Below are 230,686 nucleotides of genomic sequence, written 5' to 3' on the forward strand. Positions count from 1 at the left end.
CTTGGCGCTGGCAAATGCAGAATCAGCTAATAATTCGCCATGTCCCGTCCAATCTCCCGCTACATAGAGTCCTTTTATTCCCTGAACCGAGGGGCCGGGGAAATTGCCGCTTTTGTCCACCGTGATAAAATCATGTGCGACGGTCAAGTTAGGTAAAAACTGTCTGGCTATTTCCTCTTTCCGCCAGCCGGGTTGAACGAGATCCATTGCTTTTTCCAACTGCAACAGATCCGTCTCGGGGCGACTTTCATTCATTCCTAGGTGTTTGACCAGATGAATGACGACAGAGGCATCTTCACTGAGCTTTGTTACAGTGGACGGTGAGTTATAGAAGATCGGTTGATCCAGCCAAAATCCTGCAATGAAATTGGAGCCGCAATCAGGAAGTCGGCGCAGGATGAGATCAAGACACGCTGCGTGAATCGGTTTTATGTTATCGTTCCATTTTTCAAGAGATGTGCTATCCAAATTCTTGACCAGATCGTATGCTTCTTTCGGACCCGCAGCGATCACGACATTTGGAGCGTCAATAAGCTCACCATCTTTAAGGCGGATACGGCGAACCGTTCCGTCATGTACGATTTCGACCGCTTTTTTCTGATTCATTATCGTGACGCCTGCGCGAATAGCCTGATCTCTTAAATCGTCGATTAGCCTGCCCCATCCCCCCTCGATGTAGAAGGCTTTTCCGCTAAATGTCCTTTGAAGCTGCCGTACTGCCGGAGCTCTGGGTGAGGAACGAAAGAATTCGCTCGGCTCACCGAATATATCACGTGCCTAAGCATCGGATGGCGAATTTCCCGCTCTGCCCACTCCTTTAAACTGATTCGTTCGATTCGATTGGGGTCGATCTTGCCCAGCTTGAGCATGAACCGGGTAAGCTGCATCTTTTCCGAAAATGAAAACAGTTTGGATGCGATCAGTTGAAATGGTTTTGTCGGCAGCGTATAAATCCGGTCATTCCACATCACACCTGCCGAGGCAGGCGGGTTAGCGCCTTTCGGCCTCACGCCCAATTCGCGCAAAATTCCCTCCGCTGCCCCGTCTTGATAAAACGCATGTACACCCAGATTGAGTGATACTCCCTTTTTGTTAACAGACTGCGCACGACCGCCAAGTTGATTTGCCTTATCCAATACAATGACCGATAGGCCTGCTCTTGCCAAACAAATCGACGCGGTTAATCCGGTAAGTCCGCCGCCGATGATGGCGACATCGTAATGTCCCATGTTAGCCACCTCACCTCATGTTATTTACGAACAAGACGTTTTCGGAGCGTAAAACGTGACACTTTAACATCTATAGAGAGAAATCAAAAAGGCACCCCCATCAGGTGCCATTCTTCTTTGATGCATCTTTACTCGCTTAAGATTATATGTTTGAATGATGAAACCTAAACTCAGGCATCTCGTTTACGGTAAAATACAATAGCTACTGTAATAAAAATCAGTGTCCATATCATTATAATCCCTGTCCCTTGCATTGGTGTAAGGACAGTTATTTCATCAGAGGAAGGCGGCGTATACATATAATATCCTGCCGTATCGGGAAAATAATTTTTAATACCAGGTAGAAAATCTCTCGACAATGGACTGACAATGAAATAATAACCAAGCAGTACCACTAAAGCAGGAGTGGTTCGTCTAAATAAAGCACCAATAGCTGCACTCAGAAGTGTGGTTAACGTTAGATAGCCTGTTGCACCTGCTAATGCTTCTATCGTTGTGTCTATATCAATCACTGCTGCTGTGTCTCTCATCATCATAAAAGTATATAGTACACCTGATGCAGCAATAATAAAGGCCGCGGGAACGGTTATGATTGCCAATGCCAAATGCTTCATGGATAATTGAATCCCACGCCAAGGTATCGTAGCTAACGTCGTTCGAATCTGTCCACCGGTATACTCCGAACAAGTAGCTATGATCCCAAGAATAATAAATCCTGTTTGAAGATATCCCATAGAAGCAAGCCCTATATTCAGTATACTTTGCGTCCCTGCTGCCCCTTGTAGACCAATAGAAGTAAAAGCTGCGGCTAATAGTAAATTAAGAATGAATGTACCCATAAGGGTGAGCCATATCAATGGTAATGTTACTAATTTATCCAGTTCAGCACGAAGGATTTGTGTAATCTGTCTACTAGAAGGGACACTCATCCTGCAAGATCCCTCCTATGGAATACAATAGCTGCAGCAATGAAAAGAACGACTACCCAGGCAGACATGACTAAGCCGCCTGTGAACGGGGTGAGAAATCTGTCGCTCAGAAACATAAACATTTCAAGGCCAGCCCGATCCGGTAAGTATAACGCTAACTTTGTAACCTTAGAAAGCAAGAAACTAAATGATACAACGGATGTATTTATGATGAGCACGGCAAGCGGAATAGTGCCATTCTTAGTTAGAACAGTAATCCCAAATGCTAAAAGAGCAGTGAATGTCCAGTAACAAACTGCACCGAGCAGTTTAGACCATTCAAATGCAGGGGTATACTGACCAAGAACAAGATACGTGGCTGACACAGTTGTCATTATAGCAACAATACAAAGCAGTATACTGATTACTGTCACAGCGCCTGCTTTTGCCAGCAAAAAATGCAGCCTTGATGAAATAACCGTTAAACTTGTTGTAATCTGTTGTCCTCCACCAGATTCACTGCTCTCTGTCAAATACTCGCTACTGACAGCAAGCACACCAAGAATGATGACACCTTGTACACCAAGAGCTAATCCAATATAGCCAACTTCCAATAGCCGTGTGCTAATTCCAGCTATAATATCCTCTTTTTGTGCTATGCTGTCTAAGGCAGCTATGACCGCAGGGGCAAATGCTCCAATAAGAAAGGCAAGCCAAATGCCCGGCAGGGAGAACAATTTAGATAGTTCCGCGTTGAATGCTCTCATACAACATCACCTGCATGTTCAGATGTCCGGGCAAAAAAAGCTTTCTCCAGCGTGGAATGGTTACCTATTACTTCATCCAATGTTCCATCTGCAACGATTGTTCCATGCTTAATAATGACCACATCATCAACCGTCTCTGCAAGCTCTCCTATTAGATGACTGGATAGTAACACCGTGTTACCTGACTCAGCACGTTCACGTAAAAATGTCCGGATCCAACGAATTCCTTCGGGGTCGAGCCCATTTACGGGTTCATCTAGAACCAATATTGGGGGATTACCCAGTAGTGCAGCCGCCATTCCAAGTCTTCTCCCCATACCAAGCGAATAATTCCCAACTCTTTTGTCAGCTGCATTACTAAGACCTACGATTTCCAGAACTTCCTCAACACGTGAACGAGGCAATCCTGCGGCACGAGCAATCCAACGTAAATGGGCCCTTCCTGTTCGCCTGCGATGAGCTCCAGATCCATCCAGTGCGGCACCTACTGTTGCTAGAGGATTATGTAATTCTGCGAATGGCTTGCCATTAATGAGTGCACTCCCTGAGGTGGCACGATCTAATCCAAGCAGGATGCGTAGTGTAGAACTTTTCCCAGCCCCATTCGGACCTAAAAAACCAGTCACTCTACCAGGTCTTGCTTTAAAACTGATACCTGTTAAGATTTGTTGAGTTCCGCGATATTTGACTAAGTTATTAATGGTAAGCAACCATAACACTTCCTTTCTGTTATGGTTCCAATTATATAGAAGCAAAGTTACATCACAGATATCATGTGGTTTAATTCTGGATTACCTTTAGGTTAAGCCCTAGCAATAGCTACTCTTGTGCCATTTTCATTTGATGTAAAGTTCGCTTTCAGATTCATTTTTTTCAACATATAATGACAAGTCGATAAACCAATCCCCGCCCCACGCTCATAGGAAGAGTGATCCAAACCGGGACCTCTGTCTGCAACAATGATCTGTTCTTTTTCTACATCAACTACAATGTTTGCATATTTCCCCTCTGCTGCATGGCGAAGAATATTCTGAAATAAATTATCCAAAACCCGTGTTATCCAATTAGGATCTGCTTGCCAATAAAAAGTCTCCTCTGCCGGTAAATCAACATCGAGCTGAATTTCTTTTTCTTCAAACACAGGATACCACGCAGCAACAGATGCTCTTACTAAACGTACAATATCTGTTGAAACGGGCCCAAAAGGATGTTTCCCTGATGTAAGCAATGTATAGGACAGTAAATCATCCATTAGATCTCCGACTCTTGTAATCGTATGGTTGATCTCTGTTAACGAGTGTTGTCCTTCTAAACTCATGGACTCTTTATTTAAACGGGTGACATGTCCTCTCAAAATGGTAAGTGGCGTTCGTAAGTCGTGAGATAAATTCGCAATGAGTCCATGTCGTAATAACTCTTCTTCAAATGCTCGCTTGCGACTGTCTTCAAGCTGCTGAATCATCCAATTAAAAGACATTCCTAACTGGTCTATCTCATCCATACGATCCGATTGAACAGATATGGGTTTAGGAAATGAATTATTTTTAGCTGAAAATGACATGGCTTCCTGTAAGCGGGCGAGACGTTTTTGAAGTTTCAAGAAGAACAGCCAAGATAAAATAACAAATGCGACAATAATAAACCCAAACAATAGCACGGTAACGTAAAACAGATTTAACGTATTCAGATTTTTTCCATTGTTATCTGAAATCCCAAAAAACGCGCTGACGAAAACAAGCACAATGGGAGGTAAAAAGATAAATAGAAAATGTACTTTTAGAAAACGACGAAATAATGACCTAGTCTGCTTCATAGTTTCACCCGATAGCCTATTCCCTTCAACGTTTCAATAATCTCTGGGGAATCCGGATGACGTTCCAGCTTTTGACGCAGTCGATGGATATGCACCATTAATGTTTTATCACCTGTTATATAAGCTTCTTCCCAAATAGCTTCATAAATTTGTTCTTTTGGTAAAACTTGATTAGGGTGGCGTAAGAAGTACATTAAGATTTGATGCTGTTTCCCTGTTAATATAATTTCTTCTCCTGTGCGTTTGTCAAATATCATTTGACCTTCTGGATCTACTTCAATCTGATTTCCTAATGAAATGCGTTCGGATTTTGTTCCACCATTACGACGGAATAATACTTCTAATCTTGCAACTAATTCATCCGTATGGAATGGTTTCGTTAAGTAGTCATCAGCAAATTGTAAACCATCTACTTTATCATCTATCGATGTTCGAGCAGTTAACAGCAAAATAGGAATAGCAGGAGCTGCCTTCTTTAATCGTCTTCCCACAGTAAATCCGTCTAAACCGGGTAACATGATATCCAAAATAACGATTTCATGCTGATTCACTTCTCTTTCGGCTCCTTCACCAGTTAGCAGCCACTGAACTGAAAACCCTCGCTGTTCCAATTCTTCTTTTACCCAACTGCCAATTTTCTCATTGTCTTCAATGTAGAGTACGTTTCTTTTCAAGTAACATCCCTCTCTCTAAATGGAGTCCACTATTAGACAGATTAACACAATATAAAAAATAGTTTCCAATTAATACAATTTTATCGTTCGTAAATAGAGTTTTATATAAAAGAGGCCGGTCTAACTGATTGGCTCTTTCTGTTCCTAAATAAATTAATCATGAATACCTCCTAACACTGAGAAACCAATATAATATACACCGAAAGCAAATAAACTCCCTCCTACTTCGCTTCAGGATATTCCCCTTCTCAAGAAATAAACCGTCTTCCAGCTCATTCGAAAAAAGGTAACTAAGCAACAAACAAATAATATCAGGTTTCGCTGCATCCTGCCCGTTAGCTTAATGAAATTGTATGAAAATCTAATTAGATACTTATCTAATTGGTAATCGACTCAAGTTCTTGTCCTTTACGGCAATCGGTACAAGTTCTTGTCCTCTTCTTGGGACAAGAACTTGTACCGATAAAACAAAAAAGCCGCTAAATTAGCGACATTCTATGGGACATGATCTTGTCCCTCGACAGATGTCCCCCATTTGGTAAAAAAGAGACAGCTTTTATGCTGTCTCCGATATTCAACTAACGTACCTGGTGTTAGCCGGAGGAAGTTCTGGAAGCAGCCATTGCATTTAAGGTGTTCTCAAAATAGCTATATACTTCATCTGCAATTCCCAGAAACTCCTCAACAAGTACATTATTACCATCCAAGTAACAAGCATACAGATAATCAACTAAAGCGGAGTCAATCTCACAATAGTTTAATATGGCATTCTTCATCTTAATAATGTCATCTTGCCATACACCTGTATCTTCTAAAACCAAAGAGTATAATGCACGAATTAATCTCTTAGAGTAACCTTTAATATATCTAGTTTTCATTGTGTTATCACTAGCATTAGAAAGTAAACGATATATACGATCTACTTCCTCCTTGGTCTCTGTATTTAAGTCTAAAATGAACTCTGGAGAAATAATTATCGGTGGTACTTTTTCACCAACGTCATCACCATATATGCAAACACAAATGATCTTAACCCAAAAACCCCACTCATTTGGTTTACTTAATACATCGTCAATCGAGCAAATTGTCGTATCAATCTTAGTTAATACTGGATATTCTTTTAAAAGCCTGTCTTTAATATTTGACAATCTTTCATAATCAATATCTTTGGGATTTACACATACAATAGTAAAGTCTGCATCTGACTTAAAAGGTTTAGCCGTTCCTTTTGGAATCGAGCCACACATATAAATGCTATGAATCTTACCTTTAAATTCGGTAAGTATATTATCTATATACTTATCAACAAAATCCTTATACTCACTTTGTATTACAATTCTATTTATAACTTTTTCTAATATCATTTAGACTCCTCCTAAACTAAGAACTTCTTTCGACTGACGTCTTATCTACGAACCTCGTAAATAACTTCATTTGTAGAGTATTCGCGAAATCAATAAACTCCCCTGCCTGTTAGCTTAATAAATTTAATTAATAGTTCAATGCTTATCTAATCGGTAATCGGTACAAGTTCTTGTCCTCGACTCGGTACAAGAACTTGTACCGATAAAACAAAAAAGCCGCTAAATTAGCGACTTTCTATGGGGCCGAGTTCTTGTCCCTCGACACAAATTGCTCCATCTATTGCCTCTTACATTCTCATATACTTTTCGTATGTATACTAGATATTTATAGTATTTTAATGGTATTTCATTTGCTCGCCTACATGAAAAGAAATAGACCGCCCGCACTAAGGTAACGGTCTTATTTCTCGTACTAACTTCTGTGGCCAACTGCTCTTTATGCAGTTATTCTGCTTAGGAGTCGTGTTCCAGCACGACGCTTTACTTATCCGTTTTTCTTCATTCGGTATTGCCCGGGCGTCATGCCTTTCTGCTTGCGGAATAGCCGGATAAAATACGAGGGATGATAACCGACCGACTCGGCGATCTCGTTCACTTTGAGATCGGTCGTGCACAGCAGCTCACAGCCCCGTTCAAGACGAAGTTCCATGACATAATCGACGAAGTTTTTCCCGTGGGCTTGCTTGAATGAGCGGCTGAGCGTATAAGAACTGACGCCAAAACGTTCCGCACAGCTCTCCAGAGAGAAATCTGCCGTATAATCACGTTCGATCTCCTCCTTGACTCTTTCGGCGAGACGATCAGTATACAGCCGATCGCTACCATCGATCTCGCGGCCATAAGGTTCCAATACCTGTGTACGCATAAAGGCGGCCATTGCTTTGGGCTGGCGTATAGTGGCAAGACGTTCATACAGACCCATAAAGTCGACGTGCTCGGATGGAGCACCGTTCTCCATCATCGTGTGGAGCAGACTGCCGAGCAGATGCAAAGTCAGATTACGCATTTCTGGCTTCGAGGCCGCTCGGCGTGCCAGCTCATCGATAAATTCATCCGTCAGCCGGGCCGCTTCCTCGATTTGGCCAAGCTTGACACTGCGGAGTAGCTCACGTTCGAGCTCGAATGGATAAGTGCTCTGCTCATCAAGATCCGGCATCCATTCATCCAAATGCAGAACCCGACAATCTTCGTCATGCTGAATATGACGCAGCGCAGCTCGCAGAGAATGAAGCAGCTCCGGCACTTCCAGAATTCCGGAAGCACTGCCTGTGCACATTAGGGTCTGCAGCCGCAGCACAGAGCGTATCGTACCTGCCAACTCTCCCGCCAGCGCTTTCCCCAGTACGTTCAACCGCTGTACAGCGCCCTCTTCATTTGCAGTATCACCTTGGATCTTATCGGCTGAACTTTGCAAATCGTACGTATGTTCTCGATCCGTCTCGGCTGTCACCCCGTTTTCACCCATGGTATAAGGAATCAGCACGGCAGCGGTCGAATCCTGAAAATTTACAACGATTGCCCGTTTTGTACGCTGCTCCACAAATTCACGGGCTACGTTGGCGGCAGCGAACGTCATCAGAAGTTCATCTTCTTCGCGGAACTTCGATTCCGGCGGCGATAGCACGCCGACCTGCAGCAAGAAAACTAACATCCGCTCGTCGGGATGGATCGACCATCCGAATCTTTCCATTCGCGACAGCAGTTCTCGCTCGCTCAATGTCTGATAATGTCCCTGCATCAGCTGCATCAAAAAGGCCGATCTCAATTCGGGATACGTGTGTTCGAGCCGGGCTTCGGCTTCTCTTTTGGCATCGGATAGACCGCGCCAACTCGTCTCGATATAGTCTAGCTCGTCGTAGGGATGCATATTGTTCTCTATTCCGGTACCGTCAGGTCCGTTTTTGGAACGCTGGCTTATGCTGATTTTCCGCAGCAGTCCGCTCAGGCCTTTTTCTTGTTCAGGTGTTTCTGCCGTCCCGACGGCCCTGTCCCCTGAAGGCTGACCGAGCGCCGGTGAAAACTGGCTGTTAAGGATTTGTACCAATCGACCTATCGGCTGGTGCAATCGATGCGAAGCCAACCAGGCGATCAGCAGCGCCAGCAGCATACCGGCCAAACTCACGGCGAGCAGCGAACGTGAGAGCAGCACGACAGGACGAGTTAGCGTTTCTAAAGGCGACACCGTCACATAAGTCCATTCGACCCCCGGACGATGTAATTGGCTATGGGAAACGGAGTAGGTTTTGCCCTGCCATTTGAACAGATAAGAGTCCGGTGTGTCCGAGACCTGAGTTCGAAGCTCCTCACGCAGCGCGGATTCGAAAATCGGGGTTCGCATCGGATCATCCGACGGCACATCCGACATGCGGATTATGGGTGGTCCGGAACTTGCATATAGAAACGAAGCGCCTTTATCATCGAACGATACCTGGCGCATCCGTTCTTCAATTTTATCTCTGTCCATGTTCAATAGAAGAGCTCCATAAGGATCTCCGTAAGCAGGCAGCTTCCGGACTAATACGACCTCTCCGTTCTCGGAAGCCGTCCACCGAAAATTATCCAGCCAATACAAAGCGGACGGGGCATCAACAATACTCTGAAACCGCTTACTATCTTCTGCGATCGAGATCTTCCTTAACCCTTCCGTATCCGACAGCAAAAGCGGCTCGTTACGAGCAAGCAGCAGCTTTGCGTCTTTCAGCTCCGGATAAGACGCTTTCATCAGTCCCAGAAAGCGATACAGCTCCTGGGTTCTCTGGTATTCCATACGAAGATTTGCTCTTCTCAGATCACCGTCAAGTCTCGGATCTAGCGCCCAACGGGCCGCAGACTGTTCCACCTGCACGAACAGTTCGTCCATGCTTTCTGCCGAGCGTTTAACGAGTGCCCGGTGGCTGCTCATCACCTCGCGTTCGATGTGCTGCGTACCGAGCACATAAGACGAGAAGCCGATAACCGCTGTTGGAATACTCGACATGCAAAGTGCCAGGATCAGGCTGTAACGATAAAAGCGTCCTCTTCCTTCCCGGCTTCGACTCGTCAACCGAAAATTTAGCCAGCTTCGAATATCAGTCACTCCTGCTCCCCCTTTTCTCTATACACTATTAACAGTCTACATACTACATCATTTTATAAGAAAGGGAACATATACAATAGAGCCCCCGCTTCCGGAGACTCCCCTGTTTACATGCACCTTTTTCGGAACAATTCAGCCAGCCGCTTATTGCTCCGCTTGACGGTCGGCATAAGCCTGATTCAGCTCGTCCGTAATTTTTTGCAGATCTGAATCATTTTTCAATTTCTCAACAAATTTGTCCCAGTCCGACAGCGACAGCTTGCCGAGTATAATCTTGGTTTTCATATCCTGAATATTCTTCGCCAGCTCAGGTCCCACCGAAATATTCGTTTCCGAATACAATCCAATCGCTCTGTCAGGAACACTTATTTCTGCACGCTCGTCGATGATCTTTTTGTTCCGCTCAAAAATCTCCAGCGGCATACCGCCTCGATACGCGCGCATATATTTGTCATAATTCATGAAGATTTGACCAAGCGCCTGCGAGCCGACGATATCGGTCTTGGCCTTATCCGTCGCCATCTTGATTCCGTTCTCTTCAGTATAATGAACACCTTCCAGACCGTAGCTGGCCAGCGTTCCGCCTTCTTCCGACGCGCCATAGTCCATCAGTTCAAGCAGTTTTTTCATTTTTTCTTCCGATACCGTTTTGGGAATCACAAACATCCCGAAGAATCCGCCGTCTTTGTTGGTCCAGCCGTTCATGGAGACAAGCGGCAGAAAATCCGCGTCCGGGTTGCTCTTCAGATTCGCTTCCATTGGCTCCCACGCCGCTTCGACCGTGTTAACGGCGGCGCCTGCACGGCCCGCATTCAGCTGATCCTTGGTCTGGCTCTCTTTCAGAACAGCGAGATCTTCCGAGATCAACCCTTCAGCATAAGCTTTGCTTAACCATTCCAGAGCATCGCGCATTTCCGGCAACAGGTTAACGTTGACCAGCTTGCCGTCGACATCTTTCCAATCTCCGGTATTTTGCGTGAATGCGCTGACGATTGCCCCATAGCTGCCCATATTACTTTGATTGACCAATCCTGTGAATCCGATCGTATCGTCTTTACCATTGCCGTCCGGGTCGTTTTTCGTAAATGCTTTGAGCACTTCGTAAAATTCGTCTGTCGTTTCCGGAATTTCCATGCCCAGATTGTCTAGCCAGTCTTTACGCAGGAACAGAAATGGGCCTCCTTCGACCGGACGTACCCGAGGAATCCCATAACTTTTGCCGTCGGCCTGCTTGGTGTTGATCCAGGACTCTTTCGGAAACCCAGACAGGTTAGGGTAGTCTTGAATATAAGGCGTCAGATCCCAGAACGCACCCTGCTTCACCATAGTACGTACCTGGGCCGAGAAAGGATCATCGACCAGCATCAGATCGGGAATCTCACCCGACGCCAGCGTAACGTTTACCTTGTCGCCATAGCTGTTTGGTGATACCCACGTGATATTGAGATCGGTATTCGTTCTCTTTTCGATCTCTTGAATGATCACATTGTCTTCTCCGGGCGGTTCAGGTGTAAAATACATCGACATGATACTGACCGGCATCGGCTTTCCATCTTCCGGCACACCGTTTTCCGCGTTTTGACTGCTGCAGGCCGCTGTAACCAGAGACAGAGCCATAATGGATGCAAACCCCAATTTCGCTCCTATTTTTTTTCTCACTTGAATCTCCCCTTTTATTCGGATATATAAATCAGCTTGCCTGTACCTGCGCTTACTCTTTCACCGAACCGACCATCGCGCCTTTTGCGAAATGTTTTTGCAAAAATGGATATACCATGAGGATCGGAACAGTTGCGATTACAACGGCGGCCATTTTCAATGTTTCCGACGGAATCTGCTGCTCCGCGGTTATCTCGACCGCTGCCGTTCCTCCTGAAGCCGTCGACGAGTCGATCAGCATGTTTTGCAGTAGGACTTGAAGAGGCTGCTTGTTGAAATCGTTGATATAGAGCAGCGCGGTGAAGAAGGTGTTCCAGTACGCTACAGCGTAAAACAGGCCAAATGCCGCCAGCGACGGCAGTGACAGCGGCAAAATGATACGCCACCAGACTCCGATATCGTTGCAGCCGTCAATACGGGCCGCTTCTTCCAGACTGGACGGGATACTGTCAAAGAAACCTTTCATCAATAATACATACCATCCGCTCGTTAGCACCGGCAGAATCAACGACCAGGTACTGTTGATCAAATGGAGATCGCGGATTAACAGGTACGGTGGAATAATACCGGGATTGAAGAGCGTTGTCAGCAGAATCAGCAGCAGCATCACCCGCCGTCCCTGCAGTCGTCTCCGAGACAGGGCATAAGAAAGACAGGATGTTACAAATAAGCTGAGCATCGTGCCGACGGTAGCCAGAAACGCACTGTTGCCCATTGCACGCATAAAAGAATTGGTGGACAACAAATACCGGTAAGAATCGAGACTCCACTTTTTCGGGAAAAGCGTCGCTTTGTTGCGAATGAATTCTGCCGGGTCGCTGAACGACACGACCAGCACGTAATACAAAGGAAACAACGTGACCAGACCGATTACAGTTAGAAAAAACAGATTAGTTGCATTGAATAGACGATCCATTTTGGACTGGAGCATAGGAAACCCGCCCTCCTTTCTTTTCTTTACTCCGGTTGGAACCTATGAACCTTCCTTTTAATAAACACCGTCTTCGCCGAATTTCTTGGCTAGCTTGTTCGCTCCGATAACGAGGATCAGGCCTACCAACGATTTGAACACGCCGACGGCAGTACTGAAACTGAGTTGTCCCTGCTTGATACCTAGCCTATACACATAAGTATCGAATACATCTGCGACTTCGGATACGGCACCGTTCATCATCAGGAAGACTTGCTCAAAGCCGACGTCCATAATATGTCCAATCCGCAGAATAAGAAGGATGATGACGACCGAACGGATGCCCGGCAGAGTAATATGCCAGATCTGCCGCAAGCGTCCCGCTCCGTCCATCTTCGCAGCTTCGTTCAACTGCGGATCGATCCCGGCCATCGCGGCAAGGAACAATACCGTACCCCAGCCTGCATCTTTCCATATCGACTGGACGGTCAACAGAACCCAGAAGTAATTGGGATTGGTCAAAAAGTCGATCTTGTTCAGACCGGCTGCCACTAGAAGCTGATTGACGATGCCTTCGCCGGTAGACAGAAGAAGAAACGTAATACCGACGATAATGACCCAAGACAGAAAATGCGGCAGATAAACAATCGACTGAATCGTTTTGCGGAACTTGTTGCCGCGCAGCTCATTCATCATGACCGATAACAAAATGGGCAGCGGGAAGAAAAAGATGAGTGACAGCAAATTGATCGCCATCGTGTTTCGGAACAAGATCAGAAAGTCGGGATTCGAAAAGAAACGGATGTAATGTTCGAAACCGATCCACGGACTTGCCCACATCCCCTGATAAGGCGAATAATCTTGAAACGAGATCAAGATTCCCCACATTGGCACATACTTAAATAGGATAAAGAACACGATGCCCGGTAGCGCAAGCAGATACAAAAAGCGATCGCGCTTTACGCCTTTCCAGATACTTCGTCTTCGTTCCGTAGCCTGGCTCATCTTGTAATCGCTTTCTATTTTTCTATGGCCGGCTGTGTCCATTCGGGAAGCCATCCCCCACACCTCCATCTGCTGGTTTACCGTTCACCCGGATCATCCGTGTTCCGGTCTGCTCGGGAGCGGTTAATGTCAGCATAGGGGCTGGGGCAATTTCCGGCAATCAACGCTTTTTGCAGCAATCTATTTAACGAAGTAAAGGCGTATCATATGTTGTGTGCGCTAAAGAAAACCAAGAAGGAAAAGTTCAAAAAATAAGCTGACCCTGATAAGAATTTCCGGGAATTGACTTTTCTTGCAAGCGCAATCAATTCGCTCAACGACGCGGATTACGGCATCTTTTCACCTCTAAGGTGCCCATATAAAGTTTTTGGCTTTCTTCATTTAAGTGACAGCACGAAGCCAGTACTCATTGACGCGGTAAACGTTACGACAGGCATCGGGAATAAAATTCTAGCATTATCTCTCATCATGTAAGCCAGTCTGAAATTCACAGCAGATTCTTCCGCGGCCATACGAATGGCCGGCTGCGTTTGACTAACGGCATGAACAGTAGCGTCATTACGAGATGCTCAGGAATAACAACAGGAGCGAAAGCGCCGGTAGTTAGCGGTGCGGCCTTAACGGGCCAGTAGAACGGGAACTTCTCGATGATCGAAAATGAGCAATAAAAAAACTCATGTTGGCTTTGCTTCTCAGCAGAAACCAACACAAGCCTATTTATTTGCTTTACCAGAAGCGATCTCGGTTACCCATCAATAAGGAGATTCCTTCCGTAAAGTAATAATCCCCGTAAATCAATGGGACATCGACGTTTTGTTTTTCGGGGTAGTGACTCGTTCCGTGTAAAATAAGACCTTCCTCCGTTTTCGATTCCCAGGCTCCATAATTTGTATACAATGAATGCAGTATTTTTTTCGCGCTTTCGCTATAGACCCTTGACTCATCCCCGTCAACCTGTTCTGCTAAAAGCAGAAGCCCACAAGCTGCGCAGGCTCCAGCCGATGAGTCACGGACCGTACGGCTCTCTTCAGACGAACGGAAATCCCAAACCGGAACATAATCTTGTGGTAAATTAGCTAAGAAAAATTGAGCTGTTTTTTTGGCGCCATTCAAGTATTGTTGGTTTCCAGTGTAATGGTAACTCAGGCTCATTCCATAGATCGCCCATGCCGCTCCACGTGACCATGCTGATTCAGGTGAGTAGCCTTGCCCTCCCTTCACTTCAAGCTTTTCTCCGGTTTCAGGGTCAAAAGATACAATATGGGCAACCGAGCCATCCGTCCGATAAAAATGCTTTAACACGGTATCTGCATGATTGGTTGCGACGTGCTTGTATCGCGGATCTCCTGTTGTGTTTGACGCCCAATACAGCAGTGGCAGATTCATCAGACAGTCGATAATGGCCCAACCTGCAACATCTTTACCATTCCACGCACGGATGAATTTCCCTTGGACGTTAAAACGCGCAGCGAGAAGGTTGGCGGCAAGTAAAGCCCTTCGTTTCGAATCATCTGATCCTAAAATTTTATATCTTGCTACGCTTGTTAAAGTCCACATGAAACCAATATCGTGATCTATTTTATTCGAATCGGTCAATAATACATCCAGCTGGCGTTCGCATGATTCTGCGGATGCTTTCAAATCCTCATCTTGCGTATCCTGATAAATAAGCCACAGCAATCCAGGCCAGAAGCCAGCAGTCCACCAGGAGGCTGGTTCCAATCGGTATTCTCCATTTTGACTTGCATGTGGGAATCCATCTCCGATACGCTGATGAACATGCTTCACTTTTGCCTTCGTTTGATTCCATGCTTCTTGCACCCAATTTGATTCGACCGTCATCCTTAATCTCTCCCCTCCTATTGTAAACGCCTACATTTCTCCCGAGATTGCTTTATCTATTTGAATTGTTCCACCAGACCATGCTTTCAGCGCAGTCCACTCTGCCTCTCCTTGCCAGAATTCAGCTTCCGGTGATAGCCCCAACGCTAGAAATACCGTCGTACACAGATATAAGCTGCCTGTCGAAATATACCCTTCTCCAATTTCAGGTTGACTGCCGGCAAAGCCAATGCGAAGCCAGCCGGAATCATCGAATGTACCCGGCATCTGAATCTGCTTCCTGATGACGGCCGTAAGTGCGCAACGGACTTGAGCTGGTAACAGCCCTTCCGGAAGTTCTTCCCTAAGTGACATTAAAGACAGATGCTGGAATGCCCCGAAACGATAAGCAAGTGATCTGCCCAGTGGCGGGAAGGTCCCTTCAGGTGATATTAACCGTTCCAAAATGGCAGCATAACGTACTGCTCTTTTCAACACCTTGACTTGTAGTGTAGCCCAATCTTCAAATTGATCTCCTATTGCATCCAATATATCGACCAACATGGGTTGAATGACAAAGCTGTTGTAATAATCCCAGTGGAACGCTGGCCCATCTCCGTACACACCGTCCCCTTTGTACCATTGCTGATGTTGTCTTAAAGCATAATCTACACGCATACGATCCCAATCTTCTACGCCCATTCGGAACAGAGCGGCTTCAATCATGGCGCTAAATAAGAGCCAATTGCTAAAAACCGGACGGATCACACGCGTAGATCTCAAAGCTGAAATCAGATTTGCTTTCACTTTATCACCAAGCATTGCATACAGCTCGTTTGGAGCACGGAGAACGGCGTTGGCAAGGAAGGCTGCGTCAACTAAAGGCTGTCCACCTTTTGTGAAATTCATATAATCCGGGGAAGTTGGATCCGTAGCCGCCTCGATGGCTTGCCTCGCCATAACGGCCATGTTAGATCGAATTTCTCCTTCCTCTCCAGAACGTGGTCCATGTTCGAGCCATGGTGCCATTCCGGCTAAGGTACGTCCTAATGCTTCCAAGTATGTGTAATTGGACCGATCACCTTCTCTCGCTTCGATAGGCATATCCAACACCATCCGACGTTCCGATAATGAATGTAGAACAGGCTGCGTAATTCGAACTAATGTATCCACCCAATACTTCCTATCGTCCCCCATGTGTTCCCCTTTCATCAAGATGTAGTTTATATTAGTATAGGTCGTTGTATAATCCTCCACAATAAACTATAATCATCAAAAACTGACCTATTGTGCTGGGAGCGTGAACGGATGCTGAAGTTAATTTCATGCGGTTTTCATACCATCCACCATGAAGGAATTATTAGAAATCGTCCGAAAGGTTCTGGTCATTACACTTTTGTATTCTTCAATAGCAATGCAGAGTTGAAGTTGAATGGGCAAACGTTGATCGTCGATAAGAATACTTTTGTCTTTTTTCAACCCGAGACTCCCCATGCTTACTGCGAAATAAAGAGCCCTTTCATTAATGACTGGTTTCATTGTTATGGCGAAAATATGAATGAATTTCTTACAGAACTAAACTTCCCTCTGGACACTCCAATTGAAGCATCTGATCCGCTACTGATTTCCAGGTCCATCAAGGAACTACAGAATGTGAACCGGCTTAACGGAACGTTGCGTGAGCGTATCATAGACTGCGATCTTCGGTCCTTTTTCATGAAATTAAGTGATTTGCGGGAACGAACGGCTCCTCATCAACTGAATCATTATTACATCCGATTTAACGAATTACGTAATGAACTCTATCGCTCTCCTCACCAGAACGTTTCTGTAACTGAACTGGCTGCACGTTTAAGTTTGAGTAAATCTTATTTCCAACATATCTACAAGCAGTTATTTGGTTGCTCTGTAATGACCGATATGATTAACGGGAGGCTAGAGCACGCCAAATATCTTTTAGATCACAGCGAGATGACAATAAATCAAATTGCTAGTACCTGTGGTTACGAAAATGACACTCACTTCATGCGCCAATTCAAAAAGTTTGTTGGCATTACACCAAGGCAATATCGATTTAGAGATGTCCTTGTCAAGTAGATTCTCAAACTCTGTAACTGGGCCTGGCGTACCGGCCCTGACACATCGTTTGCAACATACGATTTGCTTGGTGCCAAGTATGTGCAGGGCTCGATGTGTTTGACCGAGCCATTGTCACGTATCATATCGGCTTGTCTTGTGAGGCCAAGGATCTTGTCCAAATCACGCAGGAGGCGCTAATGTAATGCCAGTTGTTTGAGGCCGAGAAGCCCGTCATCCGTACCGACAACGGACCGCAGTTTATTAGCCACAAATTCGCAGATGCCTGAGAGCAATTTAGAGCAAATGAAAAGCAGCACCAACAACTAAAACGGTACCTTCTTGTAGTTGATTGGCATTTCGATATTCGGAAGATTACATCAAGCATTGTCGCCTCCTCCTGTTAAGTAGCTTATTTTGCTGAGAACCCTGCTTTTATAGGTGTCACCTGTTAGCGTTACTTGAATTCACTTTAAAAAAAGCCGCATATAATGCGGCTTTCCAGGCTGTCGAGAAAGTCTCGACAGCTCGACGAAAAGGTCCGTCCGCTTTACTGTGCTGATAATGGGCGACCAGCCATCGATCCTGTCGTGTTATTTAAGATGATTTTCCTCGGTTATTTTTACGGCATCCGTTCAGAGCGTCAACTGGAACGCGAGATTCAGACGAATCTGGCATACCGTTGGTTTCTTGGTTTGGGATTGACAGACAAAGTTCCGGACCATACCACCATTAGCTGGAACCGACGGACTCGTTTCAAAGACACTAATATCTTTCAAGATATCTTCGATGAGATTGTGCTGCAGGCAATCCAGCATCGCATGGTCGGCGGACGAGTCCTGGTTTCGGATTCCACGCATGTGAAGGCCAATGCGAACAAGCACCAGTACACCAAGCAGCAGGTTTTACATAACACACGAGATTACATGGACGAACTCAACGGTGCGGTAGAAGCCGACCGGAATAAGCTATTGCCGGTTGCGCGGGTTGCAAAACGTCAGGGAACAAGCTCTGATGACAGCAACCGTGCAGAATATGAAGAAGATGGCGATCCACTTGGATCGCCTGGAAAACAGGGGGTAATCCCCCCATTTCCCCTCTTGAAGTGACCACTTAAAAAGGGAGAAACCCTGTACTTTAAAGGGCTATACATAGAACCAGCTTAGGAACTCCAGTTGAAAATAAAAGCTTCGCTAAATAGCGTAAGCCAGTTTTATTTAAAGGTTTATCACAGTCTTGATTATTTGTATAATAATGTGGATTACTCATAATTACTCCTTATTATATTTTTTTGAATTTTATATTTGATACCATTAAATAGGATAGAGTTAGCAATGTAATTACGGATATAAGTGATAAACTATTCGTGCTTGGAGCGATCACCGAGCATGTGGAGAGAATCAAACCTGCCACGGTTATTGGAATTCCACTGAAGGTACCTTCAAATTTTTTTATATTAAAAAGCGCTAACCTATACGAACCACTAATGATATAGAACAATAGAGCAACTATACTCACAAGCTTCATCAAGCCAAGATCAGCAAAATTGAATTTAAAATAAACAAGCAGTGCTGGAGCAATACCAAAGGAAACCAAATCGGCTAAGGAATCCAGTTCTTTTCCGAATTCACTGCAAACATCTAATCGTCTAGCGATTCTTCCATCGTATCTATCTATAAATGCTGCAATAATGATATACATTGCACTTGCTAAGTAATTTTGATTAAATACCTCGACAATTGAAAGTACTCCGAAAGACAAATTTACAAAGGTAAGCAAATTGGGAATATTCTTTATTAACATATTTTCTCCTCACTAATATTGAATTTCAGTATTATTCATATTGTTAAATTGTTGTTTTTTGCTCTGTACTCTACCCTCTCCTGTTTGCTTATGATTTATAAGATTAAGTGAGATTTCTTAAGATGGGGGGTACATATATCTTAAGAATTCTTAAGTCGCATAGTATACTGCAATTTATGGGTAACTAATTTAGTAATGGTAAAACAAAAAAAGCCGCTAATAGCGACTTTTTTTGCGTTCATCTTGGTTTCTTTGACTAGTTGGAGGCCAAAATATCATTCAAAAGCCTGTACTGTTTTATTTAAAATGACAGGTAACGTAATCTGAAGTGAAAAAGTATCTTTACGTACCGATACGGCCAATGTCCCGTTGTGCTGCTGTATTATTTTCTGGCAACTAACGAGTCCAATTTTGTTGCTATCTTCCTTTTCAGCCTCACGTAAAATCTTATTCTCGACCCCAAGTTCGACCCATTGTTGTTTCAAAGAAATCTGAATACGAACAGGATGCGTTGGATCTGCATACTTTCGAATATTTGAAAATATGTTATCGAATACACGGCGTATAGCGACCAAATTGATTTCCAGCAAAAATTTCTCATGGTTTGGATCCGCCTGAACTTGAACATCTACATTTTCCAAAACCACCAGTTGCTCATCAATGAGTTGATCGATAAGCGCTCTGCCCTCATAAATTTCAAATTCCACTTCCTCTTCTTCAGCGGCAGAGGATACCGTGAAATATTCGAATAGTTTGTCCGATAGCGCTTTAATTTGATAGGCCTTCTCCCGGCTATTATGGATATACTGCAGCAAATCCTCATGGGTCTTATACTTGTTCAGCTCTATGATATCCATATAGCCTAAAAGAATGGTGAGTGGAGTACGCAAATCATGTGATATTGCCGTGATTAATTCACGATTAGCCATCCTCACCCTTTCCTCACTGCCGAGTCGCTCAACAAATGATTTCCTCATCTCATCAATACTCTGTGCCAACGATGATAGTTCATCTTTTCCAGATATCGTAATGGAATAATCCAAATTTCCACCTTCAAGTATCTTGATCTCTTGTTCAAGCACGCCAATATAAGATGTCTTCTTATTAATTATCAGTAAAAAGGAAACAATGAAGGTAGCGGCTGCTATGAAAATACTGATAACCAAAATGAGATTGTAGTATTGATACTCATAGAAGCCTACCAAGTAGATCTGGGCATCCTGATCTGCAAAATGGATGGTGGTGATGGGTATTTCCGAAGGCACAAATTGAGTTAATAGCTCTTCGTTAATAGCAGGATCAACCTCTGTATTTGAGGAGAAAATCAATTTTTCTTTTGCAAAAATATACAGATTCAAGTATCGTTCATGACTTATCCATGCAGATAATTGCTCATAATCACGAGTAGACACGTTTTGACTATTCACGAACTCTTCGAATTGTTTAAGCGCGTCTTGCTGCCTATTTTCCACATAAGCGGATTTGCTTAAATAATTATTTAACACAGTCTCGCCTAAGACTTGTAAAATGACGAAAACACTTATAGAAATAACTAAAGAAATTAATACGGCAAGAATCAGCTTAACCTTCAGCTTTTTCCCCATTAGTAATCTATTCAATTTTGTACCCCTTCCCCCAAACTGTCTTTACATATTTAGGGTTTTGTGGGTCATCCTCCAGTTTGCTTCTCAAATTACGAATATGGACCATGACCGTGTTATTGCAGGTATAAAAGTAGGGTTGCTCCCAAACGCTTTCATATATATTTTCTGCCGAAAACACCTTACGCCGTTTCTTAGCCAATAGCAGCAAAATCTGATATTCAATTTCAGTCAAAGCGATTTCCTTCTCCCCAACAAACACAGTCTTTGCATCCTGGTGTATCGTAAGATCTTTAATGATAATATGCTCCGTTTCCTCAGTCTTCTCTTTGCCACGATAGACATAATACCTCCGCAGTAAAGCCTTCACTCTCGAAACGAGTTCTGTATAAGAAAAAGGTTTGGACAAAAAGTCATCACTGCCTGAAGAGAAGGCCAATTGTTTGTCAGAATCCTGCGATTTCGCAGTAAGGAACAGAATCGGTGCACTTGTTTTTTCACGAATCTCCAAACACGACTTCAATCCTGATTTATTAGGCATCATCATATCTAAAATAATGAGATCCGTCTCTTCATTTACTTTATCAATCGCATCTTGACCATCTATCGCTTCAATCACTTCATAACTCTCGCTCTCTAATAAAATTCTTACAATTTCACGAATTTCACTGTTATCGTCAGCAATTAAGATTCGCTTGTTCATCTGATCACCCCATCTAACACCAGTATAATAAGTGTTTTGTGCAACTACCAGTAAATACAGTCGACTTAAGAATTCTTCAGAAGTTATGTAGGTAACTCTTAATTTGTCCAATCTATACTACAAACATGTAGAGATCATTGTATAAAGGAGTTTTAGCTATGCCACAACTTTCGAAAAAAACAGTCGTAAACATACTATTAGGTCTAACCCTCCTATTGTCTATTGGTTTACTGATCTATTATTCCCCTGCCCTTATTGAGATTATGTCGTCCATGGACCATTTTAGCGCATATATTCGCTCAACAGATCATTGGGGTCCAGTTATGTTTATACTATTCCAGATTCTTCAGATAGTAGTTGCGCCTATTCCAGGAGAAGTCGTACAAATTGCAGGCGGTTATATTTACGGGGTTACACTTGGGTCCTTGTATACTACAATAGGGTTAATATTAGGCTCAGCGATTGCTTTTTATTTCACTCGGTTTATCGGCCGCGATTATATCTCAAAGATACTCCAAAAGAAAAAGTATAAGTGGATGACGTTCATTCATGATGAGAAAAAGTTTTCAGTTTTTCTATTTATCTTTTTCGTGATTCCAGGTTTACCGAAAGATTTGCTTGTATTTGTTGCTGCTCTTACATCCATGGGTTCGTTCAGATTTTTCTTGATCCTCATCGTTGGTCGTCTGCCGTGGATCATCGCATCTGCCGCTGTGGGGTCAACCATTCAAATGCAGCAATACAGCATAGCGATTATTATATCTGTTATTGCTGTTATCGGTTTTGTGCTCGGATATATCTATAAAGATAAATTGATAAAATGGTTCTCCGCTGTGGAGAAAACAAAAGGGAGAGCTCATTCCGCCAAACCCAAACCCAAGGTAAACCACAACCTTAATACTAAAGATTAGCGTTTATTAACACAAAAAGGTAGATATATTTATATATGAAACGATGGTTCTTTAAAGTTCAACATTGGAGGTATTACTCATGCAAACACTTGAAACAAACCGCTTGATATTAAGAAATTTTGTCGCAACGGATGCACCCGATTTATTCGAATACACTGCCAATCCAAGAGTGAACTGCTTTCTGGACCACAATGTCTCGACATTGGAGGACGCTGTAATAGAGATTGAGAAACGCAGCATTGCAGACGAGTATATCGCAGTCTGTCTGAAAGAGAGCAACAAACTTATAGGAGAGCTGTTTAATATGAAGGAAGAACCGGATACTTATAGTATCGGGTGGAATTTTAATGCCAGATATGAAGGGAAAGGCTATGCAGGTGAGAGCACGAAGGCCTTCATGGAGTATCTCTATATGCAACAAGAGGCCAGAAGACTATATGCCTATGTGGAGGATGATAACTTCCGTTCGCAGAAGCTGTGTGAGAAATTAGGCATGCGCCAGGAAGGCCTATTCAAAGAGTTTATTTCCTTTACCAAACATGAGAACGGAACACCTAAATATGAAAATACATTTCAATATGCATTATTGAAAAAAGAATGGCTCGCGCAACGTGCAAACCAGAAATGATCTTATCATCACATCTGTTCTAACAAAAAACAGTCGATCGCTAGTGACAACTGCCGTCTCCTGGTCGCTGAATGGCTTCCTATACTCTTACACGGGCAGTGGTGGAGAAATTAGAGCACTCAAATGTGCACATGAATCAGACAATAAAGAGCCATGCAAATATGCACGGCTCTTTATTGTCTCACTTGTTTTGTTACTTACTCCTCTTTATCGTTGCATTGATGTGTTGATGAATTTGATGCATTGATGCATGAGTTGATACTTGAATCTGTCCGTTAATCCCACTCAAAGGCACCTGTGTACAATTGATAATAAATCCCTTTAGCTGCCAGAAGTTGCTCGTGATCACCGCGTTCCTTGATGTGGCCTTTTTCAAGAACCATAATGGCATCGGAATTTCGTACGGTAGATAAACGGTGGGCGATCACAAACACGGTTCGGCCCTCCATCAGGTTATCCATCCCCTTCTGGACCAGCGCTTCTGTTCGTGTATCGATGGATGAGGTTGCTTCATCCAGAATCATGACGGGCGGATTGGCAATCGCTGCTCTGGCAATCGCCAGCAGTTGACTCTGTCCCTGTGACAGTCCATTGCCGTTGCCGTCAAGCCGGGTTTCATACCCGTCAGGCAAACGTTCAATAAAACTCGCCGCATACGACAGCTTCGCAGCCTGAATTACCTCATTGTCACTGGCTTCCAGCCTTCCATATCGAATGTTCTCAGCTACCGTACCCGAGAACAGATGGGTATCCTGCAGGACAATCCCCAACGAACGCCGCAAATCAGCTTTTCGAATACGTTGAATGTTAATGCCATCATAGATGATCTCGCCTTCTGTAATATCGTAGAAACGATTGAGCAGGTTGGATACGGTAGTTTTGCCCGCACCCGTTGCACCTACGAACGCGAGTTTCTGTCCGGGCATGGCATACAACGTAATATTCTGGAGCACTTGTTTCTTTCCATCATACGTAAAGCTGACGTCCTTAAACTCCACTTTTCCTTTCAGAACAACGCTTGTTCCGTCTTCCAGTTTCCAGACCCATCCGGCCTGATCCTGATTTTTCTCCAAGGTCACACGACCTTCATCTGCTTCAGGCTGTTCATCCATCATGTTAAATATCCGCTGAGCCCCTGCAAGAGCTACGACAAACATGTTGACCTGCGAGGAAATCTCGGCAATGGGCATTGTGAAATTACGGGACAAGCTCAGAAAAGCTGCGATAATTCCCAGACTCAGACCGGCGTTCCAGCCCGATATGGACATAGCTCCACCTGCAATGGCCACAAGCACGTAGATTAATGTGGCCAGATTCGCATTGATCGGCATCAGAATATTGGAATATTTATTGGCTGTCGCCGAGTTATCAAACAATTTATCATTCAGATGTGCAAATTGTTCCATCGCTTTTTGCTCGCGACCAAACACCTGCACCACCTTTTGTCCATGAATGATCTCTTCGATATATCCATCCACAACCCCGATGGACTCTTGCTGCTGAAAAAAGTGCTCGGTTGCCTTGGTGCCCACGATTTTGGTAATCCAAAGCATGACGAGTGCACCTAGCACAACCACGATCGTTAACGGCACATCCAGATATAACATCGTACCGAGAACGACCACCACTGTCACCGCGGTGGACAACAGCTGCGGCAATCCATCCGTCAGCATCATGTTCAGCGTATCCACATCGTTCGTGTAATGACTCATAATATCCCCGTGGGCTTTACGGTCAAAATATTTAATCGGCAGCTTCTGCATGTGATCGAATAAGCGGTCACGAATCCTTTTCATAATCTGCTGTGAGACGGTAATCATCAGCCGTTTCGAGACAAATGTACTGATGACTCCAGCAGCGTAGATGACAGCAAGAATGATTAATGCCTGTAACAAGGCGTCAAACACTGGATTCTGATTTCCAAGTAGCGGTGTAATAAAGTCGTCGATCAGCAATCGCAGAAAGGCCGCTGAAGCGACAGAGACGGCGGAACTAACCAGAACCAGGGTTAGCGCCAATGCTGTTCTGAATTTGTAATATTTAAAATAGGCTAGCAGACGTTTTATCGTCTGACCATAATTAATGTGTTCCATCCAGTGCTTCACCGCCTTTCGTCTGTGTATTATAAGCCTCTTGATAAATGGTATTTCTGCCCAGCAGTTCCTGATGAGTTCCGATATCTACCATTTTGCCTTCATCCAGCACGACAATCTGATCCGCATCTTCAACAGATGCAATACGCTGGGCAATAATAATTTTGGTTGTATCCGGTATGCTTTCTTTGAAAACGTTGCGGATTAACGCGTCGGTCCGTGTATCTACAGCGCTGGTGGAATCGTCCAGAATCAGAATCTTCGGTTTTTTGAGCAAAGCTCTGGCAATACATAGTCTCTGCTTCTGACCTCCCGAAACGTTCGTACCGCCTTGTGCCAAATGAGTGTCATATCCATCCGGAAACGTTGAAATAAACTCATGTGCCTGCGCTGCTTTGCACGCTTCAAGCAACTCTTCATCGGTCGCATGTTCATTGCCCCAACGCAGGTTCTCCTTAATCGTGCCTTCAAACAGGACATTTTTTTGCAATACCATCGCAACCTGGCTGCGAAGCAAACTTAGATCGTACTCCTTCACATTGACCCCACTGACAAGCACTTCACCCTCACTGGCATCATACAGACGTGGAATCAGCTGTACCAAGGTGGATTTTGCACTGCCCGCAGCTCCAATAATACCGATTGTCTGTCCCGAAGCTATCCGCAGATTAATGTCAGACAGGGCATAATTCTCGGCTTTATTAGAGTAACGGAAGGATACATTACGGAATTCAATCTCTCCATTGTGCAGCTCTGTAACTGGCGATTCGGGGCTGGTAATGTCCGGCTGTTCACTTAACAGCTCATGAATCCGTCCCGCCGAAGCACGAGCAATGGCAACCATAATGACAACAATGCCCAGGGTCATCAAACTCATTAGAATTTGCATCGAATACGCGAATACACTCGTAAGCTCGCCGGTTGTCATGCTTCCACCCACAACCAGTTTGGCGCCAATCCATGAGATGATCAGCATCACGGCATACAGCACAATTTGCATCAGAGGAAGTTCGTACGACAGAATGCGTTCTGCCTTAACCATCTGTGCAAATATCCGCTGGGATACGGCCTGAAACTTGGATACCTCACGCTCTTCTCGCACATAGGATTTCACGACCCGAATGCCGCGTACATTTTCCTGAACAACTTTATTCAGATCATCGTAACTACCAAAGGCTCGCTCAAAAATCGGAAAAGAATACTTCATGATGATGATCATGCCAATGGCCAGCACAGGGATAACAATCATGAACCAAGAAGCAATGGACGGGCTGATGCGATACGTCATAATCGTCGCAAAAATCATCATCACCGGACTGCGAAAGGCAATCCGGATAATCATCAGAAATGCATTTTGCACATGCGTAATATCCGTCGTCAGCCTGGTGACGATACCTGAGGTTGAGAATTTATCCATATTGGAATACGACAGCTGCTGCACATGACGGAACAGGTCGTAACGCAAATTTTTACCAAACCCCGACATGGCAATCGCAGAATGCTTACCCGCCAGCGCCCCAAAGACCAGAGACACAAGGGCAAACAACACCAGAATCAAGCCGTACTTCATCACCTGATTCATCTGCCCCCCCGTGATCCCCTGATCAATTAATTCGGCCATAAACAGCGGGATAATGACTTCCATGGCAACTTCACCAAGTAAAAACAAAGGCGTCAGCCACGTATCTTTTTTATATTCCCGTACACTTTTCAGTAATTTTCTTACCATAAGCATTCTCCTCATCTAAAATAAACACACTGATCGGCGATCCAAAAGTAGACTCACAATCAGAACAGATGCTATTATAAACTGTATAGTAACTATACAGTCAATTCACTTTTTTTGACCTGGGGGTACTTATGCATCCAAATGAAATGTTGTCCATTAGTGCTTTTTCCAAGCTGTCCGAGGTTTCGCGTAAAACCCTCATTTATTACGACCGCATCGGTCTATTGAAACCTGCCTATGTGGCGGATAACGGTTATCGCTATTACAGCCACAGCCAGTTTGAAACGATCGGCGTTATTCATATTTTCAAAGAGCTGGGCATGTCCCTGGAGGAAATTCAGCAGCATCTCGGTGAACGTTCACCGGAAACTACCCTTCAACTGCTGCGTAAACAGGAGGAAAATCTGCAGCTGCAGATTGCCAAACTGACTCAGGCGAAACAAATGATTATACAGCGTGCAGAAAATATTGAGCAATCCATGCACCTGGACACCAGCCAAATGCATGTCATCTGGCAACCCAGAACCCCGTTGCTGCTGAGCCGCCGCATTTACTCATCCAAAAAGGAGTTTCCTGAGGAACTTTGGGAGGATTTTCGAGTGCGTTTGAACAAGGAACATGCACCACTCGGTTATCCCGGCGGCGTCATCATTCCCAAAGCTGATCTGCTGCGAAAGGATGGAGATATGATTTCTCATATGTACAGCTACATGACTACAGAGCATCATGAACAGGCATATATGCCGGAGGGATTTTATCTCGTGTCTTATGCCCGGGCAGATTATGGGGATACCGATAAGATCTATACACAAATCTTTGAATATATCAAGAAGAAACAGTACGTCATTAAGGGGGATGCTTACGAGGATTACATGCAGGATGAGATCGTATTGCAACATGCAGAGGATTATCTGGTTCGGGTTATGGTGCATATTGAGGAACCGGCAGATGAAAACTAAACTCATTGTATAGTTGCTTTAAGGTAACTTCCTACTTCATCCTATCAAGGGAATCCATTATGGGTACTAACCTGCCCTCTAGTTGGAACTAGGCAGCCAATCCTGTGGATTTGCTGCCTCTTTGATTATATAGAGCTATCGTTTCCCGTTAGTTGAATCTCAAATTCGCATAATAGCTGTTCAGGAATGCAGCGATTCGCTGCAGCCCCTCCTTCAAAATCGCTCTCGGGCATGCCAGATTAAGACGGATATACCCCTGGCCGTTATCCACGAACATGCTTCCATCCTCCAGAAGCACACCTGCTTGGGAAGCGAAAAGGCCCTTTACGTCTTCCTCTCCCGAAATGTATTTACTAATATTGATCCACGCCAGATAAGTGGCCTCAGGGATTGTAAATTCAGCTTCAGGCAAGTGTTTACGTAGAAACTCAGCCGTAAACTTGAAGTTTCCGTCCAGATATTTTAACAATTCCTGATGCCATTGCTGACCATGCTCATAGGCTGCTTGAGTGGCCGCAATGCTCAACGGATTTTTGAAGGAATAGTGACGACGAAGCCATAATTCCCGAAGCTCCTGGTTAGGAATAATAACATTAGAGAACATCAGACCCGCCATGTTAAACGTTTTGCTAGGAGCCATGCAGGTAACAATGCGATCCGATTGCGGAAACAATTTGGCAAATGGCGTATGAGAAAGGCCGCTCCGGAGCAAATCGCAATGGATTTCGTCCGAAATGATCCAGGCCTTGTTTCTTAGACAGATTTCGCCGACTTTCCGCAGTTCCTCTTCTTTCCAGAGCCGACCCGTTGGGTTATGCGGATTACAGAAGATGCATAACGTGACCTTCGGATCCTTCGCTTTGGCTTCAAGATCGTCATAGTCTATCGTATAATGCCCGTTTTCAATTTTAAGTTTTGAACAAACCAATTCCAGGTTATTAAATCCCGCAGCGGATTGGAAAAAGGCGTAAGAAGGCGTTAAAATTAATACTTTTTCATCCGGTTTGCAAATGTACTCACACAACTCATACAGGGCAGGGATAATGCCTGGAGAGGTTACCAGTTGTTCCTTGGGGAACGTCCAATCGTACATACGCTCTGTCCAATTCGATAGGGCCGCATAATAATTAGGATCAAATACTTGGCTATAGCCGAAGATGCGCCGATCAAGCCTTTTCTGTATCGCCTCAATAATTTCGGGAGGAGTCGCAAAATCCATATCCGCGATCCACATCCGTATCAATTCGTCATCCTTGTAAGGAAAACTCAAGTTCTCCCTCCCTTTGAACATGTACTCACGAAAGCCGTCCGTATTCATCGAGTTCGTATTTTTGCGATCAATGATTTCATCAAAATTATACTTCATGACGTCGATCCTCTCTTCTTTCCACGATGTTCAAGCGTTCCTTTTTTGTATTATTTCACATGGAAAGTAATCCGCTCAAAACGGCAATATTCTCGTCAAACGAAACATGATGTTTAATTTGTTTCGTAATAATAAATTTTTAATTCGAATTATGCTATAATTATGACAAACACAATCAAATTGACTTGTTATCACCGCTTTGTCTATTCGTAAGAAACATCCGAAGGAGAGATCACGTGGCATCTTCAATCAGCCGGGAAGTGGGCAAAAAAATCCGAAGCATACGTAAATATAAGGGGATATCCGTGGAAGAGCTGGGGAAGATCATTTACAAAAGCAAAGCCACCATTTCAAAATATGAAACCGGAGATATCGCACTCGATATCGATACCCTTTATGCCATCGCGCTTGCATTAAACGTACAGGTAGAGCAATTATTATACTCCGAGCCTATCAAACCGTCGCCATTATTGGAGAACATGCCCAATACCTTTTTCAAGAACTCCAACCGCTTCTACTCCTATTTTTACGATGGCAGAATCAACAAGCTGATCCGATGCGTCGTTGATATTTTCCCTCAAACCCAGGACGCCGGCTACAAAACGATGCTATATATGAACGTTCGGGATTTCGACCAATACTGGCAATGCGAAAATTCGTATTCGGGCCATACCGAGCATTATGACACACTGACCACCCTTATTTTAACGAATCAAGCTACGCCGCTTGAAAAATTGACGATCAATATTCTGGCCTCTTTCCTTGAATCGGAACAAAAGTGGGGATTGATGTCCGGAGTTTCTTTTCGCCCGTTTATGCCGATCGCTCTCAAAATGTTGTTCTCCAGATGTCCGTTAACCGAAAATCAGGAGCTCATCAATGAACTCAAAATATCCAGGGACGACATACGGAGAATGAAAATGTACAATATGTTTGCGATTACTTAAGTTAGGTTCAGCACGAAAAAAGGCCGGGGTCGAATGACTTCGATCCCGGCCGTCTTACAAAAACCATTTTATAAGTCCACAAGTTCATGGAACAAACCTTTGTCGCTTTGGAGTTTCCCTTCATTCCCTACTACGCAAATGTATCGGTCTTCCAACATGGCTTCCACCATGGAAGCCAGGCTCACGATTTCTTCCGCGCTGGCAGATAAAATTTCACTCCGTTCTCGTTGCACATCCTCATTCGAGAACCTGCACAGATAACGCGCCATCGCTTCATAGCCGGCATCTGCCGGACTTCTCGGAACATCCAGTTCACGAATGGATCCAATGATATAACGTGTCATATTCTGCTCGTCGGCGTGGAACTGACGGATAAAATTCGGTATATTCATAAACACATCGTAACTTGCTTTCAGGTTCGGATCGCGATACGTCGATAAGGTCATGTCGCCGTTTCTTTGAAAATTGCTGTTCGTCCCGTATGCTCCGCCCTTCACGCGGATTTCATGCCACAGATACTCATACGTCAGTATCGTCTTAAGCACTTTTAGCGCTCCATGGTAAGCATATCCTTTGGACAGGAAATTACTTGACTGCGCAACGTATTGAACCTGTGTTGCAGCCACCAATCCTTCATTTTTTTGCGCTGGTGTAAATCCAATTACTCGATCCTCTGCTGAAGCATCGACATGCAAACCCGATTTTATGCGCTGCACACGGGATTCCAGTAAGGTAAAGCCTTCCGCATCTGAAGTATAGCTGATCATCATGTTCTCAGGTCGGAAAATAGCCTTGCAAAGCTCCTGCAATTTGCTGATTAGTAAGTCTTTGCTCTCCTCAAAATCGGTTTCCAGTTGACTTACCAGTTGGTAATGGGCAACTCCACTAATTAAATCTCGGAAATAACCTGACTTGGAATGATAAGAAAGCGCCCGATTCTGAGCGGTGATATGGCCTGAAGACACGAAATACATCTGCATATCGGAATTCATTTCCCGTATAATCTCGTATAAACGCTCAGAATCGTTCAGTTTGGAGCGCAGCATCATTTCTTCAATCATATCGAAAGCAAAATCCAGCTTATCGTATAAGATTTTCGCCGAAAACTCAAAGGCAGGCTTGAATGCATCCACCTGTTTCGTGCTTGCATATACGGCTAAGCCGGTGTAAATCCCTCCGGAATGAATGCCAACCTGGTTGGACAACGTGCTATACTCATAATTTTCGGTATCCACATGACCAAGCGCATGTTTCAAAATGCCGGCATATTTCAACAGTTCCTCCGGGATATTCCCCAGGTCGAACAATATTCGCAGGTATCCGATCCCGTTCGTATACAGTTCCTGATGCAGAACCAATGTGTTATCCACGAAATGTTCGTGCTGGTTGATGTAACTTGTATGGGTTGCGATCTCATCCCTGGTCAACATAGGGATTTTGTCCAACTGCTCTTTCGTTGACGGAGTATTTTTATACTCTTTTAATGCCTCCGTCCGCTCGATAAGACGTTGAATTTCATGATCACTCAAGCTTTGTTGGTAGTCACGCGTTTTGGCTTTCAATGCTTCCTCTTGAATTTGGCCAAGTCCTCTTCGCGGTTTGAGCACGACAACCGATGAATGCGGGTTATTCAGGAGATACTGTTCAATAAGTTCTTCGAAATAACGTGTAGACAATCTGGCACGTAAGCGTTCAAATATTTGATTGGTTTCCACACTAATAAACGGGTTGTCTCCTTCATGAATCAGGCTATTCATGATTTGGATACCGTAGTGAAGTCCTTTCGGGAAATGACCAAAGTCAGCTTCACGATAATTAAATTCGTAAGTATTTAGGCCTGCAAGTAAAAAATCGCGATCCATCCCCTCCGTCGTGATTTGACGAAGGGTGTCATGAATTGTATCCATGAACACAGACAATTGCTCCGTGTTGCTCTGCATAGCCGTTATGCTGAATACGGGTTGAAATATACTGTTCATGTAGGTTCCAACCATGTTCTTCGCGATTCCTGTCTTTAGCAGTGCTTGTCGTAACGGAGCCCCTGGAGCCCCGATGAGCGCATAATGGAGAATTTGGAACGAGATGCTGAGTTCCCTGTCCAGATGGGTGCCGATAACGGCATTGTAACTAAGAAAGGCGTTGTCTTCCTCCGATTCGTGCGTATTGATCGAATATTCATTCTCCACGTATGTCTGTTTTCGGAAAGCGGGTTGTCGATCGATTCGCGAATCGATGTCCAATCGCTCAAACGCACTCAAGTATTCCCGGTCCAGCCACTCCAATTTTTCCGCCATATCCATGTTCCCGTACAAGAAGATATAGCTGTTCGAAGGATGGTAATATTGGGTATGATAGGCCAGCAAGTCCTCGTATTTCAACTGGAGAATCTCTTCCGGAAGACCGCCGTACTCTTTTGAATAAATGGAATCTGGAAACAGCGAGTTTAATTGTTGTCTGTACAGCACGCGTTCCGGCGAGGAAAACTCGCCTTTCATTTCATTATATACCACTCCGTTATATTGAAGCTCTGCATCGACCGACTCCAAGTAATAGCTCCACCCCTCTTGGCGGAAAATTTCCTCTTTCTGATAAATATTCGGATAGAGCACCGCATCCATATAAATATCCATCAGGTTTTGGAAATCTTGGTCGTTCTGGCTGGCAACCGGATAGATCGTTTTTTCGGCAAAGGTCATGGCATTCAGAAATGTATTCAGCGAACCTTTAAGCAGCTGCGAAAACGTATCCTTAGCCGGGAATTTCCGGGAACCGCACAATACGCAATGCTCCAGAATGTGGGCAACACCGGTGTTATCCGAGGGAGGCGTTCTAAACCCGATGCTGAACACTTTATTTTCGTCCTCATTGGATAACAGAACCAGACGTGCGCCGGTCTTCAGATGTTCCAACACGATCCCTTCCGATTTCAGTTCTTCTATGTTTCTAGTTTCAAGAACCCGATAGGACTTCAAATCCGTTAGTGTTTGCATAATACCTCCGCTAATCCAGAAAAATTTAGTACATGTATGATCCGATTTTTTCTTTCAATTGATCGGTTGGAATGACACCGACATGGCGTTCAAGCAGCTCCCCATCTTTATAGAAGAAAGTAGTTGGAGTGGCCATGATTTGATTTCTATCGCCCAGTTCAGGATATTGCGTCGCATTTACTTTCACGATGTTTACGAATGGGAGCTCAAATTCAATGGAATCCAAGATTTTGGAGAATGTCTTGCAAGGGGCGCAGGTCTCCGTATAAAAATCAACAATGACAAATCCTGCTTTAACCAATTCGTCATAGTTATCTGATGTAGCGGTGTGAATGGCCATCATTTAAACCTCCTGTAATTGGGTTGTATAATAAGTTCTAATTTTCTCATTAAAGTATTCTAAGTACTCCTGGCTTGCATAGTTGTCGAAATCAAGGCGCTGTCTGACTTCCTCAATATCGAGTCCCGGGAATGATTCAACCATATTTGCAATATACTCTTTATAACCTTCAGCTGTCGGTGTGAAATGATCTTCTTCGGCATGTTTCATGGCAATTAAGAGAACCGGTAATTTCGTTTGATTCAATGAAATAATCATATTCAAAAACTCTTCATATGACTTCACCGGTATACGCCCCTGAAACTGCTCTTCGGTCATTTCTTCAAGCACCAGACCGTCACTTTGAGCCATAAGTCGAACTCGCTCCAGCTCCATATCGATGAGTAGATCCAGATCCTCTTGAATAAGGTTGTATTTTCCCTTCTCGGCCATTTGCCGGTTTACACTTTTGATGAGGTAGAACATATTCGCCGCGACTATGTTGTCTCGCATTTGTTCCTTAAGATGGGCTTTCAATTCTTCCAACGTAGAAACACCGTCAATCCGTTCTTCAGCAGCCATAACATCTGTCCACGGTGGAATAACGCTCCGGACAATGCTGACAATTTGAACATGGACCTTGTGACTTTGGACATGCAAATCAACGGCTTCTTGACTTCTACTTCCAATCAATTGCTCCTCTAATTCTTTACTGAATAATCCTAAACCAATGCTAATCGTCAAATTTTCACGATTATATTTCTTCTCTTCGCTGGTCAGATTTAACGTAACGCTATCTCCATTCCGGACATCCTCCACTTCAACCAATTGTCTGTGTTTCTTTTGGATTCTTTGCAGTTCTTCTTCTATGGCATGTTGATCAATCGAGTATTGAAGCCAATTCGGATTCACGTCCATTTGTCGAAAATCCGGCTCATTAATAATCGATGATTTGAGTTTTTGTTGTAACATGTAATTCTCCCTTTCTAGCCTTTTTGTATTTCAATAAATGTCTTGAATGATTCGCATTGTTCAAGCAGCTCTTTATAAGTTCCTTGGCTCTCAACGGATCCTTTGTTCATTACGATGATGTGGTCCGCCTGATGGACCAGCTCCAAATCATGCATAATCATAATAATGGTGCGGCCTTTCATTGCTTGTAACAATGCTTGCATCACCTCCCTTTGGTTAGCGTTATCCAGATTGCTGGTTGCCTCATCCAGAAGCAGGATATCCGGATTCTTGATGATGGCGCGGGCAATGGCTATCCGTTGTTTTTGACCGCCGGATATATTGGTTTGAGAAAGGGAAAGCGGTGTGTCCCACCCATCCTTTAACTCCGTTATGAATTCCAATACGTTGGCTATTCGGGCAGCACGCTCGAGCTCTTCTTCCGATGGTGTAGATACCGCACCGTAGACCACATTTTCGCGCAAGGTACCCGGGATCATCGGGCTATTCTGGGATACATAACCGATTGAATTCCTCCACTCATCCATGTACAGATCCGATAGTCTCTGCTGGCCGTACTTGATCTCTCCTGCACCGGGTTCATAAAAGCGCGAGATCAATTTAAGAATGGAGCTTTTTCCGCTTCCGTTCTCCCCGACGATAGCCGTTACTTTGCCATGCGGAATCGTCATGGAAATATCGCTTAGAACCTGATGCTCTCCATCATAGGTGAACGAAACATGATCGAACTGAATAACGGATGGGTCTTTGTCTGCGGCGAATTTGCCTTTAAGCAATTCATTCTCCATGTTCATCAAAGCAGCGATTTTGTAGGTTCCGCCGTGGGAGCTTTTTATATTTTGCCATTGCGAAACAATCTCGAAAAAGGAAGGCAGCAGGATCATGGAGTAGGAATAGAACTCCACCAGACCCTTGATTTGCATCTCCCCGCTCCGCACATAGGAAGCACCGCCGGCAAAAACAATAATCATGATGGTATATTGAACCGAAAGCCCGATGGGCGTCTGCAGTGTCCCGAGAATGGCATTAAGCACATCTGCCTTGTACTTGATCTGACTCGCCTGAATGCCGCTCTGGTACTCCTCATTTTCAACGTTTGCCGTTTTGATATACTGCATATTGGCCAGACGCTCTGCAAAAAAACTGGTCATCCGGGAGTAAGCTTTATTGATGGCGAAGTTCATCCGGTACTGTAATTTCCCAATGATAAAAATAATGACAAAGGCAAAGGGAATCACGAACAGGATCAGAAAAGCCAGCTTGTCGTATATTTTGCTCATTTCCAGATAGGCCATGACGAGCCCGTAACAGGAAGCAAAAAAGCTCGCTACACTCGTTGGAGCGGAAACAGCGCTTTCCGTATCTGAGGTTATACGCGAAATGAGAGACTGCGGCTGTTCTTTGTCATAAGTGGAGATGGGAAGCCTTAAAATTTTACTCCACAGGTTCCTCTGCGTGTTTCGGATTGCAATGATTCGCACGAAACCGGATACGAGCTGGAACGCAAACGTAACTCCCGCATAGGCTACACTCCACAGGATAAAGCCTTGCAAAAAATTGGCCTCTGTAATACCTCCCTCATAGATTTTAGCCGTATACGGCACAAGCAAGAGGTTGACCTGAGTCATTGAGAAGCTCAAAATCACTGTGGCAATCAACAAGTGCCACGGAAACTTGATTTTTGCATAAAATGTAAGAAACGTCTTCCAGGAGGTCTGCTCCGTTTTTCCCACAGTTACCTTTTGATCCAAACCCATCATCCCCCTTACCGGTTCATCATACTTTGGTAGAATGAATTACTTACCATCATTTCCGAATGCGATCCCGATGACACACTGCGATCTTTGTTAAGCACGATAACATGATCGGTAGGTCGGATTACGGTAGAGTCGTGCGTAACAATAATGACAGTCCGATTTTTTTTCAGGTTTTCCAGCCCATTCAATACCTCTGATTTGGCAATGGCATCTAGGGCTGTTGTTGGCTCATCAAGCACTAATATTTTGGGATTTTGCAAAATAGCCCGTGCGATCGCGATGCGCTGACGCTGCCCTCCCGACAGTTTTGAACCAAATTGTCCAACCTGTGTCTCATATCCGTCAGGCAATTCAGTAATAAATGCGTGTGCATTCGCCAAAGTAGCTGCCACAACAATCTCTTCATTCGAGACTTTGTGCTTCAGCCCGAATAGGATGTTTTCCTTGATCGTTCCGGACAATAAGGGGACCTCTTGGGGTACATAAGCAATGTCCTTGCGCCACCTTCGGATATTGAAATCATGGATGCTGCTCCCGTTCAGAACGATGCTGCCGCTAGTTGGTTCGTACAGACGTTCCAATATTTTAAGGATGGTCGTTTTACCTGCCCCGCTTGGCCCGATAATCACACTCGTTCGCTGGAAAGGAATCGTAAAGGTTGCATCGCTTAGCACCTCCGAACCGTCGTCGTAGCGGAAAGAAACCTTGTTGAAATGAATATCGCTGCTCTCCATTGCCTCTTTGGCATAGGGAACCATGCCTTCTTCCGGACTTTTGAGGACATGCGCTACCCGAAACAAGGAACCCTGCGTCGTTTTAATGGCATCCCATTGTCCACCTTTATTTCCCACCATATTCAACAAATTGGTTGCAAACATATAGAAGGCGTACCATGTGGCCACATCCAATCGACCATCCCGCAAGAGAGGAATGCCTATGAGCAATAGAATTACCGTTTGAGTCAAAGTGACGAGACTGTTGATGGGGAATTGAAATAGTCCGATATAAAGCAATTTTTTTTGCGCATCATACAATTGATGAATAGCTTGATTACCACGCTTACTTTCAAGCTCTTCCTTGTTGAACGCCTTGATCACGGGGAAGCTGGAGATCAGTTCGCTTATAAATTGGGTCAGGCCGGCTAACTTATCCTGAACCTGAATCGATGCTTTCATAAACAAGCGGCCAAAAATAAAAGATACGATCATAACTACGGGGATGAGGGCTAAAAGAAGATAGGTCAATGATGGATCATAATTCGAAATTTGTGTTAGGGTAGCGTAAAACACATAGATGCCGAGCAGCTCTGCAACGAGAACTCGTATGATGAAGTTCCTTAGATTCTCGGTGTCCCGCGTTATTCTGCTAATCAAGCTGCTTGCAGGGAATTTGTCAAAATAATCGGGTTTTAGCTTAAGCACTTTATCCCATATGACATTTCTGAAATTTCGGTCAATCCGGGCTTTGGCAAGACTTTCAAATAAGCCGTTAATCTGGCCGATCAGGCTCATGGCAATCTGGGAAACAATAATGACCGTGATGAGCTGTACCGATACATTGCCTGCAAACAGCTCGCCGGTTTTGCTCGGGATCAGAAGATACAATTTCGTGTTAAATATGCTGATTAAACAATAAACGATAATCCAGACATAGGGCAGTTTAGCTTTCAAGCACAATTTCAAAAAAAGCTTCCATATCCCTTGGTTCGGATTTTCAGGTTGTTTCAACCTGGGGCTTAGATTAACCTCTACTTTTCCTTCCATTACATTTCGTTCCCCCTTTTCGCCATCCAAAGCATGATAACTTGATTCTCATGAGGTGCAGTGAACATGAGGTGGTTTTCAAAATTGGGCAATGATCAATTATATAATTATAAAATCTTTTTTGTATTATAATAAATTTTCATCATACAGTCTACACTCTTTTTTCATAACTTCGGAATGAAATTGACATGGGTTGTTAGATAAATGTCAGGAGATGAGGCATTCTACTATATTCCTTTATGCATGCCCTAGTCGATTGTGCTGCCAAGCTTAACAAAAGCCGACTTTATTTTGAATTAACATCGGCTTTTGTTAAGCTTCAACATATATTGAGGAACAAGTTGTTAACGCTGGTTTTAAACAAAATCTATTTTTTTAAATTAAGGTAGTGAATGAAATCGCAATAAACTATATACTTATATTGGTCTTAGACCATCATATGAAGGGTAGGAGGACTAATGTTGTCTAACAACCAAACGATTCTGAATAAGTATATTTCCATGGTAGATTTCTTGGCCCATATTTTAGGAGAAAACAATGAAATTATGCTTTTTGACGCAACTAACCCTGAGCATTCCATCATGGCAATAAAAAACAATTATATTAGTGGCCGAGAAATTGGTGGGCCAGTGACAGATTTTGTTTTACAAATCTTAAAAGATCATGGGGATAATGCTGACTTTGTGACCAATTACGAGGCCGTATCGAAATCAAAAATTAGATACCATTCTTCAGCATACTTTATTCGCAATGAAAGTAACGAAGTTATTGGGGTACTCTGCATTAATACTGACCTGCAGCCTTATCAAAACATTATGGACGCCGCTCATTATGTTGCTCGACATCTACTTGGAGATCCGAAAAAACATAGTGCTTTGGGTTCGTTTAATGTGGATCCTTTAAACTTGCCTATAGAAGATTTAACGCTGAGCTCCGTTTCACGAGTGATTTCAGCCAAAGGGATCCCGCCGGAACGTATGAATCAAGAGGAAAAAATCGAGGTCGTAAACGAACTAAACAATCTAGGTGTTTTTCTATTAAAAGGAGCTGTTAGCGAAGTAGCCGAACAATTAAAAACATCAGAAGCAACTATATACCGTTACCTTAAAATTGTTCAAAAGTAAGGTATCGTTATAGAGCACAAACGTACGTTCAGGTATCCTATAATGCTCCCATAGATTGAGACACGTGAGGGGAAAAAATAAGATATAATAAAGCCATGGAAAAATGGAACCGATATACCGCAGAGTTTAAGACAAAAGTCGTGCTGGAAGTGCTCCGCGAGGAGCAGACAGTGAATGTGATTGCCGCTAAATATGAGCCTAGCCCCGTGATGATTAGTCGCTGGAAATCGGAGTTTTTAGAGCGTGCCAACACGGTTTTTGAGGAGAAGACCAGTGAAGTCGACAAAGTAAAAAAGGAGTATGAAAGTAAGCAAGAGCATCTAGAAAAGCTAGTTGGCCAACTCACAGTGGAGGTCGACTGGCTCAAAAAAATTTGGCCTTAAATGAGCCTCTAGAAGCTCGTAAAGGTATGGTCGAGCGAGGCAACGCCGAAATTAATATCAAACGTCAGGCAGATCTTCTAAGCATCAACAGAACAAGCATATACCGTCCTGAAAAGGAGCATTGTGAGAGCGAAGTCAATGTGCAAATCATGCATCAGATCGATGAGATCTACACCAAACACCCTTACTTTGGCTACCGACGAATGACCTGGTTCCTTCGAGAGCTAGGCTATGAAGTCAATCGCAAACGGCATGTTTAGATTATGAGAAATATGACCGTGCAGGCGTAAACTCAGGAAACTCTCGAAACGGCAGCTATACACGCACGCTGCACACCGAATATGGAGATCTGAAACTCAACATTCCCCGAGATCGCAACGGAGAGTTTAAACAACAAACGGTCGCTCCGTACAAGCGCTCCAATGACACTCTGGAGGCCTTCGTTATTCACAGACTTCCACGCGCTGCTCCTTCACACTGCCGTGTTCGACGAAGTAATCAGGTATGCCTATGATTTTCACGTTAATACCATGAATTTCTCTTTGAGAGTAAAACTCAAGTACCTGACAAATTGACCGCCGCCTCCTTAATCTGCCTCATAAAAAGCATAATTTTACTTGGGAACAACCTCCAGTAGGCCAGCAATCTTGGCTGACCCTGGTTCGAGCTTAAGCTTTACCAAAACTAACTTTAACTCCATACAAATTACAGCTGCAGGGGCCACAGCAGACACGGCCGCGACAGGCGAGATCTGTATCACCCCACGCTATCAGGTATAAAAAAAAGAGCGATCCCTCCAAATGGGACTTCGCTCTGTTTTTATATTGGATCCGCCAACATTTTCTAAACAATAGCGGTCATTCACTTGGAAAGCAGTTTTGAAATGCCTACACGTCCATAGCGTATATTTACGTTAAATTGGTGGCCCCACCAGTCTTTTATCGTTAAGCAAAATCGCAATCAGTTTGATGGTTGATTTTCGTTTTGAACGGTGTGTTTTCCATAAGCGCAAAGAAAGACGCGTACGCCTTCAATGATGATACGTTTGGTTTGTTCCTCCTCTAATGTCCCGGTTTTTCTCGGTTGATCAAATACCAATAAAAACGTTAAGGCAGCGAAGTGCTTTGTAGCCATTACAGGATCTGGCACATCGAGCAGTCCGGTTTGTCCAAACTCGGTAAACCTCCTGATAATCCCCTCTTCCGTTGCGTTATCCAGCTTTTCTAAAAACGAGGCTGGCAGGTTGGCGGCTTCCATTGTAACGAGACGCATCAGAGCGCTGTAATCGGACGAACCTTTCGCAGAAGTTACGAATTGTTCGCAGAATAAGATGAGCGCCTGCTCCAGATCCTCGAATTCCCAGAGGTAGTCTGATATCCCTTGCTTGATCATGTCCAGAACCGCCCGACTGGTTTCTTCCACAACAGCAAGCAGCAAGTTCTGTTTGTCGCCATAATAATCATAAACGGTCCTTTTGGAAACCCCCGCTTTAGCTGCGACCGCATCGACGCTGGAGCGATCAAACCCATCTGAAAGAAACAGATCCCGTGCCGCTGCAATAATTTTAGCTCGTTTGTCTGAAGAGCCTTTGCGGATTTTTTTGTTTTCCGTATTATCCATGCTTACGTTCCCCCCTACAGGTATACTATCAAAAATGAGTTCCACTTTACAAACTACACTGCACGGTGTAGTATAATCAATGCAACATATCAAAATCCATGATCAAGGAGGATTTTATCCATGAAAACCGTGCAGTCTTTTGTTGATGTTCTCATTGTCGGGGCCGGACCAACAGGGCTTACACTTGCCTGCGACCTTGCCCGTCGAAACGTCGACCATCGTATTATTGAACGAAGCGCCTTATATAACGTTGCATCTCGCGCCAAAGCAATCCAGCCCCGCTCGCTTGAGGTCGCCGATGATTTAGAGGCCATTCGTTACATGATGGACACAGGTGTTGTGGATTTGCCTGTTCGTTACTATACCGCAGATGGCAGGAGTGTGGACAAGCCGGCTATTACCGCTGCAGCCAGCGCCGAACTTGAGACACCCTATCGTGATCCGGTCTGGATTGCTCAATTTGATGTTGAAAAAGCATTGCGCGACCGCTATGCAGTGCTTGGCGGTCAAATTGAGTTGGGCATGGAAGCAGTTGGGCTTATTCAGGATTTGGATGGGGTAACGGTAACCGTGAATACACCACATGGAGAAGAGCAGATTCGCGCTCGTTATGTCGTCGGCGCTGACGGGGGCAAAAGCAATATCCGCAAGTTTATTCGCTTGCCGCTGATTGGGGAAACACACGATCATGAGCGATGGTATCTTGGCGATGTACGATTGGAAGGGTTAGATCGTGACCATATCCATATCTGGACATCTTCGGAGGGGATGGTCGGGGTGACACCGCTGCCGAAATCCGATATTTGGCAACTGCAGGCTACAATTCCAGCAGACATCGAAGAACCAGAGCAGCCGTCGCTAGAGGCGTATCAAGCCATGTTTGACCGTCGCGCCGGGGCCGGACGTGTTCGGCTCACGGATGCCTCCTGGCTGTCTATCTACCGGGTCAACGTCCGTATGGTTGAATGTTACCGCAACGGCCGGGTTTTCCTTGCCGGCGATGCCGCTCATGTTCATTCGCCAGCCGGCGGCCAAGGCATGAATACGGGGATGCAGGACGCATACAACCTCGGATGGAAGCTGGAAGCCGTCGTACGCGGAGCTGACACCAGCTTGCTCGACACGTACGATGAGGAGCGCCGCCCCGTAGCTCAAGCCGTGCTCGAGGACAGCACGAAAAAAATGGGAGGGGTCGTAGAGACGGCCACTGAACGCGGAGCGTTATCCCAATCCTTGAGCACCATATCCGACGATCTGACGAGCGGGCTTCTCATTTCCTATCGGTCAAGTTCTCTTACCCACCCGTCTGCTCGAACGAATGTTACCCGTTCATTGCCCGGGGATCGTGCTCCTAATGCCGTGTGTCTGCAAGGTACAGGGTTTGCAGGAAGTGTATTTGACCTGTTGCGCGGCCCACACTGGACGCTTTTGGCTTTTGTAAACCGCACAGATCATCTTTCTTTGAAGAACTTCACCTACGACGAACTCCATGTGCATTGCATCCTGCCATCGCATGTGGAGGGAGCGGAAGGCATAATCGACACAGCAGGGAATGCCTATCGAATTTACGATGTGGCAAGCGAAGAAATCGTATTGATTCGTCCCGACGGTTACATCGCACTGCGTACCTCCATTGATGACACCGCATCGATCTTGAAGTACTTGAATTTCATTTATCGCGAAAACTGATTTGGAAAAGCCGTCGGCGATCGTTTACAACATCTCAGGTGACCGCCGGCACTTTTTATGAACTGAGTTTAAATTGATGATACGGGAAGGACTGTTTTTATGGAAGAAATTATTCGAACCGTTAACCTGACAAAGCAATACGGAAATAAAGTCATTGTAGATCGCGTTTCGATTTCCGTTAAAAAAGGAGAAATCTATGGGTTCCTGGGTTTGAATGGCGCAGGGAAAACGACAACCATTCGAGCTCTTCTCGGAATGAGTAAGCCTTCTTCCGGAGAAGTGTATTTGTTTGGTCAGCGCTGGGCGAATGGGAATCCCAATTTGTCGAGACGAGTAGGTTATATGGTGGAAGTTCCTTATGCCTACCCTAACTTTACGGTTAGGGAAAACTTGAGTTTGATGGCCAGGTTGCGAGGATTACCGGTTCCGAGGGCAGTTAACGAAATTATGGAGCAATTGAATCTGACCCAATATGCGGATAGTAAGGCAAGAGATTTGTCACTTGGTAACGCGCAGAAGCTTGGATTGGCCAAAGCGTTAATTCATAAGCCGGACGTTCTGATTCTTGATGAGCCAACCAATGCGCTTGATCCAGCCGGAATTGTCGAGATAAGGGAAATGCTGAAAGCTCTAGCTTCTCAACAAGGGGTTACCGTGTTTATATCGAGCCACATCCTTGAGGAAATGTCCAAAATGGCTTCTCGAATCGGCATTATTCACAAAGGCGTATTGCTTGAAGAACTGACAACAAAAGACTTTGAAACCATCCGTCGAAAGCAGTTGATGATCGGAGCGAAGGATGCTCGGAAGGCTCAAGCTATTCTTTCAGACTCCGGGTATGCGGTACATTCGACTTCGAATAACTGCCTTGCACTACCGGATGATCATGCCGTGAAGCATCCCGAACATATTGCGAAATTGCTTGCTCATCACGAAGTGCCGCTCACCATGCTTAACATTGAAGAAGAGAATTTGGAACATTATTTTCTCAAAGTAATCGAAGCCCAGGAGGGAAAACGAAAATGAGACCATTGTTGACAGCCTGTAGCGTTGAAGTTTATAAATTGCGTCGATCCTTTGTTTTATGGGGCACGCTTCTGTTTATAATGTTTGTCATCACGTTGTTTTTGGGGCAGCCCGATTGGCCTTCTTTTTTTGAACGGACTGCGTTTTTGTATGCATCCGTGTTTGGGCTGCTGGGGTTTGGATTGGTGACAAGCTGGACATTTGGCCGTGAGTATTCTGAGCGGACGCTCAAAGATTTGCTCGTTTTGCCCATATCGCGCGGTAAAATAGCGATTGCCAAATATGTCGCAATTATATTTTGGTGTTTTGTAATGATGTTGATCAGCTTTGCTTATGCCTTAGTACTTGGTTTTGCTATTGGACTTCCTGGCTTTTCGTTTGCGATTGTACAACATTATTTGTTCCTAATACTTATCATTGGCTCTCTTCACCTATTATTAAGTGCCCCTCTTGCCCTACTGGCCTGTATATCGCGCGGTTATCTTGTGCCGATCGGCTTTGCTTTTACAACTTTGATGTTGGCACTGGTATTCGGGCCTACTACCATTGGCACTTATCTGCCCTGGTCTGTACCTGCTTTGCATTTGCAGGAAAACGGCGTCGCATCATTTCCCTTGGCAGGTATCAGTTATTTTCTGGTATTGTTAATTGGCCTGGCAGGTTTCATTGGGACGGTTAAATGGTTGCAAAACAGGGAGCAACGATGATTAACTAGAAAATACCTGCCCCTCTCCCGGGCAGGTACTTAAAGGTGAATCGTATGAATGGCTTACCAACATCGATCACTAAATATTAGTCCAGAAGGCTGTAGATCTGAATGCTCTCCACCTTGGCATCCTTGATATGAAACGACATCACATCCACATAATTGGATGGCTCGTAACGGAAGTCATCCTCCTCATTAGGGGCTCCATCACCAAGCAGTTTCCCCTCAGGGTAGGCGTTTTTGAGTGTATCCAGGCTATCTCCTGCTTTAATGTTTCGCACTGTCGCGTACTTAGGATCTGTAATTTCGATATGAAAGATGGAGTCTTGTTTCCCCTCCGGTATACTGATTGTTTTAATCTCCAGACCAGGATACGTATAAACCTTTTCTGTAAAACCGATTAACGTATCCATGTTTGTTCCATCGCCGGCACTGTACGTATGAGATTTCAGGTTATCCGGTTTGCCCAGCATCTGTTCCATCTGATCTTCATTCGCTGTATCCGAAATCGCAATGGTGAGCTCATTATAGACAAAAGCAAGTTCCTTCAGCACCACATTGCCTTCCTTCTCCATCGAACCTTCCTTAATAGCTTCAGCACTCTGTCCTTCCGAATTTTCTGAAGCAGGCGCAGTAGGATTTGATGCTCCTTCGCCTTTGGCCTGTTCGTCGGGCGTGTTTTTTTCAGCCGAGTTCTGCGCCGCTTCTGGCGTCTTGGCACCATTGGACTGACAGCCCGTCAGTGCCATCGTGAGTAAAATACTCAGCAGGATAACAGCTGTCGCTTTGTTAATCAATTTCATCGTGATCCCTCCATAAATGTGTGATTTCTTCTTATGAAGTGATTATAAAAAAAGCATTTGTTAGTCTCATAACAGAATTGTATTAATCTTGTAACGTAACTATTTACGCGCGTGTTTACGCACGGGGTAACACAATCGTAACGGTCGTTCCTTCCCCGATTTGACTTTCTATGTCGATATATCCATTAAACCGCTCTACAATCTCTTTGCAAATAGAAAGTCCAAGACCTGAACCGTTCGCTGTGCTTGCATTTTTCGCCCGGTAGAAGCGTTCCTGCACTCTCTCCAGCTCATCGCCCGCGATACCGATACCTTGATCACGTATCCGTATAACTACCTCGCTTGGCGTATGTGTAAGCTTCAATTCGATTAGCGATGGACTGCCTGAATATTTGATGGCATTGTCCACAAGGTTGGCGATCGCATGGGACATCAGCATTGGATTCACGTTGGCGTGGACTCTCGTCAGAAGCTTATCCTCCGGTTCCGCTTCCGCCTCCCTGAACATAATCTCGATTCCTTTATCTTTGGCCTTGCCACCCATACTCGTTGCGACTTGCTGAATCAGTTCGTTCATTTCCGTCTTCCGGACTTCCAGTTCGTTAGAATCAGCCTTGTCGAATCGGGATAGCAACAACAGTTCATTAATCAAGCGCGTCAGCCGGTCCGATTCCTGCAGCAGATGAGCATAGATTTTTTGCAGCTCCTTGTTCTCGTTCTCCCCTTCATACAAGTATTGAGAGAAACCACGAATTGCTGCCAGTGGTGTTTTTAACTCATGAGATACGTTGGAGACAAATTGTTTCTGGTACTGAATGTAATCATGAAGCTGCCGCCCCATGGAATCCAGCCCATCTGCCAGCATGCCCAGCTCATCCTTCCGGTTTAGATGAACTCTCCGAAACTCCTGTCTAGAGAAACTTTGCGCAGCCCCAAGCAACAGCTTAATCGGCTTGGTTGTGTTGCGGGCAATCCACAGACTGGATAACGTAATCAGTACAATAAATCCGCCTGCACCCGCAAACAGGATATAACGAATTTGATCCATAATCGCATAAAAGTAGGAAATGTCCTCCACGAACTCATACACATAAGCGTTTTGGTAGTATTGATCCTGAATGGGAGTGGCAAAATAAAGCAGATGATCTTCCGTTACGGTGTAGGCATAACTGCCGCTCAGGGCTTTCTCAATATTCTTTTCAAAAATAAGAGGTTTGCCATCATTAATGATGATGCCATCCGCAGCCAAGCCCAGCAACTGCTTGGAGCTATCATAGATACGTACTTCCTTGCCTGAAGCTTTCAGCTTCTCCAGAGCAAGTCTGACGATTTCTTTTGTCTGCGGCTCTCCTGTCGATGATCTATGCTGTGCCAACACCTCACGGAAGGACAACTCGGACAGATCCGCCTTCTCCCTCATCTGTTTTTCAATGGTAATGAAGCTGTAGTAATCGATGGCTTTATTCACCGCAAAAATAATGATGCCAAAGGACAGCACGGAGAAAAATAAATAATTCAGCAGTAACCGGGTTGCATACTTCAGGCCTCGCCACCTCCAAGTTGATAGCCAAATCCATAGATCGTCCTGACATACTTCGGTTCGTCCGCGTTATCCTCCAGCTTCTTCCGTAATCGCATGATGGTCATATCCACACTGCGACTGTCTCCCATAAAGTCATATCCCCATCCGATCTGCAGCAGCTCATCCCGGGTGAAGATTTTGTCTGGCCTTTTGAGTAACGTTTCCAGAATTTTAAACTCTTTGGCCGTTAAAGACACGGGTACATCGTTTTTCAGCACCCTTCGGCTTTCCAGATCAAATGTCAGCTCTTCATGAATGATGCGTGTAGATTTCACTTCTGTTCCTTCACTTGATTCCTCCTTGCTCTCGTTTCTTCTCAGAATCACCTTGATCCGAGCGAGCAATTCACGATTGTCAAAGGGTTTGGTCATGTAATCTTCCGCCCCTAGCTCTAGTCCCAACACCTTGTCGATTACCTCATTTTTGGCAGAGAGCATGATCACAGGAACGGCACGTTTCCCGGTGATTTCCTTGCACAGGTCATATCCGGAGCAGTCAGGCAGCATCAAGTCAAGCACCACCAGGTCCGGCCCAAAAGCATCCAGCAGCTGCAGGGCTATTTTACCGTTTTCAGCCGTTTGAACGACGTAGTTTTCTCTTCTCAGTACGAGCTCAATTAAATCCCTGATTGCGACTTCATCGTCAATGACAAGTATTTTCTTCAATGTGCACCCCTTCTAGCCTTGTTCCCCAGCTTGAATCATCATTTACCCTCATCTTAGCACAGACACTTGAGATTCCTCCACCAACTGGAAGATGAGGTTTTTTCCACTGAGCCCAACGTTTCTTGTACCGATAAAACAAAAAAGCCGCTAAATTAGCGACTTTCAATGTGGCCATCAAACGGGTTATAAAAATTTATTTTTTTGAACTTATAAACCGATGAAGCTCTTTTCTATGTAGGAGAAAATAGTTTAATAACCATTTTTAATTATTTCAACGGCTTTCTCAACATACTCGTCCCTACCTTCCATAATTCCTTCAATGGTTGGATCAAGACGAATATCAGGCTGCACTCCTATTCTTTGCGTTGGTTTTTTATCTGGATAAAATATACCGATTCCACTTATGCCAGTTTTTATATTTCCTGGGAGAGTAATTCTAAATAAATTGCCATCCGCTCCAGCAGTTGGCCTCCCAAGAACTATTGAATTTTCTGTTTTTCTCAGCAACATCGTTGTAAACTCACCGTTACTCATAGTATGTTCATTGATTAAAATCACAACTTTCCCTTTATAAACCTCGTCATCTGTCCGTGGAGGCTCCCCTGAGGTAAGTGGTTCAAAATAATATTCACCTGGTACTGCACGATTAGGAAGTGACGCTTTGGCAAACTCTTCCTCAGAAGGGATCAGATATTGGGCCAATTTATAGTCAACTGAGCTAGAAGGGTAGTTTCTAAGATCAACAATCAGACCTTTAGTGTCCCACCATCTTTTCATGATGCTATCAATCTCGCCATCTACCAACAGACCGGCATTAATATAGTAGATCTCTCCGTTCTCCATTGCTTGTGATTTCGTATAAACAAAGTAATTAATCTCTTGTAGGCTGCTCGTCGCACTTATGTTCATCGTTTTTCCCTGTCGAATTACAGTAACGTCCATATTCTTTTGATGAGTTCGGAATAATGCATTAAAGAAATGACCTGACGTGTCTTCTCGTGATTGTGAGATGTATTTTCTTCTATCTTCTAATAATTCATCAATATTATTGTCACCTACTTTTAATACTATGTCTCCGACCTCAAGTCCACATTTGTTATAGACTGTACTTATAACAATCTGATTGTTAATTTCGACAAAGTTTACGGGAAGCCGATACATTCCAAAATACTCAGTAATGGATTCTCTATTTTTGCCACCCAAATAAACATGAGAATCATGTACTCTAGTTGTTAGTTCTGCTAAGGTCATGAAATAGGAATCATAATCAGACCCATCTATCATTTTAGGAATAAACTCTAGAAGCACTTGATCCCATTCCTCTCCTATGACATCTTTATAAGGAAAATAGTATTCGATAATATTCCAATAGCGGAATAAACCCAGCAACCTGTAGCCGGTGTCATCAAATTTCATATTAGTATAAGCGTTGTCCGGTCCTTTTCGTTCATAATACACCAAATAATGGAAAGTGTACAATTCTGCCCGTTACTTCAACAAAAGCAGCTGATCACATTGATCAGCTGCTTTCTTATTTTGATCGTGCTATCGTTTCCGCTAGTTTAATTGAAAATTCAATTTGCCTTCACTGCTTTGTTTTAATTAAGCATTTCTTAATAGGGCATTATACTACAATAATTGATACCCCGACTTCTTTCGAAATCACTCATAATATTTATACGAAAACCCATTTTCTGAAATATTTAATAGCACAATTTAGGTTTCAGTAATTTGAAGTGTCAAACGAAAAATGAAATGTTTTAGTTTGTTCTCCTCCGATTTTTTTATAGAATTTTATAGCATGTTGATCAACGCTATCCGCTTGAACAAACAATTCCTTAATGGATTTTGATTTGCAATATTCAATCATTTCATATACTAACCTACTACCAATTCCTTTTCTTTGACATTTATTAATGACCGCTAGATCATAAATGTACATCGAAGATCCCTCACGGTCATACATCTCTAATTCGAATCCAGTTAATCCTCCTACAACTTTGCCATCGATGGTTGCCACAAAGCAGACAAAGTTTGGATTTTTCAATAGTTTTTCAATATTATCTAAATTTACATAATTCGGATTCGACGATTCAAACTCTACATTAAACAACAATACTAGCTCATAAAACTTTGAATTGTCTCTAATTTTCAATTTTGTGTACTCTACAATACTCTTATTCATTGAAATTCTCCCCTATCTTTGTCTTGCTTAAAGCACTCTACTATAAATACTTTATTAATTTGTATTTCACATTGCTCTTGAACTCTCGGGGATTTCTGTTAGCGTCTTATTTGCGTACTTCGCAAATCATTCTATATGTAGGGTATTCTCTAAGCTTTTGAACTATCCTGCCCCGTTAGCTTAAAGAGACAACTGATCGCTCTGACCAGCTGCCTTCTCTTCTTTATTCAACTATCGTTTCCAGTTTGTTTAATGCACTAATGCGATTTGGTTTTCACTATGCGTATTACCATCTACATTGCTTTAGGGTTTCCCTTTCTGATACATTGCTTTTTTTTCTAACTTTAATGATTTTTATTTCATTCTCAGGTGTATCGATTAATGTGAAAATGACCCTATCATATGAAGGAGCGTGATGTCCTGAATAGTTTAATGCACTTGCAATAACTAAATGTCTTCGCTTATCTCCTTTAATTCGCTCAACGCTATCTATCCTTGGACACATTATAAAATCAGGAAAATCCTTCTCGATTACAGAAAAGTATCTTGTAAACAATGTTTCCTCCAGAAGTTCTTCTTTAGTTGGTCCAACAGGTTCATACTTCCAGCCTACATTGATCCAATCATAAAGCTCTTGCGAGGTAAATCGGATTTTATTTTTGTTCTTTGTAAGTACAATTTCACCATCAACGGGAGTGCATGTCTTGATAAGACGACCCTTACAGTTATACGCTGGTTCTAAAGTTATTAGATTACCGTTGATCATGTTTATTTTTAAAAGCAATGGAACTTTATCAGCCTCTAACTCGGTTGCCTGTTCGCTTGGACTTGAAAAACTTGTACGATAAAACAAAAAAGCCGCTAATAAAGCGACTTTCAATGGGTCTATGTTCTTGTCTACCGACAGAAGTTACTAGTAAGATCCGTCCATTTACGAAGTTTTATTCTGTATCGTCGAAAAAGCACATCCCGGGCGCGTTGCCGCGCTAATCGGAATGTGCTTAAATCAATTGTTCCGCGTCTACTACTGCTGCTGCCCCTCGATTAATTGTAGAACGCGATACAAGAACGTCGCCGCTTCTGCCCTGCTGGTCGTACTCTTCGGCTTCATGTAGCCGTTAGAGCCCGTAACCAGCCCGTACTCGAACATCGTTGCCACGCTGTCCGCAGCATATGGCGCAATCTGGCTCGCATCACGGAAGCCCTCAAGCGTTGAACCGGATGCGGACGGCTTTATTGCTCTTGTCGTTTGCAGCGCTCGGGTCAGCATAACCATAGCATCCTGGCGGCTGATTGAATCACGAGGAGCGAAGTTAACTTCGTTCACTCCCGAAGCGATTCCCAATTGCTTGGCGATGGACACCGCATCGTAGTAATAATCATTCGGCTTCACATCGGCGAACGTCGAGGCGATTTCGGCACGCAGGTCAAGCATGTTCACCAGCATCAAGATAAAATCAGCTCGCGTTACCTGATTTGCTGGGCTGAAAGTGCCCTTTTCGATCGAGGTGCCTTTGACGATGCCTCTTTCGGCCAGCATCTCGATCGCCTCGCGCGCCCATTCATGCTTGCTAAGGTCGGTAAATGCAGCCGGTTTCTTGCCGCCGATCGCATAGACGCCGACATGGTCGATGGAGAATCGCAGCATATCCTTGTCTTTGTCATACGACGCGCCATTAATTGCCGCCGCGCTGTCTCCCCTCAGTTCGAGAGCTTGCAGATCAACAGCTTGCTCTCCCGCTTGAAGCGAATACGGAATCGCAATCGAAATCGGTGCCTTCGCATTTTTCCAAGACAGAGCTTCACCGTCCAGTTGCAATGCAACTTCCACGATTGGCCTGTTGCCGATCCGCCCGGCTGCTTCGTTACTGCGATACTCGCCCGCATAATCGCTTACGATTACGAGCAGCTTTCCGGCATTCTCCTTGACTCCTGCCAGCATGTCGCCAGTCAAAACAAGCTGAGCGTACGGCGTGGAGATATGCAGAATCAGATTAGAATGGTTCGTCAGTTTAGCCGCCGGAAGCTCCAAAGCATAGCTCCCAGCCGCATTCCACGACTTCAATTCAAGATGAACATGTTTATTACCTTTGCTGTCGGCCACTGCCCTCTGAATGGCGGCATTCAGATCCGACGTCCCCACCGCAGCGGCAGCCTGCTGACCGTTCATCGTCGGGACAAGCACGGCTTTGACTGAACCGTCCGCCTGCAACGAATACGGATTATGCGCCGGACCGCCTCCACCGTTGCCTCCGCCGTTGCTACCACCGCTGCCACCAGCGTTGCCTCCGCCGCTGCCACCACTGTTGCCACCACCGCCGCCTCCATTGCCTCCACCACTCGTAGGCGGCTTGCGGTATTCTAAGGTGACCAGCTCGGGAGTCGTCATGTGATCCGTTTCAAGCTCGACCGTATACTTCCCTTGCTCTTCTCCGGACAACGTAAAGTCGATGTGGAAGCTTCCATCTTCCTCAGTGCCCGTCTGACCGGTATATTGAATGTTGCCTTTTGGGTCTAGCACTTTCACATACAAATGTTCTTTCTTGCCGTTCATGACCAGGCCGTCAATCGTGACTTTCTTCGTGGAAGCGTCCACAGCGGCTTGTATGCCGTCCAACGTCTTTAGCTCTTGCTGCAGGGCAAGATCGTACACGCCGAATTCATAGAAGGAATAACCGTAAAACGTTGCCCGATTCAATCCCTCAAACTTGATGTATCTTGCCGTCGTTGCCGGGAATACCAGGGTGTTCTTGCCGTCAGCAGCTTTAACCACGCCGTTGTTGCCGACTTTCAAGGGCTCCCACGTTTGCTCATCATCCGAGACGCTCAGACGGTATTGGTCCGCGCGCGCATATTCCCAATCGATGCGGATCGTATCGAAGGTTTGCTGGCTGTCCAGATCAACCTGGAACCAAGCCGTATCGCGCACTTCGCTCGCCCAACGCGTGGCCGGTGCGCCGTCGAGCGCCTTCGCAGGCTCCAGACCTGCGGCCTCCGTCGAGGATGCCTCTGCTTCTTTGTCTTGTGAGATGCTGCCAGCCTCGTAATACACGCCTTCCTTCAGCGCCGTATAAGCGCCTTCTGTTACAAACTCAAGGCCTTTAGCTTCTTCCAGCTTCGCACTGAACGCCAGCAAATAGTCCCTGGCTTGCTCAGGGTCGCTCTCTTGCGTACGCTCCATCATGATCAAGGCGTTGCGCAACGCGCGTACCGTATCGGCATTGCTTAGCTGCTTGTTGTCCGCGTACTTATCAACAAGAGCCAATAGCCCTTCAGCGCCCAAACGAGCTTCTATTACGAATTTAACCGTCTTGGATTTGGCAGCGGCCACCGTCAGCTCCAGCACATGCTTACCCGGCTTACCCGTCAGATCTACAACAGTTCCTTCCGTATAAGGCTTGCCGTCATACTTGGCCGTAACTTTAACAATCCCGCTCCCGTCATCTCCCGGAATGGTCCAGGTGAATGCGGCCTGTGTCGTATCAGGCACGATCGTATGCTCCGAGATCGGCTGCCCGTTCATGAGCGCTACAACATCAGGCGGAGCAGCGTCTTGCTTCTGATAAGTGCCTTTAGAGAATTGATACAGCCAATCGTAAAGCACGCGGGTAGCAGGGTCTGCGCTTTTCGCCGCGTTGTATACAGCGTTGTTGCCTTGATAGTAAGCTTTATATCCTTGCTGCATCAGACCGGTATCCACGCCGCTGTTCAAGTACTCGATGAACCGCTCGCGGAAGACGGCGTCGTTGATCATCCGGTCGTCGAATTCCAGCTCCAGCGACATGCCGTACCGCTTCGCCATATCCGCTGTATCCTCCAGACGCGAAGGGTCCAGTTTCTCGAAGAAATAGTTCGGCTGCAAAGATACGGCATCCATGCCGACATCCTTCCACATGAATGCCTTATAGGCCATAAAATGAGGAATCCAGAACAGCTTTAGGCCTGCGTTATGAACGATGTCGCTCGCTCTCTTGACCATCTCCGGCCCGGTCGCATGCGTGCTGATTTGTTCCTCCAACCAATACATGCCGACGAGTTCCAGGTTCGAGTAGCCCGCAGCCGTCCATCTGTCTTGCACTTCATCGACCCACCACTGAATCGCTTTGGCCCGGTTATCCAGCGAGGCGGCATCGCCGACCGCACCTACATCGAAGTTCAGATCCTCGCCGTCAATGCTGCCGAAGTCGGACTGATACTCGCCCGGTTCTGGAATCATCAGAACAACCTTCGTCTTATGGTCAGGCTCGCCAAGCTTCACGCCTGCCCAGGCCGTCGCCTCGTTCAACGCGCTCATATCGCCGCCAGCGTTAAACGTTTTATCCAAATACCATTCCCATTCCTGTTTTCTGGCTTTGCCGGCCGCTTCTGTCGCTCCGAAGCCTCTGCCGTTATCCGATGTCAAGCCCAGATACAGCACGCCGTCGAACAGCCAATCGACAGGCTCTCCCTGCTCGTTCACATAACTGATATTAGGGATAACCCGTTCCTTCGTCCAATTTCCTGTGCCGTCCGCGTAGTGTCCGTTATACAGCAAGCCCAGGTTTTGAATCCCGCCAGTAGCATCTCCAGGCTGCAGGAGGGCATAAGGCTCAGGCTGTACCGGCTGCGCTCCGGCGATCAAGCCATCCGCACCGGTAATCGTCACGTCGTCAATCATGCTCCATGCCCTCGGATGCATGGAGAACACCACTTTCACATACCGAGCGTATACGAGTCCTTCGGTATAATCGCCACGCTTGACAGCTCCAGTTTCTGGGCTGCCGTCCCATGCAAATGTCTCGATATTGGTCTGGTCGCCCCATAACAACTGAGTTGCATTATGAGACAATACGCCCCAGCTCACCCCATCGTCCGACGCATAGAACGAAACGGTGAGCGGCACAAGCGTTTCGTTGTTCGGCCAATCGTGCAGGAAACGCGCGCTCACCTCCTGAACCGTCTTTTGCTCGCCTAGATCAAACACAACCGAACGGGATTTCTTGCTGCGGTGGCCCACCCAGTTGCCGCTGTCACGTGACGGGTCGGCGGCATTGCCGTCCGTCAGCTTCGTCCCGTCGTCCGGGAAAGCGCCCTCCGGCTGCTCAGACCATGTGTACGTTTTCCCTTGGGCCAGATTATAAAAGCCGGCGCTTTCACTGCCCGCCTCCTCCGCATTCACAGACGATATTAACGATAACAGCATGACCGGGACAAGCAGCAAAGCAGTCAAACTTCGTCTAGTTTTCACCTAATCTCACGCTCTCTTTCTTTGCATAATTAGTTCTGCTCCTGTTCCTTCAACTCCGCAAGCGCATCAAGCATATTCAGAATAACGGTCACTGCTTCAGCTCTCGTCGCCGAGGCGGCAGCCGCGAACCGGTTGTCCCCGCGACCGTTCATCACTCCCGCCTCCTGGGCTGCTGCCACGTACGGCTTCGCCCAAGCTGGGATTTGATCCGCGTCCGCGTAAGAGAGCTCATGCCCTTCCGCAGTCTTCAGACCCAAGCCGCGAACAATCATTGCTGCCAGTTCTGCTCGACTGATCGAAACCTTTGGTCGGAATGTCCCATCCGCATAGCCGCTGATCAGGCCGGATTCCAAGGCTTGCGCAATATAAGGCTTCGCCCAGGTTTGAATCGAACCTGCGTCCGCGAAGTCTAGCGAACTGTTCGCACCTTGCAGCTTCAACGCTTTGACCAGCATGACGACGAATTCGTCTCTGCTGACCGTCTTATTCGGCTTGAACGTCTTATCGGTGTAGCCCGCTACGAATCCAAGCTCAACCGCCCGTTTGATAGACGCTTCTGCCCAATGGCTCGCAATATCGTTAAGCCGAACGGTTGTCGATCTGCCGGACTCCCCGCCATTGCCGCTGCCGTTCTCATTGCCGCTCCCGTTCTCATTGCCATTGCCTGGATCTCCGCCACCCGGATTTGAACCGCCGTTTTGGCCTTTTTCCGGACCTGGAGTTACTGGAGTCGGAACCCATCCTCCGCCACCGGAGCTAGGCAGCGCTTTGATTTTGATCTTGAACGTTTTCTCCGCGGATGCAGCTCCCTTGCTGATCGTCGCGGTCAGCACGACCTCCATTTCGCCTGACCCGCTTGACGGACGTTTCAACAACTGTCCATTCGCATTCAGGTAGTCGGGTTTTGAACTGCTCCAGACGATGCGCGTACCGAGCTGCCCTTTCTGCGGGAGGTAAAGGTTGGATGTGATACTTCCGTTTACATTAAGCTCGATCAGACCCATTACGTCTTCGATCGTTAGACGATCACGCGCAACGCTCAGCGTTGCATACGCCTGTTCGGCCTCAGGACGAGACAGCTGGGCGGTTTGAATAGCCGCAGTCGCTTGCCCAATCGCTTGCTGAAGCTGTGCCCAGCCCTCGGGAGAGTAATTGTCCTCCACAAGCTTGTCGGCCTCGATAGCCGTCAACAGGTCGATAATCGGCCGTAGATTGCCGAGTTTATATTCCTCGCCGTACACTTCAAATTCCTCAAAGGAATAGCCGAACATAGTAGCTCTGGACACGCCTTCGAACTTCACGTATCTGGCTGGAGTGCTCTGGAAGGTAGTCACGACTCGTCCCGGCTTTCCGTTAATCTCCCCGTTGTTGTCTTTCACAACGTTCGTCCAGTTCTCCTTGTCCTCTGACACGAGAATGCGGTACTTCGAACCATAAGCCGTTTGCCACAAAATAGATACCGCATCAATGTACTTCACTTCACCTAGATCCACCATGAACCAGGTATCGTCCACCCAATCGCTCGACCATCTGGTATCCCCTCTGCCGTCCACCGCTTTATCCGCCGTGTAGGACGAGGATTCCGGCTCTGAGGATTCAGCTTGCTTATGCAAAGCCAGATTTCCATGCAGGTCCAAGTAGGTGTTCCTTACGATGAGTTCGTCAATCAAGCCTTTAAAAGCATTCGTTTCGCTGCCGATTTTGGCTACCGGCAGAACGAATGTTTCCAGCTTGGAGCCGTCTTTGAGAGTCGCCGTATATTCACTGCCGTTAATGAAGATGGAGGTCCCCGTGTCGTCGCCGATCATAATGACATGGGTCCAGCGATCGGTCGGCAGCTTATAATTGAATTCGCTGACGTAATTTTCTTTTGTGATGGCGATTTTACCGCTGCCCCCAATGTTGTATTTCAGCTGTCCGTCCGGAGATTCCAGCAGCACAACTCCTTGCGGGTTGTCAGCGTCCGGTTTGAACCACATGGACATCGTCCAGCCGAAACCAAGCGTGCGAAGCGGGGTTTCCACGTAGCTGGCCCCGCCGTTTAGCCTCACGGCTTGACCAAAGATTCCCTTCTCTGTGCCTGCATTCACCGCGTTGCCGTCAAAGCCGTTCCCCGAACGGTCCGCGAAGCCTTCGTCGAAGGTATAATCCAGCACGAGATGCCGCTCATTGTCGATTTGAAGCTTGTGTGACTGATGAACACCCGGCGGGTCCACGTACTTTGCGGCATCCGCCTGGAAGCTTGCGAAGTTCCGATCGATGCGATTGCCTCTCCACAGCTTCTCCGCCAGCACTTGCATGGAAGGCAAGATCCGCTGATGCGAGTCCGCCATGGATACGCCTTTCTCTACGGATACATCGTTCCAGAGCGCGAACATGCCGCCTTTGACCTGCGGATGCGCATAAGGGGAAGCTTCGTCTCCAGCCAATCGTTAGGCTCCCACTCGTTGTAAATAAAATCGAAATTCAAATAGCTGCGGTACAGCTGCGGAACGATGTATAGCAAATTCGTATTGGTATTGATAATATCGTAGCCGAGCTCCACGGCCTGCTGAGCGCTTCCGTACGGCTCATACCAGATGTCCATCGTCGCATGGTTGCTGACCGGCGTCGTGCCGTCGTATGCGGACAGACTGCCCCATAGACGGGCGCGTTTGCCTTTGCTGTTAATGTGGTTAAGGAGCATATCCACGTACCTGCGGAACGCCTCCTTGTCGTCGCCGAAATATTCATCCGTGCCGACATGCACATCCGGGCCGACGAAGGTCGGATTGCTGCCGTCGAGATACTCGTCAAAGAGTGTTTTAATGAAGTCGAGCGTCTCTGGACGATTGATATCCAGCTGATTGTTGCTGCCCAGTCGAGAATCGTAAGCGATGAACGCGCCGGAGTGGCCCGGCGTATCAATTTCCGGCACGACGTTTACGCCGTATTCCATCCCAAGCAGCTGCAGGTCTCTGAATTGCTGCTTCGTATAATAGCCGTCCTTGCTCGTCACTCCCGGAAATTTCTCGCTCTCCAGACGGAAGTAACCGACATCGCCGACATCATCGTTCAGGTGAATCTGGAACCGGTTCATCTTATAGTAGGACATCAGCTTGACATAGTCCTGCAAAAACTCGATCGTATAAAACTTGCGGCCCACATCGAGCATAAAGCCCCGATCTGGGTATTTAGGATAATCGCGCGATTGCCCCTTAGGCATCGCCTTATGATCGGCAGCGTGGCCGAGCAGCTGCAAAATCGTTCTCGTGCCGAACATGACTCCCGTCTGCTCGGACGCAGCAACAGAAGCATACTCGCCGATATTCAGCTCATATCCCTCTTTCCCTAATCCCGCTTGCGCGGCATCCAGCATCAAATAGATATCTCCCTCTTGAGGAAAACCAACCTCAACTGTCAGTGACAACTTCGTTAAATCCAATAAGTCCTGCTGCAAAATGTCAGCTGTCCCCCGCAGAGCCGCTTCATCACCTGCGCGAATGACGATTTTGGATTTGTCCGACAAGCGGAACTCGCCGGCTGCGCCCAGCCACTCACGCAAAGAAGGAATGACGCGCGGCTCCGGGTTCCGATCGCTCGTCTGCTCGTAGAGACCGGGTACGGTGACGAGCGCATTATCCGTTAAGAGATATGTCGGATCGCTGTCGCTCTGGATTTGCAGCAGCAGCTGAACCTGAGTATCGACAAGCGGCGCATGAATATTGCCCTGCACGTCGATCACCGGCAAGCTGTCCGTGTTCACCAGCGTCAGCGTATAACCTTCCGGTACAGCGGGCAGATTCAGCAGGGTATCCCCTTCGGAGACGACGATGCTGTTTTTCACCGCGTCCATGATTGGCTGCAGTTGCGGTCTGCCTTTGTATACCTCGAATTCCCAGAAGGAGTATCCGTAATAAATGCCCTCAATAGGACGTCGCGTCTCCCCTTGAAACTTGACGTATTGCGCCACTGTCGGCTCGAAATCGATCGTATCTTCACCCGGCCCGGACGCGGCGAGCACGCGGTTGTCCGCGAATACGTTCCGCCAGGATACCGCATCGTCGGATACGAGAATTTGATATTGCTCCGCCGGAGTCTGCCAGTTGATGATGACTCTTCCGATTTCAACAGGATCGCCCAGATCAACGTAAAACCACTGATCGTCCGTTCTTTCCGAAGACCAGCGGCTTGCATTTTCGGTGCCCCCATCGACCGCTTTCTCAGGCCCGAAATAATCCACTTCGTTCGACGACGAATAAGCCGTTTTCCCTAGAGCCAAATTCCCTGTTGCGGCATTGGACATCTCCCAAAGGGTGGTCACCATTATGAAAGCGGTAACAAAAATGACTAAAAAAATAACCCTCTGCCGTAAACCCACGAATATCCCTCCTGTTTAATTTGCACGAATTACCACATGCAACCCGCATGACCTTCCATGCTATTTGCTGCGGCAACTTCATTATAAGTAGAGGGCAATGAAGCATCGATATACATGTGTTTACATTCCATATACAAATGTGGACATTTGGCCTTCTACGGTGAATCAAGGCTAAGCATGCCAGCATTTCGATCATATCTGGTGCCGTCAGCATTTGAGCAGCTAAAGGATATAGAAACAGCGGCATTGTAGGACACAAATATCCTAAAATGCCGCTGCACGTATCCCGTTATTATAACAATGCATCATCTCTGCAGTTCCGAAGGAGTTAATGTACAATGAGGACTGGGCAACTTGATAGCTGTGAAACCTTGTGGCTGACACTACCAAGCATCATTTCTTTTATGCCCGTTAGCCCACGACTTCCGATAATAATAAGTTGCTGTTCGGCATCCCTTGCATACTTTAATATTTCATGTGCAGGATCTCCCTTAAGATGAACTGTTTCTGAGTTAATCCCTGCAGATTGTAATTTTGATTTGGCTTGTTGCAATTGTTCCAAACTAGCTTTCTCCATTTCGTTCAATATATCTTCCAAGAAATTCTCTGGTACATATGTCATGCCATTCGGCACATATTCCTGGATGACATTAACCAAGGTAACTTGAGTTTGTTTGTTTCGGACTATTTCAACGGTTGCATCGAGGAGTTTGGTTGTTATTTCAGCTTTATCAATGGCCACCATAATTTTGTCAAACATATTTATCATCCTTTCCGTGGCAGCTCGTAACTAGTTCGGCTACCTACAAAACGGTTTCTTGCTGCTCCTATACCAACTAAAAAGAGTAAGACCGAAGCGCCAAGCAGAATGAAAAGTGGCAGATTCCAACTATTTGTCGCATCATGCAGATATCCTATAAGGACAGGACCGATTGCGGCAAGAAGATATCCGATCGATTGGGCCATGCCAGATAGTTCCGCTGCTTGATGCGCATTTTCAGTACGTAACCCGAAAAACATCATCGACAAACTAAAGGCGAAACCTCCACCAATTCCAAGTAGGATGATCCACAACAGAATGATATTGGAGCTTCCGTAAAGAAGTCCGAGCGTTCCCGTCAATAGCAAAATGGTTGTGATGACCACTAACAAACGTTGACTAGACATGCGCCCGGCAATAACGGGAACAATAAAGGTAAATGGAAGCATCGCTAACTGCATGATCGAGAGGTACCATCCTGATTGGTTGGAGTCAATTCCTTGCTGCTTTAAAATTTCAGGCAACCAAGCGATCAACACATAGAAAACCATGGACTGTATACCCATAAACAAGGTTACTTGCCAGGCAAGCGGGGATCGCCAAACATTTACATCGTAGCTGACCATCCTTTGACTTGTCGTGGCTGTTTCCTTCGCTTGATTTCTTAATTGGGGTAGCCAACAGAGGATCGATACAAAGCTTAAAATCCCCCATATTCCCAATGCTCCCTGCCATTTTAGACCTGCGTTCACGGCTAGAGGAACACTGATTCCCGATGCGATTGCTCCACATAAATTCATTGAAATGGAGTAAACACCTGTCATGGAGCCAATTTTATCTGGGAAGTCCCTTTTGATTATACTTGGCAATAATACATTACATACGGCAATTGCGAATCCAAGAACTGCTGTCCCAATAAACAGATTAACTGCGCCAGATAATGAACGTATTACAATACCTGCAGTCAGAAAGATTAGGGCAATCAAAATGATACGCTCTACCCCATATCTTCGTCCTAATTTTGGTACAAGAGACGATAATAAAGCAAAGGCGAGCAAGGGTACCGTTGTGATCAGGCCTGCTAATGTATTTGAAATATGAACGTCATCCCTTATAAGACTCACTAAAGGACCGACTGAGGTTAAGGGAGTACGTAAATTAGCTGCAATAACAATAATGCCGAGAATGATCAGCCCTATAGAGGATTGCACGAATTTTTTATTATGTTTTTTCGGCATTCTTCTTTTCTCCTTCCAGAATTCATACTAATGATTTGTTTCTATATGAGAATAACATCCGCGCGAACAATAAAAGTATATTATAATATATTAAATTTAACAATAAATATTTTAAAATATACAAAGTATCGTCTAAACAATAAAAATACAACTCTGAATTCCCGCCATGGATTCGGAGTTGTATTTATTAAGTGGATTTTCGACTGTTAGAAACCATATTTTAAGGATATATGGAGCACCGTTTCGCTATTCGTACGATTGGTATAAGAGTGAGGACAATCTGCACGAAAACTGATCGTATCATATTGATTCAATGTATAAATCTCTTCATTGACTTGAATTTCAATGGAGCCAGTCATTACTGTCGCGATTTCAGTTGTATTCACATGATGACCTTCGGGGTGATACGAACTATTTGGCTGTAGGTATGCCCGACACATTTCAATATCGTTGCTTTTAAAGACTGGTTCAATGACCCAATTTTTTTCATCATTAGAAAACCGTAATCCTTCGCTTGCTCGATACAAACTAACAGGGTTATCTGATCTGAACAAAGCCAATAGCGGTAAAGATATGCCTTTTGAAATTTTCCATATAATTGCCAAAGTCGGATTTGTCTCGCCACGTTCGATATTTCCCAGCGTAAGTTTGCTTACACCAGTTAATTCCGCTAAGTCGTCTAAGGTCATGTTTTTTTCTTTTCTGTACTTTTTCAAGGCACCGCCGATTTGTAATACCATTTGTTTTGATTCATCGACTTCATCCATTTAAAATTCACCTCAACTAATACTTTATAGCTAGTATATTGTTTATTTAGACTCTTTTCCATATGATTAGTATTTGATGGTAGTCTACACTCCTATGCAAAATTCTGACGTCTATGTAATCTGCCCGTTAGTTTAATAAAAGGGCGGTTTCAACAATGATATAGATAAAGCCATCATCGATAGTGAAATAATATATTTTTGTGAACTTTTGAACATTAGAGTAAGTAATACGCCAATCCAAACATATTGATCATCCCGAATCAAGCAAAGCACTATGATGCTTGCGGTTGCATACCCTTCCTCCCCTACTTATCTAATCGGTAATCGGATATGTTCTTGTCCCTCGGCATCTGTCACAATTGCGTGTTTGCCACAATCGATTCCTATCATAATCATACTCTTAAATGAATAAACCTCCGTCATAAAAACATGACGGGGGTTTTAGACTTTTAATTTTGAAACATAACTCTCCGACGTATTGGCTGAAGTTTCTTGTTCGAGATTAATCGCCTAGATCATCGCGGTCAGTAATATGTATAACAAAAGCATACGAGGTATATCCTGTCTCCCAGTCCGAATTAACCAAGATGGTATATACCCCCAGTTCCGTTGGCAGCTGTACTCGATGATTAACCATCATCATTTCAACATACTGCTCTGTGCCGTTGCCCGAATCTAAGACGTTGAATATTTTCAATCCGTCAGGCTCCAATCCAGCCGGATAAGTTATGACAATATTTGAGCCAGGCTTCACGCTAACGGGCGGATACCGGGCTTCAGACACCCATTGATCTACCGGATCGTTTACTTCCAGGCATCCATTCCAGCAAGAGCTTCCCTGCAGCAGCGGTATCTCCTGCATCCATACGGTACCATCCTTGTACTCGTTCTCATAAGCAATGGACGGAACGGGTGCCTCTATTTGTTCATCGAATGCTAAGCTTTGCTGCTTGATCGAGATTAATTCCTTGTTCTCATCATAATAAACTTCGGAATGCATTTCTTCCCCTACCAGGCGAAGCGGGACGTAGATGTTTCCGTTGTAGTTAATTACAGGAAGCCGGACGGTTTTACCGTTAATCTCAAATTTCCCGGATGACAGGAAGTCAATCGAGGAGCTTGCGCCGTAAGCGGCCAAACCGATCACAGCTAACAAACCGAACCATATCCATACCCATACATATTTTCGCAAATCGCCCTCTATGCCCCCTTCCATAGTCGGTCATACCATTTTTTATTCAGGTATTTGCATGCCTCGCGGCAGTCGTACTTCAAAAACTGTACGAATCAAGCTGCTGTCGGCCGTGATCGTTCCATGATGCTGCATCACGATATTTTTCGAGATAAATAAGCCAAGGCCTGTGCTGCCCTCCCGATGAATCCGGGATTTATCGCCGGTATAAAACATGTCGAATAGATGCGGCAGTTCGTTCGGCTGGATGCGGTCGCCAAAGTTGATCACCTGAACTACCGCTACTTCAGCTTCAAGGAAAGCATGAATATCTACAAATTGACCGTCGTTGCCGTAACGAATCGCATTGGTCAGCAAATTCTCAAACACGCGTGCCAGCAAGTCGCCATCGCCCGAAATGATCAGATGCGGAGTAACGTGCAATCGGGCCTTCAGTTTGTTTTTCTCAAAAACCGGAAGTAATTCTTCGCTTAACTGCGTCAGCAGCTCGCTTAAATCGATGGGTCGTTTTTCGACTGGCAGCATACCGTAATTCATTCTCGTGATTTCGAACAATTCGTCGATCAGCTTCTCCAGGCGCTTCGACTTCGCGAAAGCAATGCCCGTATAATGCCGAACCTGTTCTTTGGTCAATAACTCGTCCCTAAGAATGAAATCCAGATAACCGATAACGGAAGTGAGCGGCGTACGCAAATCATGGGCCAAATTCAGTATCAGTTGATCTTTGCTGCTCTCGGCAAAATCTCCCCTCGCCACCGCTTGCTTGAGCATCTCCCCGGTCAGATTGATATCCGCTGCGATATCCCCGAATTCGTCCCGGGTCGCAATCGAAACCCGCTTGTCAAAATCGCCGTTGGCGAGATGCCGAATCCCCGCAGAAATTTCATTAAAATAAGCCACATAAGGCTTCGTAAGCAGAAAGAAAAAAAAGACCGCCAACGGGATAAAAAATATCAGGAAAAAATTAATGTCCCCGACCGTTCTTATGAACAAACGGACATAAGCCAGCGGATCCTCGAATTTAACCTGAGTTCGGTAATAATATTGCAGAATTTTGTATAGTGCGAACATGATGATGCCGGATAAGAGCATGCTTAAGCCAAAGAGCGCAATCATTTTGGAGCGGAAGCTTTGTATCAAATTAGCCATTAAACGTATAGCCTACCCCCCAAACCGTTTTGATCAGCTTGTTTTTGTTCGTATCTTCATGCAGCTTTTTCCGCAAGGTCCGAATATGCACCATAACCGTATTGCTTGTTTCAAAGTAGGCCTCGCCCCATACGTGCTGGAATATATTTTCCGTACTAAACACCTTTTTTGGGTAACTGGCCAGTAAGAGCAATATGTCAAATTCTTTGGGCGTCAGCTCGATCGTTTCGCCGTACAGGGTCACCATCCGCTGATCGGGGTAAATGACCACCCCTCCCGCTTCCAGCGCGGGTTTGCCGGAAATCATCGGTTGGCTCATTTGCATATAACGGCGAAGGTGGGCATTCACGCGCGCGATCAGCTCCATCGGGTTGAAGGGCTTGGTCATATAATCGTCTGCGCCTCTCACCAGCCCGGCAATTTTATCAAGATCGGACGTTTTGGCGCTCAAAAATATAATCGGCATGTGATTCTGTTCCCGAATTTGCCTGATGACTTCATAACCATCCAGCTTGGGCATCATAATATCCAGTATCGCCAGATCGATGGAATGCGTTTGAGCTGCTTGTACCGCCTCCTGCCCGTCCTCCGCTTTAAGGACATCATAGCCTTCTTTTTTTAAGTGAAGCTCAATCAGGTCCGCAATTTCCGGCTCATCGTCCGCAATAAGAATTGTAATCCGCTTCATGGTATCCATCCTCTTCGTTCACTTTGCAACATTATTGAAACTTGAGACTACAAGCAAGAGGGTTCAGTAATTCAATCCAACAGCTTGTAAAGCACCTCCCGACTATACCAGTCTAAGCGGAATATCTTAAGAATCCTTTTAGAATTCTTAAAGAGTTATTAAAGTTACAGTTGCAAACTGAAAGAAAGGGTTCAAAAACACCCCCGAATATAGCCTTCCTTCTTCAGGGGTGCTACCCTCTATCTACCTGTGTCTAGATCGTATTTAATCGCTATCCGACTTGTTCGCCTGATTCTCTTCATAAATAATCGGATACGACTGGCTTCCGATCAGCATTCTCCGCCCTTGGAACTCATCATACAGATTGATGCGAACTCCCCCTCCGCTTACATTTTTACGGAAATTGTTATTCACTGTAATGGAGTATGATTTATTGCTGCCGATGGACAAATCGGTGCCGAGTGTTAATGTCTTCTCCGTAGATTGTCCGGTCGGGTCAATCATCTCCATAATGAGTTTATGTTCATATTCACCTGTCTCGTAATCGCCATTCCTTATGAGATTATAATGAATAACGGTTTTGAGCATGTCTTTTCCTTCACTAAGTCTAGCTTCTCCTCTCGTAATGGAGAGTTTATAAGGAAACAATTCCACATTCCCTAGATTCGTTGCTGGTTGGATAGCTCTAGGGCTAAGCGCTAATCCCACTGTATTGATCGATCCAATAACTTCCGTTGATACTTCCTCCAGATCGGTCAGCTTTCCGCCTGATACACCTTCGCCGACATACAATACAAGCTGTGAAGTATTCACATTCAGCGGAAGCTTGCTCCAAACGGTCACCAGATTTTTTCCTTTCGGGCTTGTCTTGACGGACGATTGATTGACCTCTGCCTCATAATACTCGTTGTCCGATGTTTTGTAATAAGCCACCAGCTGCGCCTGCATGGATTGACGTGTTTCCTGACTGGCCATCTCCAGTTCCGTGTATAACAAATTGGAGCTGCTGTCCTGATACACGGTACTCATTCGTTCACGGACCTCCGCTTTCTTGCCCGGCGTATGGATCAGATAAGAATCACCTGCAGCAACCTGGTTCACCACATTGTTGACCGCTCGGGTATTTAGCGACAGAAATCTCGTGACGTCCTCTCCTGAACTTTCTTGAAGCTCAATGCGTAATTGATTGAAATTATAGGAATAGGGCACATTGGCAAGTACATACAGCTCTACGGTTTCATTAGGCGCCAGCGTCGTCTGATCATTCGGTATCACGATTTGAGCTGTACTGCTGAGGTCTCGCATATCAGCCTTAACTTGGGCTTTGAGTTCCGGCAGCTGTACGGTTAACGCTTTGGTGTTACGAATGCTGATTCGAGCTGCAATCTGATCCCCATCTCCCCAAGGCAGCCGCTGGTATGAACTCAGCTTTACACCGAATGTGCCATGATCGTTCTCGATGATATTCTCTGAGCCCAGATGGCTTCTGCCTTCCTGAGCATAGGGGATATTATAGCGGGCTGTCGGGAAGCTGATCTTCCCCTCCACCGCAGGCTCCGTTAATTGCAGCTGCAACATATTCTGTTTCATGTGCAATGGTACATCTGCACGGAGATCAATCAGCTTTTCTTCTAACGGCTTCAGCGTAACATTGGCAAGTGCCTTCGCATTCACCGGGATGCTGTAGCCTTCATTCGTCTGGATGGAAAGCTCATAAGCCGGCAGCTTCAATGATTTTTCGCCAAGATTTTTAACTCGGAATTGTAGGCTCCATTTCCCGGTATCGTTCTCAGCATATACGGAAGCACTTTTCAACTGCGTTTCAATCATAAGGTGATTAACGGATATTTTTTTGACGGCATAATCCGCCGCAGGCACATCAGCCGTAACGAAAGGCAGCTTGAAGGTTTTTACTGGCAGCGTCATTTTTAAAGCTTCATCTTCCTGCATGAATTGCATCGTCATATTGTCGGTTTTGAGTTTGGACGGAACCTCTGCCAGATAATAAATGGTTCGCTTCTGCCCTGGCTGAATCTTGAAGCTGACTCCTGTTTCGTCCTCAGGCACAAGGTCGAATACCGAGCCGCCGGCAGACTTCAGTTGCACTTTATATCCAGGATCACTTAGCACCTTCTTACCTCCGTTTGCATAATTGACCCCCACTCTTAAATACACTTTCCCATTATGTTTCATTTGCTGCATTTTTTCTGCCTTGACCGTAACAAGCTGCTGTTTCATCATCCATCTTGCGCTTTTGCCCTTAGCCACGGCGATATCCGAAGCTGCCGCAGGAAGTTTGAACGTTTGCACCGGAAGATGCATTTTCAAGGTTTCGTCTTCCTGAGCCAGCTGCAGCGTCATGCCACGGGTCTTCATCGTGGAAGGAATTTCCGTCCAGTAGTAGATGGTTCTGCTTTCCTGAGGCTGGAGCTTGTAGCCAGTGCTAGACGATTCAGGCAAGAGTTCAAATATCGAGCCGCCAGCCGATTTTAGATATGCTTTATATCCTGGATCGCTAAGCACCTTGGTTCCTCCATTCGAGAGCTTCATGCCCAACTTTATATATACTTTTCCGTTGATTTTATACCTCTGTACCGTATCTGCCTTGGCCGTAACTGAAATATTATTCATCTTCATCTTCTTGCTCTTGCCTACAGGGACTACAGATGAGTACTGAGCCGGAATCGTGAAACCTCCCAGCTTCTTCTCATAAGTGACGCTGCTAAAATCCCATCCGAACATGGAAACCTTCATTCCGTTTACCTGTGCCGATCGTCCAATGTTCACATAGTACGTCACGGATTGACTGCTATTCGCAGGCAACGTTCTTTTACCAGCATCACTCGTAACAACTTTTCCTTTTATGATGGCGCCACTCGGGGTTGAAAGCTTGGAAAAATAATCGAATAGATCTACTCTACTGCCACTATTATTACTGTAACGAAGTGTATACGTGAGAATATTCCCGTCAGGATGAACAGAAATATTCATATCCGTCAGCTTCACACTAACGCTCTGCTTCAATGTGACCGAGCCGAGTTTATCCAGTGTGAACATAGATGCGCCTGAAGCTGATTTGGAAACAGACGAATCAGCTGCGGATGTCCCGTATGCGTCAAAGACAAACGATTGACTTAACATCGCAGCGCATAGCATCATTGCTATGCATGTCTTTTTTTGCCTGTGCATAAATGTACCTCCCTGTATTTGGCTTTCTCTCTTTCTGTGAAATAGGAAGCAGCGCACAAAAGTGAGCTGCTTCCGGTATGATCTACCTATTCGTTTAAATAGGTGGTGACTCGGTTCTGGATCAGCTTTGCCACTTCTTCTGCAGTTTTCTGCCCGCTGAAGTACGCCATGGACTCTTCACCCGCAATCGATATCACTTTACTGTCCAGATCCACGTATTGATCCGCGGACTGAACCATTTGTTTAAACACGTTGAATTGTTCGTCGGGTACTTTGGCCGGCTGCCCATTCGGAAGCTTATAGTCGCCGCTCCCCACCTTTTCCTGAAGGTCACTGATCAGCTTTTCATTCACGGATTTAAGCATCGAGAACCCTTCTCTTTCCTGCAGTAATTGTGCTTCTTCAGACAATAGGAAGGAAATAAACTTCCAAGCTTCTTCTTGTGCTGGCGATTTGGCATGAATCGCGAACTGGGTTGAAGTAAAGACTCGCGCTCCTTTTTGCGCGGTTTCTCCCGCTCGGGGTAACAGCATGATCTTTGGATGATCAAACAGCATATAAGGGACGTCGATGAAATCAAGCGGTGACCTAATCGGGGTTGAACTGAACAATTGATGACCCGGCTGTGCCTCGTTAGCGGTTATGATCTTCTCATCATTCATTTTCATCGCTTGCTGAAGCAAATCCACAAATTCCGGAGAGTCGAACAATGCCTTTTTGGCGGAAGGTTCAACAAATGCAGCGTAGTTTTCATAGAGCATCTCTTGGAAGAGGTATTCCGGCGGATAGGACGCCATTGCATAAACCTCAGGGGTACCGTTCTCCTTTGCCTTACGGATCACTTCTTTCGAAACCTTCTGGAACTCCTTCCAATCCCAGGTTTTATCATCGAACGTCACATTAGCTTTGCCCAGCATGTCCCCATTACCAACCAATACTCTCAAGGAGTATCCCAAAGGGATGGTATACACCCCGTCATTCAGTTTCAGACCGTCCAAAATATTCATTTGCAAATCATCTTTATGGAGTGTCTGATCTTGCTCCAGCAAATCATTCATATTGAGTAGGAAGCCTTTGCTCACATATTCTTTAACAGGCAAGCCGCCAACTTCAATGATATCCATCCCGTTTCCTGATAACATGGCTGTATTCGTTGCAGTACGATACTTCTCGAATTCCCCAGGTCCCCATTGTTCACCCATGCTTTTATATGCATGGATCTGCAGGTCGATATCCGGGTATTTCTCTTCGAACTTTTTTTCCAGCGTTTGATAGAACGGAGTCGACTCTGTCAGTGACAGGGTAAGCACCGTTTTTCCCTCTTTCGTTGCGGGCTTATCCGCGTTCCCGCCTTCTCCTGACCCGCAAGCGGTTAAACTCGCGATTAAAGCTCCCATAGAAATAAGTAAATGCCATTTTTTCATCGTATAATTCCCTCCTGATATGTTCTGTACACAACGCCTATTCCAAGCGAATTCGGTTGCCATCCTGCAGAGGCTCGCTGCTCTTCAGAATGATCTTATCTTGTTCATAAATGCTATCCGTTTGGATCATCGTTTCTTTGTCATTCCGCTCGCTGAATTTGATGTTGACTTTTCGGGCAACAAAAACGTTACCGAGTGCACCCGGCTGCTCTTCGACTACAAAAACGTACATGCCTTCCCGGTCCTGATGAACAGCTTCATTAGAAACAAGCAGCCCATGATCGAGAGAGCTTTTCTCGATGTTAATACGAGCCTGCTCACCTCCCTTCAGCTTGGCATCGATGAGTTTAATACGAATTCTCTTTTGAGGGACGGTTAGCGATCCCGTTCCTTCGGTAGCCCCCTCAATTATCGGTTCCGCATTGATGATTTCTTCAATTACACCTTCTATGACACTGGTTTGCTGCTCTTTATCTGTGTGGACCTCTACCTCGATCCGCTCTCCAATGGATATCCCAATACTAGACAATCGCTCTGCATCCGCATCAACGTCAAACCTATAACCCTGACTGCTATTCGCGACAATGACATCCGGCTCCCCTGCAGATGCAAGTCCTTCAATTGCATTCAGCTTCGTTACAATACCGTTAAAGGGAGCGGTAAGCATCTGTTCTTTTGCCAGTCGTTCTTTCATCTCGTTGATCTTGCGTTCTTGCGCAGCGATATCGAGTTTCCCTTTTTCAATTTCACGTTTCGCGCTGCGCAGTTTAAGCTCATCTTCCTCAATGGAAGATTGAATAAACTGATCCTGAAGATTTTGCTGCTCAATCCTCTGCTTTTCCAAATTCGTTACTTCAAGTTCGATTTCTTGTCTTGCCGCTACGTTGTCATAAGCGATAAGTTTCTGTCCCTTCTTAACACGTTCACCTTCTTTTACGTAAATCTGCTGAGCCTTCCAGTCGTTTGAACTGGATAGTTTGGCTTCGGCGATCGGCTGAAGTATTCCGCTTCCCGCGATCGATAGCTCAATGCCTCCCTGTTTCGGCTGTTCCGTGGTCACCTTGGGCAAGGTCAACGACTGCAGCGTGTTACTGAACAATGTAAACAGCAGCAGCACCCCCATAAAACCCATGAACACGATTTGAAGGATTCGCTTTCGTCTTTGGTCAGCTAACCCTTTTCCAAGCTCCATATCCTTTCTTCTCCTCCTAAAAAAACGTCCTAATAAGCTAACCCTTAACACCTGACAATTGAATGCCCTCTATGAAATACGACTCCGCATACAGAAATAACATTACCATCGGGGCCATATAGAGCATGGATGCTGCAAAGGCAATCCCCCGGTCGCTATCATTAATCCTGGATAAAAAGACGGACAGCGGCTGCTTGAACGGGTCGTCCAAAAAAATAAGCGGCTGCTCCACCATGTTCCAATAATCAACGAACAGCAAGATCACAAGTGCGGCCAATCCCGGCATGATCATCGGAACAATCATCGTTATAAAAATCCGCAAATGTCCGGCACCGTCTATTTTGGCAGCTTCAATGTAGGCATAGGGAATGTCCAGCATGAACTGTCTGAGCATAAATACGCCAAAAGCTGCGAAAATGCCAGGAACAATGATGGCGCCCGTACTATTCAGCATGCCAAGCTTATCGACCATAATATAATTGGGTACCAGCGTGACTTGGAATGGCATGAGCATCGTCATGACATAGACCAAAAACATCGTATCCCTGCCGCGGAATTTCAGCTTGGAGAATGCATAAGCAGCCAGTGCTGCGACGAGTGTCTGACCCACAATAATCGGCATCACCAAGAACACGGAGTTCCAGAACATCGTCAGATACTTCGGGTTGTCAATGAAAACCTTCCCATACTGTGCAAAAGACACCTTGTCCGGAATCAGTTTCAGATTTGCAAAAGAACCATCTCTACCAGGAATCATTTCTTTCATTTGACCGATGAGACCGTAATTGATCTGGATCTCCAGTTCTGTCATCAATGAATTTGTGAATGTAATCACAATAGGAGATATTAAGATCATGGCGATAACACCCATGACAAACGTTAAAGCACTTTTTTTCAATATGTAGGCTACTCGCACAGACTTCGCTCCACCTCCTATTCCATGTACTGCCGATGCCGGCGCTCAATCGCAAACAGCACTAGTACAATCAGTAAAATACAGAGAAACATCAGGGTTGCCGCCGCAGTCAGCTTCTGAATGTCGAGTGACACGAACATATTGTTCATATAATGCTGCATCATATAAATACTGTCATGGGGGTAATCACCTGCGATCAGATACGTCTCACGAAACACTTTGAATGAATTGATAATGGACATGATCACAACAAAAAACATTGTGGAAGTCAGATAGACCAGAGTAATACTTCGGAATTGCCGTAAACGACCAGCCCCCTCAATCCGGGCCGTTTCGTAGTAATCCTTCGGAATTTGCTGTAGTCCCGCCAGGAATAAAATGACGTTGTAACCGATGTTCTTCCATAGGTACACAATGATTACGACCCAACGTGCCGATTCCGTCTTCATCCAGTCCACCCGTTCATATCCGAAGCTGTTCAGCCAGGCATTCAGGGAGCCGTTCCAATCAAACAGCAGCTGCCAGATCATGATGATGGAAGCGACGGGCACAACAAGCGGCATAACATAAGCTGTACGTAGCCATTTTTGAATATATGTATTTTTATTCAGCAGCATCGCTAACCCGAGTGACAGCATGACCATAAGCGGAACACTGACCGCACTGAAGTAAGACGTGTTGGATACCGCCTTGCGGAAGGAACTACTTTCAAGCAGTTCCAGGTAATTATCGAATCCCACAAATTCGCCGCCCACCGATTGGCTCATAAAGGAATAATACATACCCATGGCAAACGGGATAAGATAAAAGAGTGTAAATCCGATACCGCTTGGCACGAGAAAAAACATGGCCGCCGAAGCATCCTGACGGAGCCATTTTTTCATGATTGACTGATCCTTCCTTTCTCAGTAAAGTTTAAACCTCCATCCTGGCCTGTTACGCTTCCCAATGCATTTAGAATAGATGAGATTGCTTAAGAAAAAAGTGGGGAAATATTAAAAATACCTAAAATATTGAAGTGACTAGGCGATATCGTTACAAACAAAAAGTGGTACAACAAAAAGCACCTGAAAGTATCAGGTGCTTTTTTCGTGTACTTCAAAGTACTGTTGATTATCAAGCCCGTTAGTTGAAAAAAACAGCCGATCACGTTGGTCAGCTGCTTTGTTAATTTTCTTGAGCTATCATTTCCCGTTAGAATTCCTGTAATACGAATATTTTGGAGATTGAACAAAAACGAGCGCCTCGGTACGATGGGGTTACACACGAGGTCATTGCCTCAAAAAGCCCATCCAGGAGGTCGCTCTACTATGAAGTTTAAAGCACAAGATAAGCAAAATCAACTCATTGAAAACATTACCGCTCATCATCTGGTCGTCGGAGTAGACATTGCTCAAGATACTCATGTTGCCCGGGCCGTCAGCTTTCGCGGGATTGCTTTAGGTGCACCGCTGGAATTCGGTAACCATCTTGAGGGTTTCAAGCTATTTGGACGCTGGATCCAGGATCTACTCCAAACCTACAAGCTTAACAAAGTCATTATAGGCATGGAACCTACAGGTCATTACTGGCTGAATCTTGCGCGCTGGCTCTCTTCTCAGCGCATTGAAGCCGTTCTCGTTAATCCCCATCTCGTTAAAAAGAATAAGGAGAACCGTGACAACTCGCCATCTAAAAGTGACCGCAAAGATGCTCTTGTCATTGCAGACATGGTCAAAAACGGGTACTACTCCCCTGTTCGTTTTCATCCAGAAGCCTACGAAGAACTGCGAATTCTCATGGCTAACCGAGACACGGTTACAAAACGGCTCAACAGTGCTGTTAACCAAATTCATCGATGGGTTGATATCGTGTTCCCTGAGCTGCGCCAGGTCTTTAAAACCCTTACCTGTACCAGCTCTATTGCTACGCTCAGACTCTTTCCCTTACCGGAGGAAATTAGTAGATTAACCACAGAAGAGGTTCTTACCGGTTGGAAACAATATGTAAAGCGTCATGCTGGAGTTAAACGAGCGGAACAGCTCATTGAACTAGCAAAATGCAGCATTGGCGCCACGCAGGCACTCCAAGCCTACAAGCTTCATCTGAGTCAACTACTAGAGGAATATGACTTGGCTCAGCGCCAACTTGAACAAATTGAGCATGAACTTCATCTCATCTTGAGGCGTATCCCCTATGCACAGAAACTGCTCGATATTCAGGGTTTGAATGCAACGAGCTTGGCTGGCATTCTAGGAGAAGCTGGAGATCTGAGCGGCTATGTACATGGAAATGCTTTATTACGACATGCCGGCCTCAATTTAACTGAAGCCAGTTCCGGAAAGTGGCGTGGTAAAATGGCGCTTAGCAAACGCGGCCGCCCTCGTCTCCGACGTTTTCTCTATCTCATGACGATGTGCATGGTCATGACCAATCCGGATATTAGAGCCCTGCACCACCATAATGTCGATGTGAAAAAACTCAAGAAAATGAAATCTATAATGAAATTGTGCGGTAAAGTCGCCCGTATGCTTGTTGGTCTGGCCAAAAGCAGTGAAGCTTACGACTCGACTAAAGTGTTTCCGCAAGCAGCTTAAGCAGTTTTTCTCACCAGCTCATGCATTCGCAGGATGACAAGAAGCACGAGGTATCGGGAGATATTAAACAAAAGGGCTCGGACCCGTTCCGTTAGAAAGACCGACCTCCACCCCTTAGTTAGATGTGACGAAGGAATGAAAGGGCTAAGACCCGTTGAGACATGGGAGTGAGAATCACTAGGGCAAAGTGGAGACGTGCATGATATGGAACAAAGTGGGTATTGGACACAACACCCTTGTTCCCGCATGCCCTTTCTACTGTCCCCAGCCACCGACTCCCCTGGATTCTCTTCTTTCATGTTTAGCTCAGGGTGAAATCCTGCGAATTCATGAGTTTGAGTGAGGAAATTGAATCACTTCGAGGGAGCTTAATAAATTGCATGGAAACTTAGTTAGATATCTATCTAATCGGTAATCGGCTCATGTTCTTGTCCGTCGACTCGGGACAAGGACTTGTACAGATAAAACGAAAAAGCCGCTTAAACAGCGACTTTCATTGGGAAGATGTTCTTGTCCTTTTCGGCAATAGTACAATGTTCTTCTTACTCTCTACCGGAAAGACAGGCCGTAAGTACGGCCCTGTAAGTGCTTTAACACTTCCCGACATCACTCTTCACGATATATCACACGGCTTGCAGCAGTGACTATGATTGAATAAGCCAATCTGTCTCTAACGCATTCCAGTTTGGCGTAGGCACATCCGACCTTGCCCTCCATTCGGCAAAGTCCTCATTCAAGGCTGCGAGCTCAACTGCTGTCCCATCAATCAACCCGCTAACCGGAAGCATGAAGAAAATCTTCAACGCCCAGCGGATTAAGTTTGGATAGCCGGTAATCCAAGACGCCTGCTTCGCAGGGGTTAACGGGTACCCCATTGATTCAAGTACACGGAAGCCCTCTCCCATCGCCGCCACTAACTGACGCATTCGCCTATCATCACGGACAACCTGTTTCATCTGGAAGCTGTGGAACAGAATGACCATGTTCATAGGCACGACCAGCACCATGTGGTTTTTTAGCCAGGCATCGATCTGATCATGGTAACTGAGCTTGTACTTGGTTGGCATGAATGCCTGCTCCAGCAGGGAGCGAAACGGTACGGGCCCGTCCAGACCCCCGATGACCATCTCCCCATGGCCGCCACGAATGCATATGACTCGTCCGTCGGTACGTGTACCTGCGGTAGCTTGGAATCCAAAAGCGACCTGTTTAGGCGACTGTCCATGTTTACTCAAATAGTCCTGCATGGCGTAGGTATTCATATTGTTGCCGACCAATACGATATGACGGCTAACGTTGTCTGCGAGGATCGGTAGCACAGCCCCGAAATCCGAATATTTCATCATGACGAAGATCAAGTCATACGCGTCACCTGACTCTAGTCTACGAATTACACGAACCCGATCAACAGTTGTCTTGCGCTGAAGGTAATGCCGAATGACCAGTCCCTCCTTTTCCAGTTCCTCCGCTCGCTTTCCTCTTGCCAACACAGTCACGTCATGACCGCCCGCTACTAGGACATGTGCCAGATAGCTTCCCTGCACACCTGCACCGTACACAAGTATATTCAATATTATCCCTCCTTATATAATTAACAGTTGTTGAATATATAACATCTGTGGATTACAATCAAGATATCATTGGAACGGATGCAGGTGCAATGGCTAATTGCTTTCGTTTCTGTTGAGAAATGAACAACGAATGCTGGATGTGTTCAGGAAAGAGGGGAAAACCATGGATCGGCGCATCGTGAGATCAAGACAAATGATTATGCAAGCGTTCATTGGGCTGTTGGGAGAACAGGAATTTGAGAGGATCACCATTCAAGGTATTGCGGATCGGGCCAATGTCAATCGCGGAACGATCTATTTGCATTTTACAGACAAATATGACCTGCTGGAACAGAGCGTGGAAACGTATCTGATGATGCTTGCTGACAGTTGTGTGCCGGAGGATGGGCCAACCAATGAACTGTCCCGGGACCTGCTGATTCGTGCGTTCACGTATCTGAAAGAGCATGCAGAAATCTATGGCGTTTTGATTACCAATAAAGGTATTCCGACGTTCAGACACCGTATGACACAGATGATTGAAGCGAATATCACCTTGGTGGTAAACCAAATGAAGCTAGAAACCGGTATCCACAAAGATGTATTGGCGCAATTCTTATCCGTTTCCATTACGGGGTTGATTGAGTGGTGGGTCGTCCAATCTATGCCATATACGCCAGAAGAGATGGTTGAACAGATGGCTAGAATTTTGGAAGCAAGGCTGCAGCTATGGTAAACGAATTAAATTTGAAGTGTGATACCTGCATAAAAGTTTCTTGTCCTTTTCGGCAATCAAGTTCTTGTCCTTGACTCGGGACAAGAACTTGTACCGATAAAACAAAATAGTCGCTAAAACACAAAAGAAGCCGCCAAATTAGCGACTTCCAATGGAACGATATGCCATTGTAAGCTCCCTTTCTGTTTCCCTCCGCCCGCATTAGCCTCCACAATGATCATTTTTTTTCGCCGTAATTGCTTCCTGTCGTGATTTTCACATCCGTAAAATTTTCAACGCTCTTGCCCTTCTGATAAAAATAGGGAACGTTCTGTTGAGCACCCTCTTGCGTATAGAAGGGATCGTCCTTGCGCAGTGGGAGTTGGACATTCTCACCCATGCTTGCCGATTTGTATATGCCCATGATCATCTCTAATGTGCTGCGGCCGCTTTCTCCGTCGATGAGTAATGGCTTTCCATGCTCGATCGCGCTCAGCACATTGTCGATCTGACCGGCATGGCCTTCATACGGCAAATCCGGCAATTCGTCATAGTATTTCTGGATTTTTTCTTCCAGTTCCAAATCGCGTTCAGGGAAGCCGTTCGGCAAGGAAGTGGAAGCCGTTACCCGCCATGGTGCAGAAATTCGTGCAAACTGTCCTTGGAACACGTATTGCTGCTCTTCGCCGTGATGGATGACCGAGCTGGTAAGTTGCCCCAAGGCTCCATTCGGATATTTCATCATCGCGATGGATAAATCCTCAACCTCGGCATTGTCATGCGCGACGTTACCCATGTAAGCTTGTACGTGGCTAGGACGACCAAGCATCCACAGCAAACCATCAATATGATGAACGGCATGATTAAGCGTGGGGCCTCCCCCCTCTTTCTCCCAAGTACCGCGCCACCATAAGTCGTAATAACAATGGCCCCGCCACCAGAAAGAATCCACTTGGGCATGCAGAATGTTGCCCGCCATGCCGCTATCCAACACTTGCTTCAGCTTCATAATCGGGTTTCTGAATCGATTCTGGGCGATCACGGACAACAACTTACCGCTATTCTGTGCCGCTTCGATCATATCGTCACATTCTTTAAGTGACGCTGCCATAGGCTTTTCTACAACGACATGGCTTCCTGCGTTCAGGAAATCGATCGTAACCTGCGCATGAACATACGGAGGTATACAGACGGAAACGAGATCGATACTGTCTTGAAGCAGCTCCTTATAATCGTGTACGATTTTAGCGTCCAGTCCGTACTGCTTCCGCCTCGCTTCCGCCTTCTCGGGGTAGAGCTCGCATAAAGCAACAATTTTACAGCGGTCCTTGAACTGCAAGTATGCTTCGATATGACTGGACGAAATTGCCCCCGAACCTATAATCGCTACCTTTAACATACGTAATTTTCGCCTCCTAACTTTACTTCTCATAATAAAATTGTATCCGGTGCAGCCTTGTAAATGTGTTTTGCTATGGGGGAAAAATAACGCTAAATTGCGGTTTGTATGGTATATTCAATGCAAGTACGAAGACGAGGAAGAAGGAGGCAAGCAAATTGTCGTTTGTTGCAAGCAACTACAGTATCTCTCCCTTGTACTTTGCCTATAGACGTAAAAGCGAAAATTACGAGCATAAAGAGACCTTTCATTCCCATCTTGGCCTTGAAGTGTTGTTCATTCATCAAGGAAGAGGAACTATGATCGTAAATAACAGCAGCTATGAGATTAAGCCGGGGATGATTTGTATATTTCAGCCCTGTCAACTCCACCACCTAAAGCTTGAATACGACGATCATCAGTGTTTCGAACGATCCATTGCGATTTTTGAACCGACCGTGTACGAGGCATATTTTAAACAATGGCCCGCACTCCACGAATTTTACAATTTTATATATTTGGGCAATCTCCCTTTCCCCTGCCTTTATGAAGTCGAGGACCCTTACCTGGACGTTGCGTACAAGAGCATGAACGATCGATTCCCGACGCTGTCCGACTCGGAAAAATATGAAGAAATTTCGCTGTTTCTTGTCGCACTTTTTCGCTCCTTGAAACCAATCTGGGATAAGCGGAAAGCAAGGAGTTCAACTTACCAAACCCGTAAAAATCATCGGGTGGAGCACATCTTAACCTGGATTGAAGCGAATTATACGATTCCTTTCCGATTGGACGATATGGCGAAGTCGCTGCATCTATCTCCCTACCATTTGTCACATCTCTTTAAAGAAGCGACAGGGATCAGCATCACGGAATACATAGCAGCCCGAAGGATTCATCAATCCATACAACTCTTAGCGACCACAAAAAAACCGATCTCACTTATTGCGGAGGAGATCGGATTAACGAATAGCTCTTATTTTTGCAAATTTTTTAAGTCACAAATGGGAATCACACCGCATCAATATCGAAAGAAATGGACGACTACTTAAATCATGAGGTTCCATTAAACGAAGAACTCCTGGGCATTCCAAGACCTAAATCCAACCTGCCCAGCACCCGAGCTGAGAAAGACAATTGACTACATATGTCCTTATTATGTTTATCTCCTCTTTCCTGCCCGTTAGCTTAATGAAATAGCTGCAGAATTTTAATTAGATATGTATTCATCGGTAAACGGATTAAGTTCGTGTCCCTTTCCGCAATCGGTACAAGTTCTTGTGCGCTTCATTGCTGTAACTCTCCTCTCCATAGTAAATAAGTGATTGTAACATAAAATCCCATATAAAAAATTCTATTATTCTATTGTGTAACCCTTCCTGCTAGTTGCACAAAAAGCAGCTGATTATGGGAAAACACCGCTTATCATCTCAAATAGAAAACAATGCCTGAAAAATGAGAGAGCCGATAACCGCGTAATAGGGTTATCGGCTCTGTATCTGTACCGCTAGCTCTTTGACATGCGTTTATCAGCAACCTCTCGGTTATGTCACTTGTTGCTGGTCTTCTTGACCAAGTCCACGCCATCGTATGCCAGACTTTCTACACTTGCAGCCTTCTGCAGTATGTATTGATCAAAAAAGTTCTTCGTATAGTCTGTAACAAGATTTCGCATCTCCATAGCATCACGTTCGCCTCTGAGTTCCTCATTAACACTGGTAAACACGATGTCGCAGTAATCTAAATGCGCAACACGATCAACAGAGAAATAATAGGTTTGCATGCTATTGTTAGCGCCAATTATCGCATTCATGTTATAGTTAGGTTCACAATAAAGCAGCAAGAAGGGTTTATTAAGGTCGCTGCCCTGAAGGCCGAACGCAGCGCTATCCAGGCCAATCCCGCAGGCAAACCGGTCGTCGTCCCGACAAACAATCGCCGTCGTAGGCCCTCCATAAGAATGTCCGACTATGCCCATGCCGATGTCAAGCAACAATCTGCCCTTGAAGATGGAATTCAGCTCTCCAGAGTCCATTTTGTAAAGATAATCGGCTACATACCTTACATCCTCTGCCTGTAATTCACTATACTCTGTTATCTTGGCAAGTACCGGCAGTGTAAGCACCTTGTGGCACATCTCGATGGCAGTTTCATCGTCAGGCCGCATCTCCATCTTACCAGCCAACGCCACCATCTCCGGATCTTCAGAAAACGCCATAATGACATCCGAAAAACCCTTTGATACATTAAACAGGCGCCCATCCTTACGCTTATACATCGTGCTATTCTGATGGCCGATGCTTACCACGACATATCCCAAACTTGCCAAGTCTGTACTGATCACGGTACCCCATTCTGGAGAACCGCCCCCGCCGCAAACATAGAATAACACCGGATAGCGCTTTTCCTTCCCGGAGAGAGCAAGGTCGTCGTAACACTGGGTCTTGATATCTATGGAGTAAGCATCCTTCAACGCAGTGAGAAGTGGCTGCTCATCAAGCATTTCGTAAACTTCAGGAAACATGTACGTTGATGTAGTCTTACCTTCGCTACTGTCGGACGGATAGTACACAAACGCCGTCAGTTCTCTTTTTGAGTGATCTGATGCCGTATACTCAAAATCCATCTGGGTTCGACCGACAGTATAGCTGCCGATTGGTTCTGGAAATGCTTCAAAAGTTTTCATTTTCTTCTTCCCCCTTAATTAATAAAAGTGGCGAGTGTGAAATACAGTAAATCATATCTACTCCTTGGCTTTCTTGAGATCGCTACAATTTCAGAATGTTTATGATCTTCAAGCAGCCCATGACCCATAAAGTAGCAAAGTACTTGCTAATCTTATGTTGCAGCTTAGAGTCTTTAATATCGAATTCCCTAAAAAAAACAGGACTAAATTAAACTGCATTGACTCAAACATAAAAAAAATCAGGTCGTCGTCAATATCAGGTCGGAGATATCCTTCAACCCTCATTCGGCGTAAAATGTCCTTGATTAAGGGGAATGACTCGCCCTTTAGCACATTCAGATATATTTTAAGCAAAATGTTCTCAGGAATGTATAAAAGTGTTTCAGTGAGTTTGATTTCCAACTCATTCAGTGGCTCGGTCATAATGCCATTAACGTTACCAGATAAGCCAGTAAGGAAAAACTGGAATATGTGCTTTATTTGCTTGGCGCAATACCTTTTATCAGCAATTCCGTCCATTGTGCGGTATATGGGAGAATCTTTGGGTAGATATGCGGGCTGGAGATCCCTTCAACCAGGGCCTGGAAATAAATCAGAAGAAATTCATCCGAATATTTCAGATCAACCTTGCCTTCTTTACGCCCGCGGTGAAACAAATCCAACATAAGACTGTAGCTTTCCTTGACGTATTGCTGCATCATCAGAGATAACCCATCATCATCTTTCTTTGTAAAATAATCCATTAAATCCAAATAAAATTGTTTGTTGATTTTTTCTAGATAATTGATTTTGTTCTGACTCATAGCAATGATCGTTTCTTCGAAAGGTTTATTTTCGGCCATGATTTCTCGGGCGGTTTCCCCCATTTGAGTTAAAAAATACTTAAAAACCTCATGGACCAGGTTTTCTTTGCTCCCAAAATACTTAAAAATCGTCGTTTTACCGACATTGGCATGTCTAGCAATCTCATCGACTGTTACATTTTCGATGCCGATTTCGGTATTAATCAATTTAAAAGTTGCTTCTAGAACTTGATTCTTCTTCTCTTGCGTCCTCTTTTCAAAGCCGTTCATTCCTTATTCCTGCTTTCTAACTTATTATGATAAAAAAAATATTTTAAGAAGGATTTAGTTCGTATTTCCCCTTCCTATTTATTATATAGCGATAATTATGAATTATCAAACATATATTAGTTCTAAACTTATATATTTTTGCGTTGACTATGCGGATAATCGGGTGTATAACTGAAATTGTAAATGAACTTTGGTTTAAAACAAAGTAAATAGTTAGAACTTACGAACTTAATATCGATTATTAGTTCGCTATTTATCAGCTTTGCTTTAAACTGGAAAGCACGTTACTAAAACTGGTCTAGAAGGAGTTTTAGTGCTATGACAAACATTGTAGAAGTGCAAGGCTTACAAAAAAGATTCGGGAAATTCAAAGCGCTGCATGACGTGTCATTTGCGGTAAATGCCGGGGAAGTAGTCGGCTTTATCGGACCGAATGGCGCGGGGAAATCCACAACGATTCGCATTTTGCTCGGAATCATCCATCGGGATGCCGGAGATGCAAAAATCTTCGGCAAGGATGTATGGAAAGATAGCCTTGAGATTCATAAACGAATTTCTTATGTACCGGGGGACGTGGCTCTTTGGGGCAGCTTAACAGGCGGTGAAATCATTGATTTATTTATGAAATTGCATGGCGGCGGAGATCCCAATAAGCGCGACTATTTGATTAAACGGTTTGAATTGGATCCTAAGAAGAAAGCCAAGGGCTATTCCAAAGGAAATCGGCAAAAAGTCGGCTTGATCGCGGCTTTATCCGTTGACTCCGATTTGTATATTTTCGACGAACCGACTTCCGGCCTTGATCCGTTAATGGAAGCCGTCTTCCAGGATGAGGTCGAAAAAATCAAGCTTGCGGGAAAAGCCATCTTGCTGTCCTCTCATATTTTAAGCGAAGTGGAACGACTGGCCGATAAAGTAGTTATCATTCGCCAAGGCAAAGTGGTTGAAACCGGAACATTGGATGAGCTGCGTCATTTAACGCGTTCTACAGTAACTATAGTAACGCAAGGCAATGTGGCTATAATGGCATCGGTTAACGGTGTTCATGATTTCAAGCAATCCGGCAATCAAGCGACATTTTTTGCGGATAACGAATTTATCAATGAGATTTTGTCCGAAGCGGCAAAATTGGGGGTCAAGAAGTTTGAGTCCGTGCCGCCTACGCTAGAAGACTTATTCATGCGTCATTATGAAGTCTAAGAGCGGAAACGGAGGAGATTATAATGCAAGAAAAATTTGCGCGTTCGCGAGTACTATTCGTCCAATACCTGAAACGTGATTGGAAAAAAATCATCATCTGGGTTTTAGGTTTAGGCTTGTTTTCAGCCGGATTTGTTCCGGCTTTTGAAGAAATGGGCAAGGGCCAAGGGTTGCAGGGAATGTATGAAACCTTGCAAAATCCTGCTATGATTTCCATGGTTGGTCCTACACCGATTGAGAACGCAGCGGATTATACTTTGGGTGCAATGTATGCGCACGAAATGTTGTTATTCTGCGGTTTGTTTGCGATGATTATCGCTGCTTTGCATGTGGTAAGCCATACTCGCAAAGAAGAAGATCTTGGGCTTACTGAACTCGTACGCTCCTTTCAAGTAGGCCGTCAAGCCAATTCGTTTGCGGTGATTGCCGAAGTCGTCATGATCAATATTCTATTAGCGCTCGTTATTGGCGGAATGATGACTAGCTTTGGCGTAGATACGATTTCGGCCGAAGGATCCTTTTTGTTTGGCGCATCCATTGGAATGGCCGGGATCTTGGGAGCCGTAATTGCCTTAGTTATGGCGCAAATTATGCCGACTTCATCCGGTGCAACCGGTTCATCGCTCGGAATTGTAGGCTTGCTCTATATTATCCGAGCCGGAACGGATGTGTCGAATGTTGATTTTTCCATGATCAATCCGATGGGTTGGACTTATCTGACTTATCCATTTACAGAAAACAATGGGGTCCCCCTGATTTTGGCTATAGTCTTCAGCGTTATTGTCGTGATCATCGCTTTTGTCCTTGAAGGCGGTCGAGATATGGGTGCCGGTTATTTACCAGAAAGAGATGGCCGGGAGTCGGCAAAAAAATCATTGCTGTCCGTACCCGGCCTGTTTACAAAGCTGAACAAAGGCGTAATGATCAGTTGGTTGATTGCTTTCGTCGTCATGGGAGCAGCCTATGGTTCGATTTATGGAGATATGCAGACGTTCCTTGAAAGCAATGAAATCATGAGTCAAATGTTTACGATATCCGGCGTTTCCATCGAAGAAGCCTTCACTGGGACCATTATGATGGTCATGATTGGATTGGTTTCCATTTTGCCGATTGCGATCGTGAACAAACTTTTCTCGGAAGAAGCGCGACAGCATTTAAGCCAGCTTTATGCAACAAAAGTGACTCGAGCTCAGCTCTATTGGACGAGTGTCATTTTGGCGATTGTTGCTGGAATCGTTGGCATTTTGCTAGCTTCAAGCGGACTTGGCGGGACGGCCATTTCTGCCCTGGGTGACGGCTCGTCCATGAATATGAGGGATTTTTTGGCCGCTGGCTATAACTTCCTGCCTTCCGTGTTGTTCTTTATTGCACTTGCCGCTTTGGCTTTAGGTTGGGCACCAAGACTAGGCAAAGCCGTATATGCGTATCTTGGCTATTCTTTTGCATTAAACTATTTCGGCGGCATTCTCGATTTGCCGGAATGGTTCTCGAAAACAGCCGTTCAAAGTTGGATTCCGCGGATGCCGGTAGATTCGTTTGATGCAGCAACCTTTATGACGATCTCAGTGATCAGTGTTGCTTTGATGATTATGGGCTATTTGGGATATCGCAGACGGGATATGGTGGAAGGAGCTTAGCAGGAAAATAGATTCGTGATTTACATTATACTTTGAAATGATGAGCAAAAAACGGGCTGAAAGGTATAATTCCGGCCCGTTTTTCTGCATTTTATAGATGGCCACAACACCGGTCGGAGTCTAATCAAAACGAACTAATGCATGTCTCTCCCATCTTTGATATGAAAATGCTCATGATCAACCGCATTCATCCCAACCAACTTACCACTCTTTTTGTGATAATATGTGAAGTTATGATTTAGCGGAATTCGAAGCAATTGATAATTGTGGTCTCTTGGCAAGCCCTTGATTTCATTCACGGCTAACTCACGAATGGCATAAACACCTATTGATCATCTCAAATAATAAAACTGAACACTGATTTATTTCTAATTTAATCAGTAGGTTCGATAGAGCCAAGATTTCTGTACTCCATTGCATAGTTCATAGCTGTATGCCTATTTACACACTCACTGATATAATTGATCCAACCCTCTGAAGAATCAACAACCCGTTATCGATACTCTCAATGAAGTACTTCTTATCATCTAAAACAACAACATCACTTTCCTTCAATTTGACTTCGCTTTTAAAATAAATGAAGTTATCTGATCCAGGTACTGCTCCTTTGTAGTAATTCATGCTGTTCTCAACTCCTAATAAAACTTTTACCGAGTATAGTCTCCTAATATTTTATCATGGATTAGTCATGTAACCTTTGGATGAAAGGCAAATATAAAAATAAAGAATGGCAAGCTCTCTCCCATTCTTTATTTGTTGAAATATTTCTATGTTTTCGATGTTATGTTATGTTCCCAAGTCATGCGAACAATTTGCGGACAGCCTCTTTTCCCGTAAAACCTTATAATTTTGCTAGGTATTTTGCGGTGCGTATTAACTGGCTGGTAAAGGAGTTCTCGTTATCATACCACGCAGCAATTTTCACTAATGTATCTGTTCCTAGCTCTGTTACCTTTGTCTGTGTGGCGTCAAACAAACTGCCGTAAGTCATGCCGATAATATCAGACGAAACAAGCTGTTCATCTGTATACCCATATTCTTTTGACTGGGACTGTTCCATCTTCTTGTTGACCTGCTCTACTGTCACGGAGCCGCCTACCACTGCGGTTAATTCTGTCAGTGAGCCCGCCATGACCGGCACTCTTTGCGATGTTCCATCCAGCTTGCCATCCAAGGACGGGATCACTAGCCCGATTGCTTTTGCTGCTCCGGTCGAGGTCGGGATGATGTTGCCCGCCGCAGAACGCGCCCGCCGCAGGTCGATCTTGGGATGGGGACCATCCAAGGTGTTCTGGTCGTTTGTGTAAGCGTGTATGGTGGTCATAAAGCCCTTTTTGAGTGGTGCAAGCTCGTTCAAGAAATACGCCATTGGCGCGAGGCAGTTCGTCGTACAGGAAGCTGCCGAAACAATGGTATCGTTCTTAGCCAACGTATGTTCATTGATACCGAAAACAATAGTGGGAACATCCTTCCCGGCTGTGGTGGAGATCAGCACCTTTTTGGCACCTGCTTCAATATGTGCTGCTGACGCTTTTTTCGATGCGAAGAAGCCAGTGCATTCCAGAACAACGTCAATTTGCAGTTCTTTCCACGGGAGCTTTCCTGGGTCTTTTTCGGCATAAATCGGAATATCCACACCGTTCACGTTCAAGCTGTTTTCGTTATAACCAATCTTGGCATCATAACGCCCTTGCGTGGTGTCATGCTTCAGCAAGTGCGCAAGCATCTGCGGACTTGTAAGATCATTGATGGCTGCAACTCTATATCCTTCTGTATCAAAAAGCTGCCGAAATGCAAGTCTGCCAATTCTGCCAAAACCGTTAATTGCGATGTTAATTGCCATCATCATAACCACCTTTCTGTCAATATCCAAATTATATCCCTTGAATTTTTGTGATACACTGTTATATGTGAAGCATTTAACTATACTATTTGTCAGGTGAGAACCATGCCACAAATTGATCGCCATAAAAACAGAACGGTAGATATCGAATTTGTAGCTGCCGAAGATTTTGCACATTTCCCCTACCCGGAGCGGTTTACGCTTGTTTTTGTTACGAATGGAAGTATAAAAGGGATATTGAACGAACGCCCGATCACCATTTCAGCACCCGCTATTCTTTGTTTGTCTGAAGAGGATACGATACAAGTTTTTGATAAGCACAACGCTTCTGCATCATCATTTAGTTTTCATCCGGATTTTCTTAACTCGACCCCCCATTCTGAAACACAAACTTATTTTCCGACCGATTTGAAAATAGAAACAGGTCTTTCGCTGTTTCGTAAGTCTCCTGAACGAACGGGGATACCTCGCATAACCGAGAAGGCATATCCACAATTATTCGAGTGGTTTTTTGTGCTTGGCACAGAAGTGTATGCGCAAAGCGATGCACTCTGGGCATGTAGAATAAAAAAATATTTTATACAAATCATGGGAGTGATTGAAGATTTAAACCGTCACAGCGAACAGTCACCTGTGGATTTAGTTCTGGAATATATACACACAAATTATCCGGACAAAATCATCCTGGAAGATTTAACAAAATGCGCGTACTTGAACCGCGTTTCTCTCAATAAGATGTTTCAGGAAAGATGCGGGTGCACCGCAATGGGTTACTTACTCTCGCACCGCTTGAAGGTTGCGGGGAATCTTCTGACCCATACAGACATGACCTTAAATGAAATTGCACGTGCTACCGGATTTGAGTATGACACTTACTTCATTAAACAATTTACGGCTAAAAAAGGCATGTCACCAACAGCATATCGGGAAATCTCCCGAAAGTTCTCTGCTGCCCAATAATGAAGGAAACTTTGACTGGCTTGGGCGCATAATTCAGCTGCTTGCTGAAGCTGTAGGTGAGAAAAAATAAATGAGTGCCAGGATCAGGTAAGGCTCCCAAATGCGGTAATATTGCCCGGACATCGCTGAACTTGTACCGATAAAACAAAAAAGCCGCTAAATTAGCGACTTTCAATGGGACCATGATCGTATCGCCCGACATACGATGAACAGTAATAAATATGGACAATTAAATTTATCCAGTCACACGATTCACAATTTTCAGAACCGCATCCCTCGTTAATTTATTTCCACCTGAAGCGATGAGGTTGACTGTAGCATGGGCTAACGCTAATGGAATCTTGCAAAACTTTAATGCTGGGCCATCCTTCAGCTCTGCGATATAAGAGTCGGCAATCTGTAGATTGCGGTGTGTGTACTGTTGCATCTCCTTATATCCCCAACCATCAGGAAAGAAGTCAACGCCACGTTTAAGATCCTCTTCTCTATTACGGAGGATATTTACCGCTTGTAGACCTCGTCCGAAAGCAATCGCTTTCGTTAGATCTGATCGAGTTCCGTCATACCAATACCAAAGCTCCGATAACATCTCTCCAACCATACCTGCCACGCTATAGGTATATCGGTCCAGATCCTCTTCTGTATGAATGCTCCACCCGTTTTGAACCCATTCAGCCATATGTAACGCCATCTTTGAGATGTACCGATATACGATATCGGCACTGGAAGACGGACATAGAAGCGCCCATTTACCTATTTGCATCGTAACTGCCGGTAATACCGTCCGATGAGGAGATAGTATGAATTGGGTTTCCATAACATCCTGAGTTTTAAATGTTTCATAAATCTCAAGAAGTAGTTCCACCTTCAGTTCGTCAGCGAGTTCATTGTGGTCCTCGATTTCATCTATGGCCCGCATACATAAATAGCCTGATGCAACAGCTTCCCTTAATCCTGAATCCAAATAACTTATTGGTATAAAAAAAGTGCGGCTCGTTTTCTTTAACATGGACATTGCTTCTTTCATTGCGATGTTATTAATGAGTGCTCCCTCCAAATAGTATCTCAGCTTTAAATGACGTATTGCTTTACTGCGATAATAACATACTCTACCGCATTTTAACCAAAAAGTATCCCACAGTAACGGATGTGTTGAAAAAACACCCTTATGAATCCACATAAAGATTGGGCATCTAAAGGGGGATGCCAGTACAAAATCATCTTCTTCTCCGATTATACAAAGATGAACGTCAGGGATTTCTTCACTTACAGAGCTTTTCGGCAATGAGGTCTACTTCCGATAGGTTCCTCATGAACTCATTCCACGCATTCCACTTATTTATGTCCTGAAAAATGATCTTGGATAGAGCTCCGTTGCAAGCGAGCGCAAGGTTTCTCTAGTCTTGGTGTCTATCGTTTTAGGATTAGACTTCCAATACAAATAGCTTATATCGTATAATGACCACCATATTCTCGCCTCACGAGCAAGAATAAACATGTCCAGCTGCTCTTTTCCGCGGAAAGAGCCCTCATTAGCGTCATCCCTTCAAGCGCACGAAGATTCGAGATTCGATTGTTTCCGATATCAAGGCTCATTAAACTTTTGGAAAGCGGCTTTAGTGGACTCAGGTCCGAGAATCGATTGCTCGCTAGTTCTAAATTCTTTAGCTTGGTTAATCTGCTCAAGGGCTGAATTGGACAAGTCAAGATATTTCACATTGGAAGCATATTGCAAGCCTTGAATGCTTTTAATTCCTCGATTTGAAAGATCAACCAAGGTTAATGATTGCATATCTTTCTGTGTAACGGCCGCATTTTCATCCTTTTTTAAAATCTGCTTTATTGCTTGCTCCAACTGCTCGTCCTGAAAGCTTACATCCAGGGGAGCCTGCTCCATATATGCTTTTCCTGGCAAGCTAATCATCATTACCAAAACTAATACTAGCCCTGATAAATCCTTATTCATTTTGTTCCTATCCCCTCTTTCTACTGGTGTCAAATGATAATTACGCTTATAACTGATACAAAGTTGCGCTCCCATTTTTTCTCTGTTACGACTCTAAATGAATAAGTGATACTTCCATGGACCCAGAGTTGCTGATGAAAATTAATTAGATTTCTGTCTAATCGGCTATCGGACCAAGATCTTGTCCTTGACTCGGAACAAAGAACTTGTACTGATAAAACAAAAAAAGCCGCTAATGGCGACTTTCAAAGCGTCCATGTTCTTGTCGCCCGACATTTTAGAAGAGGACACGTTTTGCATCGACGTGTCCTTATTGTCGTACAAGCTCGATTGGACGTGTGATTGCGAGGTGGTGAAAAAAGAATATATATTTGTTCTCTACTTACAGTAGATACGTAAACCTCCACACGGAAGAACTCTCATGGGGAGCATGTTCAGAGAGCTAGTCTCTTTGCAAAGAATCTAAAAGATTTCTCAGAGCAAATTTCGGACAATTCCGATTTCAACCGAATCCTCGCATCATCGACGAGCACATCGTCACTTCTTGCCTGAATCGAGCTCAACCATAATTCCGAAGGTTGGTAGCACATACTGTTCCAGCCTGAATCATCTTCATTTTGTTTTGCTGCTCCAGTGATGACGACATCACCATAATTCTGTAGTTCAACCAGTGACTTTTCGTATTCTTTTTTGTTCTCTTTTTTATCCAAACCGATCAATTTCCGCAAATTCCGCGAATCGATATTTCCATGCTCGCACAAGACATTATAGATATGATACGCAGTTCTTGATATCTGACCGTCATTATATCGTACCTCAATGGTTTTGCCGGATGACAGGATGGACCTGACTGTGGGAAAAAAATCGGTTTGAATGAAACAGGCCTTATCACTAAAAAACTTTCCATATGCAGCAACACCGTCTTGGACAATCCGAATGCGCCACAACCACGGATCCGAACCGGTTCCTGAATGCCAATCGTTATTTTCTGCTGCAGTTGTCAGCGATGGATAATCTGGTATAAATGCTGCGAACGGAAGAATCTTATATTTTTCTACTAATTGGACAAATTCTTCATAATTTATAGTACTCATTCAATACACCCCCTACTCCATTGGAATTTCATTATACAACTCGATTAAGGTTCCTTTTGGATCTCAGAAAATTTATGCTTCTAATCCCATATTACCTTTTTCGAAATAACACGGTAATAAATCCCTTTTTCCCATTCAATCCATTATTTTAGTTATGGGTAGTAAGATGAACGAGAATCTAAAATTATTATAGATTATGATAGTGACAACTTCCGTCATAGTTATTATATTACGGAAGATTAATGAGCCTGTAAACGTTATTCCGCCTATCGCCGTGCCGGTACCTGACAACATTACTGCACTTAATGATCCCAAAGAGGGACTCTTTTCCCAGTAGAAGTGTGTCCGTTCAATAATCTGCTTTTCTGTACTGAATCAAGGATAACGGCTGTCTCACCCATCTTTAATGGGCTCGTTATATATAAACGAATCAATGCTATCCGTGTAGTCAGCATAAGATAAAAAGGCAGATAAATCATCCCCAGTAAAATTTGAATAAGTATTGTATCTGTTGTTAGACAAAATGTGAATTGTTGCCAATATCGGTAATCCTGAGGTATGAGTTGCAAGATTTTTCGTTGTTGATATGACGCCGTTATAGAGTTGGAAAGTCGTCAGCATTTAAAAAATAAGTTCTAGACTAACAGACAGTAACCCAAACAGCGGCAAGAATGAAAAAATAAAGTCATTGATTGCCACTGTTTTATTGAACTATCGCCCCTTTAGGTCGCTGGGTCAACCGCAAAACTAGGCTGGAACGTAGGTCAACCTGATCACCTGCTCGCCAATTCGATCGCTTGCCACGAGTCGCAGTGGCGGCCGTGGACCGACGAATAACGGCTTGCCGTCACCCAGCACGACTGGATGGAGATAGAGTCGATACTCATCAACGAGACCGAGCTCCGTTAGACTGTGCGCCAACTCTGGCCCGGCAACTTCAATCTCCCCTTCATGCTGAGCCTTCAGCCCACGTATGGCCGCCGAGAGGTCGCCCTCGATCAGAGAAGCGTTCGGACCGACGGACTTTAACGTCCTCGACACCACCCACTTTGGTTTGCTTTGCCACGCAGCTGCGTATTCCCGTTCCGGCTCATCCCATTCAAAATGGTCTCCGTCTCCGTCCCCGTCCCAATACCGCATGGTCTCGTACATGCGGCGCCCGTACAGGCAACCCGTTAGACCGCGCACGTCTTCGATGAAATGACGGAATAGTACGGGGTCGGGCTGAAATGCCATATGGTCGACGAACCCGTCCAGAGACTGGTTTAACGCAAAAACAATCTTTGCCATGCGACTGACTCTCCTTCCTGGTTTTCTCGCACATTCATCATCAGAATTATACGTTTCATATGCAGCCTCCTCTAGGTCTACATTTTATCATCTAACTGCATGCCCGGTTTCTCATGGATTGCTAATGTGCACAACCCGACAGAATACAACGAAAAAAGCAGCCGATTTGAGGTCGGCTGCCTTCAATGTTTTTGTCTCCAAAAGTAGATTGTGCTAAGGGGACACGACATCTAAATGAAAGGTCATCTAACCGTCTGGTAAACGAGGCCTATGGCTCCAGAATCAAATGTCTTGTTTTCGATAAGTTTTAGATTGATCTTCTCCTTGAGACCTTGGAATAACGGCAACCCGCTGCCGATTAGGACGGGAGAAACCGTAATTTTATACTCATCTATTAAATCAAGCTGCATAAGGTAGTGTGCGAATCTAGGACTACCGAGGATGACCATATCCGCGCCTGGCTGCTGTTTGAGGTTCTTGATCTCTTCCTCGACATCTTCTTTCACCAGTCTGGAATTGTTCCATTCGACTTTCTCCAGCGTCGTGGAAAAAACGATTTTGGCTGTCTTTTCGATCCACTCGGCATGATTCCGTTCATGCTGCGAAGCTGATGGGTTCGAAGGCACAGATGGCCAGTAACTGTGCATCATCTGATAAGTCCCACGGCCCCAAATGACAGTGTCGGCAGTACTCAGAATTTCTTTTGCGTGTTTCTCCAAATCAGCATCGTAGGAAACCCAGCCAATGTCCATTTCACCGTTAGGCCCTTCTACAAAGCCGTCAAGCGATGCGTGCAAAAATAGAACGAGTTTTCTCATCTTTAGTACTCCTTTGTTCATAAGAGATATCTACATTAACTACATTATAGGACATTTCTACATGGGTTGTTTCTTACGGATTGCTAATCACGATGTCATTAATGCAGAGGGATTTCTATTAATGTTTTTCCAACTTATAAAGAACAGGGGAATACTTCGAGTCGAGGTGTATTTGCTTATTTTACTGTTACTTATGATAGAATTCCAAGAGGGAATCTAGCTGACTATAAATTAATATTTCACTGTCTAATACAACCTATGTGTAGGTGAATCTGGTAAATCTTTTCGGAATTGCCCTTTATTATGTATAATGCTAGCCAATTGGTTTCAAAAGTATATTTTCTTCGTACTCATTTCCTCTTGAATCGTTCCAAATAATATTAACTGTTTGTGGTTCATTACTAGTCACAGAACTCTTTGTTCGATTCAATGGAATTTCTATTGTTCTGGTTGTAAGCCCTGTTTCTTCTAATATTACTTTACCATCATTAATGTCGATCTTATATACTTGAACATCATCCCAGTCTTCATCTTTATAAAACAAGGTATACATTCCTGATTCGTCTTGACCTGTTATACTTGAGTTTAACTCGCCTTTCCAGTGAATGCTTTCTCCTTTTAGCGTTATTTTAGTGTTCTTGTCTATACATCCTGTCGAAATCATTATAAACACCACCAGGATAAACATCGCAGCAAACTTGAAAACATTTGGATTTTTATACATTGGTGCCTCCCTCTTTTTTGCTGTGATTATACAATAAAAAATTCGATTTATTATATTATTTAGCAATTTATTGTATAAATACCTCTGCCATCGTGAAACGAACAGTAAATAGGTCAACCAGTAAACACTGGTTGACCTATAATAATGCCTTAAAGAAATTGTCGTTTGAGGGGGTGCGACTTTCCACACTGACAACGTAACATTGATCGCCCCTACTTCATTTTTAACCGACTGCAACAGAAGTTGGTGCGACATCCGTCGATCGGCAAAGTCTCCTCAACTTAACTTCCCCACCAAGCTGAAAAAGGAACAGTAACCTCTCCAGTTAATGAAACAGTTTCGCCAATTTTAGGAATAATTAAATTAACATTTGCTTCGTTTGCCTTTTGTAATGCTCGTTCCACCGGTTCAGTCCAAGCATGATAAGCAAGGGTAAAAGCCCCCCAATGAATTAACATCATATTCTTCCCATTTACGTCTAAATGAGCCTGAACAGCTTCTTCTGGTGTCATATGTACCCAAGCCCATCGTTTGTCATATTGACCGCCTTCAATTAAGGTCATATGAAATGGTCCGTATTTCTTGCCTATCTCCTTAAAATGTGAATCGTATCCTCCATCTCCGCTGGTATAGACCCGTGTGTTCTTCCCAAGAATAACCCATCCACCCCATAAGGTAGTATCGCGATTGAAAATTCCTCTACCGGAGAAATGTTTCGAAGGAGTTAAAGCAACCGTTAAACCTTGAAACGCAATCTCATCCCACCAATTGAGTTCTATAATTTTTTCCTTTGCAACTCCCCATCGATTAAGATGGGCACCTACTCCATGAGGAACAAAAAAATGACCGACCTTACTCTTCAGTCTTTGGATGGAAGAATAATCTAAATGGTCATAATGGTCATGTGTAATAAAAACAGCGTCTAAAAATGTCATTTCATCAATAATATGCAGCATATTTTTTCCGTATCGTTTGCTGCCCGCGAAGGAAACCGGTGAAGCAACGGGTCCTAACATAGGGTCCACCAATAACTTTTTATTATCAATACTCAATAGGAAAGCAGAGTGCCCGAACCACGTTAAACTATCTTTTTCGCTGTTTATTTTGTTCCAATCCATGACTGATTCCTGAATGGGCCCGCTAGGGCTACGATCTTTTCTTCCAGCAATAAAATCCTTTATCATGGAGAGGAGATCCATAGCACTCATGCTCATCTTTGTAGGAACCTGATTGACAAATTTCCCATTGGAAAAATTATCAAACTTACTATACGCCGTTTTTTGTTTTTTCATTGCGTTGCCGCCAAAGGTTGGGTGTATGCTTATAAACAATAAAACGATAAGAGTGACGACGACGAAAAAGAGGAACAAATAAAACATGATTTTTTCATTCCTTCCTGAGGTGTAAAAGCATTACTTGCTGAACAGTAAACTACAATCCGTATGAAAGAACTGCGAATAAGTGCACGAAGAATGGAGAGGCCGCCTTTCGATGCTGGTTTTGAAGTTAAAGGCGTTAATATTCGGCGAAAAAAAATCCACCGCTTCTTTGTACCCGACCACTCTGGTTGGGGATGTGATCATAGGTCCATTCCCTTTTCTGCCATAATCATTCCTCCTTATTCGTGTTAGATTCGCATTCAGCTCCAAGCTATGCTGCCCATGCTGCTAATCCAATCAACATGTCATCGTCCAACATTGACGATCTTCCTGACCCATGCTTGCTCACTCGTCGCCGCCCGCAATAGGCAGTCGGCACAGTCCATAAAGGGTAGCGGCCGGAGTGGGGCGATGCGAGCTGATGGGCCTGCTGTATATTTTAGAGTGCCGTCTGCGTATTTGAGCACTGACGCTCGTACAATGACCCAATCCAGTTCGCTCTGTATTACCGCATGCTCAGCAATCGCCTTATCCTCGATCGCCTTCCAATAGATGCGGCGCATCATGCTTACTGCCCAGCGATTTACAACAGAAAGTTCTTTTCCATTGCTCAAATTAATGCCGCTCTGCATGACTAGACGCTTAATGCCAGTCCGCTGACAGGCCGCAAGGATATTCGGAATTCCCTCCGACATGACGGTACCCGGTGAGAAGTTTGCCGCCATGACACTCTTTGCTGCCATGATATTCAGGAATCCCTTCTTTGCGGTACCCGGCGAGAAGTTACTGGGTGGACCGATACAGCTGATTACCGCATCTGTATCGGCAATGGCTTTAGCCATCCCAGGCGCGTCGAATACATCCCCCTTCCGGATGATTAGACGCTCTGCAGGGGTAATGACATCCGGCCGGCGAGCCACGGCTACAACCACATGTCCCAATTCTAGCGCCCGCTCCATAACTTTCCTTCCAGTTCCCCCTGTGGCTCCAATAATCGCAATTTTCATTAAATGGTCCCCTTCGACTGATGATCATGATTGACTTCATCCTCATAAACGCACAAAATTGCACAATAGTATACTAAGAAACAACTATGTATAATTGTAAACAGAAGTTGAAAGTCTACAATTATTAAAAAGGCAGGTTCCGTGCATTAGTTCACAAATCCTTTAGAATTGTGTATTTATTTTTCAGAGAAGCTGGTGATGCTCATTGTTAAAGCTGGATCGAAGGATACGAAAAACCCAAGAAGCCATAAAAATGGCTGTAATTGAACTGATGATCGAAAAAGAATTTGATCAGATTACGATCCAAGATATTTCCGACAGGGCAGATGTTAGCCGAAGAACGATCTATCTTCACTACATGGACAAATTTGATCTTCTGGATAAGCTTATTGAGGAGCATATTGATGATCTGCGGAATATCTGCGAATCGACAGACGATGACGCCGATTATAGGGATGCGGGGTTGTTATGGTTCGAGTATTTCGAGAACCATTCTTTATTCTTCTCCGCATTGCTCGCGAGTAAGGGGACCCTTTTTTTCCGCAATCGATTCCTTGCGTTTTTTATCCAAGAGTTAGAGAAAGAGAACAATATGTCCGAAGTGAGCAATCAAGGGTTAGCGGACGGTGTGAATGTTGATATTCAATTTCTAGGAGCGGCTATCGTAGGGGTAGTGGAATGGTGGTTCAAGAATGGAAGGCCTCTCCCTCCTTCCTTTATGGCGTGGCGGGTCGGGGCATTGCTTGAACGGAATCTTAATGCTGATATACGCTTGACTGAAGGAGACTTCCACCAAACAACATCGTGTAATCAATGAATACATTAGATAAATAACCTCAACCCTTCCGGTATAAGGATAATCCGGCGTCCATGGAGCGGTTAGAACGCAGCCGCTTTATTACGTCTTTCTGACGTAGGATTGCTCTGCGTAATTCCCTCCCCAATCACAAAGCGATCTTAAAATGGGTTCAAGTGATTGACCCAGTTCCCGAAGTGTTCGATCCACAAGTTCTTGACAAACGATCAAGATTAGAATTAATATATGGAATAATCGATCCATAATTCTTCATAAGTTAGAGACGAACTGGTCTCCTATATTACGGATAGGGATGTGTTTAAAAGATGATAACGTTTAGAGACAAAACATATCGTTGCACCTCCGAAATTGTTCTCAGTTTAGTTAGCGGCAAGTGGAAAATAGCTATTTTAAACCAGTTGGCAAAGGGTCCGATCCGATTTAATGAGCTGCAGCGGCTCCTTCCGGACACGACACAACGAATGCTTACGATGCAGCTAAGAACGCTTGAACAAGACGGACTCATTAGTCGCAAAGTTTATCCAGTTTCACCGCCTAAAGTGGAATACGATTTATCCGAGTTGGGCGAACAGTTGGCTCCCATGCTCCTGATGTTATGTGATTTTGGCTCGACTTATATCGAGAGCTTTCCCAATGAAGTATCGTACACCAATCAAAAGCATGCATGAGAAAAAATGAGCTGAACACAACTCGCTGTCCTTTAATCGTTACACGCCATAAATAGAACATTAAGAGGTACCCAAAAAGGGTACCTCTTAGCTTTGTATTTCGTATTCACAAGCTTCCTTCGTACTGGCCGTGCTGTCCATTTTCCTCTTTTAACGTGCTGCTGCGGGCCCCACGTTCCAGTCCATAGTTGATCAAAGCCAGCACCGCAGCTAATACGGCTACAATCCCTCCTGCCCAAGAAATATCAATGAGCTCCATGTTCGTCGTGACATATCCGCCCAAGGCGGATCCCATCGCAATACCAACATTGACGGATACAGAGGTTAAGGACGAAGCGAGGTCTCTTGCTTCCGGAACATGCTGATCTGCCCAATCAATGAAATACAGCTGCATCGTCGAGTTCATAAGGTAAACAACAAGAGCCATGAATGAGATGCTGACGAGTCCCCATACAAGCGATCCGGAGGTAAAGTAAAGTGATGCTAAAATGACGGCCTGAGCCAGAAATACATAGCGAATTTTTCCCATCCCGTCATAGACAGCCAGCTTACCTCCTATTAATGTGCTGAAGATGGACACGATGCCATACAGTAAAAAGACAAGACTAATGTAGCGTGCCGGAACAAAAAGCACATTTTCAAGTAAAGGAGCTAAATACGTATAGACGCTATAGGTTGCTGCAATGCTTAACGCAGGAATAAAGAAAGCAAGCACAATTCTAGGATAGGCGAATAATTTGAGTTGTTTTTTTAGTGAACTCCGCGTCCCCTTTAGTCCTCTTGGAATGGTTGCGAAGCAAGCTATTAGTGAAACGATCCCCAGTGTCGTGGTAAACCAATAAGCCATAGACCACCCACCCCATTGTCCGATGAAAGTGCCAAGGGGGACGCCCAGCACGCTGGCCACGGTGAAACCCGTAAAAATAATGGAGATCACCGGACCTCTTTTATCAATAGGCATCGTTTCGCTGGCCACCGCCATTGCAAGTGCAATCAAGACACCGGTAACCACGGCCGCGATCACTCTGGACACCATAAGCAAACCATACGATCCTGATATAGCCGTGATTATATTTCCAACAATAAATACGCCGATCAAAGTGAGAATGAGCGGATACTTAGAAAATCGACTGAATAACGCCGTGAAAACCGGAGTACCTATGGCAAAAGACAGAGCGAAAAACGTCACAAGGGAGCCTGCGGCCGATATGGTAATCTTCATATCCAAGGCCACTTCGGATAATAAGCCGACCATCACAAATTCACTGGTTCCCAGGACAAAAGTCAATAAAAATAAATTCATAGTCAGAAACTTTTGTTGTTTAGTCAATATATTTCTCTTTCCTCTCCTATTCAGAATGTAAATCTCATTTCTTACGACTTACAGCAATAAAAATTGTGTACCGTAGCCTTTGCCTGAAACATAAGCCGCTTCCAGCTCCTCCGGATCCCCTTTGTCCAATAAAACCACATTTTCGGGATACAGTTTGCCTAACAAAGCCCATAAGACCAGTTCATTTCCGCCGGTTGCAATGAAATGGATGTCGTCTTTATTCGTCACCAATCCAGAGTGGGAGAGGATGTCTGCTGCAAAGTGCGAGCTGATGGTATTCCTCTGCGGAAATGAAGTGCCTGCATTGCCGCTTCTATGCGGCCGATACATAAAGCGCTGCCCCCTAAAAAGCTGACCGAGATCTACCGAAAACTCGTGTTCATCCATTTCTATGCTGAATCGCAGGGTCGTTCTATCGGTACCGTAATTTGGCAGCAACCGGGCAATGATAGGTTCATCGTAATTCTCCCCAGAAAACGAAAATATGTCCTCTTTTAACGGTGTACCCTTACCTGCTTCGACACGCGGCGCAGCATAATAGTCGTCATATTCATAATCGAACGAGACCGCAATCACATCTTGTGGTTCATTTGCAGCTATCGTTTGTACCGGATGCCACTTCAGCAGATAAAGGGCCGCCGTCCGGGCCGATTCACCCAAGCCTGCCGGCAAGACGGTTCCCAGACGGTATTGGAAGCCGTAACCGGCTACGTTCAAACCCGAGCTGACCACACCTTGCGCATACTGAACAATCGATTTGTGCGTGAGTTTTTTTCCGAGTAACTGTGTTAAAAATATCTCCCGGATCGGCTCCAGAAAACGCAGCCCTTTAAACTCCGAATATTCCTTGACTTCAAACGGAACCTCCTCCCAATTTGCGAACGGAAGCAAAGCGTCCCGCAGCAAAACGAATTGGTGCAAGTATTCATTATAAATTTGCATGATCCTCGGGCCGCCATATGGTCCCCATACTTGAGCGGTAGCTTCCGGGATCAGGGGATGACCATAACAATGGCTTCGAAATTCCAGCTTGCCAAGGGCTTCTGAACCATATTGTGCAAGCGCCCGCTTTTCTGAATTTATATCCCTCGCCCAGCTTACCAATTGTTCGCCTATACGCACCGCTTGAGCTGTGAGCTCAAGGCCGGCTTTATCTTCTAGCGCCAGGGGGCCAAGCGGGAGGGCTGACACACGTCCGGTAATCGCCAAGTTGGCCTGAAGGCTGTTCAACAGCACTGTCGGATCACCGTTTACCGGTTCCCCAAGCTGGACCAGCATCGCTTCAAGCATTTTGTCTAGCTCCATAACGATATCCTTTGCCCGATATATACCGGCAGGCAAATTCCAATCCAATGCCTCGTTCGTGCCCAATCTGATGGAGTCGTTCGGATACTTGCCAATAAGAGGCTCAATATCGATTGCCTTCCCCCATACGATTTGCTTATCCTTTAAATCGAGTTGATATTTATTCATTTTCTCGCACCTCTCCTAACCATTTTTTAAACGATCGTAACGCTCATTGAAATATGGAATGATCGTTCTATATGTAGGTTATCAGGTTCTTTTATGCTTGAGTAGTACGCACTTTATTGTTTGATCCGATCAATTTTGTAAGGTAGGATACTTTTTGATACTGGGACTATGAGGAGTAAAAAAACCTTCATTTCCTTATGAGCAGCTTCTATGTCATCAGGCAATACACTTTTCCGAGCATGCAGGATATTTATCTAGATTGCCGTACTTAATATAGGTCGGATTGATAATCCAACGGCATCACTATTTAAAAGGAGACCTACGATATGCGGAGCGAAGCTATATTGTTAGTGGATGATGAGGAAGGTATTTTGGTCATGCTTGAAAATCTGCTTCAAAAAGAAGGATTTATCGATATCGTAAAAGCCGGTTCCGCAGCTGAAGCGCTCCATGCCGTGCAAACAAGACGATTCGATATGATCGTTCTTGACGTCATGCTTCCGGACATGGATGGATTTTCGCTGTGCACGGAATTGCGCAAAACCATCACGACTCCGGTTTTGTTTCTGACTGCCCGTTCCAGCGACCTGGATAAACTTCGTGGCCTGTTCTTGGGCGGGGACGATTATGTAACCAAACCATTTAACCCTCTAGAGGTTATCGCGCGGATTCAGGCACATTTAAGGCGGAGTATGATGGTTGAATCCAATCATCAAAACGCCGAAGAACTTTATCGATTCAAGACGTTTACCGTGAACCGGTCAACGGGCCAGCTCATTATCAATCAAAAGGATACGCCTTGTCCGGCAAAGGAATTTGAACTTCTCCTCTATTTCTGCAAGCACCCCAACCGAGTATTTACAGCCCAGCAGCTATACGAGCAAATATGGGGCTCGATGGTTCATGGTGATGAGAAGACTGTTGTCATTCATATTTCAAGATTACGCAAGAAGCTGGAAGTCGATCCGTCTACTCCTAAGGTTATCGTTACGTTAAGAGGAATCGGATACAAGTTCGTTCCGCCGTCGGGAGGCTAATATCATGAATTTTATGCTACGCATCGCTCTTCAGCTGCTGGCGGCTTTCGTTTTTCTATTGATTTGTATTCAAGTGATCATCATCGGGGTTGCCTGGTTATTCTGGCCGGATCTGATTCGGACCGGTAGCACATCGAATCATTACGAAATCTTCGTGGTCGTCTTGTGCAGCGTTCTCTTTGTTGTTACCTTGCTTTTGATCGGATGGTATCTAGGGAAGCCGATTTACATCATGATCGTCTGGATCAGGCGCCTGGTTAGTGGACGGTTCGATCCGCCCCCGGGCTGGAAAGACCTCCGCTCCGATCACAAAGGCACGCTGAAAATTCCGTATTCGATTTACAAGGAAGTGTTCGAGCACCTACGAATGCTTGGCAGCACGCTCCAAAACAACGAGAAGGCGCTCCGCGAAGCGGAACAATCGAAGCAGGAATGGATTCGAGGGATCTCTCACGATTTGAAAACACCGTTAACCTATATCTCCGGTTATTCCGCGATGTTAGTTCACCCTGATTATCGGTGGAGCGAAACGGAGCAAATCGAATTCCTGTCGGTTATTCAGCAGAAAGCCGCGCATTTGCAAGAACTCGTTGAGGACCTTAATGAAACGGTTAATGGTCCGATTCCTCTAAATGCAGAGCATACGGATATCGTTGAACTTGTGCGCAGAACGGTAGCGGATGTCAGCAGTGCTCCTTGGGCTGTCGGATATGCATTTGTCATGGAGTCGGAACCAGAACAATTATCGATAAGCTGCGACCCGAAACTCATGACACGTGCTATTCGGAATTTGCTTGTCAATGCCGTCGTCCATAATCCGGAAAATACCCAGATTGAGATTCGAATTAAGCTGCTCGATCCTCGGATTGCGGAGATTCGCATCAAAGATAACGGGGTCGGATTCAACCAGCTTGCGGAGCGTGATACGATTCAATCAACAAACGAACATGCGGGGCTTGGATTATCCATCGCTAAGAAATTTATCGAGGCGAACGGCGGGAAAATAACTGTCCAAAGCTCTCTTGGTGAAGGGACTTCTATTATGATCAGGCTGCAGGCAGAGCACAATTAGGGTGAAGTTTTGTTCCCGTTTACCTCATGTTTACCCAGCCTTCTTATACTGATCGTAACGATGTATAAGGAGGCGTGATCTATGAATCCCGCAAATGAAAAGAATGTATCCTCAGCCTTGCCGGATCAATCGGAAACTCCAACGCTGCATTGGTGGAAGCGTTGGCCGGAGTGGGTCCCTTACGCGACGTTTATTTGGACGATCACTTACGGCGCGCTTGGACTATATTGGTGGGCAGGGGGCCCGGGCTTCCCGCTAGGCTCGGTTAATGATCCAGGTGCGGCTCACTCCCTGTTCCGGCAGGCAGCAGCCGCAAACGGCGGGCTGTTCATCGCTTGCCTGTGTTTACTGGGAGCAGGGACTATACTCTTATTAAATCGGAAACCCCGCGGGATCACCCGAGCAATCATGCTGCTATACGCTTGGAGCGCAGCCATCGTCCTTTGCTTTGCGATCCCGGATCCCCGCGCACTGATGGGGATGGCATATGCCCCACTATCCTTGATCGGAGCCTTATTCGGACAGTCATTAAACTATCTCGATTTCTTCACATGGCCGGTCGTGAACCAATATATCTGTCTCATCGGTGGTTTGTTATGGGCCGCAACGGCTTTGACCTACCAGCGCCACACCCGCGATGCTTGCAGGTATTGCGGACGAAGCAAGGGTCATACGTTACGGCGGATGAACGCAGTGGCTCGTTTGGGAAGATGGGCAACCTATGCAGCGATTCTAGCCCCACTTTATTATGATATCACTCGTATAGCTTGGCTGTTCGGAATTCCTTTTGGAATCACCAATGAAATGCTATACAGCCTGCAGGCTTCTGGGGCGGATTGGGCCGGAGCTGGACTTGCCTTGGTCTCGATCGGAGGTGCCTTTCTCACACATGGACTTATCAAGCCTTGGGGGGAAAGCTTCCCCCGTTGGTTTCCGATTTTGGGTGGTCAACGTGTCCCTCCTGCTTTAGCCGTCCTACCTGCCGGATTCGTTGCGATCCTGTTAACGGTTACCGGCATCCAAGTCACTCTTGAGTTTACGATGAGCGGTGATTTTCAGAATTGGGGAGGCACAACGCCGCTTCTACTTATGCCAATCTGGGGGATTGCTCTGGGGGTAGCAACCATTTGCTACTATTACCGGAGACAAGGGAAATGCCGTCAATGCACATGATACAGGGTATCCCGTGATTCGGTTTGCTCGGTCCGCACCTATCTAGAGCTTGCCGGAGATTTATGCCCTTTGTAAGCAAACGGCTGATACGGATGTAAGTAACACGGCTATAATGAAACTGGCGACATATAGAAAGAGTTTTAGACACTTTGTTTTTTGTTTCACTCACCTGCCCGATAGCTCAATAAAAAACAGCCGAGCATTCTCGCCGGCTGCCTTATTGAGTTGTTGTTTCCCGTTGAAAATGTAGATTATTGTGTCGATTCCTACAACATGGTAATTTCATGTCATTTGACAGTCGTCATCCAAATTTATTTTCATTATGCTCTATCATATAACGAAAATCTTCCTCAGTATCGGTCGAAAAAATAACCGGTACTTGTTTTTTGCAATTGTCGAAATGTTCATTGCGGTGACACCCTCCGTTACGACCGATATAGTCCCCCTTCTTCTCCATAACCCGTTTGTCCATGCAACATTTTCTCCGTCAGAATATTCATCGGTAAAATTATGCGTCCTTAGCTGCAAGCACTTAAAGATAGAAGCAAGCATCCGATCAAATAAAGTCCTGCGCATCCACTTCATTTAACCGTTTGAGAAGGAGCCCATAATGATTCTGATGCACGGCATATTCAAACATCGCTTCAAACTGCTTATCTCCCGGGGTACTACATTGCTGTAACCGCAAAAGAAAATCGAACATGGTTTGATTAAGGACTCGCAACTTCTCCGCATTGTATCTTGTTTCATCCGCAGCAAATAATGACAAGACCTATCCCAGCAATTCTTTGGCTCCGTTCATCACTAAGGGCATAGTCTGTTTAACGAATGATTCCGCACTTATGAGTCGCCCCTCATTGTTCCAAACGTAAGCAGCCCCATACATCCCCCAACTTAGCATGATAGAAGCTGTATTTATTAAGAATTGCGCGTTTGGAGTCGATAGCATCTTTTCTTTGTCTATAAAGGAAAGCAGTATCGTTTGAATTTTTTCCTTTATTTGAAGTTCGAATACAGCTCCAAGTGAGGTATACCTTCTTTTGCACATAGTGCTTAGACCCTTGTGAAAATCGCATATACCTAGAAAAATACTCTGAATGGTTTCTTCATTTAATACTTCGTGACCGCTTATTCTACGATTTATGATTGTCATAAAGGATTCCATTAGTCTGGCCTCAAGAATTTCGAATTTATCTACAAAGTGCGCATAAAAAGTCGCTCTGTTAACAGTAGCCCTCTCTGCAATATCCCTAACGGTTATCGATTCAAAGTCTTTTTCTTGAATTAATGAAGCAAAAGCGTCTTGAAGGAGTCGCCGTGTACGTATCACACGAGGATCAGCTTCATTCTTTTTGATTGTCATGGTTAAAATCTCCCCTAATAAAACGACATTATAGAAATCGTGTTGTCTATACAACGGTTTATGGTTATTGATGATTGCACACCATTCGGTTGGTATTATAGCATATTAATACAACAAGTGTTGTTCAAACAACTAACGTTGTATTGCAAAATGCAAAATGCCACATTTCTAGAAGGAGGAGAGAACCCATGACGATTTTACACCATCACTAATGATGGAGTACCAATTTTTTTTGATGTATTCGAGAGCTCCGGTCGGCGGATCCCGAGCTCAAGATTTCGCTGAAGGAATTGACCGAAACATTACGGCAAATCACGCTGGCTCCTTCAGCCGCTACTAACTTCCGATTATGCTGATGGCCATTAGCAAGGCGGCAAAGTCGGTGCATTCCACGGGTGAGGCTGGAAGTCGATGATGTAACTTTCATTAATGAAATGCCTAAGGATAACAAAATGTAAAAGATTGTGGGACCCGAATAAACAGCGGCGAGCTAAGATCTTTTACAGGTTATAAACATCAGATTCTATCAAGGCGTCGTACAGCTATATTAGAGTCAGTCAACAAGCTGGGGGGTTCTTTGATTGATGAATACAAATAATTAATATATGAGTGATTGATCATATATGCACGAATTTCGGAGTTTTACATATGTATCCAAACTGCGATCATAGTACTTTGTTTTATTGATTTATATTTATAACATCAGGAGAGTGAATTATGAAGAGCACATGGAAAGTTTACGTTCTAGCCTTGGTCAGCTTTTTAGTTGGAACATCCAATTACATCATTTCCGGGATATTGGACCGGATCGCAGAGACGTTGGGAACAAGCGTTGCGGCAGCAGGCCAGCTCATTACGGTTTATTCTCTGGCCTATGCGGTCGGCACGCCTATTTTTATGGCGCTGACGGCCAAAATGGACCGGCGTAAGCTCCTCCTTTATTCACTGGGTCTCTTTATTGCCGCAAATCTACTGACATTTATATTGTCCGGCTTCGGTCTCTTCATTGCCGCGAGAATCATTACGGCGTTAGGCGCGGGGGTGGTCACCGTTAACGCGCTCAGCATCGCCTCCAAAATCGCTTCGCCAGGCAAGCAGGCTAGCGCCATCGCCAACGTTACCATGGGCATTACCGCATCGCTCATCATCGGCGTCCCCCTCGGCAGAATGGTAGCCTCGGCTTTTGGCTGGAAAGCGGTATTTCTGGCCATCGCCATTGTCGGTGTCATCGCCATGCTTGTCATTGCTGCGGTTTTTCCACGTATACAGGGCGACAAGCCTGTCCCTTTGATCAAACAATTTGCTTTGTTAAAAAAACCTCAAGTTTTGGTTGCTTTAGCGATTACTTTTTTCTGGTTGGGAGGATATTCCCTCGCCTATACCTACATCTCCCCTTTTCTGCTAGAGGTGACTCATTTAAATGATTCATTGATTAGCGCAGCACTGTTCGTGTTCGGCATTGCCAGTTTGATTGGCTCGAAAGTCGGCGGCTACAGCGCTGATAAACGGGGTATTAAATACACGCTCGTTTCAGGGATGGTGCTTCACGTCATTTCGTTGATTTTACTATCCTTAGTCGGACAGTCGGTCATTGCCGTATTCGCCACTTTGATCCTCTGGTCTTTTGCCGCCTGGTCATCCGCTCCGGCGCAGCAATTTAACTTGGTTTCGCTTGTTCCTGAATCCTCGGGCGTCATGCTGAGCTTGAACAGTTCCATGATGCAACTTGCCATGGCTGTCGGCGCAGGAATCGGCGGGCTGATCGTTAACCGTGTTTCTTTGGCATCCATTACCTGGTTCGGGGTACTCGGCGTACTCATTGCCATCATTGCCGTGATTGTATTGTCCAGCATGGCATCACGGCATTCGGCGGTGAAGGCCTCCACTAACCAATCATGCTAATAACCTGTCCATAACATTAGACACTCATCTAATCAGCAAGCGGTACAAGTTCTTGTCCTCGACTCGGGATAAGAACTTGTACCGCTAATACAAAAAAAGCCGCTAAATTAGCGACTTTCAATGGGACCATGATCTTGTCCCCCGACACTTCCTACTACTGTTATTATAGCTCCTAATGGAGTCGGAAAAGATCTTTGATAATTTCCATATAAATAAATATAACTACCAAAGCAATAAGTACTGCTATTCCGATTATTCTACTTCTCATGATCTCTTCCTCAGTTAAATAGGATTTGCAAAAATTTAGTATAACGTCTTTTCTACCAACTTCGTAAATGATTCCATATGTAGAGTATTCGTAAATTATAGAACTCCCCTGCCCTTAGTTTAACACTGGGCATACTTTATTGTTATTTTCCTCCAACACGAAACACACCAATTACGGTTGTACCTTCAACTTCATAAAGAGGGATATCACGACCATCTGGTGAACTATTGTTCTGTATCGCGATGGCATCTTGGGGTGACTTTGGTTGTTCACCGTCTAAATCTTTTTTCAGCACATATCCTGTAGTGCCATCTATGCCTATTGCGCTAATTAATTCGGGTTCTGTTTCTGGAGAAGCAGCATCTGAGGATGAACCGTATGTCTGCCCGTTTTCATTTTCAGGATAGTTAGGAGAATGTTCGGAGCTTTGATTGTTCGTGCTTTTAGCAAATGAGCTTTGGTACCCCAGTACACCTCCTACTACACAAACAATAATAACCAGACCAATCAATTTTCTGATGCCTTTAGAATACACCCTCACATTTTTCACTCCTTTCTCACACTTACTCTGTAATCGTTCCGTCCCTTTCTTTCCACTTTCTTGTTTCCTTCAACTTAGTAAACACTAATAAAGGAAACAAAGTTACATAGAAAAAATTGAATCAGATGAAATAGTACTTTTGGGTATATTTGTAACATGCCATGGCCACTATTATCACCAAGTGTTGTGGAGTCATAGATAACTATCTAATCGGTAATCGGACCATCTTCTTGTCCTTTACGGCAATCGGTATAATTTCCTGTCTTCGGCTCGGGATACAAAAATGTACCGATAAAATAAAAAAAAGCCGCTATAACAGCGACTGGACTGACCTAATGGTTACATTTTGTAAATCGTTATCCTTTTGTTATCGCAGCAAGATCATTCTCTATCCTTTAAACAGCCGATCCATATGGATCGGCTGCCTACTACTATTGAAACATAATCTTTTCATATTTCTCCAAATAATCGATTGGAATAGCAAGACCTATGGGGATAGAGAGGCCTCCCTGGGATGTAGTTGTTGTGGCATACACAACTGCAATCACATTTCCCTTATTGTTAATAACAGGGCTGCCGCTGTTTCCGTTATGAATTGGAGCCTGTATCATGAGCATGGGGAGCTGTGGACTCTCTAATGGGGTAAATCCTAGCACTGTGCCTTCAGTGGCGATTCGAGAGAATGCTAGCGGATTTCCGATGACATGAATAGGGTCGCCTTCTTGATAGGCTATCTCTGTTTCCAATTGGAGTGTAGGTAGGTTGTTCGCATTGTCTCTAATTTTTAGTATGGAGATATCGATCTCGCTGTCACTTACGATAACATCTGCCAAATATGTTTTTCCATTAAAGAATTGGATGATGCAAGCCTTGTCATTATCCATAACATGTTGATTCGTTATAATGAGTCCGTTTGGAGCGATATTAAACCCTGTACCTTTCCGACCATCAATACTAACGTTGACAACGGCTTGCTTATATTGCTGGATCTGTTCATCTTGTGATAACTGTGAATCCTTTTTCAAAAACCGTAGTGTCGGTAGATTATAAATCTGTGGTATAAAAGCAATTAGATTACCGAGTAGAAGAATGGCCAACATAATAATAATTGTTTTTTTGATCCATGTTCTTTTGGGTGGTGGATTCAACTCATCTTCTTCATTGTCATCTTCCAGGTTCCAAAATTCTTCTTCCCATTCAAGTGGGATATCAGTATCATTTACCGGATCGGCGGATGTTTTGGTATCATTCGGCTCATCGTTACGGATGGAAAATACCTCCCTGCTCAAGAGAAATAGAATAAAAACACGGATTTAAGATAATTATACCAAACCTTGGCAGACCGCGATCGGAAACGATTGGATAAAACGTATAATACAAGTAAAACAAGCTACGATCTCATTGGAATGCAGCTTTGTTTTTTTAATTATTATCGTTTTGGACATAGTGTTCACTTCCTGTCTCTTTGAAACGATGAGAAAAACAGGTTGCCAAACCTCGTCAATCATGAGATAATTTTAGTTTTCCTAATAAGAATATGATCGTGTCGGAGGCGTAAGCGTGGAGCGATATCCTTTCTCCTATGATCCGTCAGAACCGTTCGTCAAGCAGGTCGGCGATTGGGTTGCGGATGTTTTTTATGATGTGTTGCCTGAACATGGATTTGATGTCCGGGATGAACAAATATTTATGGCTTACCAATTGGAAAGAGCCTATGCCAGTAAGAAAACAATTTTCGCTGAAGCTGGGGTAGGTACGGGAAAAACACTCGTGTATCTGCTTTATGCAGTTAACTATGCAAGATATACACGCAAGCCTGCAGTGATTGCCTGTGCAGATGAGTCGCTCATTGAGCAACTTGTAAAACAGGAAGGAGACATAGCTAAGCTTGCCCGTTATTTGGACTTACAAATTGATGCGCGGCTCGGTAAATCCCCTGATCAATATTTATGTCTTAAAAAAATAGACGGCGTTCGTCTTCAGGATGAAGATGCAGCGGTTATTGAAAACGTGTATGAAAATCTTCCTGATTTTGTTCATTCCCCAGGAACGATGCAATCTTTTTACCCTTACGGGGATCGTAAGGAATACCCTCATCTGAATGATGAACAGTGGAATAAGATCAACTGGGATTCATTTCAGGATTGTTTTGTATGTGATCAAAGACATCGCTGCGGCATGACCTTATCTCGGGACCATTATCGAAAATCTACAGATCTTATTATCTGTTCCCATGATTACTATATGGAACATGTGTGGACCTATGAGGGAAGAAAAAGAGAAGGTCAGCTTCCACTGCTCCCGGAACATAGTTCAGTCGTCTTTGACGAAGGACATTTACTCGAATCGGCAGCACAACATGCCCTCAGTTATAAGCTGAAGCATAGTGCATATGAAGAGATTATTACTCGTCTTCTAGATGGAGAGATCAGGGAAACGCTAGCCGAACGAATTGAAGATTCCATTGATCAAAGTCAGCTTGTGTTTTCTCTGGTAGCGGAGCAAAGTACTGCGATACCCGGTTCTGATCGAAAACAAATCCGAATGGATGAGAAGCTTCTTCAAGAACTGAATCGCTGGAAAGGTACGATCGAAGCAATTGATGAAGAGCTGGTCTTTGAGAGTGGCTTGCATACGCTTGATGAATATAAGCTGCGTATCGTTGAGGAGCATCTGGAGATGATCCAAACGGCTCTTCATCTGTTCCGTGATCCAGATACTTTCATTTGCTGGGCGGAAGAAAATGAGGATGGGGCTGCAACACTTGCCATTATGCCGCAAACGGTCAAGGAAGTGCTGAAGGAACGGGTATTCGGGCTTCAGATGCCGATTGTATTCTCATCAGCAACCTTGTCGGTAGATGGATCTTTTGATTATGTAGCAGGAAGTCTCGGAATTAGCGAATTTTTATCTTTTTCCGTGAACTCTCCGTACGATTACGAGAAGCAGATGAAGCTTTTAGCACCGCGTGAACTTTTGCAAGATGGAGAGATTCGGAGTGAGGTTGCTGCTGCGAAGAAGCTGGCCCTGGCGGCCAAGCTGATCAAACGTACCGAAGGACGAGCTTTATTGTTATTTAGAACTATGAATGAGCTTCGCGAGTTTAAGCAAGCCGCTTCGCACCATCCAGATTTCGCATCCTATACCATGCTGTATGAAGGTGACTGTGAGATTAGCAGCCTCATAGCTGAGTTCCAAAATACAGAGGAAAGCGTGCTCTGTGCGGCAAGCCTATGGGAGGGGTTGGATGTTCCGGGACCTTCATTATCCAATGTTATGATTTGGTCACTGCCTTATCCCCCGGAAGATCCTGTATTTAAGGCTAAACGGGAAGCCGCTGATTCAGCATTTGAAGAAGTAGACCTGCCATATATGCTGCTTCGCTTACGGCAAGGATTAGGTAGACTCATTCGCTCATCGACGGATCAAGGGATTGCAGCCATCTTGGATGCGGAAATTTTGCTCAATCAGCATGTCAGAGATAGAGTTGAAGCCGTATTGCCGCCTGGAGCTATACTTCAAGTAGAATCGTTGTAGTTAATCCTTCGAAATCGTATTTTAAGTAAGCTCGGAAAAAACCTGTTCTGTAACGCAATTCAAGTCATAAAGCAGACCTGAAGCGTATCAGAACAGGTGTTTTTATACTGTATTATGTGTGGGAATGTTACTCATAGACACTATTTTGAGATGTAATCAATATAATTGGAACGTAAAAATTCAAGCAATTTTCTGGATTGTCCGGTGTTCTCGAACAACCACTCTAATAATGATAAGATCGGACTCTCTTCTCTCCAATCATGGCATCTCTGTTTTTCCCCTGCAATAACAATACATGTATTTTTTCTTCTGCGTTTACCTCGATTACATTTACTTAGAAGCTCCGAGCTTGGCTCCATGAATCCCTACAATAATCAGCCACGTAATCTCCGCCAAGATTAAGAACCGTCCGAACATACCGGCCAAAACCTCCGGTCCGAATTGCCCGTCTCGCGGAATTTGAAACACAAATACCAGCATCGCGACGATTGCAATACTCGCACTTGTGAGCAGCACTCTCTTCACAGGACGCCAAACATCAAGTCGACATAATGAAAGACTAATCAGTAATGCGGCTACCGGCGTGTAGTCCAACATCGCTCCAAATGAGTGCATGCTGCCGCTAAACGTTGCATCATCCGGACTAACGGAGATGGGATCGGTCACGAAAATGCCTGCGATTATTACGCCTATTGCACTGATTCCAAGAATTACAAGTCCGATGTAACCCGTAACCGTACGTATATGCGGGAATATCGTAATTGCTACGCTGATTTGAGCAAATGCCAGCAATCCAAAAGCCAGGTGCATCATCCAACCAAAGTCGCCAAGTGCATATTCGCTGATAAAACGCCATGTCGGATCAAATTCGGGCTGCAGCAGATGCAGGCTGCATAGGAGAAGCACGAACAATGCACCTGAGAAAATTGACGCTAGCGCGAATCTGGAAGCCGTCACCGTTAAAGGTTTTGCTATAACCAACTGCTTAACCAATACCCATCCCTCCTGCTGGCGAGACTCTCGTCATCATCGTTTCATAACCTCCCCCGCCGGGGTAATGCCATGCCCCCGAATGGGTATCTCCGTCAGAGCGGAATGCCCCTTTATAATAGGAAGGCGATCCTTTGTCTCCAGCCCAAATGACGAGTGAGTCCCCTTCCAATTCATACACATAATCGAAGGTATTGCCTAACGTATCATAATAACGGGACCGAATATCCGGACTCTTGCTTTCGCCGAAGGGTTTTAAATGCCCAATCATCTCGATCCCTTTCACTTCTTGTCCGTTCTGGGAAAGATGGACGTGCTGTATCAAAAAGTGCCCGCCTTCCATCCACTCGTAGGTTACCGTTCCTTCTGCTCCGCCGCTGATTTGCCAAGTACCAACTAGTCGGTCCAACGTTTGAATATTCGTCATGCTCCCACTCTCCTAACTTGTTCGGAATCCGCTATGGCTTTTGCTACAACATCAGGAGCCATGATAACAGCGGAATGATCTTGACCGGCAAGCGAATGTGCAGCAGCCTTTGGAAGAAGTTCGACAAGTGCGCGTGCCGCGTCATGGAAAAGCGGTTCGCTGTTTTCCCCTGTCATAACCAAAGTAGGAATCGTAACGTTCCATCTGCCGGTTGGCAGCGGGTTCCCGGATTGCGTCGTTCCCATAATGATGCCATCATAAGCAAGAGTATGCGCCAGGGACTCCATCTTGTTCCAAGAAGGATCGGCTTTCATATAGTCGATATATTCCCCGGGAATGCCTAGAGCCTCGGATGCGAAATATTCGACTGCTTCAGACCTTTTCTCGGCTTTGATTAGTCCATTCAAATGTTCGACGTAATCACTAGGTACCGGCTTACGGCTGTCGTTAATTATGAATGGCGGTTCATACAAGAAGAGCTTTGCGACTGAATCTCCTAACAAGTTCGCGGCCTCAAGCGCCAACACGGCCCCGGATGAGCTTCCGAACAAGTAAGCTTGCCCTCCGGCGACTGTAATTAAAGCCTCAATGTCTTCCACTTCACGTGCGATCTCGTAAGGTGAGGTATCCGTACTGCGGCCTCGACCGCGACGATCGTAATTGTATACGGTGAAGTTGACCGACAAGTGCTCGGCTAACGGAGAAGCATCCTGATAATCAGCCGCTGCCGATGATATGAGGATGATTGCAGGGCCAGTCCCTTGTTTGGTATAAGCGATTTGTGTCCCATCTTTTGAAATAACGGTTTCCATTGTGTTTTTGCCTCCCATTAACGTTTCTAAGTATTCTTCCAGTCGATCATAAGCATCGGTGAATCCTTCAATCATGCCTATCGCTTCAGCGCGGTCCAATTGTTCGTTGGTAGCGAATCGCGTCACGATGCTAATCCGCGTCCCCCCGCTTTTCTCCTCGAACAACACGGTTGTGTACATTTCGCTATCCGAAACGATATTCCAATCGCTGTCGGAAAAAGTGTCTAAGTACACTAGTTTGCCCGATGCCCCTACTACGTCATATGTGGCTCTGCCTCTAGATAAAACTGTTGATACCTGCCATAAGTCCTCCTTCTTATTCTTGTAGTCCAGCATTTACTCCTCGAGTTTGTCGAGACGCTCTTCCAATAGAATTCTGAAAGAATCAAACCATTCATCCGGCTCCTGGAACGGTCCGGCATCGAGGCTTTAACTGAATTGTTGCTGATCTCATGAACTCAATATACACAATGACATATATACATGTCAACATATATAAAAAAATAACTCAAATCAAAACCCGTAAACACGAAGAGACAGCCCCGCATAAATTTAAAGCTTTACGAGGCTGCCTCTTTTGTATTGGCATCAATGGATGAGTACTTTCCTATGCCCTTATATTTTGCGAGTACCTTCTTTTATTCGCCAGCGAGCGCTTCCCCGGTTTCAAGCAACGTCTTCATACCTGAAAGAACAATCGGCAACCCATTTTCAAGAATCTTTGCAGTGCTCATTGCTTTTTCGAATTCATCATGTACCACCGTTACAAGAGTCACACCATGGAGCTCGGTATGCGAACCGATCTCCCACGTAATGCGCGACGGGGTGTCCATCTCCGTGCCCGGAAACGAAACAAACCGCCAGCTCATCATAAGTTTTTTTGGAGGATCCATCTCAAGAATGATCCCTTCTGCTTTCTTCTCTTCCCCGTTCCATAGTTCGAATGGAGATTCGATTTCCCAGGTGGTGCGGATGGCGCAGTTGAACCAAAACTTCGACGTTTTGGCCGGGTCCGTGAGAGCTTGCCACACTTGTTCTGGCTTTGCTTTAATCGCTATCTGGTTTATATTCCGGGGTTTCATATCCATATTTGTATCACGCTCCAATTCGTTTTGAAGAGATGTTAATCCGATCACCCATGGTTCGGCGTATTTACTCACCCATCGCTCATAAATATGACGAATGGGCACCGCATTCAAGTAATGAAGCTTTTCACGACCTACTTTTCTCGTTGTAATGAGTCCGGCTTCCTCCAATATATTCAGATGCTTCATGACGCCGAACCGGGACATGTCGAGGGGCTCGCAGAGATCACTCAGAGTCCGCCCGTTAGAAGCGTGAAGCAAATCTAAAAGCTTACGGCGGCTGGGATCCGCAAGCGCTTTGAATATGTCAATCTCCATCAAAACACCGCCTTCCTGTCGATTTGAAAAAAATTTCATTTGTACCGCTTGACACGTTACCTTATGGTAACGTATTATAAAAACATAACAGGTGACTTAATGGTCACATGATATCACAAACGGATCTGTTTGTCAGCTGGTGACTTGCATATCCATTCTGACAACCATTTGAAAATGAAAGGTGATGTTGAAGATGAAAGTAACCTTGATTGCAGGCAGTAACCGCACAAACGCAAGCAGTACGAACCTACTTCGGTATATTGACAGCCTTTTAGAAGCCCAGAACATATCAGTCCAATTCGTTGATTTATCGGAGCTGCAGCTGCCGCTTTTTTCACCCGACAACTGGGATTTCCATCCTAACGTTAAGCATGTATTGGAAGCAATCGCAGAGGCAGACGGTTTGATCCTTGCAACGCCGGAATACCATGGCTCCGTATCAGGAGCGCTTAAAAACGCCCTAGACTATATAACCGGAAACCAGGTTGCGGGCAAGGCAGTGCTTTCCGTAAGTTCCGCAGGCGGTCCGCTCGGAGTTAGCTCGCTGTCGCATTTGCAGACTATTGTACGCAATTTGCACGGAATTAACTGTTCGCAGTGGATTTCGATCGGATATGGATCGAACACGTTTGGTCCCGACGGCGCTCCGATAGATGAGGGTATGAAAGACCGGGTACGAGATGCGGTGAGCAGTTTCGTGGATCTGACCCGTAAGCTAACACCGATAGCAGCGGCAGCAAACTAACAGCACAATCCCTTTTTTAAGAGATCAGAAAGTTTAAACTTCCGTAGTTTAACACCCACCCTTATCTCGCAAGAATAGCTACAGCCTAACGCGGTGTGTCTTCTTTGAAGTACGTCGATAGACGTTTTTCTTATCATCATTAGGTTACCAAATGGTAACATGATACCAAAGGAGATGTTTCTTCTTGATAATGAATGAACATAAGTATTCTGACGGCCATTGGATGGGATCTTGGTTTGCAAGTCAAACGTACTTTGATGGGAACTTTGCCGAAGAGCGATTCAAGGATCAGACCATCCGAATGATTATACATCCGCATGCCTTCGGTTCAAAGATCCGCCTGAAGTTTTCAAATCTTTACGGTTCCGAGCCTGCGGTCTTCGGCACAGTAACAGCAGCATTAGCCGCAAAAGATGGGGAAACCGTTCCCGGTACTAGTCGGCAAGTTGCCTTGAATGGTCAATTCTCCATCGTCATTCCTGCAGGGGAAGAAGTTTATTCGGACCCTGTCGATCTCCAAGTAAATGAACATGTTGACGTAGCTGTCAGCGTTTATGTTCCTGAGTCGACACGAACCTCGACATGGCATTTTTCGCCTCCTAGGTCGACTTATGTCGCCGAGGGGAATCATGCCGACGATAGTAGCGCGGATTTTTTTCGAAAGAAAATTCATTCTTATTACTGGTTATCCGGTATGGAGGTTTTAACACAAGGTGAGCCTTTATGTGTCATTGTCGCACTTGGTGATTCCATTACAGAGGGGAGTACATCTACTCCAGATGCTAACCATCGTTGGCCGGATATTTTCTTTGAACGACTCCGCCTGGAACATCCCTCCTATCCGATCTCCGTTCTCAATGCGGGAATCGTTGGCAATCAAATATTGAAAAAGGGGCCAGCGGTTGGTTTGCCAATAGGTGGAGAAAGCGTGCTTTCTCGCCTGGATCGTGACCTGTTTTCACATTCTGGAGTTACCGATGTGATCTTTCTCGAAGGAATCAATGATATTGGACTCGGAAATGCGACCGCAAATCAGATTATTGACGGAATGAGGGAATTGGCAGCCCAAGTACATGAGAACGGACTGCGCATTTTTGCTGCTACCCTCCCACCGTTTGGCGGCGCTCCGTACTACTCCAATGAGAAGGAGCTCATCCGGCAGGAAGTGAACCGCTGGATCCTGACCAACGAAGTATTTGACGGTATTATCGACTTTAACACTGCGCTGGCTGATCCGGAGCATCCCGAACAGCTGCTTCCCGTCTATGATTTCGGCGATCATCTTCATCCTAGCGATGCCGGATTCAAAGCATTAGCCGATTGTATTCCATTGTCCCTGTTTATAAAATCTGATTTGGTTTGACCCAGTACAACTGGTTTCAATAAACATTAAATAAGGAGATGTTTTATATGAAAACGATGGAACAAAAAAATGCAGAAGTGGTAACCGCGTTTATCGAGGACATTGCAAATCAGGGCATGTTGGAAAAGACCGATCAATTCTTTGCCCCGCAAATCGTGGAGGCTTTTACGGATCGGCGGTTTACCGTGGAAGAAATCCTGGCCCAAGGCGAGAAGGTCATCGCTAGAATTTTCATGACGGCTGTGCATGCTGGCCATTTTGCCGGAAATGCACCTACGGGAAAAAACGTGAAGGTAACACAGTTCCGCGAATTCCGGGTCATCGACGGAGACATCGCAGATCACCGCGGCTGGTTCGATACGGCTACGCTTTTGCCTCAAATCCAGACTCAATAACCGCTGTTAAAGCACGACATTTCGCCGTTAACTAATTCCTAATAACCCATTCATAAGGAGATGTTTGAGAATGAAAACGATGGAACAAAAAAATGTGGAAACAGTAAACCAATTTATCGAGGCATTTTGGAATCAGAGTGAATTGGACTCCGTAGATCGATTTCTGTCCAACGATTATCAAGAGTTTTCTTACCAATCCAAGGAAGGTCTGAAAAAATTCGCTGCAACGATCTTGGAGGCATTTCCTGATAAACAATACACGGTGGAAGAGATCATCGGTCAAGGGGATAAGGTGCTCGTGAGAATGACTGTGAAAGGCACACATGAAGGCATGTTCTTTGGAACCGCGCCCACGGGCAATACGATTGATGTCACGCTGTACCGTCAATATCGTGTGGAGGACGGCAAGATCGCCGAGCATCGAGGCTGGATCGACATGGTGACCATGTGGAGCCAAATTCGAGGCAGTTAACTTCCCATAAATACACTTCACGTACTACCGATCCAACACTTGGGTCGGTAGTACGTTTGTAAGGAACTTATCGAATCGGTAATAGGTCCATGTTGCAAAAGCAGATTTCTTCGGCCGGGCGGTGTCTTTCACAACAGCCAGAAACCTTCTGACGGCGACATCATGTGGGTTAAATTTGTATACAGTGAAATTGTTGCGTCGGAGAAAATCGTTTACACCAGTTTCAATTGAATATAGCCGACACTAAAAAACACCAACCACAGGTGATTTTTTGTTTATAACTATCCTGCCCGTTAGAATTCCTGTAATACGAATATTTTGGAGATTGAACAAAAACGAGCGCCTCGGTACGATGGGGTTACACACGAGGTCATTGCCTCAAAAAGCCCATCCAGGAGGTCGCTCTACTATGAAGTTTAAAGCACAAGATAAGCAAAATCAACTCATTGAAAACATTACCGCTCATCATCTGGTCGTCGGAGTAGACATTGCTCAAGATACTCATGTTGCCCGGGCCGTCAGCTTTCGCGGGATTGCTTTAGGTGCACCGCTGGAATTCGGTAACCATCTTGAGGGTTTCAAGCTATTTGGACGCTGGATCCAGGATCTACTCCAAACCTACAAGCTTAACAAAGTCATTATAGGCATGGAACCTACAGGTCATTACTGGCTGAATCTTGCGCGCTGGCTCTCTTCTCAGCGCATTGAAGCCGTTCTCGTTAATCCCCATCTCGTTAAAAAGAATAAGGAGAACCGTGACAACTCGCCATCTAAAAGTGACCGCAAAGATGCTCTTGTCATTGCAGACATGGTCAAAAACGGGTACTACTCCCCTGTTCGTTTTCATCCAGAAGCCTACGAAGAACTGCGAATTCTCATGGCTAACCGAGACACGGTTACAAAACGGCTCAACAGTGCTGTTAACCAAATTCATCGATGGGTTGATATCGTGTTCCCTGAGCTGCGCCAGGTCTTTAAAACCCTTACCTGTACCAGCTCTATTGCTACGCTCAGACTCTTTCCCTTACCGGAGGAAATTAGTAGATTAACCACAGAAGAGGTTCTTACCGGTTGGAAACAATATGTAAAGCGTCATGCTGGAGTTAAACGAGCGGAACAGCTCATTGAACTAGCAAAATGCAGCATTGGCGCCACGCAGGCACTCCAAGCCTACAAGCTTCATCTGAGTCAACTACTAGAGGAATATGACTTGGCTCAGCGCCAACTTGAACAAATTGAGCATGAACTTCATCTCATCTTGAGGCGTATCCCCTATGCACAGAAACTGCTCGATATTCAGGGTTTGAATGCAACGAGCTTGGCTGGCATTCTAGGAGAAGCTGGAGATCTGAGCGGCTATGTACATGGAAATGCTTTATTACGACATGCCGGCCTCAATTTAACTGAAGCCAGTTCCGGAAAGTGGCGTGGTAAAATGGCGCTTAGCAAACGCGGCCGCCCTCGTCTCCGACGTTTTCTCTATCTCATGACGATGTGCATGGTCATGACCAATCCGGATATTAGAGCCCTGCACCACCATAATGTCGATGTGAAAAAACTCAAGAAAATGAAATCTATAATGAAATTGTGCGGTAAAGTCGCCCGTATGCTTGTTGGTCTGGCCAAAAGCAGTGAAGCTTACGACTCGACTAAAGTGTTTCCGCAAGCAGCTTAAGCAGTTTTTCTCACCAGCTCATGCATTCGCAGGATGACAAGAAGCACGAGGTATCGGGAGATATTAAACAAAAGGGCTCGGACCCGTTCCGTTAGAAAGACCGACCTCCACCCCTTAGTTAGATGTGACGAAGGAATGAAAGGGCTAAGACCCGTTGAGACATGGGAGTGAGAATCACTAGGGCAAAGTGGAGACGTGCATGATATGGAACAAAGTGGGTATTGGACACAACACCCTTGTTCCCGCATGCCCTTTCTACTGTCCCCAGCCACCGACTCCCCTGGATTCTCTTCTTTCATGTTTAGCTCAGGGTGAAATCCTGCGAATTCATGAGTTTGAGTGAGGAAATTGAATCACTTCGAGGGAGTTTAATGATAGGACGTCTACCGCGGCGAAGAAATCATATCGAGAATGTTACAATGTTTTTGTCACCCGACAAAAATTAAAGTAGTAGAAATCATACCGGATTCGGTATGTAATCTCCACCTCGACATCGCTTCAAATAATGAAGCGCATGAACCTGTCCCGTCATCTCAAGCTCCCCGTTATATACGGGATCATGCCAGCCTTCAATATCGATCGTTCCCTCATAGTTGCCCTGCCGCAAAATCGTGATGATGTCGGTCCAGTCGATGTCGCCGAATCCGGGCGTACGGTGCCATACATAAGGCTTCGGCCCGTGAATGCCATATTCCCTCACGATGTCCCAAGCAATCGTCGCATCCTTGCCATGGACGTGGAATACTTTATCCACCCATTTTCGCAGCTGCGGAATCGGATCGATCAAAGAGACCATCTGGTGGCAAGGCTCCCACTGCAGACCGATATGGTCCGACGGGATGGCGTTGAACATCATCTCCCATGCCGTCGGATTATGGGCAATGTTCCAATCCCCCGTCTCCCATGTCCCGCCCATATCGCAGTTCTCGAACGCAATGCGGACGCCTTGATCTGCCGCTCTTTTGGACAGCTCGCCGAACACCTTCGCATATTGCGGAATCGAGGCGTCGATGGATTCGCCCGTCAATCGTCCGGTAAAACCGGAAATGATATCGGTGCCGAACAGATGGGCATTATCGATCAGACGCTCCCAGCTCGCCAAAGTATCAGCATTACCGCCTTCTCCGGTCAGCGGATTGCCGAAGATCCCAAGCGTTGACACGATAAAACCGTGTTCAGCTTGCAGCTCACGAACTCGCTTGGCCGTCTCCACAAGATCGGTAGCACCGGTCGTCTGCCAGAAGGTAAGGCTGAACGATTCAAAGCCGTGGGGCGCAATCTGAGGAATTACGCGTGCAGCATCCCCGCCGCCAACCAGCGTTCCGATGCGCAATAAATTCGCCATGTAATTTACCACTCCCAATTTAATCTTAGTATGCGTATGCAAGTTCAGTATAACTAGATTTCCCTCCTTTTTCTCGTCCTATCTTGTGCTTCACTAGTTCAATATTGCGGGAGTTTCTAGACTTGACTCCTCCAGCACCACCAAAGCCTTGATCTTCTTCGATTCCGGCAGGAGCCAGCTGTGTTCACTCCGCTTCCTGCGCGCTGGACTCCTGCCCCCAAGAATCCGAGCTTACCGCGCCGCAGCCTACTTCGATATCGTCGATGAATCGTAGGCAGCCTGCATGATTTCTAGATAACGCTGTATGTTCAAACCCTCCAGTCCTTTCACGTAATCCTCCCAATCTTTATCCAGACTCTTGGCGCCGGTAATGAACAGCAGAGCGTTCTGGTCGACATAGTCTTTGATGTTGGTCTGCATCATGCTGGCTTCATCAGCGACCAACGGGTCGACCCATAGCGCCCAGTGAGGGAATATTTCTTTCGGCTCCTTGCCTTCCATCAGTAACGTTGCCTCGTACAGGCGGCGTTCGTAACCATCGTTCGCGTAAATATCCGTCCCCTGAACCTCGGCATCGCGGTATGCCCGGTGATGGTTATATTGGGTGAGTGCTCCCCAGCTGTCATTGCGGGGCTGCTCCCCGGATTCGAGCGGGATCGATTTATAGAGAGGCTCCACTTTGTCGTTCAGCGCGATTTCCCCATCCTGCGGCTTGCGCCAGCTCTTTCCCTCTTCACCGAGATAAGAGAGCATTGCCCCTTCTTGCGTATAGAAATAATCCAGCATTTTAATGGCGGCGATCTGCGTCTCTTTGCTCGCTTTATTCGTCAGAACGAAGGATGCGCCCGGATCGATCGGATAGTTGAACGTTGCATAATTGGCGTGCGGTCCTTGCAGAGGCGCAAGCGGGTTGTAGTCCTTGCTGTAGGGTGCATCTTCTCCTGTGGTTAAGAATAGCGCGGGATGCATGCCTGCTCCGGCACCCAAAAGCTGTGCGTCGGCGTTATCCCCGATTTTTTTGTACGCACCCGCATTTTGCGTAAACGCCCCCGGGTCAATGAGTCCGCCGTCATACAGCGATTTGATGTAGGCCAGCGCTTCCCGCCATTCCGGTTTGTTCGCCGCGGTGTCGATCTTGCTCTCCTTCATGATGAGATACGTTCTGTCGTCGTTGTAAATAAAGCCGTTCATGAGATACGGAATCACGTGAACGCCGAAATTTTCGACGGATCCGCTGAGCGGCACTTCGTCCGCCTTGCCGTTTCCGTTCGGATCCTGCGTCTTGAAGGCTTCAAGGACCGCTTTGAATTCTTCCGGCGTCGTCGGTTTGGCAAGTCCGAGCTGATCAAGCCACTTTGTATTGATCCACATTTTATTCGGGTATGAGCAGTGGAAGCATTCGTTTAAGCCGGTCAATCCGTAAATCTTGCCGTCAGGAGCCGTGTTCATGGCTTTATAATATTCGTTGTTCTCCAGTACTTCCTTAATGTGGGGAGCATGCTCTTCGATCAGGTCGTTAAGCGGAACGATCACCCCCTGCTGCCCGAACTTCAGCAAGTCCGTCTGTGAGAAACGGTCCACCCAAGGAATAAGCATATATAAATCCGGATAGTCGCCGGACGCAAGCGAAATTTGGCGTTTTTCGGCCGCACCATCGAACGGAACGGTTGTCCAGTTGAACTTGATGCCGAATTGCTCTTCCATTTTTTTCGTAAACTTATTGGTTTTCAGATCCACATCCGAGCTTTGATGGGCAAATACGTTGATCGTAACCTTCTCACCGGAATCCTGTAAGCCGCCTTCTGTCCCTTCGCTTCCTTCGTTGTCGTTTCCGCCGGAGCATCCGGCAAGCACCAAACCAAGCATCAGTATGAGTACAAGCAGACGGGGTCCTGTTTTTCTCAAATCAATCTCCTCCTCACGAATGGGTCAAGCAACACAATGAGAACAGCCCGGATCAGCCCTTCACGGAGCCAATCAGCATGCCCTGCACAAAATAACGCTGTACGAACGGATAGATCACCAGCACCGGGAGGCTTGCCACCACAATGAGCGAGTATTTCATCAGCTCGGCCATTTGCTGCTGCTTCACCATCTCCCCGGCGTCCATGTTGCCCGTTCCGCTGCCCAAGATGAGAATGCTGCGGAGAATGAGCTGAAGCGGATAAAGCGATTGCGATTTCAAGTAAATCAGGGCATCGAAATAAGCGTTCCACTGCCCTACCGCGTACATAAGCGAGAGCACGGCGATGATCGGTTTGGCTAGCGGAAGAACGACGCTGAAAACGTAGCGGATGTCGCTGCAGCCGTCGATATCCGCCGCCTCGGAAAGCTCATCCGGGATCGAGGTCTGAAAGAAGGTTCTAGCGATAATGACCTGCCACACCCACACGGCATTCGGAATAAGCAGCGCCCAGCGCGTATCGATCATGCCCATCGATTTGACGACCAGATAGGTCGGGATCAATCCGCCGGAGAACAGCATGGTGAAAGTAATAAATACCATAAGCGGCGTGCGGCCGAAAAACGACTTCTTCGACAGCGGGTATGCAACCATGATCGTCAGGGATACGCTGATGAACGTGCCTGCAACGGTATAAAACAGCGAATTGGCATAACCCGTCAGCACCTGGCCGTTTCGGAACACCGCCTCGTACCCTGCAAAGGATACGTCGACCGGCCACAGCCACACCTTGCCTGCAGAGACGGCGCTCGGACTGCTCAGTGATGAGCTTACGATGTAAATAAGCGGATACAGGACGGCAATTAGAACCAAGGTCAGCAAGATATAGGTCACGGTCAGAAAGATGCGGTCTCCCAGCGACTCCTTGATCCTCACGCTCCGGCGGCTTCCGGAACGGGCCTGCGATGCGTTCATGTCACTCACTCCCTTTTTTCATATTTACCAAAGGCTGGTATTGGAAGCCCGCTTGGCAATGGCGTTGACGACAAGGAGCAGCACCAGATTGATCAAAGAATTGAACAATCCGACCGCCGTGGCGAAGCTGTAGTTCGCGTTCAGCAATCCGATTTTGTACACATACGTGGAAATGATCTCGGACGTGGACAGGTTCAGCGGATTCTGCAGCAAGTACATTTTTTCGAAGCCGAGCGCCATGATGTTGCCTACGCTGAGAATCAGAATGATGACCGCTGCCGGCAAGATCCCAGGAAGATCGACATTCAGGATCTTCTGGAACCGATTGGCGCCGTCCACCTTGGCCGCTTCATATAAGGACGGGTCCACGCCAGCCAGAGCAGCAAGATAAATGACGGCGGAGTAGCCCATGGTTTGCCATACGTCGGACAGCACGTAGATCGTGCGGAACATGCCCGGCTCTCCAAGATAATTGACCGCTTCAAAACCAAGCGCGCCGGCAATGGTATTCACGATCCCAAGACGCGGGGACAAGAACAGCATGATGATGGACACCATGACCACCGTGGAGATGAAATATGGCGCATAGGTGACCATCTGCACGTTTTTTTTGAACCTTGCGCTCTTCACCTCGTTCAAAGCCAACGCCAACAGAATCGGAATCGGAAACCCGACGATCAATTGATAGAACGAAATGTACAGCGTATTTTTGATCAGCGTCGCGAACGCCGGGTTGCGAAAAAACATCTCGAAGTACTGCGTGCCGACCCATGGGCTGCCCCATATCCCTTTCACCACGTTATAATTCTTGAATGCTAGCACGGCGTTTGCCATCGGCAAGTACTTGAAGATGATGAAGTACAAGACCGGCGGAATGACCAGCAGATACAGCTGCCAATGTCTTCTGAAGCTTCGATAGGCGGCTCTTCCGATTTCCGAGCGCTTGCCGCTCGGGGCTCTGACCGTTTTGGACTTGGAAAATAGAGTACTCAGTTCCATCCCTCCTTCGATGAGTAACTGCCAATGATGAAGCCAGAACTTATTTGGCAGCGCTTTCTTGTGCGTAATCATAAAATTGCAAGCTCGGCTTCGTAAAGGCACACTTTCTCCCTTACCGTACAATTTCGGAAACAGATGCTCTCCAGGCCTTGATTTCGCTCGGTTTTTCATTAGGCGGGTTCGATTAAAAAACATCCGCCAAGACGTTCGATCCATTCGTTTAAGCAGGGGCTGACCTTCCTCTTTTCCACAAAAAGATTGGCGAACCCGCCGTCTCCTTAATCGGCCATTTGCCGAAATGTGCTCGGCGACACGCCGCGAACCCGCTTGAAGGCCCTCCGGAACGAATGCGCGCTGTTATACCCCACCTGCGCGGCGATCTCGTCAATCGTCAATAGCTTCTCCTGCAACAGCTCGGCCGCCTTGCCGATCCTCACCAGCTCAACGTAGTCCGAATGATTCGTTCCCGTGTGCTCCTTGAACATTTGGGAGATATATTTCTCGGGCTTCCCAATATGCTCCGCGATACGATAAAGCGTCAGCTCGGCGTCGGAATAACGCTCGTGGATGTAGCGGATAATCTCACCCACGGTCTCGGCGTGCATGTCGCATTTTTTCTTCCGGACATCCATGCAGATCTCATGAATGAGCTGCCCGAATCGCTCCCTGAGCTGATCGACCCCGTCCGTCGTCGCAACTGCAGCGATCTGTTCCTTGATATGGTCGGTGAGCGGCTCGTCGTGGAATATTCTTTGTTCGGCCAGCTTCAGAAAGGTTCCCTTGAGCTCCATTACGAACTGCTGCGTCATATCGTACGACAGCTCCCTCTCTTCAAAGTTCCGGCTGAACAGCTGGTCAAGAAGGCGGCTTGTTTCCTCAAGTTCACCCGCCTTAAGCGTATTGAGCAAGCGTTGTTCGGATTCAATCGGATAATAGTACAGCTCCGTAGCCTTCATCGCGTCCTCAAACCGGGTGATGCCGACTGCCCCGGTGTGAACGGCATATTCCAGCGCTTGCTGCGCTTCGTTGAAAGAGTCGGCCACGCCGTTCCACGCTTCGAACGCCGAACCCAGCCCGATCGTGATCGACAATCGATGATGCCGATATACGGTATCGATCAGTTCAAGCAAACCGGCATCCAGGCGACGAGTAAAGACGTCCAGCGCCTCTTCGGCAATCGGATGCACGAAAGCGATCTGGTCCGAACCCCAGTCCGTAACCAGCACATCGGGTTCCAGCCGGCTCAAAGCCTGCCGGACGATCAACCGGGCAACGCTGAGTTCCTGGATGATTTCTTCGCTGTCGGCACTGCCATATCCGGCGACTTTCAGAATGCCTGCGCGTCCTTGCTCGCCGCGGAGCGGGACTCCCGTCTGACTGGAGACCGCTTCGAGTTCGCGCAGCGTATAGAAGTCGCCAGTCAGCAACCGTTTGATAAACGCATCCCTAAGCAGCGGGAGCTGATCGTTCAGTGAGGACTCCAGCAATTTGTTGTTAGCGATCAAAGCCGCGATATTGCCAGCCAGGAAATCGTACTCGTTGCCGATCTTCTCCCGGGAAATGTGGTTTTGTTCGCGAAACACGGACAGGAGCGACTGGACCTTTGCACTGTGCCGGTAAGCGAGGACAAGTCCAATCAGCAAGCCAATGAACAGCGCAGTCAGCGTAAACGTCGTCGTGACCCGCTGAATTCTATAGGCCTTCGTCATCAGCGCCTGCTCCGGTATTCCGGCCATATAGGTCCAGCCGTTCAGATCGGACCGGATGGAGATCAACAGCCGTCCGTCTCCCGTGGGGATGACCTCGCCATTCTCATCGGAAGAAGCTTCGGTGAAGCGCTTGGCCTCCTCTTCTCCGATGCCCTTGGACAAGATCAAGCTACCTTCCCGGTCAGCAACCAACGCCCAGCCCCCGTATTGGTCCACGATATTTTGCAGCAGGCTGCCCATATGATCTTCATCGATCAGCACGCCGATCATCGCCTGCGGGTTGTTAAAGCTGTTAAGCGGGATCGATTGCAGAAACGTGACGGCCGGTGTCTCAACAAACACCGTGTCGCGGATTTCCCGCCTATATTTCTTAAGCGGCATCATCTCGTTTAGATGCGGCTTCTTCAATACGGCCTCCTCCCACTCCTCGAACGTCAACCCTTCAAGCCGATTCGCCTCGTAATAATGCTCGGGCCGGTAATAGACGGTATTCGGCGTAATAATGGCGTTGTAATTACGTATGTAGATGAAGAAATCGGAGAGGTAATCATTCGTGCTGCTGTACATGGACAGGCTGCGCTGCATGCGTCCCAAGCCGTAAACGTTGTTGCTGTCGAGCGGCTTGGGATCAGCGATCAGACGATATAGATCCTGATTGATCGCAAGCTGCTTCGTGAAGGTTTCCACCTCCACCAGATGACGCTCGATGATCTCTTTTCCCAGATTCAAGGAACTCAGGCTGTTTTCGATTGAGCTTGCTTTCGCCACTTCAATCGAAGTCCTGTACGATGCATAGCCCGCAATTTGGGGGATCAAGAGCACGATCAAGTAGGAAATCAGAAATCTGCGGAACACCGGGGAGAACTTGGACCATAAACGCTGCATACGTACCCTCCTCAATAGAAAGCGTTCTCAAAGTAAGGCAATACGATGATACACTTGACTGTTCGCAAGAAAAAGGTACAATTCCTTCCTCGGGGTACAATTTGCTTACGATATGGCTACCGGCTAGGAGAAGAATGGCCGCAAAACTCCTTTACAAGGCAATAGGATAAACCGGAGTAATCGCCTAGGGCATAGGGGGAACCCAGGACTGCGCTTTGCTCCCTTTCATGCATCCAACTATAATCAGCTGAAATTTCGGATCAATTCCAGCCCAAAACAAAGAGCTGCCCTTCCAAGTCGCCTGTATGACCTGGAGACAGCTCTTTGTTAAAATGATTTACCTTTGTGATAACTACCAGTACCGTTGACGGTGAGTTAGCGCCCGAGTTCGCCTACAAAGGTCGTAACGCTCTGCGCGGGAAGATGGGCCCAGTAGTTGCTCCCCGTTACATAGAGTGTCGTTCCGGGTTGAAGATTGCTGCTGCTGCTCGTGATCCACCTTGATACCTGCGAAACCGATCCGTTCTGAAGAACAAAGTTCTGATTGACCCCAGCGCTGCTCCGGTTAATCGCAACGATAACGATTTTGTTGTCACCTTTATAGGCTGATACGTAAACGTTGGATTCAGGATTTTTCGTGGCATCCACCCTGACATAACCGGGGCGGACAAATTTGGAGAAATGAGCCATATTGTAGCCGCGTTTGCTGATCGTGCCGTCCTCCTTCATCGGACCGTAAGATCTGCGGATATACCACCATACGTAAGCTTGAAAATCTCCCTCTACCATCGCGTTGTGGATATGGTAAGACACATCCAGAGCTTCGGGCCAGCGATCCGCCGAGTTGTTGTCGCTGTTCGGATAGTATACCTCCGTCATCCAGAGATCTTTTCCCGCTCCTTTTTGTTTGAATAGCGGATAAGCGAAATTGCTAATCTGCGTGCCATACAGATGGGCTCCGAGAATATCCATATTTACAAGCGCCTGAGGATCATTCAAAATCGGATCCGACATATTTTTCAGATACTGGAACGACTCCGGCGCGATGACTCTCGTGTTGATCGATCCGGCATTTTCTTTCATAAACCGAAGCATTTCCTGCGGTGTCCACCACGTCCAGTCATGTGCATAATCGGGCTCGTTTTGGACGGATATCGCATACAGATCGACGCCATTGTTTCTCATGTACGTCACGAAATCGTTAAGATGCTGGGCATACGCGGCATATTTGTCGTAACGAAGCCGCTTTGCCGACGTATCGCCGTTATGGTTGAAGGTCTCGACCATATCGGCCGGCGGATTCCATGGGGAAGCAAATACGATGGCTCCAAGGGCAATGGCCCGTTTGGCCGTCTCCAGCTCACGATGCCACTGATTTCGGTCTTCATGCACGTAGATTCTTAATATTGAGAAACCTAACTGATTCGCCCCGTTTCCGAATGCGATATCTCTCTGTGCTGCCGTCAAATCGCCGATCCATGCCGGGTGGTTGATGCCTCCGAAGCCGCGAATCACTTGCTTCTCCGAGGAAACATTGATGACGGCATCGCTGGCTGCGGCAATATTTCCAGGTGCAACCAGAATGGACAAAGCGATGGCAAGAGACAAACATACGCATAAGAATTTCTTAAATCGTAAATTCATGAGACTGCTCCTCTCGAATTTTTTGGCTCCTCAAACCAAGGTCACGCGTTGAATCAATATTCAGCCGGTCAATTCCATTCCATTGCTTGCTCCGCTAACAATCGCTTTATCGCTTTGGATGCCGCAACGAAAAGCCCCGGATTCGTGAATCCCTCGAATTTTCCGACGGCGCGCAGATGCGGCTCCAACGACATAAACCCTGAAAATCGCCTGCGGCTGAGCTCATGAATGAGCTCGCGGAGCTCGCCGTCGCCATCCCCTGCAGGTACGACTGTCCCCTTCCCCATGATGGCGTCTTTCACATGAACATACGACGTATAGTCGCCTATCAGTGGATAGGCCTCATTAACGGGCTTCACGCCGCACTGCACGAAATTCGCCGGATCAAAGGCTGCCCGCAAATGGCAGGATGAAACCGTTTGAAGCAGATCCAAACATCGCTCGCCGGTGTCTCCATAAATATGGCTTTCATTCTCATGAAGCAGAACCACGCCTTCGCGTTCAGCCAATTGAGCGAGTCGTTGCATGCGCCGTAACACCTCAGGCCGATGCTTCTCGTAGTCCCCGTCCGGAATGTAAAAGGAGAACACGCGTACAAAAGGCGCATGGAAAAACTTAGCTAGACGAACGGCACGCCGAGCGTCTTCGAGATGGGTTTCAAAGTCGTCGGTGATTTGGATTTTCCCGATCGGCGATCCGATCGAGGAGACTCCGACCCTCCGCTCCGCTAATCGTTCTTTCACGGTCAACGCTTCCTTTTTCGTCAGCTGCAGCACATTTTTCCCCCAAACGCCTCGAAGCTCAAGATAACGGATGCTTTCGGATTCTAGGACATCCAGCTGTACATCCAAATCCGGGGATATCTCGTCTGCAAATCCGGTTAACGTAATCATTGGACCCTTCCTTTCTTAACGGCGGATGATTTCACATGATCAAACGGCGATACATTGGGAAAAGACCATCCAACCACAGGTTGTAAATGTTCATGAGAACATTACAATTTGTTTAAAAAGGAGGCGATATCCGCATGGAGCTCGAGTATCACCCTCATCTTGTACCGAATATTTTTCTGTTCGTGGACCGCAGATGTTATCCGGATTGGAGAATTCAGAAGGCCCGCATCGGATTTCACGATTTGACGTTCGTCGTTGATGGCCGGGCAAACTACTACATTGACGGCAAAAAATTTGCAGTTGAGGCGGGCGACCTGGTCTACGTTCCGGGGGGAAGCGTACGGGAAGCCCATACGTGCAAGGAATCTCCCATGCATGCGTATCCGTTCAATTTTTTCTGGGCCGAGCCGCACAATCATATCCGGCTTCCGTTTGGCGTTGTAACGAAGAAATTGATCACCAAGGAGATACTTGCCTACATCCGGGAGTTCAACCACGTGTGGATGAATAAACAACCGTTTTATAGGATCCATGCCCGTGCATTGTTCGAACTCATTCTCCACCGGCTGCTTCACGGCATGCATCGCCAAACGATCATGCATATGGACCCGCGGATCAAGAAGCTGACCGCCATCATCGAAGAACACTATGCGGAAGACTTGTCGTTTAACGACTTCGCCGAGCAGTTCAACCTCCATCCCGTTTATTTAGGGAAACTATTCAAAAAGAATACCGGTTCGACCTACAAGGAATACCTGCAGCGGATACGCGTGAATAACGCTGAAATCATGCTGATGGCCGGCGGCGTTACCGTGACGGAAGCCGCCGAATCCAGCGGCTTTCAAGATCTTTCCTATTTCAGCAAAGTGTTCAAGGAAGCGAAAGGCTATCCACCGTCTGCCGTTAAGAAACATTGACTTGAAATTGCTTCCATATGTAACGCCGTACCTGACTCATCCCTTCAAAATGACGGGAGGACTGGCTGAGATTCCTTTTGGAACCACGGTTACTTTTTCCAAACCGCATCAATCGCTGCCTGGAACGGCCCTTTGTATTTCTCGACGACCGTCGATACCGGGATGCCTTCCATGATTTCCCCTATAAATTCGTAATATGGCATCGATGGGTATCCGCTCTCGGTATCGATCACTTTAATGCTCTCACCGGCCATCTTGGCATTCTGAATATCGTCCTCGTTGCTGAATAAAGTCTCCAGCGTAGATTGTTTCGGATAGTCGTAGATCGAGTCGATATCGTTGATTTTCTCGTAAATATAAACCAGGCGTTCGGGATGCTCCACGGCGCTTGGAATCGTCAGGTAATTCGGGATCGTATTATGCGAATGATAACTTGATGCGCTTGGCCCTTTCGGAAATGGGAGAAATCCGATATCGTAATCCGGCATGTCCTGTTTGAAGTTTTCCATTTCATAATCGCTGCCTGCAACCATCAATGTGTTGCCTTGGCGGAAAAATTGGCCCGGCTCGGTCCAGTCTCCCCCTTCCGTTGGTCTCCCAACCGACTCGGTTGCGAGGCGCGACAAGAAGTTCAGCACTTCCAAGGTTTTGGGATCCTCAAGACCTTGCTTATCGAGAATGACCAGATTCGCTTCGTTCGAGGCCATTGCGGGAACCAGCAAGGAAGCGGATGCAAGCCCCCAAATATCCAATTTGCCGTCGTTATTGGAATCTTTGTTCGCTTCTTTCGCGACCTGAATGAACGTATCCCAGTTCCAGTTGTCCTCGTTGACGTATTCCTGCAATGGCTTCATGCCAAATTGATTCATTAACGTGCGGTTATAGAAAATGCCGGATGACGCGCCGTTGATGCCCGTCCTGAACCCGTAGCCCCTTCCTTCGTATTGGGAGTACTCGTTCGTGTACTGCTGGATGAATACCTTCTCGTTCTTCGTGTATTCATCCACCGGCGCGAACAGACCTTGGTTGACCAGCGTCGGAATCATCCATGGCCTCGCTACCCGGATAATGTCGCCGATCGGTTCGCCCGCCACCAGCGAGGCTGTCACCTTATCCTGGTACTCGCCGAAATCCACGATCACGTATTCCATTTTAAAATTATGTTTTTTCATCAGCTCTTCCAAGTTACGTTTCCGTTTAATGTTGTCAGGATTGTCTTCCTGAATCGATTCATCATACCAGGACACCCATTTGATGGTTCGGCCGCCCATATCAAATTCCATTTCCGGCGTGCCGGTTAATTCTTCCTCGCTGCTTGATTCGTTTCTCGACTGCTCGTTTGTCGCTTCCGCAGGCGCGTTGACGGCCTCTTCCGCTTTGCCGGGCTCGACTGTCTTCGAGTCGCCGCCCGAGCCGCTGCTGCATGCCGTCATGATCACCAGAATCAGGCTGCAGAACAGCAGACTGATCTTACGCATCCACATGCGTTAATTCCCCCCTTAATTTTTGGCTGCATGAATATGCAGCGCTTTCATTTTGATGCTCACCAAGATCATATAACTGCTTGCGAAAACGAACCATAGAGAAACTAAACACGATTTGTAATTACTAAAAGTGTTGATGCTCTGGGCAACGCAAAGGGCCGGAGAGTGGAAAGCGCATGAGCGTCGGCTATACGGTGTGCCCAATCTGAATCCATCATTGGAAAGGATTAACCTCGGGTTCACGTCGTCAAAACGCAAAAGAAGCGCTGCGTACCCGCACACGGGAACACGGCGCTTCTTTTGTTCTTCATGTTCAACAATTCGCACAAACCCAGAAAAGTTGTTGTTCCGTCAGCCTTCCACCAATGCTTCCACCTGCACATCCAGGTGTACGGACGCAAGCGCTGGATTCAGGTCCCTCTCTTCCGTCAAGCCCAGCATCGGTTCACCGTCAACGTCGAAATGTACGCGACGGAGACCCGAGCAGCGGGGCTCTCCGATGCCTGGACGAGCGTGATATACGCTCCAGATCGTTCCTTCCTCGTCCTTCACATAAGAATTGTGTCCTGGCCCGTATTCGCCCGGCACGCTTCTGGAGGTTAGCAGCGGGTAATTTCGCTTCGTCCATTGGTTCGGGTCAAGCAAATCAGCGTCAGAATTGACGCTGAGCATGCCGACGCAATACGTGGCATCGACCAGAGCACCGGATATCGTCACGAAGATCTTCCGGTCTGTCATGAGTGCAAAGGGCCCTTCCTCCACGAACGTTTGATTGTTCGCCCAGCCGTAATCGGGCTTGGACAGCAGGACAGGCTCCGATATCAGTCTCCACGGTTCCCTCGGATCCGCCTCGGCGATATAGATCCACGAGCCCAAGTCATGCGGTACCAATTCCCTTTGCGCCCAGAGCACATATAAACGGCCTTTCCGCTCTAATACGGTCATGTCCAGCGTTATGCCGGCTTGAAACAGCGGGCTTCCGTCATGCCTGGCGACCCGGATCGGGGTCCCCCAATCCGCAGCCATTCTCGGATTGCCGCCATTCTTTAACCGCATAACATGCGATTGAATGTCTTTGAATTCGCCGCTGCTGCCGGCAAGAAAAATATACAGATCGCCGCCGATGCCATGAAGTTCAGGCGCCCACAGAAATCGCTTCAGATGATCATGCATGCCTGTATCCAGGATTTTGGTTTCTTCTGCCGAGACCAGACCGAATATGGAATCCGCCTCCCGGATCGATATCGTATGGTTGCCGTCGGCATCATTGGTCGCGACAAAATAATACCTTCCGTCCCACTGCGCAATGCAAGGGTCGGCACGGTTCGTCGCCATCGGAAACGTATAGCGATCCTGCCGAATGCTTCCAGAAATGCGATAAGTTCCGGGACGGCTCCAATCGATCTCGGACGCATCCCACTCAATCGGCTTGATCGCGGTGGTGCCGTCACTGTATATCGCCGTCACTTTAACCGCTTGTAACTGTTCTTTGGACGAAACGGCCACACGCTCCGGGAGTTCATTACGCACATGAACCGGTACCGTAAGCTTATGAATCAGCCTCTGAGCCACGCCTCGCGATACACGTATCGCATTGCGGGGCACTGCTCCTTCAATGTCGACGCGTCTTGGGCTTAGCGTGAAAGCTTCGCACGGATTCGGCTTGGCAGCGTCGTCCGGGCATGTCACGTCCGCCATTTCCCTTTGATAATACCTTCCGTCTTCTTCACGCCAACGAAGGATATACCTTCGGGAAGCATGTTCATATTCGCACATGATATCTTGTACACGAAGCCCTTTCGTTAGGTTCAACAGACCGAGCTCCCGATACTGCAGCAAGTCCGGGGAAGTGAACAAAAGCACCGAGCCCTTGCTCTGCTGATCGGGAGAACCGTCCGCTTCCGTCCGAATGGCCAGTACGCCAAAGTTTCCGTCAGCCATGTGGAACAGGTACGGATTCTTCAAACTCTTGGCGGACAGCGTGCCGTTTGAGAGCTCGGCGGCTTTAGCGAACAGCACCCCCGAGTTGTGATTAAGCTCCCGATAACTCATCCCGTCATCGGTGTAAGCGAGATGCATACTATATGCAAGCTTCGGGGAATAGATTTCCGGTTCAAGCGGTTCTCTCGTATAGCAGAGAACGCTGTGAAATTCATTATCCATACGCTGCTTCTTCCCTCCTAACGGATAAGGCTTTTCAAGAATAATCTCTTCCAGCTTTGCACTCGGCTTCGAGTAATGAATATTCACTCCGATCGTCCCGCCGAACAGGAACGTTATATGAGACCTCCGACAGCTTACAACTCTCAAATCTCCATTACGGAAATGGCAATTTTGCCGATCTCAGTATCCGCCTGTTTGATCGTACTAGTCCTCAGCCTAGATCTATCGCAGGAATGGATATGTTGATCGGCTGGACACACAGAATATTTATTTTTCTCTCTTCACTATAATTTTGTACGCGTTACTTTGAAGTAAATTTGATAAGGTTCGTACCCGATATCCCGAATTCGTTTGAACGTGATGGCAGGTTCCTGGTTGACTGTCTTGAAGAAATACCGCCAACTCCCCCATTCACGTTCATTTTCGTTCTCGATAGCGGACGCAATATCCTCATCCCTCATATAGAGCTGCTGTTCTGATTCGCACAAGCCTGCCAGCACTTCTGGCCCGTATCGGAAGGCACCTGTTCGTTCGTCGTCCGGTAGCGGAACAAACCGAATGCCGATTGGCAGCATAATCGAGACGGTATCGCCTTCCTTCCATGCTCTGTGAATGTCATAGAAGTTCTCGCTGTCCAGAGTCGTCCCCTGCAGAACGTCATTGACGTACACGGATGCTCCCGCCATGATCCACTCAGGTATGCGTAAGCGGAGCGTGAACGTTGTCGGTGCGGCAGCAGATACAATGAAATCGTATTTGCGAAAAGTAGGTATATTTTCATTTGTCGACGCTGTATCATTAATAGCTTGGTACCCGGCCGTGTTAGACGAGGATAGGAGGCTCCCGCTCATTTTGTCCTGCGTCTGTACGATCCGTATGAGGGTTCCAGCGATACTTGTGTGCAACTCGGAATCGAAATATTGACTGATATAGACGATAACCCCGTCCTGATAATAAATTCCCATGTTCCAGGCCGCATTCGCCTGAACCATCGTGCCGTGGCAGCAGAAGAAGCTGTCGGTTTCCGTGCTCCACTCCTTGCGCAGACCGGCCTTCATGGGGAGGAAATAGGTCAGCAGGCCGGTTCTGGGATAGTTATGCTGACTACCAGTCAAACCATATTCCTGATAATAGGCTTGCGCCATAATGCCATTGTATAGATTGTACTCGATATATTGCGCGTAGGCAGGGTCGCCAGATTGACGAAATAAGAAATCTGCTAGTCGGATCATGTTATAGACAGTACAATGCTCCTGATTTTTGTCACCTAGGCGGGCCTTCATCTTCATCTTCGGCATCCAGACCTCTCCAGCGGTTTGACCGCCTGTCGCAAGGCTTCCCCTTTCCGTTACAGCGCAATTCCAATACGCTTGGACGATGGACAGCCATCTGTCGTCTCCGGTAACCTCATAAGCTCTCGCACAGCCGAGCACTTCCGGTATCGTAGTGTTAGCATGCATATTCGTAAGCGGATCCTTGCCCTCCAGCAAGGGTTGAAACAGCCGACTGCGATAATACCGGTCTAACAGCACACGATATTTGTCCGCTCCGGTTATGTGCAACAGATCGGCCCAAACCTCAAGCATTCCGCCTGTCTCCACATCGAGAATATCGTCGAATTGCTCTCTTGTGAATGTGCCGCTCCATTCGACAAACCAGTCCGCGAAACGATCCACGATATCCAGGGCCTGCCGATTACCGGCATATTGCCAGGCATCGACCAACCCCATTAATATTTTGTGCAAATTGTATTGGGGCGCCCAGATGCTTTTTCCGCTTGCAATCCAGTGCAGATATTTTTCGGGAATCGGACCGACCCACTGACCGCCGTTATCGCGTTGGCATTCATGCAATTCATGGACAATAGCATCCAGTTTGGCCTTTAATTCGATGTCGCCGCTTTCTTCATAATGCAACGCCGCACCAGACAACCAATGACCAAGAAAATGGCCGCGCAATTGGCAGACCGGCGTTTCCCAACCGCCGTGCGCACCTTCGGGAATCGTTCTTCCATGAAATCTTCCGGCCTCCAAATGATAATTAAACAACAGATGACCGCTGTCCAGCTTCATCAGATAGCTTCTGTTCGCTCGTTCCCTGCGAATCAGTTCTTGCTCTTTCAAAATGACCTGTTTGCCTCTCAATGCTTTCATTGAGTTCCTCCTTTCGATATGTCGGCAGAACGAGCTATTAATCTTTCAGCCCGGATACCGCAATGCCTTTAATAAAGTATTTTGTCCTAATATAAACAGCATAATAGGCGGAAAGAGAACCATCGTGGCCGCCGCCATCAACAACTCCCATTGAGCTGTGTAATAGCCAATAAATTGCGCCAAGCGCCAGCGTGAACTTAGATTCCTTGTTGATGTAAACAAGCGGGCCCAAAAAATCGTTCCAAACACCCAGAAACTGAAACAGCGCAACCACAATGACAGCCGATTTGGATAAAGGAAAAATAACATGCCTGACAATGTAAAAATAACCTTCTCCGTCAACAAGAGCTGCTTCGTCAAGTGATTTGGGGATCGTTCTATGAACTGCCCTATTCATAAAATGTTAAACGCTGCTGGCAAAATCAAGGGCAAATAACTGTTGGATTCGACCACCATTTGCCAACCGGGAAAAGTCGGGATAAGCGTGACAGCAGCCCTCTAACTTCCACATCGCTCCAGCTGTTACGCAAAGCGGACAGCAGACGGATCAAACCAGCGTGGAGTGAGCATCGCTCTTACGTCTTCGTAAGCTTTGTCGGCATCCAACGGTTGTACCCAGAAGTTGATGAACCACGCTCGGCTCCAGCCGGTATGTCCGACGCCGTTAGCCAGCCTGCGATCCATGTCGTTCGAGCCGCTGCAATCAGCTCTGGCGTGGAATTCACGTTAATACCTTCGCCCGGATAAAACGCAAACAAATGGGAAATGTGCGATGACCCGGCACCACTTTCTCATAATCATCCAACCACTCCCGGCTGGCTGGAGGTAATAAGTAAATATCGGCCGAATTGAAAATAGGTTCAATCAGCCCGTTATCCTCTCAGCCCTCCCTTAAACCGTTTCAGCCTGTCTCCGGTCGACAGCGTGTTTTTTCCCAGGCTATCTTGCAGATTTAGGGGCACCCGGATGAACAGTTCAGTGTAATCTTTACAATGTCGGGCAGCAGCTCAGAATAGGAAACTTGGCTCAATTTCTCCAGCGTTCATAAAGATCCATCTTTGTGTTTTCCATATCGTCTATTTCACAGTAAGCATCTGGCGGCGTCATACCACCGCGGAAGGATCGCTCTTGCGGGACATGCCGCGCTGGGCGGAGATCAGTTTGTAATAAATCCCCTGCTTTTTCATCAATTCGCGATGCGTGCCGACTTCAGCGATCCGCCCCTTGTCGAGAACGACGAGCCGATCGGCATTGCGAAGCGTAGAGAGACGATGTGCGATAGCGATCGTCGTGCGATTCTTCGTCACCCGTTTCAGCGCCTCCTGGATGGCCGCCTCCGTCTCGATATCAAGCGAAGCCGTCGCCTCGTCCAGAATGAGGATTCGGGGGTCGTTCAGCACGGCCCTCGCGATGGCGATCCGCTGACGCTCGCCTCCCGACAGGTTGTTCCCGTTCTCTTCCAGCCTCGTGTCGTAACCATCAGGCAAGCTGATGATAAAATCGTGCGCGTTGGCGATTTTGGCCGCCTCGATAACCTCTTCCGGCTTTGCGCCCGGCTTCGAGTATTGAATATTCTCCGCGATCGTCCCGCTGAACAGGAACGTCTCCTGCAGCACGACGCCGATTTGCGAGCGCAAATCCTCCTGCCGGATCTTCCGGATATTGATACCGTCAATCCGGATCTCCCCTTCGTTCACATCATAGAAACGGGAAATCAGATTGATTGTCGTCGATTTGCCCGATCCGGAATGGCCGACGAGTCCGATCATCTCCCCCGGCTTCACGGTGAGATTAATCTCCTTTAGGACTGGCTCATACGATCTGTAACCAAAAAAAACGTCTCGGAACTCGATCTTGCCCCGAATCCGGTGGCCCAACGCGTTGTTTGCATCCATGACTTCCGGCTGCTCGTCGATTACCGAGAATACGCGATGCATCGAAATGACCGCATTCGCGATCCAGCGCGGCATGAACATCAGCCAGGAAATCGGCCCGAAAATCATGGCGGCATAAGCGCTGAACTGGATCAGCTCGCCTACGTTCATCTCCCGGCCGATAATCATGTAGCAGCCGATCAGGAGTACGAGATATTGGCCGATCTGAATCAAATAATTCGAGATCGGCGATAAAATGCTGTACAACTTCTCGCTTTTCAACGCAGCAGCAGCGAATTCGCCGTTATATGTCCGGAATCTGCGAATCTCCCGCTCTTCCTGGCCGAAAGCCTTCACGACCCGAATGCCGCTGAGGACATCGTGTAGAAACGAGTTTGCCTTGTCGGAGATGCGCCACTGCTTGTGAAAAAGCCTGTTTAAGACATGCCTCCAAATATAGTAGTGCAAATAACCAACGAATGGAGCCGGAAGCAGCACGATCAGCGCCAGCCGCCAATCGGCGGAAAAAAGCAGCGTCGCTGAAGCGATCAGAATGAGCAGTTGGTGGATGGCCGTCGTGCACATTTCCTGAATCAAGTGGCGGATGCGGTCCGTATCGGCCGTCACTCTGTTCATCAGGTCTCCCGCTCGCTGGGACGTCAAAAATCCGAGCGACATGCTCTGAATCCGATCGAACACCGTTTTGCGCAGGTCGGCCGCAATGCCCATACTGACGCTGGCCATGATCCGGTTTCTGGCAATGCCGAGCAGCTCCCCGAAAGCCAGGGTGAACAGCATCCCAAGGAGTGCGAGCCAAAATACCCTTACGCTGGCCTCTTGTCCGGCAGGGGGGAGCAGCGCCGCGTTGACCAGCAGCTTCTGGAAGTAAGGCCCGGCCATCGCCAACGCCGAGGCAGCGATAAGGACACCTAGTCCAAGCATCAAGCTTCGCCAGTGTCTTTTGGATATGAGAAGCAGTCGTTTGAATGCAGCTGCCTTACTCATGCATCTGGGACACACCCGCGTACCCGGGACGAGCGCGCTTCCGCATTCCGCGCAAACCGGATCCCCTTCGTCACGATAAATCCGGACGGGGCGATTGGCGGCCATATCGTTCAGGATTTGGGTGATATAGCCGTACCTGGACGCATGCTGCATCGTCACCCTGACGATGATTCGTTTCGTCCCGTTCTCCGTGGCTTCAAGCACCGCATTGCCAACGAACGGCACCAGATGATAATCGCAGGCGTCCGCGATGTTCCCGTGATCCCGCACTTGGCCGTCCCGCACATGCGCCCACCTGCCGCTGCCGATCGCCAGGTATCCCTCCACCCGCCGCCCATCCAGCGACAGGTCGGCAGGGACGCAATAGTCGATCTCCTCTCCGATGACTTGCCGTGCTGCCGCGAAATTCTGCTCCGAAAGCGTGAAGTTTAAATTCATCGATATTCCTCCGTTATCGCCATCTACAATCTCGTTTCGATCATTCGGTATTCCTTGTCGCTAAGCTGATCCACCTGCGGGATGACGAACCGGTTCCCGTCGACGTCGATGATCAGCAGGCGGTTCTCCGCTGCAAACTTGACGCTGCCGCTGCCGTTTCGCACCGTGAACCGGCACCGTCCGGCAGTCGTTTCAACTTCCCAATAGGAATAGCCGAACTCCTCGCTTACGGCAATCACCTTGGTAATTTCCGGGGTAAAATAACGGATCTTCAGCTGCCTTTCAATGATAGAAGCCGTGCTTTGCGGAAAAACGTCAAGATAGCGGATCATACCGATCTCCTTGTTGTCCGCCGTTCGAATCGACAGGAAGGAGCGCTGGTTCGTATGCGGGAAGGAGCAATGAACGTAAACCGGCGAGTGCACCTCGCCTTTGGTCCAGACGGACAGCAGATGGCCCGTCGTCTCCGCAAATTCCGAATTGCTCGGTGTCAAATAACGGATGCCCGCGGCATCCGCCAGCTCCATTCCCTGGTGCTCTTCCATCCTCATGCGATGATTTCCCCTTTCATTTTAAGCGCTTCATCATGTTTGCGAACGAGCTCCCGGTAGACGCCCTCCATCGCCATCAGCTGGTCATGCGTGCCCGCTTCAACGACGGCGCCCTTGTCCATCACGACCAGATAATCGGCTTGCCTTAGCGTGGACAGCCGGTGGGCGATCGCGATCGTGGTCCGTCCTTTGACGAGCGAATCGAGCGCCTCCTGGATTTGCAGCTCCGTCTCGGTATCAAGCGAAGCGGTTGCCTCGTCGAGAATGAGCACCTTCGGGTTGTGCAGCACGGCCCGCGCGATCGACAGCCGCTGCTTCTCCCCGCCGGACAAGCTGTAGCCGCCCGAGCCGATCTCCGTATCGTAGCCGTCCGGCAGCTTTTGAATAAAATCGTGCGCGTTCGCGATTTTGGCCGCATGCAGAATGTCTTCCATCCGGCAATCGGGATCGGCGTACGCGATATTTTCTGCGATGCTGCCTGTAAATACATAGATATCCTGAGAGACGATGCCGATATGACGACGCAGTGAAGCAATCGAAAGCTCCTTGACATTGACGCCGTCGATCCGGATCTCTCCCTCGGTTACGTCGTACAATCGTGACACGAGATTGACCAGCGTCGACTTCCCCGCTCCTGAATGGCCGACGACGCCGATCATTTGCCCGGGTCTCGCGCGCAGGGACACCTGCTTCAAAATCGGTTTGTTCGGCTCATAGCCGAACGAAACGTTGTCGATCTCGATGTCGCCTTTCATTGTCACTAATGAAACGGCTCCGGGACGCTCTGCTACGCTAGGTACGGCGTCCTGGATCTCGAAGATACGCTGCGCAGCCGCCATGCAATTGGACCACCAGCCGATAATATTATTCATGAACTGAATCGGCCCGTACAGCATCATCATATAGTTGACGAACGTAAGCACTGAGCCAAAAGACATCCGGCCTTGCATCACGTACCAACCGCCGAACGCCCAGATCAATATTCCGCCCGCCTGCGTTAGAAAATTAAGAATCGGAAACACGGTTCCGCTCCATTTATTAAAGCGCTGCTCGGCACCGGAGAATGCATCGTTTGCCTGCTGAAAGCGGCCGATCTCTACCTGTTCTTTACCGAATGCCTTGACGACCCGCGAGCCGCGAACCGAATCGCTGATGATCGAATTCAGAGCGCTTACCTTGCGGTGCCTCCGCCATGACAAACGCCACAGCTTCGGGAACGCAGTCCGGACAAGCCAGAAGACCAGCGGCATCGGCAGCAGGCAGATCAGCGTAAGCCGCCAATCCATCCATAGGAGCACGGCAATGATGCCGATGATGTTCATCGCATTCACGATGAAGTAAGAAAGCCCGTCAACAAAAAAATATTGCAATTCCTGTGCGTCGTTGTTCACGCGGGTCATAAGATGGCCGGTCTGCCTGCGCATAAAAAAATCGAGCGACAACCGCTGCAACGAGGTAAATACCGCCGCTTTCAAATCGAAGGCAACCTTTGCCGCCAGCTTTGCGATGATGGTGCCGAACAAGATGCCGAACAACAGCGACAGCGTTCGGAATGCGAGGATGATCACGATGACCAGACCGATCCGCCCCGCAAAAGCGCCATTGCCGGCAAGCGCCTGGTCAAACAGCACGGTGCCCTGGAAATAAGGAATGACGAGACCGGTCGCCGAGTTCAGCAGCATAAACAACACGATAAAAAAGATGGACAGCCTATACTTGCCCGCAAATGACAGCAAACGTGCGAATACCGCATGCCTCTTCATGCATTTCGGACAGAATGGCCTGCCTTCTTCGGGGTACATCAATCCGCATGTCGGGCATGAGGCCCCGTCCGATTTTCCGTCAATTTCGAAGGCTTCAAACGGCTCGTTGTTCTTCAATTTATCGAAGGCTTGCGCAAACCGGACGGCCTGATTCATATGGCCGCTTGTGAATGCACCGATCACTCGCTCCTCCTTCTCCTTGGCAACAACCATGCCGGAAGCGACCAGATTAACGATGGTCACGGCTTCGAGCCGTTCGAGGGGAATGCGTTCCCAAGCCCAATCGCCGGAACCCTCTTGCTCCGGCTTGCCGGCAGCTTTGCGCCGGCCGGCTGCATAACCCGAAAACGTCTTCTCCTTCGTAACGCCGCTGCTGCGAAAGATGTGGAGGTGTTTTCGGGACAATACGAGATAGCTTTCTGAAAAACCGCCGTCCGGCAGCCGGTCACACTCCATCCCGTGCAGGAGATCAGCAGCTTTTATACCGTTTTGGTCCAAAATGGACACAATGTCCTTCGGCAATAACGTCATGATTTTACCCTTTCGTTTTTGGCTGAAAGTAAAAAGCCCGGCCAACATGGCGCAAGGCTTCCTTCAACATCAGTTATCTTTAAAAAGAAGCTGGGAAAAATGATACAAATCGTTCTTCCATACGGGCCAATCGTGTCCTCCGCTTTCCTCATACCAAACGTGAGGAACCCGATGCTCCGACAAATACGCGTGCGTCCGGTCGCTTATCTGCTTCAAATTGTCCTCGTCGCCGCATGACAGCCACAGCAATTTGAGCCGTGCCGACGTTTCTTCCGGATTCAGGACGAGCTGCTCCGGAGATTTCGTATTCGGAGCCGGGGAAAAAGCGCCAATCCATGCGAAGCGGTCGAGATGCTTCAAGCCGATATTCAGGGATTGCCCCCCGCCCATGGACAGCCCCGCAATCGCACGGTTTTCCCGGCCTGTCGATACCGAGTATCGTGACTCGATAAAGGGAATCAGATCGCTTAGCAGATCGATTTCGAACGTCTCGAACGCTTTTATTTTGTCCGGAGCAAACAGGTCCCCTTCCGCCCGATCATTTGGCATCGCACGGCCATTCGGAAACACGACGACCATGGGCGCGAGTTTCCCGTCCGCATATAGATTATCTAGTATCGTCTGCGGATCGCCATGACGGTGCCATTCCGATTCATCACCTCCGATGCCATGCAGCAAATAAAGAACGTTGTACACGTTGTCTTCCGCATATCCCGGAGGCGTGTAAATCATCGCCTTTCGATCATTGCCTACCGTTTCGGATGCATATTCCACCGTTTCGATTTTCCCCCTGGCGATCTCCCGCGGAACGTCGTATCCAGCCGGTGCCGTCTCCTTCATCTTCCTCTCCCCTTCATCTTTTTGATTGAGCGCCGCTTGATGTCCAATCAAACTTACCCATGGAGCGTGAAGCTATCTAATGCAATTTTATGGGACGTAACCGAAGCCCAGGATCGTAAATCGCTTATCCTCGTGGCCTTCCGCCATCTGGATCTCTACCGCATGTTCTCCTGACTTCGACTCATTGTACAAAATCACGGCGCTGCAGTGCGTCCAATTGACTTCATGCGGATCGGCGGTCTTCTTCAGCTTCCCGTCTACCCATATCTTCGCGGTCCCGAATGCCCGGCTTCCCGAATCTTTATAAACAAGGATAAGACGCTTGCTCCGGATGTTCATCTTAAAGCTGTGCTCGCCGGAATCGGCCGTATGCATCCAGTTGTGCGGAAATTGCGGCGTCCCGTATGCATGATCGTCCAGCTCCGCCATTTGCAGATCCGTGTCGGTGTCCGAAAAACCGCCGGGATCAATGCGGGCGATGCGATCGCCATTCCTGCGATCGAGCAGCTGCGTTCCGAAGAAGTCATTTCCGATCAGCGGAGGCTGTTCATCCGCCAGGTCCTCCTCGTGGAGGGGGGAACGATCGGTTACTTCGAATAACCAGTCCAAACAATCGGCCATCACCCGATGGCCCGCATTGGTTGGATGATAAATGTCGTAGAAAAACTGTCTTTTCGTTATCACGGTCCCTTGCTCCTTGGTCCATCGGAACTGTTCCGTGACCGCATCCTTCACGCTGACCATCGGAAGATTGTAATGCCAGCCGACCGGGGCCAGACGGTCTTGAAGATTCCAGTCGTTCACGAATACGCTGAACAGCAAAATCACCGCGGGTTTGTGATCGGCGCAAAGAGCCTTGAGTACCAGGCTCTCGTAACAATTTCCTTTCGTTTCGTCGCCTGCGTCGTTGACGGCAAACTCAACGATCACGATATCCGGCCGTACCTCCCCTTCTCGAAGCACATCCCGCTCATAGCGGACGATGCCGAGCTCAGACGGCGTACCGCCTACGCCAGCTTTGACAAGACGAATCGGGCTGTCGCCGGCGGGTGCAAACCTTCGCTTGAACAGGTCATAGGATTGGTATGCGTAGCATTGGGAATGGAGAGGGACAGCGCCGGCCCCTTGGGTAATGGAACCGCCGATGTAGGCGATGGTTACGGGCTCGCCCCGCTTCGCTTTTTCGATTGCCGCCTTTAATCGTTTGTTATGACCCGGGCTTATGAGCGATTTCTTAATCATGTCTTGATATGCTTGTGATTCCACATCGACCGGGGGGTCGACTGCAGCCTCGGGGATTTGGTAACCGTCACGAAGATAGAATACGATGCTGACCGTTGCCAACACGCCCTCTCGTTCAAACTCGAAGACGAATTTGCCTGGAACATCGTCATCCGGATATCGATCTTCGTCGTTATCCAGAACCAAGAGCGTTTCCGTGCCGTTCGCTCGACAGGTTATACTCTGCCGGGATCCCGTTTCGTATGGATTCGCATTTCCCCAATTCCAAAATGTGAACAGAACGCTCGATACGTCCCGTTCATGCGCATGAACGGATATTCCGATACTGTCCACCAGCCGGCGAAGACCCCTGCTGCTCTTTAGCAGCTCAAGAATGGCTTCATCCGTCACACCCCCGGTAAATCGGGCTTTATCGACGAGCTGACTCCCGTCCAGGTATATCTCTTGCGCGTACTTCCCATCGGGACGAGTCGTCGCTTCGATGATCGCCTCATACAGGATGTACAGTCCGCTGCGTTTGACTGCAGGATCCTGCGGCGCCACTGGACCTTCCGTTTCATTTCCCGCTGGCGTAAAATGGCCTGCCATCGTTCTTCATCCTCCTCACCTTGCCGCTCTCCACCTGTACGGCAGCGTCAATTTACGTTGATCAACTGCCATTGCTGATGCAAATCCCCTCGATAAGGATTCTGCTGGAGCTTCGCTCCGTCCGCGGACGAACCATCCGCCACTTCGACGGCTTTATTGCTGTTCGCGTTAAGGATGCTCCAGTATCCGTTGCTTAGCTTGATCAGGCGGAATCGCTGTGCTTGATTCCCATAATCCTGCATGAGCTGTATTGCTTCCCCGTTGTTTGTGGAACCGTTTCTAACATCCATCACCTTGCCGTCGCTCGAACTGACGCTGCGAAGCCGGTATACATTGTTGTATGCTCCCATATCGTCCGCAACCCATCGCTGGGCCGTGGCGTTATTGTCCGGCCATTGCTGCAGCTGCAGCGAATTGCTGTTTTGTCCGCCCGGGACGTCGATCACCTTCCCTGAGGCACGGTTCACGATTTTATAGGTTTCTCCCGATAAAATACCGTTCCATATGCCGTTCCATGGATGAAGCTGCGCACGTTCGTAATACCATTCGAAGATGAAGCGGGCCATGCCGTCCCGTGCCGGATCACCGTCGAAGAGCAGCCCTGCCGTCGGATCGGCAAACGTGCTTCTTGCCCCCGGCTGCAGAAGAAAACCGTTCATGTGGACCGCGATGCTGACGTTCCCGGCTGCCGTAAATATGGCTTTGGTGTTTTTGCCAAAGCCTTCATTCGAGCCGTTGAACAGCTCCCAGTACTCCGAGTCTCCCGGCAGCCGTTTGAACCAGGTCGTTTCCGTAATATTGATCGGATAATTGTCCGCGCAAGGCTTAATGTTGGTATCCCATTGCTGCTGGAGTATCGAGCCGTTATCCTTTGCTCCATAGCCCGGGTACCAATGCACGGCATATCCGAAGTTGTTCAGCGGATCGGTTAGCGGACGCGTGGCGCATAACTGATAATATTGATCCCATCCAAGGCCGGCGGCCCATATCACGTTATCTGCCCCTTGACTGCGGATCGTGGAAATGATGGAATTTTGAAAATTGCGCAGCGAGTCCCAAAACGCCGGAAATTCGGGATCGGACGGGTGTCCTCCCCAGCGACCGTTCGCATAAGACAGCACCGGTTCATTGATGATCTCGAACATGACGTTGTCCGCGCTTTTGATCGCAGGTTGTGCCGCAAGATATCCCCAGATTTGATTAAATTTCTCGAGATTGGCTTGCGTCGTTGCCTGATTATCCTGGAGCGTGAAGTCGAGGCCTAGCGTAACGTAGATTCCCTTGGTCTTGGCATACTGGATATAAGGCACGACGACGTTCTGCGTAAAGGACTGGAGACCGGCAAAATTATACGTTCCGGCCGCCACGTCGCCCATGTCTTCACGGTCGATAAAGAGCCTGACCTGGTTCATATACCAGCCGTGACTGTTGCCGTACTTCGGAGAGGTATCGGAAAATGTGTCGGTAATATCCTTTAAATACGCCAAAATGGCAGCATGACGATTCCCCCCGCTCCGGTTCAGGTAGTAATCGCTTCCCTGATACGTCCAGTACGAGCCTCCGGGCTGGTGCCACCCGCTGAGGACAACGGGCTGCCCCTCGCTGTTTACCAGCTGATTGCCGCTGACGCGAAGCTTGGACATCGGCATGCCCGACCATGCGTCGGCTGCACCATTATGGAGGCCCAGCGTAGCGGGCAGCAGGAGCAGCACGGCCAATAGCAGCTTGAGCGTCCATCCTGTTTTTTTCATACATCGATCAGCTCCTCTTCTCTTCGGTTACGCGCTCTAACGCTCGGCTTTTTCGTAACGAAAATAATCGAAGTCGGCATGGCCGCCGGTTTGCCTGGTCGCATAATAATAAAGCCCGATGCGATAACCCATAAAGTGATCCAAGGTATACCGCATGTTCAGCTCACCGCCGATCGGCATCCAATCAGCCCCGTCGACAGAATAATGAAAGGAGGCCACATCTTTGCTGTTCTCAAAATCAAAATCAATTCTCAAATGCACTTCCCTGCCGGGATACCGAACCGTTTCCAGCTCCTTCTCCCTGCCGCTCCCATCGTTTACGCTCATCGCTATGAACTTGTCGCCGTTCTCCGCGACCTTGACGCCGACAGTGCCGAAATGGCTTTGCAGAGCAACAAGCCCTGCATGATCGCCGGGCTTCATATGCCCCGTGTCCAATAAGACAGTCCCCGTGCATGCCGGCCCTTCCGTGCGCTGCGTCAGCGTATTCCGGGCCTGCAGCACGCCCGCCGGTGACAGGCTTCCTGTTGTCAGCCTTAGGAAACCGGGACGTTCAGTCACGGACCATAACCGATAATCCGGGTTGTGGTTCCATTGCCAATTCAGAGCCAGCTTATTCGATTCGTATTCGAATTCATCGCTGATCACGAGCGGCTTCGCAACGGCTTGCGGCAAGTCGACCTCAAACCGTTCCGGCACCTTGCCTTCGATGCCGAAGACGGGCCAATCCTCCTCCCAGGCTACCGGGACCAGGCAAGGGATTCTCCCGACGGCATCATGATCCTGGAACAGCATCGCGTACCACTTGCCATCCGGCGTATCGAACATCCCGCCTTGCGCGATTCCCTTGTTATGGTAGCCGAGATCGTCATCCAATACGATTTTTCGTTCATAAGGGCCCAGCAATTCCCGTGACCGGTAACAGATTTGTCTGCGCCGGCCGCTGCCGAACCCTGCCTTCGGCCATTCAATGAACAGCAAATAATAGTAACCGTTGATTCGATAGGCATGGCAGCCTTCGCAGCGCAAGCCGATGCCCTCCGTTTCCGTTTCAAAGAGCCGTTGGTGAATTCCGTTCGGCATAAGGGCGTCTGCATCGGCGGTCAGCTCGGTGATGTAAATGTCCCCGTTGCCGTAGATCACGAATACCCGGTCATTCTCAAAAAGCAGGCCCGGATCATGCCGCAGTCCATCAATGACGGATCTTTGCCACGGCCCATGAATGACATCGTCCGTGCGGTACACATAAAACCGTCCGGTATCGTTGCTGGAAAAGCAAACATAAAATTTCCCCCGATGATGGCGGAGGCTGGCCGCCCAAGAACCTTGCCTGTAGATATTGCTGCCGCCTTCCAGACGATGGGCCTCGTTGTCTTCGAACGTATCGTATACGTAACTAACGATCTCCCAATGCATCAAATCCTCGGACCTCATAATTGGACAGCCCGGCATGGAATGCATGCTGGTGCTGACCATATAATAGACGTCCCCTACCCGGATGGCATCCACATCCGGCACGTCCGCCCAAATGACCGGATTCTTGACCTGCGTCTTGTTCATCTGATGAATTCTCCTTTCAACCAATGGCGACAGCTGGAAACGACTTACGAACGTACATCCTGGAATGTTCTTTCAGGCTCAGCTTCCTTGAGCAGATTCCAATAGGATTCCTTCGGAAGATGATTCTCGTCAAAGACGAACGGCCAATTTTTACGGCCCCTTACCGGAAAATGATCCAGCCAGGTAAAATCGTCCGCCGCTCCCCAGAAGGTCACGGAAGCGATGCTGCCGCTGTACTCCTTAAGCAGCCGGAACAATTGCCCGTAACGCTCCGCCTGGCGCTCAAGCATTTCTGCCGTCGGCGCCGCCAGATCGGTCCGCTTATCCTCAAGCGCAAACACGGATACGTCAAGCTCCGTTACATGCAGTAACATGCCGAGGCTTGCATATCTCTCGATTGCCCTGCGGATATCGTCAAGAGACGGAAACTCCAAATTCCAGTGGGCCTGAAGCCCGACGCCGTGAATCGGCACATCCTGCTCCTTCAACGACTTGAGGAGCGCGTAAATCTTCTCCCGCTTCTCGGGCACGGATTCGTTGTAATCGTTATAAAACAGCAGTGCTTGCGGATCTGCCTCGTGCGCGTATTCGAAAGCCTTTGCGATAAAATCCTCCCCGATCGACGCAAGCCACGGGGAGGAACGAAGCAGATCGCTTCCACTGTCGGCAACGGCTTCGTTTACGACATCCCAAGCATAGATATCTCCGCGATAACGGCCAACGACCTCATCGATGTGCGATTTCATCCGAGCGAGCAGCAGCTCGCGGCCGGCTGTCCGGCCGGAACTGTCTTGAAACACCCATTCCGGCGTCTGATTATGCCATACGAGGGTATGTCCTCTCACCGACATTCCGTTCGATTTGGCAAACGATACGAACTGGTCGGCTTGCTCGAATGTATACACCTCTTCCGATGGGTGCAATCGCTCGAATTTCATTTCATTTTCTGCCGTAACGCTGTTGAAGTGGTGTGCCAATAAATCCTTTTGGGTCACCATCGTGATCGGATTCACGGCAGCTCCGATCTTGAAACTATTGCCGTAAGCTTCATGGAGCTTGGGCAGCCGTTCCATGCTTCTTCTCATCACTCGGTCTCTCCTTATCAACGTTATTTCGTAAGCGACTTAAAGCTATGGGCATTAAATCCATAAATGTTAGCCCGGCTATACGGAGATGTCCGTTTATCACTCCGTCCTTGCCGCCTTAACAACAGCCCAAAACGCCGGTTTGGGCTGATGCTGTCGGTCGAACAGCAAAGGCGCATTGGTACGTGCGACCGGAAAACCATGAAGCCAGGTATGGTCGTCGGCGATGCCCCAAAAAACGACGCCGCTGAGGATGTCCTTGTTTTGACGGAATGCCTTGAACAACTCGCCATACCGATCGGCTTGCAGGTTCAGGATTTCATGCGGAAGATCTTGGCCGTAATCACTGCGGTCATTCCACGCATAAATGCTCATATCGAGCTCGGTGACAAGATTGTCGAGGCCCAGCTCCGCGAATTTTCGCATCGAGGCGATGATGGAATCCACCGATGGGCCATAAATGTCAATATGCGTCTGATGTCCAACCCCGTCGATCGGAACACCTTGCTCCAGCAAATCTTTCACCAGCTGAAACAAAAGGTCCCTTTTCACAGGGTTATCCGTGCCGTAATCGTTAATATATAGCTTTGCTTCGGGTCCTCCGGCTTCCCGAGCCGCTCGAAATGCCGTTGCGATGTAATCGGTACCGGCTATTTTATACCATTCGCTCGCGCGCATTCCGTCCGGATCCCCCGGTTCAATGACTTCATTCACTACGTCCCAAGACGTAATCTCGCCCTTATATCGGCCGGCGATCGTCCTTACGTGGGTATCCAGGCGTTCAAGCAGCAATTTTTTGTTCGCTTCCTGGCGCTTGGGATCTGTCTCATCCACCATCGGCTTGCCTTCCGCATCTTGGAAAAACCATGCCCCGACTTGGGTATGCCAGACCAGCGTGTGGAAACGGACCTGCATGTTGTTCTCCTTGGCAAATTCCACGATCCGGTCGGCATTTGTCCATATAAATTGGCCTTCCGACGGCTGGATCGCATCCGGCTTCATGACATTCTCCGCCACCAGCCAGCGGACATGCTTCTTCAGCAATTCCGATGTTGGACCGTTGGTCTGATTCGGTTCGATCGCGGCGCCGATCGGAAAATCCTCCTCAAAGAGTTCATGCAGCGAGGGAATATCTTGCGATGCGGACGGCTGTGCCTGCGGCTCAGTTGACGCCGTTTGATTAGTGCCGGCAGGGGGTTCGGCATTCAGTTTTCCGTTCGACGCATCCGAATCCCCTGTTATCTCCACTGCTCCTTCCTCCGGTTTTCCTGGGGCCTGACTTTCGGCGGGGGGCTTGTCACGGCTGCCCATTTGGGGCAGGATTAACAGGACAACGACGGACGCTGCTACCGCAGCTGCCACTGCCGTGGCCGCCCATCGGCCACGTTTAGGCATTCGAAGCAAAGCATGACCTCCTTTCCACTTCGAGCAAGTGATAGGGATCCCGCTATGGGACCCGGCCCGAATAAATCATAACTCCATATTAGCGCTTACATTTTGTTGAAACAACCTGCCAAATTTGGGATCGTTCACCCGTCCAATCTCGGGTTGCCAATGTTTCTTCCGCGTACACAGGCCCCTTATATTTCTATAAGAAGTAAATATCGGTTAGAAATATAAAAATCGGCACATTGTGATTCGGGTTTCCATTCCCCATAATGTTATCAAACCGTATGAAAGCGTTATTACAACGAAGTTGGGGGGAAGCTTTTGTGCACGATGTTCTGTTTGTTGATCTGGAATCCCATGATGAAGCAACACTGGGAATCCGGCCGGATTGGAATGAGTTGAGATGCTCGCGGCTCCGCTGCGTCAGGTCCTCCTCGTCCGCCATGCAATTCATTGCTTTGGAGCCATACACCTTGGTGATTATCCATGCGCTTGGTTCAGATTCCGAAGGTATGGAGTTATGCGCAAACATCCGGCGCGTAAGTCAAGTTCCCATCATTGTTACCGGAGGCAGCACGGATTTTTATTGGACCCGGAAAGCCTTGCAGCTGCAAGTTCATGATTATCTGCCTGCACCGTTCACGGTCGAAGACCTCAACACTTGCTTGCGGATGATCTCGCCGGCAACCCATTCCGGTGACGGGTTTCCGGATAATAGATTGTCCCATGTCCATGCGGAAAAGGAGGATCAGGTCATTCAAGAGGTCAAGGAATACTTGAAGGATTCGATGTACCAAAACATCACCTTAAAAGAAATTGCCGAGCGGATGCATTTCAACTATTCCTACTTGGTGCAGAAGTTCAAGTTCCACGAGAAAATGACGTTTAACGAATATCTGCTGCAGCAGCGAATGGAGAAAGCGAAATTCTTGCTGACGCATACCGACATGAAGATATACGAAATCGCTGACGCGGTGGGATACAACGATATGGATTGGTTCTATAAAAAATTCAAGACTTATGTCGGCGTAAGCGCTAACATGTATAGAAAATTGCATGGATCCCGTACGGTTCCCGTTGCCTCTGGCCAGCACTAACTTGTACGTACATTTTTACCTAGAGCACCTAAAAAGGCGCTGCTTGACTCGCGAGCGCCTTTTTAGCTTGCCATCTTCACGTTATGAATGGACGGGCTGTATATATGCAATCACAGTTCAAATTGCCATGCTTCGAAATCAAATAACTTCTGATCCTGCTTTCCGGTAAATACGAGGTAAAGATGATGGATGCCGGATGCGCCTGAAACTTCAATGGATATTTCCTGACGCTGCTTCGCACCGGATGCTGGCGGTACGTTCACTGTGCCGATCCGTTCTCCTTCCGGATGATCCAGCCGAAGCTCCAGGCTTCCTCCTCCTTCCACTCCCGAGACCCAAGCCGTAAACGCGGATGCTCCTTTTCCGAAATCAACATCGGCCACTGCGATCCAATCCCGGTCGTGGATGTCCGTGACCGCCAATATCGGGCTGTCCTGCAAGTCTTCAGCAGCAGTAGACGGATTGACTTGAATTCCGGCATTCCATGCCATCGTTACTGCCTCCGTTCGCTGAAAGGGATTGTGCGGCTGGACCCCCTTCACGCCTTCCATGTCAGCGTCTATCTCCCGGATGCTACCGTCCGTCTCGAAATAAACGCGGTTCAGATGGGTTGAGCGATAGCCTTTCGGAACTCCCATGGATTTTGACAACGTTTGGGCGTGATAGGCAATATACCAGTTTTGTTGGAACTGAAAGATGGCGTGATGATTATTCCCTCCGACCCCGAAGAAATGCCCGGGATTTTTCAATATGGGCCCTTGATACGTCCATGGGCCCATCGGATGCTCACTGACCATATAGGCGATTTCGCCGGGAGGGGGGCTGTTCTCCGGCCTCATTCCTTCCGAGAAATTGGAGCAGTACGTATAGTAATACTTTCCGTCAAATTTGTTAATCCCTGAATCCTCGAACATATAAGGAGCCGGAATCGTGACGGCTTCGCCAAGCACGCTGATCATATCGTCGCCAAGCTGCATGACGCGAGCCGTATTCGGCATTTCGGCTTCGCCTTCCGGAATGCCGCCGCCAAAGTAGATATAAGCTTTCCCGTCGTCGTCAACGAGCACGGCGGGATCAAACAGCCACGTGACACCTTCCACGCCCGGCGTGTTTCTTGTGATCAGCGGCTTTCCGATCGGATCCGTCCACGGGCCAACAGGGCTGTCGCTCGTCAGCACGCCGATGCCGCTGGCATTGTTGGCAAAATACAAGAAGAAGCGGTCCTCGCCGTCAATCACCTTATGCGCGGCCGCTGGCGCCCACGATTGCGTTGCCCATGCGGCAGCGCCGGTCGGTCCCGCGACCTGGATTGCTCCGTGATCGGTCCAGTTGACCAGGTCCGATGAAGAGATGACGGACAGCTTGTTGATCGTGCTGTAGCTGTTGTCCTTGACATTCCCGCCACCGTCATACTCCAATGCGTCGTACGTGTTATATAAATAAACACGTCCGTCAACTGCCAGCGCATAGGGATCCGCGCCGAATTTATGGGAGACCACCGGATTCCCGTTCGGCGGAATCTTGCCGATTGCGGCCGCAGCCTCCCTGCGGGTGCTGTCAGCATCCCGACTCGCAACATTGCCTCTGCTTCCCTGGCCCATCATTTCAGTTCCTGTTTTGCCGGCTTTGATTTCATCACTCATCTTGTCACTCAGCTCCTGGTTAAACATTTTTGGATCGTCTTGGCCACGACTCGCTAGGTTTGCAAAAACAACAATTATGCAAACGAAAGCAAATACGGTAGGTATGACCAGTAACGGCTTTCCGGGCTTCATCCCTGAACACGCCCTCCTTCATCGTTACTTGGTGACCTGTCATTCCGATCTGGTCAGTCCCAATGCGGGTCGACATGAACGGAATTGTTCGTAAAAAGTGTACCTTTTGGTAAGCAAGACAACAACCGGACATTCCATCTGAAAACACCGGGCAAATGATAGGTCGCCTGCCTATTTTACAAGATGGTCCCGGTATTCCTGCGGCGTTAAACCCGTCGCCTTTTTGAAGAAGCGGGTGAAGGAATGGGCGGCATCGTATCCGACTAGAGGCGCCACGTCCCTTACCTTCAAATCCCCTTCCTTAAGCAGCTCCTTTGCTCTCCGTATTCGGCACTTTTCGATATATTCCGAGAGATTGATTCCCCGTTCCTGCTTGAATAAACGCGAGAGATAGGAGGGATTAAAAAAATAGCGTTCGGCTAGATGCACAAGGGTGATGTCCTGATCCAGATGCTCCTCGATATACTGGCATACCCGATCAATGACATGCGCCGTTTTGCCTCGTTCATCCATGCGCTTGAAATCGAATATATCTTCGGCCGTTCGCCTCAAATACCGAAAAGCTTCCTTCATGGAATCATGACCTTCCAAGTCCAGCAGCTTCCCCCGTTCACCGGTGGGGTCTTGAAGCCCAAGCCGGGTCAGCTTAGCATACAGCACGAGAGCGATAGAATAATAGGCTTGTGCAGCATGCTGATGATGATCGTCTCCGTTCAGCACGAATTCCGACAATTGCTCCAATTCACTCATGAAATCGCTCTCCCTTCCGGCCTCCAAATGGGCTTCCAAGACGCCTGCCTTATGGCTCGTCTCCACTCCTTCCTTGCAGTGAGACGCCTGGGAAGAGTCGACTTGATCCTTCAGGATCATCGGAATGCCGTCGCCCATCTTTAACTGCTGGAGTCTCCGCAGCCTTTCATATTGAGGGGTTACATCCTCCCACCGGCAGGGGAAGCCGCTTATGGTGAACGATACGGCAAGTCCCAGAGAATCCAGGCAGGCTTCCTGGATCAGTTCAAGCGTCCCTTCCAAATAAAGAACAAGACGATCACCGGATGGATTTTCGGACCGCGGCTGAAGCATCCATAATAAATCCCCATGTTTGTCCAGGACTCCGATGCTTCGGACATGCTCATCCATAAAAGAATTCCAAATCAGCCTTACCGAGCGATGGCTGTTTTTCTTTTCTGCATACGCTTTGCCTGCTGAGTATGCTACGCGGCCAAGAGCCAGCAGCACAGGGAGTTTCGGATCCAATCCGATGTTCAAGGTCCGGAAATCGCTCAGCATGGCTTCCTTGTCCTGTCCAAGCAGGCTGCTGTCCGCGACGAATTGCCGGAAGTATTCTCCCTGCTCCATCCATTCCAGCGCTTCAATCTGCACGCGGGACTGCATGAGCCATTCATTCATGCGATTGCCGCTCTCGATTTCATGAATGACTTCCTTCACGACCTCCATGACCTTATCGAAGCCTTCCGTCTTCAACAAATAGCGGACATTGGGCATCTGAATCGCTTGATAGGCGTAATCGAAATCGCTGTAACCGGTCAGAAAGATAATTCTGCACCTTGGCCAGAGAGCCCGGATGCTCTCCGTCAATTCCAATCCGCTCATGCCCGGCATGCGTATATCCGTCAGGACGATGTCGATTCTCGTGCGCGACATCCAATTCAGCGCTTCCTTGCCGGAGTATGCCCGGCAAACGTCAAGCTTCTCGGGCATCCACTGATGAAATACTTCGTACAAACTGTTCGTAATAATCTCTTCATCGTCGACGACCAGCAGTCTATACATGTTCATTCCCCTCCGTCAGCCTGATTCGAATTTGGACCCGCAGTCCATTCAATGGACTCCTTGAAAGGACTAATCCGCTGCTTTCCCCGTACGTCAGGGCAATTCGCCGATGGATATTGATAAGCCCCGTCACTTCAGGGGATTCGGCGGATTCGGCTGTGCGTTCAAGCCGCTTATTTAGCATGTCGATATCGTTATCCGTCAGCCCGTTCCCGTTCTCTTCAATCACGATGGAAGCTTCTTGGTCATCCAGATGAAACGACACACGCAGCAAGCCTTCATCCTGCATCTTTTCGAGGCTGTGCTCATAGGCATTTTCGATAATGGGCTGAATGATCAATCGCGGTACTTTGATCGCCTCCATTTCCTTCGGCAGCTCGCCGAATTCTACGCGAATGCGCCTTGAAAATCTGAGCTTTTGAATCTCGGTATAAATGCGGGAATGCCTCGTCTCTTCCAGCAATGGAACGTTGTCCGCATCATTGCGGGTTATGAATCGAAAGTATTCTCCCAGCATGTTCGTGAACAACTCGATTTGCGTGACATCCCCCGTTTTGGCCAGGGAGCTCAGGATGAAGAAGCTGTTATATAAAAAGTGGGGATTGATTTGGGATTGGAGCTGTTTCAGCTCCGCCCTTTGCATCATGAGCTTGTGCCTGAAATCCTGGTCAATCAGATGCTGCAGCTTGATGAGCATCTGATTGAATCGATCGTACAAATAGCCGAACTCGTCCTTTTGTCCGTGCTTGATCCGGATATTAAACATGCCATCCTCCATTTTTCTGAAGCTCTGGACAAGCAGAAGCAGCGGTTTATGAACCAATTTGTACGTCGAAACTGCGTAGATGGCAATCGCCAAGAGGGTCGTGCCTGCAAACAGCCATGCCCAGACATAAAATTTACTTAACGGCCGTTTCACCGCCTCAGTGGGCAAGTACGTGAACACGGATAGGTCCAGCTTGTCGGAATACGCCTTGTCGATCAAATACCTGCCTGTGCCGATATTCAGAATTTGACGATTCGCATGTTGGATGGCCTGCACGGCCTCTTTCATTAAACGATCCGCCTCCTCATGGCTGGCCAGGGCAAAGCCGGACGGCTCGGAGACGATAAAAGCCCCGCTTTCCGGATATACGCTGATTTGCATCAGGGATTCCCTGAGTTTGCTCTCATCCAGTTCGATCTGAACGATCAGAAGCGGCTCTTCCCCTTTTCTAGCTCCGTATTTGGCCGCCACAAGATGGAAAGTATCGTCGATCTGCAGCAGTCTTTGATTGCCGTTCGCCTCTCCTGCATAGACATCGTTATACCGTCTCGAGTCGAATGCATTCATCGCGGTCATGGCCGAAATCGTTTTATCCATGCTGCGGATATGAATGAATACGTCTTTTATGTAGACACTGCTGTTTTTGATGGAGACCAGCCGCGGCAGCAAATAATGCAGGCTTGCTTTTCTTTCGACCGTGCTCATCATATCCCATGTCAGCACCATTTTGTTCAGTTCCTCATCCTGCAAAATATCGTATTGCTGGATTTCCAACCATTCGATTTCTCGGTTCAACCCATCCAGGTAAGCCGAAAGCTGCGCCTGCGAATTTTTGGATACTTCCTGGCTAGCGTATTGGTAACTCCAGTTATACAGATAAATACCGAGAATGATAAGCGGAAGAATGACGAAGAGATAGGTAGCGACCAGTCGAATAAAAATGGTATTACGAATGGAATTCACGGGTAACTTAAGCAATTAAACTCCTCCGATGTGTGTGAATATGCGTGTTAATCGGCCGCCTGCCGGCCTTTAAAGCCAATCGTGCGGGTGCGGCACATTTTTATGGACGGCTTTTTTTGTCCTCATGCCACTGATTCACTTCAGCCGTAATGTCAGCACCGCCAAGCCGATACCATTCCTCCACGAACCGGTCGAATTGTTCTACGGATTCGCCGAGGATGATATTGACAAAATAATCATGCTGAAGATTGTCCAGAATCGTTTGTTTTTCAATCATCGTTTCAGTCGGCGCGCCGGCAAAAGCATCGAACAACAACTGATGGTTATCCTCGTATTGGTCGAGAATACTCATCGCACCGGAAGGCCCGTAGATCTTCTCCCAACCCCAGCCGGATTCGCCGTCTTCTGTCTTATCCAGATATCGATCGATTCGCCCTTGTATGAATCCGGGCTCGCCCTGTAACTGAGATGTCGTGCCCTGACGACGCGCTTCGGTGATTTGCCGGTAAGCCTTGAGGTTCTTATCAGCCGGGAAAGGAGTCACGGGAGACAGTCCCCACACAGGCATGACATTGTTGTAGTAAGTTTCGTACTCTGCCGTTTCGCCCCAATTTTTTTCAAGATGCAGATTGAACATCTTCAGAATTGCTTCCGGGTAAGCAAAATTCTTTCTTACGGCGTAAAAAGAACTTGTGGTAAATTTAAGCGGAACCTTTGGCGCTATGCCCGAGTCAGTAACAATGGGAAAAGCCTGCCACTCCGCATCCGGATCGCCGCTGCGGCTGGACTGAAGCAAGAATGCTCCCCATTGCTCGCCATAGACCATGCCGATCTTCCCATCGGCAACAAGCTGTTTGGCTTTGCTTCCGTTTTTAAAAATGAATTCACTGTCGATTTCATGATGACGATACATATCCTGAAGCTCCTTGAGCGCCTGTTTCACTTCAGGCTGAATGCCTCCGTATACGAGCTTGCCGCTCCCGTCTTCAAGCCATATGTTCGGGTAAGCTCCATAACCGGCCATGAATCCGGTTAAGCCCATGACGGGGTCCCACAAATATTGGGTAGCCGCTATCCCATAGGTGTCTTGTTGGCCATTTCCGTCAGGATCCTCCTCTGTAAACGCTTTCGAAATTGCAAGAACGTCATCCATCGTTTTCGGTGGCAACAGCTCCAATCGGTCCAGCCAATCCGTTCGAATCCACAGAAACATCGCCTTTTCAATGGAGGAATCGGTCTCCGGGATGCCCATCAGCTTGCCGTCGATCATGCCGGATTCCAAGGTACCGCTCCCTTCTTGGCGGTGAACTTGCTGTGTCAACGGTGAAGCATATTCCTTGTAAACCTGCGTCAGATCTTGAATCAAACCGGCGTGGCTCAACTGCCTAAGCTGCTGGGCATTGACCTTGACGATATCCGGAATGTCCCCTGAAGCCAGCATAATATCCAGCTTTTTGTGGTATTGTTCGCTTCTCACAGCCCATTTGTATTTGATTTGAATGCCCAGAACTTGTTCGTACAACTGACTCCAGCGATTGTCCTCCAGCGTTTCATCAGGCAATGCCTTCAGAATATCTTCCAAGCCGTCGCCGATTTCTCTCACAAACGTGACTTCGATCGGCGGATGATAAGCGCGTAATGACTTATCGCTGTATACGCCCTCCCCGCGTGTTTCCGGCCCTCGATTGTGGTCGATACCGCTGCTTTGGTGACATGACGCCAGTGTTGAACCAAACAGTAAAGCGCTTAGCATGACTTTGGAGAAGTTCTTTACGATGATCAGCAACAGAAAACACCCTTTCCTATCGATTAATTGTATTATTATACTTTAAAGGCCCCGGCCCACAATAAACATTTTTTTACTTCCTATCCCGTTATTTACGTGTTGCTCGTATGCAAACAAAAACCGCCACCCCCTAGATTCGGGGTGGCGGTCTTCAGCTTGAAATGTTAACCTACGATGCCCGTACGCTCGATACTTTCCACGAAATAGCGCTGAACGAACAAATAGATAACGATCAAGGGAAGGATGGCCAGCAAAATGCCGGTATCCTGCACCATACTCAAATAAAAAGGGTCCGCCTTCGATGGATCGCCGCCCAGCATAATGGACAGGTTGTACGGCAGCGACGACAGCTGGGTGGACATGACTTTGCTTGAAGTCAGATACGTCGTTGTGTAGAAGCTGTCGTTCCACTGCCAGACGAAGGAGAACAACGTCGTGGTAATGATGGCAGGAATCGCGTTCGGCATCATGATCCGGGTAAAGGTGGTTCCGACGCCCGCGCCGTCAATATAAGCCGCCTCCTCCACTTCCTTCGGAATGCCGCGGAAGAACTGCCGGAATATAAAAATGTACAAACCGGCTTTAAGCGAATTGGCGGTCAGCGAAGTCAGAATGAACGGCCAATAGCTGTTCAACAGGTTGACGGACTTGCCGGTGAGGAGCGGAATCAGGCCCATCAGCGTAAAGTCTTTCAGATTCAAGTAAATGGGAATGAGGATCGTGGTTGGAGGCACCAGAATCGTCAGGACGACACAGGCGAATAAAAGCTGGCTGCCCTTGAATTTCAAACGGGCAAAGCCGTAACCCGCCAGTGCGCAAGAAGCGGCCGTCAAGACCGTCGTCGTTGCCGACAACGCAAACGTGTTGAACAGCGTTTCCCAGTAATCCATGATGCGGATCGCATCAAGGAAATTGCTCATTGTGAAATTTTCCGGAATCCATACAACGACCGGTGAATAAAGATCGGCCTTGTCTTTGATGGCGGTCGAGATTTTTTGCAGAATCGGATACAGAATGACAAAGGACAAGCCAGCGATCAATGTTAAACGTATGCAAGACCAGAGCCATCGTTTCCAGTTTTCGAGCGATAGCCACCGAGAAACCGACATTGCATTCACCTTCTTCTATTCATGGTAAAAGACCTTCCTGGATACAAAGTACGTGCTGATCAACAGGATGATGGAGATGGCCAGGAAGTAAATCCAGGCCATTGCTGAGCTAAGGCCGAAATCGAATTGGACGAAGCCCGTGGTCTTGATTAAGTCTGTCAGCTCATTTCGGGAGAACGAGTCGATAATCGTATATATCATGTTGACCAGAATCAGCGGGCTGACCATCGGAAACGTGATTTTCCAGAAGGCTTCATACCCCGTAGCTCCTTCCATTTTGGACGCTTCGTACAGCTGGGGGGATATCGTCTGTATGCCTGCCAGGAAAATAAGGATCTGTACGCCGGATTGGCTAACGATCTCATAAATACGATCCACGGCTCCCGTTAAATAGTTTACGATCGTCTCGCTTACGCCGGCCTGAAGCATTAATCGCTCAAGTTCAAAACTTCCCAATGCGTTAATCAGCCCCCCGGAATCGGCATTCTGATCATTGATCGCCTGAACAAGACTGCTGCTTTCCAGGGTCAGAATGACCCCGGAAGCAAGAATGACGGGCAGGAAGAATATCGATCGGGCAAAGGAACGGCCAAGGAACTTCTGATTCAGGACGACGGCCAAAAACAGACTGAAGATAACGATCAGGGGCACGTTCACCGCCATGTTCACGATCGCCTCGGTCAGCATTCGGTTAAAGCTGGTGTTGACCGTAAAGGCAGTCACGTAATTTTTCATCCCCATAAACGTAATGCCGATTCCTTCGGAATTTGCCGTTACGGTGCTAAAACTGTAGATCAGGGAAGTCAGCAAAGGGATCAGGAAGAAAAAGATAAAACCGAGCAGCCAAGGCATCACATAAGCAATGCCCCATAATGCCTTCTGTTTCCCATAGCTTCGCTGCTTTCGCCCCAATCGCTGGGTTATGGATTTCATGGCGCTTCACCACCCGTCACATAGCTTTCGGCTTCAATGGTTACGCCGTCTATCGTCACCGGTGCACGATTGTAATTCACGATGACGTAAACGCCGCTCTCGTATGTCGTCTTGAACACGCCGTCAGCCAATTCGTCATGCCCGACGATCCGCTCATGGCGAACCTTTTTCAGAAATGCATTGACTTCCTCATAGATGCGGGCGGCCTCGTCGATCCATAACGCGTAGTTGGCAGAGAACAGTTCGTTATGCTCTGTGTCCTTTATTTTGTGATTAGGTTCATAGAACCATTGAAAATACACGCCAGCACCGTACTCCAGGCACTTCAAAATATAAGGTTTGGCATCGGTATACGCGGACAGATTGTAAGGCGCTCCCGTGTAATCGATATGCCCGCGGACAACCATTTGATAGAACGGAATTTCCGCGTCTTCGATTTTAAAGCTGCTGCTAGACATCGGCGCATGGGTGATATCGGTCAAGAAAGGCAGCGCATAAGCGTTTCCTCCGTCAGCCATGACCTGAAGATTGGTTTCTGAAACCTTGTTCAGCGCATCCAGAGACAACTGTTCGGACTCCGTACGGTCAATTTGACGATGCTTGCGAAAATCGCTGTCCAGCTCGGCGGCAAGATCACTCAGCGACACGCCAATAGCGCCGTATTTTCCATAATCCTTTAAGAAAGCTTCCGTATAGCCACCTATGAACCGCGGCGATATGACATAGGCAGGCGAACCGGTCCGATCCCGCCGGTTCAGCGCCGGATTGAAGGAATAGATCTCTGCGGGGATGCCTCGCAGCGTTCTGGACGCCTCCTTCGCCTGGTTGAACCCGGAACCGGACAACGCGGTAAGGATAGCGACATCCGGATACAGCGTTACCCCATTCTCGTTCGCATAGGATAGCAGACGCCGAAGTCCCTTCTCTCCTCCTATCTGTTGATCAACGGAGACGCTGCCTGGAACCTCATGATCCAGCCCTTTGTTGAACCAGCCGCTAAATTTCAATTTGATGTCATGGATGCCTCGCTTGCCCATCTCTGTCAGAATACTTTGCGCTTGTTCGAACGTTGTGAGCGGCTCCAGCGCCCGATACGGAATTCCTGCAAAATGCTTTTTCTTATAAATGCTTCCTACGAGCTGAAGATAGAACGGCATATTCTCCTCATTCCTCTCGGCAATTGCCGGGAGGCCTCCCTGTTGCTCCAAGTAATTCCTGTAGTAGGCGGCGAGTCCCGGATAGGAAGCCGACTGCTTGCCCACGAACGCATACCGGACCGAAAAATCGCTACGCATCGGATTCTCCTGGAACTTCGGGAGCGAGCGCTGCTGGCCGTTCGCATCCAGGCTTAAGTCGCCTTTGTTGATTACCGTGAACGTCGGGTAGACATAGTTATAGCTGTTCAGCCTGCCGCTGACGTCGGCATTGATCGTCGCGGCCGGAGCCCCTTCCTCGATGATGCCGATAAATGCCCCGCCTTCACGGATGATGCCGAACACCGGCAGCCTGACGTCCTGGCTGCTGTCCGCCGTTTCGATTCCGCTCATCGTTCGGTCCATTCCGTACACGCTCTGCTGGTAGGAAGGGTACCGCGTCTTGCCGTTATTAAAATGGATCAGCGCTCCCGATCCGTCCGGAACGAGGATCGAGCCCTCTTCTTCCGGTCCTCCAGCACCGAAGAAGCTCAAGAACGATATCGTGTTCACCGGATATTCAGCCGGGAAATCGATGCTGGAAACCGGAATCTTGGCGATCAGACTGTCGCCGTCCAGCGTATATTCGATCGAGGCGTGAAATACCCGCGGTTCAGGCTTGGTCTGATCCAAATGGTTCTCCTCGATGTCCACCAGCAAATCGTCCTCGGTATATCCGGCATCCTCAAAGGCTTTAAGCGCACGCTCCAGCTGAAGGCCTTTGAGCGCGCCGTCGGACCGGACATACACCCCTTGCTCGGCATCTTCCGTGTACGCGATTTTCAGCGTTCGCTGGCCGGCGCTGTCCAGCTTGCTTAAGAGGTTCTGTTCAAAGCGGGACTTGCTGATCTTCTTAGGCAAATCGTCGATCGTTTTCTTGTCCGAGCCGAACCGGTAGTTTACGCGAACGCCATTTGCGATTTCCTCCATGCCGATTTGCTTGTAGGCTACGCTATCGGCGTGCGAATTGACGGAGTTTATTTGTCCGAAACTGTTATAAAAATCAAGCTTCAACTGAGAGGACAACAAGCTCTTGTTCACGCCTGCAGCCAGCGGATCCGACTCGCGGCCGGGAGGATTGCTGTGCCAAACCTCCCCGCTTGCCTTATGCACGACGGCGATCGCCCCCGTCTGATCGTCCGCTAGCAACTGAAGCTGATCGTTCTCGGCAATGCCTTTCATGCCTTTGACGCTCGGATTGACGAAAGATGACTTAAGGGCTGCTCCCGGCGTGAAGCTGTTGGCGGGCCCGTTGCCTTCATCGCCAGCTGCCTTTTCCGGTCCTTTATCCGTACAACCGGCCATAATCAGCGCTGTCAGCACACTGGCAGCAAGCAGCATGTATTTAGCGAAATTGCCCATCCTTCCTCCTCCTTAAGTTCTCATGACCAATTCTTGATAGATGACGGATATAAAGGCCACGATCTGTTGGACCAAGCTGAAAAACAGCAAACTGATAAAAGCCATAAACCCCATGGCGACCAGGGTGAGCATCATAATTCCGATCGTTTTGGACGGGGAAAACTGATGCACCGTCATATTGCCGACAAACAGCAGATAAACGAACCAGAGAACCGCAACGGAGTTGGAAAAATAATAGAATGCGGTCTCTTGCAGCGACACGAGATTGCTGAGCCAGATCCATGGAAACTGTATGATCACGAGCGGCAGGAGCGCGAAGCAGGTCGACGTAAAAATTTCGACGAATTTGCCCTCGCCGTCCATCAAGGTCGTAAGCGACCAGTTGGCCACGCACCAGAACAAGATCGGCACGATCACATATACGATTTCCATGACGCTGTTCATGCTCTCGGGATTGTACACATGGACTAGAAAACCGCTGTACTGGCTCCCCAAAATGTTCGTAATGGCAACCAGAAACAATACGCAAAACGAGATGATCAACGTGAATTTTCGATTGCGATCGTATTTCAGGTCCCAATAGCCCTCAAAGGGATGAACCATGAGATTTAGGGGAAACCGAATCCATTCCCTGCTCATGCGGAAGCCCCCTTTCTTCGTTCCTTCACTTTCCGAAGCCTGGATGCGGCAAATATCCCGATTCCGGCCAAGAACAGCATGGTCATGATCAACGGAAAATGTTCCCTCATGACCGCTTTGCGGTATAGCAGAAATGCTTTCGAATAGTTTTTCTGATCCAAGCTGCGTTTGAAATGCATCATGGCACCCTTATAATCGCCTTGACGAAGCAAGGCTTTGCCGATCCCCGCATAGGCGAATTCCAGATTGGCATTCATGGCGATCGTTCGATTAAACAACGCAAAAGCGGTCTCTTCCTCGCCACGGTAATAGCTTTTGACGGCTTCATTCAGCGTTCGCCCGTACTCGGTCGTTCGGAAGACGGTGATTTCGCCAAGCGCTTTATCCAATACAAGAAAATCCTCGCCGATTCGGTCGATGGCAGCCGGCGTATGAAATTGGCCCATTTGGTTCCCAAGCCCGCCGAACACGTACATCAGATGTCCGTCCCCGTTGTAAGTGAACACCCGTCCCCGCTTGCCATCGAGAATGGAGTAAATCTCGCTGTCGGTAACATCGATGTCGATCAGCTTAGAAGGACCTTCGCTGCTGAGGTAAAGAATGTCGCCCTGCGGGTCGGAATACCCCGTTCTTCTTAAAATATCGCTGCCTTGCGCATTAAGCTTCTTAATGTTATTTCCCCACTGGTCCCCGTTCGTGGCATAGATGAACCCTTCCGAGTCAATATCCAGATTCGTAAACTCCGTAGGCGTAAACATGACCATCTGGCTGCGCTGCGCCTTGGTCGAGATTTGCTTCCAGAAATATTCGATCGGATCGATATAAACGCGATTCGCGCCGATGAAGGTAGTAAACGCCCCTCCGGCATCGAATTCCATGAACCCGTCAAACACGCCGGCAGCCATGACGTAAATTCGCTGCGCATGGTCCATGACGACCCGGACGGGTTCGAATTTAAACGAATCCTGCAGTAGCTCCGACTCCGGAGAATCGATGATCTTGATCAGTTGAAAATCCGAATCCAAGTGAACCACCCGTTTGTTTCCAGTGTCCGCTACGAGCACCTCGCCGTCATCGGTCACGAAGATTCCTTGCGGTTGTAGGAATGTATCCGGCTCGCCCTCTCTTGTGAAGGAATCCACGGTGGTTACCAGCTTTAGATCATGGTCCAGCACAACGATCCGATTGTTTCCGGAATCCAGCACGTATACGCGATTGTCGGCGGTGACGTGAAGATCGCTCGGCTCTTGGAAAGCACCCGTCCCCAGATCCGAGCCGCTTATCAATTCAGTCGCCACATAAGCGGCCGGCGCTGCTGCAGCATCGCCCCAATAAGAATAAATATAGGAGTCCGAGGCGCTCTCGGCGCTTACGTTCCCCGCTCCTGCCCCAACCCCCAATAAGCAGCAGATCATGATGAGGAGAGGCGTTTTCAGTTTGCGCAAGCTGTTCATCAATCTGACATGCCTCCTTTCTAGTCCTTCATCCCTGAAGTGGCCATCGTCTGCATGACACTGCTCTGGGAGATGATAAAGAGCGTAATGGGAACGATCATCAGGAGCAGTGCAACAGCCGCGCCGACGCCGGCTCTTGCGATTCCGCCTTCCGTGATCTGTCCGAGCGCGAAATGTAACGTCTTCAGATGCTCGCTGTAAATGAAACTGCCCCCATCGCTGCCCCAAAGTGCCGGAAATTGTAAAATCATTAGCGTCAGCCAGGCAGGCTTCACGTTCGGCATCACAATGGACCAGTAAATCCGATATTCGCTGGCCCCGTCGATTTTGGCTGCCTCAAGCAGGGCATCGGGAATCTGCTCCATGAATTGCTTCATCAGAAACAGCCCAAGCGGAAATGCCAAGGAAGGCACGATGATGGAGGCATGCGTATTGATCCAACCCAGCCAAGACATGACCATATAGTTGGGGATCGCCGTAACATGGGGCGAAAACATCAAGGCGAGCACCACAATCGAAAACAGCGCCCTTGAGCCGGGAAACCGGTATTTGGCCAGCGGATAGGCTGCTGCAGACGCCAGCAGGATATGTCCAGCCGTGCCAATGATGGTGATCAACAGCGTGTTTGCGAAATAACGCGATAAGGGTACCCACGAATTCCCCATTAACACCATCAAATCCAGGAAATTATCCATCGTCGGATTGTTCACGAAGAACCGCGGAGGGAATATGAACAATTCGTCCAGCGGTTTGAATGCGTTGTTCACCGCGTAAATCAAGGGCAATGCCATGAAGGCTCCGAACAAGGCGAGCAGCGCAAACAGCAAAATGCTAACGGGCAAAGAACGGTTCAGCGTTCTCGGCAGCCGGAAATATCGAATCATTTTCGCAGCCAACGTTACTCACCTATCCTTCTCAACATTTTTTGCGTTAATTTGTTGGTTCCGACCATCAGCAAGAACAGGAACGTCGCAATGGCCGATGCGTAGCCGAGTTCGAAGCGGATCGTGCCGAAGTCCATCAGATGGGTGACAATGGTGTGCGCCGCATAGTTAACGCTCGGAAACCCGGCGAGCGCGATGGAGATATCCGCGACCGCGAATGCGGTTGTGATCTGCATCACGGCCCCGAACATCAGCTGCGGCCTCATGGACGGCAGCGTAATATACCAGAGCTCCTGCCAGCGATTCTTGATGCCGTCCATCGCCCCCGCTTCGATCAGCGACTTGTCGATCGTTTGCAGGCCGGCGATAAACGCCAAAAAGCTGGTGCCCAGGCTCAGCCAAAGCTGTACGATAATCACGATCCATAGAATATAGTTTTCATTCAGGAGCCATTGAATCGGTTCCAGGATAAAGCCGGCCTTCATCAGAAACCCGTTTAAATACCCGTAGCTGTCACCGGAGAAGATGATGAGCCAAATGAAATAAACGTTGCCCGATATCGATGGCGCATAAAAGACCAACGTCATGAACGCCCGCACTCTGGGCGACAATTCATTAATGATCCATGCGAATACAAAACAGGCGATATAACTGACGGGACCGGTAATGACGGCGAACATCAGCGTATTCTTCAAGGCGATCATAAAGATATCATCATTCAGAAACAGCCTCGAATAATTTTGCCAACCGACGAATCTCGGAAATTCCAGCATGTTGAAATAGAAGAAACTTAGGGCAAAGGAAAAGACCACCGGAATGACCGTAAACAAAAAGAAAATAATCATATACGGACTCATCAGCAAATAATAGTGCTTGCTTCGCTTCAACTCTTTTATGAAAGAGACCCAACGGCTGTTCTTCTGCACATTCGCTTTGGGGCTCTTTACGGTTTGAATTACTGGTTCTCCTTGCATTGACTACCGCACCTCCCCTGTTAATATGGCAAATTGAACTCCTTCCGCTTGATCTCAATTTCATCGTTAATGTACAAAATATAATCGGATAAGGCTTCGCGCGGATTTTCGCTGGCATTTACCACTTTCCTGAAAGCATTGTCCAAATGCCGGCCCGTGAAATATCCTCCGGGCACCTGCGGAATGCCTCGTACCCACCGCCATTGGTTATCCAAATTCCGATAATCCTTCACCGGCCATGGCAGCTCCTCCAGCGCTTCGATGTTGGCCGTCGGATAGCGGGCAGCCTCTCCCATCAAACCTTCCATCTCTCGGCCATACGCAATTTGCGTCTCCTTGTCGGTCCACCACTTCAGAAATTCCCAAGCGGCCGCTTTACTCTTCGAATTTTGAAGCAGCATGACGGCGGTCGTATGGCTGGCAACTTCGTGGTTCACGGTGCCGTCCTCGCGTTCAGTCCCCGGCACAATCGTGAAATCCCACAGCCCCTTAATCTCGGGGGCCATGACCGTCAGCATGTTGTACGTCGTGTAATCCGCAATCCCGATCGGCATTTCCCCGGTCCGGAAACGGTTCGGGAAGTCCGCCTGCAGCGGGAACTTGTAGCTGGTATAGAACTGCGTCCACTTCTTGAATGCCTCCATGGAGATGTCCGAGTCGAGTGCACTCTTCGTATCGTTATCGCGGTAAAACTGCCCGCCGTTCTGGTACAGCAGCATCGCGAACGTCGCATTCGGGACCAGGCTTGCGTTGGTGGCTTCCAGCGGCAAATAAAATTGCATGTTGTGCTTCTGAAGCACGGAAATCATGTCATAGATTTCTTGCCAGGTCGCTGGCGGCTTCAAGCCGAGCTCCTCCAAAATATCCTTGCGATAGAACAACATCGGGAAGGTCTGCTGTTCAGGCAAGGCGTACACCCCGCCGTTATATTTGTAAGGCTCCAGCCCGCTGTCGCGGAATCGGGTGACCACCTCTTCGAAATCATCGAATTTCGTTAAATCGGCTGCAGCCCCCCTCATCGCGTAGTTGACCGGCACGTCCTCGCCGATTTGCATGGCGACATCCGGACCTTCACCGGCAAGCGTGGCTGGCAGAAGGATGTTTCCCGGAACAAGCCGGAGATGCACCGGAATACCCGACTCAGGCGTAAACGTGTCGTCGATCAATGCTTTCAGTACTTGCGCCTGATCGCGTCCGGTCGTTATCCACACGGTAATGGCATCTTCTTCATCGCCGGCGTTCCCGATGGTGTCATAATCTTCCGTATACGAAGCTGCGTAAGCGCCTAACTCATGGCCCGCGACCTCGAAAAACGACGCGTCCGGTTTAGGCAGCTTGCGATCCGGCGAATGAACGATCAGATAATCAAGCGAGATAGGCTGCTCTTTAATCTGCAGCATCCAGGTTCCGAGACCGCCCACGTTCACCTTATACGTGTCCAAGCGCTTGGCGACGGTTTCGGGATTTTCGGCGAGCTCGTTCAGCTGGTGCACCATTGAATGCAGAACGGCCACCTTGTCGCTTCGCTCGCCTGTCGCTTCTTCCAGGTAATCGGCCACGCTTTGAATGATTTCGGCCTGCTCAGTGAACACCTCCACCATATCCGGAATCCGCTTCTCCAATTGATAATCCCGGAACGGATCCGGCGTATTGGAGGTGATCATTAGTATTTTGCGGTACATTTCGTTCAGTTCCAACACGCTGGATTCAATCGTCTGCAAGAGCGGCGCGATCTCCCCGAGAGACACCATCATTCGGATCCGATGCGTCCCTTTGGTGAAATGGAATAAATAAGGTTCTTCCTCGCCCAGCACGTTCATTTGCCAATCGCGGTCATAATGAAAGCGGATTCGTTTCATTTCCTCAAAGGGAAACTCCCCGTCGATCATAAGGCTACGTGTGGCAAATACGCCCCGGAGCTGGTCCTGCTTCTGCTTCAAGGCGATTTGGTACAAACCGTCTTCTTCCACCTCGAACTCCCATTCGATCCATTGCCCCGGCAGCTTCCAGTTAACGCCTCCGATGGTGTTGATTCTGATTTTGGAAACGTCGTACGGCTCAACGGTCGGGCTGGATCTGTCGGATGTAGGATACAAGGTCGGCGACGATTTGCGCTTGGCATCCTCCGCCTGAATCAGAATGTACTGATCCCGGGTCGGTTCCAAGCCCCCGGACTCATATTCATTCGCCAGCTCCTCGTATGTTTTCAAGGTATGATCCTGGTACAGCTCGATATAATCAATGGCCATCGGCTCCCGCAAGGATGTTAGCATAAGCTTCTGCTTGCCCTTGTCAAAATAAAAGGAATACGGCTCATCATAGTAGCCGTACCGATCCGAGAGCGGCGCAAGCTGCCAGGAAGGCTGCTCGATCTGCCTTGGCCGCAGATCGTTTCCGCGGTTATCCTGCCTGATTTCCTCGTCCCGGTTTCCCCATACTCTATCGAATAGCACGATGTCCGCTCCCTTGAAGGGCACCTTGTCATTGATAGAGAATTGCCTTTCGATCGCCGAGCTCTTCCCTTCAATCGGATAATATCGGATCCGGACATGGTATAAGCCCGGTTCTTCCACGTTCACGTCCCATGAGATGGAGCCTGCCTCTGGCGTGATCACGGATTTCCCTTCGGAGCCGTGTAATTTCTCCGCGATCTCGAATCCCTCCCCGGAGGCTGATACAAAGGACTCGCCTTCGATGCGGACGATGCGGTCCGGGCGGCTGGCCGATGCATGGGCGTCTAAATACTGGCTGTACCCGTCCTGCCCTTCCGTTTCAATGACCGCTTCAAAGTCGGAGATCGCTTGAACGAAGCCTTGGTTTGTCGATTTCGAAGGGTAGAAGGCCCATAGAGACAAAAAAAATAGGACGATGACAAGTATGGCGCTACCGAAACGCTTCTTCCTGGTGTTCAATTTCTCTCCCTCCCATACGGTTAATCCATCCAATGACAGTCCCTGCCGCAGCAATGCGCTGCGCAGGGACGATCGGTTCTTCGGCTAATGTTCAAGGTTACTTACCATATACTTCGTCGATAGCCGCTTGGAACGTTGACTTGTATTTCTCAACAACGGTGGAAACGGATATCCCCTCATTCAGCTCGCCGACGAAATCGTAGTACTTCAAATTAGGGAATGTATGGTGGTCAAGAATCATCATGTTTGGCGCCACCATTTTGGCGTTATTCAAGTCGTCTTCGATCGAAAATAACGTTTCGTACGAGGCTTGGTCCGGATAGTCGTAAACGGAATCAATGTCGTTGATTTTCTCCCAGATATAAAGCAGCTGTTCCGGATTTTCGACTGCTTTCGGAATGGTAAGCGCCTGGAAGAGTGCTTCGGCAGAGTGGTACTCTGTTGCATTCGGCCCTTTTGGAAAAGGTACGAAACCGATGTCGTAATCCGGCATATCCGTCTGCATGCCGCTCATCTCATGGAGGGCACCTGCGTACATTAATGTATTGCCTTGACGGAAAAATTGGCCTGGCTCCGTCCAGTCGCCGCCCTCGGTCGGTCTTGCTATTTTCTCGGTAGCAATACGGGAAATGAAATTAAGTGCATCCAGTGTTGCAGGATCATCGAGATTTTGCTTATCTTCTTTGGTCAGACCCGTATTGTTGGAATACAAGGCATGATCCATAAGCGAGGAGTTTGCTAGCCCCCAAGTGTCCAGCTTGCCATCGTTGTTCGTATCTTTGTTGGCTTCTTTAGCCACTTGTATGAATGTTTCCCAATTCCAGTTATCTTCGTTCACGTACTCTTGAAGCGGCTTTAAGCCAAGCTGGTTCATAAGTGTTCGATTGTAAAAGATGCCTTGAACCAGATTTGCTTGATTTTCGGTGAATCCGTACCCCCTGCCTTCATACGTGTAGTATTCGTTCGTAACCTTTTGGTTAAAGGCAACGGGATTTTTGGTGTATTCGTCAATCGGCCAGAGCAGATCCTGTTTAACCAAGGTAGGCACCGTATAGGTTTTGCCAAGGCGAACGATATCACCGATCGGCTCGCCAGCGAGCAGGGAAGCGGTAACTTTCTCTTGGTACTCGCCGTAGTCGATGGCCACGTACTCCACTTTAAAATTATGCTTTTGCATCAGGTCTTCAAGGTTCTTCTTGCGCTGGATATTGTCCGGGGTATCCTCCGGAATCGTCATATCCCACCAAGAGACGATTTTAATCGTCTTACCCCCTAAATCGAAATCCATTTCCGGCGTTCTGTAAACTTCCTCTTCCTCCCCTCCGCTGTTTTCCGTCTCACCAGGTTCCTTCGACGTACCGTTGTCGGTGCCGCTATTCGTCTTCGATTCCACGGTTTCTTGGGTGCCGCTGATCGGGTTGCCCGAGCCACCGCTGCAGGCTGCAAGCAGCAGAACCAATCCTAATAACAGAACCATTAATTTGCGAACACGCATCTTTAATCCCCCTCAACGTTTGATGTTTGGTCCAGATTCATCCAAAGTTTAGCGCTTACATTTCCATGCAACAACCTGGGGAAATCGGGATATTCTACCTCTGAAACGCTAGAAGGACGCCTCCTGCAACGGCTTGTCCGCCGATCTTTTTCAACCCAAGCTTTGCAAGAAGTAAAGAACGGTTAGCAATGCAAAGAAAAGCACATTGTGAAAAAGGGGCGCCGGACAACATAATGTAAGCGTAACCATTTCAATGGATATTCCGCTTATCGCAATATATGGGGAGGGAGTCATCATGTCTAAGTTACTGTATATCAATCTGAGCTGCTGCTCCGATGACATGCTTCGTCTGCAGGATTGGGGCAAATGCGGGATGAACATGGAAATCTGCGATGATGATTCTGAGTCATCGCTGCATCGGTTTGAGGAGAACAGCTATTCACTGGCGGTTATCAACATGAACGGCAGCCCCAAGAAAGGGCTGGAGCTGTGCGGTCGGATCCGGAGGATAAGCCGTTTGCCCATCATTGTTGTCGAGGATACCATGGAATTTGCCTTCATCCGCAAAGCGCTGCAGCTGCGGGTAAGCGATTACGTACCTAGCACGTTGCCGGCTGAAGAACTGGTGAAGAGCGTAGCTGCTGTTGCCAACCAACGCCGCACTGAGGATGACGTCATTCACAGGGTCAAGGAATATGTGGGGAAAAAGCTGCACGAAAATATTACGCTCAAAGACATTTCAAGCAAATTCCATTTCAACCGCTCCTATCTTGGTCAAAAGTTCAAAAACCATGAAAATATGAGCTTTAACGAATATTTGTTCGTTCAGCGCATGGAAAGAGCGAAAATGCTGCTGGAGCAAACGGATCTGAAGATTTACGAAATTGCGAATGAGGTGGGCTATACCGAAATCGACTGGTTTTATAAGCGATTTAAATCCTATACCGGCGTAAGCGCGAACGAATATCGTAAGATGGTCGCCTCCTAATATGCCAGCCCAATGCAAATAAGTCCTTGGGTTATCCAAGGACTGCTGCCTGGCCATACGCCTGGTCGCTGCACTTATTGCGCTCCATCGCGGCTTAGCCTGACGGTTCGGTATTCCTGCGGCGTCATGCCGGTCCATTTTTTAAAAAAACGGGTAAACGATTGCGGCATTTCGTATCCGATCAAACCACCGACCTCGGCTATCTTCAGTTCTTCCCTCTTCAGAAGCTCCTTCGCTTTGCGGATCCTGAGTTCGTCCATATAATCCGATAGATTGACGCCCCTTTCCTGCTTGAACAGCCTTGATAAGTAAGATGGATTGAAATGAAATTCATCCGCCAGCCTGACAAGGGACAGATCTTCGCTTAGGTTTTGTTCAATGAATGAACAAATTTTTTCGATGACGCCGGCAGCCCTCTTCTGTTCTCCGCTTTTCCGGAGGGTAAACAAAACGTCGGCAACGCCTTTCAAATAACCGAAGGCTTCCCTCCACGAACGATAGTCTTCCAGTTTCATCAAGCCGAACGAACCGATCTCACGGATTTCCCACCGATTGATGTAAGACAGAAGCACAAGCGCAACCGTATAGCAAAGCTCCGTCATATTGGGGTCTCCCCGCTCGAGTTCGTAAGCTGCCGGTTCGGTCAAGTCATCGAACAGCCCCATGAACTCCTCTTTTCTGCCTGCTTCCAAATGGACGGCCAGCGCCTCGAACTTATCGCGCAAGGATCTGTTAAGGATCATAGCGGACGGCGCGGCTTCCTCGCTTGGAAACACCTTCTGGACCATCCGCGTTCCGTCACCGGTCCGATCATGCTGGTACCGTCTCATTTTATCGTATATGGCAGGCAGTCCTTCCCAGGCGAATGCCTCACCGCATAGTGTCACGGCAACCGACGCGTCAAGCGATTCCAGGCAGGATTGCTGAATCAGCTCGAACGTCCCCTCCAGAAACATGACCGTCTGTGCGAAAGCGTCCGCCCATTCCGATCCGCTCCACCGCTTGGGCTGGATGAGCCAGATCAGATCCCCGTATCGATCGATGAATCCGATGCTGCTCGTACGCTCTGCCAGGAAAGCCTCTGCCAGAAACTTAACCGCAAGTGCCGTCTCCCGACGATCAACATACGTGGTGGATCTCCCCGCGGACCCGCCAGACGTTACACTGCCCAGCCCGATCAGAATCGGCATGGACGCATCCAGCGGAATATGCAAGCGCCTGAAGTCTTCCTCCAATTCCTGTTCGAATAGCACGTCGTGGAATAACAAATTTCGAAAATAGTCCCCGTGGGCAAGCGTCTCCAGCGTATCCAGCTGCTCTTTCGACCGCCGGATCAGATCATTCGCCCGCAGCGTCTCTTCCAATTCCTTGATCGCTCGCTCGACGGCCGCGATCAATTTCGGATAGCCTTCGTTTTTGAGCACGTATTGCACGTCCGGGGCTTGAATCGCTTGATAGACATAATTGAAGTCGTTATGCCCTGTCAGGAACACGATTTTGCACTGCGGCCAATTGAGACGTATCGTTTCCATCAGCTCCAGGCCGTCCATGCCTGGCATGCAGATGTCGGATAGTACGACATCGACCCGCGTCCGGTTCAACAGTTCCAGCGCCTCTTGTCCCGAATAGGCTTTGTAGATGTCCAGGTCAAGATTCAATTTTCCGAAAATATCCGCCAGCCCATCGGTGATAATTTCTTCGTCGTCAACGATCAACATTCTATACACTTGACGTTTCACCTCCATCGCCAAGAAGAATCGTTACGGAAAGCCCCCCAAGCTCGCTACGTTCCGTCCGTAATCCGGCATCCTCCCCGAATGTGATGCGGATCCGGCGATGAATGTTCACCATCCCTGTCGTTTCGGCCTGGTCCTGTTCCTCATACAAGGACTTCCGGATTTGCTCCAGCGCCCCGTCCGTCAACCGGTCTCCGTTATCCTCCACGATGACGCGAGCCTGGCCGTCCGCCCCTTCGAATCGCACCACAATCAAACCATTCTTCGTCTTTTTTTCCAAACTGTGCTTGAATGCGTTTTCAATAATCGGTTGAACGATCAACCGCGGCACGCGAAGTTGCTTCAGCTCATCCGGCAGCGGATCGAAGCGTACCTGAATCCTTCTCGAAAACCGTAACTCCTGAATTTCTGCATACATTCTCGCATGATGAACTTCCTGTTCCAATGCAACCAAATCCGATGCATTCCTCGTCACGAATTCGAAATACTCCCCAAGCAGCGTCGTAAACTGTTCGATCCGTTCCGTATCTCCCGTCTTGGCCATCGTATTCAGGATAAAAAAACTGTTATATAAAAAGTGCGGGTTGATTTGCGATTGCAGCTGCTTCAGCTCCGCCCGCTGCGTCATGATTTTCTGCTTGTAGACTTGATCGATCAAAGAGCGCAGATTGTCCACCATCTGGTTAAACCTGCCGTATAAGTACCTGAACTCGTCTTTGGATTCATGGGCGATATGGATGCTCAGATCCCCGTGCTCAATCCTTCTGAAGCCTTTAACTAAAGCCAGCATAGGTTTGTGGATGAACTTATAGGTAGACAGCGCAAAAACGCCAAATATCCCCAGCGCGGCTGCGACAAATCCCCAAGCCCATTTGTAGAACTTGCTCAGCGGCTTCTGTACGACCTTCTCGGGAATGAAACGATAGATCGACAGCGCTAGCTCCGGGGAGTGCGCCTGCACGGCATAGTACTGGTTCCCATTTACCGTCAGCCGCGAAGGAGTGTCCTTCAGGAGCCCCGGGATTTCCCGCAGGAAGAGGGGGAGGCTGACGTTAGCCAGCTCCCCTGTCCCGTTCGCGACGGCAACCTTGGCGCTGTCCGACAGGAGCAGCGTTCCGCTGCCGGGGTACGTATTGAATTGGGCGAGCGCTTCCTGCAGCCGCTGCTCGTCCAGCTCGATCTCGACCGTGAACAGCGGCTCTGCCCCTTTGATTCCCCGCTGTTTCATGGCGCCAAGGAACAAGCCTCCGTTCCATTCAATGAGCTGAGAGCCGCTGCCAAAGACGGAACGGATTTCCCGGAATCGTTCGGTCCTGAATTCACGCACCCCATCGCCGGCTGAAATCGTGCGGCCGATCGCCGCGATATGAACACTGACATCCTTGATATACATGCTGCTGTTCTGAACGGTATACAGCCGCTTGATCAACGAATTCATGTTCTCGGTACGGGCGATCGTCGCCATCGTCTCCCAGGTCAAGACCAGTTCATTCAGGTTATCATCCTCCAGCAGACTGTACTGCAGCATTTTCATGCGTTCGATTTCGTTTTCCAGATCGGTCAGGTAGAATTCGGATTGCGCGGCTGCCGTCTTGGTAATGTCGGAGCTGGCCGTTTGCACGTTCCAATGGTAAAGATAAACGGCAAATAATAGAATCGGCACCATAATGAGCAGAAACGTCACGATCAACCGGAGAAATATCGTATTGCGCAGCGAAAAGTCCCGTCGGAACATCAATGGCATTGCCCCCAGCATTTTTTATTCGATTATAGCCTACATCTCGTCAGGGCAGCCAGACTTATGTCGGGCAACATCGACTTGCGCCGTGTCCTTAGCCTTAGCCCTTCACGCTTCCGAGAACGATGCCTTTTACGAAATATTTCTGCAAGAACGGGTATGCCAAAATAATCGGAAGCGAGCCGAGAAAGATCTGCGACGATTTCAATGTCCGATCCGAAATCAGCGCCAAATTCAGCATATCGTCCCTCGACATATTCGACAGGTTTTGCTGGATTACGATCGTTTGAATATAGCTTTGCAGCGGATAATTGGACGGGTCTCCCATCAACAGCAGTCCGTCGAACCAGCTGTTCCAGTGCTCAACCATGGAAAACAAAGCAAGCGTGGCAAGCGCAGGCTTGGATATCGGGACAAATATCGACCACATGGTCCGCCAGTGGCTTGCTCCGTCGATGAGGGCCGCCTCTTCAAGCTCCTTCGGAATTTCCCTGAAAAAATTAAGCAGCAGAACGACGCTGAACACGGGAACCGCGCTCGGCAAAATCAATGCCCATATCGTATCCAGCATGCCGTATTCTTTTATCGTCGAATACCAAGGAATCAGACCGCCATTAAACAGCATCGTGATGAAGAATATCCAAGCGTACGCGCTCCGAAGCCGAAAAGAACGTGTCTCTTTCGATAACGGGTAGGCAATCAACACGGTCAGCAGCAAATTAAGCGGAGTCCCCAAACCGATCCGGGTGAGCGACACCAACATCGAATCCCAAAACTCGTGACGGCTTGCCGTATACATATAGGAAGCCAGCGTCACGTCGACAGGCCACAGCTTCACATATCCCGCCGAAGCCGCCGCGCTGGAACTAAAAGAAACCGCAATGATATGAATCAAAGGAAGAACGCAAATCAGCGAGATCAAAATCAAGAAAATGGCATTGATCAGGGAAAACCATTCAAACCGCCTTTTTTGCCGGATACGGCCCCCTTCAGCCGAAGATGGCACCAATCGTTGCTGCATCGTTTTCCCCCCTTAAAATATCCGGTATTTCGCAAACCGATAAGCCAAAAAGTAGGAGCCCGATATCAGCGTGAGCGATATGACCGATTTAAAAAATCCGACCGCCGTCGCCACCCCGTACTGGGCATCAAGCAAACCGATCCGATAAACGAACGTATCCAGAATGTCTCCGCTTTCGTACACTTGCGGGCTGTATAAATTAAACACCTGATCGAAGCCGGCATTCAGCAGCTGTCCCAGGCTCAACACCGACAACAGGACGATTACCATGCGCATGCCCGGAATCGTAATATGCCATATTTTCCGCCAACGGTTCGCCCCGTCGATCGTTGCCGCCTCGTATAACCCCGGATCGATCCCCGTAATCGCGGCCAAGTACACGATCGTGCCGTACCCGAAGTTTTTCCATACGTCGGAAGCAATGAGCGTGAACGGAAACCATTCGTTATCGCCCAGGAAAAAGATCTTGGGGATGCCAAGCAGGCCGAGAAACCCGTTGACGATGCCTCCCGACGGGGAGAGGATATCGATCAGGATGCCGCCAAGCACGACCCAGGACAGGAAATAAGGCAAGTAAATGGCCGTTTGGACCGATCGCTTGATCACATTGTTTTTGAGTTCGTTCAACAGGACGGCGAACACGATTGGAACAATGAGCCCCAAAATGAGCTTGAAGCTCGAAATAAACAGCGTATTCCACAACACCTGCGTAAAATTCGGCAGGCTCATCACATACTCGAAATTGTCCCATCCGACCCATTGCTGATCACCGAAGAGGCCTTTGGCAGGGATAAACCTCTGAAACGCGATCGTGATGCCGGCCATCGGAATGTAAGAAAATAAAACGATTAGAATCAATCCCGGCAATATCATCACATGGAGCGGCAGCTCTCTTCGCCATTTCGCTTTCATTCGTGAACCTCCAATTCGTAGGTAACAGGTTCGGAGGGAGTAACGACAAGGTTCTCCCTCCGGCCCGGATTATCGCTTCGCCTGTTCGTACCACTCGTTGACTTCTTGCGTGATTTGATCCCCGCCGAGCTTTTTCCAATCCTCTACGAACTGGTCGAAAGTGTCGATGGATTCGCCTAAAATAATCTTGACGAAAACCTCGTTTTGCATTTTTTCGAGCGTCGTCTTGCGCTCGACCATCGTCGGCGTCGGAGCGCCGACGAATTTTTCCTGCAGGAATTGGTCGTTTTTATCGTATTGGTCGGCGATTCCCATGGAACCCTGTTCCCCGTATATCCGTTCCCAGCCCCATAGCGCAAAGCCTTCGGATGAGCCCGATTCGTAAGCCTCCAGTTTTTCCTGGATCGTCTTGGCCTCTCCGGTTAACTTCGAGAAGTCGCCGGCCTTGCGCGCAGCATCGATTTCCCGGAACGCATCCACGTTCTTCATGACCGGATACGGCGTGACCGGGGACAGCTGCCACACGCTTTCGGCTTCCGGCGGCGCAAAGTATTTATCGAATTCGGCGGTTTTCCCCCAGTTTTTCTCGAGATGCAGATTGAACATTTTGATGACGGCTTCCGGATGGGCCGCATCCTTCTTGACGGCGAAGAAACGGGTGGTGCTGAATTTTAGCGGCACCTTCGGTGCTTCACCCGATTCGGATACGATCGGGAACGCTTGCCACTGCGCATTCGGATCGTTATCGCGGTTCAGCTGAAGCGGCCAGATGGAATTCCACTGCTCGCCGTACTCCATGCCGATCTTGCCGGCCGAGATTTGCTCCGAAACCTTGCCTCCGTCTTTGATGCCGAACTCTTGGTCGATCTGTCCGTTTTTGGACATCTCTTGCAAAACCTGAAGCGCCTTTTTCACTTCCGGCTGGATGCTCCCAAAGACGAGCTTGCCGGAGTCATCCTCGATCCAAATGTTAGGGTAGGCATTATAGCCGGCCATAAATCCCTCAAGCCCCATCGCGCCCCCCCATAAATCCTTGGTAACGCCAAGTCCGTACGTATCCTGCACACCATTCCCGTCCGGATCGTTCTCCGTAAACGCTTTCGATATGGCCAGTACGTCAGCCATTGTCTTCGGAGGCTCAAGTCCCAGCTTCTCCAGCCAGTCCGTCCGGATCCAGATGTACATCGACCGCTCGATTGAGGATTCCAGTTGAGGAATTGCCATCAGTTTCCCGTCGAACGTCGCGGCGTCAAAAGCACTCGTCCCTTCTTGAAGCAGCACTTCCTTCGTCATCGGGGAAGCGTACGTTTCGTAAAGTTCCGTCATATCCATGATTTGGTCCGAATCCGCCAATTGCTTGAGCTGGGTGGCGTTGACCGGAATCACGTCCGGAAGGTCGCCCGAAGCCAGCGTCACGTTAATTTTCTGCAGGTATTGGTCGGAGGTTGGACTGCCTTTGACCACCCATTTGTACTTGACTTTGATGCCAAGCTGTTCCTCATACAATTGCGTCCATCGATTGTTGTCGATCGTTTCGTCTTTAAGCACGCCCAGCACGTTATTTTCCACGACGTCGCTAAGATCCCTTACGAACGATACCTCGATTGGCGGATCATATTTGCCGAAAGGGCCGTCATTTGCTACGGTGCTTGGATCGGTCTCGGCCGTTTCGTTCGAGCTGCCGCTGCCGGACCCGCTGCCTCCGCAGGCCGAGAGCAGGAGTGACGCCATGAATAATACGGATATCGCTCTCCGCCATACTGAATTCCTTTTTTGCATTTGCATCCCCCGTTCCAATGGATTCATCATCTGTACTTGGTTACGCTTTCATTATCACCGACCTCCCTTTGTTCCAACAAGCCTCAACTCTTTACATCACTTCTCCGCTGTTTACCCTTATGCAATTTTGTACATGACAAAGCCCCGACTTCGTGATTGAGGTCGAGGCTTCGCTGATCCGTAAAATATTTTATATTTTCTGTTCCTCTATTTAAACGTTTGTTGAAGCGTCAATAGGTCTTCCCATATCCCTCCAGAGGATATGGTTACCATCATGTATTCGTCCACATAGTCGTATTCCCATTCCATAAATAAAAAAGCAATCCGATAACCTATTAATAAAAAGAATAATATGACAATAGGCTGCCATATATAATCTTCTTTTTAGATATGAATAGAGCCTCTAATCGCCATTTAAGTTATTCGCATTGAAAATGGTTTAAATACAATTAATACAATATAATGATTATGAACTTTCATAAGAGGATTTAATTTCAAGGGTTGTTCATGTTAAGGGTGGTGAAAAATAGCTATGCGTAAAAAAGATAGGAACGTAACAGGTATTCTATTGGCCATAATTTACTGTGTTGTTCTTTTTGAGATTTTAATTGATGCACCCCCTGGTGAAGCTCCAAATAATCCGCCTTGGGCTTACGCAATGATTCCACTTGGAGCTGTTGTAATCACTTCTCTTTTTGATTTTGTGATCAAATTCGATTTCTTCAAAAAAAAGAAAAAGTGAATGGAGTGCACATGTATTGGATCTCACAACTTCTCCGACAGGGCCGGCCGCGATGCGGTTAGTCGGTGCGGATGCGTCGCCTAATCCTGCTTCACTGCCTATCTTTTTTCATTTTTACTGATAAATGATTAAATCTCTATCGCTTGCTCGGCATTGAACATATAGTTCTAAAATGGTGCCTTTTGTTAAAACAATTGGGTAGTTTTTTTACCATTTCCTTTTCTTTCTATTTCCAAATAGGGCTAGCTTCAGCAAATAGGCTCCGTCTTTTTTGATAAAAGGAATGGTTGCAATACCTAATACGACGATATATATAAATGCAATCGTAAAACAAGTTGAGGTAATTTTAGAGTATTGGAACAAACTCGGAGTATCCGTAAAGTAGCAAATCAATTTCAAGATAGATATGTTCAAGGCTATGGAGACCAAAGCCACAAACCCTGAGAGTGTACGTTTTCCCTCATTTTCAAGTTTTTGGGCACGAAATATCATCGACCAGAATAAGGATGTCCATATATAATACAGAATAACAATCAAAAACCAAATAAACCATAAAAATGCTAAGATTAACAATAGTATGTTCCCCAACTCCTTCGGTGAAATCGTTGACAGGTTCATCTCCTACTAGGGTTATCATCCGCTACTCCTAGACCTTAAGTGTTTTTCTTTATCCAAGAACGCAACTTATCTGCATAGAAAGAGCGTTCATCTGGATCGGACTGAGAACCCATTGTCAGATAAAGTTGATCATTCTCATATCTAGGGTAAACATGGAGATGATAATGCCACACGTCTTGATTGCCAGCAGGTTCATTATGTTGCCGCGTAGATATTCCATCACATCCATATGTACTTTTCATTGCAAATGCTGTAAGCTGAGCCGCGCGGTGAATTTCCACAGCGTAATCCATAGGAAGTTCAAAGATGTTCTCGAAATGTTGATTAGGAACAACAAGAACATGCCCTTTATTGTTTGGCCACCATTTGCTCGCGATAAATGCCGTTACCTTTTCATTCTGATAGATGATTTCCCTTTGTTTTGTTCCCTGATTAGGTCGCTCGATACCCCAAATACGACAAAATGGACATTCGTATCCTTCGGGCTTATGTGAAAATGATGCTGTCATCTTTCTCACTCAACTCCTTTCATTTTTCTCCAAACAGCTATTAGACGCAGGCAGCTTCTGTCCGTTGCGTTATTGTTAGCAAAACGCGGCTTCCGATCCATCCGGCAGCCGCGTTATAGTTATTTATCAAGCTAAGGTCACCCGTCCGTTAGTTCAACCTAAACTCCATTTTTCTACTCTTCGTTGTCATTCCAAATGATGTATAAAACGAACATGCAGAAGCATTGTTCTCCGATACCCCTAATTCAATACTATCGACTTTCAGGCTTCCTCCGAAATCAATAACATATTGCATAAGTCTCTTTCCCACGCCCTTATTTCTATACATTTCGGAAACACACAAACTATTTACATATAATAGCTTTCTCGCATTTACAAATGAATTTTCCGTTATGTCTTCTTCCTTCGTCACTACTAGTCCGATTATCTCTAAGCCTATGGTAGCAACAAAAATATGCTGTTTGTGATCAATTAGCTGGCTTAAGAAAAATTCCTTCCCGACTGGAGTTGAGTTTTCTTTATACAAATCGGGTCTTTCAAAAACGTGGAGATCATGAACCTGCCTAAACAAAGGTAACAAAGACTCGTAGTCATCTTGGTGAGCGTTTCGGATAGATATATCCATATTTCTGGCCTCCAATATTTTAACATATTATATCATGATTTATTTTCGGCTTTTTCTAATCTGCATTATTTCGAATATTTCAATGATATAAGGTAGTTGATCCCGATCTTCTTTGCCCTTTTCATAGGTATTTGCCTGCGTTTATATTCTTCAAAACCTAATTTAGAATAGAGTTTCATGGCTGGGATATTGGTATCAGCAACTTCTTCAATCAAGTAAGCCTCATAAGGTGTATCCTCAAGGATATGACGAATCATTTGAGAAGCAATACCTTGCCCCCTGAATTCGGCAGCTGTTCCTACGAATTCGATTGAACCTACACCAGGTGAAGGATTAACAAAGGGAGTTTCAAATTCTTTTTTCAGGAAAATACCAGCTAAACTTCCTTTATAAATGCCTAAATGTTTGCGAAGCTCCTTTGTATCAAGTTTAACCGAGAGTGAAGTTCCATCCGTGCAAGAAGCCATTCCGATCACTTGTCCCTTGTATAAAGCCACATAAAATTGATCCAGAGCGAACATATGAGCGAACGCTGCAGCAATCTTCTTAGGATCCTTGGAGAAAAACCCTAGCCATTGTGTGAATCCCTCTGCGAATATTTCAGATATCCCTCGCCTCACATCAAACTCGGCCTGATCAGCTTTAACCACGTTAATCATGGTTTGCTCACTCCCTTTCCTTAAATAAAAATGCGGTGAGGATAGATGGAGAGGGCATGGTAAAGTTGCTCTTTAGTAATACTTTCATCTGAGCCAATCCCTGAATTGACGCATAAAAAAGAGCTGCCATTTCCTGCGCATCACCTGAGTGAAATTCTCCGCGCTCTTGCCCCTTTCGAATGAGCTGTGCCGTAGAATCAAGCAGCCTGGCATTTACCTGGAGGATCTCTTCATAATGTTTCGAGGCTGTGGCGGCTCCAGCTAATAGAGATTGATTAATAAGGATCAGTAGATGGGTTAGTTCCTCCCCGCTGATCATGTCCGTGTAGACTTCGTCGACAAACTGTGCCATCAACTTTTTAGGGGATTGGTCGGATTCAAAGAATGTAATATTGCGTTTCAATCCTGCAACCGCGTAAGCAACCAACTCATTAAATAACTGATCCTTGTTTTTGTAATGACGATACAGCAGCCCAATGCTAATGCCAGCTGTATCCGCAATATCTTGAACATTCGTCGAGCCAAAACCTTGATTAACAAATAAATGCATCGCGGCTGAATGGATTTTTTCCCTAGTAACATTGCGCATTTCTTCAAACTGTTCCTTGCTGCGTGGCAAACAGTTCCCCCCCTTTTTTTAATGAATGAAATTTCACTCATTATATAATATTGAGAGCGAAACAACAACATTCAACTCCAAATTAGCGAAATCAACTTTTACTTATCTATCCGGTAACCGGCCTTTACGGCAATCGGGACAAGAACTTATACCGATAAAACAAAAAAGCCGCTAAAATAGCGACTTTCAAAAGGACCATGTTTATGTACACCGACATCACAATTAGTCCATATTGAGCCGAACATAATAAAAATCAGTTCAAAAATTAATACGGAATGGCTCCGAACCAGCTTTCTACATCTCTACTAGTATCAATCTCGTAAGTCATTTTCATAGCGACTTCATGATTCAGCCTCTTTTTAGCCTGGGATACTTTGTGCAGCTAAACTTCATGAATTCCGGGAGGTCGCAAGCTCTGCTTTCATCCGGACGGTGACGGAGGTACCTACACAGAGCTTCGACGAGACGCTCAGGCCATACCCCTCGCCAGAGTACAGCTTGATCCGCTCGTTCACGTTAAACAAGCCGTAGGAGCTTCCGTTGCCCGAATGATCGCCAGAGCCGACTCGCTCCTCCGTCAGCAGACGGCGGGACAGCTCCTCGTCCATGCCGATGCCGTTATCCGAAATCACGAAAACGATGTCACCTTGATCCAACTCCACAGTAATATTGATAAGTCCCTTCCGGTCCTTCGCCTTACGTATGCCGTGCAGCAACGCGTTCTCGACAATCGGCTGCAAAATAAGCTTAGGCATACGATATGCTTCCAACTCATCCCCCGCAGCCACTTTGAAGTCGAACGAGCCGAAGAAGCGGCTCTGCTGAATTTCGAGATATACCTCTGCCAGCCTTAGCTCGTCCGTCACGCTTACGATGGTATTGCCTTTATTGAGACTCAGGCGGAAATACTTCGCGAGACTGTCAATCATCATGCTGATGTCGGTCGCGCCCTTACCGATGGCGATCCAGTTGATCGTATCCAGCGTATTGTAAAGGAAGTGTGGGTTGATCTGCGCCTGCAGCGCCGACAGTTGGGCTTCCCGTTCGCGAATCTCGGCTGTGTAGTTTTCTTCGACGAGCGTACGCACACGCAGGATCAGGTGATCGACGCTTCGCTCCAACATATGGAAGTCACCATTAACCGCCGGTAACTCATGTAGACCGTCAATCGCATCCTTGCCCTCCTTGCCTTCCTTCCGGATGACAGTGATCACGTGGTTGACGCGCCGATTCATTCCCCTCACGATAATCGCCAGAAGGACAAACGGAAGGATCAGGAACAACGCGACATATTCGATCAGCGAGCGCCACTCTGACCGCTTTGTCAGTCGCTGCGTAGCCGGCGACAGCTGGGATTCCGTTCCCTGGGCGACAAGCTTCCAGCCCGTCGGGTCAAGCGTCGTATACAACACATCGCTTTGTACATTGTTCAGCAGAAGCGACTCTGTTCCTTCCGCCCCCTCGTTCAGCGCATCCAGCATGTGAGGTTCAACCGCCGTGCCGATAAGCGCCGCATCAGGGTGATAAACGACTGCGCCATCCTCAGCAACAAGGTATACCGCTGTGCCCGGGGCGAACTGCAGCTCAGATAGAATAGTGGAGAGGATGTCTTGACGGACGTCGATCATGAGCACACCGGACACTTTGTCATAATCATCGGGATCCCGCAGCATACGCGCAGCAGATAATATCGTCTCATTGGGCGCACCGAGATACGACTCCTCATAAACGCCCGTCCATACGATTCCACCATTTCCATCGATGATGGAATGAAACCACGGTCTAACCATCAAGCTATCCAGCGTGAAGAAATTGATTCTCTCTTCCGCATACAGCTTAGATTTGTCCACGAACACCCGAACATGGAACACATCAGCATTAGACTGTACGGTCTCGACCAAATACCTCAAATCCTCAATCACCTTGATCTGTGTACCGATGGACTGATCATCCGAATTAATCGATAAGTACGAATGCAGGTTTGCGTTCATGAAAGCGGCGTCGCTTATATCCTCGATGCGCTCCAGCCGGTAGGAGAGATTGCTCCCGGCCTGCTTAAGCGCTTGCTGCATCGTCCGGATGACCTCGCCCCTCAGAATATCCGCAGAACGCGCGTAATAGCCATACAAGAAAATGCCCGCCGGAAGCACAATGAGCAGCAGATACGCGATTAACCAAGAACGGGGGATCGAGAAACGGCGAATCGCCGCTGGCTGGCACAGCGGCGAAAGCAGGCCTGTTACAACGTTCCAGGCTCTACGCATGAGAATCCCGGTACGCGCTAGGTGTAACACCCGTCACCTTTTTGAACAGCTTTGTGAAGTAACTGGGGTCAGTATATCCGATAGCATAGCAAATATCATAGAACTTGTACTGCGGATCGCGCAGCAGATTCTTCGCTTTGTCCACTCGCACCTGGGTTAAATATTCGCCGACGGTTTGTCCCGTCTCTTGCTTAAACAGGAGACTGACGTACGTGGAAGACAAATAGACCGCCTTGCCGATATCGGCCACGGTAAGCCCGCCGTTAGCGTAGTTCTGATCGATATACCCGCGTACTCGCTCAATGACGTTTGCCACCTTGCCAGTCCGCTTCTCCCGGATGTGTTCGCTGACAGTCGCCAGATACGATTCGATGAGCCCCCGCAAATCCTTTAACGTCTCCTTCGCGTACAACGCCTCCGTTAGCTCTGCTTCCATGATTTCCAGATCGGGGTCCCCCGCGCCAAGCTCCATGAGCAGCTGTCCAATCCCAAGCACCAGCTGCATGCACAGATTGCGGCCGTACTTCAGGCCGTCCGGGCGGGTGTAGGACAAGCTGGCAAAAATCATCTCCACGGCTTCTCTAATCTTGTCCTCATCGTCCGCCTTAAGTGCGGAGATCAGCTTCTCGTTAAGCTCAAAATCGTATCTACGCATGGCGCCGTCCTCCGGCCCCGCCCCCTCCAGACTGTCCATTGTGATGATACGGTTTTTGCCGAGGTACCACTTGTAATCGGCCGCTTCGCGGGCTTGCTTGTAAGCTGGCGCCAGTCCGGATAAGCCGCCTGCCAGATCGCTAATGCCGATCGTCACGCCGATCTTGAGCCAGCGCTCCAGATTGGAGCGAAGATCGCCGGCCAGCGCAAACAATGCCTCCGCCGCTTCGGTTGCTGAATCGCCGCCGGGCTCCGATCCCTGCAGAACGCCTACAAATTCGCCGGTACGATGCTCGAAGGCATACCCTCGCATATGCGTATCCAGCAGCTCCTCGTAGACGTTCAGCACCGAATACCACAGCAGCTGGCGGTCGCGCTCGGAACGGCTGGCCATCACATCGGCAAGATCATCCACGGAGACAACCATCACCCAATAGGAGGCGTCCACGGGCAAATTCAGTCCCAGAAACGATACCCGCTCCGCCAATTCCGACTTCGGCGCACCCTCACTGATCATGGAGAGCAGGAACTTCTCACGCAGGAGCGGCATACCTTCCTTTAGTTTAACAAGCAGCTCCTGCTTATGAATCCGTTCGGAGCTCTCCGCGTCCAGATCGGCAACGACGCGTTCAATGACCGTACTCAGCTCCTGCAAATTAACCGGCTTGAATATATAGTCGACCGCGCTGACCTTCATTGCCGACTTGAGATAATCGGCGTCGTCGTGCCCGCTGACGAATATGATCTTAATGGAAGGATATTCGGCCGAGATACACTGCGACATTGTAATGCCGTCCATAGTCGGCATCCGGACATCCGTGAGTATAAGATCGGGCTGATCACGGGTGATCATCTCGAGAGCCACGTCTCCGTCATCCGCTTCGCCCGCCACTTCAATTCCGTAAGCAGCCCAATCGAAATAAGTGCGCAGGCCCGCCCGGACCGCCGGTTCGTCATCCACGATAAGCAATCGATACATCGCCCGCCATCTCCCTTCTCCTAATTTATCGGCCTAACAGTCTAGCGTCTTGATTGGCAAGCTCGGCTTGCACCTTGTCGATGTCTACTTCGCGAACGGACACGCCGTCTTCGAGGGAGATTGCGGCCGCAATGCCCGCTGCTTGACCCAGCGCGTAACAAGTCGCTTGGACGCGCATCGAGGACATGGCGACATGCGTTGCGGAGATCGATCTGCCCGCAACGAGCAGGTTGTCGATATCGCCGATAGGCACCATCGTGCGATACGGAATATCGTAGCCGTCGACGCGGCGCTCGTCGGTTGTCTTGCCCGCGTCCGGGCTATGAATATCGATCTCGTAATTTGTTTGGGCGACCACATCCGGGAAACGCGTACCGCTTACAATATCTTGTTCAGTCAACGTGTATAACCCTTCGATTTGATTGGTCTCCCTAACACCTGTCTGCGGAGCGATGTGTGCGATGGCATATGTCTCGAAGCCCGTTCTCTGCAAATAATGCGCAATGGAGAACACCTGCTTAAGCGCTTCGGTCTCCGCGTAATTGACTTGCTCCATATCGGCTCCGTTCGCCTTGACGCGCGACATGTTAATCAGCAACACGCCGTCGTCGCGCTGCTTCCAATATAACCTGCGCCCCTGCGGCAGGTCGGATACCTCCTCGTAATAATAACAGCCATCCGGAAGTATCTTCTCTACTGGCTTTCCCGTATCCTGCATCGTAAACATAAGTGTCATCGGCTGCGTGAGTCCATCAGACTCGCGGCCCGAGCGGTAAGGAACACCCGCGTCGATGGCTACTCGCGCGTCGCCCGTGCAATCGATGATGACATCACCTTCTATCGCTCTTAGGCCTTCGCGCGTCGAGACGATAACCGCACCGATCCCCCTGCCGCTGCGTATCGTACCAACGAATTCACAATGGAAGTAGACCGATACGCCTTCCTTTTTCATTTTGTCATTCAAGTATTGGCGTAGCAAAAATGGCGAATATTGCGGCGCGATCGATTCGTCGTGGCCGGCGGGCAGATAGTCGGCCAGCATCTCCTTGACGATCTCGCGGTAGATGCCGGTCACATTACCGACAGGCATAAACACGCTTACGTTGGCAAGCGTCCCCATCCCGCCGAGCTGAGCGGACTTCTCCAGCAAGATCACTTGTTTGCCGCGTCTGGCCGCGCCAATGGCAGCGGCTGTCCCCGCAGGTCCGCCACCGATGACGACGACGTCCGCCTTGGTATGGGTTTTCACGTGACGTTCGAACGAATACACTGCATTATTCATAATGATCTCTCCCTTAGATAGAAGAAGCGGTGTATGCAAAAAATAGGATCACCGCCGCTTATCCTGTTATTATTTAGTCGTTGCGTACCAGTCGTTAATTTCCTTGGAAGCCGCTTCCCCGCCCGCTGACATAAATTTGGATTGAAAGTCGGCAAGGCCGTCGATGGACTCCGCGCCGGCAATCAGTTTGACCGTGTAGTCGCCAACCATTGTGCTCAATTGCTGATTCGTCTTCGAATATTGCTGCATGTACGGAGCAAGACCCAGAACGTTTTTGATTTTCACTTCGGCAGGCTGCTCGTTGTTGAGGAAGTTAAACGCTTCGAACATAACCGGGTTTTTGCGAACGCGCGCTTGCCAGTATTGCGGATAGTTTTCTTCATCCGTGCCCGCCATGTAGTTATTAGCCAGGTTGCGCTCGTCGGTGAAGATCGGCTGGATTGGCTCGTATGCTCCGTCTACTATTTTATAATGCGTGCCTTCCACGCCGATGGCTATATTTTTGAACGTTTCCGGCTCCAGGCTTGCATTGATCCATTTGATCGCATCTTCCGGATGCGTTGATGCTTTCGGGATGTACGTCAGACGGTCAAATCCGGCGTTTGCCGCGAAGCCGGCTTCACCGTTAGGGCCTTTAAGCGCCGGCACGAAAGCGAATTTGGCCTCCGGCTTGGTCTTCGCAAGCGAATCCGAGATGGCCGGAATGTCCGCCCAGTGAACGACAATGGCGCCAGCCACGCCGCTTGCGAATTTCTCCTTCGCCGTAGCGTCCTTGTTGGCTACGAATTCTCGGTCGATCAATCCTTTCTCATACAGGTTGCCTACGTAAGCGACATAATCCTTAAATGCCGGGTCCATGACACGTGGCACGAGCTTGCCGTCTACGTCGTTCCATGTGTTGGCGATGCCGAACGCGCCTACGAGGTTGTCAATCATCGATTGGTCGCCCTTGATCGTAAGCGGCACATTGCGGTCGCCGTTGCCGCCTGGGTCCTTCTCCTTGAACTGCGTTAGAACGTTCGTCAGCTCTTCGGTCGTCGTCGGCATGGACAGACCCAGCTTGTCGAGCCAATCCGTACGGATGAGAATGGAGCTGTTGATATCGTACGTCACGGTTACCGGGAGTGCATATAGCTTGCCATTTACCTTAAGCGCTTCCAATGATTCCGGCTTTATAGCCGCCTTAATATTTGGGCCGAATTCGTCGATGAGCGGCGTCAGGTCGACGAGCGCACCCTTCTGCGCATAATCCGAATACAAGGCCATGTCGTTATAGGAAGTGACGATGTCATACGCTTCGCCGGAGGACATGATCAGGTTCAGCTTCTCCGCCCACTTGTCTTGAGGCAGCATATCGTATTGCACTTTGTAGCCCGTTTTTTCTTCGAGCAGCTTGGCTACCGGGTATGCATTGTATTCTTCGTTCTGCCATACGTTCAGTCGCTTTAAGACTGGCTTCTCCGCATCCGGTTTGGTCGTCGCTTCGTTGCCCGTGTTCGTTCCGTTGCCGGAACAAGCAGCCATCGTCATAACCAGAAGCGCAGACATGGCCATGACAGTCATAAGTTTCAATGCTTTTTTCATAATGAGACCCTCCTGCAATTAGTATAATCTATATCATTAATTTCCCCACAACGTCCCGATGACGGGGCGATACTCCGGTACCTGAAGTCATACCATGACGTGCATCGCATTGCGGGTAAAGTTAATGCCTTCGGAAGCTGCCTTACATGGCCGCAATCAACCTTTAACGGAACCGATGAGCACGCCTTTGATAAAATATTTCTGCAGGAACGGATATACGAGCAGAATCGGGATCGTGGATGCGATGACCGTTGCTGACCGGACGCCTTCCGCGGGCACGTTCATCAGATCGTCGGCCGTCTTATCAAGCGCCGAAGATGTATCGGCGTTCATGACGATGTCCTGCAGGTACAATTGCAACGGCTTCAGCGACGAGCTGTTGATGTACAGCATCGGGTTGAAGTAGTCGTTCCAATAATAAACGGCATAAAACAGACCAATCGTCGCAAGCACGGGACCGCTTAGCGGCAAAATGATACGGAACAGAACCGTCAAATTGCTCGCGCCTTCGATCTTGGCGGATTCCTCCAGGCTGGCCGGCAAGCTCTCGAAATAACTCTTGATGACCAGCATGTTGAATACGCTGATGAGCGCCGGCAAAATGAGTGAGCCTAAATGGTTAATGAGGCCCAGCTCGCGGATGAGCAGATAGTTGGGGATGATTCCCCCGTTAAACATCATCGTGAAGATGAACAAAATGATAATGATGCCCATGCCGGGAAGCTCGCGCTTCGACAACGGGTAAGCGGTCAGCGCCGTAATGAGCAGCGACGCGAGGGTACCGATAACCGTAATCAGCACCGATATCCACAGCGAGTTTAGAAACTGGCTGTTCGTGACAACGAATTTCATCGTGTCGAGCTGAAACCCGACAGGGAAAATTCCGACCTGGCCCGACAGGATGGCCCACTCCTCGCTGATCGACTTGGAAAATACGTTTACAAACGGAAGCAGTGTAATAAGCCCCATCGCAATAAGCACAACGTAGATAGAGCCATCCAGCATAACATCTTTGACGGTTTTCCTATACATGGTCGTTCCTCCTTTACCAGATGCTGCGATTCAGGAATTTGCGGCTGAGCATGTTGCCGATGACGATTAGCAGGAATCCGACCGCTGAATTGAATAGGCCAACCGCCGTACTGAAGCTGTAATCCTGCTGGCCGAGTCCCATCCGGTACACATAGGTGCCGATGACGTCCCCGGTCTCATACACGAGCGGATTATACATGGTCAAAATCTGTTCCGTCCCCGCCTCCAGCAGGCTGCCGATCCGCAGGATGAACATCAACACGATGGTAGGCAGCATGCCCGGCAGCGAGATCGACCACATCTGTCTGATACGCCCCGCTCCGTCAATGGCTGCGGCTTCGTATTGCTCCTGTTCGATGCCCGCGATCGCGGCGATAAATACGATAGCGTTCCAGCCGATTTCCTTCCACCCGGCCGTGAAGACAACCAAGCTGCGGAACAGGCTGTTGTCAGTAAAAAACGAGATCGGCTCTCCACCGAACGAACGGATGATTTCGTTCACGATGCCGCCGCTTGGTGACAGGATGTTGAGGAACAACCCCGAAATAATGACCCAGGAAAGAAAATGCGGCAAATAAATGATCGTCTGGATCGTCCGCTTGAAGAACATGCGCCGTACTTCATTGAGCATAAGCGCGATGACGATCGGAATCGGGAATAAAATCGTTATTTTGTACAAGCTGATTAGCAGCGTATTAACTAGCACTTGCAGGAATTCATCCGATTGCAGCAACCTTTCGAACTGCGCCATCCCTACCCACTCGCTGCCGGATATGCCGCCGAAGATGTTGAAATCCTGGAAGGCAATGATGATCCCGTACATCGGCGTGTATTTGAACAATAACAAAAACATCAGACCCGGTATAAGCAGCAAATACATATCCAAGTTGCCTCTAATCAGCTTCCAACGCCGTCGGCCGGCGTCTAGGAGGGTTCCTTCTCCTCCGCTGCGTTTGTTCACGATCTCCACCTACTTTTCTCTGTCTTGTCTCTTATTGTAGGGAAGGCGGCCCAGAGGGAGTAGAGGTCGATCCTTTTATTTCTGGTCTTTTCCGACACAGTTTGGGAATGGACCAGGGACTTTAGCGGGCACCGGCAGCTTCGCGTGTCACTTATGAGACGAAGTTAGAGGCGGTACGCCTTCACCTAGTGGAAGGGTGTACCTATCGCAAGATCATGGAGCGGTTTGGGATTGCTGACAGACATCGTCTAAAAGTATGGATGAAGAAGTATAAGGAACTGGGCGAGTTTGGACTTGTGGATCAGCGGGGGCGACGTAAGGAATATATCGACCAGAACAGATACGTACAAGCGCTCGAACGGGAGATCAAAATATTAAAAAAGTGCTTGGAAATCTGGATGCAGAAGACGAAACGTATAGATATCTAACGATAGAGAAGGCTGCCAAAGACTACCCGGTCAGCACACTCTGTAAGATCTTTGGTGTCTCCAGAAGTGGCTACTACGCTTTTTTAAAGCGAAAGAAACTAGATCGCGATCGAGAAGATAGAGCGCTCGTGATGAAGGTTTATAAGCACTACAATGGTGTTTACGGTTACCGCCAGCTCCAGTTGTTCTTGCTGCAAGACCATGGGGTCTGGATGAATCATATGAAAGTGCTTCGGCTCATGCAGGTGTTAGGTATACGCTCTCGTATTCGACGGAAGCATCGTTGTAACTACGTTTCTTCTACTGAAGGACGCGTAGCTAAAAATTTATTGAAACGGGATTTCCAAGCAGAGGCGCCCAACCAGAAATGGGTTACCGATATCACGCAATACCGTGTAGGGGAATTCTGGCTGTATCTGTCCGCCATAAAAGATTTGTTCAATAATGAAATTATTGCCTACCAAACAAGTTATCGAAATGACAATGAGCTGGTACTCCAAACGTTCCAACAGTTGGTACCATCGGGAGGTTGTCTTGATCGACGCCGGTATTCCCTACCGGTTGCCCGTTTTTCAAGAAGTAATGGCTCAAGCCGGGATCCCCTTGGACAAACTCAAAAAAATCATTTTAACCCACCATGACTTGGATCATATCGGAGGGTTGACGGAGCTTCTGAACGCCATACCGCACAAAATCGACATACTTGCCACCGAAGAGGAAAAACCTTATATCCAGGGAGAGAACCGCTGCCGTATTGATCCCGATCTTATCCGCTCCCGCCCGCAGAATCCGCTCCAATCAGCTTTTCGAAATACAAAATCGTCAAACATCGCAAAAACTAGTATTAAACTAACGGCAAAACAGAAACAGCGGCAGCTTTGGACGAGAAAATTAAGTCCTAAAACTGCCGCTGTTTTATGGGGCTATCGTTGCACGTTAGCTAAATTCAATATAGGTATGGCCGCAAAAAAGTTGTTGAGCTCAAGTATGCCAGATTACACCTCAAACGGATAACGGCCATTTCCGTCGCATTGAACGGAAATGGCCTGTATGATGGTACTGAGGTACCTGTGCCGTCAGCTTGCCTTCGCAATTTTTGTGCTGCGAACCGATGCCGTAGCGTATACGACGAGCGCTGTCCAAATGAGTGCGAAGCCGATGAGTAAAACCGGCGAGACCGATTCCTTGAACACGAATATGCTCAGTAACAGCATGATCGTCGGCCCGATGTACTGTACGAAGCCAAGCGTGGACAGAGTCATCCGGGCGGCCGCCCGCGCAAAGAAGAGCAGCGGCAGTGCCGTAACCACGCCGGAGAGAAGCAGCTCGACGAACATAGGCGCAGGCAGCGTCCATGCCGTCGTCTTTCCCACGACGGCCAAATAGATCCAGTAGCCGAGCGCGACGGGCAGGACTACTGCCGTCTCTGACAACAAGCCCACAGAAGCGTCTTGCGCGATCTTCTTCTTCGCGAGACCGTACAAGCCAAACGACACGGCCAGCGAAATAGCGACCCACGGGAACCGACCGTAGTCGATGGCGATGATGAGCACCGCGGCACCAGCGATGGCAATCGCTAACCATTGGCCGCGGTTTGGCTTCTCACGAAGAAAAACGACCGCTAATAGTACGTTGAGCAACGGGTTCAAATAATAGCCGAGACTTGTCTCGACAACATGGCCGTTGTTGACCGCCCAGATGAAGATGAGCCAATTAGCAGCGATCAGTAGTCCGCTGGCGGCAAGCGACATCAAGAGCGAACGACTAGCCGCAATCCTCTTTATGTCACCCCAGCGGCGCTGGAGGGCGACGAGAATACCCATGAAGACGAATGACCAGACAACCCGATGTGATAGAATTTCGCCTGCCGGCACATCGTCAAACAACTTCCAATAAAGCGGGAGAACTCCCCACATGATATACGCGATAATAGCGTTAACCAACCCACTGTTCATAATTAGTTCCCCTCTTCTCACTCCGATGCCTTATCGAATTATACGCCTCGATCCTCGCTTAAGTAAAGGAAATAATGGGCCAGCTTGCAGGCATTCACGCTCTTGTCCGGCTGCCGTTGTATTAGCTATAGTCCTCCCGTTAGCTTAGTTAAGCCGCATAGAGTGCGACTTTCAAGGATTGTTATATTATCTCCGCAGACACAGCTACCGGCTAAACATGCGTAAGCTTATCCGGGTTTCTAACGACATAGATTCTGTCAAACTTTCCACGTCGGTGTTGTAAAAATATAACGGCTGCTGTTCTGCCCTCAGCGCGTAGTACGATACCTGTCTCACCGTTCAAAGGGCTAAACTCGGCGTGTACGCTGCCCTGAGACTTTAGCGCATGGAGCGCCCCGGCTAAGATTAGGGCCACTTGATCGCGAGTCTGTATTGGAGAAGTAGCCGCGACTACCTTTCCACCTCCGTCGGTAACGAGGATGACATCTTCACTCAGTAGGGACAGTACGTGATCGACATTCCCTTGCTCAAGGGATGTGAGGAATCGGCTAACCCAATCCAAATCGACTGCTTCGGCGGCGACCTGCTCTTCCTCGGATATTCCCAACTTGCTTCTTGCCCGGCTCACCAGCATACGGCAATTCGTTACTCGCTTGCCGAGTAGTTCGGCTATTTCGGGATATTCGAATCCAAGTGCCTCACGCAAGACGAACGCCGCCCGTTCTGTCGGAGTCAACCGCTCAAGCAATACTAGCATGGCATACGATAGCATATCGCGACGGACGACCTTATCGACCATATCCTCCTCCGGTGTCCGAATCGGTTCGGGAAGCCAGGGGCCGACGTACACTTCCCTCTTTCTCCGAGCCGACTTCTGCAGATCAAGACAGCGATTGGTTACCATTTTGCACAAATACGCTCTCGGCTCCTTCAATCGCTCGGGCTGAATGTCGCACGCCTTAAAAAACACATCCTGCACCGCATCCTCAGCATCTGCTGTAGAACCTGTCAATTGATACGCCAGCGTGAACAGAAGCGCTTTATATTGATCAAACAATTCCTCCATACACATTCTCACCTTTTCCGGATTGCAAATAATAATGCCCGCTTCCCATGCAACATTGCTGAATTTTCTCGCAGGCTCACCACTACAGGAAAGCTTCGGAGTGATCGGTCACCCACTGTTGGAAGGTGCGAGGTGCCCGGCCGGTTACTTCTTCCATTGTAGGAAGCACTTTAGAGAATCGTTGACCTTGTTTAGACAGATCAAAGAGAGCTTCCACCATTTCCGGAGGCATATGTCGAAGTAACTGTTCACGTGCGAGATCGTCTGTGATCGATTCAAACCCGATTTCTCGCCCCAAAACCTCGCCAAGTATTCGCATTTGTTGCCGACGAGTTAGCGATTCTGGTCCGGTTAACGTATAAACCTTCCCTTCATGTCCGTCAGTGCTTAGCGCTTTTGCGGCGACGGCAGCAGTGTCCCGCGAATCGATCACTGGAATGCTGAGGTCGCCAAACGGTACCCGGACAACCCCCTCGGACCTGATCGAATCTGTCCATCGGAGCGTATCGGTCATGAAGCCGCTCGGCCGCAGGATTGTCCAGGATGCGCCCGATTCCCGGACTGCCTGCTCGGCATTTAAGTGAAGTCGCGCAATGGCATTTTGTACCCCAACTTCAACGGTTGCCGCTGAGAGCAATACGATATGCCGAACCCCGGACTGCCGGGCGATCCGCGGGAATTTAAAGTCGGCGGCTAGCGGTAACATCCAAAATACTTTTTCCACGCCGTCAAATGCGGATAAAAGTGACTCCGGCTTCGTTAGATCTCCGGCCACCCCCTCAACTCCTACAGGAAAATTCGCCTTCTCGGGATCACGGCTGACCGCCCGCACCCTATAACCGTCCTGGTGCAGCAACCGCACCACTTCACGGCCTACAGAGCCTGTGGCACCTGTAACTAAGATCATATATATTTCTCATCCTTTGCTATTCTTTGTAGGTTAGGTCGATAGATCACTATACCGGCTGAGATGGCGGTATAGTGTGATGCTTGTAGTGCATTAAAATCCAGATGCTACTTTTGCTGCTTCAGTCAATCCGGTTTCAATGATTTGCTGGGCGCGGTCTTGGAATTGATTGTGGCCTTCTACGACAACCGTTTCAATCGTTGTGATTCCCCAAAAACCGAGCATGCTTTTTACGTAATTAACCGACATCTCCTTTTCAGCCAGCGGGCCTTCAGAGTAAACGCTGCCACGTGCGTTAAGGAGCACCACTTTCTTTTCACTTTGCAATCCTACCGGACCTTGTGCTGTGTACTTGAATGTTTTCCGCGGTTGGCTAAGATAAGACAGGTAGGTGAGCAATTGAGCCGGAATCGTAAAATTCCAAAGCGGGAACGCGATTACGACTTTATCTGCTGCGATAAATTGATCTGTGTAGCGATTAGCGATTTGGACTGCTTTTTGTTCCTCGGCCGTTAGTTCACCGCCGCTGGCAAGCTTGATAATGCCCGAAAACATTTCGCCATTGTAATAAGGCAGCTCCACTTCGAACAGGTCCAATTCCGTAATATTGTCGCCCGGGTTTTTCGCCCGGTAAGCATTTACGAAAGCGTCGTAGAGCTTTATGCTGACGGATTGATCACGATCATTAGCTTTAATGAATAGTACATTTGCCATTTATATTCCCTCCTGGTTTTCCTGAAAAATTTTCCCGCTCTTGAAATTAGGATGATGACAGTATCAAGGTAAGAGATGCTAGCTCTCTCCGAAATCAACTCATGTCAAACCGCTCATTCTTCCTCAACTCCCTGTTCCGTTATGCACATATAACGATGCAGGGCTCTGATTTGTAACATCGAGATCGAATCACTTATGAGCAATCTCGACGTTTATGACTGCAAATTCTTGTCTCCATTTCGGGGCTAAAATAAGCGACAGACGTGGATTCAGCTAGACTAACAGTCATCGAATAATCTGTAATTGAGCGAGATTTTGCTATTTTTTTCTGCCACCTTCTACTTATTCATTTTACCTTCTAGTGCTAGCCATGTACCTAATCCAAGCAGTGTAACTCCACTTATTGTTTGCTGCCACCAAAGAGCAACTTTGTTTCTGGATAAAAAATTACCGAACAAACTTGCAATGAGTGCTACTGAAATATCAACCGTTAGTCCAATAATGCCTAATATTATGCCTAAAATGATAAATTGACTATTTATATTAGAAGTATCCGGATTTATAAATTGTGGAATGAATGTTAAGAAGAATAAAGCCACTTTAGGATTAAAAATATCCGTTAACGCTCCTTCCCAAAATGCTTTATATATACTAACTCTTATATTATTTGATGTAACATGAATTCCCTCTCTATTTCTCAGCGTTTGAATGCCCAAATAGAGTAAATAAATTGCACCCATGTACTTAATTATTAAGAAGGCCCAAACTGATGTCATTAATATCGCTGAGAGGCCAAGAACCGCTAAAAGGATATGTACTAACGTTCCCATTTGAATACCAATTGCTGTTGCAATCCCATGCCTGCGCCCCTGTGAAATACTCCGGCTGATAACAAATGCCATATCCGGACCCGGGGTGATACAAACTATAAATGCCGCTAATATAAATGCAGGCAAAAGAGAATAGTCTAGAAAATCAAACAAATTCGCACATCCTTTAAAAAGTTAATTAAATACTTGCCAATGTAATTATACGAGAGTCAAATATTCATATAGTCGTCTCTTTCGACCTTACTCACCCGCAAGCCGAACCTTGCATACCACTCGCTCTTTCCTTTGTCTTGAGCCACCCTGTGCAGGGAGTTCTCCTTCCATGCCTTGATCGCCTCGAGCGATTCCCAATAAGAGACAGTAATCCCAACTCCATCCGTACCCCGAACGCTTTCGACTCCAAGAAAACCCGGCTGCTTCGAAGCCAGATCGACCATTTTATCTCCCATCTTCCCGTACCCTCTGTTCTCGCCTTCGGACATTTCTGAAGTGAAAATGACCGCATAATACGGCGGTGCCGGTGTCTTTGCAATAGCTCCCATCCTTGTTCCCCCTTATCATGAATTCAATTTGAATTATATCGAGCCTCTTACAATAAATAAAATGAATGTTTAAAATGGTTATAATGATTATTTCTCATGACAGGAGTGCTCAACATGACCTTGGCGAAATACGAAATCCTCGGGAAAGTGGTCGAGACCGGGAATCTGACCAGAGCGGCGGAGCAGCTGAACTTAACCCAGTCGGCGGTGAGCCGTGCCATCATTAGTCTGGAGCAGGAATTGGGTATCAAAATCCTCGCTCGGGGCCGGTCAGGCGTCCGGCTGTCCCATGATGGAGAACGGCTGTGGGGATATATGAAGGAAATGCTTCATTTACAGAAAAAAATGCTGCAGGAAGCGGATCAGATCAAGGGGCTGATGAGTGGTACGGTTACGATCGGCACGTTTACGAGCATATTTCATTGGCTGCCGGATATTCTTAACCGTTTTCAGCAGAAGTACCCATTAATAGAAATCAGGCTGCTTGACGGGCATTATCATGATATCGAGCGCTGGATCGCCGATGGGACTGCAGATTTTGGATTCGTGAATATGCCTTGTTCACATGGCCTGGAAACCACAATGCTCATAAGGGATCAGCTGATGTGCATCTTACCGGCTGGTCATGAATACAGCATGAAATCAGCGATATCGCTGCAGGATATTGCGGATGAACCGTTTATTATGCCCGCTAAAGGATGCGATACAGTTGTGAGAGCATGGTTTGACGGACAACGCGCGGTTCCCCGCGTACGGTTCGCGATTGAGGACGATCACGCCATTATGGCGATCGTGCGAAGCGGACTCGGCGTCAGCATCCTGCCGGAGACGATCCTTGCCTCGGCTCCTTCAGGTCTGGTCGCCCGTCCGCTATCCCCGGAAGCTTCGAGGTCGATTGCTTTAGCCGCAGTTTCCTTTAAGAAATGTTCCCCCGCGGCAGCGAAGGCGATATCTTGTATTGTGGAGATGATGGGGACGCATTCCGCGTCTTACTTGTAAAGTCAAAAAGTCCGTTCGCTGTGATCCCAGGTTAGGGATGTCATGGCCTTAAAATATTCGTTGTTCTCCAGCGCTTCCTTAATGTGGGGGTTTGCTCTTCGATCAGGTTGTACTGCGTGATGATCACCCCCTGTTGTCCGAACCTCAGCAAGTCCGGCTGCGAGAAACGGTCTACCCATGGAATAAGCCTTGTACAAGTCCGGATCGTCGCTCGGCGTAAGTGAGATTTGTCGATTTTTGGCCGAGCCGGTGGCCTGTTGTAGGTATTTTTGAACCATGCGCTCTTTACCTCGTTCAAGGCTAACGCCAGCAGAATCAGGATCGGAAAACCGACGATCAATTGATAGAACGAAATAATACAAAAAAGCCGCTAAAATAGCGACTTTCAATGGAACTATGAAGCTGATTCTCTCCTCGAAGCCTTCTGCCATATAATACCAAAATGATGCCTTTCGTTAGATCGACCGGGTAGCTTTTTACCATTTTCTTTTCGTCCTATTTCCAAATAGGGCCGCTTCAGCAAATAGGTACCGTCTCTTTTGATAAAAGGAATGGTTGCAATTCCTACTACAACGATATAAATAAATGCCGCCGTAAAACAAGCTGAGGTAATTTCAGAGTATTTGAACAATCTCGGAGTATCCGTAAAGTAGCATATGATCTTCAAGATAAATATGTTCGGGGCTGTGGAGACCATGAAGACAAAACCTGAGTGAGTACGTCTCCCCTCATTTTCAAGTTTTTGGGCACGAAATATCAACGACCACACTTCTGTATGAATATTAACGGCTTCTATGTTCTTTTTCAAATTCATAATTATCCTTAGTTTCTTTCAACATTATCCATCCTACTAATCTTTTTTCGCTATACTGCCCTAATCTCTTGTCGTTTCACTAAAGCAAAAAGCGATTAGAAATAATACCTCATCGCTTTATTAGTATAATCTCGTGTAAACAAAACCCACCAACTATGGTGGGTTTAATGCTTGGTTCATTGCAATATCAGCCTCATAGATGCCAGCGAATGCGCTCTCCCGCCACTACCGTCTTCACTACCACAAAACTCTTTTTCAGACTTACAATATGGGATGATGATTTTATACAAAGGAAAGCAAAAGATTCTCTGCATTCAGCATGGTTAATATGATGATGAACACAAGAAACACAACGGGTGTCACCGTTTTGCCGAACTGATCTTTAACCCTTATATGCGCAAGGACCGCTACCAGCATCGTAATTCCAAGCCAAATCCCGGCCCATGCGACCGCCCCCTGAACCCAGTAGCCGATGATAAGCACGATGGCACCTACTAACTGGACTAATCCGGCGACGATACGAAACCACTGAGGCAGCCTAAGCGTGTTGAAAATATCGATCCAATATTTTGCGCCTATGACTTTTGCAAAGCCTGAAAAGAGGTAGTACAGGATCAATAAACTTTGAAGTACAATCGAAAATATGGTCATGAGGTACCCTCCCTTTATTTTACCGGTCTATCAACAGCTTTTTGAGCTGTCCGACCATGTTCACCAACCATAAACCACTCCTTTAACTCCCGAAAAAAGGGATCAAAAATGTTCTCATACGATCAACTCCTGAATTGTTTTGTGTGATACAATTTGGCCACCTGTTGAAAGTATAGTGGAATTGCGGATTGCGGGATTGTAAGATTCGAACATCTTTTTGTACATAATTGCCATCCTGTAACTCGTAGAAAAAGAAAAAAACCACAACGAATTGTGGTTAATGATCCTTAAACTATTCAAGTTGACATGTATTCTCTTGGAGAAAACCCTGTAATTCGCTTAAAATGACGATTCAGATGGCTTTGGTCGGTAAATCCGAGCATCACTGCAACCTCTCCTACTGTAAATTCACGGCTCTTGATTAACGTCTTAGCTTTATCAATCCTTAAGTGTAAGAAGTATTGATAAGGACTTAGTCCCGTCGTTTGTTTAAACATTCGAATCAAATGTGTCTGACTTAAATTGACCAGTTTAGCCAATTCTTCAAGCGAAATATCCCGATCAAAATGGACATTCATATACTCAATGGCTCTTGCCAGCTGTTGTTCCGATAATTTTCTCGAAACATAAAGCTGCTTATGAGGGGAAGTTTTATTCATCTCCAACAGGTGAAGGGCCATCAGATTGGATAATGATTCGACGTATAACTTCCCTCTTGCTCCGTTGTTAGTGATTTCATCTTCTAACCATTGACTTAATTGAAATAGTTTCGAATCATATAAAGATATTTTGTTTGTTAATTCATCTTGACCTACAAATTCCAAGTCAGCTTGAGTTGCCACTTGATGAACCAATGAAGGAGACAGCATAATACAACTAAAAGAAGCCTCCACTTTCTCCAACCTAAAGTATTCTAAATTGCCTGGTATGAATAAAGCGGTCTCACCCACTCTCGCCACTCTCTCGTTGTCACGCCCTTCGAAACGAGACACCGCCTTAATTGGTTCTGGGGTTGAATTTACGGTAATCAAATAATAAGGCATGGATTCAACGTAGCTTTCCTGAGGGGCAACTTTATTCCATTTAACGTATTGAATGTGTTTCCATTCCAGATGATGGCTATTTAATACCGGCATGCCATCTATCATATAACTTACCGTCATGTCGATTCCCCTTCTCAATGGCTCAGCCAATCCAGGATTTACTACAATTATAACCCATTGCTGAAAAGTTGAGTACTCGATTTCCTATCATGACTTTGGGACTAACATTGGAGTTGTTCAATGGATATTCGCAGCTTTATGCCGGCGTTGGGAAGATTTGTGCCGCTCCTGGTTTTAGATCGGCAGCCACTTCGTAAGTTGCAGATGATATCCCTTAGTTTGGTCCCCTGATAGGGTTACTCGATAGCTGCACCGGTTCCCCGGTATTCTACAGGTTCTAGGCGCATTCCACGTTTCGTTTTAGCTGCCCACAGCCAAAAAAAGCCGCGAATAGCGACTTTTAATGGGACCTTGCTTATGTCCATCGGCATCATTTTATTGGCATTTTCACCTCACAGCCTCAATGCCACCTACCATTTATTCCGTTATTCTCTTTTTGCTTCATGTTCGTTCGGAATTAATTCATACAAGGCACCTACTTCACAACCGATGGAATCAGCGATCGATATGGCAATTTTGAGTGGCATCACTCTTTTGTTTTCGATAAAGTCGTAAACTCGTTCCGGTTTAATAAGCAAGTCTTTGGCAAGCCATTCCGCTGACTTTCCGGATTCCATCAATCGTTCATTCAGCAAGCAACGTCCAAATTCAAATTTCAAGAAGCGATGTCCTCCCGCGTAAGATTATGCACTATTTAACCTTAAGCCTTGTCCATTGGCGGTATGAATATACTTTATAAAGGGAACCAAACGATGAAGGTAAATTATTCTTTGATTCGTCGAATCCCTCGCGCAATTTGTTCCCTCTCATGCTCGCTCAGCGAATATAATACAGGTGCCCTAGGAATGTCGAATTTCAGATGAGAATGAGGGATTTCCGTCAATAGAGTTCCGATGGGTTGCTGACCATTCGTACTACGGATAACGTTCCAGAAAATTCTGGACCTATCTTCCTCGGTTCCCCATTTTTCAAGCGAATTGCGAAATAACAAACATTTCCCGATGACGAAATCATGCTCCTTGAGGGGCTCCGTTGCTTCGAACTCGGCGTCTTTAAGGCTATCAAATAGTGCGGGCATCAACTGGTCCAAATAAAGCCCATAGGCAGCATCCTCGATTTCACGAAAAGCGATCGTTAACTCATCAAACATCGAATCGTATAATGTTTTCCACACCGATTCGATATACTGATTACCTGCCACGCCAATCTCCTCAATGGTCATGTCGTACCGAAATACTGGTTTTAACGTCATATAAACTCCTCCTTGAACTGGATTATCTCCATCATACAACATGAAAGCCAATTGGAAGGTTTGGGAGATGAAGATGAAGGTAATCAAGAAAGTACCTAGAATAACATTACAATGGATTTAATGTTTGCGCATTTTTTTATGAAGGTGAGATAACATGGACTTTCGACCAAAAAAACTGGCAGAAAAGTACGGGGTAAGCAGCAGCACCCTGCGGAACTACGAAGCGAAGGGATTGATACCTCCTGCTGAACGATCTTCAAATGGATATCGTATGTATACAGAACATCATGAAGCTTATCTGGCATGTATTCAAGCCATGTCTGCTGCATTCGGTATGGAAGTAACGAGCGAGGTAATGCATTGTCTTGGACGAAACGAGTTAGATGACGCATTGTGGATCGTCAGGGATCGAGAGGTCATGCTGCATCGGGAAAAAGCAAGTTTGGATCAACTGGTACGGGAGTTGAAATCGTATTCTGAAGGTAGCCGAGCTCACGATTTTAACCAATATTTCAGCATCCACGAGGTCTCCAGACGGACGGGGGTTCCTAAATCGGCTATCCGCTACTGGGAGCAAAGCGGCCTATTCACGGCTAAGCGAGACCCTGATAACGAATACCGTCTTTATAATGAAGCGCATCTCTTTAAAATTAGGATGATTCAGGTCCTGCAGAGCTCTGTTTATTCCGAGGAAACCGTGTACTTAAAACAATCCATTGCGGGCTTAGAACTAGAGAACATCGAGCATGCGATGAAGCTTACTGAACGTATTCAGGCTTACCTGCACAAAACGATCAAACTTCAGATGCGAGCGCTCTATTTTCTATATCGCTTGATTAAAGACTACTGTTAGTGATGAGATGATTACAAAATAACATCGACACCGATTTAAAAGCAAAAGCCATAGGTCTCAGCGTGCAAATAACGCTAAGCCCATGGCTTTTATTGGAAATTACAAGTTATCATGCATCCCGTTTGTTATCGAATTGCCGCTTGCCCGAGAAATCTTTTATAACGCCATCGTTCAACAAAATATCAAGTTTCGCGTTAAATCCTCTCAGACACTTGTCGAATTGTGTCGCATCTGTTCCTTCGTAGCGTTTCATCAGCTCTAGATAATTGTTCAAAGAACGTGGCGCTTCGGCATTCGTAAATTGATTTTGTTCTACAAATCGGTTTACTAATGTTTTCATGCTGTCTGTGCTCGCGAAATGTTTTTGAAGATCAGTCCGACGGTAAACCATTTGCCGGCAGATCATCATCTGCAGCGGCAATGGCGCCGTCCACCGTCGCAGGTTCATTCGACCCATACGGCCAGTTTGCGGTTTAATTCAAATTCTGCAGATTTCTACAGTTAAACGCCCGCTTCTTCCTTCTGATACATGTCTGTCAGCTTTATGCTTCTACCTTGCTGCAAACGGGATCGTTCGGAAGCAAAGGCAATCAAATGGCTTTGCAAGGAAGCTGTAGCCGATGTAAGCCCTTGAGACGGGTTGCGGTCGAACTTATGTACATTTTTGAGGAAAGAGCTCACCATGCGCTCATCGCCTCCGCCGTGGCCGTCTCCCTGCACGCTGCATTTAATTTCAATCTCTTCGCCCGTCGCATAGCGGTACAGCATAAATGAGCCTTTATCCATGTCGCCAATGATCTCTCCCTGCGTGCCCATAATCTGCACACGGCGAGTTGCGCTCTGGGTCAATCCCGACATAATAAAGTTAGCGTTGGCGCCGCTGGCAAATTCCATATTGACGACCTGATGGTCGACAACATTGTTATCGCAGCGATAGACGCAGCGGCCGAACGGTCCTTCCTTAAGCGCCCGGATAATGCCTTCCTGTGATAAATCGTGCGTCATATAGCGCGCCCAATGGTCGGCAGGCTGCTCCAAATACATCTTAATCGCTGAAAAGGCACATTCCCTCTCGGCTTCGCAACCATCGATGCAGCGGTCCGTTGCACCCTCCGGCGCGTTCTCGGCTTTAAAATGCAGCAATGAGCCAAAGGAGCTAACCGCTGTGCACGGTTCATCCATCAGCCAGGAGATGAGGTCCAGGTCATGGCAGGATTTGGCCAAAATCATCGGGCTGGTTTCCTCGGAATTGCGCCAATTGCCGCGTACGTAGCTATGAACCATATGGTGATAGCCAACGTTCTCGGTCAGCTGAATGGTGCCGATGGCACCCAGCTCCCCATCCTCGATGCATCTCTTGATGCCCGACCAGAACGGGGAATAGCGAAGCACATGCGTGACTACCAGCAAACGCTTATGCTTAAGAGAAGCTTGCTCCAATTCTATGCATTCCCGCACATTCGGCGACATCGGTTTCTCCAGCATGACATGGTAGCCAAGCTCCAGCGCTTTCATTGCCGGTATATAATGCATCCGATCAAGCGTGCAGATGATCATCACGTCGGCTATTTTCCCCTGCTCGAATGCTTGTTCCCAAGAATGATAAACCTGCTCTTCCGCGATTTGATGAATCTCTGCAAAACGTTGTCTGCGTTCATCATCCGGCTCGGCTACTGCCACAAACTTCAGCTCATTCGGAAATTTTCCAGCATACGGTCCATAGATGTATCTTCCTCTACTGCCTGCGCCTAATAGTACAGCCGTTAATGTTCTCAATGTTTTTCCCCCTTGCGTATACAATTGCAGCTAGTTTCATTGTAAGGGGTGACTCCGCGCATCAAAATAGATCATTGCTTACATTCCATATACATTTATTGACCTTGCTGCATTGTTTCGGTGCGGACCATCCGAAAATCCTGCGGCGTCATATCATTTTGCTTCTTGAAAAAGCGGATAAAGGCAAGCGCTGAATTGTAGCCGAGCTTGGCGGCGATTTCATTGACCTTCATGGATGTATTGAGCAGCATGTCTTTTGCAATGACATTACGGTAATCATTTACGTATTTAGAGAGTCCGATTCCGGTTATCTGCTTGTAAAGCCTTGATAAATAGGATGGATTCAAGCTGACATAATCCCCAAGAGCGGTTAGGGATATATCATCCTCAATATGCTCCTCTATATAGCGATGCACCTTACCCACGACCTCCGCCGGCAGCTCTGTTCCTCGAATCGCATTCCATTCAAAAAAGCAGTCCGCCATTTGCCAATAGTATGGAATGAGCTCCGTCCATGAAGCGGTCATCTCCTGGCGGAACAGTTTATCCAAATTAATCTGGGTATTCATATAATCACGCAAATCTTTATTTTTGTGCAAATGCGCCAGAAATACCGCAGATAGGAAATGGTACAACTCAACCTTGCGCTCATAAGGAGTATTCGCATCGTTCCAGATGTCTGTCAATTCAACAAACAGATGATTAAACTGCTCGCGGTGATTATTCTCAAGACAGCTCATCAGCAGCTGTACGCGAGCGTGAAAAAAGCTGTCATGATAGCTTTTCGCCTTCTCATTTTCTTCGGACTTCTGAATATCTTTATCTGTCATGATGACCTCATGGAACAAGCCATGGCCCTGCATAAGACCGTATTTCATCCCATGAAAACGATCCGACAGCCGATTCCATGGGACAGCCTCGCTGCCAATAAGAAAAGATACGGAGAGGCTCAGCAGCTTTCTGCTGGTCGCCTGGATCGTCTCCAAATTGCCGCTCACATAGCGGTATGCCCTGGTCCATTCCATCGTACCGGTATCCGTCGTTAACTCCGGGCTGGCTTTTGGCTGAAAGATCCATACCATTTTGTTCATCTCAAATACGACGGAGAAGCAGCGCACATGCGCAGATAAATACTCATCGCTGATATTTTGAAGAGCGTAAGCGAGCAAAGCCTTGTCCGGCGCCGTGAACATTTCCTTCCAGGCATCGATCCGGCCTATCAGTAAATAGACAGGCAGCGATGCGTCGAGCGGAATGTCCATTTCCGCAAAAGCGTCCCGAAGCTGCTGCCCCGTCATCGTCTTGCCTTGACATAAGCCCCAAATATATTCCTTCTGCAAGGAAGGCATCGCAATTCTCATTTTGGATTGGGCACGCAGGATCATTTGAGCCTGATCCTGTTCCTCTTCGATTTCCTCTATCGCCCGTTCAACGGTATGAATGATCTTCTCGTCGCTTTCCACTTTTAGCAAATAATCAAAAGCGCCAAACGTAAGGGCGTTCTTTGCATAGTGAAAATCATTGTACCCTGTCAATAAAATAACTTTGCACTTCGGCCACTGCGATTTGATTTCCTGCAGCAGCTCAATGCCCTCTATTCCGGACATCTTAATGTCCGAAATCACAATATCCATCCGGTGATGTGACAGCACCTCAAGCGCCTCTTCGCCGGAATAGGCCTTCATGACTTCAAGCTGCAAGCGCTCCGTCTTCTCGAACAACTCCAGAAGACCATCTACGATAATCGGCAGATCATCCACGATTAAAAGCCTGTACATGGCGATTCCTCCTTAGCTCAAACTCAATTTAATAATAGCTTGAAGCCCGCCAAGCTCAGAGCGGGATACGGTAATCCCATACGCTTCTCCATAACGAAGCTGAATTCTGCGATGAACATTCAGCAGGCCGGTTGTCTCCTCCATCTGGTTCGTTGAATAACGAAGCCTCTTTCCAAGCGCATCGATCTCCTCGTCCGTCATGAACTCGCCGTTATCTTCTACATAAATGTAAAAAGCATCGTTTCGCAGCTTGCTGTGCACCCATAGCTCGCCCGTGCCGCGCATATTGCCGAGGGCATGCTTATAAGCATTTTCAATGATAGGCTGCAAAATCAATCGGGGGACTTCAATCGGCTGGGCTTCGACTTCAAACAGCACTTGGATTCGTTCCCCGTAACAGATCGACTGCATCTCCACATACGTGCGGGAATGCTCAAGCTCCATATCCAGCAGAATGTCGTCATCATGATGGCGAGTAATGAACTGAAAATATTGCCCGATGTACAAACAGAACTGGTAGGCTTTTTCCTTCTGCGTATCGGATTTAATCAAGCGGCAAAGCACGAAAAAGCAATTATATAAAAAATGAGGATTAATTTGCGATTGCAATCGTTTCAGCTCCGAACGCTGATTGCGAATTTGCTGCTCATAATTTTCCTCAATCAATGTCTTCAAAGATTTCACGGTATCGTTAAAAGCCTGGTATAAATAGCCGAACTCATCCTGCCTGCGATCGATCAAAATCGGTTCCAGCTCGTTTTGCTGCATGCGGCGGAAGGAACGCACCAGATTTAACAACGGACGGTATATTAACCGGATTATAAAATAGGTAAAGAATAAAAAAATAAAAACAGCAAGCGCGCAAGCCCACCAAAACAAAGTTTTATATACCTGCAATGAACCGAGAATCATCTCTTCCGGTATACTCGTTACCGTGTATGAATTCCAGAGGCTGGAATACTTGAATACGGTTAGAAATCGCTTGTTTTTATAATGAATCGTATCATAGCCTTCATCTAATTTCGCTACCTGCTTCTCAAAAGCCAGCTGCTTCATCAGATCACGCAATTCAAGGTCTGAGCCGCTATGGATTTCCCAGCCGCGCTCCAGATTAAACAATACGGTCTGACCACCCCTGCTATTGCCGATTTGCGCTAATGTTTCTTTAATTTTGCCGGTTGAGAGCTCTACGCCTACCACATAGAGCGGGTTCTTTTTGCTTGCAGGGTACTGCATCGTAATAAACAGCCGGTCCTGCCAGTAAATAAAGGGCTCCGTATAAAGCTTCTTGTCCGGCTGCATCGCTTCATATTCTTCCGCATTCAGCTTGGTTTCAAAGCTGTTACTCAGCACCGTGCGCTCGATCAGCGGAATGTACGCCTTCGCCTCGCGAATGAAGGGACTGGAATTTTTCATTAAATCCAGACGGTGCTGAATATCCAATATTTTATACGACCGCTCATAGGAGTTCATCTGCTCGCCAGTCGCCGCCACTTCCATTAAATCCCTGTCCATGACATAGTTAGGCAAATATCGGCTGATCCGGTCTGCTTCCTGATCCAGGGAGTCTAAATAAAACCGCGTCGTATTCAGTATCGAATCGGATATTTCACTGCGGATATGATCGGCCCCTTGTTCATTCATCATCCAGGTAATCGCCATAAGCGGCAGTAAGGCTGCCAAAAAGGCAGCCATTATTTTTTTGAATATGGAGGAATCCTGTAATAAGAATATACTCTTCATCGTTTGTTCTCCTGTGCCCGACCTTCTTTGTCTATTCTTTTACACTTCCCATCACAATGCCTTTGATGAAAAACCGCTGCAAGAATGGATAGACAATAAGAATCGGGAAAGCCGCAACAAAGATTTGTGCCGCCCTGCTGGTACGGTCAGACAGCTGCAGCATGAGTTCCACATTTTCTGATTTAAGAAATCGGAAATCCATCTTAATAATAACGGTTTGCAAGAAGGTTTGCAGCGGGTAATTTTCCGGGTGATTCATGTAAAGCATACCATCGAACCAGCTATTCCAATGCCCTACCATCGTAAAGAGCCCCGTTGTCGCCAGTGCGGGCAACGATAGCGGAACATAGATTTTCCAAAGGGTTGCAAAATGCCCGGCTCCGTCAATCCGTGAAGCATCCTCAAGCTCCCTGGGCAAATTGCGGTAAAAGTTCAACAACAGGATGACATTGAACACGTTAATTGCCATAGGAAACACTAGCGCTCCTAGAGAATCAATAAGTCCCAAGCTTTTAATTGTCAAATAGGTAGGAATAAGTCCCCCGTTGAACAAAATCGTAAAAACGAAGATCCAGGCATAAACAGTTCTTAGACGAAACGTATTGCGGTCCTTGGATAAAGGATACGCCGTAACAATCGTTAACAGCATGCTTAATGCCGTCCCGACAACAACCCGCTGAATAGAAATGCCAAAGGCTCTTATATATTCAGGCTTGCCGAACACATTATCATAAGCCGCCGTTGTAAATTCTACAGGCCACAGCGCAACCTTGCCGGCTGCCGCCGCCGAACCCGAGCTAAAGGAAATCGCCAAAATATGAATGATCGGCATTAAGCATAAAAAAGATATAAACGCAAGAAAGATGAGATTGCATACTACAAAAGCCCTTCTTCCGAATGACGGTTTCATGACCACGGTCTGTCTCCTTTCTGAATCACCGACTTTTCCGCTACTAGAAAATACGGTAATTCGCTAGTCGGTAGGCGAGTACGTAGGATACGGAAATGAAAATAAAGGATACGACGGATTTCAATAAACCGACAGCTGTGGCAAATCCGAACTGGGCTTGCTGTATCCCCATGCGGTATACGAAAGTATCAATGATATCGGCACTTTCATAAACCGGCGCGCTGTACAGGTTAAATATTTGATCAAATCCGGCATTCAGGACATTGCCGATATTAAGCGTAAGCATAAGTACAATGATCGGCATCATGCCCGGCAGCGTCACATGAAGCGTTTGTTTCCAGCGGCCCGCGCCATCGATTTGAGCAGCTTCATAAAGCGTAGGATTAATTCCTGTCAGCGCCGCCAAATAAACAATGGTGCCAAATCCAAATTCCTTCCATACATCGGAGACGACCATGACATAAGGGAACCAATTATTGTCGCCAAGAAAGAAAATCGGCTTCATGCCGAACCATCCAAGCATCTGGTTAAATATACCGGAGGAAGGAGACAAAATATCGACCAAAATACCGCTCAACAGCACCCAGGATAAGAAATGGGGCAGATAGACCAGGGTTTGGAACGTTCTTTTCATCCATTCTCTACGCAATTCATTAAGCAAAATAGCAATGGTGATCGGCACGAACAAACCGGCAACGATTTTCATTACGGCAATATATACCGTGTTAAAAAAGATACGGCCGATATCCGGGTAATCCATTAACAGCTGGAAGTTCCTCCATCCGATAAACGGGGAGCCGAACAATCCTTTATTCGGCACATATTTTTGAAAAGCCATCATGATTCCTGACATCGGAATGTAACTAAAAATAATAATTAAAGCCAAACCCGGCAGCAGCATCAAATGAAGCGGCCATTCCTTCTTCCAGACGCGCGTCAGATTCTTCATATCTTCACCTCGCTGATTCACTTATCATGCTGTGCATGCCTTGCTCAAGAATCTGATTGTTCTTGAAAAAAGGAGGGATTGCATCGATTCAATCCCTCCTTTGCGCTACAGATCCTATTTCATCGATTGATACCACTCGTTAACTTCTTTCGTGATTTCATCGCCGCCAAGCTTCTTCCACTCTTCTACGAACTTATCGAATTCGTCTACGGATACTTGGTTCATCATGATTTTGATGAATATTTCATCACGTTTCTTCGTTAAAATTTCTTGACGGTCTGCCATCGTCGGCGTAGGTGCCCCGTAGAATTTGTTTTGCAGGTATTGCTTGTTCTTTTGAATTTCTGGAATATGCGAAAAGGCTCCATTAGGACCAGAGATTATATACTCCCACCACATGCTTGTATCGCCTTCAACGTATTGCATGGCGCGTGCATAACGCGTTTTTTGGTCTACAGTCTCAAGGATGCTTTCGTCTTTGTTTTCAATGGCTTTAGGCAGGATTTCGCCGTTATTGTCAAACTGTTTGCCTACACGAAGCGGGTTAAGCAGCCAGTAGTTGTTGCCTTTTTCCACAGGGTCTTTGCCATACGTGTATACCTTCTGCTCTTCTGTCGGATGATTGTCAACAACGATCCATTGGTTCAGCAAACCGATTACGCCTTCCGGATGCTTGGCTTTTTTAGAGATCACATAGTACTCGTCAACGCCAAGGCCAATTTGATTCAATGTAGGTTTGTTATCGATTGAAGGGATAGGGAACACGCCCCATTCTTGAACCACCTTGCCATCTTTCACAGCCCCTTGAACAAGCTGTGCCGGTGTCCAGGAAGCGCCAAATACCATGCCGATGCTGCCGTCGTAGATGAGCTCTGCGGCTTTTTCCGAATCTTTAACCGCAAACTCTGGATCGATCAACCCCTTTTTGAACATGTCTTGCAGCGCTGCAAGAGCTTGTTTCATTTCGGGCTGAATATCACTGTTCATCAAACCGCCGTTTCCGTCTTCCATCCAAATGTTTTCATAAGCATGATAGCCGTTCAAGAACGCTCTCAGACCGGTAACGCCTGTTTCTGTACTAAAAGGATTCTTGCTGACCGCAATACCGTAAGCTTGTTTTGTACCGCCAGGATTCTTCGCTTTGAACGCTTCGGCAATTTCAATGAAATCCTCCATTGTTTTTGGCTCCGGCAAGCCAAGTTCTTTCAGCCAGTCGGTACGAACGAACAAGAATTGATAGTTGAACGGGTTGTAGGAGCTTGGAATCCCCATCATTTTCCCGTCAATCATCGCTGTTTTCATTTGCATGCCGCCGTCCATGGTCAGAAACTTTTTCGTCTCTTCCGTAGCATGCTGATCATAAATCTCTGTCAAATCCATTATCATATCCGCTTCCGTTAGTTCTTTAAGCTGTGCAGCGTTTACAAGCAAGAAATCCGGAAGATCGTTGGACGCGATCGCAATTTTTACTCTCTCTTTAAATTGGCTAATATCTGCAATCCACTTGTTTGTAATTTTGACACCGATATCTTTTTCATAAGCGTCATAAACGGAGTTTTTGTCGAAGTCTTCACCTTCATCAAATTTTAAGTAAGGATCGCTTGGCGAAACCGTTGAAACCTCAATAATATCATTGCTGCTTCCTGTGCCTGTCGTTTGGATCGGTCCCTTGGAATTTCCAGGTGGCTGGTTTGGCTCATACGACGTTTTGAAGCCGCAGCCTGTAACCGCCAATGCAAGCGTCAAGGAGATCAAGACAAGTGCCTTTTTGCTCTTCAAATTTTACCCCTCCGTGTATATTTCGTTTAGTTTTTGCTGCAAATTGTACTGCAGTCTTTCATATTTCCAGTATAGAAAGAAGCTCCCCGCTGTTCTATATACTAAACTTTACTTTCGTATACACCTCTTGACACCAGGCAAAAAGTAAATAATTACCGTAAATGACATATACAACGGAGCGTTACTTTTCAATGAGTAACACCTCAAAATGTATGTATGAACGTAAATAACAGTATCTGGTTGAAGGCATCCCTTGTCTATATACTTAGCATATAAATTCATGATTGACTGGAGGCATTGGATCATAATGAAACTTCATATTGCTTATGACCATCCCATTCCTATCAATGCTTTCGAATGGACCCCTTCCACGTATCGGCAGCCGCCTCATATGCACGCGAGTCTGGAGATCGGCCTCTGTTTAACAGGCAAAGGCTATTTTTTCTTTGGCAACAAACAATATGCAGCGAATCCTGGCGACCTATTCCTGGTCAATAATGAAGAACGGCATATTGCCCAATCTGCCCCAAACGACCCGAGCCGATATCTTTTTGTTAACTTTGATCCCGCGCTGCTGCTAGAGGAAGAGCCCGCTCTGCTGCTGCCATTTTCCTATCGTTCCACTCATTTTTGCAATCATATTATGGGCGGCTCGCCCCTCGCCAAACAGCTTACGCCTTGGGTGCTGGCTATAGCGGAAGAGCTGCGGGAGAAGTCCCCGGGTTATTTAGCAATGGCCAAAAGCGCGCTCATTCAGCTGTGCGGCCGTCTTCTTCGACATTATGACGGTTTGCTGACCGATGATGAGCGTCATCAAATGATACGTTCCGTTCGCGAGGTGCAATCGCTGGCCGCTTTGGTCGAGCATCGTTACCACGAGCCGGTTAGCTTAGGGGAATTGGCTGATGAACTAGGTTTAAGCGTCTCGCGCGTGAGTCGGGCGTTTCTGGAAACGACCGGTTATCGTTTCTCGGAATATGTTTCCTTGCTGCGTGTCCAGGCTGCCAAGCGGGAATTGGCAGGGACGGACAAAGCTGTTGCTGATATTGCATTCGCATGCGGTTTTCAAAGCTTGCCGACCTTTTACCGCGTTTTTAAAGAGACTGTTGGTCTGTCTCCGGTCCGTTATCGGCAATCTATAGGGGTTACGAAAATGAGCAAAAAATGAGAATAATGCTTTCATGATTTGAGAAGCCATTGCCGGCATGGCTGGTTATAATCAAGGCATATTCTGATTACATGGATTTCAGGAGGGCAACCGTGATGACGAAATGGATTGGACTGAGGGAATTAGTTCGCGACGAAATCAAACAGCGCGGAGAAGAAGGCTGTCATGTTAAGGGGATGGCCGAGCGTCTCGAAGCAGCCGGCACAGACGAAGCAAAGTTAATGGAAGTATATCAGGCTTTAATGGTTCTTGAACCACATGCGGATTTCAAGTATTTCGAGCCGTCGGAATTGGAAGCCATTCGCGCCGAACGTCCGGATGGACCGAGAATCCTGTCCGGAAACTGGGATGAGCTTAAATGGCAGGATAAATTTCATGGTGCGTGGCTTGGCCGTTCGGCCGGTTGTGCGCTCGGAAAACCTCTCGAAGCTCCTTCCTTCATGCAAGGCTCGGGCGGAAGACCCGGCTGGCACAATGTTAAGTTGTGGTTCGAAGGCGCAGGGCAATGGCCGATTCGCCACTATACACCGGGTGAATCAACTGCAGAAGCCGAGTACGGTATCGAGATCGCAAGGTGGAGCAGCTTGGCCAGCTGCCGGGATAACATTCGCTTTATGGAAACGGACGATGATATTCGATATACCGTTCTCGGCCTGCTTATGCTTGAGGAACGCGGGCTTGATTTCAACTCCTGGGATGTGGGCAAGCTGTGGCATCGTCATTTGTCCTTCGGGCAGGTATTCACGGCTGAAGCGCAGTCCTATCTTAATTTCGCTCGTGTCACTTCACATATTAGCGGCGATCAGCCAGATGACTGGGAGAAACATATCCATTGGGGTCGTTCTTATTTGAATCCTTACCGCGAATGGATCGGCGCCCAAATCCGTGTGGACGGCTATGCATACGGTGCTGCCGGCCAGCCCCAGCTTGCAGCTGAGCTTGCTTGGCGGGACGCTTCCTTCTCCCACGTGAAGAATGGTATTTACGGCGCCATGTTTTGCTCGGCTATGATTGCCGCCGCATTCGTTGAAAGTGATATGAAGCGAATTGTTGAGATCGGATTGAGTGAAATTCCGAAACACAGCCGACTTGCAGAAGATATCGCATTAGCGGTCAACATTGCTGAGGAAACGAAAGACCCATTAGATTTGGTGAGTAAAATATGGGAAGCATTTAAGCACTATCACCCTGTTCATACCAATAATAATGCTGCATTATGCGCGGCAGCGCTCATTCATTCCGGAGGCGATTTCGAGAAAGGCATTACGACAGCCGTACTTGGAGGCTGGGACACCGATTGCAATGGCGCCACCGTCGGTTCCATTCTTGGCGCATCGCTTGGAGCGGCGGCGCTTCCCGAGAAGTGGATCTCGCCGCTAAACGATACGTTGTATGCCGATGTCAGTGGCTTCCACCCCATTGCCATCTCCGAATGCGCGCAAAGAAGCTATAGCGTCTTCCGAAAATTACAGCATTTAAATGATTTAGGATGAATCCAGTTGGAGGGGGCGGCTAGCTCCCTTCCTCTACGTCGAGTAGCCAGATGGAGTTTCACTTTTAGACTCTCACGGAACCTTACGTGAGCCTTCGGACTCTTTTACACATAGCCCATTTGACTAATCTTCGGTGTAGATAGTCAATGGTTTCTTTGTCGCAGCCTACTCGAGATGATTATGAGACAATAGTTTCCCGTTAACCTAGTGACCAACTGACTAGAACTTCATTCGATATACCCCAGCCTCACCGAGAAAATCTTTTCGGGTCAATTCTTTTTCCCCAAGCAATATCCGATAATTCGTTATCGTGCCATCATGTGAAATCATGATTACTTTTTTATAGCTTTCCCCGATCCAACCTAATAACCGCTTAGCATACCCTTCAAAAATATCTTGTTCGATCCTATTAATCCCTTCTTTCCAGCAATCCATATTGAAATCAAGAATTTTAGTATCTCCATATAGATTCGTGATTTCAGTTTTAGAAAGAATGTGATCACATGCTAAAAAAGGAAGTTCGAGGTTCTGAGGAAACATTCTCGGACCAACCAATGGAGAAATAATGAAGTCCATATCATTTTTTATAATAGTTGCCGTCTCAATTGTACGTTTAGTTGGACTTACAAGAACTAAATCATCAGGATCAATTATTATTTCATTTCGTAGCTGCGTTACTTGAAATTTTCCGTATTCTGTAAGACTAGGATGCAGAGTATTTAACCGATTTGGATAATCGTTGAGATGTTCTCCATGACCGTGCCGAATAAATATGAATTCCATGTCTACCCTCCCTTATCTCATTCCCCTATTCGGCGTGATCCCATGAAGCGACTGAAATGCCCACGCAAATGAAACCGAAGACTCGTAGCCGTATTTATGGCGATATCGACACTCTAATCGCTTCGTTATTTTGCAATTCGAGCGCGGCAAGAGTAAGTTTTCTACGCATTCCTTCTCTCGACAAAAGTATACAATCCCGTCAATAGTTGCGTCTTCTTTTCTTGAGCACCTAGATTATGGCGTTCTCCGACCAGGCTGACTGTCTGTTTAATTTTAGCTTGGACCTGTTATCCATACAACTCTGGTAGTTTCGAGGTTCCAAAAATTGTTATGCATAAAGAGTGACAGGCATCCCAAAGCACGACACGGTCAAACATAGCAATTACGATCAAAAAACTCCTGATAAATTTTGCTATAATGACGTTAACCACTTAAGGGGGAGCAAGATGGAATCCTATGATACTAGTATCTTAAAGGTAACTGAATATATCGAACGTCGAATAAATCAAAAGATAACATTGGAAGAACTTTCGCGTGAGGCAGCATTTTCAAAGTATCATTTCATGCGAATTTTTAAAGCCTTAACTAAGGAAACACTTAATGAATACGTTAGGAAGCGACGGCTGACATTGGCTGCGAAAGAATTGATAGAAAGTGATACATCTCTTATTCAAATAGCACTCAAGTATGACTACGCCTCGCAAGAAGCATTCAGTCGAACTTTTTCATCTTACATGGGAACTTCGCCATTAAGTTATCGAAAAAAAGGTGCACATCATTATAACTTATATAAGGATGTTTTATCCGAGGAAATTTTACGGACAAGGAAGCACCCTGTTCGTCATGAAACATGCATAATCGAAATCTCAGGATTTTATATTGGAGGTATTGTTTTAGAAAAGAATGTCAATAACCACACCATATCAAAGCATTGGAATCAGTTTTATGATGAATTAATCAAGCTTTCTATCGACCCCCATACAAAAAAATGCTTTGGTTATGAATCTTTGGATCAAGATAACGAGCCTTACTATATTGCGGCGGTTGAAGTAGATAGTTTAGAAGAATTGCCTAAAAGCTGGATAGGGAAATACATACCGCCGCATAAGTATGCAGCAATTCCATTGGATAATGTAATTGAAAATATTCCATTTGCTATGGAAGAAATCTATCGAAATGAGTTACCTGCACTTCATGTTAAACCAGCGCTAAATTTCAGCCTGGAGTATTATGATGAAGATTTTACAGCCAATGAACCAACACATATGCTTCAATATTTAATACCCATCGAATAGGAGGAGATTGTATTGTATATTGGAAACGGAGCTTATTGTTATGCGAATTCGGCAAGTATGTTAATGAAAAGCGTTGGGGAGGATGTTCATCCTTCATTGCTCGAGGTTCTATCAGGAGTTGGTCTAGGGGTAACGATGTATGGTAATGGAAGTCTATTTTTACATAACAATACGGCAGATCCAGATGTTGCAATATCTAAAGCCATGGAGATTGCTGGATTTGCTTTCACAGAAGTATTTTCCAAAGCGGATGCTGAATGTCCAATTGATGATATGAAAAAGCTTTTAGAAAAGTCACCTGCTATGCTTGGACCAATTGATATGGGATATTTAACCTATTCGCCAAATCATCAATTTCAACAAGGTGCTGACCATTATGTATTAGCTTATCGCATGGATGACAAGTATGTTTACGTTCAAGATCCAGCAAACTTCCCGTATGTGCGACTACCTATTGAAATGCTCAAGAAGGCATGGAAAGCTGAGAATATTGCATATGGTCGAGGCAGATATCAATACTGGCACTCCATTAGAAGAGTAAGTAATCCTTCCATGGATGAGATTTATGATGCTTCCATTCGTTTTTTCCAAAATATTTATGAAAATACAGGGGAAAGCGGAAAACAAATTGGAGCAAAAACTGGAAAGGCAGCAATTGAAGTCTTCGTTGAAAAATTACGCAGCAATGAAATCTCTGATGATGCAGTTGGCAACCTTAAATTTTTCGTTTTCCAACTGGGAGCAAAGCGTGCCAATGATTTTGCTAATTATTTTGAGAACCGAAACGAAACTCTATCTCAACTAAAAAGACAACAAGCCGAACTCCTTGGATTATGTCATTCGCTAACCATGGAAGGCGATTGGAAAGAGCTTGCTTCTGTGCTTGAGAAGTTCGGAATATTGGAAGAAGCTTTTGAAGGAGAAATCCGTGGATTACATGTACATTCCTGATTAAAAAACATCCGCCTAATTTTAATTAGGCGGATGTTTTCGTCTAAAATCTAAGATTGTTATTGTTTGGATCATTTGGAAATAGGAATCGTTATGGATTCACTCTCAGACAAATTTTCCCCAAATAATGATTTTGGAGAGCCTCATGAGCCTTATTGGCGTCCTTCAGATCAAAAATATGACTGATATGAACGGTTAACCTATACTGTGAAATATGACGTTGAAGTCGGGCTATAATCTCGGGCTCGGGTTCGCCGTTATATCCTGTAGCCTTGATTCCTACGGGTATCCGTAAATCTGGTTGTATCCCGTGAGGGTATACGAGTCGTCCATCTTTACGGAGACAGTTGACAGCAGCATTAGCCGCATCTCCCCCTGCGGTAATTATGGCTGCATCGAATCCAGACGGCGCAAATTTCCTTGCCATCGAAGAGATATCCTTATCTTTGCCGTTTACAGTAGCATCACAGCCAAGTTTCTTCATTATGGCAACTCCGTCTTCACCTGAAGCAATCGCAAATACACGGGCTCCCATTCCCTTCGCCAACTGCACGGCGATATGTCCAACCCCGCCGCTGGCTCCAAAAATCAGAATAGACTCCCCTTGTCGAAGTTGCAGTACACCCTCCAGCCCGCGCAATGCGGTAATTCCGACTCCAGAAATAACCGCCGCCTCCTGCATGGTTAATCCATCCGGAATTCGGGAGACATACTTGGCATTGATGGCCGCATATTCCGCATAGAAGCCGCCATTAGGATTCAGAAAGGCTGGTGCATAGACCTGATCTCCCAAATCTACATTAGACACCTTCTCACCCCGCGCAATCACGATTCCTGAACCTTCCGAACCGAGAATATAAGGGAATTCTGGATTCATGTTTAACATTTCTGCATATCCGCCTTGTCGTTCGAATGCATCCCACTCTCCAACACCCGCATAGGCAACTTCAATCAATACATCTTCGGGGCCGATTTCAGGCACACCAATCTCCCGATGTATCAGTTCTTCTGGACCGCCAAACCGATCAAGCACTGCAGCCCTCATAGTATTTGGATGTTTAGTCATGGTTACCCCTCCAATAAACAAGTCTCTCCTTGCTAAGACCAACTTATCATATAAACATGTCAATAGTTGGCATGTTTATATCGATGGATCTTTGTATCCAAGGCTAAACAACCGATGTTGGAACTTAACATCTATTTTAATGCATACTATTTTGGAACTTCTTGAGCCTAGATCGCACACCAGCCTCCGCTATTTGGCTAACAAATGCAGGTCTTTTTCTTGCTTCCGATTCGGCCCATCGCCTCGATTTTGCCGATATATTCCGTTGCAAGCGGCACTTTGCATGCCGTATTGCCGACATCCACATGCACTTTGCCGACCACCTCCGCGACTGCCTTCGCTTCCTCCGTTAATGGCTCAACGTATGCACCGACCGAAATAACGAAATTATTCATAACATAGCGGACCCAGTTGCGCTCGTCGTGGATGGTGTCGCGCACTCTTGTCAAATAACTGCGTAATTCCTCCATGTCGAGTGCTTCATCTGGCGCAACCGATACATAATTGGCATATGTACTCCATCCGCTTACGGCGACCAGTTCCTCCGGCGAATCAATCCACTCCACCGCCAGGTCATGCGCGTGCGGACTTTCCGCGGCTACTCTCGCTACCGTATACTCGGCAGGCGAATGCCAATTGGCTCCTGCCACCCAATGCTGCAACTGTTCTTTGGTGATGGTCTTCGGATTGATGCTAAGCCCCGCCAGGTACATCGCATCGTAGTTACCGGATTCATAGAGCTGCAGAGCGAGAGCTTGGTTTTTTTTCACATGCTTAACGAGCTTCTTCATGTCCCCGATTTTAACGCCGAAGAACGGCTCTTTCGCACCATGGCGAATATAAGTGCTTCTCGTCTGCTCACTGCCCATGCCAGCCAATGCCTGCATGATTTCTTCATAAGTCACCTATTAATCACGCTCCTAAACATATATTTAGCCGTCCAATTTAGTTATCGTGTGCATAGGATTAGCATACTTACTATATGGTCGTCATGCAATCACAATTGCCTCCCCCCTCGAGGTCAAAAGCCGCTTGTTATCCTGCAGGACGGACGCCGATACATGCATCTTACTGTCCGCGTCCTGCGGGTCGCCTTTGTTCTAATGACAATTGAAAAATCGCCATCTATACTAAACTCATAAAGCGTATGGAATGGAGGAGCCGTCTTTACATGAAAATCCTACTCGACATCAACCCGCGCAACGAAGAAACCACGGTGACGATTCACTGCAAAGAAATGACCCCAGCCATCCAGGAGATCCTCGAGTACCTCAATAAGAATGACACTGATTTGATCGTCGGAAAAGATGGAGAGAACCAGCACTTAATTAAGCACGAGGATATACACTACTTTCGTACAGAAGGCGATGTGGTCACAGCCGCCACCTCAGAAGGAATCTTTAAAGTGAAAGAAAAATTATATGAGCTCGAAAACTCCCTTCCCTCCCAACGCTTTATCAGGATCTCAAAGTCCGTCATTGCAAACCTGTATGCAATGAGCCATTTCGAACCATCATTTAACGGGACCCTTTGTGTTCACTTTAAATCAGGTGAGAAAGAATATGTTTCGCGTCATTACATCAGCCGAATTAAAGAAGTTTTAAAAATGAACCGGAGGGAAACGAAATGAATGCATTTATTTTCAGAAGCATCATCGGCATATTCTTCGGGGCTTTTATTGCTGTTATGACTACAAGTGCGCTTATTTATTTTGGTGGACAATCGACAATAGACGGGCTGCTTTTTATTAAAGATGCATTTGGCTATATTTTTTGCGGCTGGCTGTTTACTGTCACACCACTCTATTTTAAGATCCGCTCACTTCGCCTGCCCATGCAGACAGCCCTGCACTTTCTAACAGTCACCATCGTCTACTTTATATTAGGCCTATGGATTGGCTGGATTCAGATTGGTGTAAGGAACTTTTTGATATACTTGGTCATCTCTATTTTCGGTTATGCCATCGGATGGATTGGGTTTTATCTTTATTTTAAAAATGAATCGAAAAAGCTGAATAAAGATCTTAGAAGACATTGAATATTAGGAGGATCAGCATGGAGAGTGTTATTACAGTTAAAAATCTATCGAAAAACTTTGGCGGGACCCAGGCAGTAAAGAATCTTTCCTTTGATGTTTACAGAGGTGAGATCTTCGGGATTATCGGGCCGAACGGCGCGGGGAAAACGACCACCCTCGAAATTCTGGAAGGAATCTCTGATCCAAGCCATGGAGCGGTTGAAGTTCTTGGACTTGTTCCCAATAAACAGCTTCGTGAGTTAAACAAGAGAATTGGAGTCCAGTTTCAGGCCACTTCGATACAGAAAAAAATGAAAGTAAAAGAAGCGCTGGATCTCTTTTCTTCATTTTACGATAACGCCACGCAAAAAGATTATTTAGTAGAATTGCTTGGCTTACGCGAAAAGCTGAACGTAAAGTTCGATGACTTATCCGGCGGATGGAAACAGCGGGTAACTCTTGCTTTAGCCACTCTGCATGAGCCTGAAATCTTATTTCTTGATGAGCCGAGCATGGGGCTTGATCCCTCAGCAAGACGGGACATGTGGTCATTGATCCGACTGTTAAGGGACCGTGGAAGTACCATTGTGATAACCACGCATTATATGGAAGAAGCTGAACAGCTGTGCGACAGGGTAGCGATGATTTACAGCGGCCAATTGCAAGCTTTGAACTCCCCTCGTGAATTATTAAACGAAGGTGCTGCTGGCTGTCTTGCCTTTATCAGCGAAGAACTCGGTCCCGAATATTTAAGCTCGCTTCCCGGTGTGGAGCGCGTTGACAAGAATCAAGCCGAATTCAAGGTGTTTTGTGATGACCAGCAGACAACGGCTTATCACATTTTCAGTTACTGTCAGGGAAAAGGCATCCCATTGTCCAGCTTCAGATTTGAGAAAGGCTCTCTTGATGATTTATTTGTTCAGTACCTAGAAAAGGAGAAGATCGGATGAACGCAATCGTAAAACTCGCCAGTTTAGAAACAAAAATGTTCTTTAGAGACCGTTTAAGCATGTTTTGGACATTCCTCTTTCCAGTAGTGATGATTGGGCTGTTTGGTTCCATGTTTGTTGGAGATAACATGAGCCAACAGGCTTTTGCGGAATATTCTGTTCCTTCATGGATTGGCGTCAATATCGTAACCACTTCCTTTTTCACACTGGGAACTGTTTTAACCAATTACCGGGAAACGGGCGTATTAAGAAGATATCAATCAACACCGCTCCAGCCATGGAAAATCCTCGCCGCCCATACCTTTCAAGGGACCGTCATCTTTGCTATATCCGCCATGCTTCTTATGGTCTTTGGCATGCTGCTCTATGATTTAACCCTGCCGGCCTATATCGGAAGCACCCTGCTTTCATTGCTTATTAGCATCCTGGCCTTTTTCCCGTTTGCTTTATTTCTGACTTCCTTAGCAAAAAACACTCAGGCTGCTTCCGCAATCAGTTCATTATTTCTAAACCTGATGCTGTTCCTGTCAGGGGCGACTTTTCCGCTGGAGTTAATGCCGACGGTTCTTCAATATGCAGCGAAAATACTCCCGCTTTATTACGTCATTCAGTTGCTGCGGGGGACGTGGACAGAAGCGCCTATTACGGAATATGGCTTTGAAGCTGCTGTTTTGATTGGCATTGCGATTGTTTCTGTAGTGCTTGCTACACGGTTTTTCCGGTGGAGCGGGAAGTAGGAATAGTATAAGGAGGACATCTTCAAAAGTGAAGGCCCTTTGAGTTTCCCCTTAGCGTAATGTGTTTGAGTCAGTTTCTTATAGTGTCCTTACTACTTAACGAAATTTATACTCTTTCTTAAGCAATGCATATAGGACATTATCAACAAACCGATTCCTCCAATAAAAATGCTCCTTTAATATCCCTTCTTCCGTAAACCCAACTTTCTCAAGCACCTTTCTTGACCCCATATTCTCTGGTTCTACAAATGCTTCAATTCGGTTTAATCCAAGATTGTTAAATCCGAATTCAATTATCTTCGGAATCACCTCAGTCATAATACCTTGCCGCCAATATTCTGGTGCTAGTTCATACCCGATTTCAATCTTGCAATGATTTTTCGCCCAACCATGAAATCCACAAGTTCCAATTACACTGCCTTCCGACCGCAAAGTGATTCCCCAGCGAATTCCTTGATTATTTTCAAATCTCTGATTCCATCTGCGAATTAGTTCTTCTGCTTGTTCAATATTCGTAAAACTCTCCAAATCATAAAATTTTGTGACTTCATCCATTGAGAAATATTGAAATATTTCTTGTGAATCATCTTGTTTAATCTGTCTAAGTATAAATCTTTTCGTTTCTAAAGTAGGGAATTGAGACATGTTTTTGTCCTTTCATGTTTTGATATTCTATTTAACTAGTGAATCTGCGATCTCATTTATCAAACTATTCTAAAGATATCATTTAGAGTATTCTTAATCTAGAAATTCCCATATCTTCATACCGAACCAAAGAGGGTATTTATCCCTCTATGGATGATCCAGCGCTCTGTATGTCTTCATCATTCAGGAGGTTTTTCGTACCGCGAACCACAATTCTACAAAATTAAGGCCATTTCTGCCTCCATAGACTTCGAATTCCATTCCATCCACCTGCTCGTATCCTGCTGTTGGAAGCCATTCTGAATAAAAGCGGTGGTATAAAGACTCGATGGAATCATTAAATTGATCCCATGTAAACAGCTCTGATGGGAATATTGCCCAAGTGAGTGAAGGGATCGTTATTTCCAAGTATCCATCTGTTTTACTGGAATCGCTCTTAAATGAACACAGCATATACGGAAACGTATCATTTTCGGTTTTTCGATAACTGCACACTGCATGCACTTTATACATATCCTTACTCAGATATACAGGCAATTCACCCGCATTGGCAGTAAGTCTCTCTACTTCGCCATTGGCGTGGCATTGTTGCCATAATCCCCCTGGTGTACTCGGTCCATCGCCATCACCGCTTGTTTGAAACACTCTTTCAATGCCAAATACTTGGAAAGATTCCTTGGTTTCGATCCGATAATTCATCGCCTCAACCCCTTTGATTGAAATAAGAAAGGAAAGCCGTGGATATGCTTTCAACGCGACACCTTCTTGACGAGCCGTGGTTGGATTGACACCATGCATCGATTGAAAAGCTCTTGCAAAAGAAACCGGTGAATCGTAACCATACTTAATGGCGATATCAATCACTTTCGTATCGCTATTCAACAAATCAATTGCTGCAAGAGTAAGCCGTCTGCGTCGTATATATTCCGCCAGTGTAACATCCGTAACGAAGGAGAACATTCTTTGAAACTGATAAGACGAACAGCAAGCTTGGCTTGCTATCTTCGTCAGGTCGATTTCTCCGGATAAATTTGTTTCAATATAATCCAATGCCCGATTCATCCTCGTAAGCCAATCCATTTCTTTCCCTCCTCTCAATCGAAGTATAGAATATCAGCGACTTTGTATCGCAACTTTTTATGCTCAAGTAAGTTGGTATTATCACCTCTCCATCATTCAGCAGGGACAGATACAGTGGCTTTCTTCTTCACTTCGACCAGATCGTTGACTCTTGTTTACCATGCAAAAAACCTCCAAGGTTGTCTCCATATCTTACGACATGGTTGCATTCTCTTGAAGGTATTTTTAATTTGTCTCACGTTATGGGGTCAGTCCCATTACTGTTTACTCTCGTACTGCTTTTTTACTTGCCACATATCCTATAAAAGAACCAGCCAAACTGAAAGCATAGACTATTATTACAGAGATGTATCCAAATGCTTCATATGAAACTGAGGGGAAGAAATACCTTAACCCATACACCGGTCCTATAATAAATATTCCAACTGGTATTGAAAAAAGTATTGCATCTATAAGATACATTACAAAAACACATGCAACAGAGACGAGACAGTAAAAAGAGCTGAACTTAAGAAAGCGCATGCTCCGTTTGTCCCTATAATTAGTGTAACCTCCCCATGACATCCACAAAATTAAAAAGAGAATAGTGCTCACTAAGTTCATAGTTGAAGGTGTGTTGCCTTTTAGGTATGCACCGAAATTTATAATCGTAAACGGTATACTAAGAAGTAAAGCAAAGAATGATTTCAAAATCATGGCTTATTGAGGATTATAGTCATGCTCAAAGTCATGGCTTTTATATATTTAGACATCTCCACTTCTCCTTCGATTTTTTAATTTCTGTAGTGTAACCCTATGTACTTGCACTTCTCGAAATGATGGATGATCCCCTTTCTTGCATGGGGGTTATTTCCCTCAACTTAGTAAACACCCAAAAAAGCAAAAAAGTTACATAAAAAAACTGAATCAGATGAATTTCCTCAATAGAACCTCACATTGTTTCAAATCCATCACTTACAGGCTTCACTTCTTTTACTCCTCCTGCATCGGGTTAGCTCCACTCATCATATCTCGGCTAAAAAAGCAGCTAATTTTCAATTTCTGCCAATCTAGGGTGATTGCTGTTAGAAATAAAATATATAATGTAATAAAATGAAATTAACAATTAATGTAAGGGGCTGATTTTATATGCATCCATTATCTTGGTTATCCAATCTTATCTTTTAATTCAGGATTTTTTAGGAAAACAGTCTTTAAGTTCAGTCAATATTTTATTATTCTTAATGGGATTTATGCTGATTTTCCAAGGAATAAAACGAAAAAAATCAAAGTAAGGTTCGTCCGGAAATAGAATTATCCTCAATGTGACAGTATCGGTCTAGAATTCTTTCCAACATTCAAGAGGCAGCTGATCTCAATGTGATCGGCTGCCTATCGTTTCCCGTTATTTCAAGCGTATTGGTGAACCCACTCTTTTATCCGAGAGGCAACCTCGGTTACATCAGTAACCGTTGTATCAATAGTAGGCATAGGTGGGTTATAGACCTCATCGGCAATTTCAAGCAATCGTTTTGCAAAGTTTTTGTGGTTTTGAATCTCTTCCTCCGCCCAATTTCTTTCACGTAGACGTTTTTCGCGCGTTTCCTCATCACAATGCAGGTTTAGGTAATATACATGCTTAAAAAAAGGAAAGTCCGCACATTTTTCAATATCCCACGGCATCATTGTTCCGCATATTATAGTCATGCGTCCATTTTCAGCGATATTGCGTGCAACCCGCAGCCAAATATTTCGCATTTTCTCCCAATCGTGCCCGATAAATTCAATAAGACTATCAGGGTCAAAAATATCAAAATCAGGCATCAATCTCCGCAATTCCTTGATAACATATGTTTTCCCAGACCCACTTGCACCTGTTACGATAAATAAAGGAAATTTACTTTCCATTGTTATAACCTCGACTTATACTGCTGTCTATATTCGCTCGGGAGCATACCTGTCTGCTCTCGAAAAGTTCTGCTGAAATATTTCTCATCTTCGTATCCGGTTTGCTTGGCAATCCAGACAATTGGCCTGGCCGTCTGCTCCAGATATTCCCGCGCTTTATCGATTCGTACCTTGCGCAGATATTCATTGAAGGAAAAGCCTACGATTTCTTTGAAACATTGATAAAAGTAGCTTCGGCTTAGATTGACCCGCTTCGCGACATCGATGGCGTATAACGGAAACTCCAGTTCATCGTGCACGATCTTTACCGCGTTCATAATGCTGCCGCTCACTTCCGGGCTCAGCTGCAGGCTGCCTGAGCGCGTAATCCCATTTTCCCTGAAATGTTTCAGCCAGTCCGTAACCTCCCGCCAGCACGTAAATGTGTCAGGGAGCTTGATATCATCAGGTTGTATCGCTCTATAGAGCCGGTTCCAGTCAACCATAAAGCCGTAGATCCATTGCATTAGCTTGGGGACGGGTATACGCAGTTCTTTTAATCGACTACAAAGCTTATCAAAGGCTTCATCGTCATGGACCCAAGTGAAGGCGTGTAGTAAATTCTTCACAGTGTCCGTCTCCTCTTCTCCCGGTTCAGGATGTTCTGCCAGCAGCTCCATGACAGACTTCTCAATCGGATAGGGCTCATTGCCGTCGAAGTCGTAAAAAAAATCTCTGCTCCTGTAAGCCCGCATCCGTTGGTGCAGATCGGATGGAGATAAACCGGCTGTATGCCGTAACCGCACCATATGCCATCCGGAGCTGCGCGTTCCGTTTGGAAGCGGCGGCAACGGGTCTTCTTCGTAATGTCCTCGAGGCTGAACCTCCTTGGCAAGATCCGTCAACCACATCAGAATAGATCCTTCCGATTCGGCTATCCAGCCCAAGGAAACACAATCCGCAACCATACTGCTTGTTAATGGCTCATCCGGGAATGTCAATAGCGCATAGGCCGTATCGGAAGAACAAACCTCTGCTATCGTATGCGACTCATTCTTGTGCTTCTGCTTCTCTTCCACAATGCGCGAGTGGATGCGACGAAACACTTCTTCGAACTGGTCTTTTTCTAGCTCTACCTTGGCAATGTAATCAATGGCACCCAGTCGCAGCGCTTCCTGAATGTATTCAAAATCCTGATGAAGCGTCAACACGGCGATCGCGATATCCGGATATAACTTGCGTACAACCCGAATTAATTCGATGCCTGACATCACGGGCATGGCCAGATCGGTCATTAACAGGTCTACCCGATTCGCCTTCAGAAAATCGAGCGCCTTCTCCCCGTTGGCAGCTTCGCCTACAACTCTCATTCCGAACGATTCCCAGGGTAAAAAGGACATCAATCCCTTACGTACAAGCTTGTCGTCGTCTACGATGAGAACATGGATCATTTCGTTTAATTTCCCTCCCCAATTTGAATCGAAATGATGATGCGGGTACCATTGCCAAGCTCGCTTGTTACCGTCAGACTCGCTTTCCCTTCATAGTGAAATGCTAACATTCGTTTGACATAATTCAGTCCGATTCCCATCCCCACTCGATGGTGTTCAGTCTGTTCTTGCTCAAGCAACGCCTCAATTGTTTCTTCAGGGATCCCCCCACCGTTATCTCGAATTTCAATCTCTAGTCTGTCATTCTTTCTGACCTCCACCTCGATCCTGCCGTTGTCATCCAGCCCGTGATATAGCGAATTTTCAACCAACGGCTGCAGAATGAACCTAGGGACTGTCACTTCGAGCAATGCATCGTCTACGTGAATATTGACATCGAACTGAAAATTGTATCGAATCTGCTGGAGAATAAGATATTGTTTCAGTGAATCAATCTCATCCCTGATTGTCGCGACACTGTTGCCTTTGCGGAGATTGTAGTAGAGCAGTTTGTTCAACGAAGTGACAAGCCTGTCGATCTCCTCCTGACCGTTCATAACGGCAAGCCAGTGAGCGGTATCCAGCGTATTCATCAGAAAATGCGGATTGATCTGATACTGCAGCTTCTCGATCTCCAGATCCGCTCTGCGCTTCTCCTTGGCCTTGATTTCAGAATACAGCTGCGTAATCTGAACCTTCATATGTTGAAATTGGTTTAACAGCATTTCAAATTCCGGGATGCTCGATTGCGTGGCAGCCGCATTAAAATTGCTGCCCGCAATCGATTTGATCTCCTTATGGAAGCGCGACAGCGGCCGGTACACCATTTTCCATAAAAGCCAGCCAATCGTCAGACTAACTACGGCGAACAACAGCGCCAGCCCCAGCATCTGCATCATCCAGCGATTTTTCTCGCGGTTGTAGTCGGATTGCGCAATTAGCGAGACCACGCTCCAGCCCTGATTGCTGACTTGTCGATACCAATAATAATCGGAAGTCATACCTGTTACCAGGGACGGCGATAATGAGTCCGAAAAAAATGAATTTTCAGGAAAGATATCTTGAAGTTCGCTGTATGATATTCTTCCGTTGTTGTCCAGAATTAAATGATTGGTATGCTTGCTGACTTCATCCAAATCAAGAATGCTCTGCGTCAGCTTGAAACCGGACTCAATGTAGACATAGGCATCCTCCCTCTCCGGCAAATCCACCTTTCGCAACGCGGAAAGCACATATTGATTGTTGAATCGATCTTGACTGATATGCGGTCCAAAATAGGTGATGCCATAATACTCTGCGAGGATTGGAAGGTTATCGACATTGAATGGTTGTTTCATGCCTGTATTCTCAAAAAGAGTGGTCTGATCGTCGCGTAAATAATACAGCGTTAATCCGACATTGGGATTCGTGAATGTGATGAGATTCAGTTGATTTTTGATTTCGTCCGTCAGATAACTCCGGTCATACGGCTGCTTCGCCATCAAA

191 protein-coding genes and 4 pseudogenes (2 of these 195 running past the window's edge) are annotated in these 230,686 nt (G+C 47.0%); 47 read left to right on the forward strand and 148 right to left on the reverse strand.

Going from position 1 to position 230,686, the window contains the following annotated elements:
* From MKY82_RS16410 to MKY82_RS16475, 14 genes are all read right to left on the reverse strand, one after another.
* Nucleotides 1-606, reverse strand: the 5' portion of a protein-coding gene (locus MKY82_RS16410; RefSeq protein WP_339296597.1) for an FAD-dependent oxidoreductase. The gene continues 75 nt to the left of window position 1, outside the view; the window shows 606 of its 681 coding nt (coding positions 1-606); the start codon lies at nucleotides 604-606; its stop codon lies beyond the left edge, outside the window.
* Between the two features lie 44 nt (nucleotides 607-650).
* Nucleotides 651-1,229: an FAD-dependent oxidoreductase gene (locus MKY82_RS16415; RefSeq protein WP_339296598.1), complete on the reverse strand. Its 579-nt coding sequence runs from the start codon at nucleotides 1,227-1,229 to the stop codon at nucleotides 651-653.
* 170 nt (nucleotides 1,230-1,399) lie between these two features.
* Nucleotides 1,400-2,158: an ABC transporter permease gene (locus MKY82_RS16420; protein WP_220684469.1), complete on the reverse strand. Its 759-nt coding sequence runs from the start codon at nucleotides 2,156-2,158 to the stop codon at nucleotides 1,400-1,402.
* Nucleotides 2,155-2,904 (reverse strand): ABC transporter permease, encoded by a 750-nt coding sequence (locus tag MKY82_RS16425; RefSeq protein WP_339296599.1) that lies wholly within the window; start codon nucleotides 2,902-2,904, stop codon nucleotides 2,155-2,157. The genes MKY82_RS16420 and MKY82_RS16425 overlap by 4 nt, the downstream gene beginning before the upstream one ends.
* Nucleotides 2,901-3,623 (reverse strand): ATP-binding cassette domain-containing protein, encoded by a 723-nt coding sequence (locus MKY82_RS16430; RefSeq protein WP_339224183.1) that lies wholly within the window; start codon nucleotides 3,621-3,623, stop codon nucleotides 2,901-2,903. The genes MKY82_RS16425 and MKY82_RS16430 overlap by 4 nt, the downstream gene beginning before the upstream one ends.
* 83 nt (nucleotides 3,624-3,706) lie before the next feature.
* Nucleotides 3,707-4,717, reverse strand: coding sequence for a HAMP domain-containing sensor histidine kinase (locus MKY82_RS16435; protein ID WP_220684467.1), 1,011 nt, complete (start codon nucleotides 4,715-4,717; stop codon nucleotides 3,707-3,709).
* Nucleotides 4,714-5,391 (reverse strand): response regulator transcription factor, encoded by a 678-nt coding sequence (locus MKY82_RS16440; RefSeq protein WP_194542751.1) that lies wholly within the window; start codon nucleotides 5,389-5,391, stop codon nucleotides 4,714-4,716. Before MKY82_RS16440 ends, MKY82_RS16435 begins: the two co-directional genes overlap by 4 nt.
* A gap of 593 nt (nucleotides 5,392-5,984) precedes the next feature.
* On the reverse strand, nucleotides 5,985-6,755 hold the full coding sequence (locus MKY82_RS16445) for a nucleotidyltransferase domain-containing protein (RefSeq protein WP_339296600.1): 771 nt from the start codon (nucleotides 6,753-6,755) through the stop codon (nucleotides 5,985-5,987).
* 484 nt (nucleotides 6,756-7,239) lie between these two features.
* Nucleotides 7,240-9,831 carry an AraC family transcriptional regulator gene (locus MKY82_RS16450; protein ID WP_339296601.1) on the reverse strand — a complete coding sequence of 864 codons (2,592 nt, stop codon included), beginning with the start codon at nucleotides 9,829-9,831 and terminating at the stop codon, nucleotides 7,240-7,242.
* Between the two features lie 144 nt (nucleotides 9,832-9,975).
* Entirely contained in the window at nucleotides 9,976-11,490 is a 1,515-nt protein-coding gene (locus MKY82_RS16455; RefSeq protein ID WP_339296602.1) for an extracellular solute-binding protein, read from the reverse strand.
* A 52-nt stretch (nucleotides 11,491-11,542) separates the two neighbouring features.
* Nucleotides 11,543-12,421, reverse strand: a complete 879-nt coding sequence (locus MKY82_RS16460) for a carbohydrate ABC transporter permease (protein ID WP_220685240.1) — start codon at nucleotides 12,419-12,421, stop codon at nucleotides 11,543-11,545.
* Nucleotides 12,422-12,478: 57 nt separating this feature from the next.
* Nucleotides 12,479-13,405, reverse strand: coding sequence for a sugar ABC transporter permease (locus MKY82_RS16465; protein ID WP_233355106.1), 927 nt, complete (start codon nucleotides 13,403-13,405; stop codon nucleotides 12,479-12,481).
* Between the two features lie 726 nt (nucleotides 13,406-14,131).
* The gene (locus MKY82_RS16470) at nucleotides 14,132-15,247 is read right to left on the reverse strand and encodes a glycoside hydrolase family 88 protein (RefSeq protein ID WP_220685239.1); all 1,116 of its coding nucleotides are present in this window, start codon (nucleotides 15,245-15,247) and stop codon (nucleotides 14,132-14,134) included.
* Between the two features lie 30 nt (nucleotides 15,248-15,277).
* Entirely contained in the window at nucleotides 15,278-16,423 is a 1,146-nt protein-coding gene (locus MKY82_RS16475) for a DUF2264 domain-containing protein (protein WP_220685238.1), read from the reverse strand.
* 111 nt (nucleotides 16,424-16,534) lie between these two features.
* On the opposite strand from MKY82_RS16475, the gene MKY82_RS16480 reads away from it, so the two are divergent.
* Nucleotides 16,535-17,323, forward strand: coding sequence for an AraC family transcriptional regulator (locus MKY82_RS16480; RefSeq protein WP_220685237.1), 789 nt, complete (start codon nucleotides 16,535-16,537; stop codon nucleotides 17,321-17,323).
* 506 nt (nucleotides 17,324-17,829) lie between these two features.
* Nucleotides 17,830-18,264 (forward strand): annotated as a pseudogene (locus MKY82_RS16485) (transposase); the annotation flags it as partial.
* Between the two features lie 319 nt (nucleotides 18,265-18,583).
* On the opposite strand, the gene pssA reads toward MKY82_RS16485, so the two are convergent.
* The 3 genes from pssA to MKY82_RS16500 all read right to left on the reverse strand — a co-directional run bounded on the left by pssA (nucleotide 18,584) and on the right by MKY82_RS16500 (nucleotide 21,409).
* The gene (pssA, locus tag MKY82_RS16490; RefSeq protein ID WP_220685236.1) at nucleotides 18,584-19,105 is read right to left on the reverse strand and encodes a CDP-diacylglycerol--serine O-phosphatidyltransferase; all 522 of its coding nucleotides are present in this window, start codon (nucleotides 19,103-19,105) and stop codon (nucleotides 18,584-18,586) included.
* Between the two features lie 275 nt (nucleotides 19,106-19,380).
* The gene (locus MKY82_RS16495) at nucleotides 19,381-20,724 is read right to left on the reverse strand and encodes a HAMP domain-containing sensor histidine kinase (protein WP_339296603.1); all 1,344 of its coding nucleotides are present in this window, start codon (nucleotides 20,722-20,724) and stop codon (nucleotides 19,381-19,383) included.
* Nucleotides 20,717-21,409: a response regulator transcription factor gene (locus tag MKY82_RS16500; protein WP_220685234.1), complete on the reverse strand. Its 693-nt coding sequence runs from the start codon at nucleotides 21,407-21,409 to the stop codon at nucleotides 20,717-20,719. Before MKY82_RS16500 ends, MKY82_RS16495 begins: the two co-directional genes overlap by 8 nt.
* Nucleotides 21,410-21,567: 158 nt before the next feature.
* Here MKY82_RS16500 and MKY82_RS16505 point away from each other — a divergent pair, with 158 nt between their 5' ends.
* Together MKY82_RS16505 and MKY82_RS16510 are read left to right on the forward strand one after the other, a co-directional pair.
* Nucleotides 21,568-22,320, forward strand: a complete 753-nt coding sequence (locus MKY82_RS16505; RefSeq protein WP_339296604.1) for a TVP38/TMEM64 family protein — start codon at nucleotides 21,568-21,570, stop codon at nucleotides 22,318-22,320.
* Between the two features lie 79 nt (nucleotides 22,321-22,399).
* Nucleotides 22,400-22,948 carry a GNAT family N-acetyltransferase gene (locus MKY82_RS16510; protein WP_220685232.1) on the forward strand — a complete coding sequence of 183 codons (549 nt, stop codon included), beginning with the start codon at nucleotides 22,400-22,402 and terminating at the stop codon, nucleotides 22,946-22,948.
* A gap of 275 nt (nucleotides 22,949-23,223) precedes the next feature.
* Here the strand turns inward: MKY82_RS16510 and MKY82_RS16515 are convergent, their stop codons facing one another.
* On the reverse strand, nucleotides 23,224-25,041 hold the full coding sequence (locus tag MKY82_RS16515; protein WP_220685231.1) for an ABC transporter ATP-binding protein: 1,818 nt from the start codon (nucleotides 25,039-25,041) through the stop codon (nucleotides 23,224-23,226).
* Complete coding sequence (locus MKY82_RS16520; RefSeq protein WP_339296605.1) at nucleotides 25,028-26,770, reverse strand: ABC transporter ATP-binding protein; 1,743 nt, start codon at nucleotides 26,768-26,770, stop codon at nucleotides 25,028-25,030. The genes MKY82_RS16515 and MKY82_RS16520 overlap by 14 nt, the downstream gene beginning before the upstream one ends.
* 131 nt (nucleotides 26,771-26,901) lie before the next feature.
* On the opposite strand from MKY82_RS16520, the gene MKY82_RS16525 reads away from it, so the two are divergent.
* Entirely contained in the window at nucleotides 26,902-27,729 is an 828-nt protein-coding gene (locus MKY82_RS16525; protein ID WP_339296606.1) for a MerR family transcriptional regulator, read from the forward strand.
* Between the two features lie 148 nt (nucleotides 27,730-27,877).
* Here the strand turns inward: MKY82_RS16525 and MKY82_RS16530 are convergent, their stop codons facing one another.
* Nucleotides 27,878-29,095, reverse strand: coding sequence for a MalY/PatB family protein (locus MKY82_RS16530; RefSeq protein ID WP_339296607.1), 1,218 nt, complete (start codon nucleotides 29,093-29,095; stop codon nucleotides 27,878-27,880).
* A gap of 236 nt (nucleotides 29,096-29,331) precedes the next feature.
* Here MKY82_RS16530 and MKY82_RS16535 point away from each other — a divergent pair, with 236 nt between their 5' ends.
* Nucleotides 29,332-30,042 carry a helix-turn-helix transcriptional regulator gene (locus tag MKY82_RS16535; protein WP_339224216.1) on the forward strand — a complete coding sequence of 237 codons (711 nt, stop codon included), beginning with the start codon at nucleotides 29,332-29,334 and terminating at the stop codon, nucleotides 30,040-30,042.
* A 68-nt stretch (nucleotides 30,043-30,110) separates the two neighbouring features.
* Here MKY82_RS16535 and MKY82_RS16540 read toward each other — a convergent pair whose 3' ends face one another.
* Genes MKY82_RS16540 through MKY82_RS16560 form a run of 5 tightly spaced genes read right to left on the reverse strand, consistent with a single transcriptional unit; the run spans nucleotide 30,111 to nucleotide 37,843 of the window.
* Nucleotides 30,111-33,032 (reverse strand): insulinase family protein, encoded by a 2,922-nt coding sequence (locus MKY82_RS16540; protein WP_339296608.1) that lies wholly within the window; start codon nucleotides 33,030-33,032, stop codon nucleotides 30,111-30,113.
* Nucleotides 33,033-33,057: 25 nt separating this feature from the next.
* Nucleotides 33,058-33,375, reverse strand: a complete 318-nt coding sequence (locus tag MKY82_RS16545; RefSeq protein ID WP_339224220.1) for a thioredoxin family protein — start codon at nucleotides 33,373-33,375, stop codon at nucleotides 33,058-33,060.
* Nucleotides 33,376-34,323, reverse strand: a complete 948-nt coding sequence (locus MKY82_RS16550) for a hypothetical protein (protein WP_339296609.1) — start codon at nucleotides 34,321-34,323, stop codon at nucleotides 33,376-33,378.
* A 14-nt stretch (nucleotides 34,324-34,337) separates the two neighbouring features.
* Nucleotides 34,338-36,074, reverse strand: coding sequence for an ABC transporter ATP-binding protein (locus MKY82_RS16555; protein WP_339296610.1), 1,737 nt, complete (start codon nucleotides 36,072-36,074; stop codon nucleotides 34,338-34,340).
* A gap of 14 nt (nucleotides 36,075-36,088) precedes the next feature.
* Nucleotides 36,089-37,843, reverse strand: coding sequence for an ABC transporter ATP-binding protein (locus MKY82_RS16560; protein ID WP_339296611.1), 1,755 nt, complete (start codon nucleotides 37,841-37,843; stop codon nucleotides 36,089-36,091).
* Between the two features lie 458 nt (nucleotides 37,844-38,301).
* Between MKY82_RS16560 and MKY82_RS16565 the strand changes: the two genes are divergently transcribed.
* From MKY82_RS16565 to MKY82_RS16575, 3 genes and pseudogenes are all read left to right on the forward strand, one after another.
* Nucleotides 38,302-38,967 carry a PAS domain-containing protein gene (locus tag MKY82_RS16565; RefSeq protein ID WP_339224227.1) on the forward strand — a complete coding sequence of 222 codons (666 nt, stop codon included), beginning with the start codon at nucleotides 38,302-38,304 and terminating at the stop codon, nucleotides 38,965-38,967.
* A 95-nt stretch (nucleotides 38,968-39,062) separates the two neighbouring features.
* A complete protein-coding gene (locus tag MKY82_RS16570; RefSeq protein ID WP_339296612.1) occupies nucleotides 39,063-39,350 on the forward strand; it encodes a transposase in 288 nt (95 codons plus the stop codon).
* 247 nt (nucleotides 39,351-39,597) lie between these two features.
* Nucleotides 39,598-39,801 (forward strand): annotated as a pseudogene (locus tag MKY82_RS16575) (transposase); the annotation flags it as partial.
* A gap of 509 nt (nucleotides 39,802-40,310) precedes the next feature.
* On the opposite strand, the gene MKY82_RS16580 reads toward MKY82_RS16575, so the two are convergent.
* On the reverse strand, nucleotides 40,311-40,970 hold the full coding sequence (locus MKY82_RS16580) for a TetR/AcrR family transcriptional regulator (protein WP_220685227.1): 660 nt from the start codon (nucleotides 40,968-40,970) through the stop codon (nucleotides 40,311-40,313).
* Nucleotides 40,971-41,090: 120 nt separating this feature from the next.
* Between MKY82_RS16580 and MKY82_RS16585 the strand changes: the two genes are divergently transcribed.
* The 3 genes from MKY82_RS16585 to MKY82_RS16595 all read left to right on the forward strand — a co-directional run bounded on the left by MKY82_RS16585 (nucleotide 41,091) and on the right by MKY82_RS16595 (nucleotide 44,392).
* Nucleotides 41,091-42,659 (forward strand): FAD-dependent monooxygenase, encoded by a 1,569-nt coding sequence (locus tag MKY82_RS16585; protein ID WP_339296613.1) that lies wholly within the window; start codon nucleotides 41,091-41,093, stop codon nucleotides 42,657-42,659.
* 99 nt (nucleotides 42,660-42,758) lie between these two features.
* A complete protein-coding gene (locus tag MKY82_RS16590) occupies nucleotides 42,759-43,685 on the forward strand; it encodes an ABC transporter ATP-binding protein (protein WP_339224233.1) in 927 nt (308 codons plus the stop codon).
* A complete protein-coding gene (locus MKY82_RS16595; protein ID WP_220685224.1) occupies nucleotides 43,682-44,392 on the forward strand; it encodes an ABC transporter permease in 711 nt (236 codons plus the stop codon). The genes MKY82_RS16590 and MKY82_RS16595 overlap by 4 nt, the downstream gene beginning before the upstream one ends.
* Nucleotides 44,393-44,477: 85 nt before the next feature.
* On the opposite strand, the gene MKY82_RS16600 is transcribed toward MKY82_RS16595, so the two are convergent.
* The 20 genes from MKY82_RS16600 to MKY82_RS16695 form a co-directional block, all read right to left on the reverse strand.
* Nucleotides 44,478-45,194 (reverse strand): hypothetical protein, encoded by a 717-nt coding sequence (locus MKY82_RS16600; protein ID WP_339296614.1) that lies wholly within the window; start codon nucleotides 45,192-45,194, stop codon nucleotides 44,478-44,480.
* 115 nt (nucleotides 45,195-45,309) lie between these two features.
* Nucleotides 45,310-46,662, reverse strand: a complete 1,353-nt coding sequence (locus MKY82_RS16605) for a HAMP domain-containing sensor histidine kinase (RefSeq protein WP_339296615.1) — start codon at nucleotides 46,660-46,662, stop codon at nucleotides 45,310-45,312.
* A gap of 71 nt (nucleotides 46,663-46,733) precedes the next feature.
* Nucleotides 46,734-47,441 (reverse strand): response regulator transcription factor, encoded by a 708-nt coding sequence (locus MKY82_RS16610; RefSeq protein WP_113061273.1) that lies wholly within the window; start codon nucleotides 47,439-47,441, stop codon nucleotides 46,734-46,736.
* Between the two features lie 249 nt (nucleotides 47,442-47,690).
* Nucleotides 47,691-48,857 carry a S41 family peptidase gene (locus tag MKY82_RS16615; RefSeq protein ID WP_339296616.1) on the reverse strand — a complete coding sequence of 389 codons (1,167 nt, stop codon included), beginning with the start codon at nucleotides 48,855-48,857 and terminating at the stop codon, nucleotides 47,691-47,693.
* A gap of 307 nt (nucleotides 48,858-49,164) precedes the next feature.
* Entirely contained in the window at nucleotides 49,165-49,626 is a 462-nt protein-coding gene (locus MKY82_RS16620; RefSeq protein ID WP_339296617.1) for a GNAT family N-acetyltransferase, read from the reverse strand.
* A 286-nt stretch (nucleotides 49,627-49,912) separates the two neighbouring features.
* Nucleotides 49,913-50,506, reverse strand: a complete 594-nt coding sequence (locus MKY82_RS16625) for a hypothetical protein (RefSeq protein ID WP_339296618.1) — start codon at nucleotides 50,504-50,506, stop codon at nucleotides 49,913-49,915.
* Between the two features lie 144 nt (nucleotides 50,507-50,650).
* The gene (locus MKY82_RS16630) at nucleotides 50,651-54,853 is read right to left on the reverse strand and encodes a DUF4855 domain-containing protein (RefSeq protein WP_339296619.1); all 4,203 of its coding nucleotides are present in this window, start codon (nucleotides 54,851-54,853) and stop codon (nucleotides 50,651-50,653) included.
* A gap of 29 nt (nucleotides 54,854-54,882) precedes the next feature.
* Entirely contained in the window at nucleotides 54,883-57,282 is a 2,400-nt protein-coding gene (locus tag MKY82_RS16635) for an S-layer homology domain-containing protein (protein ID WP_339296620.1), read from the reverse strand.
* Nucleotides 57,201-59,213: a family 20 glycosylhydrolase gene (locus MKY82_RS16640; protein WP_339293868.1), complete on the reverse strand. Its 2,013-nt coding sequence runs from the start codon at nucleotides 59,211-59,213 to the stop codon at nucleotides 57,201-57,203. Before MKY82_RS16640 ends, MKY82_RS16635 begins: the two co-directional genes overlap by 82 nt.
* A 328-nt stretch (nucleotides 59,214-59,541) precedes the next feature.
* On the reverse strand, nucleotides 59,542-59,973 hold the full coding sequence (locus MKY82_RS16645; protein WP_339293869.1) for a universal stress protein: 432 nt from the start codon (nucleotides 59,971-59,973) through the stop codon (nucleotides 59,542-59,544).
* Nucleotides 59,974-59,978: 5 nt separating this feature from the next.
* Nucleotides 59,979-61,211, reverse strand: coding sequence for an MFS transporter (locus tag MKY82_RS16650; RefSeq protein ID WP_339293870.1), 1,233 nt, complete (start codon nucleotides 61,209-61,211; stop codon nucleotides 59,979-59,981).
* A gap of 206 nt (nucleotides 61,212-61,417) precedes the next feature.
* Nucleotides 61,418-61,978, reverse strand: a complete 561-nt coding sequence (locus MKY82_RS16655; RefSeq protein ID WP_194542769.1) for an XRE family transcriptional regulator — start codon at nucleotides 61,976-61,978, stop codon at nucleotides 61,418-61,420.
* Nucleotides 61,979-62,480: 502 nt separating this feature from the next.
* A complete protein-coding gene (locus tag MKY82_RS16660; RefSeq protein WP_233354938.1) occupies nucleotides 62,481-63,170 on the reverse strand; it encodes a copper amine oxidase N-terminal domain-containing protein in 690 nt (229 codons plus the stop codon).
* A 42-nt stretch (nucleotides 63,171-63,212) separates the two neighbouring features.
* On the reverse strand, nucleotides 63,213-64,319 hold the full coding sequence (locus MKY82_RS16665) for a HAMP domain-containing sensor histidine kinase (protein ID WP_339293871.1): 1,107 nt from the start codon (nucleotides 64,317-64,319) through the stop codon (nucleotides 63,213-63,215).
* On the reverse strand, nucleotides 64,312-65,007 hold the full coding sequence (locus tag MKY82_RS16670) for a response regulator transcription factor (protein WP_339293872.1): 696 nt from the start codon (nucleotides 65,005-65,007) through the stop codon (nucleotides 64,312-64,314). The genes MKY82_RS16665 and MKY82_RS16670 overlap by 8 nt, the downstream gene beginning before the upstream one ends.
* Before the next feature lie 264 nt (nucleotides 65,008-65,271).
* Complete coding sequence (locus tag MKY82_RS16675; protein ID WP_339293873.1) at nucleotides 65,272-68,196, reverse strand: hypothetical protein; 2,925 nt, start codon at nucleotides 68,194-68,196, stop codon at nucleotides 65,272-65,274.
* Nucleotides 68,197-68,282: 86 nt separating this feature from the next.
* Nucleotides 68,283-69,620 (reverse strand): extracellular solute-binding protein, encoded by a 1,338-nt coding sequence (locus tag MKY82_RS16680; RefSeq protein ID WP_339293874.1) that lies wholly within the window; start codon nucleotides 69,618-69,620, stop codon nucleotides 68,283-68,285.
* Nucleotides 69,621-69,657: 37 nt separating this feature from the next.
* On the reverse strand, nucleotides 69,658-70,812 hold the full coding sequence (locus tag MKY82_RS16685; protein ID WP_339293875.1) for an RND transporter: 1,155 nt from the start codon (nucleotides 70,810-70,812) through the stop codon (nucleotides 69,658-69,660).
* Between the two features lie 37 nt (nucleotides 70,813-70,849).
* Nucleotides 70,850-71,728 carry a carbohydrate ABC transporter permease gene (locus MKY82_RS16690; protein ID WP_339293876.1) on the reverse strand — a complete coding sequence of 293 codons (879 nt, stop codon included), beginning with the start codon at nucleotides 71,726-71,728 and terminating at the stop codon, nucleotides 70,850-70,852.
* A gap of 17 nt (nucleotides 71,729-71,745) precedes the next feature.
* Nucleotides 71,746-72,612 (reverse strand): sugar ABC transporter permease, encoded by an 867-nt coding sequence (locus MKY82_RS16695; protein WP_339293877.1) that lies wholly within the window; start codon nucleotides 72,610-72,612, stop codon nucleotides 71,746-71,748.
* A gap of 426 nt (nucleotides 72,613-73,038) precedes the next feature.
* Here MKY82_RS16695 and MKY82_RS16700 point away from each other — a divergent pair, with 426 nt between their 5' ends.
* Nucleotides 73,039-74,304: an IS110 family transposase gene (locus MKY82_RS16700; RefSeq protein ID WP_063477462.1), complete on the forward strand. Its 1,266-nt coding sequence runs from the start codon at nucleotides 73,039-73,041 to the stop codon at nucleotides 74,302-74,304.
* Nucleotides 74,305-74,948: 644 nt separating this feature from the next.
* Here the strand turns inward: MKY82_RS16700 and MKY82_RS16705 are convergent.
* Nucleotides 74,949-75,875, reverse strand: a complete 927-nt coding sequence (locus MKY82_RS16705; RefSeq protein WP_339293878.1) for a 2-dehydropantoate 2-reductase N-terminal domain-containing protein — start codon at nucleotides 75,873-75,875, stop codon at nucleotides 74,949-74,951.
* A gap of 163 nt (nucleotides 75,876-76,038) precedes the next feature.
* On the opposite strand from MKY82_RS16705, the gene MKY82_RS16710 reads away from it, so the two are divergent.
* A complete protein-coding gene (locus MKY82_RS16710; RefSeq protein ID WP_194544795.1) occupies nucleotides 76,039-76,590 on the forward strand; it encodes a TetR/AcrR family transcriptional regulator in 552 nt (183 codons plus the stop codon).
* Between the two features lie 217 nt (nucleotides 76,591-76,807).
* On the opposite strand, the gene MKY82_RS16715 is transcribed toward MKY82_RS16710, so the two are convergent.
* Complete coding sequence (locus tag MKY82_RS16715) at nucleotides 76,808-77,968, reverse strand: Gfo/Idh/MocA family oxidoreductase (RefSeq protein WP_339293879.1); 1,161 nt, start codon at nucleotides 77,966-77,968, stop codon at nucleotides 76,808-76,810.
* A 158-nt stretch (nucleotides 77,969-78,126) separates the two neighbouring features.
* On the opposite strand from MKY82_RS16715, the gene MKY82_RS16720 reads away from it, so the two are divergent.
* Nucleotides 78,127-78,996, forward strand: a complete 870-nt coding sequence (locus MKY82_RS16720) for an AraC family transcriptional regulator (protein ID WP_194542781.1) — start codon at nucleotides 78,127-78,129, stop codon at nucleotides 78,994-78,996.
* A 497-nt stretch (nucleotides 78,997-79,493) separates the two neighbouring features.
* Here MKY82_RS16720 and MKY82_RS16725 read toward each other — a convergent pair whose 3' ends face one another.
* Nucleotides 79,494-80,630, reverse strand: a complete 1,137-nt coding sequence (locus MKY82_RS16725; RefSeq protein ID WP_339293880.1) for a choline esterase — start codon at nucleotides 80,628-80,630, stop codon at nucleotides 79,494-79,496.
* 476 nt (nucleotides 80,631-81,106) lie between these two features.
* Complete coding sequence (locus MKY82_RS16730) at nucleotides 81,107-81,703, reverse strand: TetR/AcrR family transcriptional regulator (RefSeq protein WP_194542783.1); 597 nt, start codon at nucleotides 81,701-81,703, stop codon at nucleotides 81,107-81,109.
* A 318-nt stretch (nucleotides 81,704-82,021) separates the two neighbouring features.
* Here MKY82_RS16730 and MKY82_RS16735 point away from each other — a divergent pair, with 318 nt between their 5' ends.
* Both MKY82_RS16735 and MKY82_RS16740 read left to right on the forward strand, forming a co-directional pair.
* Nucleotides 82,022-82,903 (forward strand): ABC transporter ATP-binding protein, encoded by an 882-nt coding sequence (locus tag MKY82_RS16735; protein ID WP_339293881.1) that lies wholly within the window; start codon nucleotides 82,022-82,024, stop codon nucleotides 82,901-82,903.
* 23 nt (nucleotides 82,904-82,926) lie between these two features.
* Nucleotides 82,927-84,540 (forward strand): tetronasin resistance protein, encoded by a 1,614-nt coding sequence (locus tag MKY82_RS16740; RefSeq protein WP_339293882.1) that lies wholly within the window; start codon nucleotides 82,927-82,929, stop codon nucleotides 84,538-84,540.
* Nucleotides 84,541-84,981: 441 nt separating this feature from the next.
* Here MKY82_RS16740 and MKY82_RS16745 read toward each other — a convergent pair whose 3' ends face one another.
* Both MKY82_RS16745 and gap read right to left on the reverse strand, forming a co-directional pair.
* Entirely contained in the window at nucleotides 84,982-85,161 is a 180-nt protein-coding gene (locus MKY82_RS16745) for a hypothetical protein (RefSeq protein WP_194542786.1), read from the reverse strand.
* Nucleotides 85,162-85,381: 220 nt separating this feature from the next.
* Nucleotides 85,382-86,383, reverse strand: a complete 1,002-nt coding sequence (gap, locus tag MKY82_RS16750) for a type I glyceraldehyde-3-phosphate dehydrogenase (protein WP_339296680.1) — start codon at nucleotides 86,381-86,383, stop codon at nucleotides 85,382-85,384.
* A gap of 105 nt (nucleotides 86,384-86,488) precedes the next feature.
* Between gap and MKY82_RS16755 the strand changes: the two genes are divergently transcribed.
* On the forward strand, nucleotides 86,489-87,343 hold the full coding sequence (locus tag MKY82_RS16755; protein ID WP_339293883.1) for an AraC family transcriptional regulator: 855 nt from the start codon (nucleotides 86,489-86,491) through the stop codon (nucleotides 87,341-87,343).
* A gap of 235 nt (nucleotides 87,344-87,578) precedes the next feature.
* Here MKY82_RS16755 and MKY82_RS16760 read toward each other — a convergent pair whose 3' ends face one another.
* The 8 genes from MKY82_RS16760 to MKY82_RS16795 all read right to left on the reverse strand — a co-directional run bounded on the left by MKY82_RS16760 (nucleotide 87,579) and on the right by MKY82_RS16795 (nucleotide 95,621).
* Nucleotides 87,579-88,358 (reverse strand): phytoene/squalene synthase family protein, encoded by a 780-nt coding sequence (locus MKY82_RS16760; protein WP_194544797.1) that lies wholly within the window; start codon nucleotides 88,356-88,358, stop codon nucleotides 87,579-87,581.
* Between the two features lie 570 nt (nucleotides 88,359-88,928).
* Entirely contained in the window at nucleotides 88,929-89,309 is a 381-nt protein-coding gene (locus MKY82_RS16765; protein WP_339293884.1) for a hypothetical protein, read from the reverse strand.
* A 434-nt stretch (nucleotides 89,310-89,743) separates the two neighbouring features.
* Nucleotides 89,744-90,403 carry a hypothetical protein gene (locus MKY82_RS16770; RefSeq protein WP_339293885.1) on the reverse strand — a complete coding sequence of 220 codons (660 nt, stop codon included), beginning with the start codon at nucleotides 90,401-90,403 and terminating at the stop codon, nucleotides 89,744-89,746.
* A 747-nt stretch (nucleotides 90,404-91,150) separates the two neighbouring features.
* Entirely contained in the window at nucleotides 91,151-91,693 is a 543-nt protein-coding gene (locus tag MKY82_RS16775; RefSeq protein ID WP_339293886.1) for a dihydrofolate reductase family protein, read from the reverse strand.
* A gap of 242 nt (nucleotides 91,694-91,935) precedes the next feature.
* Nucleotides 91,936-92,511 (reverse strand): dihydrofolate reductase family protein, encoded by a 576-nt coding sequence (locus tag MKY82_RS16780; protein ID WP_113059855.1) that lies wholly within the window; start codon nucleotides 92,509-92,511, stop codon nucleotides 91,936-91,938.
* A 313-nt stretch (nucleotides 92,512-92,824) separates the two neighbouring features.
* Complete coding sequence (locus tag MKY82_RS16785; protein WP_339293887.1) at nucleotides 92,825-93,235, reverse strand: hypothetical protein; 411 nt, start codon at nucleotides 93,233-93,235, stop codon at nucleotides 92,825-92,827.
* A 281-nt stretch (nucleotides 93,236-93,516) separates the two neighbouring features.
* Entirely contained in the window at nucleotides 93,517-94,614 is a 1,098-nt protein-coding gene (locus tag MKY82_RS16790) for an MBL fold metallo-hydrolase (RefSeq protein ID WP_339293888.1), read from the reverse strand.
* Between the two features lie 305 nt (nucleotides 94,615-94,919).
* Nucleotides 94,920-95,621 (reverse strand): NAD(P)-binding oxidoreductase, encoded by a 702-nt coding sequence (locus MKY82_RS16795; RefSeq protein ID WP_339293889.1) that lies wholly within the window; start codon nucleotides 95,619-95,621, stop codon nucleotides 94,920-94,922.
* A 205-nt stretch (nucleotides 95,622-95,826) separates the two neighbouring features.
* On the opposite strand from MKY82_RS16795, the gene MKY82_RS16800 reads away from it, so the two are divergent.
* Complete coding sequence (locus tag MKY82_RS16800) at nucleotides 95,827-96,438, forward strand: TetR/AcrR family transcriptional regulator (RefSeq protein WP_220685185.1); 612 nt, start codon at nucleotides 95,827-95,829, stop codon at nucleotides 96,436-96,438.
* 81 nt (nucleotides 96,439-96,519) lie between these two features.
* On the opposite strand, the pseudogene MKY82_RS16805 reads toward MKY82_RS16800, so the two are convergent.
* Nucleotides 96,520-96,627: pseudogene (locus MKY82_RS16805) on the reverse strand (winged helix-turn-helix transcriptional regulator); the annotation flags it as partial.
* 116 nt (nucleotides 96,628-96,743) lie between these two features.
* On the opposite strand from MKY82_RS16805, the gene MKY82_RS16810 reads away from it, so the two are divergent.
* Nucleotides 96,744-97,106: a helix-turn-helix domain-containing protein gene (locus tag MKY82_RS16810; protein ID WP_339217249.1), complete on the forward strand. Its 363-nt coding sequence runs from the start codon at nucleotides 96,744-96,746 to the stop codon at nucleotides 97,104-97,106.
* 106 nt (nucleotides 97,107-97,212) lie between these two features.
* Here the strand turns inward: MKY82_RS16810 and MKY82_RS16815 are convergent, their stop codons facing one another.
* Nucleotides 97,213-98,436: an MFS transporter gene (locus MKY82_RS16815; RefSeq protein WP_339293890.1), complete on the reverse strand. Its 1,224-nt coding sequence runs from the start codon at nucleotides 98,434-98,436 to the stop codon at nucleotides 97,213-97,215.
* Between the two features lie 51 nt (nucleotides 98,437-98,487).
* Complete coding sequence (locus MKY82_RS16820) at nucleotides 98,488-99,912, reverse strand: hypothetical protein (protein WP_339293891.1); 1,425 nt, start codon at nucleotides 99,910-99,912, stop codon at nucleotides 98,488-98,490.
* Nucleotides 99,913-100,238: 326 nt separating this feature from the next.
* On the opposite strand from MKY82_RS16820, the gene MKY82_RS16825 reads away from it, so the two are divergent.
* From MKY82_RS16825 to MKY82_RS16835, 3 genes are all read left to right on the forward strand, one after another.
* Nucleotides 100,239-100,949, forward strand: a complete 711-nt coding sequence (locus MKY82_RS16825) for a response regulator transcription factor (RefSeq protein ID WP_194542814.1) — start codon at nucleotides 100,239-100,241, stop codon at nucleotides 100,947-100,949.
* Between the two features lie 4 nt (nucleotides 100,950-100,953).
* A complete protein-coding gene (locus MKY82_RS16830; protein WP_339293892.1) occupies nucleotides 100,954-102,021 on the forward strand; it encodes a HAMP domain-containing sensor histidine kinase in 1,068 nt (355 codons plus the stop codon).
* A gap of 81 nt (nucleotides 102,022-102,102) precedes the next feature.
* On the forward strand, nucleotides 102,103-103,194 hold the full coding sequence (locus MKY82_RS16835) for a hypothetical protein (RefSeq protein ID WP_339293893.1): 1,092 nt from the start codon (nucleotides 102,103-102,105) through the stop codon (nucleotides 103,192-103,194).
* A gap of 301 nt (nucleotides 103,195-103,495) precedes the next feature.
* On the opposite strand, the gene MKY82_RS16840 is transcribed toward MKY82_RS16835, so the two are convergent.
* Together MKY82_RS16840 and MKY82_RS16845 are read right to left on the reverse strand one after the other, a co-directional pair.
* Nucleotides 103,496-103,666, reverse strand: a complete 171-nt coding sequence (locus MKY82_RS16840) for a hypothetical protein (RefSeq protein ID WP_194542817.1) — start codon at nucleotides 103,664-103,666, stop codon at nucleotides 103,496-103,498.
* 300 nt (nucleotides 103,667-103,966) lie between these two features.
* Complete coding sequence (locus MKY82_RS16845) at nucleotides 103,967-104,557, reverse strand: TetR/AcrR family transcriptional regulator (protein ID WP_194542818.1); 591 nt, start codon at nucleotides 104,555-104,557, stop codon at nucleotides 103,967-103,969.
* Nucleotides 104,558-105,274: 717 nt separating this feature from the next.
* Here MKY82_RS16845 and MKY82_RS16850 point away from each other — a divergent pair.
* Nucleotides 105,275-106,459 (forward strand): MFS transporter, encoded by a 1,185-nt coding sequence (locus tag MKY82_RS16850; RefSeq protein WP_339293894.1) that lies wholly within the window; start codon nucleotides 105,275-105,277, stop codon nucleotides 106,457-106,459.
* Between the two features lie 410 nt (nucleotides 106,460-106,869).
* Here the strand turns inward: MKY82_RS16850 and MKY82_RS16855 are convergent, their stop codons facing one another.
* Entirely contained in the window at nucleotides 106,870-107,268 is a 399-nt protein-coding gene (locus tag MKY82_RS16855; protein ID WP_339293895.1) for a peptidase M56 BlaR1, read from the reverse strand.
* A gap of 431 nt (nucleotides 107,269-107,699) precedes the next feature.
* Nucleotides 107,700-108,557 carry a serine protease gene (locus tag MKY82_RS16860; protein WP_233354945.1) on the reverse strand — a complete coding sequence of 286 codons (858 nt, stop codon included), beginning with the start codon at nucleotides 108,555-108,557 and terminating at the stop codon, nucleotides 107,700-107,702.
* 271 nt (nucleotides 108,558-108,828) lie between these two features.
* Between MKY82_RS16860 and MKY82_RS16865 the strand changes: the two genes are divergently transcribed.
* Nucleotides 108,829-110,805, forward strand: a complete 1,977-nt coding sequence (locus MKY82_RS16865) for an ATP-dependent DNA helicase (RefSeq protein WP_339293896.1) — start codon at nucleotides 108,829-108,831, stop codon at nucleotides 110,803-110,805.
* Between the two features lie 330 nt (nucleotides 110,806-111,135).
* On the opposite strand, the gene MKY82_RS16870 is transcribed toward MKY82_RS16865, so the two are convergent.
* The 4 genes from MKY82_RS16870 to MKY82_RS16885 form a co-directional block, all read right to left on the reverse strand.
* On the reverse strand, nucleotides 111,136-111,798 hold the full coding sequence (locus MKY82_RS16870; protein WP_339293897.1) for a DUF998 domain-containing protein: 663 nt from the start codon (nucleotides 111,796-111,798) through the stop codon (nucleotides 111,136-111,138).
* The gene (locus MKY82_RS16875) at nucleotides 111,791-112,222 is read right to left on the reverse strand and encodes a hypothetical protein (protein WP_194542822.1); all 432 of its coding nucleotides are present in this window, start codon (nucleotides 112,220-112,222) and stop codon (nucleotides 111,791-111,793) included. Before MKY82_RS16875 ends, MKY82_RS16870 begins: the two co-directional genes overlap by 8 nt.
* Nucleotides 112,219-113,268 (reverse strand): alpha/beta fold hydrolase, encoded by a 1,050-nt coding sequence (locus MKY82_RS16880; protein ID WP_233354946.1) that lies wholly within the window; start codon nucleotides 113,266-113,268, stop codon nucleotides 112,219-112,221. Before MKY82_RS16880 ends, MKY82_RS16875 begins: the two co-directional genes overlap by 4 nt.
* 404 nt (nucleotides 113,269-113,672) lie before the next feature.
* Entirely contained in the window at nucleotides 113,673-114,437 is a 765-nt protein-coding gene (locus MKY82_RS16885) for a metalloregulator ArsR/SmtB family transcription factor (protein WP_194542824.1), read from the reverse strand.
* 184 nt (nucleotides 114,438-114,621) lie between these two features.
* Between MKY82_RS16885 and MKY82_RS16890 the strand changes: the two genes are divergently transcribed.
* The 5 genes from MKY82_RS16890 (at nucleotide 114,622) to MKY82_RS16910 (ending at nucleotide 119,087) form a co-directional block, all read left to right on the forward strand.
* Entirely contained in the window at nucleotides 114,622-115,182 is a 561-nt protein-coding gene (locus tag MKY82_RS16890) for an NADPH-dependent FMN reductase (protein ID WP_259445260.1), read from the forward strand.
* 190 nt (nucleotides 115,183-115,372) lie between these two features.
* On the forward strand, nucleotides 115,373-116,545 hold the full coding sequence (locus MKY82_RS16895; RefSeq protein WP_339296681.1) for an SGNH/GDSL hydrolase family protein: 1,173 nt from the start codon (nucleotides 115,373-115,375) through the stop codon (nucleotides 116,543-116,545).
* A 47-nt stretch (nucleotides 116,546-116,592) separates the two neighbouring features.
* Nucleotides 116,593-116,940, forward strand: a complete 348-nt coding sequence (locus MKY82_RS16900; RefSeq protein WP_113059839.1) for an ester cyclase — start codon at nucleotides 116,593-116,595, stop codon at nucleotides 116,938-116,940.
* Nucleotides 116,941-117,010: 70 nt separating this feature from the next.
* A complete protein-coding gene (locus tag MKY82_RS16905; protein WP_194542827.1) occupies nucleotides 117,011-117,412 on the forward strand; it encodes an ester cyclase in 402 nt (133 codons plus the stop codon).
* A gap of 409 nt (nucleotides 117,413-117,821) precedes the next feature.
* A complete protein-coding gene (locus MKY82_RS16910; RefSeq protein WP_063477462.1) occupies nucleotides 117,822-119,087 on the forward strand; it encodes an IS110 family transposase in 1,266 nt (421 codons plus the stop codon).
* A 457-nt stretch (nucleotides 119,088-119,544) separates the two neighbouring features.
* Here MKY82_RS16910 and MKY82_RS16915 read toward each other — a convergent pair whose 3' ends face one another.
* From MKY82_RS16915 to MKY82_RS16945, 7 genes are all read right to left on the reverse strand, one after another.
* A complete protein-coding gene (locus tag MKY82_RS16915) occupies nucleotides 119,545-120,432 on the reverse strand; it encodes a sugar phosphate isomerase/epimerase (RefSeq protein WP_339293898.1) in 888 nt (295 codons plus the stop codon).
* Between the two features lie 246 nt (nucleotides 120,433-120,678).
* Nucleotides 120,679-122,337, reverse strand: a complete 1,659-nt coding sequence (locus MKY82_RS16920; RefSeq protein WP_339293899.1) for an ABC transporter substrate-binding protein — start codon at nucleotides 122,335-122,337, stop codon at nucleotides 120,679-120,681.
* A gap of 52 nt (nucleotides 122,338-122,389) precedes the next feature.
* Complete coding sequence (locus MKY82_RS16925; RefSeq protein WP_339293900.1) at nucleotides 122,390-123,310, reverse strand: carbohydrate ABC transporter permease; 921 nt, start codon at nucleotides 123,308-123,310, stop codon at nucleotides 122,390-122,392.
* Between the two features lie 24 nt (nucleotides 123,311-123,334).
* Nucleotides 123,335-124,309: an ABC transporter permease subunit gene (locus MKY82_RS16930; RefSeq protein ID WP_339293901.1), complete on the reverse strand. Its 975-nt coding sequence runs from the start codon at nucleotides 124,307-124,309 to the stop codon at nucleotides 123,335-123,337.
* A gap of 278 nt (nucleotides 124,310-124,587) precedes the next feature.
* Nucleotides 124,588-126,903 (reverse strand): helix-turn-helix domain-containing protein, encoded by a 2,316-nt coding sequence (locus MKY82_RS16935; RefSeq protein WP_339293902.1) that lies wholly within the window; start codon nucleotides 126,901-126,903, stop codon nucleotides 124,588-124,590.
* A 375-nt stretch (nucleotides 126,904-127,278) separates the two neighbouring features.
* Nucleotides 127,279-128,547, reverse strand: a complete 1,269-nt coding sequence (locus MKY82_RS16940; protein ID WP_339293903.1) for a glucuronoxylanase — start codon at nucleotides 128,545-128,547, stop codon at nucleotides 127,279-127,281.
* 68 nt (nucleotides 128,548-128,615) lie between these two features.
* Nucleotides 128,616-129,440, reverse strand: a complete 825-nt coding sequence (locus MKY82_RS16945; RefSeq protein ID WP_339217290.1) for a sugar phosphate isomerase/epimerase family protein — start codon at nucleotides 129,438-129,440, stop codon at nucleotides 128,616-128,618.
* A 134-nt stretch (nucleotides 129,441-129,574) separates the two neighbouring features.
* Here MKY82_RS16945 and MKY82_RS16950 point away from each other — a divergent pair, with 134 nt between their 5' ends.
* The gene (locus MKY82_RS16950) at nucleotides 129,575-130,357 is read left to right on the forward strand and encodes an AraC family transcriptional regulator (RefSeq protein WP_194542834.1); all 783 of its coding nucleotides are present in this window, start codon (nucleotides 129,575-129,577) and stop codon (nucleotides 130,355-130,357) included.
* Nucleotides 130,358-130,446: 89 nt separating this feature from the next.
* On the opposite strand, the gene MKY82_RS16955 is transcribed toward MKY82_RS16950, so the two are convergent.
* From MKY82_RS16955 to MKY82_RS17020, 14 genes are all read right to left on the reverse strand, one after another.
* Complete coding sequence (locus tag MKY82_RS16955; RefSeq protein WP_339293904.1) at nucleotides 130,447-131,841, reverse strand: extracellular solute-binding protein; 1,395 nt, start codon at nucleotides 131,839-131,841, stop codon at nucleotides 130,447-130,449.
* A 351-nt stretch (nucleotides 131,842-132,192) separates the two neighbouring features.
* Entirely contained in the window at nucleotides 132,193-134,091 is a 1,899-nt protein-coding gene (locus MKY82_RS16960) for a family 43 glycosylhydrolase (protein WP_339293905.1), read from the reverse strand.
* A 197-nt stretch (nucleotides 134,092-134,288) separates the two neighbouring features.
* Nucleotides 134,289-136,157 (reverse strand): beta-L-arabinofuranosidase domain-containing protein, encoded by a 1,869-nt coding sequence (locus MKY82_RS16965; RefSeq protein ID WP_339293906.1) that lies wholly within the window; start codon nucleotides 136,155-136,157, stop codon nucleotides 134,289-134,291.
* Nucleotides 136,158-136,194: 37 nt separating this feature from the next.
* Nucleotides 136,195-136,554, reverse strand: a complete 360-nt coding sequence (locus MKY82_RS16970) for an ABC transporter permease subunit (protein WP_233354949.1) — start codon at nucleotides 136,552-136,554, stop codon at nucleotides 136,195-136,197.
* Between the two features lie 125 nt (nucleotides 136,555-136,679).
* On the reverse strand, nucleotides 136,680-136,841 hold the full coding sequence (locus MKY82_RS16975) for a hypothetical protein (RefSeq protein ID WP_181469868.1): 162 nt from the start codon (nucleotides 136,839-136,841) through the stop codon (nucleotides 136,680-136,682).
* 419 nt (nucleotides 136,842-137,260) lie between these two features.
* On the reverse strand, nucleotides 137,261-139,474 hold the full coding sequence (locus MKY82_RS16980; protein ID WP_339293907.1) for an ABC transporter ATP-binding protein: 2,214 nt from the start codon (nucleotides 139,472-139,474) through the stop codon (nucleotides 137,261-137,263).
* Between the two features lie 23 nt (nucleotides 139,475-139,497).
* The gene (locus MKY82_RS16985; RefSeq protein ID WP_339293908.1) at nucleotides 139,498-140,025 is read right to left on the reverse strand and encodes a DUF1854 domain-containing protein; all 528 of its coding nucleotides are present in this window, start codon (nucleotides 140,023-140,025) and stop codon (nucleotides 139,498-139,500) included.
* Nucleotides 140,022-142,319, reverse strand: a complete 2,298-nt coding sequence (locus MKY82_RS16990; RefSeq protein ID WP_339217306.1) for an ABC transporter ATP-binding protein — start codon at nucleotides 142,317-142,319, stop codon at nucleotides 140,022-140,024. Before MKY82_RS16990 ends, MKY82_RS16985 begins: the two co-directional genes overlap by 4 nt.
* Nucleotides 142,320-142,388: 69 nt before the next feature.
* Nucleotides 142,389-143,159 (reverse strand): alpha/beta hydrolase-fold protein, encoded by a 771-nt coding sequence (locus tag MKY82_RS16995; RefSeq protein ID WP_339217309.1) that lies wholly within the window; start codon nucleotides 143,157-143,159, stop codon nucleotides 142,389-142,391.
* 87 nt (nucleotides 143,160-143,246) lie between these two features.
* Nucleotides 143,247-144,989, reverse strand: coding sequence for an SGNH/GDSL hydrolase family protein (locus tag MKY82_RS17000; RefSeq protein WP_339217311.1), 1,743 nt, complete (start codon nucleotides 144,987-144,989; stop codon nucleotides 143,247-143,249).
* Nucleotides 144,990-145,036: 47 nt separating this feature from the next.
* Nucleotides 145,037-146,740, reverse strand: a complete 1,704-nt coding sequence (locus MKY82_RS17005) for an RICIN domain-containing protein (RefSeq protein ID WP_339217313.1) — start codon at nucleotides 146,738-146,740, stop codon at nucleotides 145,037-145,039.
* A 36-nt stretch (nucleotides 146,741-146,776) separates the two neighbouring features.
* Nucleotides 146,777-148,300 carry a glycoside hydrolase 43 family protein gene (locus MKY82_RS17010; RefSeq protein WP_339217315.1) on the reverse strand — a complete coding sequence of 508 codons (1,524 nt, stop codon included), beginning with the start codon at nucleotides 148,298-148,300 and terminating at the stop codon, nucleotides 146,777-146,779.
* Between the two features lie 44 nt (nucleotides 148,301-148,344).
* Nucleotides 148,345-149,385: an endo-1,4-beta-xylanase gene (locus MKY82_RS17015; RefSeq protein ID WP_339217317.1), complete on the reverse strand. Its 1,041-nt coding sequence runs from the start codon at nucleotides 149,383-149,385 to the stop codon at nucleotides 148,345-148,347.
* A 99-nt stretch (nucleotides 149,386-149,484) separates the two neighbouring features.
* Entirely contained in the window at nucleotides 149,485-150,789 is a 1,305-nt protein-coding gene (locus MKY82_RS17020) for an endo-1,4-beta-xylanase (RefSeq protein WP_339217318.1), read from the reverse strand.
* 308 nt (nucleotides 150,790-151,097) lie between these two features.
* Between MKY82_RS17020 and MKY82_RS17025 the strand changes: the two genes are divergently transcribed.
* A complete protein-coding gene (locus tag MKY82_RS17025) occupies nucleotides 151,098-151,871 on the forward strand; it encodes a helix-turn-helix domain-containing protein (protein WP_339217320.1) in 774 nt (257 codons plus the stop codon).
* 110 nt (nucleotides 151,872-151,981) lie between these two features.
* Here the strand turns inward: MKY82_RS17025 and MKY82_RS17030 are convergent, their stop codons facing one another.
* From MKY82_RS17030 to MKY82_RS17090, 13 genes are all read right to left on the reverse strand, one after another.
* On the reverse strand, nucleotides 151,982-153,646 hold the full coding sequence (locus MKY82_RS17030; RefSeq protein ID WP_339293909.1) for a glycoside hydrolase family 43 protein: 1,665 nt from the start codon (nucleotides 153,644-153,646) through the stop codon (nucleotides 151,982-151,984).
* A gap of 171 nt (nucleotides 153,647-153,817) precedes the next feature.
* Entirely contained in the window at nucleotides 153,818-155,440 is a 1,623-nt protein-coding gene (locus tag MKY82_RS17035; RefSeq protein WP_339217324.1) for a response regulator, read from the reverse strand.
* Nucleotides 155,433-157,184, reverse strand: coding sequence for a histidine kinase (locus MKY82_RS17040; protein WP_339217326.1), 1,752 nt, complete (start codon nucleotides 157,182-157,184; stop codon nucleotides 155,433-155,435). Before MKY82_RS17040 ends, MKY82_RS17035 begins: the two co-directional genes overlap by 8 nt.
* An 85-nt stretch (nucleotides 157,185-157,269) precedes the next feature.
* Nucleotides 157,270-158,955 (reverse strand): extracellular solute-binding protein, encoded by a 1,686-nt coding sequence (locus MKY82_RS17045; protein WP_339217328.1) that lies wholly within the window; start codon nucleotides 158,953-158,955, stop codon nucleotides 157,270-157,272.
* Nucleotides 158,956-159,119: 164 nt separating this feature from the next.
* Nucleotides 159,120-160,064, reverse strand: a complete 945-nt coding sequence (locus MKY82_RS17050) for a carbohydrate ABC transporter permease (RefSeq protein ID WP_339217330.1) — start codon at nucleotides 160,062-160,064, stop codon at nucleotides 159,120-159,122.
* A 15-nt stretch (nucleotides 160,065-160,079) separates the two neighbouring features.
* Nucleotides 160,080-160,997, reverse strand: a complete 918-nt coding sequence (locus MKY82_RS17055) for a sugar ABC transporter permease (RefSeq protein WP_339217332.1) — start codon at nucleotides 160,995-160,997, stop codon at nucleotides 160,080-160,082.
* The gene (locus MKY82_RS17060; protein ID WP_339293910.1) at nucleotides 160,994-163,552 is read right to left on the reverse strand and encodes a DUF5696 domain-containing protein; all 2,559 of its coding nucleotides are present in this window, start codon (nucleotides 163,550-163,552) and stop codon (nucleotides 160,994-160,996) included. The genes MKY82_RS17055 and MKY82_RS17060 overlap by 4 nt, the downstream gene beginning before the upstream one ends.
* Before the next feature lie 12 nt (nucleotides 163,553-163,564).
* The gene (locus tag MKY82_RS17065; protein WP_339293911.1) at nucleotides 163,565-164,191 is read right to left on the reverse strand and encodes a Yip1 family protein; all 627 of its coding nucleotides are present in this window, start codon (nucleotides 164,189-164,191) and stop codon (nucleotides 163,565-163,567) included.
* Nucleotides 164,188-165,645 carry an NHL repeat-containing protein gene (locus MKY82_RS17070; RefSeq protein WP_339296682.1) on the reverse strand — a complete coding sequence of 486 codons (1,458 nt, stop codon included), beginning with the start codon at nucleotides 165,643-165,645 and terminating at the stop codon, nucleotides 164,188-164,190. Before MKY82_RS17070 ends, MKY82_RS17065 begins: the two co-directional genes overlap by 4 nt.
* 20 nt (nucleotides 165,646-165,665) lie before the next feature.
* The gene (locus MKY82_RS17075) at nucleotides 165,666-166,529 is read right to left on the reverse strand and encodes a carbohydrate ABC transporter permease (protein WP_181469880.1); all 864 of its coding nucleotides are present in this window, start codon (nucleotides 166,527-166,529) and stop codon (nucleotides 165,666-165,668) included.
* A 14-nt stretch (nucleotides 166,530-166,543) separates the two neighbouring features.
* On the reverse strand, nucleotides 166,544-167,503 hold the full coding sequence (locus MKY82_RS17080) for a sugar ABC transporter permease (protein ID WP_339217339.1): 960 nt from the start codon (nucleotides 167,501-167,503) through the stop codon (nucleotides 166,544-166,546).
* Nucleotides 167,504-167,523: 20 nt separating this feature from the next.
* Nucleotides 167,524-170,415: an extracellular solute-binding protein gene (locus tag MKY82_RS17085; protein WP_339217342.1), complete on the reverse strand. Its 2,892-nt coding sequence runs from the start codon at nucleotides 170,413-170,415 to the stop codon at nucleotides 167,524-167,526.
* Between the two features lie 97 nt (nucleotides 170,416-170,512).
* The gene (locus MKY82_RS17090; protein ID WP_339293912.1) at nucleotides 170,513-171,910 is read right to left on the reverse strand and encodes an extracellular solute-binding protein; all 1,398 of its coding nucleotides are present in this window, start codon (nucleotides 171,908-171,910) and stop codon (nucleotides 170,513-170,515) included.
* Nucleotides 171,911-172,205: 295 nt separating this feature from the next.
* On the opposite strand from MKY82_RS17090, the gene MKY82_RS17095 reads away from it, so the two are divergent.
* On the forward strand, nucleotides 172,206-172,898 hold the full coding sequence (locus tag MKY82_RS17095) for a helix-turn-helix domain-containing protein (RefSeq protein ID WP_339293913.1): 693 nt from the start codon (nucleotides 172,206-172,208) through the stop codon (nucleotides 172,896-172,898).
* Between the two features lie 74 nt (nucleotides 172,899-172,972).
* On the opposite strand, the gene MKY82_RS17100 is transcribed toward MKY82_RS17095, so the two are convergent.
* The 5 genes from MKY82_RS17100 to MKY82_RS17120 form a co-directional block, all read right to left on the reverse strand.
* The gene (locus MKY82_RS17100; protein WP_339296683.1) at nucleotides 172,973-174,616 is read right to left on the reverse strand and encodes a response regulator; all 1,644 of its coding nucleotides are present in this window, start codon (nucleotides 174,614-174,616) and stop codon (nucleotides 172,973-172,975) included.
* Nucleotide 174,617: 1 nt separating this feature from the next.
* Nucleotides 174,618-176,369: a histidine kinase gene (locus MKY82_RS17105; RefSeq protein WP_339296684.1), complete on the reverse strand. Its 1,752-nt coding sequence runs from the start codon at nucleotides 176,367-176,369 to the stop codon at nucleotides 174,618-174,620.
* 103 nt (nucleotides 176,370-176,472) lie between these two features.
* Nucleotides 176,473-177,393 (reverse strand): carbohydrate ABC transporter permease, encoded by a 921-nt coding sequence (locus MKY82_RS17110; RefSeq protein ID WP_007130200.1) that lies wholly within the window; start codon nucleotides 177,391-177,393, stop codon nucleotides 176,473-176,475.
* A gap of 12 nt (nucleotides 177,394-177,405) precedes the next feature.
* Nucleotides 177,406-178,305, reverse strand: coding sequence for an ABC transporter permease subunit (locus MKY82_RS17115; protein WP_028404878.1), 900 nt, complete (start codon nucleotides 178,303-178,305; stop codon nucleotides 177,406-177,408).
* Between the two features lie 69 nt (nucleotides 178,306-178,374).
* Nucleotides 178,375-180,084: an extracellular solute-binding protein gene (locus tag MKY82_RS17120; RefSeq protein WP_339293914.1), complete on the reverse strand. Its 1,710-nt coding sequence runs from the start codon at nucleotides 180,082-180,084 to the stop codon at nucleotides 178,375-178,377.
* Nucleotides 180,085-180,616: 532 nt separating this feature from the next.
* On the opposite strand from MKY82_RS17120, the gene MKY82_RS17125 reads away from it, so the two are divergent.
* A complete protein-coding gene (locus MKY82_RS17125) occupies nucleotides 180,617-180,826 on the forward strand; it encodes a hypothetical protein (protein WP_071219080.1) in 210 nt (69 codons plus the stop codon).
* Between the two features lie 653 nt (nucleotides 180,827-181,479).
* On the opposite strand, the gene MKY82_RS17130 is transcribed toward MKY82_RS17125, so the two are convergent.
* The 10 genes from MKY82_RS17130 to MKY82_RS17175 form a co-directional block, all read right to left on the reverse strand.
* The gene (locus MKY82_RS17130) at nucleotides 181,480-181,953 is read right to left on the reverse strand and encodes an HIT family protein (RefSeq protein WP_339217353.1); all 474 of its coding nucleotides are present in this window, start codon (nucleotides 181,951-181,953) and stop codon (nucleotides 181,480-181,482) included.
* A 148-nt stretch (nucleotides 181,954-182,101) separates the two neighbouring features.
* Entirely contained in the window at nucleotides 182,102-182,578 is a 477-nt protein-coding gene (locus MKY82_RS17135) for a GNAT family N-acetyltransferase (protein ID WP_339293915.1), read from the reverse strand.
* Nucleotides 182,579-182,643: 65 nt separating this feature from the next.
* Complete coding sequence (locus MKY82_RS17140) at nucleotides 182,644-183,237, reverse strand: GNAT family N-acetyltransferase (protein ID WP_194542861.1); 594 nt, start codon at nucleotides 183,235-183,237, stop codon at nucleotides 182,644-182,646.
* Between the two features lie 7 nt (nucleotides 183,238-183,244).
* A complete protein-coding gene (locus MKY82_RS17145; RefSeq protein ID WP_220685147.1) occupies nucleotides 183,245-183,856 on the reverse strand; it encodes a TetR/AcrR family transcriptional regulator in 612 nt (203 codons plus the stop codon).
* A 389-nt stretch (nucleotides 183,857-184,245) separates the two neighbouring features.
* Nucleotides 184,246-186,150, reverse strand: coding sequence for a sensor histidine kinase (locus tag MKY82_RS17150; protein ID WP_339293916.1), 1,905 nt, complete (start codon nucleotides 186,148-186,150; stop codon nucleotides 184,246-184,248).
* Nucleotides 186,113-187,753 carry a response regulator gene (locus MKY82_RS17155; protein WP_339293917.1) on the reverse strand — a complete coding sequence of 547 codons (1,641 nt, stop codon included), beginning with the start codon at nucleotides 187,751-187,753 and terminating at the stop codon, nucleotides 186,113-186,115. Before MKY82_RS17155 ends, MKY82_RS17150 begins: the two co-directional genes overlap by 38 nt.
* A gap of 25 nt (nucleotides 187,754-187,778) precedes the next feature.
* Entirely contained in the window at nucleotides 187,779-189,035 is a 1,257-nt protein-coding gene (locus MKY82_RS17160) for an FAD-dependent oxidoreductase (RefSeq protein WP_339293918.1), read from the reverse strand.
* A gap of 69 nt (nucleotides 189,036-189,104) precedes the next feature.
* Complete coding sequence (locus MKY82_RS17165; RefSeq protein ID WP_339293919.1) at nucleotides 189,105-190,619, reverse strand: extracellular solute-binding protein; 1,515 nt, start codon at nucleotides 190,617-190,619, stop codon at nucleotides 189,105-189,107.
* Nucleotides 190,620-190,775: 156 nt separating this feature from the next.
* Nucleotides 190,776-191,651, reverse strand: coding sequence for a carbohydrate ABC transporter permease (locus MKY82_RS17170; protein WP_113059795.1), 876 nt, complete (start codon nucleotides 191,649-191,651; stop codon nucleotides 190,776-190,778).
* A gap of 13 nt (nucleotides 191,652-191,664) precedes the next feature.
* Nucleotides 191,665-192,612: an ABC transporter permease subunit gene (locus tag MKY82_RS17175; protein ID WP_113059794.1), complete on the reverse strand. Its 948-nt coding sequence runs from the start codon at nucleotides 192,610-192,612 to the stop codon at nucleotides 191,665-191,667.
* A gap of 188 nt (nucleotides 192,613-192,800) precedes the next feature.
* Between MKY82_RS17175 and MKY82_RS17180 the strand changes: the two genes are divergently transcribed.
* The 3 genes from MKY82_RS17180 to MKY82_RS17190 are packed head-to-tail and all read left to right on the forward strand — an operon-like array spanning nucleotide 192,801 to nucleotide 194,054.
* Nucleotides 192,801-193,040 carry a helix-turn-helix domain-containing protein gene (locus MKY82_RS17180; protein WP_339293920.1) on the forward strand — a complete coding sequence of 80 codons (240 nt, stop codon included), beginning with the start codon at nucleotides 192,801-192,803 and terminating at the stop codon, nucleotides 193,038-193,040.
* Nucleotides 192,995-193,681, forward strand: a complete 687-nt coding sequence (locus MKY82_RS17185; protein ID WP_339293921.1) for an IS3 family transposase — start codon at nucleotides 192,995-192,997, stop codon at nucleotides 193,679-193,681. The genes MKY82_RS17180 and MKY82_RS17185 overlap by 46 nt, the downstream gene beginning before the upstream one ends.
* Nucleotides 193,575-194,054: an MBL fold metallo-hydrolase gene (locus tag MKY82_RS17190; protein ID WP_339293922.1), complete on the forward strand. Its 480-nt coding sequence runs from the start codon at nucleotides 193,575-193,577 to the stop codon at nucleotides 194,052-194,054. Before MKY82_RS17185 ends, MKY82_RS17190 begins: the two co-directional genes overlap by 107 nt.
* Before the next feature lie 62 nt (nucleotides 194,055-194,116).
* Here MKY82_RS17190 and rarD read toward each other — a convergent pair whose 3' ends face one another.
* From rarD to MKY82_RS17220, 6 genes are all read right to left on the reverse strand, one after another.
* Nucleotides 194,117-194,995 carry an EamA family transporter RarD gene (gene rarD / locus MKY82_RS17195; RefSeq protein WP_113059791.1) on the reverse strand — a complete coding sequence of 293 codons (879 nt, stop codon included), beginning with the start codon at nucleotides 194,993-194,995 and terminating at the stop codon, nucleotides 194,117-194,119.
* A 211-nt stretch (nucleotides 194,996-195,206) separates the two neighbouring features.
* The gene (sigJ, locus tag MKY82_RS17200) at nucleotides 195,207-196,061 is read right to left on the reverse strand and encodes an RNA polymerase sigma factor SigJ (RefSeq protein WP_113059790.1); all 855 of its coding nucleotides are present in this window, start codon (nucleotides 196,059-196,061) and stop codon (nucleotides 195,207-195,209) included.
* An 82-nt stretch (nucleotides 196,062-196,143) separates the two neighbouring features.
* Nucleotides 196,144-196,968, reverse strand: a complete 825-nt coding sequence (locus MKY82_RS17205; RefSeq protein WP_339293923.1) for an SDR family oxidoreductase — start codon at nucleotides 196,966-196,968, stop codon at nucleotides 196,144-196,146.
* 93 nt (nucleotides 196,969-197,061) lie between these two features.
* The gene (locus MKY82_RS17210) at nucleotides 197,062-197,682 is read right to left on the reverse strand and encodes an FMN-dependent NADH-azoreductase (RefSeq protein WP_220685137.1); all 621 of its coding nucleotides are present in this window, start codon (nucleotides 197,680-197,682) and stop codon (nucleotides 197,062-197,064) included.
* A 338-nt stretch (nucleotides 197,683-198,020) separates the two neighbouring features.
* Nucleotides 198,021-198,665, reverse strand: a complete 645-nt coding sequence (locus MKY82_RS17215) for a LysE family translocator (protein ID WP_113059787.1) — start codon at nucleotides 198,663-198,665, stop codon at nucleotides 198,021-198,023.
* Between the two features lie 56 nt (nucleotides 198,666-198,721).
* On the reverse strand, nucleotides 198,722-199,054 hold the full coding sequence (locus MKY82_RS17220) for an antibiotic biosynthesis monooxygenase (protein WP_113059786.1): 333 nt from the start codon (nucleotides 199,052-199,054) through the stop codon (nucleotides 198,722-198,724).
* A gap of 114 nt (nucleotides 199,055-199,168) precedes the next feature.
* Here MKY82_RS17220 and MKY82_RS17225 point away from each other — a divergent pair, with 114 nt between their 5' ends.
* Nucleotides 199,169-200,053, forward strand: a complete 885-nt coding sequence (locus tag MKY82_RS17225) for a LysR substrate-binding domain-containing protein (protein ID WP_339293924.1) — start codon at nucleotides 199,169-199,171, stop codon at nucleotides 200,051-200,053.
* A 2-nt stretch (nucleotides 200,054-200,055) separates the two neighbouring features.
* Here the strand turns inward: MKY82_RS17225 and MKY82_RS17230 are convergent, their stop codons facing one another.
* The 6 genes from MKY82_RS17230 to MKY82_RS17255 form a co-directional block, all read right to left on the reverse strand.
* The gene (locus tag MKY82_RS17230; protein WP_339293925.1) at nucleotides 200,056-200,331 is read right to left on the reverse strand and encodes a hypothetical protein; all 276 of its coding nucleotides are present in this window, start codon (nucleotides 200,329-200,331) and stop codon (nucleotides 200,056-200,058) included.
* Nucleotides 200,332-200,447: 116 nt separating this feature from the next.
* Entirely contained in the window at nucleotides 200,448-200,861 is a 414-nt protein-coding gene (locus MKY82_RS17235) for a hypothetical protein (protein WP_339293926.1), read from the reverse strand.
* 288 nt (nucleotides 200,862-201,149) lie between these two features.
* Nucleotides 201,150-201,518, reverse strand: coding sequence for a DoxX family protein (locus tag MKY82_RS17240; protein WP_339293927.1), 369 nt, complete (start codon nucleotides 201,516-201,518; stop codon nucleotides 201,150-201,152).
* Nucleotides 201,519-201,814: 296 nt separating this feature from the next.
* On the reverse strand, nucleotides 201,815-202,681 hold the full coding sequence (locus MKY82_RS17245; protein ID WP_199341199.1) for an AraC family transcriptional regulator: 867 nt from the start codon (nucleotides 202,679-202,681) through the stop codon (nucleotides 201,815-201,817).
* Between the two features lie 425 nt (nucleotides 202,682-203,106).
* Complete coding sequence (locus MKY82_RS17250) at nucleotides 203,107-203,340, reverse strand: XRE family transcriptional regulator (protein WP_194542877.1); 234 nt, start codon at nucleotides 203,338-203,340, stop codon at nucleotides 203,107-203,109.
* 104 nt (nucleotides 203,341-203,444) lie between these two features.
* Nucleotides 203,445-203,933, reverse strand: a complete 489-nt coding sequence (locus MKY82_RS17255; RefSeq protein WP_339293928.1) for a DUF6022 family protein — start codon at nucleotides 203,931-203,933, stop codon at nucleotides 203,445-203,447.
* Between the two features lie 154 nt (nucleotides 203,934-204,087).
* On the opposite strand from MKY82_RS17255, the gene MKY82_RS17260 reads away from it, so the two are divergent.
* A complete protein-coding gene (locus MKY82_RS17260; RefSeq protein WP_339293929.1) occupies nucleotides 204,088-204,786 on the forward strand; it encodes a MerR family transcriptional regulator in 699 nt (232 codons plus the stop codon).
* A gap of 109 nt (nucleotides 204,787-204,895) precedes the next feature.
* Here the strand turns inward: MKY82_RS17260 and MKY82_RS17265 are convergent, their stop codons facing one another.
* From MKY82_RS17265 to MKY82_RS17295, 7 genes are all read right to left on the reverse strand, one after another.
* Nucleotides 204,896-205,126, reverse strand: a complete 231-nt coding sequence (locus MKY82_RS17265) for a hypothetical protein (protein ID WP_339293930.1) — start codon at nucleotides 205,124-205,126, stop codon at nucleotides 204,896-204,898.
* Nucleotides 205,127-205,287: 161 nt separating this feature from the next.
* Complete coding sequence (locus tag MKY82_RS17270) at nucleotides 205,288-206,562, reverse strand: Gfo/Idh/MocA family oxidoreductase (protein ID WP_339293931.1); 1,275 nt, start codon at nucleotides 206,560-206,562, stop codon at nucleotides 205,288-205,290.
* 95 nt (nucleotides 206,563-206,657) lie between these two features.
* Nucleotides 206,658-208,340: a response regulator gene (locus MKY82_RS17275; RefSeq protein WP_339293932.1), complete on the reverse strand. Its 1,683-nt coding sequence runs from the start codon at nucleotides 208,338-208,340 to the stop codon at nucleotides 206,658-206,660.
* Nucleotides 208,341-208,352: 12 nt separating this feature from the next.
* Nucleotides 208,353-210,083 carry a histidine kinase gene (locus MKY82_RS17280; RefSeq protein WP_339293933.1) on the reverse strand — a complete coding sequence of 577 codons (1,731 nt, stop codon included), beginning with the start codon at nucleotides 210,081-210,083 and terminating at the stop codon, nucleotides 208,353-208,355.
* A 31-nt stretch (nucleotides 210,084-210,114) separates the two neighbouring features.
* Nucleotides 210,115-210,993, reverse strand: coding sequence for a carbohydrate ABC transporter permease (locus MKY82_RS17285; RefSeq protein ID WP_339293934.1), 879 nt, complete (start codon nucleotides 210,991-210,993; stop codon nucleotides 210,115-210,117).
* Between the two features lie 43 nt (nucleotides 210,994-211,036).
* A complete protein-coding gene (locus MKY82_RS17290) occupies nucleotides 211,037-211,942 on the reverse strand; it encodes an ABC transporter permease subunit (protein WP_339293935.1) in 906 nt (301 codons plus the stop codon).
* 114 nt (nucleotides 211,943-212,056) lie between these two features.
* Entirely contained in the window at nucleotides 212,057-213,721 is a 1,665-nt protein-coding gene (locus tag MKY82_RS17295; RefSeq protein ID WP_339293936.1) for an extracellular solute-binding protein, read from the reverse strand.
* 307 nt (nucleotides 213,722-214,028) lie between these two features.
* Here MKY82_RS17295 and MKY82_RS17300 point away from each other — a divergent pair, with 307 nt between their 5' ends.
* On the forward strand, nucleotides 214,029-214,889 hold the full coding sequence (locus MKY82_RS17300; RefSeq protein WP_339293937.1) for an AraC family transcriptional regulator: 861 nt from the start codon (nucleotides 214,029-214,031) through the stop codon (nucleotides 214,887-214,889).
* Nucleotides 214,890-214,984: 95 nt separating this feature from the next.
* The gene (locus MKY82_RS17305) at nucleotides 214,985-216,382 is read left to right on the forward strand and encodes an ADP-ribosylglycohydrolase family protein (RefSeq protein ID WP_339293938.1); all 1,398 of its coding nucleotides are present in this window, start codon (nucleotides 214,985-214,987) and stop codon (nucleotides 216,380-216,382) included.
* A gap of 219 nt (nucleotides 216,383-216,601) precedes the next feature.
* Here MKY82_RS17305 and MKY82_RS17310 read toward each other — a convergent pair whose 3' ends face one another.
* Both MKY82_RS17310 and MKY82_RS17315 read right to left on the reverse strand, forming a co-directional pair.
* Nucleotides 216,602-217,165 carry a histidine phosphatase family protein gene (locus tag MKY82_RS17310; protein ID WP_339293939.1) on the reverse strand — a complete coding sequence of 188 codons (564 nt, stop codon included), beginning with the start codon at nucleotides 217,163-217,165 and terminating at the stop codon, nucleotides 216,602-216,604.
* Nucleotides 217,166-217,195: 30 nt separating this feature from the next.
* Nucleotides 217,196-217,331, reverse strand: a pseudogene (locus MKY82_RS17315) (AraC family transcriptional regulator); the annotation flags it as partial.
* Nucleotides 217,332-217,611: 280 nt separating this feature from the next.
* Between MKY82_RS17315 and MKY82_RS17320 the strand changes: the two are divergent.
* On the forward strand, nucleotides 217,612-218,460 hold the full coding sequence (locus MKY82_RS17320) for an AraC family transcriptional regulator (RefSeq protein ID WP_339293940.1): 849 nt from the start codon (nucleotides 217,612-217,614) through the stop codon (nucleotides 218,458-218,460).
* A 12-nt stretch (nucleotides 218,461-218,472) separates the two neighbouring features.
* Nucleotides 218,473-219,411, forward strand: coding sequence for a hypothetical protein (locus MKY82_RS17325; protein WP_339293941.1), 939 nt, complete (start codon nucleotides 218,473-218,475; stop codon nucleotides 219,409-219,411).
* 91 nt (nucleotides 219,412-219,502) lie between these two features.
* On the opposite strand, the gene MKY82_RS17330 is transcribed toward MKY82_RS17325, so the two are convergent.
* Both MKY82_RS17330 and MKY82_RS17335 read right to left on the reverse strand, forming a co-directional pair.
* Entirely contained in the window at nucleotides 219,503-220,477 is a 975-nt protein-coding gene (locus tag MKY82_RS17330; protein ID WP_194542891.1) for an NADP-dependent oxidoreductase, read from the reverse strand.
* Nucleotides 220,478-220,674: 197 nt separating this feature from the next.
* The gene (locus MKY82_RS17335; RefSeq protein ID WP_194542892.1) at nucleotides 220,675-221,382 is read right to left on the reverse strand and encodes a DNA alkylation repair protein; all 708 of its coding nucleotides are present in this window, start codon (nucleotides 221,380-221,382) and stop codon (nucleotides 220,675-220,677) included.
* Nucleotides 221,383-221,648: 266 nt separating this feature from the next.
* Here MKY82_RS17335 and MKY82_RS17340 point away from each other — a divergent pair, with 266 nt between their 5' ends.
* From MKY82_RS17340 to MKY82_RS17355, 4 genes are read left to right on the forward strand one after another with little or no spacing between them, the layout of a single operon-like run.
* Nucleotides 221,649-222,107 (forward strand): LytTR family DNA-binding domain-containing protein, encoded by a 459-nt coding sequence (locus tag MKY82_RS17340; protein ID WP_339293942.1) that lies wholly within the window; start codon nucleotides 221,649-221,651, stop codon nucleotides 222,105-222,107.
* Nucleotides 222,104-222,514, forward strand: coding sequence for a DUF3021 domain-containing protein (locus tag MKY82_RS17345; protein WP_339293943.1), 411 nt, complete (start codon nucleotides 222,104-222,106; stop codon nucleotides 222,512-222,514). Before MKY82_RS17340 ends, MKY82_RS17345 begins: the two co-directional genes overlap by 4 nt.
* Before the next feature lie 17 nt (nucleotides 222,515-222,531).
* Nucleotides 222,532-223,443, forward strand: coding sequence for an ABC transporter ATP-binding protein (locus MKY82_RS17350; protein ID WP_194542894.1), 912 nt, complete (start codon nucleotides 222,532-222,534; stop codon nucleotides 223,441-223,443).
* The gene (locus MKY82_RS17355; RefSeq protein WP_339293944.1) at nucleotides 223,440-224,180 is read left to right on the forward strand and encodes an ABC transporter permease; all 741 of its coding nucleotides are present in this window, start codon (nucleotides 223,440-223,442) and stop codon (nucleotides 224,178-224,180) included. Before MKY82_RS17350 ends, MKY82_RS17355 begins: the two co-directional genes overlap by 4 nt.
* A 96-nt stretch (nucleotides 224,181-224,276) precedes the next feature.
* Here MKY82_RS17355 and MKY82_RS17360 read toward each other — a convergent pair whose 3' ends face one another.
* From MKY82_RS17360 to MKY82_RS17380, 5 genes are all read right to left on the reverse strand, one after another.
* The gene (locus MKY82_RS17360; protein ID WP_339293945.1) at nucleotides 224,277-224,825 is read right to left on the reverse strand and encodes a GNAT family protein; all 549 of its coding nucleotides are present in this window, start codon (nucleotides 224,823-224,825) and stop codon (nucleotides 224,277-224,279) included.
* Nucleotides 224,826-225,008: 183 nt separating this feature from the next.
* Complete coding sequence (locus MKY82_RS17365; protein WP_339293946.1) at nucleotides 225,009-225,905, reverse strand: AraC family transcriptional regulator; 897 nt, start codon at nucleotides 225,903-225,905, stop codon at nucleotides 225,009-225,011.
* A gap of 1,389 nt (nucleotides 225,906-227,294) precedes the next feature.
* A complete protein-coding gene (locus MKY82_RS17370; RefSeq protein WP_339293947.1) occupies nucleotides 227,295-227,792 on the reverse strand; it encodes an AAA family ATPase in 498 nt (165 codons plus the stop codon).
* 2 nt (nucleotides 227,793-227,794) lie between these two features.
* Nucleotides 227,795-229,222, reverse strand: coding sequence for a response regulator (locus tag MKY82_RS17375; protein WP_339293948.1), 1,428 nt, complete (start codon nucleotides 229,220-229,222; stop codon nucleotides 227,795-227,797).
* Between the two features lie 5 nt (nucleotides 229,223-229,227).
* Nucleotides 229,228-230,686 carry the 3' portion of a histidine kinase gene (locus tag MKY82_RS17380; protein WP_339293949.1) on the reverse strand. Its footprint extends 293 nt past the window's final position, so the window shows 1,459 of its 1,752 coding nt (coding positions 294-1,752); its start codon lies beyond the right edge, outside the window; its stop codon occupies nucleotides 229,228-229,230.

The organism is Paenibacillus sp. FSL W7-1279 (genome assembly GCF_037969845.1).
Classification (GTDB): Bacteria; Bacillota; Bacilli; order Paenibacillales; family Paenibacillaceae; genus Paenibacillus_AQ.

Coding starts and splice junctions, on each gene's coding strand:
- MKY82_RS16415 (WP_339296598.1), bottom strand. CDS start 1,229: ATGGGACATTACGATGTCGCCATCATCGGCGGCGGACTTACCGGATTA.
- MKY82_RS16420 (WP_220684469.1), bottom strand. CDS start 2,158: ATGAGTGTCCCTTCTAGTAGACAGATTACACAAATCCTTCGTGCTGAA.
- MKY82_RS16425 (WP_339296599.1), bottom strand. CDS start 2,904: ATGAGAGCATTCAACGCGGAACTATCTAAATTGTTCTCCCTGCCGGGC.
- MKY82_RS16435 (WP_220684467.1), bottom strand. CDS start 4,717: ATGAAGCAGACTAGGTCATTATTTCGTCGTTTTCTAAAAGTACATTTT.
- MKY82_RS16445 (WP_339296600.1), bottom strand. CDS start 6,755: ATGATATTAGAAAAAGTTATAAATAGAATTGTAATACAAAGTGAGTAT.
- MKY82_RS16460 (WP_220685240.1), bottom strand. CDS start 12,421: ATGCTCCAGTCCAAAATGGATCGTCTATTCAATGCAACTAATCTGTTT.
- MKY82_RS16465 (WP_233355106.1), bottom strand. CDS start 13,405: ATGAGCCAGGCTACGGAACGAAGACGAAGTATCTGGAAAGGCGTAAAG.
- MKY82_RS16470 (WP_220685239.1), bottom strand. CDS start 15,247: ATGACGGTCGAATCAAATTGGGTGCAAGAAGCATGGAATCAAACGAAG.
- MKY82_RS16475 (WP_220685238.1), bottom strand. CDS start 16,423: ATGGGGGACGATAGGAAGTATTGGGTGGATACATTAGTTCGAATTACG.
- MKY82_RS16480 (WP_220685237.1), top strand. CDS start 16,535: ATGCTGAAGTTAATTTCATGCGGTTTTCATACCATCCACCATGAAGGA.
- pssA (WP_220685236.1), bottom strand. CDS start 19,105: ATGTTAATAAAGAATATTCCCAATTTGCTTACCTTTGTAAATTTGTCT.
- MKY82_RS16500 (WP_220685234.1), bottom strand. CDS start 21,409: ATGAACAAGCGAATCTTAATTGCTGACGATAACAGTGAAATTCGTGAA.
- MKY82_RS16505 (WP_339296604.1), top strand. CDS start 21,568: ATGCCACAACTTTCGAAAAAAACAGTCGTAAACATACTATTAGGTCTA.
- MKY82_RS16510 (WP_220685232.1), top strand. CDS start 22,400: ATGCAAACACTTGAAACAAACCGCTTGATATTAAGAAATTTTGTCGCA.
- MKY82_RS16515 (WP_220685231.1), bottom strand. CDS start 25,041: ATGGAACACATTAATTATGGTCAGACGATAAAACGTCTGCTAGCCTAT.
- MKY82_RS16520 (WP_339296605.1), bottom strand. CDS start 26,770: ATGGTAAGAAAATTACTGAAAAGTGTACGGGAATATAAAAAAGATACG.
- MKY82_RS16525 (WP_339296606.1), top strand. CDS start 26,902: ATGCATCCAAATGAAATGTTGTCCATTAGTGCTTTTTCCAAGCTGTCC.
- MKY82_RS16530 (WP_339296607.1), bottom strand. CDS start 29,095: ATGAAGTATAATTTTGATGAAATCATTGATCGCAAAAATACGAACTCG.
- MKY82_RS16540 (WP_339296608.1), bottom strand. CDS start 33,032: ATGCAAACACTAACGGATTTGAAGTCCTATCGGGTTCTTGAAACTAGA.
- MKY82_RS16545 (WP_339224220.1), bottom strand. CDS start 33,375: ATGATGGCCATTCACACCGCTACATCAGATAACTATGACGAATTGGTT.
- MKY82_RS16550 (WP_339296609.1), bottom strand. CDS start 34,323: ATGTTACAACAAAAACTCAAATCATCGATTATTAATGAGCCGGATTTT.
- MKY82_RS16560 (WP_339296611.1), bottom strand. CDS start 37,843: ATGGAAGGAAAAGTAGAGGTTAATCTAAGCCCCAGGTTGAAACAACCT.
- MKY82_RS16565 (WP_339224227.1), top strand. CDS start 38,302: ATGTTGTCTAACAACCAAACGATTCTGAATAAGTATATTTCCATGGTA.
- MKY82_RS16570 (WP_339296612.1), top strand. CDS start 39,063: ATGGAAAAATGGAACCGATATACCGCAGAGTTTAAGACAAAAGTCGTG.
- MKY82_RS16580 (WP_220685227.1), bottom strand. CDS start 40,970: ATGGATAATACGGAAAACAAAAAAATCCGCAAAGGCTCTTCAGACAAA.
- MKY82_RS16585 (WP_339296613.1), top strand. CDS start 41,091: ATGAAAACCGTGCAGTCTTTTGTTGATGTTCTCATTGTCGGGGCCGGA.
- MKY82_RS16590 (WP_339224233.1), top strand. CDS start 42,759: ATGGAAGAAATTATTCGAACCGTTAACCTGACAAAGCAATACGGAAAT.
- MKY82_RS16595 (WP_220685224.1), top strand. CDS start 43,682: ATGAGACCATTGTTGACAGCCTGTAGCGTTGAAGTTTATAAATTGCGT.
- MKY82_RS16600 (WP_339296614.1), bottom strand. CDS start 45,194: ATGAAATTGATTAACAAAGCGACAGCTGTTATCCTGCTGAGTATTTTA.
- MKY82_RS16615 (WP_339296616.1), bottom strand. CDS start 48,857: ATGAAATTTGATGACACCGGCTACAGGTTGCTGGGTTTATTCCGCTAT.
- MKY82_RS16620 (WP_339296617.1), bottom strand. CDS start 49,626: ATGAATAAGAGTATTGTAGAGTACACAAAATTGAAAATTAGAGACAAT.
- MKY82_RS16645 (WP_339293869.1), bottom strand. CDS start 59,973: ATGTTTGACAAAATTATGGTGGCCATTGATAAAGCTGAAATAACAACC.
- MKY82_RS16650 (WP_339293870.1), bottom strand. CDS start 61,211: ATGCCGAAAAAACATAATAAAAAATTCGTGCAATCCTCTATAGGGCTG.
- MKY82_RS16655 (WP_194542769.1), bottom strand. CDS start 61,978: ATGGATGAAGTCGATGAATCAAAACAAATGGTATTACAAATCGGCGGT.
- MKY82_RS16665 (WP_339293871.1), bottom strand. CDS start 64,319: ATGGCTAATTTGATACAAAGCTTCCGCTCCAAAATGATTGCGCTCTTT.
- MKY82_RS16670 (WP_339293872.1), bottom strand. CDS start 65,007: ATGAAGCGGATTACAATTCTTATTGCGGACGATGAGCCGGAAATTGCG.
- MKY82_RS16675 (WP_339293873.1), bottom strand. CDS start 68,196: ATGCACAGGCAAAAAAAGACATGCATAGCAATGATGCTATGCGCTGCG.
- MKY82_RS16680 (WP_339293874.1), bottom strand. CDS start 69,620: ATGAAAAAATGGCATTTACTTATTTCTATGGGAGCTTTAATCGCGAGT.
- MKY82_RS16685 (WP_339293875.1), bottom strand. CDS start 70,812: ATGGAGCTTGGAAAAGGGTTAGCTGACCAAAGACGAAAGCGAATCCTT.
- MKY82_RS16695 (WP_339293877.1), bottom strand. CDS start 72,612: ATGAAAAAATGGCTCCGTCAGGATGCTTCGGCGGCCATGTTTTTTCTC.
- MKY82_RS16700 (WP_063477462.1), top strand. CDS start 73,039: ATGAAGTTTAAAGCACAAGATAAGCAAAATCAACTCATTGAAAACATT.
- MKY82_RS16710 (WP_194544795.1), top strand. CDS start 76,039: ATGGATCGGCGCATCGTGAGATCAAGACAAATGATTATGCAAGCGTTC.
- MKY82_RS16715 (WP_339293879.1), bottom strand. CDS start 77,968: ATGTTAAAGGTAGCGATTATAGGTTCGGGGGCAATTTCGTCCAGTCAT.
- MKY82_RS16725 (WP_339293880.1), bottom strand. CDS start 80,630: ATGAAAACTTTTGAAGCATTTCCAGAACCAATCGGCAGCTATACTGTC.
- MKY82_RS16730 (WP_194542783.1), bottom strand. CDS start 81,703: ATGAACGGCTTTGAAAAGAGGACGCAAGAGAAGAAGAATCAAGTTCTA.
- MKY82_RS16735 (WP_339293881.1), top strand. CDS start 82,022: ATGACAAACATTGTAGAAGTGCAAGGCTTACAAAAAAGATTCGGGAAA.
- MKY82_RS16740 (WP_339293882.1), top strand. CDS start 82,927: ATGCAAGAAAAATTTGCGCGTTCGCGAGTACTATTCGTCCAATACCTG.
- MKY82_RS16745 (WP_194542786.1), bottom strand. CDS start 85,161: ATGAATTACTACAAAGGAGCAGTACCTGGATCAGATAACTTCATTTAT.
- gap (WP_339296680.1), bottom strand. CDS start 86,383: ATGGCAATTAACATCGCAATTAACGGTTTTGGCAGAATTGGCAGACTT.
- MKY82_RS16755 (WP_339293883.1), top strand. CDS start 86,489: ATGCCACAAATTGATCGCCATAAAAACAGAACGGTAGATATCGAATTT.
- MKY82_RS16760 (WP_194544797.1), bottom strand. CDS start 88,358: ATGTCCATGTTAAAGAAAACGAGCCGCACTTTTTTTATACCAATAAGT.
- MKY82_RS16765 (WP_339293884.1), bottom strand. CDS start 89,309: ATGAATAAGGATTTATCAGGGCTAGTATTAGTTTTGGTAATGATGATT.
- MKY82_RS16770 (WP_339293885.1), bottom strand. CDS start 90,403: ATGAGTACTATAAATTATGAAGAATTTGTCCAATTAGTAGAAAAATAT.
- MKY82_RS16775 (WP_339293886.1), bottom strand. CDS start 91,693: ATGGCAAAGATTGTTTTTGCGTTAAACCAGTCTCTGGACGGGTTCGTC.
- MKY82_RS16780 (WP_113059855.1), bottom strand. CDS start 92,511: ATGAGAAAACTCGTTCTATTTTTGCACGCATCGCTTGACGGCTTTGTA.
- MKY82_RS16785 (WP_339293887.1), bottom strand. CDS start 93,235: ATGTATAAAAATCCAAATGTTTTCAAGTTTGCTGCGATGTTTATCCTG.
- MKY82_RS16790 (WP_339293888.1), bottom strand. CDS start 94,614: ATGTTTTATTTGTTCCTCTTTTTCGTCGTCGTCACTCTTATCGTTTTA.
- MKY82_RS16795 (WP_339293889.1), bottom strand. CDS start 95,621: ATGAAAATTGCGATTATTGGAGCCACAGGGGGAACTGGAAGGAAAGTT.
- MKY82_RS16810 (WP_339217249.1), top strand. CDS start 96,744: ATGATAACGTTTAGAGACAAAACATATCGTTGCACCTCCGAAATTGTT.
- MKY82_RS16820 (WP_339293891.1), bottom strand. CDS start 99,912: ATGAATAAATATCAACTCGATTTAAAGGATAAGCAAATCGTATGGGGG.
- MKY82_RS16825 (WP_194542814.1), top strand. CDS start 100,239: ATGCGGAGCGAAGCTATATTGTTAGTGGATGATGAGGAAGGTATTTTG.
- MKY82_RS16830 (WP_339293892.1), top strand. CDS start 100,954: ATGAATTTTATGCTACGCATCGCTCTTCAGCTGCTGGCGGCTTTCGTT.
- MKY82_RS16835 (WP_339293893.1), top strand. CDS start 102,103: ATGAATCCCGCAAATGAAAAGAATGTATCCTCAGCCTTGCCGGATCAA.
- MKY82_RS16840 (WP_194542817.1), bottom strand. CDS start 103,666: ATGGACAAACGGGTTATGGAGAAGAAGGGGGACTATATCGGTCGTAAC.
- MKY82_RS16845 (WP_194542818.1), bottom strand. CDS start 104,557: ATGACAATCAAAAAGAATGAAGCTGATCCTCGTGTGATACGTACACGG.
- MKY82_RS16850 (WP_339293894.1), top strand. CDS start 105,275: ATGAAGAGCACATGGAAAGTTTACGTTCTAGCCTTGGTCAGCTTTTTA.
- MKY82_RS16875 (WP_194542822.1), bottom strand. CDS start 112,222: ATGACGAATATTCAAACGTTGGACCGACTAGTTGGTACTTGGCAAATC.
- MKY82_RS16885 (WP_194542824.1), bottom strand. CDS start 114,437: ATGGAGATTGACATATTCAAAGCGCTTGCGGATCCCAGCCGCCGTAAG.
- MKY82_RS16890 (WP_259445260.1), top strand. CDS start 114,622: ATGTTGAAGATGAAAGTAACCTTGATTGCAGGCAGTAACCGCACAAAC.
- MKY82_RS16895 (WP_339296681.1), top strand. CDS start 115,373: ATGAATGAACATAAGTATTCTGACGGCCATTGGATGGGATCTTGGTTT.
- MKY82_RS16900 (WP_113059839.1), top strand. CDS start 116,593: ATGAAAACGATGGAACAAAAAAATGCAGAAGTGGTAACCGCGTTTATC.
- MKY82_RS16905 (WP_194542827.1), top strand. CDS start 117,011: ATGAAAACGATGGAACAAAAAAATGTGGAAACAGTAAACCAATTTATC.
- MKY82_RS16910 (WP_063477462.1), top strand. CDS start 117,822: ATGAAGTTTAAAGCACAAGATAAGCAAAATCAACTCATTGAAAACATT.
- MKY82_RS16915 (WP_339293898.1), bottom strand. CDS start 120,432: ATGGCGAATTTATTGCGCATCGGAACGCTGGTTGGCGGCGGGGATGCT.
- MKY82_RS16925 (WP_339293900.1), bottom strand. CDS start 123,310: ATGAACGCATCGCAGGCCCGTTCCGGAAGCCGCCGGAGCGTGAGGATC.
- MKY82_RS16930 (WP_339293901.1), bottom strand. CDS start 124,309: ATGGAACTGAGTACTCTATTTTCCAAGTCCAAAACGGTCAGAGCCCCG.
- MKY82_RS16935 (WP_339293902.1), bottom strand. CDS start 126,903: ATGCAGCGTTTATGGTCCAAGTTCTCCCCGGTGTTCCGCAGATTTCTG.
- MKY82_RS16940 (WP_339293903.1), bottom strand. CDS start 128,547: ATGAATTTACGATTTAAGAAATTCTTATGCGTATGTTTGTCTCTTGCC.
- MKY82_RS16945 (WP_339217290.1), bottom strand. CDS start 129,440: ATGATTACGTTAACCGGATTTGCAGACGAGATATCCCCGGATTTGGAT.
- MKY82_RS16950 (WP_194542834.1), top strand. CDS start 129,575: ATGGAGCTCGAGTATCACCCTCATCTTGTACCGAATATTTTTCTGTTC.
- MKY82_RS16955 (WP_339293904.1), bottom strand. CDS start 131,841: ATGTGGATGCGTAAGATCAGTCTGCTGTTCTGCAGCCTGATTCTGGTG.
- MKY82_RS16965 (WP_339293906.1), bottom strand. CDS start 136,157: ATGAAAGCATTGAGAGGCAAACAGGTCATTTTGAAAGAGCAAGAACTG.
- MKY82_RS16970 (WP_233354949.1), bottom strand. CDS start 136,554: ATGAATAGGGCAGTTCATAGAACGATCCCCAAATCACTTGACGAAGCA.
- MKY82_RS16975 (WP_181469868.1), bottom strand. CDS start 136,841: ATGGATCGCAGGCTGGCTAACGGCGTCGGACATACCGGCTGGAGCCGA.
- MKY82_RS16980 (WP_339293907.1), bottom strand. CDS start 139,474: ATGAATTTAAACTTCACGCTTTCGGAGCAGAATTTCGCGGCAGCACGG.
- MKY82_RS16985 (WP_339293908.1), bottom strand. CDS start 140,025: ATGAGGATGGAAGAGCACCAGGGAATGGAGCTGGCGGATGCCGCGGGC.
- MKY82_RS16990 (WP_339217306.1), bottom strand. CDS start 142,319: ATGACGTTATTGCCGAAGGACATTGTGTCCATTTTGGACCAAAACGGT.
- MKY82_RS16995 (WP_339217309.1), bottom strand. CDS start 143,159: ATGAAGGAGACGGCACCGGCTGGATACGACGTTCCGCGGGAGATCGCC.
- MKY82_RS17000 (WP_339217311.1), bottom strand. CDS start 144,989: ATGGCAGGCCATTTTACGCCAGCGGGAAATGAAACGGAAGGTCCAGTG.
- MKY82_RS17005 (WP_339217313.1), bottom strand. CDS start 146,740: ATGAAAAAAACAGGATGGACGCTCAAGCTGCTATTGGCCGTGCTGCTC.
- MKY82_RS17010 (WP_339217315.1), bottom strand. CDS start 148,300: ATGAACAAGACGCAGGTCAAGAATCCGGTCATTTGGGCGGACGTGCCG.
- MKY82_RS17015 (WP_339217317.1), bottom strand. CDS start 149,385: ATGAGAAGAAGCATGGAACGGCTGCCCAAGCTCCATGAAGCTTACGGC.
- MKY82_RS17030 (WP_339293909.1), bottom strand. CDS start 153,646: ATGAAGCCCGGAAAGCCGTTACTGGTCATACCTACCGTATTTGCTTTC.
- MKY82_RS17035 (WP_339217324.1), bottom strand. CDS start 155,440: ATGTATAGACTGCTGGTCGTCGACGATGAAGAGATTATTACGAACAGT.
- MKY82_RS17050 (WP_339217330.1), bottom strand. CDS start 160,064: ATGTCGGTTTCTCGGTGGCTATCGCTCGAAAACTGGAAACGATGGCTC.
- MKY82_RS17055 (WP_339217332.1), bottom strand. CDS start 160,997: ATGAAATCCATAACCCAGCGATTGGGGCGAAAGCAGCGAAGCTATGGG.
- MKY82_RS17060 (WP_339293910.1), bottom strand. CDS start 163,552: ATGGGCAATTTCGCTAAATACATGCTGCTTGCTGCCAGTGTGCTGACA.
- MKY82_RS17065 (WP_339293911.1), bottom strand. CDS start 164,191: ATGAGCAGGGAATGGATTCGGTTTCCCCTAAATCTCATGGTTCATCCC.
- MKY82_RS17070 (WP_339296682.1), bottom strand. CDS start 165,645: ATGAACAGCTTGCGCAAACTGAAAACGCCTCTCCTCATCATGATCTGC.
- MKY82_RS17075 (WP_181469880.1), bottom strand. CDS start 166,529: ATGATTCGATATTTCCGGCTGCCGAGAACGCTGAACCGTTCTTTGCCC.
- MKY82_RS17080 (WP_339217339.1), bottom strand. CDS start 167,503: ATGCAAGGAGAACCAGTAATTCAAACCGTAAAGAGCCCCAAAGCGAAT.
- MKY82_RS17090 (WP_339293912.1), bottom strand. CDS start 171,910: ATGCGTGTTCGCAAATTAATGGTTCTGTTATTAGGATTGGTTCTGCTG.
- MKY82_RS17095 (WP_339293913.1), top strand. CDS start 172,206: ATGTCTAAGTTACTGTATATCAATCTGAGCTGCTGCTCCGATGACATG.
- MKY82_RS17100 (WP_339296683.1), bottom strand. CDS start 174,616: ATGTTGATCGTTGACGACGAAGAAATTATCACCGATGGGCTGGCGGAT.
- MKY82_RS17105 (WP_339296684.1), bottom strand. CDS start 176,369: ATGTTCCGACGGGACTTTTCGCTGCGCAATACGATATTTCTCCGGTTG.
- MKY82_RS17110 (WP_007130200.1), bottom strand. CDS start 177,393: ATGCAGCAACGATTGGTGCCATCTTCGGCTGAAGGGGGCCGTATCCGG.
- MKY82_RS17115 (WP_028404878.1), bottom strand. CDS start 178,305: ATGAAAGCGAAATGGCGAAGAGAGCTGCCGCTCCATGTGATGATATTG.
- MKY82_RS17120 (WP_339293914.1), bottom strand. CDS start 180,084: ATGCAAAAAAGGAATTCAGTATGGCGGAGAGCGATATCCGTATTATTC.
- MKY82_RS17125 (WP_071219080.1), top strand. CDS start 180,617: ATGCGTAAAAAAGATAGGAACGTAACAGGTATTCTATTGGCCATAATT.
- MKY82_RS17130 (WP_339217353.1), bottom strand. CDS start 181,953: ATGACAGCATCATTTTCACATAAGCCCGAAGGATACGAATGTCCATTT.
- MKY82_RS17135 (WP_339293915.1), bottom strand. CDS start 182,578: ATGGATATATCTATCCGAAACGCTCACCAAGATGACTACGAGTCTTTG.
- MKY82_RS17140 (WP_194542861.1), bottom strand. CDS start 183,237: ATGATTAACGTGGTTAAAGCTGATCAGGCCGAGTTTGATGTGAGGCGA.
- MKY82_RS17155 (WP_339293917.1), bottom strand. CDS start 187,753: ATGTATCGATTGCTTATCGTGGATGACGAACCGGCGGTCCGGGCGGGC.
- MKY82_RS17160 (WP_339293918.1), bottom strand. CDS start 189,035: ATGAATAATGCAGTGTATTCGTTCGAACGTCACGTGAAAACCCATACC.
- MKY82_RS17165 (WP_339293919.1), bottom strand. CDS start 190,619: ATGAAAAAAGCATTGAAACTTATGACTGTCATGGCCATGTCTGCGCTT.
- MKY82_RS17170 (WP_113059795.1), bottom strand. CDS start 191,651: ATGTATAGGAAAACCGTCAAAGATGTTATGCTGGATGGCTCTATCTAC.
- rarD (WP_113059791.1), bottom strand. CDS start 194,995: ATGAACAGTGGGTTGGTTAACGCTATTATCGCGTATATCATGTGGGGA.
- sigJ (WP_113059790.1), bottom strand. CDS start 196,061: ATGGAGGAATTGTTTGATCAATATAAAGCGCTTCTGTTCACGCTGGCG.
- MKY82_RS17205 (WP_339293923.1), bottom strand. CDS start 196,968: ATGATCTTAGTTACAGGTGCCACAGGCTCTGTAGGCCGTGAAGTGGTG.
- MKY82_RS17210 (WP_220685137.1), bottom strand. CDS start 197,682: ATGGCAAATGTACTATTCATTAAAGCTAATGATCGTGATCAATCCGTC.
- MKY82_RS17220 (WP_113059786.1), bottom strand. CDS start 199,054: ATGGGAGCTATTGCAAAGACACCGGCACCGCCGTATTATGCGGTCATT.
- MKY82_RS17225 (WP_339293924.1), top strand. CDS start 199,169: ATGACCTTGGCGAAATACGAAATCCTCGGGAAAGTGGTCGAGACCGGG.
- MKY82_RS17230 (WP_339293925.1), bottom strand. CDS start 200,331: ATGGTTCAAAAATACCTACAACAGGCCACCGGCTCGGCCAAAAATCGA.
- MKY82_RS17240 (WP_339293927.1), bottom strand. CDS start 201,518: ATGACCATATTTTCGATTGTACTTCAAAGTTTATTGATCCTGTACTAC.
- MKY82_RS17245 (WP_199341199.1), bottom strand. CDS start 202,681: ATGACGGTAAGTTATATGATAGATGGCATGCCGGTATTAAATAGCCAT.
- MKY82_RS17255 (WP_339293928.1), bottom strand. CDS start 203,933: ATGACGTTAAAACCAGTATTTCGGTACGACATGACCATTGAGGAGATT.
- MKY82_RS17260 (WP_339293929.1), top strand. CDS start 204,088: ATGGACTTTCGACCAAAAAAACTGGCAGAAAAGTACGGGGTAAGCAGC.
- MKY82_RS17265 (WP_339293930.1), bottom strand. CDS start 205,126: ATGAAAACATTAGTAAACCGATTTGTAGAACAAAATCAATTTACGAAT.
- MKY82_RS17275 (WP_339293932.1), bottom strand. CDS start 208,340: ATGTACAGGCTTTTAATCGTGGATGATCTGCCGATTATCGTAGATGGT.
- MKY82_RS17280 (WP_339293933.1), bottom strand. CDS start 210,083: ATGAAGAGTATATTCTTATTACAGGATTCCTCCATATTCAAAAAAATA.
- MKY82_RS17285 (WP_339293934.1), bottom strand. CDS start 210,993: ATGAAACCGTCATTCGGAAGAAGGGCTTTTGTAGTATGCAATCTCATC.
- MKY82_RS17290 (WP_339293935.1), bottom strand. CDS start 211,942: ATGAAGAATCTGACGCGCGTCTGGAAGAAGGAATGGCCGCTTCATTTG.
- MKY82_RS17300 (WP_339293937.1), top strand. CDS start 214,029: ATGAAACTTCATATTGCTTATGACCATCCCATTCCTATCAATGCTTTC.
- MKY82_RS17305 (WP_339293938.1), top strand. CDS start 214,985: ATGACGAAATGGATTGGACTGAGGGAATTAGTTCGCGACGAAATCAAA.
- MKY82_RS17310 (WP_339293939.1), bottom strand. CDS start 217,165: ATGGAATTCATATTTATTCGGCACGGTCATGGAGAACATCTCAACGAT.
- MKY82_RS17320 (WP_339293940.1), top strand. CDS start 217,612: ATGGAATCCTATGATACTAGTATCTTAAAGGTAACTGAATATATCGAA.
- MKY82_RS17330 (WP_194542891.1), bottom strand. CDS start 220,477: ATGACTAAACATCCAAATACTATGAGGGCTGCAGTGCTTGATCGGTTT.
- MKY82_RS17340 (WP_339293942.1), top strand. CDS start 221,649: ATGAAAATCCTACTCGACATCAACCCGCGCAACGAAGAAACCACGGTG.
- MKY82_RS17345 (WP_339293943.1), top strand. CDS start 222,104: ATGAATGCATTTATTTTCAGAAGCATCATCGGCATATTCTTCGGGGCT.
- MKY82_RS17350 (WP_194542894.1), top strand. CDS start 222,532: ATGGAGAGTGTTATTACAGTTAAAAATCTATCGAAAAACTTTGGCGGG.
- MKY82_RS17355 (WP_339293944.1), top strand. CDS start 223,440: ATGAACGCAATCGTAAAACTCGCCAGTTTAGAAACAAAAATGTTCTTT.
- MKY82_RS17360 (WP_339293945.1), bottom strand. CDS start 224,825: ATGTCTCAATTCCCTACTTTAGAAACGAAAAGATTTATACTTAGACAG.
- MKY82_RS17365 (WP_339293946.1), bottom strand. CDS start 225,905: ATGGATTGGCTTACGAGGATGAATCGGGCATTGGATTATATTGAAACA.
- MKY82_RS17370 (WP_339293947.1), bottom strand. CDS start 227,792: ATGGAAAGTAAATTTCCTTTATTTATCGTAACAGGTGCAAGTGGGTCT.
- MKY82_RS17375 (WP_339293948.1), bottom strand. CDS start 229,222: ATGATCCATGTTCTCATCGTAGACGACGACAAGCTTGTACGTAAGGGA.